The 178,613-nt window shown below is 73.1% G+C and carries 162 protein-coding genes and 3 tRNA genes (1 of these 165 cut by a window edge); 52 read left to right on the top strand and 113 right to left on the bottom strand.

The genetic code is table 11. The features are described from left to right. From K8Z61_RS11825 to K8Z61_RS11905, 17 genes are all read left to right on the top strand, one after another. Nucleotides 1-506: the 3' portion of a transglycosylase SLT domain-containing protein gene (locus K8Z61_RS11825; protein WP_224129735.1), read on the top strand. The gene continues 499 nt to the left of window position 1, outside the view; 506 of the gene's 1,005 nt are visible here — the last part of the coding sequence; the start codon falls outside the window, past its left edge; it ends in the stop codon at nt 504-506. Then, the gene (locus K8Z61_RS11830) at nt 503-2,026 is read left to right on the top strand and encodes a flagellar hook-length control protein FliK (RefSeq protein WP_224129738.1); all 1,524 of its coding nucleotides are present in this window, start codon (nt 503-505) and stop codon (nt 2,024-2,026) included. Before K8Z61_RS11825 ends, K8Z61_RS11830 begins: the two co-directional genes overlap by 4 nt. Before the next feature lie 11 nt (nt 2,027-2,037). Further along, complete coding sequence (locus tag K8Z61_RS11835; protein ID WP_224129739.1) at nt 2,038-2,556, top strand: flagellar hook assembly protein FlgD; 519 nt, start codon at nt 2,038-2,040, stop codon at nt 2,554-2,556. 51 nt (nt 2,557-2,607) lie between these two features. Beyond that, nucleotides 2,608-3,465 (top strand): flagellar hook-basal body complex protein, encoded by an 858-nt coding sequence (locus K8Z61_RS11840; protein WP_224129741.1) that lies wholly within the window; start codon nt 2,608-2,610, stop codon nt 3,463-3,465. A 308-nt stretch (nt 3,466-3,773) separates the two neighbouring features. Beyond that, a complete protein-coding gene (locus K8Z61_RS11845) occupies nt 3,774-4,208 on the top strand; it encodes a flagellar FlbD family protein (RefSeq protein ID WP_224129742.1) in 435 nt (144 codons plus the stop codon). Then, nucleotides 4,208-4,981: a flagellar motor protein gene (locus K8Z61_RS11850; RefSeq protein ID WP_224129744.1), complete on the top strand. Its 774-nt coding sequence runs from the start codon at nt 4,208-4,210 to the stop codon at nt 4,979-4,981. Before K8Z61_RS11845 ends, K8Z61_RS11850 begins: the two co-directional genes overlap by 1 nt. Nucleotide 4,982: 1 nt before the next feature. After that, nucleotides 4,983-6,125 carry a flagellar motor protein MotB gene (locus K8Z61_RS11855; protein ID WP_224129746.1) on the top strand — a complete coding sequence of 381 codons (1,143 nt, stop codon included), beginning with the start codon at nt 4,983-4,985 and terminating at the stop codon, nt 6,123-6,125. Then, a complete protein-coding gene (gene fliL / locus K8Z61_RS11860) occupies nt 6,122-6,559 on the top strand; it encodes a flagellar basal body-associated protein FliL (RefSeq protein ID WP_224129748.1) in 438 nt (145 codons plus the stop codon). Before K8Z61_RS11855 ends, fliL begins: the two co-directional genes overlap by 4 nt. Before the next feature lie 164 nt (nt 6,560-6,723). Then, nucleotides 6,724-7,683: a flagellar motor switch protein FliM gene (locus tag K8Z61_RS19335; protein ID WP_224129750.1), complete on the top strand. Its 960-nt coding sequence runs from the start codon at nt 6,724-6,726 to the stop codon at nt 7,681-7,683. Next, nucleotides 7,680-8,561 carry a flagellar motor switch protein FliN gene (gene fliN, locus K8Z61_RS11870; protein WP_224129752.1) on the top strand — a complete coding sequence of 294 codons (882 nt, stop codon included), beginning with the start codon at nt 7,680-7,682 and terminating at the stop codon, nt 8,559-8,561. Before K8Z61_RS19335 ends, fliN begins: the two co-directional genes overlap by 4 nt. A gap of 31 nt (nt 8,562-8,592) precedes the next feature. Beyond that, on the top strand, nt 8,593-9,669 hold the full coding sequence (locus tag K8Z61_RS11875; RefSeq protein WP_224129754.1) for a flagellar biosynthetic protein FliO: 1,077 nt from the start codon (nt 8,593-8,595) through the stop codon (nt 9,667-9,669). A gap of 4 nt (nt 9,670-9,673) precedes the next feature. Beyond that, nucleotides 9,674-10,630, top strand: coding sequence for a flagellar type III secretion system pore protein FliP (gene fliP / locus K8Z61_RS11880; RefSeq protein ID WP_224129756.1), 957 nt, complete (start codon nt 9,674-9,676; stop codon nt 10,628-10,630). Between the two features lie 51 nt (nt 10,631-10,681). Then, nucleotides 10,682-10,951, top strand: a complete 270-nt coding sequence (fliQ, locus tag K8Z61_RS11885; protein ID WP_224129758.1) for a flagellar biosynthesis protein FliQ — start codon at nt 10,682-10,684, stop codon at nt 10,949-10,951. 38 nt (nt 10,952-10,989) lie between these two features. Then, entirely contained in the window at nt 10,990-11,754 is a 765-nt protein-coding gene (locus K8Z61_RS11890; RefSeq protein ID WP_224129760.1) for a flagellar biosynthetic protein FliR, read from the top strand. Nucleotides 11,755-11,766: 12 nt separating this feature from the next. Further along, nucleotides 11,767-13,035 (top strand): flagellar biosynthesis protein FlhB, encoded by a 1,269-nt coding sequence (locus tag K8Z61_RS11895; RefSeq protein WP_224129762.1) that lies wholly within the window; start codon nt 11,767-11,769, stop codon nt 13,033-13,035. A 66-nt stretch (nt 13,036-13,101) separates the two neighbouring features. Further along, entirely contained in the window at nt 13,102-15,171 is a 2,070-nt protein-coding gene (flhA, locus tag K8Z61_RS11900) for a flagellar biosynthesis protein FlhA (RefSeq protein ID WP_224129764.1), read from the top strand. Continuing rightward, nucleotides 15,168-15,437 (top strand): hypothetical protein, encoded by a 270-nt coding sequence (locus tag K8Z61_RS11905; protein WP_224129766.1) that lies wholly within the window; start codon nt 15,168-15,170, stop codon nt 15,435-15,437. Before flhA ends, K8Z61_RS11905 begins: the two co-directional genes overlap by 4 nt. A gap of 254 nt (nt 15,438-15,691) precedes the next feature. Here K8Z61_RS11905 and K8Z61_RS11910 read toward each other — a convergent pair whose 3' ends face one another. After that, nucleotides 15,692-16,072, bottom strand: a complete 381-nt coding sequence (locus K8Z61_RS11910) for a hypothetical protein (RefSeq protein WP_224129768.1) — start codon at nt 16,070-16,072, stop codon at nt 15,692-15,694. A 141-nt stretch (nt 16,073-16,213) separates the two neighbouring features. On the opposite strand from K8Z61_RS11910, the gene K8Z61_RS11915 reads away from it, so the two are divergent. Beyond that, entirely contained in the window at nt 16,214-17,266 is a 1,053-nt protein-coding gene (locus K8Z61_RS11915; protein WP_224129771.1) for a triacylglycerol lipase, read from the top strand. Nucleotides 17,267-17,406: 140 nt separating this feature from the next. Here K8Z61_RS11915 and K8Z61_RS11920 read toward each other — a convergent pair whose 3' ends face one another. Next, a complete protein-coding gene (locus K8Z61_RS11920; protein ID WP_224129773.1) occupies nt 17,407-19,086 on the bottom strand; it encodes an FAD-binding dehydrogenase in 1,680 nt (559 codons plus the stop codon). 143 nt (nt 19,087-19,229) lie between these two features. Here K8Z61_RS11920 and K8Z61_RS11925 point away from each other — a divergent pair, with 143 nt between their 5' ends. Next, nucleotides 19,230-19,565, top strand: a complete 336-nt coding sequence (locus tag K8Z61_RS11925) for a hypothetical protein (protein ID WP_224129775.1) — start codon at nt 19,230-19,232, stop codon at nt 19,563-19,565. Nucleotides 19,566-19,589: 24 nt separating this feature from the next. Here the strand turns inward: K8Z61_RS11925 and K8Z61_RS11930 are convergent, their stop codons facing one another. The 4 genes from K8Z61_RS11930 to pdxH all read right to left on the bottom strand — a co-directional run bounded on the left by K8Z61_RS11930 (nt 19,590) and on the right by pdxH (nt 24,803). After that, entirely contained in the window at nt 19,590-21,449 is a 1,860-nt protein-coding gene (locus tag K8Z61_RS11930; RefSeq protein WP_224130052.1) for an ABC transporter ATP-binding protein, read from the bottom strand. Between the two features lie 104 nt (nt 21,450-21,553). Next, nucleotides 21,554-23,323, bottom strand: coding sequence for an ABC transporter ATP-binding protein (locus K8Z61_RS11935; protein WP_224129777.1), 1,770 nt, complete (start codon nt 23,321-23,323; stop codon nt 21,554-21,556). Nucleotide 23,324: 1 nt separating this feature from the next. Beyond that, nucleotides 23,325-23,933, bottom strand: coding sequence for a TetR/AcrR family transcriptional regulator (locus K8Z61_RS11940; protein WP_224129779.1), 609 nt, complete (start codon nt 23,931-23,933; stop codon nt 23,325-23,327). 147 nt (nt 23,934-24,080) lie between these two features. Then, nucleotides 24,081-24,803, bottom strand: a complete 723-nt coding sequence (gene pdxH / locus K8Z61_RS11945; protein ID WP_224129782.1) for a pyridoxamine 5'-phosphate oxidase — start codon at nt 24,801-24,803, stop codon at nt 24,081-24,083. 113 nt (nt 24,804-24,916) lie between these two features. On the opposite strand from pdxH, the gene K8Z61_RS11950 reads away from it, so the two are divergent. Next, a complete protein-coding gene (locus K8Z61_RS11950; RefSeq protein ID WP_224129784.1) occupies nt 24,917-26,020 on the top strand; it encodes a citrate synthase 2 in 1,104 nt (367 codons plus the stop codon). A 93-nt stretch (nt 26,021-26,113) separates the two neighbouring features. On the opposite strand, the gene K8Z61_RS11955 is transcribed toward K8Z61_RS11950, so the two are convergent. The 3 genes from K8Z61_RS11955 to K8Z61_RS11965 form a co-directional block, all read right to left on the bottom strand. After that, a complete protein-coding gene (locus K8Z61_RS11955; protein WP_224129786.1) occupies nt 26,114-26,812 on the bottom strand; it encodes a hypothetical protein in 699 nt (232 codons plus the stop codon). A gap of 168 nt (nt 26,813-26,980) precedes the next feature. After that, the gene (locus tag K8Z61_RS11960; RefSeq protein WP_224129788.1) at nt 26,981-27,439 is read right to left on the bottom strand and encodes a GNAT family N-acetyltransferase; all 459 of its coding nucleotides are present in this window, start codon (nt 27,437-27,439) and stop codon (nt 26,981-26,983) included. A 31-nt stretch (nt 27,440-27,470) separates the two neighbouring features. Beyond that, complete coding sequence (locus tag K8Z61_RS11965; protein WP_224129790.1) at nt 27,471-27,923, bottom strand: zinc ribbon domain-containing protein; 453 nt, start codon at nt 27,921-27,923, stop codon at nt 27,471-27,473. 72 nt (nt 27,924-27,995) lie between these two features. On the opposite strand from K8Z61_RS11965, the gene serC reads away from it, so the two are divergent. Both serC and K8Z61_RS11975 read left to right on the top strand, forming a co-directional pair. Continuing rightward, on the top strand, nt 27,996-29,099 hold the full coding sequence (gene serC / locus K8Z61_RS11970; protein WP_224130055.1) for a phosphoserine transaminase: 1,104 nt from the start codon (nt 27,996-27,998) through the stop codon (nt 29,097-29,099). Nucleotides 29,100-29,172: 73 nt separating this feature from the next. Next, nucleotides 29,173-30,180: a PHB depolymerase family esterase gene (locus tag K8Z61_RS11975; RefSeq protein WP_224129793.1), complete on the top strand. Its 1,008-nt coding sequence runs from the start codon at nt 29,173-29,175 to the stop codon at nt 30,178-30,180. Here K8Z61_RS11975 and K8Z61_RS11980 read toward each other — a convergent pair whose 3' ends face one another. The 5 genes from K8Z61_RS11980 to K8Z61_RS12000 form a co-directional block, all read right to left on the bottom strand. Beyond that, nucleotides 30,181-31,194, bottom strand: a complete 1,014-nt coding sequence (locus K8Z61_RS11980; RefSeq protein WP_224129795.1) for a DNA topoisomerase IB — start codon at nt 31,192-31,194, stop codon at nt 30,181-30,183. A 58-nt stretch (nt 31,195-31,252) separates the two neighbouring features. Further along, nucleotides 31,253-32,257, bottom strand: a complete 1,005-nt coding sequence (locus K8Z61_RS11985; RefSeq protein WP_224129797.1) for a hypothetical protein — start codon at nt 32,255-32,257, stop codon at nt 31,253-31,255. Between the two features lie 5 nt (nt 32,258-32,262). Continuing rightward, the gene (locus K8Z61_RS11990) at nt 32,263-33,474 is read right to left on the bottom strand and encodes an SAM-dependent methyltransferase (protein WP_224129799.1); all 1,212 of its coding nucleotides are present in this window, start codon (nt 33,472-33,474) and stop codon (nt 32,263-32,265) included. 96 nt (nt 33,475-33,570) lie between these two features. Then, nucleotides 33,571-36,477, bottom strand: coding sequence for an FAD-binding and (Fe-S)-binding domain-containing protein (locus K8Z61_RS11995; protein WP_224129801.1), 2,907 nt, complete (start codon nt 36,475-36,477; stop codon nt 33,571-33,573). 169 nt (nt 36,478-36,646) lie between these two features. Further along, a complete protein-coding gene (locus tag K8Z61_RS12000; RefSeq protein WP_224129803.1) occupies nt 36,647-37,915 on the bottom strand; it encodes a hydroxyacid-oxoacid transhydrogenase in 1,269 nt (422 codons plus the stop codon). Nucleotides 37,916-38,028: 113 nt separating this feature from the next. Here K8Z61_RS12000 and K8Z61_RS12005 point away from each other — a divergent pair, with 113 nt between their 5' ends. After that, nucleotides 38,029-38,427 carry a hypothetical protein gene (locus K8Z61_RS12005; protein ID WP_224129804.1) on the top strand — a complete coding sequence of 133 codons (399 nt, stop codon included), beginning with the start codon at nt 38,029-38,031 and terminating at the stop codon, nt 38,425-38,427. Between the two features lie 13 nt (nt 38,428-38,440). On the opposite strand, the gene K8Z61_RS12010 is transcribed toward K8Z61_RS12005, so the two are convergent. From K8Z61_RS12010 to rplJ, 19 genes are all read right to left on the bottom strand, one after another. Next, the gene (locus K8Z61_RS12010) at nt 38,441-39,346 is read right to left on the bottom strand and encodes an NUDIX domain-containing protein (RefSeq protein WP_224129806.1); all 906 of its coding nucleotides are present in this window, start codon (nt 39,344-39,346) and stop codon (nt 38,441-38,443) included. Between the two features lie 9 nt (nt 39,347-39,355). After that, nucleotides 39,356-40,192, bottom strand: coding sequence for a 1-acyl-sn-glycerol-3-phosphate acyltransferase (locus tag K8Z61_RS12015; protein ID WP_224129808.1), 837 nt, complete (start codon nt 40,190-40,192; stop codon nt 39,356-39,358). A gap of 2 nt (nt 40,193-40,194) precedes the next feature. After that, nucleotides 40,195-41,460 carry a geranylgeranyl reductase family protein gene (locus K8Z61_RS12020; RefSeq protein WP_224129810.1) on the bottom strand — a complete coding sequence of 422 codons (1,266 nt, stop codon included), beginning with the start codon at nt 41,458-41,460 and terminating at the stop codon, nt 40,195-40,197. Nucleotides 41,461-41,511: 51 nt separating this feature from the next. After that, the gene (locus K8Z61_RS12025) at nt 41,512-42,105 is read right to left on the bottom strand and encodes a DUF4232 domain-containing protein (RefSeq protein WP_224129812.1); all 594 of its coding nucleotides are present in this window, start codon (nt 42,103-42,105) and stop codon (nt 41,512-41,514) included. Between the two features lie 162 nt (nt 42,106-42,267). Then, on the bottom strand, nt 42,268-46,089 hold the full coding sequence (locus K8Z61_RS12030; protein WP_224129815.1) for a DNA-directed RNA polymerase subunit beta': 3,822 nt from the start codon (nt 46,087-46,089) through the stop codon (nt 42,268-42,270). 106 nt (nt 46,090-46,195) lie between these two features. Further along, nucleotides 46,196-49,681: a DNA-directed RNA polymerase subunit beta gene (rpoB, locus tag K8Z61_RS12035; RefSeq protein WP_224129817.1), complete on the bottom strand. Its 3,486-nt coding sequence runs from the start codon at nt 49,679-49,681 to the stop codon at nt 46,196-46,198. Nucleotides 49,682-49,923: 242 nt separating this feature from the next. Continuing rightward, a complete protein-coding gene (locus K8Z61_RS12040; protein WP_224129819.1) occupies nt 49,924-50,736 on the bottom strand; it encodes a DnaJ domain-containing protein in 813 nt (270 codons plus the stop codon). Next, a complete protein-coding gene (locus tag K8Z61_RS12045; RefSeq protein WP_224129821.1) occupies nt 50,733-51,464 on the bottom strand; it encodes a hypothetical protein in 732 nt (243 codons plus the stop codon). Before K8Z61_RS12045 ends, K8Z61_RS12040 begins: the two co-directional genes overlap by 4 nt. Continuing rightward, complete coding sequence (locus K8Z61_RS12050) at nt 51,461-52,792, bottom strand: MCE family protein (RefSeq protein WP_224129823.1); 1,332 nt, start codon at nt 52,790-52,792, stop codon at nt 51,461-51,463. Before K8Z61_RS12050 ends, K8Z61_RS12045 begins: the two co-directional genes overlap by 4 nt. Beyond that, nucleotides 52,789-54,264, bottom strand: coding sequence for an MCE family protein (locus K8Z61_RS12055; RefSeq protein WP_224129825.1), 1,476 nt, complete (start codon nt 54,262-54,264; stop codon nt 52,789-52,791). Before K8Z61_RS12055 ends, K8Z61_RS12050 begins: the two co-directional genes overlap by 4 nt. Then, nucleotides 54,261-55,418 carry an MCE family protein gene (locus K8Z61_RS12060; protein ID WP_224129827.1) on the bottom strand — a complete coding sequence of 386 codons (1,158 nt, stop codon included), beginning with the start codon at nt 55,416-55,418 and terminating at the stop codon, nt 54,261-54,263. The genes K8Z61_RS12055 and K8Z61_RS12060 overlap by 4 nt, the downstream gene beginning before the upstream one ends. Continuing rightward, nucleotides 55,415-56,395, bottom strand: a complete 981-nt coding sequence (locus tag K8Z61_RS12065; RefSeq protein WP_224129829.1) for an MCE family protein — start codon at nt 56,393-56,395, stop codon at nt 55,415-55,417. The genes K8Z61_RS12060 and K8Z61_RS12065 overlap by 4 nt, the downstream gene beginning before the upstream one ends. Next, nucleotides 56,392-57,453: an MCE family protein gene (locus K8Z61_RS12070; RefSeq protein WP_224129831.1), complete on the bottom strand. Its 1,062-nt coding sequence runs from the start codon at nt 57,451-57,453 to the stop codon at nt 56,392-56,394. Before K8Z61_RS12070 ends, K8Z61_RS12065 begins: the two co-directional genes overlap by 4 nt. After that, nucleotides 57,450-58,763: an MCE family protein gene (locus K8Z61_RS12075; RefSeq protein ID WP_224129834.1), complete on the bottom strand. Its 1,314-nt coding sequence runs from the start codon at nt 58,761-58,763 to the stop codon at nt 57,450-57,452. Before K8Z61_RS12075 ends, K8Z61_RS12070 begins: the two co-directional genes overlap by 4 nt. A gap of 4 nt (nt 58,764-58,767) precedes the next feature. After that, on the bottom strand, nt 58,768-59,595 hold the full coding sequence (locus K8Z61_RS12080; RefSeq protein WP_224129835.1) for an ABC transporter permease: 828 nt from the start codon (nt 59,593-59,595) through the stop codon (nt 58,768-58,770). A gap of 4 nt (nt 59,596-59,599) precedes the next feature. Beyond that, nucleotides 59,600-60,385 carry an ABC transporter permease gene (locus K8Z61_RS12085; protein ID WP_224129837.1) on the bottom strand — a complete coding sequence of 262 codons (786 nt, stop codon included), beginning with the start codon at nt 60,383-60,385 and terminating at the stop codon, nt 59,600-59,602. Nucleotides 60,386-60,401: 16 nt separating this feature from the next. Continuing rightward, nucleotides 60,402-61,355 carry an ABC transporter ATP-binding protein gene (locus tag K8Z61_RS12090; protein ID WP_224129839.1) on the bottom strand — a complete coding sequence of 318 codons (954 nt, stop codon included), beginning with the start codon at nt 61,353-61,355 and terminating at the stop codon, nt 60,402-60,404. A gap of 274 nt (nt 61,356-61,629) precedes the next feature. Further along, nucleotides 61,630-62,022, bottom strand: coding sequence for a 50S ribosomal protein L7/L12 (rplL, locus tag K8Z61_RS12095; RefSeq protein ID WP_224129841.1), 393 nt, complete (start codon nt 62,020-62,022; stop codon nt 61,630-61,632). Between the two features lie 90 nt (nt 62,023-62,112). After that, complete coding sequence (gene rplJ / locus K8Z61_RS12100) at nt 62,113-62,784, bottom strand: 50S ribosomal protein L10 (RefSeq protein ID WP_224129843.1); 672 nt, start codon at nt 62,782-62,784, stop codon at nt 62,113-62,115. A 270-nt stretch (nt 62,785-63,054) separates the two neighbouring features. Between rplJ and K8Z61_RS12105 the strand changes: the two genes are divergently transcribed. Next, a complete protein-coding gene (locus K8Z61_RS12105) occupies nt 63,055-64,338 on the top strand; it encodes an aminotransferase class I/II-fold pyridoxal phosphate-dependent enzyme (RefSeq protein WP_224129844.1) in 1,284 nt (427 codons plus the stop codon). An 83-nt stretch (nt 64,339-64,421) separates the two neighbouring features. On the opposite strand, the gene rplA is transcribed toward K8Z61_RS12105, so the two are convergent. The 5 genes from rplA to K8Z61_RS12130 form a co-directional block, all read right to left on the bottom strand. After that, nucleotides 64,422-65,144 (bottom strand): 50S ribosomal protein L1, encoded by a 723-nt coding sequence (gene rplA, locus K8Z61_RS12110; RefSeq protein ID WP_263430967.1) that lies wholly within the window; start codon nt 65,142-65,144, stop codon nt 64,422-64,424. A gap of 82 nt (nt 65,145-65,226) precedes the next feature. Beyond that, on the bottom strand, nt 65,227-65,658 hold the full coding sequence (gene rplK, locus K8Z61_RS12115; RefSeq protein ID WP_224129846.1) for a 50S ribosomal protein L11: 432 nt from the start codon (nt 65,656-65,658) through the stop codon (nt 65,227-65,229). A gap of 164 nt (nt 65,659-65,822) precedes the next feature. After that, nucleotides 65,823-66,635, bottom strand: coding sequence for a transcription termination/antitermination protein NusG (gene nusG, locus K8Z61_RS12120; protein ID WP_224129848.1), 813 nt, complete (start codon nt 66,633-66,635; stop codon nt 65,823-65,825). Nucleotides 66,636-66,705: 70 nt separating this feature from the next. Further along, complete coding sequence (gene secE / locus K8Z61_RS12125) at nt 66,706-66,966, bottom strand: preprotein translocase subunit SecE (protein ID WP_224129850.1); 261 nt, start codon at nt 66,964-66,966, stop codon at nt 66,706-66,708. A gap of 104 nt (nt 66,967-67,070) precedes the next feature. After that, nucleotides 67,071-67,143 (bottom strand) — tRNA-Trp (locus K8Z61_RS12130). Nucleotides 67,144-67,321: 178 nt separating this feature from the next. Here K8Z61_RS12130 and K8Z61_RS12135 point away from each other — a divergent pair. Beyond that, nucleotides 67,322-68,413, top strand: coding sequence for an adenosine deaminase (locus tag K8Z61_RS12135; RefSeq protein WP_224129852.1), 1,092 nt, complete (start codon nt 67,322-67,324; stop codon nt 68,411-68,413). Then, on the top strand, nt 68,410-68,871 hold the full coding sequence (locus tag K8Z61_RS12140) for a DUF4190 domain-containing protein (RefSeq protein WP_224129854.1): 462 nt from the start codon (nt 68,410-68,412) through the stop codon (nt 68,869-68,871). Before K8Z61_RS12135 ends, K8Z61_RS12140 begins: the two co-directional genes overlap by 4 nt. Here K8Z61_RS12140 and K8Z61_RS12145 read toward each other — a convergent pair. The 12 genes from K8Z61_RS12145 to K8Z61_RS12200 form a co-directional block, all read right to left on the bottom strand. Further along, the gene (locus K8Z61_RS12145; protein ID WP_224129855.1) at nt 68,868-69,899 is read right to left on the bottom strand and encodes a UDP-N-acetylmuramate dehydrogenase; all 1,032 of its coding nucleotides are present in this window, start codon (nt 69,897-69,899) and stop codon (nt 68,868-68,870) included. The genes K8Z61_RS12140 and K8Z61_RS12145 overlap by 4 nt on opposite strands. Then, nucleotides 69,892-70,329, bottom strand: a complete 438-nt coding sequence (locus tag K8Z61_RS12150; RefSeq protein WP_224129857.1) for a MaoC/PaaZ C-terminal domain-containing protein — start codon at nt 70,327-70,329, stop codon at nt 69,892-69,894. Before K8Z61_RS12150 ends, K8Z61_RS12145 begins: the two co-directional genes overlap by 8 nt. Next, a complete protein-coding gene (locus tag K8Z61_RS12155) occupies nt 70,322-70,726 on the bottom strand; it encodes a MaoC family dehydratase N-terminal domain-containing protein (RefSeq protein ID WP_224129859.1) in 405 nt (134 codons plus the stop codon). Before K8Z61_RS12155 ends, K8Z61_RS12150 begins: the two co-directional genes overlap by 8 nt. A gap of 88 nt (nt 70,727-70,814) precedes the next feature. Then, the gene (gene rpmG / locus K8Z61_RS12160; protein ID WP_170259177.1) at nt 70,815-70,985 is read right to left on the bottom strand and encodes a 50S ribosomal protein L33; all 171 of its coding nucleotides are present in this window, start codon (nt 70,983-70,985) and stop codon (nt 70,815-70,817) included. Between the two features lie 49 nt (nt 70,986-71,034). Continuing rightward, nucleotides 71,035-71,111 (bottom strand) — tRNA-Met (locus tag K8Z61_RS12165). Nucleotides 71,112-71,140: 29 nt separating this feature from the next. After that, nucleotides 71,141-71,213, bottom strand: a tRNA-Thr gene (locus tag K8Z61_RS12170). 219 nt (nt 71,214-71,432) lie between these two features. Then, nucleotides 71,433-72,839, bottom strand: a complete 1,407-nt coding sequence (locus K8Z61_RS12175; RefSeq protein WP_224129861.1) for an amidase — start codon at nt 72,837-72,839, stop codon at nt 71,433-71,435. Nucleotides 72,840-72,915: 76 nt separating this feature from the next. Continuing rightward, nucleotides 72,916-73,632: an LrgB family protein gene (locus tag K8Z61_RS12180; RefSeq protein WP_224129863.1), complete on the bottom strand. Its 717-nt coding sequence runs from the start codon at nt 73,630-73,632 to the stop codon at nt 72,916-72,918. Next, entirely contained in the window at nt 73,629-74,045 is a 417-nt protein-coding gene (locus K8Z61_RS12185; RefSeq protein ID WP_224129865.1) for a CidA/LrgA family protein, read from the bottom strand. The genes K8Z61_RS12180 and K8Z61_RS12185 overlap by 4 nt, the downstream gene beginning before the upstream one ends. A 12-nt stretch (nt 74,046-74,057) precedes the next feature. Continuing rightward, the gene (locus K8Z61_RS12190) at nt 74,058-74,297 is read right to left on the bottom strand and encodes a hypothetical protein (protein WP_224129867.1); all 240 of its coding nucleotides are present in this window, start codon (nt 74,295-74,297) and stop codon (nt 74,058-74,060) included. A 65-nt stretch (nt 74,298-74,362) separates the two neighbouring features. Continuing rightward, entirely contained in the window at nt 74,363-75,352 is a 990-nt protein-coding gene (locus tag K8Z61_RS12195; RefSeq protein ID WP_224129869.1) for a pirin family protein, read from the bottom strand. 39 nt (nt 75,353-75,391) lie between these two features. Further along, nucleotides 75,392-77,785: an FdhF/YdeP family oxidoreductase gene (locus tag K8Z61_RS12200; protein ID WP_224129871.1), complete on the bottom strand. Its 2,394-nt coding sequence runs from the start codon at nt 77,783-77,785 to the stop codon at nt 75,392-75,394. Between the two features lie 284 nt (nt 77,786-78,069). On the opposite strand from K8Z61_RS12200, the gene K8Z61_RS12205 reads away from it, so the two are divergent. Then, nucleotides 78,070-78,771: a hypothetical protein gene (locus tag K8Z61_RS12205; RefSeq protein WP_224129873.1), complete on the top strand. Its 702-nt coding sequence runs from the start codon at nt 78,070-78,072 to the stop codon at nt 78,769-78,771. 92 nt (nt 78,772-78,863) lie between these two features. After that, nucleotides 78,864-80,009: a glycosyltransferase gene (locus K8Z61_RS12210; protein ID WP_224130059.1), complete on the top strand. Its 1,146-nt coding sequence runs from the start codon at nt 78,864-78,866 to the stop codon at nt 80,007-80,009. 30 nt (nt 80,010-80,039) lie between these two features. Here the strand turns inward: K8Z61_RS12210 and mptB are convergent, their stop codons facing one another. The 8 genes from mptB to K8Z61_RS12250 all read right to left on the bottom strand — a co-directional run bounded on the left by mptB (nt 80,040) and on the right by K8Z61_RS12250 (nt 87,647). Next, nucleotides 80,040-81,590, bottom strand: coding sequence for a polyprenol phosphomannose-dependent alpha 1,6 mannosyltransferase MptB (gene mptB, locus K8Z61_RS12215; RefSeq protein ID WP_224129874.1), 1,551 nt, complete (start codon nt 81,588-81,590; stop codon nt 80,040-80,042). Between the two features lie 86 nt (nt 81,591-81,676). After that, nucleotides 81,677-82,612 carry an EamA family transporter gene (locus tag K8Z61_RS12220; RefSeq protein ID WP_224129876.1) on the bottom strand — a complete coding sequence of 312 codons (936 nt, stop codon included), beginning with the start codon at nt 82,610-82,612 and terminating at the stop codon, nt 81,677-81,679. A gap of 211 nt (nt 82,613-82,823) precedes the next feature. Beyond that, nucleotides 82,824-83,300, bottom strand: coding sequence for a hypothetical protein (locus K8Z61_RS12225; RefSeq protein ID WP_224129878.1), 477 nt, complete (start codon nt 83,298-83,300; stop codon nt 82,824-82,826). 35 nt (nt 83,301-83,335) lie between these two features. After that, entirely contained in the window at nt 83,336-84,475 is a 1,140-nt protein-coding gene (locus K8Z61_RS12230; protein ID WP_224129880.1) for an FAD-dependent oxidoreductase, read from the bottom strand. Beyond that, entirely contained in the window at nt 84,472-85,428 is a 957-nt protein-coding gene (locus K8Z61_RS12235; protein ID WP_224129882.1) for a DUF1295 domain-containing protein, read from the bottom strand. Before K8Z61_RS12235 ends, K8Z61_RS12230 begins: the two co-directional genes overlap by 4 nt. 9 nt (nt 85,429-85,437) lie before the next feature. Further along, nucleotides 85,438-86,442 carry a TIGR03557 family F420-dependent LLM class oxidoreductase gene (locus K8Z61_RS12240; protein WP_224129885.1) on the bottom strand — a complete coding sequence of 335 codons (1,005 nt, stop codon included), beginning with the start codon at nt 86,440-86,442 and terminating at the stop codon, nt 85,438-85,440. 40 nt (nt 86,443-86,482) lie between these two features. Then, on the bottom strand, nt 86,483-86,692 hold the full coding sequence (locus K8Z61_RS12245; RefSeq protein ID WP_224129887.1) for a DUF2945 domain-containing protein: 210 nt from the start codon (nt 86,690-86,692) through the stop codon (nt 86,483-86,485). A 76-nt stretch (nt 86,693-86,768) separates the two neighbouring features. Next, nucleotides 86,769-87,647 (bottom strand): SDR family oxidoreductase, encoded by an 879-nt coding sequence (locus tag K8Z61_RS12250; protein ID WP_224129889.1) that lies wholly within the window; start codon nt 87,645-87,647, stop codon nt 86,769-86,771. A gap of 374 nt (nt 87,648-88,021) precedes the next feature. On the opposite strand from K8Z61_RS12250, the gene K8Z61_RS12255 reads away from it, so the two are divergent. Beyond that, nucleotides 88,022-89,329, top strand: a complete 1,308-nt coding sequence (locus tag K8Z61_RS12255) for an HNH endonuclease signature motif containing protein (RefSeq protein ID WP_224129891.1) — start codon at nt 88,022-88,024, stop codon at nt 89,327-89,329. Between the two features lie 107 nt (nt 89,330-89,436). Here the strand turns inward: K8Z61_RS12255 and K8Z61_RS12260 are convergent, their stop codons facing one another. The 3 genes from K8Z61_RS12260 to K8Z61_RS12270 all read right to left on the bottom strand — a co-directional run bounded on the left by K8Z61_RS12260 (nt 89,437) and on the right by K8Z61_RS12270 (nt 93,443). Next, entirely contained in the window at nt 89,437-91,446 is a 2,010-nt protein-coding gene (locus K8Z61_RS12260; RefSeq protein WP_224129893.1) for a hypothetical protein, read from the bottom strand. Nucleotides 91,447-91,536: 90 nt separating this feature from the next. Next, nucleotides 91,537-92,526 carry a glycosyltransferase gene (locus K8Z61_RS12265; protein ID WP_224129895.1) on the bottom strand — a complete coding sequence of 330 codons (990 nt, stop codon included), beginning with the start codon at nt 92,524-92,526 and terminating at the stop codon, nt 91,537-91,539. Nucleotides 92,527-92,582: 56 nt separating this feature from the next. Continuing rightward, nucleotides 92,583-93,443 carry a sigma-70 family RNA polymerase sigma factor gene (locus K8Z61_RS12270; protein WP_224129897.1) on the bottom strand — a complete coding sequence of 287 codons (861 nt, stop codon included), beginning with the start codon at nt 93,441-93,443 and terminating at the stop codon, nt 92,583-92,585. Between the two features lie 271 nt (nt 93,444-93,714). Here K8Z61_RS12270 and K8Z61_RS12275 point away from each other — a divergent pair, with 271 nt between their 5' ends. From K8Z61_RS12275 to K8Z61_RS12305, 7 genes are all read left to right on the top strand, one after another. Then, the gene (locus tag K8Z61_RS12275; RefSeq protein ID WP_224129899.1) at nt 93,715-94,419 is read left to right on the top strand and encodes a GAF and ANTAR domain-containing protein; all 705 of its coding nucleotides are present in this window, start codon (nt 93,715-93,717) and stop codon (nt 94,417-94,419) included. Next, complete coding sequence (locus K8Z61_RS12280) at nt 94,412-95,134, top strand: PAS domain-containing protein (RefSeq protein WP_224129901.1); 723 nt, start codon at nt 94,412-94,414, stop codon at nt 95,132-95,134. Before K8Z61_RS12275 ends, K8Z61_RS12280 begins: the two co-directional genes overlap by 8 nt. A 118-nt stretch (nt 95,135-95,252) precedes the next feature. Continuing rightward, nucleotides 95,253-96,332 carry an iron-containing redox enzyme family protein gene (locus K8Z61_RS12285; RefSeq protein WP_224129903.1) on the top strand — a complete coding sequence of 360 codons (1,080 nt, stop codon included), beginning with the start codon at nt 95,253-95,255 and terminating at the stop codon, nt 96,330-96,332. Continuing rightward, nucleotides 96,329-96,565, top strand: coding sequence for a CDGSH iron-sulfur domain-containing protein (locus tag K8Z61_RS12290; protein ID WP_224129905.1), 237 nt, complete (start codon nt 96,329-96,331; stop codon nt 96,563-96,565). The genes K8Z61_RS12285 and K8Z61_RS12290 overlap by 4 nt, the downstream gene beginning before the upstream one ends. Next, the gene (locus tag K8Z61_RS12295) at nt 96,562-97,068 is read left to right on the top strand and encodes an SRPBCC family protein (RefSeq protein ID WP_374227947.1); all 507 of its coding nucleotides are present in this window, start codon (nt 96,562-96,564) and stop codon (nt 97,066-97,068) included. The genes K8Z61_RS12290 and K8Z61_RS12295 overlap by 4 nt, the downstream gene beginning before the upstream one ends. Beyond that, nucleotides 97,065-97,766: a methyltransferase domain-containing protein gene (locus tag K8Z61_RS12300; protein ID WP_224129908.1), complete on the top strand. Its 702-nt coding sequence runs from the start codon at nt 97,065-97,067 to the stop codon at nt 97,764-97,766. The genes K8Z61_RS12295 and K8Z61_RS12300 overlap by 4 nt, the downstream gene beginning before the upstream one ends. Then, nucleotides 97,763-98,950: an alcohol dehydrogenase catalytic domain-containing protein gene (locus K8Z61_RS12305; protein WP_224129910.1), complete on the top strand. Its 1,188-nt coding sequence runs from the start codon at nt 97,763-97,765 to the stop codon at nt 98,948-98,950. Before K8Z61_RS12300 ends, K8Z61_RS12305 begins: the two co-directional genes overlap by 4 nt. Before the next feature lie 34 nt (nt 98,951-98,984). Here the strand turns inward: K8Z61_RS12305 and K8Z61_RS12310 are convergent, their stop codons facing one another. After that, nucleotides 98,985-100,994, bottom strand: a complete 2,010-nt coding sequence (locus tag K8Z61_RS12310; RefSeq protein WP_224129912.1) for a hypothetical protein — start codon at nt 100,992-100,994, stop codon at nt 98,985-98,987. Nucleotides 100,995-101,117: 123 nt separating this feature from the next. Continuing rightward, nucleotides 101,118-101,378 (bottom strand): hypothetical protein, encoded by a 261-nt coding sequence (locus K8Z61_RS12315; RefSeq protein ID WP_224129914.1) that lies wholly within the window; start codon nt 101,376-101,378, stop codon nt 101,118-101,120. 167 nt (nt 101,379-101,545) lie between these two features. On the opposite strand from K8Z61_RS12315, the gene K8Z61_RS12320 reads away from it, so the two are divergent. Next, nucleotides 101,546-102,457 (top strand): LacI family DNA-binding transcriptional regulator, encoded by a 912-nt coding sequence (locus K8Z61_RS12320; protein ID WP_224129916.1) that lies wholly within the window; start codon nt 101,546-101,548, stop codon nt 102,455-102,457. Nucleotides 102,458-102,684: 227 nt separating this feature from the next. Here K8Z61_RS12320 and K8Z61_RS12325 read toward each other — a convergent pair whose 3' ends face one another. From K8Z61_RS12325 to K8Z61_RS19340, 3 genes are all read right to left on the bottom strand, one after another. Beyond that, a complete protein-coding gene (locus K8Z61_RS12325; protein WP_224129919.1) occupies nt 102,685-104,742 on the bottom strand; it encodes a hypothetical protein in 2,058 nt (685 codons plus the stop codon). A 94-nt stretch (nt 104,743-104,836) separates the two neighbouring features. After that, nucleotides 104,837-105,835 (bottom strand): aldo/keto reductase, encoded by a 999-nt coding sequence (locus K8Z61_RS12330; RefSeq protein ID WP_224129921.1) that lies wholly within the window; start codon nt 105,833-105,835, stop codon nt 104,837-104,839. 57 nt (nt 105,836-105,892) lie between these two features. Next, entirely contained in the window at nt 105,893-106,363 is a 471-nt protein-coding gene (locus K8Z61_RS19340) for an Lrp/AsnC family transcriptional regulator (RefSeq protein WP_224129923.1), read from the bottom strand. A 91-nt stretch (nt 106,364-106,454) separates the two neighbouring features. On the opposite strand from K8Z61_RS19340, the gene K8Z61_RS12340 reads away from it, so the two are divergent. Continuing rightward, the gene (locus tag K8Z61_RS12340; protein ID WP_224129925.1) at nt 106,455-107,918 is read left to right on the top strand and encodes an aminotransferase class V-fold PLP-dependent enzyme; all 1,464 of its coding nucleotides are present in this window, start codon (nt 106,455-106,457) and stop codon (nt 107,916-107,918) included. Nucleotides 107,919-108,083: 165 nt separating this feature from the next. Here K8Z61_RS12340 and K8Z61_RS12345 read toward each other — a convergent pair whose 3' ends face one another. Then, nucleotides 108,084-108,920, bottom strand: a complete 837-nt coding sequence (locus K8Z61_RS12345) for an SDR family oxidoreductase (RefSeq protein WP_224129927.1) — start codon at nt 108,918-108,920, stop codon at nt 108,084-108,086. 65 nt (nt 108,921-108,985) lie between these two features. Between K8Z61_RS12345 and K8Z61_RS12350 the strand changes: the two genes are divergently transcribed. Both K8Z61_RS12350 and K8Z61_RS12355 read left to right on the top strand, forming a co-directional pair. Beyond that, on the top strand, nt 108,986-109,474 hold the full coding sequence (locus K8Z61_RS12350; RefSeq protein ID WP_224129929.1) for a YbaK/EbsC family protein: 489 nt from the start codon (nt 108,986-108,988) through the stop codon (nt 109,472-109,474). A gap of 323 nt (nt 109,475-109,797) precedes the next feature. After that, complete coding sequence (locus K8Z61_RS12355) at nt 109,798-111,093, top strand: HNH endonuclease signature motif containing protein (RefSeq protein ID WP_224129931.1); 1,296 nt, start codon at nt 109,798-109,800, stop codon at nt 111,091-111,093. A gap of 83 nt (nt 111,094-111,176) precedes the next feature. Here the strand turns inward: K8Z61_RS12355 and K8Z61_RS12360 are convergent, their stop codons facing one another. The 3 genes from K8Z61_RS12360 to K8Z61_RS12370 form a co-directional block, all read right to left on the bottom strand. Then, a complete protein-coding gene (locus tag K8Z61_RS12360) occupies nt 111,177-112,055 on the bottom strand; it encodes an AraC family transcriptional regulator (RefSeq protein WP_224129933.1) in 879 nt (292 codons plus the stop codon). Between the two features lie 79 nt (nt 112,056-112,134). After that, complete coding sequence (locus tag K8Z61_RS12365; protein WP_224129935.1) at nt 112,135-113,142, bottom strand: crotonase/enoyl-CoA hydratase family protein; 1,008 nt, start codon at nt 113,140-113,142, stop codon at nt 112,135-112,137. Continuing rightward, nucleotides 113,139-114,761 carry an acyl-CoA dehydrogenase family protein gene (locus K8Z61_RS12370; RefSeq protein WP_224129937.1) on the bottom strand — a complete coding sequence of 541 codons (1,623 nt, stop codon included), beginning with the start codon at nt 114,759-114,761 and terminating at the stop codon, nt 113,139-113,141. Before K8Z61_RS12370 ends, K8Z61_RS12365 begins: the two co-directional genes overlap by 4 nt. 113 nt (nt 114,762-114,874) lie before the next feature. On the opposite strand from K8Z61_RS12370, the gene K8Z61_RS12375 reads away from it, so the two are divergent. Both K8Z61_RS12375 and K8Z61_RS12380 read left to right on the top strand, forming a co-directional pair. Continuing rightward, complete coding sequence (locus K8Z61_RS12375; protein ID WP_224129939.1) at nt 114,875-115,615, top strand: PaaX family transcriptional regulator C-terminal domain-containing protein; 741 nt, start codon at nt 114,875-114,877, stop codon at nt 115,613-115,615. A 185-nt stretch (nt 115,616-115,800) separates the two neighbouring features. Next, nucleotides 115,801-118,068 (top strand): methyl-accepting chemotaxis protein, encoded by a 2,268-nt coding sequence (locus tag K8Z61_RS12380; protein WP_224129941.1) that lies wholly within the window; start codon nt 115,801-115,803, stop codon nt 118,066-118,068. Between the two features lie 55 nt (nt 118,069-118,123). On the opposite strand, the gene K8Z61_RS12385 is transcribed toward K8Z61_RS12380, so the two are convergent. Beyond that, nucleotides 118,124-118,768: a DedA family protein gene (locus K8Z61_RS12385; RefSeq protein ID WP_224129943.1), complete on the bottom strand. Its 645-nt coding sequence runs from the start codon at nt 118,766-118,768 to the stop codon at nt 118,124-118,126. A gap of 232 nt (nt 118,769-119,000) precedes the next feature. On the opposite strand from K8Z61_RS12385, the gene K8Z61_RS12390 reads away from it, so the two are divergent. Next, entirely contained in the window at nt 119,001-119,861 is an 861-nt protein-coding gene (locus tag K8Z61_RS12390) for an enoyl-ACP reductase (protein ID WP_224129945.1), read from the top strand. Nucleotides 119,862-119,989: 128 nt separating this feature from the next. On the opposite strand, the gene K8Z61_RS19345 is transcribed toward K8Z61_RS12390, so the two are convergent. Beyond that, nucleotides 119,990-125,515, bottom strand: a complete 5,526-nt coding sequence (locus K8Z61_RS19345) for an RHS repeat-associated core domain-containing protein (RefSeq protein WP_224129947.1) — start codon at nt 125,513-125,515, stop codon at nt 119,990-119,992. Between the two features lie 819 nt (nt 125,516-126,334). Beyond that, nucleotides 126,335-126,916, bottom strand: a complete 582-nt coding sequence (locus K8Z61_RS12400) for a TetR family transcriptional regulator (RefSeq protein ID WP_224129949.1) — start codon at nt 126,914-126,916, stop codon at nt 126,335-126,337. 127 nt (nt 126,917-127,043) lie between these two features. Between K8Z61_RS12400 and K8Z61_RS12405 the strand changes: the two genes are divergently transcribed. Next, nucleotides 127,044-127,706, top strand: coding sequence for a TetR/AcrR family transcriptional regulator (locus K8Z61_RS12405; protein ID WP_224129951.1), 663 nt, complete (start codon nt 127,044-127,046; stop codon nt 127,704-127,706). A 76-nt stretch (nt 127,707-127,782) separates the two neighbouring features. Beyond that, on the top strand, nt 127,783-128,919 hold the full coding sequence (locus K8Z61_RS12410; protein ID WP_224129953.1) for an acyl-CoA dehydrogenase family protein: 1,137 nt from the start codon (nt 127,783-127,785) through the stop codon (nt 128,917-128,919). Between the two features lie 74 nt (nt 128,920-128,993). Here K8Z61_RS12410 and K8Z61_RS12415 read toward each other — a convergent pair whose 3' ends face one another. The 29 genes from K8Z61_RS12415 to K8Z61_RS12555 all read right to left on the bottom strand — a co-directional run bounded on the left by K8Z61_RS12415 (nt 128,994) and on the right by K8Z61_RS12555 (nt 161,811). Next, the gene (locus K8Z61_RS12415) at nt 128,994-130,427 is read right to left on the bottom strand and encodes an aldehyde dehydrogenase (RefSeq protein ID WP_224129955.1); all 1,434 of its coding nucleotides are present in this window, start codon (nt 130,425-130,427) and stop codon (nt 128,994-128,996) included. Between the two features lie 25 nt (nt 130,428-130,452). Then, a complete protein-coding gene (locus K8Z61_RS12420; protein ID WP_224129957.1) occupies nt 130,453-131,640 on the bottom strand; it encodes a thiolase C-terminal domain-containing protein in 1,188 nt (395 codons plus the stop codon). Next, the gene (locus K8Z61_RS12425) at nt 131,637-132,047 is read right to left on the bottom strand and encodes a Zn-ribbon domain-containing OB-fold protein (protein ID WP_224129958.1); all 411 of its coding nucleotides are present in this window, start codon (nt 132,045-132,047) and stop codon (nt 131,637-131,639) included. The genes K8Z61_RS12420 and K8Z61_RS12425 overlap by 4 nt, the downstream gene beginning before the upstream one ends. Next, nucleotides 132,044-132,352, bottom strand: coding sequence for a hypothetical protein (locus K8Z61_RS12430; protein WP_224129960.1), 309 nt, complete (start codon nt 132,350-132,352; stop codon nt 132,044-132,046). Before K8Z61_RS12430 ends, K8Z61_RS12425 begins: the two co-directional genes overlap by 4 nt. A gap of 66 nt (nt 132,353-132,418) precedes the next feature. Beyond that, nucleotides 132,419-133,879 (bottom strand): acetyl-CoA acetyltransferase, encoded by a 1,461-nt coding sequence (locus K8Z61_RS12435; RefSeq protein WP_224129962.1) that lies wholly within the window; start codon nt 133,877-133,879, stop codon nt 132,419-132,421. Further along, the gene (locus K8Z61_RS12440; protein WP_224129964.1) at nt 133,876-135,528 is read right to left on the bottom strand and encodes an FAD-dependent oxidoreductase; all 1,653 of its coding nucleotides are present in this window, start codon (nt 135,526-135,528) and stop codon (nt 133,876-133,878) included. The genes K8Z61_RS12435 and K8Z61_RS12440 overlap by 4 nt, the downstream gene beginning before the upstream one ends. Then, the gene (locus tag K8Z61_RS12445) at nt 135,525-136,601 is read right to left on the bottom strand and encodes a peptidyl-prolyl cis-trans isomerase (RefSeq protein WP_224129966.1); all 1,077 of its coding nucleotides are present in this window, start codon (nt 136,599-136,601) and stop codon (nt 135,525-135,527) included. The genes K8Z61_RS12440 and K8Z61_RS12445 overlap by 4 nt, the downstream gene beginning before the upstream one ends. Next, entirely contained in the window at nt 136,598-138,925 is a 2,328-nt protein-coding gene (locus tag K8Z61_RS12450) for an MMPL family transporter (protein WP_224129968.1), read from the bottom strand. The genes K8Z61_RS12445 and K8Z61_RS12450 overlap by 4 nt, the downstream gene beginning before the upstream one ends. Next, on the bottom strand, nt 138,922-140,226 hold the full coding sequence (locus tag K8Z61_RS12455) for an MlaD family protein (RefSeq protein ID WP_224129970.1): 1,305 nt from the start codon (nt 140,224-140,226) through the stop codon (nt 138,922-138,924). The genes K8Z61_RS12450 and K8Z61_RS12455 overlap by 4 nt, the downstream gene beginning before the upstream one ends. Further along, the gene (locus K8Z61_RS12460; protein ID WP_224129972.1) at nt 140,226-141,473 is read right to left on the bottom strand and encodes an MlaD family protein; all 1,248 of its coding nucleotides are present in this window, start codon (nt 141,471-141,473) and stop codon (nt 140,226-140,228) included. The genes K8Z61_RS12455 and K8Z61_RS12460 overlap by 1 nt, the downstream gene beginning before the upstream one ends. Then, nucleotides 141,470-142,813, bottom strand: coding sequence for an MlaD family protein (locus tag K8Z61_RS12465; RefSeq protein WP_224129975.1), 1,344 nt, complete (start codon nt 142,811-142,813; stop codon nt 141,470-141,472). The genes K8Z61_RS12460 and K8Z61_RS12465 overlap by 4 nt, the downstream gene beginning before the upstream one ends. 10 nt (nt 142,814-142,823) lie before the next feature. After that, nucleotides 142,824-144,074, bottom strand: coding sequence for an MlaD family protein (locus K8Z61_RS12470; RefSeq protein WP_224129977.1), 1,251 nt, complete (start codon nt 144,072-144,074; stop codon nt 142,824-142,826). Then, complete coding sequence (locus K8Z61_RS12475) at nt 144,071-145,615, bottom strand: MlaD family protein (RefSeq protein ID WP_224129979.1); 1,545 nt, start codon at nt 145,613-145,615, stop codon at nt 144,071-144,073. Before K8Z61_RS12475 ends, K8Z61_RS12470 begins: the two co-directional genes overlap by 4 nt. Beyond that, on the bottom strand, nt 145,612-146,859 hold the full coding sequence (locus K8Z61_RS12480; protein WP_224129981.1) for an MlaD family protein: 1,248 nt from the start codon (nt 146,857-146,859) through the stop codon (nt 145,612-145,614). Before K8Z61_RS12480 ends, K8Z61_RS12475 begins: the two co-directional genes overlap by 4 nt. A 1-nt stretch (nt 146,860) precedes the next feature. Then, nucleotides 146,861-147,664 carry an ABC transporter ATP-binding protein gene (locus K8Z61_RS12485; protein ID WP_224129983.1) on the bottom strand — a complete coding sequence of 268 codons (804 nt, stop codon included), beginning with the start codon at nt 147,662-147,664 and terminating at the stop codon, nt 146,861-146,863. Between the two features lie 27 nt (nt 147,665-147,691). Further along, nucleotides 147,692-148,546: an ABC transporter permease gene (locus tag K8Z61_RS12490; protein WP_224129986.1), complete on the bottom strand. Its 855-nt coding sequence runs from the start codon at nt 148,544-148,546 to the stop codon at nt 147,692-147,694. Then, the gene (locus tag K8Z61_RS12495) at nt 148,543-149,283 is read right to left on the bottom strand and encodes an ABC transporter permease (protein ID WP_224129988.1); all 741 of its coding nucleotides are present in this window, start codon (nt 149,281-149,283) and stop codon (nt 148,543-148,545) included. The genes K8Z61_RS12490 and K8Z61_RS12495 overlap by 4 nt, the downstream gene beginning before the upstream one ends. Before the next feature lie 290 nt (nt 149,284-149,573). Beyond that, a complete protein-coding gene (locus K8Z61_RS12500; protein ID WP_224129989.1) occupies nt 149,574-150,686 on the bottom strand; it encodes an NDMA-dependent alcohol dehydrogenase in 1,113 nt (370 codons plus the stop codon). 283 nt (nt 150,687-150,969) lie between these two features. Beyond that, a complete protein-coding gene (locus K8Z61_RS12505; RefSeq protein ID WP_224129991.1) occupies nt 150,970-151,359 on the bottom strand; it encodes an SCP2 sterol-binding domain-containing protein in 390 nt (129 codons plus the stop codon). A gap of 66 nt (nt 151,360-151,425) precedes the next feature. After that, nucleotides 151,426-152,658, bottom strand: a complete 1,233-nt coding sequence (locus K8Z61_RS12510; protein ID WP_224129993.1) for a cytochrome P450 — start codon at nt 152,656-152,658, stop codon at nt 151,426-151,428. A 33-nt stretch (nt 152,659-152,691) separates the two neighbouring features. Beyond that, the gene (locus K8Z61_RS12515) at nt 152,692-152,916 is read right to left on the bottom strand and encodes a ferredoxin (protein WP_224129995.1); all 225 of its coding nucleotides are present in this window, start codon (nt 152,914-152,916) and stop codon (nt 152,692-152,694) included. A 28-nt stretch (nt 152,917-152,944) separates the two neighbouring features. Then, on the bottom strand, nt 152,945-154,465 hold the full coding sequence (locus tag K8Z61_RS12520) for an aldehyde dehydrogenase (protein ID WP_224129997.1): 1,521 nt from the start codon (nt 154,463-154,465) through the stop codon (nt 152,945-152,947). Between the two features lie 81 nt (nt 154,466-154,546). Beyond that, on the bottom strand, nt 154,547-155,380 hold the full coding sequence (locus tag K8Z61_RS12525; RefSeq protein ID WP_224129999.1) for a GNAT family N-acetyltransferase: 834 nt from the start codon (nt 155,378-155,380) through the stop codon (nt 154,547-154,549). A gap of 65 nt (nt 155,381-155,445) precedes the next feature. Next, nucleotides 155,446-156,636: an aromatic ring-hydroxylating dioxygenase subunit alpha gene (locus tag K8Z61_RS12530; RefSeq protein ID WP_224130001.1), complete on the bottom strand. Its 1,191-nt coding sequence runs from the start codon at nt 156,634-156,636 to the stop codon at nt 155,446-155,448. Nucleotides 156,637-156,723: 87 nt separating this feature from the next. Continuing rightward, nucleotides 156,724-157,179: a hypothetical protein gene (locus K8Z61_RS12535; protein WP_224130003.1), complete on the bottom strand. Its 456-nt coding sequence runs from the start codon at nt 157,177-157,179 to the stop codon at nt 156,724-156,726. Nucleotides 157,180-157,228: 49 nt separating this feature from the next. Beyond that, the gene (locus K8Z61_RS12540; protein WP_224130005.1) at nt 157,229-158,416 is read right to left on the bottom strand and encodes an NAD(P)/FAD-dependent oxidoreductase; all 1,188 of its coding nucleotides are present in this window, start codon (nt 158,414-158,416) and stop codon (nt 157,229-157,231) included. A gap of 1 nt (nt 158,417) precedes the next feature. Then, the gene (locus K8Z61_RS12545) at nt 158,418-159,224 is read right to left on the bottom strand and encodes a crotonase/enoyl-CoA hydratase family protein (RefSeq protein WP_224130007.1); all 807 of its coding nucleotides are present in this window, start codon (nt 159,222-159,224) and stop codon (nt 158,418-158,420) included. A gap of 22 nt (nt 159,225-159,246) precedes the next feature. Next, nucleotides 159,247-160,764: a class I adenylate-forming enzyme family protein gene (locus K8Z61_RS12550; RefSeq protein WP_224130009.1), complete on the bottom strand. Its 1,518-nt coding sequence runs from the start codon at nt 160,762-160,764 to the stop codon at nt 159,247-159,249. A 108-nt stretch (nt 160,765-160,872) separates the two neighbouring features. Next, the gene (locus tag K8Z61_RS12555; RefSeq protein WP_224130010.1) at nt 160,873-161,811 is read right to left on the bottom strand and encodes a PDR/VanB family oxidoreductase; all 939 of its coding nucleotides are present in this window, start codon (nt 161,809-161,811) and stop codon (nt 160,873-160,875) included. Between the two features lie 34 nt (nt 161,812-161,845). Here K8Z61_RS12555 and K8Z61_RS12560 point away from each other — a divergent pair, with 34 nt between their 5' ends. Further along, nucleotides 161,846-162,613: an SDR family NAD(P)-dependent oxidoreductase gene (locus K8Z61_RS12560; RefSeq protein ID WP_224130012.1), complete on the top strand. Its 768-nt coding sequence runs from the start codon at nt 161,846-161,848 to the stop codon at nt 162,611-162,613. 13 nt (nt 162,614-162,626) lie between these two features. Here K8Z61_RS12560 and K8Z61_RS12565 read toward each other — a convergent pair whose 3' ends face one another. Then, the gene (locus tag K8Z61_RS12565) at nt 162,627-163,511 is read right to left on the bottom strand and encodes an enoyl-CoA hydratase-related protein (RefSeq protein WP_224130014.1); all 885 of its coding nucleotides are present in this window, start codon (nt 163,509-163,511) and stop codon (nt 162,627-162,629) included. Between the two features lie 106 nt (nt 163,512-163,617). Here K8Z61_RS12565 and K8Z61_RS12570 point away from each other — a divergent pair, with 106 nt between their 5' ends. From K8Z61_RS12570 to mftF, 4 genes are read left to right on the top strand one after another with little or no spacing between them, the layout of a single operon-like run. Continuing rightward, on the top strand, nt 163,618-165,918 hold the full coding sequence (locus K8Z61_RS12570) for a CoA transferase (RefSeq protein ID WP_224130016.1): 2,301 nt from the start codon (nt 163,618-163,620) through the stop codon (nt 165,916-165,918). After that, complete coding sequence (locus tag K8Z61_RS12575; protein ID WP_224130018.1) at nt 165,911-166,402, top strand: MaoC/PaaZ C-terminal domain-containing protein; 492 nt, start codon at nt 165,911-165,913, stop codon at nt 166,400-166,402. Before K8Z61_RS12570 ends, K8Z61_RS12575 begins: the two co-directional genes overlap by 8 nt. Continuing rightward, nucleotides 166,399-167,181 carry a mycofactocin-coupled SDR family oxidoreductase gene (locus K8Z61_RS12580; RefSeq protein WP_224130020.1) on the top strand — a complete coding sequence of 261 codons (783 nt, stop codon included), beginning with the start codon at nt 166,399-166,401 and terminating at the stop codon, nt 167,179-167,181. Before K8Z61_RS12575 ends, K8Z61_RS12580 begins: the two co-directional genes overlap by 4 nt. Further along, complete coding sequence (mftF, locus tag K8Z61_RS12585) at nt 167,178-168,629, top strand: mycofactocin biosynthesis glycosyltransferase MftF (protein ID WP_224130021.1); 1,452 nt, start codon at nt 167,178-167,180, stop codon at nt 168,627-168,629. Before K8Z61_RS12580 ends, mftF begins: the two co-directional genes overlap by 4 nt. Here the strand turns inward: mftF and mftE are convergent. The 5 genes from mftE to mftA are packed head-to-tail and all read right to left on the bottom strand — an operon-like array spanning nt 168,626 to nt 172,187. After that, entirely contained in the window at nt 168,626-169,345 is a 720-nt protein-coding gene (gene mftE / locus K8Z61_RS12590) for a mycofactocin biosynthesis peptidyl-dipeptidase MftE (protein ID WP_224130023.1), read from the bottom strand. The two genes, mftF and mftE, sit on opposite strands and share 4 nt — an antisense overlap. An 11-nt stretch (nt 169,346-169,356) precedes the next feature. Continuing rightward, a complete protein-coding gene (gene mftD, locus K8Z61_RS12595; protein WP_224130025.1) occupies nt 169,357-170,592 on the bottom strand; it encodes a pre-mycofactocin synthase MftD in 1,236 nt (411 codons plus the stop codon). Further along, the gene (mftC, locus tag K8Z61_RS12600; protein ID WP_224130027.1) at nt 170,589-171,803 is read right to left on the bottom strand and encodes a mycofactocin radical SAM maturase; all 1,215 of its coding nucleotides are present in this window, start codon (nt 171,801-171,803) and stop codon (nt 170,589-170,591) included. Before mftC ends, mftD begins: the two co-directional genes overlap by 4 nt. After that, nucleotides 171,800-172,087 (bottom strand): mycofactocin biosynthesis chaperone MftB, encoded by a 288-nt coding sequence (gene mftB / locus K8Z61_RS12605; protein WP_224130029.1) that lies wholly within the window; start codon nt 172,085-172,087, stop codon nt 171,800-171,802. Before mftB ends, mftC begins: the two co-directional genes overlap by 4 nt. Before the next feature lie 7 nt (nt 172,088-172,094). After that, a complete protein-coding gene (mftA, locus tag K8Z61_RS12610; protein ID WP_224130031.1) occupies nt 172,095-172,187 on the bottom strand; it encodes a mycofactocin precursor MftA in 93 nt (30 codons plus the stop codon). A gap of 92 nt (nt 172,188-172,279) precedes the next feature. On the opposite strand from mftA, the gene K8Z61_RS12615 reads away from it, so the two are divergent. Then, on the top strand, nt 172,280-172,885 hold the full coding sequence (locus K8Z61_RS12615; RefSeq protein WP_224130033.1) for a TetR family transcriptional regulator: 606 nt from the start codon (nt 172,280-172,282) through the stop codon (nt 172,883-172,885). 76 nt (nt 172,886-172,961) lie between these two features. Continuing rightward, a complete protein-coding gene (locus tag K8Z61_RS12620) occupies nt 172,962-174,146 on the top strand; it encodes a thiolase family protein (RefSeq protein ID WP_224130061.1) in 1,185 nt (394 codons plus the stop codon). A 75-nt stretch (nt 174,147-174,221) separates the two neighbouring features. Here K8Z61_RS12620 and K8Z61_RS12625 read toward each other — a convergent pair whose 3' ends face one another. The 5 genes from K8Z61_RS12625 to K8Z61_RS12645 form a co-directional block, all read right to left on the bottom strand. Then, the gene (locus K8Z61_RS12625; RefSeq protein ID WP_224130035.1) at nt 174,222-174,722 is read right to left on the bottom strand and encodes a hypothetical protein; all 501 of its coding nucleotides are present in this window, start codon (nt 174,720-174,722) and stop codon (nt 174,222-174,224) included. 934 nt (nt 174,723-175,656) lie between these two features. Next, on the bottom strand, nt 175,657-175,800 hold the full coding sequence (locus K8Z61_RS12630) for a hypothetical protein (protein WP_224130037.1): 144 nt from the start codon (nt 175,798-175,800) through the stop codon (nt 175,657-175,659). Nucleotides 175,801-176,023: 223 nt separating this feature from the next. Continuing rightward, nucleotides 176,024-176,233, bottom strand: coding sequence for a hypothetical protein (locus K8Z61_RS12635; protein WP_224130039.1), 210 nt, complete (start codon nt 176,231-176,233; stop codon nt 176,024-176,026). Further along, nucleotides 176,230-176,745: a hypothetical protein gene (locus K8Z61_RS12640; RefSeq protein WP_224130041.1), complete on the bottom strand. Its 516-nt coding sequence runs from the start codon at nt 176,743-176,745 to the stop codon at nt 176,230-176,232. The genes K8Z61_RS12635 and K8Z61_RS12640 overlap by 4 nt, the downstream gene beginning before the upstream one ends. Next, nucleotides 176,742-178,472, bottom strand: coding sequence for a ThiF family adenylyltransferase (locus K8Z61_RS12645; protein WP_224130043.1), 1,731 nt, complete (start codon nt 178,470-178,472; stop codon nt 176,742-176,744). The genes K8Z61_RS12640 and K8Z61_RS12645 overlap by 4 nt, the downstream gene beginning before the upstream one ends. Nucleotides 178,473-178,613 lie beyond the last annotated feature (141 nt).

Raw genomic sequence — 178,613 nt, forward strand, 5'->3', positions numbered from 1 at the left:
ACGACACCCCCAGCGCGATCCGCCGGGTGCTGCCGGACGCCGCGGCCGCCGCGCGACCGCTCGTCGGCGGATCGTCCGTGCAGCCTGTCGGGGTCGCGACGCCGGGCGCGACCGGAGGCGTCACGGGCGTGCCCTACGCCGACCTGTTCAACCGCGCCGGTGCCGCGCACGGGGTGTCGCCCGCGCTGCTGGCCGCGATGGCCCGCCAGGAGTCGGGGTTCGACCCGCGCGCGGTCAGCCCCGCCGGGGCCCGCGGGCTCATGCAGCTGATGCCCGCGACGGCGTCCGGCCTCGGCGTCTCCGACTCCTTCGACCCCGCCCAGTCGGTCGACGGCGCGGCCCGGCTGATGCGCCGGCTGCTCGACCGGTTCGGCGGTCGCGTCGACCTCGCCCTGGCCGGATACAACGCCGGTCCGGGCGCAGTGCTCAGGTACGACGGCATCCCGCCGTATCCGGAGACGAGGAACTACGTCCGTTCGATCATGGCGATGGTGAGGGCCGCATGACCGTGTCTCCTGCGCTTCCGGCGCCGCTGCCCGGCATCCCTGCTCCCGGTGCGCCCGGCAAGCCCGGGGCGCCCGGGGTGGTGCCGGCGCTCGCCGGCGGCGTCGCGACGGCCGACCTGCCCGGCGCGCTCGGCGCCGTCCTCGCCTCCGCGGGCGACGACACCGCCGCCGGCTTCGCGGCGCTCGTCGCCGGGCTCCTCGGCGCCGCGCCCGCCGCCGCTGCCGTCGCACCCACCGCGCCCGCTGCGCCCGCTGCTCCGGCAGCGTCCGCCGGTGACGACACGGAGGTCGAGACGAAGGTCGGCGCGAAGGCCGACGAGGGCGACGACGCCGCGCAGATGCCCGTGGTCGACGTGGCCGCGCTGACCAGCGACCCCGCCGTCGCCCAGGTGCTCTCCGCGCTGGTCGCCGCCGGCCTGACTCCGGTGCCGGCCACTCCCGCCACCCCGGCGACCCAGGCGACCCCGGCGACCCCGGTCGCGCCGGCGTCGCCGCGCCCGATCGACGCGGCACCGGCCCCGACGACCGCCCAGCCTCAGGCCCTCCCCGCCGGCGCCCCGAGCGCCTCCCCTGGCACGACAGCGCCGACCGCGCCGACCGCGGCCGCGGCTCAGGCCGCGACCGTCGCTCCGGCCGGCACGCCGAGCCCGGTCGCCGCCACGCCCGGCGCAGCGTCCGCCGTGCCCGCCGCGTCTGCAGAGCCCGCTGGCCACGGATCGCAGCCGATCGCCCGGCACGTGGCACTGCTCGACCGTCGCGAGACCGTCCGGACCGAGACCGCGCCGACCGCGCCGGCTCAGACCGCCACCGCGGACGCCTCGGCACCGGCTGCGACCGCAGCGCCCGCCGACCCCACGACCACCGCACCGGCTCAGGCCCTCCCCGCCACCGGCACGGCACCCGCACCGGCGCCCGCCCCGGGGATCGCTCCCGCGGTCGCGCCGCCGACGCTCGTCCACCCGCTGGCTCCCGGCCTGGACGTCGCGCGCGCCGTCCCCGGGCAGGTGCACGGCCGGGTGGTCGCCGAGGTGACCCGGCTGGTCAGCGCCGGCGGCGGCAGCCACCGGATGACGCTGCGGCTCGACCCGGGCACCCTCGGCGAGGTGCGGATCGTCCTCGCCGTCCGCGGCGACGACGTCCGGGTGCGGCTGGCCGCGCACGACCAGGCCCACGCCGCGCTGGCCGCCGCCGCGCCCGAGCTGCGCCGCCTGCTCGAGGGCCAGGCCGGCGTCGACGCACGCGTGCTCGTCCGCGAGCTCGCCACCGCGCCCGCGGGCCCGGGCTCGCAGGAGTCCGGCCACCAGCCCGGCCAGCAGTCCGGGCAGCCCTCCGGGAGCCACGGCTCCCCCACCGACCCCGGCTCGGGTCAGCCCCATCGGGGCGCCGACGGCCGGCAGCCAGGACCGTGGGCAGGGACGCCCGCGGCCCCGTTCGCCAGGGATGGCATCCGGGAGGCGGCCCTCGCGCCGGCGACCGGCGATCGGCTCACGTCGCGGCAGGGCCTCGACGTGAGCATGTGAAGGAGGCGGCCGTGTCGATCTCGGCCACCGAGGGCGTCGGCGGTGCCGGCGGCCTGGCGTCGATGGTGACCCCAGCGACGTCGTCCACCAAGAAGGACGACAAGGAGATGTTCATGCAGCTCCTCGTCGCCCAGCTGAAGTACCAGGACCCGACGAACCCCGCCGACACCTCGCAGTTCCTCGCGCAGTCGGCGCAGTTCACCTCGCTGGAGAAGATGCAGGCCGTCGCCGACCAGACCCAGCAGCTGTTCGCCGCCCAGATGGCCTTCGGCGCCAGCAGCCTGGTCGGCAAGCAGGTGAGCTACACGCTCGCCGACGGCACGAAGGGCGCCGGCTCGTGCAGCGGCGTCAGCTTCGAGGCCGGCGGCCCCGTGCTCGACGTCGCCGGCACCCCGGTGCCGCTGGCGCAGGTGACCACCGTCGGCGACGCCGCGGCCGTCACGAAGCCGAGCACCGGCACCGGCACCGGCACCGGCACCGGCACCGGCGGAACCACGTCCGGCACCACGCCGGCCGCGCCCGCGTCCTGATCCACCCATCCCGCACCGTCCCCGGCTCCCACCGTCCCGAGAGGCTCCACCATGCTCCGCTCGCTCTTCGCCGGCATCTCCGGCCTGCGCGCCAACCAGACCGCGCTCGACGTCACCGGCAACAACATCGCCAACGCCAACACCATCGGCTTCAAGTCCAGCAGCACCGTCTTCTCCGACACCCTGAGCCAGATGCTCACCGGCGCGTCGGCCGGCAACGCCACCCGCGGCGGCACCAACCCGGTGCAGGTCGGCCTGGGCGTGCAGGTCGCCGGCATCCTGGGCAACTTCAACCAGGGCTCGACCCAGACCACGGGTCGCGGCACCGACCTGATGATGGAGGGCGACGGCATGTTCGTCGTCAAGATGGGCAACGAGGACCAGTACACCCGTGCCGGCGCGTTCACCTTCGACGAGACCGGCACCCTCGTCACCCCGACCGGCGCGCGCGTGCAGGGCTACGCCCTCGACGCCGCCGGCCAGCCCACCGGCGGCCTGATCGACGTCAGCAAGACCGACTTCACGAACGTCCTGCCCGCCGTGCCCGCCGGCACCACGCTGACCTCGTACACGATCGGCTCCGACGGCACCCTGCGCGGCGTGTTCTCCGACGGCGTGCAGCGCGACATGGCCAAGCTCGCCATCGCCGACTTCAACAACCCGATGGGCCTCGAGCGGGTCGGCCAGACCGCCTTCCGCGCCTCCGCCAACTCCGGCCCCGCCCAGCTCGGCGTCGCCGGCCAGGGCACCCGCGGCAAGGTGACGGCCGGGGCGCTGGAGATGTCGAACGTCGACCTCGCCGCCGAGTTCACCAACCTGATCCTCGCCCAGCGCGGCTTCCAGGCGTCCTCGCGCGTCATCACCACCTCCGACCAGGTGCTCGAGGACCTCGTCAACATCAAGCGCTGACGCCCCGGCTCCCCGAGCCGCCTCCCACGCACGCCCCCGCGGGGCCTCGCCGGATCCCGGCGGGGCCCCGCGCGACATGTAACGCGGGGTTCCGCACGTCTACGCACCCCCAATATGGGTCGACCAGACGGGTCGAACCCCGCGTTACCTGCGGACGGGCGGTCCGCGGGCGCGACCCGCCGACAACCCGCCGAGATCCCGCCGAGAACCCACCGATCGGACGCTCAGGTCCGGCCCGGAGAGGCCGATCACATCTCTGCGACGGCCACGGACGGCCGTCACCCCCACGCGCACCAGGAGGGTGCCCCATGATCACGCTCACGCGTCTGTCCGGATCGGTGTTCGCCCTGAACTCCGACCTGATCGAGCGGGTCGAGAGCACCCCGGACACGATCATCACGTTGGTCGACGGCAAGAAGTACGTCGTCGCCGAGTCGGTGAACGAGGTCATCTCCATCGTCCGCGCGCACCGCGCGGAGATCGTGGCCCTCAGCGGCTACGTGCGCGTGCCGGCGGTCGACCAGCACGGCTACGCCCTGGTCGCCCCCCACGAGCCCCCGGAGCAGGCCGGCGCGCGTCGCAGCGCGCTCCCACGGCCCTCCCTCACCGTGGTCTCCCCCCAGACCACGGACGAGGGCCGGACGGGTCGCCCCGACGCCCCCCGACGAGGCGAGCCCGTCCGGTCCGTCCCCACCGACGAGACCGCGACGCACGACCAGACCGTTCCCGAGGAGCACCGCTGATGGACATCGCCACCCCGGTCGGCATCGTCGTCGCCTTCGTGGTCATCATCGTCTCGATGGTCATGGAGGGCGGCAACCCCGCCAGCCTGATCGCCCCGCCGGCGATGATCCTGGTCTTCGGCGGCACCCTCTTCGTCAGCATGGCCGGCGGCACGATGGGCGACCTCAAGATGTCGCTCGGCGCGCTGAAGACCGCGTTCACCGGCGGCGTCAAGCCGGCCGCGGACGTCGTGCCGGCCGTCGTCCAGCTGGCCGACAAGGCCCGCCGCGAGGGCCTCCTCGCGCTGGAGGAGATGGTCAAGGACATGCCCGACGAGTTCCTCGTCAAGGGCGTCACGATGGCCATCGACGGCACCGACCCCGACGAGGTGCGCGACATCCTCGAGGCCGAGGTCGCGGCCAAGAAGAAGGCCGACAAGCAGGCCGCGAAGTTCTTCGCCGACGCCGGCGCCTACGCGCCCACCATCGGCATCATCGGCACCGTCATGGGCCTCGTGCACGTGCTGGAGAACCTCGCCCAGCCGGCCGAGCTCGGGCACCTGATCGCCGCCGCGTTCCTCGCGACCCTGTGGGGCGTGATGTCGGCCAACGTCATGTGGCTGCCGATCGCCAGCCGGATCAAGCGGCTCAGCGAGCTCGAGGCCCAGCGCATGGAGCTGATCATCGAGGGCGTGGCCGCCATCCAGGCCGGCTCGAACCCGCGCGTCATCGCCCAGAAGCTCACCTCGCTGCTGCCGGGCGACCAGCAGCCGCCCGCCCAGGAGGCCGCCTGACATGAGCGGTCACGGGGGGCACGGCCGTCGGGCCAAGCACGAGGAGCACGAGGAGCACGAGAACCACGAGCGCTGGCTCGTGACGTACGCCGACATGGTGACGCTGCTGATGGTGCTGTTCATCGTCATGTTCGCGATGAGCCAGGTCGACCAGAAGAAGTTCCTGATGCTGAAGGAGGGCCTGGCGGCCGGCTTCGGCGCGTCCGACTCCATCCTCGACGGCAACACCTCGATCCAGGACCAGCCCGGCATGTCGGCGATCGGCCCGATCGCGCCGAACCTCACCACCGCCGACCTCAGCGTCGAGCAGTCCAAGCAGGTGGACGAGGCGGTGGAGGCCGGCATGCAGCAGCAGTCCGCGCAGGCGCAGCAGCGCCAGTTCGCGGCGGCGCGCGCGGAGGTGCAGCGGCTCGACGGCGTCCGTCAGGCGCTGATGGCCGCGCTGAAGGCCAAGGGCCTCGCCGGCGACGTGCGCACCAGCTACGACGAGCGCGGCCTGGTGGTCAGCCTGGTCTCGCGGCACATCGTCTTCGACGCCGACTCCGCCGTCCTGACCCCGCGCGGCGCGGCCGTGGTCGACGCCCTCGCCCCCGCGCTCAAGGCGCTGCCGGAGGACCTGGAGATCGACGGCCACACCAACCAGGAGAAGGTGAAGCCGAAGTACTTCGCCAGCGACTGGGACCTCTCGGCCGCCCGCGCGGTCACCGTGCTGCGGCGGCTCAACGAGCGCTTCGGGGTGCCCGCGGACCGCCTGCGCCTGGCCGCCTTCGGCGACACCAAGCCGCTGATCCCCGTGAGCCGACCGGACTCCCAGGAGATCAACAAGCGCGTCGACGTCATCGTGCTCACCGGGCTCTCCGCCGACAACGCCGCCCAGCTGCCCGATGCCGCCGCGTCGCTCGGCCTGCCGTCGGTCGGCACGCTCTCCGGCGCCCGCGCCGCGCAGGACCGCACCGCCGCCGGCGTCGACCCGTCCGACCCGACGGCCGGCGCCGACGCCGCCCGGGCCGGGGCCGAGCCCGACCCCATCGGCCGGGCCGACGCCGGCGCGTCGGCCGCCGCGCCCGCCACCCGCACCCCGGCCCGCACCGCCGGATCCGACACCCGCCCCGACACCCGCACCGCCCGAGGAGCCATCCGATGAGCGCCACCGCCGCCGCCCCGGCCGCCGAGGAGAAGAAGGGGGGCAAGAAGAAGCTGATCATCATCGTCGTCGCCCTGCTCGTCGTCGCCGGCGCCGCCTACTTCTTCCTGCTCAAGCCCAAGCCGGCCGACGCCGCCAAGCCGAAGCCGGTCGCCGGCGTCGTCACCCCGCTCGACCCGATCCAGATCAACCTCGAGGGCGGCCACTACCTGCGCGTGGGCATCGCCCTGCAGCAGACCGACAAGGCCGCCGAGGCCCTCGACGGCAGCAAGGCCCTCGACGCCGCGATCGAGCTGTTCAGCGGCAAGAGCATCGAGGAGCTCTCCAAGCCCAAGGAGCGGGTGAAGCTGAAGAAGGAGCTCGTCAAGGAGCTCGAGCACCTCTACGAGGACGAGGTCATGGACGTCTACTTCACCCAGTTCGTCATGCAGTAGCCGCCCACCCTCCGCCCACCCTCCGATCGGGCCACCGGCCCCCGCCCGTCCGGGCCGGGAGCGGCCGCCCGACCGGACCATCTTCACGCCCCGTCGCGCTCGACCGGGCGTGTCGAGGCGACGTTCGGCTCAGGTGCCCCACGCCCGGGCCGATCCGGGGCGGCGTGAGCATCTCGCCCGTCCCGGTCTCCGCACCGGCCTCCCCACCGGGCCGCACCCGTCGGCGCAGCAGCCGCGGCGGCACGCCCACGCCCTACGACTTCCGCCGGCCGATCCAGCTCTCCCGCGAGCACCAGCGGATCCTGCAGCTGGGCTTCGACGGCTTCGCGCGCCAGGCGACGACGGTCTTCACCTCCGCCCTGCGCAGCGTCTGCGCGGTCTCGCTCACCACGATCGACCAGCGCAGCTACAGCGAGTACGTCGACTCCCTCGACGCCACGACCTACCTGACGCTGTTCACCACCGACCCCATGCCCGGCCGAGGCATGCTCGACCTGCCGCTCAACGCGGTCATGTCGTGCGTCGACCACATGCTCGGCGGACCGGGCGCGGCGTCGCAGCCGAACCGGCCGCTCACCGAGATCGAGAGCGGCATCATCAGCGGCCTGGTCGAGCGGCTGCTCGCCGAGATGCGCTACTCGCTGGCCGCGATCGTCGCGCTCGACCCGCAGGTCACCGGCGTCGAGTACAGCCCGCAGTTCGCCCAGGTGGCCGGGGCCGCCGACGTCATGGTGGTGATCGAGCTCGAGCTGCGCATCGACGAGCGGCCGCACCGCATGTCGGTGTGCCTGCCGTTCAGCGGCCTGCATCCGCACCTGGCTGCGGCCGCGGCGCCGGCGCCGGTCTCCGGACGCGAGCGCGCGATGCGCGCCGAGGCGGCCGAGCTGCTCCAGACCGCCTTCCAGGACGTGCCCGTCGACGTCGGCGTGCGGTTCCGCACCACCGGCGTCGAGCCGTCCGTCCTGGCCTCGCTCCAGCCGGGCGACGTGCTCCGCCTGGCGCACCCGGCCGCCGCGCCGCTCGACGTCACCGTCGACGACACCGTCTTCGCCCACGCCACCGCCGGAGCCCGCGGGCCCCGGCTGGCCGCCCTCATCGTCACGACCCCGCAGGAGACCCGATGACCGCCTCGCCCGACTCCGGCCTCTCGCCCCAGGCCCGCCTGGCCTTCGAGACCGCCACGGCGCTCGCCGAGGTGCTCCCGGCCAGCGAGCCGCTCGCGGCCGGCGACCCGCAGCCCGGCACCGAGCACGTCACCGGCCTGTTCGCCGGCGCGGCGGTCGCCGACCTCACCGGCGCGGTCACCGGACGCATCGCGGTGCTGGTCGGCGAGGAGCTCGTCGCCGCCCTGAAGTCGAGCCCGATGGGCGGCCTGGACCTCGCCGCCGCCGTGCAGCCCGCGCTCGACGCCGCCGCCAGCGCGCTCGGCGCCCAGGCCTCCGCCGCCCGCGGTCTCGACCTCGCCCTGGTGCTCGACGAGCTCGTCGGCGGCACCGGGCCGTTCACCGCCGTGCCGCTGCTGGGCAGCGGCATCGCCGCCGCCGTGCTGGTGCCCGACACGACGCTGGAGACCGCCGCGACCGTGCAGGCCTCCGGTGGCGCGGCCGGTGGGCCGTCCGCGGCGAGCCCGGCCGCGGAGGCGGTCGCGGCGCCCGCGGGCGCCGCGGTCGCGCCCGTGCCGGCCGGCATGCCGATCCCGCAGGTGCCGCCCGCCGGAGCCCCGGGCTACGAGAACGTGACGTCGCTGGCGGGACGCCGCGGCATCGAGATGCTGCACGGCGTCGAGATGGAGGTGACCGTCGAGCTCGGCCGCACCCGCATGCCGGTGCGCGAGCTGCTGGCGCTGGCGCCGGGCACGGTCATCGCCCTCGACCGCGCCGCCGGCAGCCCGGCCGACCTGCTGGTCAACGGCCGCCTGATCGCCCGCGGGGAGGTCGTCGTCGTCGACGAGGACTTCGGCCTGCGGATCACCGAGATCCTCGACCAGCAGGCGCTGGCCTGAGGCCGGACCGGCAGCGAAGGAAGGACACCCCATGACCGAGCTCGCCCTGCGGATGGTCGCCTCGCTGGCCGTCGTCGTCGGCCTGCTGCTGCTGGCCGCCCGCATCGCCGGCCGCCGCTTCCGCTCGTCCTCGGACGCCGAGATCCAGGTGCTGCAGCGCCAGTCGATCAGCCGCGGCTCGCAGATCGCCGTCGTGCAGGTGCGCGACCGCGTCCTCGTGCTCGGCAGCACCGAGCAGCAGGTCGCGCTGCTGACCAGCTTCGACGCCGACGCCGCCGACGCCGCCGATGCCGCCGATGCCGCCGAGCGCGAGGGCGACGAGGCGGACGGCGCAGACGACGGCGATCTCGCCGCCGTGCTGACGCTGGTCGCCCCCGTGGTCGAGGCCGCGCCGGTCGTCGAGGCCGCGCCGGTCGTCGAGGCCGCGCCGGTCGTCGAGGCCGCGCCGGTGGTCGAGGCCCAGACGGTGGTCGAGCCCCGGACGGTGGTCGAGCCCCGGACGGTGGTCGAGCCTGTCGAGACCCCCGCGCCGACCCACCGGGCCGCGCCGCTCGCAGCGCACACGGTCGAGCCCGTCGAGCCCGACCTGCCCCGCAGCCGGCCCCTGCCACCGGGCCGCACGATCTCCCGCGACCCCTTCGGCCCGCGCATCCCCGGCAGGCACGCCGCCGCCGTCGAGGAGACGCCCGCCTTCGTGATGCCCACCGCCCCGGTGCTCGAGCCGGTCGCGGCCGACCCGGCGCTGGCGCTGCTCGGCGAGCTCGACCAGCGCAGCGAGCTCGACCGCCTGCTCGACGCCGCCCTCGAGGCCGCGCCCACCCGGCCGTCGCCCCTCCCGATGACCCCGGCGGTCCCGGCCGCCCCGGCGGCCGAGCGCCGACCGTCCCGCAAGGAGCGCGCCGAGGCCAAGCGGCAGGCCGCCCTCCTGGCCCGCGCCCAGCGGATCCTCGCCGCCGAGCAGGCCGCGGCCGCGAAGGCCGCCACGCCCGCCGCCGGCCAGCCTGCCAAGGCCGGCAAGCCCGGGGGCAAGGACGCGCTCGCCGGCTCCGTGCTCTCCACCCAGACCTGGCGCCAGGCCTACCAGGCCGTCACCGGACGGGCCTCCTGAGGTGATGGCGCGCCCCGGGCGCGCGCTCCTGGTCCCGGGGGCGCTGCGTGCTGCCCTGCGGACGACCCTGGCGACGCTGCTGGCGGTGCTCGTCCTCACCACCGGCGCGCTGCTCGCGCCGGCGCAGGCCGCGCCCGGCGACCCCACGCCCGGGGTCTCGACCGGCTCGACCACCGACAGCGGCACGACCACCGGAGACGGCGCGACCACCGGCGCTCCCCGCTCCTCCGGCACCACCGACCCGGCCGGCCCCCGAGGCCCGCAGGGACCGAAGGGCACCACCGGCAGCGGCGACGGCTCGGTGACGATCGACGTCGGCAGCCTTACCGACAAGCCCAGCCAGTCGATCGTCCTGCTGATCGTCCTGACGCTGCTCTCGCTGGCCCCGGCGATCCTGCTCACCTGCACCAGCTTCACCAAGATCCTCGTGGTGCTGGGCCTGACCCGCAACGCGCTCGGCCTCCAGCAGACCCCGCCGAACCAGGTGCTGGCCGGCCTCGCGCTCTTCCTCAGCCTGTTCATCATGGCGCCGGTGCTGAGCCAGATGAACAGCGACGGCGTGCAGCCCTACCTCGACGGCACCAAGACCTCCTCGCAGGCCTGGGACGACGGCCTCGCCCCGCTGCGCGCCTTCATGCTCGACAACACCGACGACGACGAGCTGACGATGCTCACCGACGTCGCCCGGCGCGACCAGCCGAAGACGCGCGAGGACGTCCCGATGACCACCCTGGTGCCCGCGTTCATCCTCAGCGAGCTGAAGGACGCCTTCATCATCGGCTTCATCATCTTCATCCCGTTCCTCGTCATCGACATCGTCGTGAGCGGGGCGCTGATGGCGCTGGGCATGATGATGATGCCCCCGGTGATGGTGTCGCTGCCGTTCAAGCTGCTGCTCTTCGTGCTCGTCAACGGCTGGGGCCTGATCATCACAGCCCTCGTCCAGAGCTATCAGACCTAGCGCCCCGACGACGCCCGCGATGAGACCCGACCCGACCCGGGAGATGACCCGATGACCGACAACGCCGTCGTCCAGATCGCCCTGAAAACCATGATGGTCGCGCTGCAGCTCTCGGCGCCGATCCTGCTCACCGCGCTCGCGGTCGGCTTCGCGATCTCGCTGTTCCAGTCGATGACCCAGATCCAGGAGTTCACCCTCGCCTTCGTGCCGAAGGTCGTGGCGGTCGGCGTGGCCCTGCTGGTCAGCGGCAACTGGATGCTGCACACGATGATCTCCTTCACCCAGGAGCTCTTCGCGATGATCCCGAGCCTGCTGGCCTGAGCCGCCCGGACCCGCCAGGACCCGCCAGGACCCCGCCCGTGACGCTCACCTTCGCCGGCCAGCCGCTGCTGGCCTTCCTGCTCGCCGCCGTGCGCATCCTCGCGTGGCTGGCGGTGGTGCCGCCGTTCAGCACCCGCGCGGTGCCGGCGATGGCGAAGGTGGTGCTCGGGCTCGGCCTGGCGTTCGCGGTGGCCCCGCTGCTGGCGTCCTCGACGATGCCGGCCACGACGCCGGCGCTGCTGATGACGGTGCTCACCGAGACCCTGATCGGGCTGGCGATGGGCTTCCTCACCGCGCTGCTCTTCCAGGCCGTCGCGGCGGCCGGCTCGATGATCGACGTCTTCGGCGGCTTCGCCCTGGCGCAGGGCTTCGACCCGCTCGGCATGCAGATGAACACCGTCTTCGGGAAGTTCCACCAGATGCTCGCCACGATGCTGCTCTTCGCCACCGGCGGCCACCTGCTGGTGATCGGCGGCCTCCTGCGCACCTTCGAGCTGCTGCCGATCGGCGACTCCCCCGACCTCGACGGCGCAACGTCGCTGCTCCAGCGCGCCTTCGGCGTCTTCTTCACCACCACCGTGCAGATCGCGCTGCCGATGATCGCCGTGCTCTTCGTCGTCGACCTCGGGCTGGCCCTGATGACCAAGATCGCCCCGCAGCTCAACGCGATCAACGTGATGTTCCCGGCCAAGATCGGGCTCACCCTGCTCCTGCTGGGCCTGTCGTTCCCGGTGCTGCCGGTCGTGATCCAGCGCCTCACCGACCTCTCCATGCAGCTCATGGCGAGCTTCGCGGGCGCCTGAGGGGAGGCGGACGTGGCGGAGGAGAAGACCGAGAAGCCCACTCCCAAGCGCCGCAAGGAGGCGCGCAAGGAGGGGCAGGTCGCCCGGACCCAGGAGATCGGCCCGTGGGCGGCGCTGGCCGTCGTCGGCCTCGCGCTGCCGGCGCTGCTGCGCCACGAGGTCGCGACGATGGCCGACTTCATGCGCTCCTGCCTGCACGCCCTGGAGGACCCCAGCACCACCCAGGCCACCGACCTGCTCGTGCAGGGCGCGGGACACGCCGCGGTCGCGGTGCTCGTCCTGGGCTGCGCGGTCCTGCTGGTCAGCGTCGCCGGCACGCTCGGGCAGGGCGGCTTCTACCTGGCCACCAAGGCGGTCAAGCCGAACCTCAAGAAGCTCAGCCTGGTCCAGGGCGCGAAGCGGCTCTTCGGCCCGCACGCCCTCTGGGAGGGCCTGAAGACCCTGGCGAAGACCGCGGCGGTCGGGCTGCTCGCGTGGTCGACGATCCGCGGCGTCATGCCGCTGCTCGGCGGGCTGCACCCGATGGACGAGGTGGTCGCCACCGCCGGCGACCGGGCGCTGGGCATGCTCCGCGACGTCGCGATCGCGGGCCTGCTGCTCGCGGCCGCCGACTACGGCTTCCAGCGGCGCCGCATCGGCAAGCAGACCCGCATGACCAAGGAGGAGGTCAAGCAGGAGAACAAGCAGGCCGAGGGCGACCCGATGCTCAAGGGCGCGATCCGCGCCCGGCAGCTGGCCGCCAGCCGCAACCGGATGATGGCCGACGTCCCCGTGGCCGACGTCGTGCTGGTCAACCCGACGCACGTCGCCGTCGCGCTGCGCTACCAGCCCGAGCGCGGCGCGCCGGTCGTCGTCGCGCGCGGGGCGGGCGTCGTGGCGGCCCGCATCCGCGAGATCGCCGCCGAGCACGACGTCCCGCTGGTGCAGGACGTGCCGCTGGCCCGCGCGCTCTACGTCTCCTGCGAGGTCGGCACGGAGATCCCGCCGCAGCTCTTCGCCGCGGTCGCGCAGATACTGGCGTTCGTCATCGCCCGCCGCACCCAGGGCGCCCGCGGCGGCTCCCACCGCAGCCCGCGTCCGGTGCAGCAGGAGCTCCCCGACCTCCCCGCCCGCGGCCGGCGACGCCGCGTCCCGGAGCCGCGCGCCGAGCTCGGGTCGCCGGCGGCGGTCGAGCCCCGGACGGCGGTCGAGCCGCGGACGGCGGTCGAGCCCCGGACGGTGGTCGAGCCTGCCGATACCCCCGCGCCGAAGCACTCAGGTCTGCCCGCCCTGGGCCGATAGGCCCCTCGACGCAAGGACTGCGTCGGCTCGCCACGGACGGCCGGATCCAGAACGGACGGACCCCGCGTGGCCCTCAAGCGCCTGACCCAGCTCGGCGTGCCGGTCGGCATCGTGTTCATCGTGGTGATGCTGGTCATCCCGCTGCCCGCGATGGTGCTCGACCTGCTCATCGCCTTCAACATCACCATGGCGCTGCTCGTGCTGCTGACGGCGATGTTCGTGACCCGGCCCCTGGACTTCGCCTCGTTCCCGGCGATCCTGCTGGTGATGACGCTGTTCCGCCTGGCGCTCAACGTCTCCGCGACCCGGCTCGTGCTGCTCGACGGCTTCGCCGGCAAGGTGATCGACACCTTCGGCCACTTCGTGGTCGGCGGCTCGCTGATCGTCGGCCTGATCATCTTCACGATCCTGCTGATCATCCAGTTCGTCGTCATCACCAACGGCGCCGGCCGCGTCGCCGAGGTCGGGGCGCGCTTCACCCTCGACGCGATGCCCGGCAAGCAGATGGCGATCGACGCCGACCTCAACTCCGGCCTGATCGACGAGGACGAGGCCCGCCGGCGCCGCAAGGAGGTGCACGCCGAGGCCGACTTCTACGGCGCGATGGACGGCGCCTCGAAGTTCGTCAAGGGCGACGCGATCGCGGCCATCATCATCACGCTGGTCAACCTGGTCGGCGGCTTCGCCGTCGGCATGGTGCAGAAGGGCATGTCGCCGGGTGACGCGGTCACCACCTACTCGCTGCTGTCGGTGGGCGACGGCCTGGTGTCCCAGATCCCCGCGCTGCTGCTCTCGGTGGCCACCGGCCTGGTCGTCACCCGCTCGGCGAGCGACGGCGACATGGGCTCCGACATCATCCGGCAGGTCACGGCCCAGCGGCTCCCGATGCGCATCGCCGGCTTCGGCGCGATCAGCCTGTGCCTGATCCCCGGTCTGCCGAAGATCCCCTTCCTGCTGGCCGGCGGCTCGCTGCTGATGCTCTCGGCGCGGATCGAGGCCCGCGAGCAGGCCGACGCGGCCGCCGCTCCCGCCGAGTCGGTCGGGGCCGCGCTGGCGCCGTCCGGCGACCGGCCCGACCAGCTGGCCGAGGAGATCCAGGTCGACCCGCTCGGCCTGGAGCTCTCCGCCGACATCGTCGACCTGGTCGACCTCAGCAGCGGCGGCGACCTGCTCGAGCGGGTCAAGGCGCTGCGCCGCAAGGTCGCCGGCGAGCTCGGCGTGGTGCTGCCGCTCGTGCGCACCCGCGACAACATCGACCTGCCCAGCCGCACCTACGCGATCAAGCTCTTCGACATCGAGGTGGCCCGCGGCGAGGCGCCGCCGGGCACGGTCCTCGCGATCGGCGACTATCTCGGCTCGCTGCCCGGCGAGCCCACCGTCGAGCCGGTCTTCGGCCTGCAGGCCAAGTGGATCCCCGCCGAGCTGCGGCACCAGGCCGAGCTGTCCGGGGCCACCGTGGTCGACCGCTCGGCGGTGATCACCACCCACCTGGCCGAGGTCGTCACCCGGCACGCCTCCCGACTGCTCGGTCGCGAGGACGTCCGGCTGCTCACCGACGTCGTCAAGCGCACGCACCCGAACGTCGTCGAGGAGCTCACCCCGGCGCAGCTCTCGCTGGGCGAGGTGCAGCGTGTGCTCCAGCAGCTGCTGGAGGAGGAGATCTCGATCCGCAACCTGGTGCGCATCTACGAGGCGCTCTCGCTGCGCGCGGCGGCGACCAAGGACCTCGACGCGCTCGTCGAGGCCGCCCGGGTGGCCCTCGGACCGGCCGTCGTCGCGCCGCACGTCGTCGACGGCGTCGTTCACGTCATCTCCTTCGAGCCGTCCTTCGAGCAGCGGATGCTGGAGTCGATGCGGCCCGGCGAGCAGGGCTCGGTGATCGTGCTCGACCCCGTCTCGCTCCAGGCGGTGATCGGCGGGCTGGCGCAGCTGCTGGTCGACGCCGAGAACCGCAACCTGCGGCCGGTGCTGGTCTGCGCGCCGCAGCTGCGGGCGGCCGTGCGCCGGCTCGTCCGGCCCGCGATCGAGCGGCTGCACGTGCTGTCGTACACCGAGCTCTCGGGCCTCACCGGCACCGTGCAGGTGCGCTCGGCGGGCGTCGTCTCGGGCGACCGGGCGATGGAGCCGAGCCGATGAGGATGGTCTCGACGCCGGTGCTCGGCGGCGCGGCGCTGGTCACCGCGCCGATGCTGTGGCAGGGCCTGGTCACCGGCGAGCGTCCGCTGGAGCCGACGCTCGAGCGCTACCTGATGGTGGTGGTGGGCGTCTGGCTCGCCCTGTCGGTGCTGGAGATGCTCGTCGGCGCGGCGCCCCGGGTCAGCCGCGACGGCGCCGACGGTGACGGCGGGGGCGGCGCACGCCCCCTGGACGACGGACGGCCCGCAGGCTCGACCCTCGGGTGAGGGTCCGCCCCGGTGGACGTCCGGGGCCGCCTGCGGGCCGGGTGGCTGCGGTGGATTCGCGGGGCGTGCCCTGCGGTCCGGCGCAACGCGCTGGTGTCGCGGGGTGCCTAGCGGGCAGCCACCTCACGCGTCCGATCAGAAACCATTCTGCGGATCACCTCCTTTCCCGTGTACGACGAGCGTAGGTCGGGGAGGCGGGCCCGACAACGGCATTTCCCGCGGGCGTCGCGCAGCGCCAGCGGGGCCTGCTCCGGCTACTTCGCCGAGGCGCACTGGGCGACGTCGGTGCCCAGGCCGCTGAGCACGGTGCGGTCCTGCTCGGTGCCCTCGAAGCCCTCGTCGCCCTTGACGAAGGCCTTGAGGGCGTCGTCGGAGAGGTCGGAGTCGACGAGGACCTTCGCCACGCAGTCGCGCTGGGCGTCGGTGAAGCCAGTGACGGTGGCCTCCTTGCCGAGCACCGAGGTGCCCGACTTGATCGAGTCCGCGACCTCGGACCGGCTCGGACGCCCGCCCGAGCCGGCGTCCCCGGAGTCGTCGTTGCCGCCGCAGCCGGTGAGGGCGCCCGCGGCGAGCAGGGTGGCGACGGCGACGAGACCGCCGGTGCGGCGCAGGACGGACGAGCGGGTGGGGGTCATCGGAGCTCCTCGAGCGCTGGGGCCGACGGGTGGCCGGCCGGGGGCCGACGACGGACGCCGCCGGACCCCGGAAGCCTACGGCGCGGATCCGGGCCGCGGGACCTATGGCCCTCGTCACAGCGCGGCGCTAGTCTCCGGCGAGTGAACAGTCGTGCACCGCGCTCCCGTCGCCCCCGTCCCGCCCGCGGCCTCTCGGCCCGCCTCGGCGGCATGCTGACCAGCGGCGTCCTCGCCGCGGGCGGCCTGCTGGCCGTCGGCGCCGTGGTCCCCGCCTCCGCCGCGCCGGCCCCGGTCGGCCCGGCGTTCAGCGTCCCCACTGCCACCCTCGACGCCGCCGTCACCTGTCGCGGCGACCTCGCCGGCTCGGCGCTGACCCCGGTGCTGCTCGTGCCGGGCACCACGCTGACCCCCGAGCTGAACTTCTCGTGGAACTACGTGCGGGCCTTCGACGCCCAGGACCGTCCCTGGTGCACCGTCGAGCTCCCCGCCAACGGCATGCTCGACATCGCGACGGCCGGCGAGTACGTCACCCGCGCGATCCGCACCATCTACGCGAAGGCCGGCGAGCGCCGCATCGACGTGCTCGGCTTCAGCCAGGGCGGCATGGTGCCGCGGTGGTCGCTGAAGTACTGGCCCGACACCCGCGAGATGGTCGACGACCTCGTCAGCCTCGACGCCTCCAACCACGGCACGGCGTCCGCCTACCCGGTCTGCCTGCTCGGCTGCGCGCCGTCGGTGTGGCAGCAGCGCTCGACCTCGCGGTTCCTCGCCGCCCTGAACTCCGGACCCGAGACCTGGCCCGGCATCAGCTACACGCAGGTCTACACGGCCACCGACGAGGTCGTGTTCCCGAACTTCGACCCCGTCGCCAGCAGCCCGCTGCGCACCGGCCAGGGCCAGATCCGCAACGTCCAGGTGCAGTCGCTGTGCCCCGTGCACGTCTCGGAGCACCTCTCGATGGGCACCACCGACCCCGTCGGCTACGCCCTCGCCCTCGACGCCCTCGACCACCCGGGCACCGCGGACCCCGCGCGCATCCCGGCCTCGGTGTGCCTGCAGCTGCTGCACCCCGGCGTCGACCCGGTCACCTACCTGCCGTACATGACCCAGGTCATCGCCACCGCCGGCCAGCAGCTCGTCCTCGGCCCGCGGGTCTTCTCCGAGCCCGCGCTGCCCGCCTACGCGCGGGGGTAGTGAGCCGTCGGGCCCGCAAGTGCAGGTTTCCCCGGATATCCGGGGAAACCTGCACTCGCTGACGCGGAAGGCACCTCACGGCACCCGCAGAGGTGCCGTTCGCGTCACGGAACCAGCAGGACGCGCCCGCGCCCGGGGCGTCAGCCGCGCGCGATCGCCCGGCCGGCGTTGCGGCCGGAGAAGATGCAGCCGCCGAGGAACGTGCCCTCGAGCGCGTTGTAGCCGTGCACCCCGCCACCGCCGAAGCCGGCGGCCTCGCCGGCGGCGAACAGCCCCGGCACCGGCTCGCCGTCCGGGCCGATCACCCGGCTGTCCAGATCGGTCTGCAGGCCTCCGAGGGTCTTGCGGGAGAGGATGTTGAGCCGGACGGCGATCAGCGGGCCGTGCGCGGGATCCAGGATCCGGTGGGGCTTGGCGACCCGGACCAGCCGGTCGGTCAGCGAGCGCCGCGCGTTGGCGATCGTCATCAGCTGCACGTCCTTGGAGAAGCCGTTCTCGACCTCGCGGTCGCGGGCGACGATCTGCCGCTCGATGTCGGCGAGGTCCAGCTGCGGCCCGCGGGCCAGCCGGTTCATGCCCTCGACCAGCGCGGGCAGCGTGTCGGCGACGACGAAGTCCTCCCCGTGCTGCTTGAACGCCTCGACCGGCGGCGGGGCGCCCTTCGCGGCGCGGGTGCGCAGGAGCAGGCGGAGGTCCTTCTCGGTGAGGTCGGGGTTCTGCTCCGAGCCGGAGAGGGCGAACTCCTTCTCGATGATCGTCTGGGTGAGCACGAACCACGAGTAGTCGTGGCCAGTGGCCAGGATCTGCCGCATCGCGCCGACCGAGTCCGCGCCCGGCACGCCCGAGGAGCCCACGAGGCGGCGCCCGTGGGCGTCGAACCACATCGACGACGGCCCGGGCAGGATCCGGATGGCGTGGTCGGGCCAGACGGGGTCCCAGTTGTGGATGCCCTCGGTGTAGGCCCACATGCGGTCGCGGTTGACCACGCGTCCGCCCGCGGCCTCGGTGATGGCGAGCATCCGCCCGTCGACGTGCGCCGGCACGCCGGAGATGAGGTGCCGCGGCGCCGGGCCGACGCGCTCGGTGGGCCAGGTGCGACGGATCAGCTCGTGGTTGTGGCCGATGCCGCCGGAGGCGACCACGACGGCGTCCGCCCGGTGCTCGAACTCCCCCACCACCTCGCGGCTGGACGAGACGCCGCGCGCGGCGTCGTCCGGGGCGAGCACCGCGCCGCGCACGCCGACGACCGCACCGTCCTCGACGACCAGCTCGTCGACGCGGTGCCGGAAGCCGAAGGCCACGCGGCCGGCCGACTCGGCCTCCAGCACCGACGGGACGAAGGCGTCGACGACGCCCGGCCCGGTGCCCCAGGTCAGATGGAAGCGCGGCACGGAGTTGCCGTGGCCCAGCGCCGAGCCGTCGCCGCGCTCGGCCCAGCCGACCATCGGCAGCGAGCGCAGCCCGAGCGCGCGCAGGTAGGAGCGCTTCTCGCCGGCGGCGAACTCGACGTACGCGCGGGCCCAGCGCTGCGCCCAGGAGTCCTCGTCGTCGAGCCGGTCGAAGGCCGCCGAGCCCTGCCAGTCCTGCCAGGCGAGCTCGACGGAGTCCTTGACGCCCATCCGCCGCTGCTCGGGGCTGTCGACGAAGAACAGCCCGCCGAGCGACCACCACGCCTGGCCGCCGAGGTTCGCGCGGTTCTCCTGGTCGAGCACGAGGACGCGCCGGCGTCCGACCGAGGCGGCCTCGTGGGCGGCGACCAGGCCGGCGAGACCGGCGCCGACGACGATCGCGTCCCAGGTGCGGGTGGTGGCATCGCTCATGGGGCCGACTCTGCCACCCCGGCGCGGCCGTCGGGCGGGCCGTCCGCATGGCCCGGTCGGACCATGGGCGCCTGACCCCGTCCGCGGGGCCCGGGGGCCGGACGGCGGCTCACCGACCGCGCCGGCCGGCCGATCGGGAGGTCATGCGCGCCGCGATCCCCGTCCTGGGGCTGGTGGCCGTGCTGGGCCCCTCCGCCGCCGGCCTCGCGTCGGCGGCGACCCCCACCACGCCCCCCGTCCCCCGCCCTGCCCACCACGCGTCCGGAGCCGCCGGCTCCCCGGACTCCCCCACCCCGACGTCCGCCCCGACGTCCGCCCGGCCGTGCCGGCTGCTGCCCTACCAGCCGCGGTACGGCGCGCCGGGTCGAGCCGGCGACGCCGCGACCGGCGGGATGGCCGCCCAGACCCTGGTGGTGGTCGTCCCCCGGACGACGTGCAACACCCCGCGCTCCCGCTGGGACGCGCGGGGTGCCGACTGACGCGGATCCGGCCGGGCCGGACCCTCAGCCCGCGACCGCGCCGGCGAACTGGCTGGCGTGGAGTCGCGCGTAGGCGCCGCCGGCGTCCAGCAGCGCGTCGTAGGTGCCCTGCTCGACGATCCGCCCGTCCTCCATGACGACGATCAGGTCGGCGTCGCGGATGGTCGAGAGCCGGTGCGCGATGACGAACGACGTGCGGTCGGCGCGCAGCGCGGCCATGGCCTGCTGCACCAGCACCTCGGTGCGGGTGTCGACCGACGAGGTGGCCTCGTCGAGGATCAGCAGGGCCGGATCGGTCAGAAACGCCCGCGCGATGGTCAGCAGCTGCCGCTCGCCCGAGGAGAGGTTGGTGCCGTCCTCGTCGACCCGGGTGTCGTAGCCGTCGGGCAGCGTGTGGACGAACCGGTCGACGAAGGTGGCCCGCGCGGCGGCGCGGATCTCCTCCTCGGTGGCGTCGGGCCGCCCGTAGGCGAGGTTCTCGCGGATCGTGCCGGCGAAGAGCCAGGTGTCCTGCAGCACCATGCCGATGCGGCTGCGCAGCGCGGTGCGCGAGAGCGACGCGACGTCGACGCCGTCGAGGGTGATGCGACCGCCGTCGAGGTCGTAGAAGCGCATGATCAGGTTGACCAGGGTGGTCTTGCCCGCACCGGTCGGACCGACGATCGCGACGGTCTGACCCGGCCGCGCGACCAGCGAGAGGTCCGCGATCAGCGGACGGTCGGGGGTGTAGGCGAAGTCGACGTGCTCGAAGGCGACCTCGCCGCGAGCGGCCCGGCCGGTCTGCGGCGTAGCGTCGCCGGTGACCGGCTCCTCCCCGGCGTCGAGCAGCTCGAAGACCCGCTCGGCCGACGCGACGCCCGACTGCAGCAGGTTGGCCATCGAGGCGACCGTGGTCAGCGGCTGGTTGAACTGGCGGGTGTACTGCACGAACGCCTGGACGTCGCCGACCGAGAGGGTGCCGGACGCCACTCGCAGGCCTCCGACGACCGCGACGAGCACGTAGTTGAGGTTCCCGATGAACATCATCAGCGGCATGATCAGGCCGCTGATGAACTGGGCCTTGAAGCTCACCTCGAAGAGCCCGGCGTTGTGCTCGGCGAAGGTCTCCTCGACCTCGGCGCGGCGGCCGAACACGCTGACCAGCGCGTGCCCCGAGAAGGCCTCCTCGATGTGGCCGTTGAGCTGCCCCGTGCGCCGCCACTGCGCCACGAACTGGCCCTGCGAGCGTCGCATGACCGCGCGGGTGACGAGCAGCGAGATCGGCACGCTGACCAGGGCGATCAGCGCGAGGGTCGGCGAGATCGAGAGCATCATCGCCAGCACCGAAATCACGGTCAGCAGGGAGGTGAGCAGCTGGCTCATCGTCTGCTGGAGGGTCTGGCTGACGTTGTCGATGTCGTTGGTGACGCGGCTCAGCAGCTCGCCGCGCGGCGAGCGGTCGAAGTACGAGAGCGGCAGGCGGTGGATCTTCTCCTCGACCTCCTGGCGCATCGCCCGGACGGTGCGCTGCACGACGCCGTTGAGCAGGTAGCCCGCCAGCCAGCCGAGCAGCGCCGCGGCGACGTACACGCCGAGCGTCAGGGTCAGCCAGGAGCCGACGGCGCCGAAGTCGACGCCCTGGCCGGGCACGACGCCCTGGGCCCGGGCGACGTCGGGCAGCTGCGACTCCGGCACGCCCTCGAGCCGGCGTCCCAGGAAGCCGCGGACGACGAGGTCGGTGGCGTGCCCGAGCAGGCGCGGACCGACCGACATCAGGACGACGCTGACCACGCTGAGCGCGATCACGGCGATCGCCGGCACCGCCTCGGGACGCATGCGGCCCACGAGCCGCTTCGCCGACGGCCCGAAGCTCATCGCCTTCTGCGGCACGACGGCGCCGGCCATCGGGCCGTGGCGGGGGCCGCCGCCGGGCGCCTCGATCCGCTCGGTGGCCTTGAAGCCGGCGGACTTGTCCACCGGCGCCCCGCCGCGCGGGGACGACGTGCCGCTCACGCGAGCACCTCCTCGGCTCGCTCGGCCCGGTCGGCCCGGTCGGCGGCCGTGATCTGGGAGTCCACGATCTCGCGGTAGGTCGGGCAGGTCGCCAGCAGCTCGTCGTGGGTGCCGGCGCCGACGACCCGGCCGTCGTCGAGCACGACGATCCGGTCGGCGTCGCGGATCGTGGAGACCCGCTGGGCGACGACCAGCACCGTGGCGTCGCGAGTGACCGGACGCAGCGCCGCGCGCAGCCGGGCGTCGGTGGCGAGGTCGAGGGCGGAGAAGGAGTCGTCGAAGAGGTAGACGGCCGGCCGGCGCACCACGGCCCGGGCGATCGCGAGCCGCTGCCGCTGACCGCCCGAGAAGTTCGTGCCGCCCTGGGCGACCGGCGCGTCGAGACCCTCCGGCAGCGCCTCGACGAAGTCGCGCGCCTGGGCGATCTCCAGCGCCCGCCACATGGCGTCGTCGTCGGCGTCCCGGGCGCCGTGGGCGAGGTTGGAGCGGAGGGTGCCGCTGAACAGGTACGCCTTCTGCGGCACCAGGCCGAGCTCGGCCCACAGCGTCTCGGGGTCGAGGTCGCGCACGTCGACGCCGCCGACCCGCACCTGGCCGCCGGTCGCGTCGAAGAGCCGCGGCACGAGGTTGACGAGCGTCGACTTGCCGGCGCCGGTGGAGCCGACGACCGCGACCGTCTCGCCCGGCCGGGCCACCAGGTCGACGCCGTGCAGCACCGGCGACTCCGCGCCGGGGTAGGCGAAGGTGACGTCGACGAGCTCGAGGTGGCCGCGGCGGGCGGGGTCGAGCGCGAGCGGACGCTCCGGCGGGCGCACCGAGGTCTCGGTCTGCAGCACCTCGACGATGCGGTCGGCGCACACGGCGGAGCGGGGCACCTGCATGAGCATGAAGGTCGCCATCATCACCGACATCAGGATCTGCATCAGGTAGGCGAGGAAGGCGGTGAGGGCGCCGGGCTGCATCTGGCCGGCGTCGACCCGGTGCCCGCCGAACCAGATGACGGCGACGCTGGAGACGTTCACGACCAGCATGACGAGCGGGAACATCGTGGCCATCCAGCGTCCGGCCCGCGTGGCGACGTCGGTGAGGCCGTCGTTCGCGCCGCCGAACCGCTGCGTCTCGTGCCGCTCGCGGACGAAGGCCCGCACGACCCGGATGCCGGTGATCTGCTCGCGCAGCACCCGGTTGACCTCGTCGATGCGGCCCTGCATCTCGCGGAAGCTCGGCACCATCCGGCTCACGACGAACCCGACCGAGACGAAGAGCGCGGGCACGACCACGAGCAGGATCCAGCCGAGGCCGACGTCCTCGCGCAGCGCCATCACCACGCCTCCGACCATCATGATCGGCGAGCTGACGGCGATCAGGCAGGCCATGACGACGAGCATCTGCACCTGCTGGACGTCGTTGGTCGTGCGGGTGATCAGCGACGGCGCGCCGATCTGCTGCACCTCGCGCGCCGAGAAGGTGCCGACCCGGCGGAAGAGGTCGCGACGCAGGTCGCGGCCGAAGGCCATCGCGGTGCGGGCGCCGAACCACGCGGCGCCGAGCGAGCAGACGATCTGGGCGACCGAGACGGCCAGCATGACCCCGCCGAGGCGCCAGATCGTGCCGGAGTCGCCGGTGACGACGCCCTCGTCGATGATCCGGGCGTTGATGCTGGGCAGGTAGAGCATGGCGATCACGCCGGCGCCCTGGAGCAGCAGCACGGCGAGCAGCCAGGCCCGGTGGGGCCGCAGGCGCTCGCGGAGCAGGGTGGTGAGCATGTCAGCGATTCCTTCGGCTGGAGGAGGTGGCCTCGAGCAGTCCGTGCAGGAGGGTGTCGACGACCTGCTCGGGTGCGAGCAGGTGGCCGTCGGAGATGTGCGGATGGGTGCCCGCGAAGGTCAGCAGGCGCAGGCGGTGGACGAACTCCTCGGCCGGCACGGTGAGCCGCGCGGCGTCCTCGCCCACGACGCCGACCATGAGCTCGACCAGCCGGGCGCGGTGCTCGTCGGCGTGGGGGTGGTCGTGCGCCGGCGGCTTGACCAGGCCCACGCGCCGCATGAGGTCGAAGGTGGCGCGCCAGCGCTGCTGGAGGACGGCCACCAGGCGGCGCAGCCGCTCGTCCAGCGGCTGCGCGGGGTCGATCTCGGCGATCCGGTCGAAGATCTCGCCCGGCTCGAAGGCGCGCGCGACCGCGAGGTCGACGAGCTCGTCCTTCGACTCCACGACCCGGAAGATCGTCCCCTCGGCCACGCCGGCCGCCTCGGCGATCTGCCGCGTCGTCACCTCGCGACCGTGCTCGCGCAGCAGGCGCAGCGTCGTCACGACGAGGTGCTCGCGCCGCTCCTCCGGCGCCATCGGACGGGCGCGGGCGCGGGTCGGCGTCGGCATGACGTCCAGGGTAAGTGAGTGAGTGCTCACTCACAAGGCGACCAGCGTCGGTTTCATCGGTCAACCGATGAAACTGGCACTGGGCCGATGAAGTTTCAGCGTGCAGGCGCGAGTTTCATCGGTCAGCCGATGAAACTGCCGAGCCCTCTACGGCGCCAGCCGCTCCAGGCCCCACGCACCGTCGGCCCGGCGCCGGTAGACCAGCCGGTCGTGCAGGCGCCCGGTGCGCCCCTGCCACAGCTCCACCGCGGACGGCCGGACGAGGTAGCCGCCCCAGGCGTCGGGCACGGGGACCTCGCCGCCGGCGAAGCGGGCCTCGGCGTCGGCGTACGACTCCTCGAGCTCGGCGCGCGAAGGCACCGTGCTCGACTGCCGCGAGGCCCACGCGCCGAGCTGGGACGAGCGCGGGCGCACCGCGAAGTACGCCTCGACGGTGGCGCGCGGGAGCGGCTCGGCGACGCCCTCGACACGCACTTGCCGCTCGAGGTCGTGCCACGGGAAGAGCAGGGAGCAGCGGGGCTCGGCGGCCAGCGCGGCGCCCTTGCGCGAGCCGTGGTTGGTGTAGAAGACGAAGCCCTCGGCCGTCAGTTCCTTGAGCAGGACGATGCGCGCCGACGGCGTGCCGTCGGCGTCGACGGTGGCCACGACCATCGCGTTGGGCTCGTGGACGCCGGCCGCGACGGCGTCGTCGAACCAGCGGGAGAACTGGGCGAGCGGGTCGGCGGCGACGTCGGCCTCGTCGAGGCCGGCGCGGGCGTAGTCCTCGCGCAGACCGGCGAGGTCGAGGTGCACGCCCTCCCCGGCCGCCGACGGGCCGGACGCGGAGTCGGACGCGGAGTCGGACGACGCGGGATTCGATGCGGGCGCCATGTCCTCGACGGTAGAGGGTGGTGCAGAATGCGGCCGACATCCCCTCATCGCGCGTCACGCGCGCGATCGGGCCCCGATCGGGCGCCCCACCGAGCTGACGAGGAGCCAGACCCATGGCCGAGGTACACCACGGACTGGAAGGCGTCGTCGCCTTCGAGACGCAGATCGCCGAGCCCGACAAGGAGGGCTCCGCCCTGCGCTACCGGGGTGTCGACATCGAGGACATCGTCGGCCGCGTCCCGTTCGAGAACGTCTGGGGCCTGCTGATCGACGGCTCGTACACGCCGGGCCTCCCGGCCGCCGAGGCCTACAACCTGCCGGTGCACACCGGCGACGTCCGGGTCGACGTCCAGGCCGCGATCGCGATGCTCAAGCCGGCCTTCGGCTTCGGCCAGACCTACGACATCACCGACGAGCAGGCCCGCGAGGACCTCGCCCGCGTCGCGGTCATGGTGCTCTCCTACGCCGCCCAGTCCGCCCGCGGCCTCGTCGCCCCGGTCGTGCCGCAGAAGGTCGTCGACGAGGGCGCGACCCTCGCCGAGCGCTTCCTGATCCGCTGGAAGGGCGAGGCCGACCCCAAGCACGTCAAGGCGATCGACGCCTACTGGAGCAGCGCGGCCGAGCACGGCATGAACGCCTCCACCTTCACCGCCCGCGTCATCACCTCCACCGGCGCCGACGTCGCGGCCGCGTTCTCCGGCGCGATCGGCGCGATGAGCGGTCCGCTTCACGGCGGCGCCCCCTCGCGCGTGCTCGGCATGATCGAGGACGTCGAGCGCACCGGCGACGCGCAGGCCTACGTCAAGCAGCTCCTCGACTCCGGCGAGCGGCTGATGGGCTTCGGCCACCGCGTCTACCGCGCCGAGGACCCCCGCGCCCGCGTGCTGCGGCGCACCGCCCGCGAGCTCGGCGCGCCCCGCTACGAGGTCGCCGAGGCGCTGGAGAAGGCCGCCCTCGCCGAGCTGCGTGAGCGCCGCCCCGACCGCGTGCTCGAGACCAACGTCGAGTTCTGGGCCGCGATCGTCCTCGACTTCGCCGAGGTCCCGGCGCACATGTTCACCTCGATGTTCACCTGCGCGCGCACCGGCGGCTGGTCGGCGCACATCCTGGAGCAGAAGCGCACCGGCCGACTGATCCGCCCCTCGGCGATCTACACCGGCCCCGCCGCCCGCCCGGCCGACGCGGTCGACGGCTGGAAGGCCGAGTGGGCCGGCTGAGCCGCCCCCGCTGACGCCACGAGGGCCGTCCCCCGCTTCGGGGGACGGCCCTCGTCTCTGTGCGGTCGCGAGCGCGAGCCCGGACGGCGCGGCTCAGCCGATCGCCGCTCCCCCGATCCCGCCGACGGCACCGCCGACGCCGCCGACGACCCCGCCGACGGCGTCGGTCAGGCGTCCGACGAACCAGCTGGTGCGGCCCATCCCGCCTGCGACGTCGAGCGAGATGTGCACGTGGTCGCGGTGGCGCAGCGTCGGGGAGCAGCCCTTGAGCTGCTTGCAGCCGGCGTTGAGGTAGGGCTGCGGACGGAAGCCGTCGTAGCTGGAGTAGATGCGGTCGTTCCAGATCACGTACATGACGCCGAGCCGCCGCGCGCGGGCGTCCTGCTCGCCGTGACCGTCGGTGGCGAAGAGCCAGTCGAGCAGCTCGCGGGCCGCGACCCGGCCGGCGTGGGTGCGGGCGCTGACCATCCAGTCGAGCGCGCGTCCCTCCTTGTGCTCCGAGCGACCGCCCACGTCGCAGGCGCGGCTGATGCCGCCGGGCGTGCCCGGGAAGCGCCGGTCGAGGTACTGCATGAGGTAGACCGCGCCCGGCTTCGGCTTCGGCGAGCAGCGGGTCTGGGGCTGGTACTGCGCGTAGCCCTCGATCGGCGGCAGGGGCGCGCGGGCGAAGGCCGGTGCGGCCGTCGCGACGAGCGCCGCGAGGACGGCGAGCAGGCGGAGGAGGTGACGGGACCGCCGGCGGGGAGCGGCGGCCGTGGTGCGGTGGTCGTGGGTGCTGGCGTGGAGGTGCACGGGACGTCTCCGAGACATCGACGACGCCTGCGGACGGGGGCGCAGGCCATTCCGGGACGGCCCCGGAACTCCGCGACGTTATGTCGCGCCTGCGGGGCGGCTCCGGCGCTTCGCCGCCGCTCTGCCCGAAGGGACACGACCCGTCCGGGCGGCGGCTCCTCCGTTCGGTCAGACCTGCAGCGGCTTGCCGAAACAGCGGGACAGCGGCGCGTCGCGGTAGTAGCCGAACCCCGGCACCGGCAGGTAGCCGGACGACTCGTAGAGCGCGATCGCCTCCGGCTGCGCGAGGCCGGTCTCGAGCACCAGCGCCCGGGCGCCGTGGGCGGCGGCGTCGGTCTCGAGGTGGGCGAGCATCCGTCGGGCCAGCCCGCGCCGCGCCCAGGCCGGCCGCACGTACATGCGCTTCACCTCGGCGGTCGGCGCGAGCCCGAAGGCCACGACCTCGCTGCGGCGCCACGCGCCCGTGGCCACCGGCTCGCCGTCGAGCCGCCCGAGGAAGAACGAGCCCGCGGGCGGCTCGAACATCAGCGGGTCGAGCGGGGTGTCGTCGGGGCTGCCGTAGCGGCGGACGTACTCCTGCTGCACCTCGGCCACGAGCAGCGCGACGTCCGGGTGGCCGAACGGCACGCGCTCGATGCTCCAGCCCCTGCCGGAGGTCTCAGGCGAGCGATGCTCCGCAGCCGTCACAGAACCTGGCCTCCCGATCGTTGCGTGCGCCGCAGGCGCGGCAGTACGGGCCCGCGGTGCGCCCGACCCCGAGGAGCCCCTCGCCGTCGGTCAGGTACTCCGCGGACTGCTTGACGACGGGCATCGTCTCACCTGCGACGTAGCGGGCCTGCAGGCCGAGGAACCCGGCGCCCAGCATCCCGAGGCCGATCACGGCGGCGAACCCGCCCGCGGCGAACGTGAGGATCGACCCGAACCCCGAGCCGCCGTCGTCGAGGCCGGCGGAGACGTCGGAGGCGTCGGCGGCGAAGGAGCGCAGGCCGACGACCAGCAGCACGGCGCCGACGCCGAGCAGCACGCCGCCGGCGACCCGGAGGAACAGGCGCAGGCCGGGGCTCGAGGGCGGGCGGCGCTGCGGGGAGGCGGCGGGCGGGATCGTGTTCACGCACGCAGCCTCCCACTGCGGGCCCCCGCCCACACCTGGGAGGATGGCCCCGTGACGACGCCCGACCTGCACATGCCCGCCGACCTGCTGCCGGCCGACGGCCGCTTCGGCTCCGGGCCCTCGCGCATCCCGGTCGAGCGGCTGCAGCGGCTGGCCGACACCGGCACGTCCCTCATGGGCACCTCGCACCGCCAGGCGCCGGTCCGCTCCCTGGTGGCCCGCGCGCGCGCCGGGCTGGCCGACCTGTTCGCGCTGCCCGACGGCTACGAGGTGCTGTGGGGCCTGGGCGGCTCGACGACGTTCTGGGACGTCGCCACCTACGGGCTGATCGAGCGGCGCAGCCAGCACCTCGTCTTCGGCGAGTTCACCGGGAAGTTCGCCACCGCGGCCGCCGAGGCGCCCTGGCTGGACGAGCCGTCGGTGCTGGCCTGCGCCCCCGGCGCGCGCACCGCGGCGGTGGCCGACGCGGACGTCGACGTCTACGCCTGGGCGCACAACGAGACCTCCACCGGCGTCATGGCGCCCGTGCTGCGTCCGGACGGCGCGGGCGACGAGCAGCTCGTCGTCGTCGACGCCACCTCGGGCGCGGGCGGCCTGCCGCTGGACCCCGCGCAGGTCGACGTCTACTACTTCGCGCCGCAGAAGGGCTTCGCCTCCGACGGCGGGCTCTGGTTCGCGCTGGCCTCCCCGCGGGCGATCGAGCGGATCGAGCGGATCGCCGCCTCGGGCCGGCACGTGCCGGCGTCGCTCAGCCTGGCCACGGCGCTGCAGCAGTCGCGGCTCGAGCAGACCTACAACACCCCGGCGCTGGCCACGGTGTTCCTCATGGCCGAGCAGCTCGACTGGATGCTCGCGCAGGGCGGCCTGGACGCCATGGTCGCGCGCACGACGGCGTCGTCCTCGCACCTGTACGGCTGGGCCGAGGCGCACCCGCGCGCCACCCCGTTCGTCGCCGACCCCGCCCACCGCTCGCTGGTGGTCGGCACGATCGACCTCGCCGACGACGTCGACGCCGCCGCGGTCGCCGCCGTGCTCCGCGCGAACGGGATCGTCGACACCGAGCCGTACCGCAAGCTCGGCCGCAACCAGCTGCGCATCGCGATGTTCCCGGTCACCGAGCCGGACGACGTCCGGGCGCTCACCGCCTGCCTCGACTGGGTGCTCGAGCGCCTCTGAGGGCCTCGGGGCCCGGTCTGGACCGGGACCGACAGCCCCTGCCCCCGCCCTCCGACCTGGCTAGCCTCGAGAGGTGGCCAGCCACGGCCCTCGGGCCGAGCACGACCCTCTGCCGCTCCCGCCCTCGCCGCGGGAGCGCTCGCGGACGCGCCTGCGGGTGATCCCGCTGCTGCTCGCCGCCGTCCTGGTCTTCCTGCTCACCGACGTGCTCGTGGACGTCACCGACCGGCCCGCGCATGCGGCGTCCTTCCGCTCCGGCACCACGACGCACCGGCTGGACGTCGACGGGCTGCACCGCTCCTACCGCCTCTACCGTCCCGACGCCTCCGCCGCGCCCCGGCCGCTGGTCGTCGTCCTGCATCCCGGGTTCGGGGACGCCGCGCAGGCCGAGCGCGACTACGGCTGGGACGCCGTGGCGCGGCGCGCGGGCCTGCTGGTGGCCTACCCGGACGGCTACCGCGGCAGCTGGAACGCCGGCACCTGCTGCGGACCGGCGGCCGAGCGTCCCGTCGACGACGTCGTCTTCGTCCGGGCGGTCGTGGACGACGTCGCGGCCCACGTCCCGCTCGACCGCGGCCGCGTCCATGCCGTCGGGTTCTCCAACGGGGCGATGCTCGCCGAGCGCCTGGCCTGCGCCACCGACCTCCTCGCCGGCGTCGCGGAGGTCGCCGGCCTGCGCGTCGTGGCCTCGTGCGCGCCGCCCGCGCCGGTCTCGGTGCTCTACGTGCACGGCACGGCGGACGCGAACGTCCCGTGGTCCGGCGGCCCCGGCACCGGGCCGGCCGCCGTCGCGGGCCAGCCGCGGGCCGCGAGCCTGGACGACTGGCGCCGGGTCGACGCGCCGTGCGGCGCCGTCCGTCGGACGAGTGACGCCGGGGTGGAGCGGTCGACGACCCGCTGCGCGGGCGGACGTCGGGTCGACGCGGTCCTCCTCGACGGGGCGGGCCACCAGTACCCGGGAGCCCGCCGACGTCCCCTGGTCGAGCGCACGCTCGGCCTCCCCCCGCCGTCGCGGGCGATCGACGCCACCGCCGAGATCTGGGCCTTCCTGGCGGCGGTCCCGGCCCGGTCGCCCCGGTGATCAGTCCCGGGCGAGCAAGCGCAGCGTCGCGCGCTCCCAGGCCGCCTGCTGGACGTCGGGCTCCTCGTCGCGCACGCGGCGCACGGCGGCGGCGATCGTCCGGTCCTGCTCGAACGCGGTGATCACCCGCGGGTCGACGTACGAGGAGCGGGCCAGGGCCGGGGTGTTGCCGAGGTGGGCGGCGACCTCGCGCATCGCCCCGGCGACGGCGCGCCGGCGTCCGGCCACCGTCGGCCGCAGCGCCGGGTCGTCCGCGGCGCGCGCGAGGGCGACGGCGGCGGTGACCGTGCCGTGCCAGGTGCGGAAGTCCTTGGCCGTGGCCTGCACCCCGGTGGTCTCCTGCACGTAGGCGTTCACCAGGTCGGGCAGCAGCGCGCGCCAGCGACGCTCGCGGTAGCCCAGCAGCCGTGCGTCGTCGGTGCGCCGACGGCGCATCACCTCGAGCGCCTCGACGACGCCGGCGTCCTCGATCTCGATGCGGTGGCTGACGCCCGACTTGCCGACGAAGGAGAACACGAGGGCGTCGTGCCGGCGCCGCACGTGCCGCCGCTCGAGCGTGGTGAGGCCGAAGGAGCCGTGGGCGTCGGCGTAGACGTCGTTGCCGATCCGGAACGCGCCGAGGTCGATGAGCCGCACCGCCGCCGCGGCCGCCCGCTCGAGCGGCATGCCGCTGCGGCCGAGGTCGTCGAGCACGCGGCCGCGGGCGTCGGCGAGCACGCGGCCGAGCCGCTGCACCCGCTCGAACTTCTCGGCGTCGCGACGCTCGCGCCAGGCCGGGTGGTAGAGGTACTGGCGCCGGCCCGCCGCGTCGGTGCCGACGGCCTGCAGGTGCCCGGTCGGGAACGGCGTGATCCACACGTCCTGCCAGGCGGGCGGGATCGCCAGCGCCCGGATCCGCTCGACCGCGTCGTCGGGCAGGCGTCCGCCGTCGGCGTCGCGGTAGGAGAACCCGCGGCCGGCGCGACGGCGGGTCCACCCGGGCTGATCGGGCGAGGTGCGACGCAGCCGGGGCATGCGCGGCACGCTAGGCGTCGGGGCCGTCGGTCGGCTTCCCCCCGCCGGACGGGCGCGGTCAGTTGGGTCGCAGCGCCCGGGTGAGCACGAACACGCCGCCGGCGAGGATCCCGCCCCAGAGCGCCCACAGGCCCCACCCGCTGATCGAGATGCCCGGCATCGGCGCGGCGATCTCGGTGGGCGCCGCGGCCGGCGCGGGAGCCGAGGACGACGTCGCGCCGCCCGCCACGGCCGCCCGCACCGACGGCGGCAGCGTGATCCGCAGGATCGGCTGGTCGCGGCCCTCGCTGCTGAGGAACACCCGGTTGCGGCCATCGACGGCGATGCCCTCGCCCTGACGCTGCCGGGGCAGGTCGAAGGAGCCGACGCGACGCAGGCCGGGCCAGGCGTACACCGTGGCCGAGCCGTAGCCGCGGACGACGAGGTGCCGGCCGTCGGGGAAGAAGGCGGCGTCGGTGGCGATCGGGATGGTCGAGCCCACCGGCGTCAGCCGGTTCTGCCCGTCGGCGCTGAGCACCTCGGGGGCGGCGAAGACGACGCCGCCGGTGAAGCCCTTCGTCACCACGTACAGGCGCCCGGTGCGGGGGTCGACGACGAGGCTCTCGGCGTCCTGCGCGCTGTCGGGGTAGGTCAGCTGGAAGATCGTCGGCTCGACCCGTCGGGTGCCCGGCCCGACCGGGATCCGCGCGACCGAGATGCTCTGCCGTCGGCGGTCGTTGTCGCCGATGTCGGCGACCCACACCTGGCCCGATCCGGCCGGCGCGAGCGCCTCGACGTCGGTGGGCGAGGCGGCCCAGTAGGTGACGCCGACCGTGCGGCCGGTGCGGTCCAGGGTGAAGACCCGCCCGGTGTCGCCGGAGTCGTTGGTGGTGACGAACCGGTCGCCGTCGACGACGAGTCCGGACGACTCGGTGATCGAGGAGTCCTGCACCGTCGCCACCGGGGTCGACGGCACGCCGGTGGCGGCGTTCGCGCCCACGCCGGCGCCGACCAGGAACGGCACGAGGGCCAGCACGGCCCCCACGCGGTCGGCGCGCAGGATCCTCCGGGTCCGCGGACTCATCCGGCTCAGCCCTCCAGCAGGGTCGCGAGCCGGGGGCTGACGCCCCAGGCGTCGACGAGGTCGTCGTACTCGGTGCGCAGCGAGCCGCCGGCCACCGGTGATCCGGTGCGCACGCAGCGCAGGAGCGTGTTGCGCGGGGTGTGCTGGCTCTCGACGAACTGCACGACCTCGACCCGGTAGCCCTGCAGGCGCATCAGCGCGGCCCGGACGCCGTCGGTGAGGGTGTCGGCCAGCCGCTCGCGCAGGATGCCGTGCCGGGTCAGCAGGGCGTAGGGGGCCGGCGTCGGCGCCCGGCGCAGCTGTGCGGCGAGGTCGTGGTGACAGCACGGCGCGGCCAGCACCACCGGGGCCCGCCAGGCCACTGCGCGCGCCAGGGCGTCGTCGGTGGCGGTGTCGCAGGCGTGCAGGGCCAGCACCACCTCGGGCGCGGGGTCGAGCGCCACGCCGTCGATCGTCCCCTCGACGAAGCGCAGGCTCCGGCCCGCCCCGAGGCGCTCGGCCAGCGCCTCGCCGTGCTCGCGCGACTGCTGCTTGACGTCGGCGCCGACCACCTCGACCGGCAGGTCGCGGACGTGGCTCAGGAACCGGTGGGCGGCGACGGTGAGGTAGGCGTTGCCGCAGCCGAGGTCGACGACCCGCAGCGGCTCGTCGGCCGTCGGACGGCGCAGGTGGCCCTTCTCCAGGGCCTCGGCGACCGCGACGTCGAGCTGGCGCAGGAACTCCTCGACCTGGCGCAGCTTCGACTGCCGCGACGGCTTGACCCGCCCCTCGGCGTCGGTGAGGCCGAGCTCGCGGTAGACCGGGTCGTCGATCGGGAGCAGCCGCTCCTTGTCGCGGTCGTGACCGCGCCCGACGTCCGCGGGGGCGGTGCGCTCGGCGGTGTGGACGACCGCCTCGAGCCGCTTGGTGACCCGCACCTGGTGGGTGTGGGTGAGCGTCTCGACGTGCCAGTTCCCGAAGGGCTCGTCGATCAGGTCGTCGACGGCGTCCTGCGCCTCCTGGCCGACCGCGTGGTTGCTGGTGTGCGCCTGGGTGGCGTCGTAGGCCGTGAGCTGCAGGTGCCGGCCGGCCTTGAGGTCGACGTAGCGCAGCTCGACGCGGCGCCAGCGCGGCGTCGTCCCGCGCTGGCGTCCGGAGGCCACCGCCCGGACGAACGTCTCGGGTGCGAGCACCTCGCTGCGCATCCGGTTGAGCACGCGGAGCAGCGGCTCGGTCATCGGCGGGTCACCGTCCGCCCAGCACCGAGGTGAGCAGCACGATCAGCAGCAGCAGGCCGAGGGCCACCGGGATGACGAGGCGACGCTGCTGGGGGCTCACCGGGCCGCCCCGGCACCCGGAGCGGCCGCAGCGCCCGCGCCGACGCGCTCGGCGAGCAGCTCGGCCAGGTGCAGCGCCCGCACGTCGGCGAGGTCGTCGAGCTGGATCTTGCAGCTCATGCCGTCGGCCAGCACCACGGCGTCGGGGTGCGAGCGGACGGCCGGCAGCAGCTGGGTCTCGGCGACAGCGACCGACACCTCGTAGTGCCCCTCCTCGACGCCGAAGTTGCCGGCCAGGCCGCAGCAGCCGCCGACCCGCGTGACGCTCGCGCCCGCTCGCCGGAGCAGCGCCTCGTCGGCGGCCCAGCCGAGCACGGACGCGTGGTGGCAGTGCGGCTGGGCGACGATCTCCACGCCCGAGAGGTCCGGCAGCGGCACGTCGAGCCGGGTCAGCAGCTCGGCGAAGGTGAGCATGCCGCGCGCGACGACCTCGGCGCGGGGGTCGTCGGTGAGCTCGCGGGCGTCGCTGCGCAGCGTGGCCAGGCACGAGGGCTCGAGACCGACGACGGGCACGCCGGACTCGACGTACGGCGCGAGCGTCGCGACGGTGCGGCGGACGATGCGCTGCGCGGCGTCGAGCTGCCCGGTGGTCACCCAGGTCAGGCCGCAGCAGGCCTTCTCGTCGATCACCCGGGCCCGCAGGCCGACCGACTCGAGGAACGCCAGGGCGGCGGTGCCGGACGTCGTCTGGAAGTGGTCGGTGAAGGAGTCGGCCCAGATCCACACGTCCGGCGCCTGGTCGGCCGCACCCCGGCCCGCGAGCCGGGCGGCGCGATCGGTGCGGCGCGCCTGGCGGCGCAGGGTGCGGTCGGCGAAGGTCGGGATCGAGCGCCGCTGGTCGATGCCCGAGGTGCGGCGGGCCAGGCGCGCCACCGGCTCGAGCCGCAGGGACGCGTTGGCGAGCCCGGCCACCGGCGCGGTCAGCCGCGCCCACATCGGCAGCCTCCCGAGCACGTAGTGGCTGCGCGGACGCAGCCGGCCCTGGTAGGTCTGGTGCAGCGCCTCGGACTTGTAGGTGGCCATGTCGATGCCGGTCGGGCAGTCGCGCGAGCAGCCCTTGCAGGCCAGGCACAGGTCGAGCGCCTCGTGGACGGCCGGGTCGGAGAGGCCCTGCACCAGCGAGCCGTCGAGGGCCTCCTGCAGCACGCGGGCGCGGCCGCGGGTGGCGTCCTTCTCGTCGCGGGTCGCGGCGTACGAGGGGCACATGACGCCGGGCCCGGGGCCGGCCACGCACTTGCCCACGCCGGTGCACCGGTGGACGGCGTTCGCCATCGAGCCGGAGTCGTGGACGAACCGCAGCGCGGTGGGCGGCTCGCGACGCGGCCGGTCGGCGCGCAGGTGCGCGTCGAACGGGTCGGGACGCACCAGGACGCCCGGGTTGAGCAGGTCGTCGGGGTCGCAGATCGCCTTGACCGCCTCGAAGAGCCGGATCGAGGTGGCGTCGTACATCGTCGTGAGCAGCTCCGAGCGGGCGCGGCCGTCGCCGTGCTCGCCGGACAGCGAGCCGCCGTAGCCCTTCAGCGCGTGCGCCGAGGCCTCCATGAAGGCGCGGAAGGTGCGCTGCGCGCCGGCCTCGTCGACCAGCGGGAAGTCGATGCGCACGTGCACGCAGCCGTCGCCGAAGTGGCCGTAGGGCACGCCGTCGAGGCCGTGCTCGTGCAGCAGGGCGTCGAAGTCGCGCAGCCAGGCGCCGAGGTGCTGCGGCGGCACCGCGGCGTCCTCCCAGCCGGAGTAGGCCGGACGCGAGAGCGAGCGGGCGGCCAGGCCGGCGCCGTCCTCCCGGATGCGCCACAGGGGCCCCGCCTCGGCGGGGTCGACGACGACCCGGTGCTCCAGCGCGCCGGCGTCGGCGACCAGCCGGGCGGCCAGCGCCTCGGTCTCCGCGACGCTCTCGCCGGTGAGCTCGGCGAACAGCCAGCCGGCGCCGCGCGGCAGGTCGGGCACGGACTTGCCGGACGCCCGGACGATGTCGACGATCCGCGCGTCGAGGCCCTCGCAGGCCACGATCGGGTGCGCCAGCAGCGCCGGCACCGCGTCGGCGGCCTCGGCCATCGACGGGTAGCCGAGCACGACCAGGGTGCGCACCGGCGCGTCGCGCACCAGGCGCACCTCGGCCTCGAGGATGACGCCGAGGGTGCCCTCCGAGCCGGACAGCATGCGGTCGACGTGCCGGTCGTTCTCGGGCAGCAGGTGCTCGAGGGAGTAGCCCGACACCTGGCGTCCGAACCGCCCGAACTCCATGCGCAGGTGGGCCAGGTGCGCGTCGGCCAGGGCGGCGAGCGCGTCGCCCGCGTCGCCGTGGGGCCGCGGGCCGCCGACCAGCCCGCCGACGACCTCGCCGGTGCCGAGGGCCGAGCGCAGCGCCACCACGTTGTCGGACGCCCGGCCGTAGCCCAGCGCCCGCGAGCCGCAGGCGTTGTTGCCGATCATGCCGCCGACGGTGCAGCGGGTGTGCGTCGACGGGTCGGGGCCGTAGCGCAGGCCGTGGGGCGTCACGGCCCGCTGCAGCTGCGCGTGCACGACGCCCGGCTCGATCAGGGCGGTGCCCTTCTCGACGTCGAGGTGCTTGATGCGGTTGAGGTGCTTGACGGTGTCGACCACCAGGCCGGGGCCCACCGCGTTGCCGGCCACCGAGGTGCCCGCGCCGCGCATCGTCACCGGCACCCGCAGCTCGCGGGCGGCGTCGAGCACCGCCAGCAGCTCGTCGCCGGTGCGCGGTCGGGCGACGGCCTGGGGCGCGATGCGGTAGAGCGAGGCGTCGGTGGAGTACAGCGCGCGGGTGAGCGTCGAGTCGCTGACGTCCTCGACCCCCCGGCGGCGCAGCGCCGCCAGCAGGTCACCGGACGACACGTGCGCGGCCTCGCTCGGACGGGCCGGGTCGGTCTCGACTGCACGGGTGCTCACCGGCCCATTCTCCCATCCGACCCCAGCCCGCATGGCCCGTGCCCACGGCTCCCCGGGGTGACGCCGCTCGCCCCCACCGCGCCTTGTAACGCGGAGTCCCGTGAACTGACGCCCCCTCACGACTGGTGGTCAGTTCACGGGACTCCGCGTTACATGCGGGCGCGGCCCCTCACCAGTGCGTCAGGGAGTCCGCGAAGATCCGGGCGAGGTCGTCGTCGGTGGGCGTGACGGGGGCCGTGGCGAGCAGGCGCTGCTGCTTGAGCGAGCCCTCGACGAGGTCGTCGACGTCGCCCGCGCCGTAGCCCACCTCGGCCAGCCCGTTCGGGATGCCGATGTCGCGCATCAGCCGCCGCAGGACGTCGGGCAGGGCGTCGGCGCCGAGCGAGGAGTCGGCGCCGACGGGGTCGAGCAGCCGCGCGGCGGCCAGGTGACGCTCGGGAGCGGCGTCGAAGGTGAACCGGAACGCCTCGGGCGCGGTGAGCGACACGGCCATGCCGTGCGGCACCATCGCCTCGTCCTGCGGGTAGCCGGCCGGACGGTAGTCGCGCACGCGGCCCGCGATCGGGTACGCGTTGGCGTGCGGGATGTGCACGCCGGCGTTGCCGAAGCCCAAGCCGGCGAAGGTCGCCGCGAGCGCCATCCGCTCGCGGGCCTCGACGTCCGAGCCGTCGCGGACGGCGGGACGGAACGCCTCGGCGAGCAGCGTCATGGCGCGCTCGGACCACAGGTCGGCGATGGGGTTGGCGCCGCAGTAAGGCACCCGCTGCTCGGGGCGCTTGGCCTCGAAGTCGCCGAACCACTTGGCGGTGTAGCTCTCCAGCGCGTGGCAGAGGATGTCCATGCCCGCGGCGGCCGTGACGAGCGCGGGCTGGCCGAGGGTCAGGGACGGGTCGACGACGGCCATCGTCGGACGCAGCGCCGCGTGGCTGATGCCGGTCTTCACGTGCAGCGACAGCACGTCGAGCACGCAGATGGTGGTGCTCTCGCTGCCGGTGCCGGTGGTCGTCGGCACGGCCACCAGCGGCAGCAGCCGGTTGACCGGCGCCTGGGCGCGACCGACGGGCGCGTTGAGGTAGTCCATCAGCTCGCCCGGGTTGGTGGTGAGCAGGTTGACCGCCTTGGCGGTGTCGATCGACGAACCGCCGCCGACGGCCACGATCGCGTCGAACGGGCCGGCGTCGCGGGCGAAGTCGATGGCCTGCTCCATCGAGGCGTCCGTGGGCTCCACGTGCACGGCGTCGAAGACGACGACCTCGACGTCGTGGGCCGCGATCTGCTCCGCGATCCGGGCCGGGTGGCCGGCCGCGGCGACGCCCGGGTCGGTGACGAGCAGCACCCGCCGTGCGCCGAGCCCGCGCAGGTCGTGGCCGATCTCGGCGCTGGCGCCGGAGCCGAACTTCAGGGCGGGCGCGGCATAGGTGAAGACGGTCTCGCTCACGGCGCGACCCTAGCCCGCGCACCTGTTACCCGAGGGTGGACGCCCTGTTCCCCGCGCGTCGCCGCCCCGGACGCAGCATGGGTCGCAGACACCGCATCCATGGGGGGAACACCGTGTCCATCGCGAGCCCGAACGCCGACGCCTTCGACGACGACCTCACCGGCGCCGCCGACCCGGCGGGCGTCGATCCCGAGACGCTGGCCCAGAGCCTGGTCTGCCGCCTGCGCGCGGTCGAGGCGGCGGTGCGCGAGCACGCCGCAGCCGTGCAGGCCGAGACCACGCGGCGCGCCGAGCTGGTCCTCGCGCAGGCCGAGCTGGACGCCGAGCTGATCCGCCTCTACGCCCGACGCGACTCCCACGCCCTGCTCGCGGGCGCCCGGTCGGAGTCCGACCCCGACGCCGCGGACGCGGTCGTCGGCCTCGACGCGCTGAGCCGATCCGCGCTCCGGGCGGCCGACGCCCTCGACGAGCACCTGCGGGGGCTGGCCGGCCTGCGGGGCGTCCGGGGCTGACCGGCCGAGGCCCTCAGCGGGCGGCGAGCCCGGCACGCACCAGCTCGGTGACCTCGAGGCGACCCGCCTCGACGTCGACCACCGGCACCCACGCGACCGCGTCGGTCGTGCCGCCCACCTCGAGCACCCGCGGCGTCGCGGCGACGTCGACGCTGGCGCGGAAGACCAGCTGGACGGCGTGGAAGTCCTCCTGGCGGCCCGACGGCGCGCGCCCGGTGAAGTGCGCGTCGTGCACCGACAGCAGCCGGCCCACCTCGGCGTCCAGCCCGCACTCCTCGTGGAGCTCGCGGCGCACCGCGTCGGCCGGCGCCTCGCCGTGCTCGACGCCGCCGCCGGGCAGCGTCCAGCGACCCGCATGCGGCGCGGTCGGTCCCAGCCGGGTGAGCAGCAGCTCCTCCCCCGCCGCCCCGGCGCGGGTGACGACGGCGACCGCCGCGAGCCGCTGCGTCCGCACGGGCTCGCGGGCCACCAGCTCCTGCCGGGCCAGCGGCACCAGCGGGACGCGTCCCTCCACCACGTCGACGAGCGGGAACCACCGCGCCTCCGCGGTGGTTCCGTCGACCTCGAGCACCCGCGGCTCGGGCGCGTCGTCGGGCACCCGGCCGTCGTAGACCAGCCGCACCGAGTGGTGGTCCCAGCGCCCCTCCCGCTCGACATCGGGCTGGTGCACCGAGTGCACGCGGGCGGTGTCGCCGACGACGACCTCCAGCCCGGTCTCCTCGCGGACCTCGCGCACGACCGCGTCCCGCGGGTGCTCGCCGTGCTCGACGCCGCCGCCGGGCAGCGTCCACAGCTCGGTGGCCACGATCCGCTCGGAGAGCCGGCACAGCAGCACCCGGTGCGCCCGCACGATCACCGCGTACGCCGCCAGCCGCTGCGAGCGCGGCAGCGCGGCCTCGGGGACGTCGTCGGGATCCACGTCGCCAGGCTAGTCAGCCGGGGGCCGGGAGCCCGGCCAGGGGTGCCAGGTCGGGCTGACGGCGCCGAAGGGCAGGTTCTCCAGGGTCGAGGACGAGACGACGGGGTCGGGCGCCTGGCCGCCGAGGTGGGCGGGGTGCCACCACGCGTGCTCGTCGGCGCGCGGACGATGGTGCTCGGCGCGCTGCAGCCCGTGCAGCATCCCGGTGAGCACGTGGCCCAGCCGCTCGGTGACCTCCCGCGGGTCGGCGTCCCGCGGCACCGCGATCGGCTCGCCGACGAGCACGTCGACGCGGCGCCCGCGGGTGAGGTCGGGACGCGGGATCCGGCCGTCGACCTTCGGGCCGGCCGGCCACAGCCGGTTGCCGCCCCACAGCGCGACGGGCACCAGCGGCGCGCCCGTCTCCGCGGCCAGCGCCGCGCTGCCGGGCATCAGGTGCCGCACGGTCGAGGAGAACGCGACGCCGCCCTCGGGGAAGATCCCGACGGCCTCGCCCTCGCGCAGCAGCCGCCGCGCCTGCAGGTAGGCCCCCGCCGGGGCGGCGCGGTCGACGGGCACGTGACGCATGCCGTCCATCGCCCGGGCCACCGGCCGGGAGGACCAGATGTCGTGACGGGTCAGGAACCGCACGTAGCGGCCGCGCGTGACGCCGGCCTGGCCGACGAAGAGGAAGTCGAGGAAGGAGGAGTGGGTGCTCGCCAGCACCACCGGCCCGTGGACGGGGATCGCCCGGGCGCCCTCGATCCGCACGTCGAGCCGGAGCGCCGCGAAGAGCCGCTCCCCGGTGCGGATGCTGCGCTCGTACCAGCGTTCGTCACGGGTCGGCGCGACCGGTCGGCGGCGCACGGTCAGGCGAACGGCGCGCGGGCGTCGCGGGCGAGCGAGCGGCGCCCCGCCCAGCGCCACACCCGGGCCGCACGGTCGCGGTCCTCGTCGGTGACCAGGTTGCCCATCCAGCGCAGCGCCAGGCCCATCAGCAGGTCGGAGCGCATGCCGGCGGGGCCGAGCGTCGCGAGCAGCCCGGGGACGGTGATCAGGCCCGCGAGCCGACGCGCGATCGAGAACGCCTCCCCGTAGTGCTCGCGCAGCAGGTCGGGCCAGATGACCGAGAGCTCGCGGTCGGGCTGCTCGGTGAGCAGGTGGGCGATCATCCGGCCGGTCTCCAGGCCGTAGTCGATGCCCTCGCCGTTGAGCGGGTTGACGCAGCCCGCGGCGTCGCCGACGAGCGCCCAGTTCGGGCCCGAGACGCCCGAGACGGCGCCGCCCATCGGCAGCAGGGCCGACGCGGGCGCGCGCAGCTCACCGGAGAGCCCGAAGGCCTCGCGCCGCTGGTCGGCGTAGAGCTGCATCAGCGGGCGGACGGCGATGTCGGCGGGCCGCTTCGCGGTCGCGAGCGTGCCGACGCCGAGGTTCACCTCGCCGGTGCCGAGCGGGAAGATCCAGCCGTAGCCCGAGAGGATCTGGTCCTGCTCGTCGCGCAGCTCCAGGTGCGAGCTGATCCAGGGGTCGTCGCTGGCCGCCGAGGTCACGTACGAGCGGCCGGCGACGCCGTAGACGGTGTCGCGGTGCCACTCACGGCCCAGCACCTTGCCCAGCGGCGAGCGCACGCCGTCGGCGACGACGAGCCGACGGCAGGCGATCTCGACGGTCTCGCCGGTGCGTCCCGCTCCCCCGGCCCCGGTGCGCCGCTCGAAGACGACGGCCTCGACCCGGCCGAAGCGCATCCGCACGTCGACGGCCCGCAGGCCCTCGGCGCCCAGGGCGCCGGACTTCAGCGCCGTGGTGCGCAGGTGGTCGTCGAGCTCGGTGCGGGCGACCGCGCTGCCCCAGGAGGGCAGGGTGCCGCCCGGCCAGCGCAGCTCGAGGGTCTGCCCGAAGCCGTGGGCGCGCAGGCCGTGGTTGACGGCGTGCGCGCGCACCCACTCCTCGAGGCCCAGCGAGGCCAGCTCGTGGACGGCGCGCGGCGTGAGGCCGTCGCCGCAGGTCTTGTCGCGCGGGAAGGTGGCGGCGTCGGCCAGGACGACGTCGGCGCCCGCCCGGGCGGCCCAGGCCGCGGCGGCCGAGCCGGCCGGGCCGGCACCGACGACCAGCACGTCGGTCGAGGTCGGGATCACCCCGCCATTGTGTCAGGCGACGGGTGATCCCGACCTCGTGGTCGATCAGGCTCAGGCGGCCGCGCGGAACGGCGTGTGGCTGAGCAGGTGGACCTTCGTCGAGGCGCATCCGGTGGTGCGGTGCGCGACGAACTCCGACGCGGTGGCGCCCGGCAGGTACACCCGGAAGCCGTCGACCTTGCGCGGCCGGCAGGTGCCGGTCGGGTAGTTCGACGACACGGCCTCGTGGACCTCGCTCACGGCCTTGCCGCCCCGCTGCAGGACGACGGTGCGCACGGTGCCCGCGGTGCGGGAGGCCGAGGCGCCGATCTGGGTGCCGTCGCCGCCGCCCACGTACGACAGACCGCCGTAGCCACGGATGCTGCACGCGCTGCCCGAGGTATTCGTGACGACCAGCCGGCCGTAGCGCTGGCCGGCGCCGGCGTCGGTGACGCGGTACGACACGGTCACGTCGCCGGGGGTGCACGCCGACGGCGCGGTGCGCGCCGCGGAGGTCGCCGAGGGCGCGAGGTCGGACGGGTTGGCGTAGGCGTCGACGGCGGGGACCGCCACCGCGGCGGTGGCGGCGAGGATCCCGGCGGTCGCCAGCGCGCGGGTCACGCGGCGGGCGGGGCGCTCGGCGTCGGTCTGGGTGGACCGGATCATGCGGATCATCTCCTGGTGTCTTCACGACCGGCTCTCGGTCGTTCCAGGAGTGGGACCCATCCCGGCGCGCGGGAGTTGTCGCGATCGCCTGAGAAGTGCCTGAACGGCGGACGGCCCGCCGGGGTCTCCCCCGACGGGCCGTCCGTCATGCCTCGACTGCGATCAGCTCTGGTACGACCCGAAGTCGAAGTCGTCCAGGGCCACGGCCTGGCCGGTCGAGCCGAACTCGTAGTCGTAGCTGTCGTAGCCGGTGACGGCGTACGCCGCGGCGCGCGCCTCCTCGGTGGGCTCGACCCGCACGTTGCGGTACCGCTCCAGGCCGGTGCCGGCCGGGATCAGCTTGCCGATGATCACGTTCTCCTTCAGGCCGCGCAGGCTGTCGGAGCGGCCGTTGATGGCGGCGTCGGTGAGCACGCGGGTGGTCTCCTGGAAGGAGGCCGCCGAGAGCCACGACTCGGTCGCCAGCGAGGCCTTGGTGATGCCCATGAGCACCGGACGACCCGAGGCCGGCTTGCCGCCCTCGGAGACGACGCGACGGTTCTCCTCCTCGAAGACCACGCGGTCGACGAGGTCGGACGGCAGCAGGTTGGTGTCGCCGGACTCGATGACCGTGACCCGACGCAGCATCTGCCGGACGATGATCTCGATGTGCTTGTCGTGGATCGACACGCCCTGCGAGCGGTACACGTTCTGCACCTCGTCGACGAGGTGCTCCTGCGCCCGACGCACGCCGAGGATGCGCAGGACGTCCTGCGGGTCCTCGGTGCCGACCGTGATCTTCTGGCCGACCTCGATGTGGTCGCCGTCGGCGACCAGCAGACGCGCCCGCTTGGAGACCGGGTACTCCTGCACCTCCGAGCCGTCGTCGGGCGTGACGAGGACCTTGCGGGCCTTGTCGGTGTCCTCGATCTGGACGCGGCCGGCGGCCTCGGAGATCGGGGAGCGGCCCTTCGGGGAGCGGGCCTCGAAGAGCTCGACGACGCGGGGAAGACCCTGCGTGATGTCGTCGGCCGACGCGACGCCGCCGGTGTGGAAGGTGCGCATGGTCAGCTGCGTGCCGGGCTCGCCGATCGACTGGGCGGCGATGATGCCGACCGCCTCGCCGATGTCGACGAGCTTGCCGGTGGCCAGCGAGCGGCCGTAGCACTTGGCGCAGGTGCCGGTGCGGGCCTCGCAGGTCAGGACCGAGCGGACCTTGACCTCCTCGATCTGCGCCTCGATCAGCTCGGCGATCTTGACGTCGCCGATGTCGGCGCCCGCCTCGACCAGGACCTCGCCGGTGGCCGGGTGCACGATGTCGACCGCGGCCGACCGCGCGTACGCGGCGGTCTCGGCGTTCTCGTACTTGACGACCGAGCCGTCCTCCTGGCGCACCGCGATGCGCTTGGGCAGGCCGCGCTCGGTGCCGCAGTCGTCCTCGCGGATGATGACGTCCTGCGACACGTCGACCAGACGACGGGTCAGGTAGCCGGAGTCGGCCGTCCGCAGCGCGGTGTCGGCCAGGCCCTTGCGGGCGCCGTGGGTGGAGATGAAGTACTCCAGCACCGAGAGGCCCTCGCGGAAGTTGGCCTTGATCGGGCGCGGGATGATCTCGCCCTTCGGGTTGGCCACGAGACCGCGCATGGCGCCGACCTGGCGGATCTGGTTCATGTTTCCGGACGCGCCGGAGTCGACCATCATGAAGATGGGGTTCGACCGGTCGTACGCCTTCTCCATGGCCTCGCCGACCTTGCGGCTGGCGTCGGTCCAGATCTCGACGAGCTCCTGACGGCGCTCCTCCTCGGTCATCAGGCCGCGCTCGTAGTCCTTCTGGATCTTCGCGGCCTGCTTCTCGTAGCCCCCGAGGATCTCGGCCTTGTCCGGCGGCGTGGTGACGTCGTCGATCGAGACCGTGACGCCCGAGAAGGTCGCCCAGCGGAAGCCGGCGTCCTTCAGCGCGTCGAGCGAGGCGGCGACCTCGACCTTGCCGTAGCGCTCGGCGAGGTCGTTGACGATCGCGCCGAGCTGCTTCTTGCCCACCGCGTAGTTCACGAACGGGTAGTCCGCCGGGAGGGTGTCGTTGAACAGCGTCCGGCCGAGCGTGGTCTCGAGCAGCTCGCCGTCGTGCTTGACCCGGATCGGGGTCTGGACGGAGATCTCGCCGGCGTCGAAGGCCATGATCGCCTCCGCCTGGCTGCTGAACGAGCGGCCGGCGCCGGGCGCGGACTCGCGCTCGGTGGTGAGGAAGAACAGGCCCACGATCATGTCCTGGGTCGGCATCGTCACCGGTCGGCCGTCGGACGGCTTGAGGATGTTGTTGGTCGAGAGCATCAGGATGCGCGCCTCGGCCTGGGCCTCCGCCGACAGGGGCAGGTGGACGGCCATCTGGTCGCCGTCGAAGTCCGCGTTGAACGCGGTGCAGACGAGCGGGTGGATCTGGATGGCCTTGCCCTCGATCAGCTGCGGCTCGAAGGCCTGGATGCCGAGGCGGTGCAGGGTGGGCGCACGGTTCAGCAGCACCGGGTGCTCGGTGATGACCTCCTCGAGGACGTCCCACACGACCGGACGCGCGCGCTCGACCATCCGCTTCGCGGACTTGATGTTCTGCGCGTGCGAGAGGTCGACGAGCCGCTTCATGACGAACGGCTTGAAGAGCTCCAGCGCCATCTGCTTGGGCAGACCGCACTGGTGCAGCTTCAGCTGCGGGCCCGACACGATGACCGAGCGGCCCGAGTAGTCGACGCGCTTGCCGAGCAGGTTCTGACGGAAGCGACCCTGCTTGCCCTTGAGCATGTCGGACAGCGACTTCAGCGGCCGGTTGCCCGGGCCGGTGACCGGACGACCGCGGCGGCCGTTGTCGAACAGCGAGTCGACGGCCTCCTGCAGCATCCGCTTCTCGTTGTTGACGATGATCTCGGGCGCGCCGAGGTCGAGCAGCCGCTTGAGCCGGTTGTTCCGGTTGATCACGCGGCGGTACAGGTCGTTGAGGTCGGAGGTCGCGAAGCGGCCGCCGTCGAGCTGCACCATCGGACGCAGGTCCGGCGGGATGACCGGGACGGCGTCGAGCACCATGCCGATCGGCTGGTTGCCGGTCTTGCGGAACGCGTCGACGACCTTGAGCCGCTTCAGCGCGCGGACCTTCTTCTGGCCCTTGCCGGTGGCGATCGTCTCGCGGAGGCTCTCGACCTCGGCCGCGATGTCAAAGTCCTGGAGGCGCTTCTGGATCGCCGTGGCGCCCATGTGGCCCTCGAAGTACTTGCCGAACCAGTTCTTCATCTCGCGGTAGAGCAGCTCGTCGCCCATGAGGTCCTGGACCTTGAGGCTCTTGAAGGTGTCCCACACCTCGTCGAGACGGTCGATCTCGCGCTGCGCGCGGTCGCGCAGCTGCTTCATCTCCCGCTCGGCGCCGTCGCGCACCTTGCGCCGGGCGTCGGCCTTGGCGCCCTCGGCCTCGAGAGCGGCGAGGTCCTCCTCGAGCTTCTTGGCGCGGTCCTCCAGGGACTGGTCGCGACGACGCTCGAGGCGCTCGCGCTCCAGGCCGACCTTGCCCTCCAGGCCGGAGAGGTCGCGGTGACGCGCGTCCTCGTCGACCGAGGTGATCATGTACGCGGCGAAGTAGATGACCTTCTCGAGGTCCTTCGGCGCGAGGTCGAGCAGGTAGCCCAGACGGCTCGGGACGCCCTTGAAGTACCAGATGTGGGTGACGGGCGCGGCGAGCTCGATGTGGCCCATGCGCTCGCGACGCACCTTGGAGCGGGTCACCTCGACGCCGCAGCGCTCGCAGATGATGCCCTTGAAGCGCACGCGCTTGTACTTGCCGCAGTAGCACTCCCAGTCCCGGGTGGGACCGAAGATCTTCTCGCAGAAGAGGCCGTCACGCTCGGGCTTGAGCGTGCGGTAGTTGATGGTCTCCGGCTTCTTGACCTCGCCGTGGCTCCACTGGCGGATCTCGTCCGCGGTGGCCAGGCCGATCCGAAGCTGGTCGAAGAAGTTCACGTCGAGCACGGTGGCTGCAACCCTTCGTTGGTTCTAGCTGAAGCTGAGGGAAAGCGGGACGTCGGATCCGCCCGCCCCGGCCGGCGACGAGCGCCGACCGGGGACGGGGTGGGGATCAGACCTCTTCGACCGAGCTGGGCTCGCGGCGGGACAGGTCGATGCCGAGCTCCTCGGCGGCGCGGAAGACGTCCTCCTCCGCGTCGCGCAGCTCGATGCTCGAGCCGTCCTGGGAGAGCACCTCCACGTTGAGGCAGAGGGACTGCATCTCCTTGACGAGCACCTTGAACGACTCCGGGATGCCGGAGTCGGGGATGTTCTCGCCCTTGACGATCGCCTCGTAGACCTTGACGCGACCGGGCACGTCGTCGGACTTGATCGTGAGCAGCTCCTGCAGGGCGTAGGCGGCGCCGTACGCCTCCATCGCCCAGACCTCCATCTCGCCGAACCGCTGGCCGCCGAACTGGGCCTTGCCGCCCAGGGGCTGCTGCGTGATCATCGAGTAGGGGCCGGTGCTGCGCGCGTGGATCTTGTCGTCCACGAGGTGGTGCAGCTTCAGGATGTACATGTAGCCGACCGACACCGGGTCCGGGAACGGCTCGCCGGAGCGGCCGTCGAAGAGCCGCGCCTTGCCGTCCTCGCCGACGACGCGGACGCCGTCGCGGTTCGGGATGGTCGCGCTCAGCAGACCCGTGAGCTCGTCCTCGCGGGCGCCGTCGAACACCGGGGTCGCGACCTTGGAGTTCGGGGCGGCCTTGTCGGCGCCGATCTTGATCAGGCGCTGCTTCCACTCGGCGTCGTTCACGTCGCCGGTGAGGTTGAGGTCCCAGCCCTGCTTGGCCAGCCAGCCCAGGTGCAGCTCGAGGATCTGGCCGATGTTCATCCGTCGCGGCACGCCGAGCGGGTTCAGGATGACGTCGACCGGGGTGCCGTCCTCCATGAACGGCATGTCCTCGACGGGCAGGATCTTGGCGATGACGCCCTTGTTGCCGTGGCGTCCGGCGAGCTTGTCGCCGACCGAGATCTTGCGCTTCTGGGCCACGTAGACGCGCACCAGCTGGTTGACGCCCGGCGGCAGCTCGTCGCCCTCCTCGCGGTCGAAGACCCGGACGCCGATGACGGTGCCGGACTCGCCGTGCGGCACCTTCATCGAGGTGTCGCGGACCTCGCGCGCCTTCTCGCCGAAGATCGCGCGGAGCAGCCGCTCCTCGGGGGTCAGCTCGGTCTCGCCCTTGGGCGTGACCTTGCCGACCAGGATGTCGCCGGTGGTGACCTCGGCGCCGATGCGGATGATGCCGCGCTCGTCGAGGTCGGCCAGCATCTCCTCGGAGACGTTCGGGATGTCCCGGGTGATCTCCTCGGGGCCCAGCTTGGTGTCGCGGGCGTCGACCTCGTGCTCCTCGATGTGGATCGAGGTGAGGATGTCCTCCTGCACCAGGCGCTGGCTGAGGATGATCGCGTCCTCGTAGTTGTGGCCCTGCCACGGCATGAAGGCCACCAGCAGGTTGGTGCCCAGCGCCATCTCGGCGTCGTCGGTGCACGGGCCGTCGGCGATCGGCGTGCCGACCTCGAGCCGGTCGCCGGCCGAGACCAGCGGACGCTGGTTGATGCAGGTGCCCTGGTTCGAGCGGCGGAACTTCGCCAGCCGGTAGGCCGAGTAGGTGCCGTCGTCGTTCATCGACTCGATGAGGTCGGCGGACACGTTGGTGACCACGCCGGCCGCGGTGGCGGTGACGACGTCGCCGGCGTCGACCGCCGCGCGGTACTCGATCCCGGTGCCGACGTACGGGCTGTCGCTGGTGATCAGCGGGACGGCCTGACGCTGCATGTTGGCGCCCATGAGCGCGCGGTTGGCGTCGTCGTGCTCGAGGAACGGGATCAGCGCGGTCGCGACCGACACCATCTGGCGCGGCGAGACGTCCATGTAGTCGACCTCGGCCGCCAGGACCTCGGAGACCTCGCCGTCGCGCTGACGCACCAGCACGCGCTCGTCGACGAAGCGGTTCGCGTCGTCGAGGGTCGCGTTGGCCTGCGCGATGACGTAACGGTCCTCGTCGTCGGCGGTGAGGTAGTCGATCTGGTCGGTGACCTGACCCTCGACGACCTTGCGGTAGGGCGTCTCGACGAAGCCGAACGGGTTGATCCGCCCGTAGGACGCCAGCGAGCCGATCAGGCCGATGTTCGGGCCCTCAGGGGTCTCGATCGGGCACATGCGGCCGTAGTGCGATGGGTGGACGTCGCGGACCTCCATGCCGGCGCGGTCGCGGGACAGACCGCCGGGGCCGAGCGCGGAGAGGCGACGCTTGTGCGTCAGACCCGCGATCGGGTTGGTCTGGTCCATGAACTGCGAGAGCTGCGAGGTGCCGAAGAACTCCTTCAGCGCCGCGACGACCGGGCGGATGTTGATCAGCGACTGCGGCGTGATGGCCTCGACGTCCTGGGTCGTCATCCGCTCGCGGACCACGCGCTCCATGCGCGCCAGGCCGGTGCGCAGCTGGTTCTGGATCAGCTCGCCGACCGACCGCATGCGGCGGTTGCCGAAGTGGTCGATGTCGTCGGCGAGGACCGGGAGCGTGGCCGGACCCTCGGCGAGGGTCTCGGGCAGCGGCAGCTCCTCGCGACCGTCGTGCAGCGCGACGATGTACTTGATCGCGGCGACGACGTCGTCGACGGTCAGCGTCTGCTGGTCGAAGGCCTGGGTCAGGCCCAGCTTCTTGTTGATCTTGTAGCGACCGACCTTGGCCAGGTCGTACCGCTTGGGGTTGAAGTAGTAGTTGTTCAGCAGCGTCTGCGCCGCCTCGCGCGTCGGCGGCTCGCCGGGACGCAGCTTGCGGTAGATGTCGAGCAGCGCATCGTCCTGGCCCTGGGTGTTGTCCTTCTCCAGGGTCAGCATCATCGACTCGTACTCGCCGAACTCCTCGCGGATCTGCTCGTTGGTCCAGCCGAGGGCCTTGAGCAGCACCGTGACGTTCTGCTTGCGCTTGCGGTCGAGGCGCACGCCGACGAGGTCGCGCTTGTCGATCTCGAACTCCAGCCAGGCGCCGCGGCTCGGGATCAGCTTGGCGGTGTAGATGTCCTTGTCGGACGTCTTGTCGGCGGTGCGCTCGAAGTACACGCCGGGGCTGCGGACGAGCTGCGAGACGACGACGCGCTCGGTGCCGTTGATGACGAAGGTGCCCTTGTCGGTCATGAGCGGGAAGTCGCCCATGAAGACCGTCTGGCCCTTGATCTCGCCGGTGTCGTTGTTGGTGAACTCGGCCGAGACGTAGAGCGGCGCGGAGTAGGTGAAGTCCTTCTCCTTGCACTCCTCGACCGTGTACTTGGGGTCGTAGAAGACCGGGTTCTCGAACGAGAGCGACATGGTCTCGGAGAAGTCCTCGATCGGGGAGATCTCCTCGAAGATCTCCTGCAGACCGGACTTGGAGGAGACGTCCTCGCCCTCGGCACGACGGCGCTCGACCTCGGCGGCCCAGCGGTCGTTGCCGATCAGCCAGTCGAAGCTGGCGGTCTGCAGGGAGAGGAGCTGCGGGAGCTCGAGCGGCTCCTGAATCTTCGCGAATGAGATGCGGCGGGGGTGGGAACCAGAGGCGGTGCGCGCGGCCAAGAGGAGTCCTTCGGCGGTTCGGCTCGTCGACGGCGTCACCCCCCACCACTCCGCCGCCTGACAGGCAGAGGGCATCTGAGGGCAGACGCAAAGGCCAAAGGTACACGGCACGAGGGCGCACGGCAACCCGCGCTGTCAAGCGACGCGATGATGATGACCGGCGCCGGGCGGCGGGTCAAGCACCTCTCCACCGGCGCCGCCCCGGACGCCTCGTCACACGGCGCCGCGCGCGGCGCGGTGGGTCAGGAGACGCTGAGGTCGTCGAGCAGCCAGGAGCCGTCCTCGCGCACCATCGTCACCGTCACCTGGTTGCGGAAGACGGTGGGCGCGGTGCGCTTGGCGTTGGTCGTGAGCTGGTCGACGAACGCCAGCACCTGCACGCGGTCGCGACCCGTGCGGGTGACGCCGGTGCTGACGACCTTGGCCTGCACGACCGCCTTGAGACCGGGCGCGTTCTGCTGGATCACCGTGAACAGCCGGTCGTAGTCGTCGCGGGCGTACCGCTGGGTCATGTACGAGCGCGCCGCCGAGGCGTCCTGGTCGAGCGAGCGGTAGTCGTAGGAGAGCACCGGGCCCAGGGCGCGGGCGGCGACGCCCTCGGCCTCGGCGGCGCCGGCGTCGTCGACGGGCGCCCGCACCTGGAGCACCCCGACGACGATCGTGACGACGAGCAGCGCGGTGGCCGCGACGCCCGCGACGAGCAGCGCCCAGGTCGGCACCGTGCGGACCGGGCGGGGCGCGGAGGCGGACTCGGTCGGCGCGGGGTCGTCGACGGCTGCGGCCGAGCCGGCGGGCCGGGCGACGGCCGGGGGCTCCTTCTCGAGCGGGACGGGCGTCGGCTCGGACGTCGACTTGGGGGCCGTCTCCCCGGCGAGCTCGGCGTCGTGCGCGGCCCGCTGGTCGGGGTCGAGCAGCACCTCGGCGGCCTGGTTGAGGGTGCGGAACCGCCGGTCGGTCGGGCCGAGGGCGCCGATCTGCGCCTGCCAGGCGGTGCGGATCTCCTCGGGGGTCGCGTCGGGCTCGACGCCCAGCACGTCGTACCAGGACGGCGTCATGGGGTGGCCTCCCCGCTCGGGGCGCTGGACGGCGTCGGGACAGCGGTGCCGCCCGCGCCACCCGTGCCGTCGGTGGCGCCGCCCAGGGGGTCCTGGCCGGTCGTGCCGTCGCCGCCGGCCCCCTGCTGCAGCTGACGGACGTCGGTGAAGTCGTCGACGAGCCAGCGGCCGTCGATGCGCACGAGCGAGACGACGAAGCGGCCGAGCTGGGGCGGCGCCTTGACGGTCTTGCCCTTGTCGTCCTTGACCGAGGCGTCGATGGCGACGGGCACCAGCACGGACGCGGAGTCGGCGTCGAGGGAGTCGACGCCGGCCCCGAGCACCGAGCCCTTGACCGTGAGGCCGGAGCCGGCCACGCGGGACTCGGGCAGGGTGACGCTCTGCAGGAACGAGGTCTTGAACTTCGGCGTGACGAGCTGCTCCACCGCACTGCGGTACGACGGCATGGTCTTGGTCGTGGCGTCGAGCTGGTCGGGCCCGTAGGTGTTGACCCGCTGCACGAACTCGCGGGCGACCGCCATCACGGCGTCGCGCTCGGGCTGGCTGTCGGTGCCGCGCCGCAGCAGCAGCGTGGCGAGCGTGCCGGCCGAGCCGACGGCCACCACCAGCAGGACCACCAGCAGCACCAGCCGCAGCCGGGCTCCCGAGCGAGCAGGGCTCGAGTCCGGGGACGCCTCGACGACCGCGCGACGGGCCTCGTCGCGCTCGTCCGGATCGGACCGGGTCACCGGCCGGCCGTCAGGGGCTGGAGGTACAGCCACTTCCAGGAGTCGGCACCCAGGCTGGCCGGGGCCTCGCCGTCGACCTGCACCTGGCGCGAGAGCCGCGGGTCGGTCGACGGGTCGCCCCAGTGCAGCCTCCCGGTGGTCGCGTCGTACGAGGCGACGACGGGCGCGGTGCCGTCGGTGTAGTCGACGCCGGCGCGCGGCACGACGAGGTTCTGGTAGCCGCGCGGGTTGCTCTTGGTGATGGGGTCCTTGCACCGCGCGTCGGTGTTCATCGGCGTGTCGGAGCGCACCGGGTCGGGGGACGCCTGGGTCTCCGGCAGTCGCTGCTTGGTGCCCTCGTAGCCGTTGGTGCACGGCTCGGTCGTGGAGAGGATCAGGCCGAAGTGGGCGTCGTAGAGCCCGCCGGGCGTCGCCTTCGCGACGACGCTGAACGCGCCCTCGACCACGTAGGGGTAGATCACCAGGAACTGCTGCAGGCCCGGGATGTTCTTGACGATCACCCGGCCGGTGGTGACGACGTTGTTGAACAGGTCGCCGAGCTCCACCTGGTTGTCGCGGATGAACGTGCGCAGCTGGATGGCCGCGCCGGAGCCGTTGTCGATCAGCCGACGCAGGTCGGGGTCGGAGGCCGCGAGCACCGAGGAGAACTGCGAGAGCTGGCTGGCGAACGTCTTGAGGTCCGAGGTCTGGTCGACCTGGGTGCGCAGCACCGTGTTGGCGTCGCGGATCAGCGCCGTCGTGGTGGCGAAGTTGTCGTTCGCGGTCTGGATGAACGACGTGCCGGTGTCGATCAGCCGCTGGAGCGAGGGACCCGTGCCGGCGAAGGCCTTGCCGAGCTCGGTGATCGTGGTGCGCAGGGCGTCGCGGTTCACCGAGGAGACGGTGTCGCTGAGGTCAGCCAGGAGGGTCTCGGTGGGCAGCGGCGTGCGGGTGTCGGCGGCAGCGACCTCGGAGTCGGCCTTCAGGTACGGCGCCTCGTCCGTCTGCGGCTGCAGCTCGAGGTACTGCTCGCCGACGGCCGAGCGGTTGCCGACCACGGCGAGCGTGTCGGCCGGGATGGTGTCGAAGCGCTTGTCGATCGAGAGGTGCGCGTCGACGCCCGCGTCGGTGAGGACGAGCCGGTCGACCCGGCCGATCTCGACGCCCCGGTAGGTGACCTCGCCGCCGGCGAACAGGCCGCCGGACGACGCCAGGTGCACCGTGACCGGGTAGCTGGTGTCGCGGAAGAAGCGGTCGAGCTTGGCGTACTTCGCACCGGTGTAGGTGACGCCGAGCAGCGTGATGAGGACGAAGACCAGCAGCTGGAGCTTCGTGCGACGGGTGATCACTTCGACATCATCCCCGGGACGAGCAGTCGGACGAGGCTCGGGTCGAACGCCTCGGTCATCTGGCGGAGGGTGGGGCCGCGCTTCGGGTCGACCGGGCCGAGCCCGAGGCCGGGGCGGTTGAGCCCGAGCGCGCCGCCGAGGATCGAGCCGAGCCCGCCGAGCGGGTTGCCCGTGCCGGCCGAGCCGCCCGAGCCGCCGGACGCGCCCGCGCCGGCACCCGGCAGGCCGCCCAGCGGCGGCAGGCCCGGGACGGCGTTGAGCACCTGGCAGACCAGGACGTCCTTGTTCGCCGACTTGCGGCACTCGGTGCGCAGCTGCAGGAGCTCCTGCGGGGTGCTCAGCACCTTCTGGCAGGCCTTGCTGGTGATGTTGCCGCTGCGCAGGCAGTCGAGCACGTTGCCCACGATCTTGGTCGGGTCGAGGTCGCTGGGCAGGAGGGTCGGCAGCGACGTCGGCAGGCCGAAGCCGCCGGAGAGGTCGATCTCGGCCGACAGGTTGGTGTAGTCGCCCATCGCGAGGTCCTTGGCGGTCTGCGGGTTGCGACCCACCACCTCGTCGACGAACGGGAAGGTCAGGAAGCTGCTGAAGGCCTTGACGAAGGCGTCGCCGGAGTTGGCGAGCTCGGTGAGCACCGGCTGCAGCTGCCGCACGGTCTCGATGGTCGAGGCCTTGCTCGCCGAGATGACCCGGACGCCCACGTTGCCGAGACGGTTCAGCGCCTGCAGCACCTTGACGAGGTCGTCGCGCTGCCGGTCGATCGAGGAGATCGCGCTGGGCAGCTCGTCGAGCGCCAGGTTGATGTTGCGCTGCTGGCCCTTCGCCGAGAGCGCGAGCCGGTTGAGCGACTCGATCGCGCGGACGATGTCCTGCTTGCGGTCGGCGAGGTTGCCGGTGAGCGTGGAGATCTGGTTCAGCACGCTGCGGGCCGAGTCCTCGCGGCCGTCGAGCGCCTTGTTGAGCTCGGTCGCGATCGTCTTCAGCTGCGCGACGCCGCCGCCGTTGAGCACCAGGCTCAGCGCGCCGAAGACCTCCTCGACCTCGGGGTTGCGGCCGGTGCGCTGCAGGTCGATCTCGTCGCCGTCGCCGAGCCGGTTCGCGCTGGGCGCGCTGAGCGGCGGCGAGAGGGACACGAACTTCTCGCCGAGCAGGCTGGTCTGGCGGATGTCGGCGATCGCGTTGTCGGGCAGGTCGACCGACCGGTCGATCTTCATGGTCACCAGGGCGTCGTAGCCCTGGAGCTGGACCTTGGTGACCTCGCCGACGGTGACGTCGTCGACCTTGACGGTCGACTTCGGCACCAGGTCGAGCACGTCGCGGAACTGGGCGGTGACCGTCATCGGGTCGTCGCCGGTGCTGGCGCCGCCGGGGAGCGGCAGCTCGTAGACGTCGAACTGGCAGCCGGTGAGCAGCACCGAGCCGAGCGCCGTGGCGGCGAACAGCCGCAGCAGGCGCGGACGGGCGGGGCGCGTCATCGGTTCACCTCCACCAGACCGCCGAGGGTCGGGTCGTAGGAGCGGGCGTTCGGGTCGGGGGCCGAGGTGCCGCGCAGGGCCGCCGAGGCGCCCGGTCGGGGCAGGATGCCCTTGAGGACGTTGCACAGGCTGCTGCCGCCGGGCAGCTCGTTGGCGTAGGTGCAGAGGAAGAGCGCGGGGTTGCTCGTGAGCTGCTTGGCGAGCTGGCCGACGTTCGCGTTGGTGTCGAGCGTGCCGGCCTGCGGGTTGTAGGTGAGCGCCAGGTTGTTCAGCGCCAGCGGACCGGCCTTCAGCGCCTCGTCGAGCTCGGCGCGCCGCTTGACCAGCACCTTCGCGACCTTGTTCAGGCCGGTGATGTCGCGCCCCAGGACGCCCCGGTTGGTCTTGACGAACGAGGAGACCTCGGTGAGCGCGACGCCGAGGTTCTTCAGGGCTGCGGCGAGCTCCTGGCGCTCGCCCGACAGCTGCGTGCTGACGTCGGCCAGCGACTGGCTGAACCGGCGCACGGTCGTGTCGTTGTCGGCGAGCGTCTTGACGAACCGGCCCAGGGCCTTGGTGGAGCCGAAGAGCTCCTCCTTGTTGTCGTCGAGGGTCTGGGTGAGCTTCGAGAGGTTGCCGATCGTCTGGTTGAAGCGCTCGCCCTGGCCGCCGAAGTTCTTGGCGGTGGTCTGCAGCAGGTCGCTCAGGGCGCCGGTGCGGTTGGCGCCCTTCGGGCCGAGGGCGACGGTGAGGTCGTCGATGCTCGAGTAGATCTGGTCGAGCTCGAGCGGGACGGCCGTGCGGTCCTCGCCGAGCACGGTGCCGCTGGCCAGCGTCGGTCCGCCCTTGTAGACGGGCGTGAGCTGGATGTAGCGGTCTCCGACGATCGACGGGGCGACGATGACGGCCTTGGCGTCGGCCGGCACCTGGATCTTGTCGTCGTAGCTCATCTTCACGAGCACCTGGGTGCCCGACGGCGTGACCTCCTCGACCTTGCCGACCGGCACGCCGAGCACACGCACGTCGCTGCCGACGTAGACCGAGACCGTCCGCGGGAAGCTGGCCGTGAGCGTCCGCTGGCCGTCGCCGCCCATCACCGCGATGGCCGCGGCGACGAGCAGGACGACGAGGACGAGCGGCACCGCAGCGCGGCGCAGCAGGTGGACGGCGCTCACGAGACGCCCCCTCCGTTCGGGAGATTCGGGATCGGGAGGAGGTTCTGGATGTAGGTGTCGAACCAGGGGCCCGTGCCGAGGGTGTTCGCGAAGACCCGGTAGAAGGGCGCGAGCAGCCGCAGCGAGTTGTCGATGTTGTTCTGGTTCTTGTTCAGCACCGCCAGCACCCGCTCGACGGTGTCGAGGGTGGGCTTGAGGTCGGCGCGGGTGTCGCGGACGAGACCCGTGAGCTGCTGGGAGACCGTCGAGGTCGAGACCAGCAGCTGGTGCACGGCCTCGCGCCGGGCCACCAGGGCCCGGAAGAGCACGTCGGCGTCACGCATCAGGCCGATGACGTCCTGGTCGCGCGCGTCGAGGGTGGTGCTCACCTTGTTCAGGCTCTTGAGCAGCGAGTTGATCTGGTCGTTCTTCGCCGCGATGTTCGACGACAGCGCCGAGACGCCCTTCAGCGCGGAGCGGAACTCCTCGGGCGTGTTGCGGGTCAGGTCGGCCAGCGTGGAGAGGGACTTGGCCAGCTGGTCGGTGTCGATGCGCGACGCGGTGTCGGCCAGGCCGCTGAAGGCGTCGACGACGTCGAACGGCGAGCTGGTGCGGGCCATCGGGATGCTCGAGCCGTCGTCGAGGCTGCCCTGGCCGGCCGGGTCGAGCGAGACGTACATCGAGCCGAGCAGGGTGGCGACCTTGATGTCGGCGCGCGTCTGGTCGCCCAGGCGCGTGTCGGTGTCGAGGCGCAGGGTGGCGCGGACGTGGTCGCCGTCGAGCTCGACGGAGTCGACCTTGCCGACCCGCACGCCGGCGACCCGGACGGGGTCGTCGGCCTTGAGGCCGCCGGCCTCGGAGAAGTCGGCGTAGACGGTGTCGCCGCCGCCGATCAGCGGCAGGTCCTGGGCGCGGAAGGCGGCCAGGAACAGGCCGATCAGGACGGCGATGCTGACGGCGCCGACGACGACGGGGTTGCGCTCGCGGAAGGGCTTCATCGCAGGTTGCACCTCGGCTGGTTCGTCTTGTAGCCGCCGCTGCCGGGCAGGCCGAGCTCGACGCGGAGGCCGCCGGGCAGGGTCACGGCCGGCACCGCGCAGAGGTAGAAGTTGAACCAGGAGCCGTACGTCGCGGTGCGTCCGACCTTGTTCAGCTTGTTCGGCAGCACCTGCAGTCCGCGGTCGATCTCGCCGCGGTTGCGGTCGAGGTTGTCCGCGAAGCGACGCAGCTGCTTGATGTCCTCGGTGAACGGCACGCGGATGCCCTTGACCAGGTCGGCGGTCTGGACGGCCAGCGCCGAGATCTGGTCGAGCGAGTCGAGGATCGGACGGCGGTCGGCCTTGAGGCCGGCCACGAGCGTCCGGAAGTTCACGATCAGGGCGCTGAGCTGCTTGCTGCGGTCGCCGAGGTTGCTCAGCACGTCGTCGAGGTTGGTGATCAGCGAGGTGATCACCTGGTCGCGGTCGGCGAGGGTGTTGGTGACCGACGCCGTGGTGCGCAGGAGGTCCTCGAGGGTGCCGCCCTCGCCCTGGAACACCTGGACGACCTCGTAGGAGAGCTTGTTGATGTCGTCGGGCGAGAGCGCCTGGAAGAGCGGCTTGAAGCCGTTGAACAGCATCGTCAGGTCGAGGGCCGGACGGGTCTTCGAGGTGTCGATGACGCTGCCGGGCTGGAGGCGCCCGGAGTCGCTGCCCTCCTGGGTCAGCGAGATGTACCGCTGGCCGACGAGGTTGCGGTACCGGATGGTCGCGTGGGTGGCCTGGGTCAGCTCGGTCGCGTTCTGCACCGAGAAGGTGATCTCGGCGCGGTCGCCGTCGTCGGCGACCCGGACGTCCTTGACCGTGCCGACCTTGACGCCCGCGATGCGCACGTCGTCGCCCTTGTTGACCCCGGCGGCGTCGGTGAACATCGCCTTGTAGGTGCTGGCGCTGGCGAAGGTGAAGTTGCCGATCACGATCACCAGCAGGCTGGTGGCCAGCGCCGTGACGAGCATGAAGACGCCGAGCCGGGTGAGGTCGCCGGCGGTCTTGCGGTCGAGCGGGTTGCGGAACCTCATCCGATGCTCACCTTCGCTCCGCGGGCCATCGGGCCGACGAGCAGCGGGCCGAGGTCGGGGACGTCGGCATCGGACACCCCGAGGCCGGGGGCGAGCAGCGAGCGCAGCAGGGCGGTCTCCTGGGGGCTGGCGACGTAGGCGTCGGCGTCGTCGGCGGCGGTGCCGGTCAGGGCGTAGCCCGGGGCGACGCGGCTGGTGCCCTTGCCGGTGGGCGTGTTCACGCCGTCGGCGAAGTTCGGCTGCACGCGCACCGGGTTCTGCTGGTTCCACGGCGGGTTCGGCAGGTTGACGCAGGCCGGTCCGCGGTTCTCGCCGAACACCGGCCGGTCGGCCGGGGTGTAGGCGCGCGGCTGGTTCGGCAGCGTCTCGAGCACGATGTGCAGGGTGAAGTCGCGGAAGGCCTGGGCCTCGCGCTTGCTGGCGTTGAGGATGCCCTGGGACAGGCACGGGAACTCCGGCGAGTACCGGGAGAGCACCTCGAACTGGCGCTGACCGACCTTGCCGAGCTCGATCAGGTTGTCGCCGTTGACCTCGAGGAAGCCCCGCGTGGTGTCGGAGAACGCCGTGATGTCGCGGAAGAGCCGGGTGAGCTTCTGCTCGCGGCCCTCGAGCGTGGTCGTGGTGGTGACGGTGTCGCGGAGGATCTGGCCGATCTGCGGCAGCACCTGCGCGTAGGTGTCGGACACCTGCGAGGTCAGGCGCAGGTCGTCGAGCAGCGCCGGGATCTGCGGGTTGAGCCGCTTGAGGTAGGCGTCGAGGGTCTCGAGGTTCTTGCCGATCAGCTCGCCGCGGCCCTCGAGGGCGGTGGCCAGCGCGTTGAGCGTCATGTTCAGCTGCGCGGGCTGGACCGTGCGCAGCAGCGGGTAGAGGTCGGAGAGGACCTTCTCGACCTCGGTCGAGACCTGGGTGCGCTCGATCACGGCGCCGGTGCTGATCGGCTGCGCGGACGGCTGCGAGGGCACGACCAGCGACACGTACTTCTCGCCGAACAGCGTCTTGGGCACGATCGAGCCGGTGACGTTGGCGGGGATGACGTCCCGCTCGTCGGGGTAGATGCCCAGGGTGACGGTGGCGCCGTCGCCGTCGGTGCTGGTCTTGAGCACCTCGCCGACGATGACGCCGCGGATCTTGACGTCGGCCCGCGACGGCAGCTGCAGGCCGATGCTCGAGGTCTTGAGGGTCACCTCGTCGTAGCTGGAGAACTGCTTCGTGAAGATGGCGTACGTCAGGTACACCAGGCCGACGAGCAGCGCGAGGAAGCCGATGCCGAGCACCTTGGTGCCCGCGCCGAGACGGTTCAGGAGGCTCACCGGATCACCCCGCCAGCCGGACGGTCGTGGTGGTGCCCCAGATCGCCATCGAGAGGAAGAGGTCGATGACGTTGATGGCGACGATGCTCGTGCGGACGGCGCGGCCCACCGCCACGCCCACGCCCGCGGGCCCGCCGGAGGCGTTGTAGCCGTGGTAGCAGTGGATCAGGATCACCGTGACGGCGAAGATCAGCACCTTGCCGAACGACCACAGCACGTCGCCTGGTGGCAGGAAGAGGTTGAAGTAGTGGTTGTAGGTGCCTGACGACTGCCCGTAGAACTGCGTGACGACGAGCGCCGAGGCGGTGTACGAGGCGAGCAGGCCGACGACGTACAGCGGGATGATCGCGATCAGGCCGCCGATGACCCGGGTGGCGACGAGGAACGGCATCGACGGGATGGCCATCACCTCGAGGGCGTCGACCTCCTCGGAGATGCGCATGGCGCCGAGCTGGGCGGTGAAGCCGCAGCCGACGGTCGCGGCGAGCGCGATGCCCGCGACGAGCGGGGCGATCTCGCGGGTGTTGAAGTAGGCCGAGACGAAGCCGGTGAGCGCGGCGGTGCCGAGCTGGTTGAGCGCCGCGTAGCCCGAGAGGCCGACCTGGGCTCCGGTGAAGAAGGTCATGCCGATGATCACGCCGACGGTGCCGCCGATGACGGCGAGGGCGCCGGAGCCGAGGGTCACCTCGGCCAGGATGCGCAGGATCTCCTTGGGGTACCGCACCACCGAGCGCGGCAGGGCGCGCAGGACGCGCAGGTAGAACGCGACCTGCTCGCCGAGCCGGTCGAGGGACCCGAGGGGTCGCTGGTAGATGCCACGGATGCTCGCCACTGGTCTAACCCGTCTTCGGCGGCACGATCTGCAGGTAGATCGTGGAGAGGATGAAGTTGACGACGAACAGCAGCAGGAAGGTGATGACGACGGACTCGTTGACCGCGTCGCCCACGCCCTTCGGGCCGCCGCCGGCGTTCATGCCCTTGTAGGAGGCCACGACGCCGGCGATGAGCCCGAACACCAGCGCCTTGAACAGGCCGATGTAGAGGTCGGGCAGCTGCGCCAGGGCGGTGAAGCTGGCGATGTAGGCGCCGGGCGTGCCGTCCTGGAGGATCACGTTGAAGACGTAGCCGCCGGCGACGCCGACGACGCTCACCATGCCGTTGAGGAACACCGCGACGAGCATGCAGCCGAGCACGCGCGGGACGACGAGGCGCTGGATGGGGTCGATGCCCAGCACCATCATCGCGTCGAGCTCCTCGCGGATCTTCCGCGCGCCGAGGTCGGCGGCGATGGCCGACCCGCCGGCGCCGGCGATCAGCAGGGCGGTGCCGATCGGCGCCGCCTGCTGGATCACGGCGAGCACGGAGGCGGAGCCGGTGAAGGACTGCGCGCCGAACTGCTTGATCAGACCGCCCACCTGCAGTGCGATGACCGCGCCGAAGGGGATGGCCACGAGCGCCGTCGGGATGATCGTCACCGAGGCGATGAACCAGGCCTGCTGGATGAACTCCCGCAGCTGGAAGGGACGGCGGAAGAGCCCGCGCCCGACGTCGAGACCGAAGGCGAACAGCTTGCCCGCGGTGCCGACCGGCGCGAGGACCCGCGCGGAGGTCAGGGATGCCACGTACCCACGCGCTCCGTCAGCTGCCCGTGGTCATGGACATGTTCTCCTCGAACGACCCCGGAGGCGGGGTGACGCCGTTGAGCCGGCACCACTCCCCCGGCGGCCGCTGGGAGCGCCGCGCGATGCCGTTGGACGGCTCGAGCTGCAGCGGGATCGGCGGCAGCGGCGGCAGCTCCTGGCCGGCCTCCGCGGCGAGCTCGTCGGCGTCCTTCTCCTCCGACATGCCGATCGGGCCGACGCGCTGGGCGTTGAGGAACTGGCGCACGACCGGCTCCTCCGAGCTCAGCAGCATCTCGCGCGGGCCGAACATCGCCAGGTGACGGTGGTACAGCAGCCCGATGTTGTCGGGCACCGTGCGGGCGGTGTTGATGTCGTGAGTGACGATCAGGAACGTCGCGTCGATCTGCGCGTTCAGGTCGACGATCAGCTGGTTCAGGAACGCCGTGCGCACCGGGTCGAGACCGGAGTCGGGCTCGTCGAACAGGACGATCTCGGGATCGAGCACCAGCGCCCGCGCCAGACCGGCGCGCTTGCGCATGCCACCGGAGATCTCGCCCGGGAGCTTGTCCTCCGCGCCCAGGAGACCGACGAGGTCCATCTTCTCCATGACGATGCGGCGGACCTCGGACTCCGACTTCTTCGTGTGCTCGCGCAGGGGGAACGCCACGTTGTCGTAGAGGTTCATCGAGCCGAACATCGCGCCGTCCTGGAACAGCACGCCGAAGAGCTTGCGGATCTCGTAGAGCTCCTTCTCGGAGCACGAGGCGATGTCGGTGCCCTCGATGATGATCGAGCCGCGGTCGGGCTTCAGCAGACCGATCAGCGTCTTCAGCAGCACCGACTTGCCGGTGCCCGACGGACCCAGCATCACGCAGATCTCGCCGGCCGGGACGGTCAGCGTCACACCGCCCCAGATCAGCTGCTTGCCGAAGCTCTTGGTCAGGTCTTCGACCTTGATCTCCACGCCCACGGCGGTTCCCCCAGATCTCGAATGCTCCGTGCGATCCGCGTCGGCGCCGGCTGCGCGCGCGAGGGTGCACTGATCAGTAACAACGCACGGTCGACCGCGAGGTTACGCAAGTTTGTAGCCTCCGTCACGTCGCGGCCGGGAATCGAGACGCACCTGTCACCGACCTGCCGGGCCGCTCGCGGACGCCGTCCGCAGACGCGTCGAGGGCGGCCCGTCATGACGACGGACCGCCCTCGGAGGGTGGTGCTGTGCCCGGGCGCGACCCGGGCCGGGATCACTTGAGGCTGACGGAGGCGCCGGCGGCCTCGAGGGCCTCCTTGGCCTTCTCCGCGACGTCCTTGGCGACCTTCTCGAGGATCGGCTTGGGGGCGCTCTCGACGAGGTCCTTGGCCTCCTTCAGGCCGAGGGAGGTCAGGGCGCGCACCTCCTTGATGACGTTGATCTTCTTGTCGCCGGCGGCCTCGAGGACGACGTCGAACTCGTCCTGCTCGGCGGCGGCCTCGGCACCACCGGCGGCGCCACCGGCGGCCGGGGCGGCGGCCACGGCGACGGGAGCGGCGGCGGTGACGCCGAAGGTCTCCTCGAACTGCTTCACGAACTCGGAGAGCTCGATGAGGGTCATCTCCTTGAACGCGTCGAGGAGCTCGTCGGTGCTGAGCTTCGCCATGATGGCGGTTCCTTCCATTCGATGGCCGAGCGCCGCGGGGATCGCGACGGGCCGGGTTTCAGGTGGTGTGGACCGGGACCGACCGTGAGGTCAGGACTCGGTGGTGTCGCCCTCGTCGGAGGTCGCGGCGGCCTCGTCGGCAGCCGGGGCCTCGTCGGCGGGGGCCTCGGCGGGCTGCTCGTCGGCAGCGGCCGGGGCCTCCTCGGCGGCGACCGGCGTGCCGGCACCACCTGCGAGGATCGAGGGGTCCTCCTGGGCCTTCACCTCCAGGGCGCCGGCGAGCCGGGCAGCCTGGGCGAGCGGGGCGTTGAGGAGGTAGACGGCCTGGCTCAGCGAGGCGAGCATCGCGCCCGCCAGCTTGCCCAGGAGCACCTCGCGGGACTCGAGATCGGCCAGCTTGGCGATCTCGGACGCGTCGAGGATGTTGCCGTCCAGAACGCCACCCTTGATAACCAGGGTGGGGTTCGCCTTGGCAAAGTCACGCAGACCCTTGGCCGCCTCGACGACGTCGCCCTTGATGAAGGCGATCGCGGTCGGGCCGGTCAGCAGGTCGTCGAAGCCGGAGATGCCCACCTCGTTGGCGGCGATCTTGGCCAGCGTGTTCTTGACCACGGCGTAGTTGGCGTTCTCACCGAGGGATCGACGCAGCTCCTGGAGCTGCTTCACGGTGAGACCGCGGTACTCGGTCAGCACGGCACCGGTCGCGTCGTTGAAGGACTCAACGATCTCCGCGACGGCTGCCTGCCTGTCTGCCCGCGCCATGGGTCTCCTTCCGGAACTGGTGGAGACCGGCCGGGCGGCCCTGGGACGACGAACGCCCTGAGCGCAGGCTCAGGGCGTGGATCCGCGGGGCGGCTCTTGCTCTGCACCTGCGCAGGTCGTCCGCTGTCGCGGAGCCTTCGGTCGGGCGACTGACGTCTCCCGGCGACCGGCGGTCTCTGGTTACCCGAGAACCGTACGGCCGCGGAGGAGGGCCCGCCAAATCCCGGCGGAGGAGCCGGCCGCCCACCGTCGGGATGGGAGGATCGGGCCATGACCCAGCGCGTCCCGCTCACCAGCCTCTCCCCCGACGACCTCGCGGCGTTCCTGGCCGAGAAGCAGGCGGCCTACACGGCCCTGCAGGAGCGCGGTCTGACCCTCGACCTGACCCGCGGCAAGCCGTCCCCCGAGCAGCTCGACCTCTCGAACGACCTGCTGCGGCTCCCCACCTCCTACCGCGACCGCACCGGCGCCGACGTCCGCAACTACGGCGGCCTCGAAGGCCTGGCGGAGCTGCGCGAGCTCTTCGCCGAGCTGCTCGGCGTCGAGGCCGCCCAGCTGCTCGCCCAGGGCAACTCGAGCCTGACGCTGATGCACCAGGTGGTCACCTCCCTGCTGCTGTGGGGCGGCCCGGGCTCCCCGCGGCCGTGGAAGGACGAGGAGGTCGTGCGGTTCGTCTGCCCGGTGCCCGGCTACGACCGCCACTTCTCCATGCTCGCCGACCTCGGCATCGAGATGGTCACCGTGCCGATGCACCACGACGGGCCGGACGTCGCCGCCGTGCGCGAGCTCGTCGAGCACGACCCGAGCGTCAAGGGCCTGTGGATCGTGCCCACCTACGCGAACCCGTCGGGGTCCGTGTGCTCCCAGGAGGTGGCCGCCGCGCTGATGGCGATGCCCGCTGCGGCGCCGGACTTCCGCATCCTCTGGGACAACGCCTACGCGCTGCACCACCTCACCGACGACGAGGTCAAGAGCGCGGACGCGCTCAGCCTGGCGGCCGCCTCCGGCAATCCCGACCGGCCGATCCTGTTCGCCTCGACCTCGAAGATCACGTTCGCCGGCGCGGGCGTCGCCGTCATGGCGCTCTCCGAGGCCAACAAGGCGTGGTTCCTACGACACCTCGGCATGTCGTCGATCGGCCCCGACAAGGTCAACCACCTGCGGCACGTCGAGTTCTTCGGGGACGCCGAGGGCGTGCGCACCCACATGCGCAAGCACCGCGACATCATCGCCCCGAAGTTCGCGGCCGTCGACGACGCGCTGACCGCCGAGCTCGAGGGCCTCGGCATCGCCGAGTGGACCCGGCCGACCGGCGGCTACTTCGTCAACCTCGACGTGCTCGACGGCACCGCGACGCGCGTGGTCGAGCTGGCGAAGGCCGCCGGCATCGCGCTCACGCCGGCGGGCGCGTCCTTCCCGCACGGCGACGACCCGCGCGACCGCAACATCCGTCTCGCCCCGACCTTCCCCTCCCTCGGCGAGGTCGAGACCGCCATGGCGGGCGTGGCCACCTGCGTGGCGCTCGCCGCGGCCGAGGCGCTCAGCCGCGGCTGACGCCCGGCCGACGACAGAACGCCACCGGGCGACGACCTCGCGGTCGTCGCCCGGTGGCGTCGTGGAGCGTGCGCGGACGCGCGTCAGGCGGAGGGCTGCTCCTCGTCGACCGCGACGTTGCGGGTGCGGTTCGGGTCGACCTGGATGCCCGGGCCCATCGTCGTGGAGACGGTGACCTTCTTGACGTAGCGGCCCTTGGAGCTGGCCGGCTTGAGTCGCAGGACCTCCTCGAGGGCCGCGGCGTAGTTCTCCGCGAGCTGGGTCTCGGAGAACGAGGCCTTGCCGATGATGAAGTGCAGGTTCGCGTGCCGGTCGACGCGGAACTCGATCTTGCCGCCCTTGATGTCGGTGACGGCCTTGGCGACGTCGGGGGTGACGGTGCCGGTCTTCGGGTTCGGCATGAGGCCGCGGGGGCCGAGCACGCGGGCGACCCGGCCGACCTTGCCCATCATGTCGGGCGTGGCGACGGCGGCGTCGAAGTCGGTCCAGCCGCCGGCGATGCGCTCGATGAGCTCGTCGCCGCCGACGATGTCGGCGCCGGCCGCGCGGGCCTCCTCGGCCTTGTCGGCGTTCGCGAACACGAGGACGCGGACGGTCTTGCCGGTGCCGTGCGGGAGGCTGACGGTGCCGCGCACGAGCTGGTCGGCCTTGCGCGGGTCGACGCCGAGGCGCATGACGACGTCGACGGTCTCGTCGAACTTCTTCTTGCTGATGCTCTTGGCCAGCGTGATCGCGGCCAGCGGGCTGAGGACGTCGTTCTTGTCGAACGCCTCGGCAGCCGCGCGGTAGGTCTTGCTGCGCTGCATGATGGTTCCTTCGTTGCTCGTCAGAGGGCGCTCACGGGGAGCGCGAGGAATGGTGGTGTGCGGGCCAGCGCGGCCCTCCCACTCAGGAGTCGATGGTGACGCCCATGGAGCGGGCGGTTCCCTCGACGATCTTCATCGCGGCGTCGACGTCGTTGGCGTTGAGGTCGGGCAGCTTGGTGGTGGCGATCTCGCGGACCTGGTCGCGCGTGAGCTTGCCGACCTTGTCCTTGTGCGGCACCGAGGAGCCCTTGGCGAGGCCGGCCGCCTTCTTGATCAGCTCGGCCGCCGGGGGCGTCTTGGTGACGAAGGTGAACGAGCGGTCCTCGTAGATGGTGATCTCGACGGGGATCACGTTGCCGCGCATGGCCTCGGTCTGGGCGTTGTACGCCTTGCAGAAGTCCATGATGTTGACGCCGTGCGGACCGAGCGCGGTGCCGACGGGCGGGGCGGGCGTCGCGGCGCCGGCCTGGAGCTGCACCTTGACCAGCGCAGCGATCTTCTTCTTGGGAGGCATGTCTCCTCTTTCTCGTGGTCGTCAGCGAGGACGTCGGAGCGTCCTCTGCCACCGGGCGTCGCCCGACGAACGATCGGGCAACCGGACAAGTGTGCCGGGACGACGCCCGGCACGGGAAATCGGAGCCCCGGGCACGCATGCCCGGGGCGTCGCGACGATCGGCGTCAGACGCGCTGGATCTGGCTGAAGCTGAGCTCGACCGGGGTCTCGCGGCCGAAGATCTCGACGAGCGCCTTGACGCGCTGCGACTCCGGGTTGATCTCGGTGATCGTGGCGTGCAGCGTCGCGAACGGACCGTCGACGACCATGACGGAGTCGCCGGTGGAGAAGTCGGCGACCTCGACCGGCTTCTTCGCGGTGACGCCACCCGCGGGCGCGGTGCCGGCGGCGACCGCCTCGGCCTCGGCGCGGGCCACGACGGCCGGGGCCAGCATGTCCTCGACCTCGGTCATCGTCAGCGGCACCGGCTGGTGGCTGTTGCCGACGAAGCCGGTGACCGACGGCGTGTGCCGCACGGCCGACCAGGACTCGTCGGTGAGGTCCATGCGGACGAGCACGTAGCCGGGGAGGACGGTGCGCTTGACCATCTTGCGCTGGCCGTTCTTGATCTCCGCGACCTCCTCGGTGGGGACCACGATCTCGTGGATGTAGTCCTCCATGTTGAGGGAGATGATGCGGTTCTCGAGGTTCTGCTTCACCCGGTTCTCCATGCCGGAGTAGGTGTGCACCACGAACCAGTCGCCGGGCTTGGCCCACAGCTCACGACGGAAGGCCTCGAGCGGGTCGTCGGCGGTGGGCGCCTCGGCCTCCTCCACATCGTCGGCCTCGTCGGCAGCGGGCTCGACGTCCGCGGCGTCCTCGCCGGCGGCGTCGGAGACGTCGGTCGACTCCAGGTCGTCGGTCGACTCGACGGAGACCTCGAGGGCGTCCTCGCCGGTCTCGACGTCGGTGTCGAAGGTGTCCTGCTGCTCGGTCACGACTGCTCCATCAGATCGTCGGACGCCGCACGGCGCCCGGGGGCGGTCGCGCGGACCGCCGGGGACTGGCTCACTGCTGGGACTGGCCGCCGAAGACCGCGAGCGCCAGCTTTCCGAACCCGAGGTCGAGGACGGACACGATCGCCATCACGACCAGCACGAACACCATGACGACGATGAAGTACGTGGTGAGCTGGTCGCGGGTGGGGTAGACGACCTTCCGCAGCTCCGCGACGACCTGACGGTAGAACGTGGCCGGGCTGGTGCGCTTCTCGCTGGGACGCTGACGCCTGCTGTCGTTGGAACCCTCGACCGCCTTGCTGTCCGCCACGTCCTCACCTCGTTCCTTCGTCGATCGTGCGGCTGCCGGTCCGCGCTCGTGCGCGGGCCCGGACTTCACCCTACGCCGCGCCGGGGGACCCGGCGGGCGTCGAGCAGGGCACGAGGGACTTGAACCCCCAACCTTCGGTTTTGGAGACCGATGCTCTGCCAGTTGAGCTAGTGCCCTCCGATGGCCGTCGGCCCCCGGCGCCGCCGGAGCGCGCGCGAGGGTGGGGTCGGCCACCGCGGGTCACTGTACGGGGCGCACGCGCGGGTCGTCCAAACGGCTCCCGGCGGGGGCGGACGCCGCGCCGGGGCCCCGACGGGGGCGGAGCGATCGCGGCACCGGCCCCTAGCATGACGCCATGACGGCCGGCCGGGACCTGCGCACCCTGCCGAAGGCGCACCTGCACCTGCACTTCACCGGCTCGATGCGGCACGCCACGCTGCTCGAGCTCGCCGCTCGTGACGGCATCGCCCTGCCCGACGCGCTGGTCTCGGAGTGGCCCCCGCGGCTCTCGGCGGCCGACGAGAAGGGCTGGTTCCGGTTCCAGCGGCTCTACGACCTCGCCCGCTCCGTCCTGCGCACCGAGGACGACGTGCGGCGTCTGGTCCGCGAGACCGCCGAGGACGACGTCGCCGACGGCGGCCGGTGGCTGGAGATCCAGGTCGACCCGAGCGGCTACGGCGCGCGCTTCGGCGGCATCACCGCGTTCACCGACCTCGTGCTCGACGCCGTGCGGGACGCCTCGGAGCGCACCGGCCTCGGCATCGGCGTGGTGATCGCCGCCAACCGCACGCGCCACCCCCTCGACGCGCGGACGCTGGCTCGGCTCGCCGTGCAGTACGCCGACCGCGGCGTCGTCGGGTTCGGGCTCTCCAACGACGAGCGTCGCGGACGCACCGCGGACTTCGCCGGCGCCTTCGCGATCGCCGAGCGCGCCGGCCTGCTCCTGACCCCCCACGGCGGCGAGCTGCTCGGACCGGCGTCGGTGCGCACCTGCCTGGAGTCGCTGCACGCCGACCGGCTCGGACACGGCGTGAGGACGGTCGAGGACCCGCGGCTGCTCGAGGAGGTCGTGCGCCGCGGCGTCACGCTCGAGGTCTGTCCGACCAGCAACGTCGCCCTCGGCGTCTACAGCGACCTCTCCTCGGTGCCGCTGCCCCAGCTGCTGGAGGCCGGGGCGTCCGTCGCCCTGGGCGCCGACGACCCGCTGCTCTTCGGCTCACGCCTGGCCGGCCAGTACGCGACGATGCGGGCCGCCCACGGCCTCGACGATGCCGTGCTGGCCTCGCTGGCGCGGATGTCGCTGCGCGCGGGCCGGGCGCCCTCGGACCTGCGCGACGCCGCGCTCGCCGACGTCGACGCCTGGCTCACCCGTCCCGCCCAGACCGCCCAGACCGCCGGAGCCACCCACGCCGCCCTCCACCCACGTCCTCCCGGGAGCCCCGCATGACCCAGCCGCCGTCCGATCCGTGGGGCGCACCGCCCCCGCCGCAGCAGCCCCACCCCGGCCCGCCGGGGCAGCCGGGGCAGCCGTACGGCGCCCCGCCCCCGCCCTACGGCGCGCCGTACCCTCCGGTGGGCTACGGCTACCCCGCGCCCACGCCGCTGCCGCCGAAGCACCCCCGCTCGACCTCCGCGCTGGTGGTGGGACTGGTGGCCCTGGCGGGCGGATTCGTCTGCGGCCTCCCGCTGCTGGCCGGCCCGGTGGCGTGGATCATGGGCGCCTCGGCGCGCCGCGAGATGCGGCGCCGGCCGGGCGCGTACAGCGGCGACGGCGAGGCGCTGGCCGGCATGGTGCTGGGCATCGTGGCGACGGTGCTGCTGGTCGTCGGCGTGATCGGCCTCGTGCTCTTCTTCGCCGTGGTGGCCACCACCCCGGAGATCGTCGGCCCGACGACCGGCGTCTAGAGGTCGCAGCCGACCAGCACCGGCTCGGGGACGAGCTCGATGCCGTAGCGGGCGCGCACCCCGTCGCGCACCTCGCGGGCCAGGGCCAGGAGGTCGTCGGCGGAGGCGTCGCCGCGGTTGGTCAGCGCGAGCACGTGCTTGGTGGACAGGCGGGCCGGTCCCGCGCCGTGGCCCTTGCCGAAGCCGGCGTGCTCGATCAGCCAGGCGGCGCTGGTCTTGACCCCGCCGTCCGGCTGGGCGAAGGCCGGCGCCCCGTCGGGCACGGCCTCGGGCGCGACGATCGGGTTGGTGAAGAACGAGCCGGCCGACCAGGTGTCGTGGTCGTCGGGATCGAGCACCATGCCCTTGCCGCGGCGCAGCGCGAGCACGGCGTCGCGGACCTCGCCGAGGTCGACGCGGCCGCCGACCTCGACGCCGAGCGCGCGGGCCAACTCCGCGTAGCGGATCGGCTCGCCGAGCGTGCCCCGGCGCAGCTGGAACGTGACGCTCAGGACGACGTGGCGGCCGGGGTCGGCCTTGAACCGGGAGTGGCGATAGGCGAAGTCGCACTCGGCGGCGGCGAACGTGCGCACGCCGCGGAGCACGCGGTCGAAGACGCGCACCGAGGCGATCGTCTGCGCGACCTCCTGGCCGTAGGCGCCGACGTTCTGCACCGGCGTCGCGCCGACGCTGCCGGGGATGCCCGCCAGCGCCTCGACTCCCGCCCAGCCGCGCGTGACGGCCTGGGCCACGAGGGCGTCCCACCGCTCCCCCGCCGCGACGGTGACCAGGACGCCGCCGCAGGCGACGGCCTCGGCGTCGTCGACGTCCGGCGTGACCCCGCGGGTCGCGACCTCGACGACCCGGCCGTCGAAGCCGGCGTCGCCGACGACCAGGTTGCTGCCGCCGCCGAGCACGAGCACGGGGACGCCCGCGGCGTCGGCCTCGGCGACGGCGTCGATCAGGGCCTGCTCGGACTCCGCGCGCACCCACTCGCGGGCGGGGCCGCCGAGGCGGAGCGTGGTGTGGTCGGCCAGCAGCTCAGACACGGACGACCGCCTTCGGCTGGCCGAGCACCTTCTGCCCGCCGCAGGTGACCTCCAGGGCGAGGGACGCCCGGCCCTCCGCGACGTCCTTGACGAAGCCGCGCACCTCGACGACCACGCCCTCGTCGTCGTCGGGCACGACGACCGGCGCGGTGAACTTGGAGCCGAGCTCGAGCACCTCGGCGTCGCGCGTCCAGGTGGCGACCGCGCGGGCCGCGAGCGCCAGCGTCAGCATGCCGTGCGCGATGACGCCGGGCAGCCCGACGGCCAGGGCCGTGCGCTCGCTCCAGTGGATCGGGTTGCGGTCGCCGCTCGCGCCGGCGTACCGCACCAGGTCGGCCCGGGTGAGCGGGTAGCGCTGGACCGGCAGCTCGGCGCCGACCGCCAGGGGCGAGGCCGGGGGCGAGGGCACGGCCGGTGCGGTGTCACTCATCGGGGCCTCCACGGTGCACGAGGGTGGCGGTGGCGGTGCAGACGAGCGCGCCCGCGGCGTCCCGGATCTCGCTGCGGGTGCCGACGAGGTCGTTCCCGCCGATCGAGCGCAGGGACGCGACGGCCAGCGTCGCGCTGAGGACGTCGCCGGGGCGCACGGGCCGCTCGTAGGCGAACCGCTGCTCGCCGTGGACGATGCGGCGCAGCTCGACGCCGACGTCGTCGAGGAAGTCGTTCATCGCCGCGAAGGCCAGGACGATCGGGAAGGTCGCCGGCACGGGACCGCCCTGCCAGGAGCCGCCCGCCGCCGCGGCGAACTCGCGCACGCGCTCCTCGGTGACCAGGTACGGCGCGGTGGCCGGGAAGGTGCGGCCCACGAGGTCCGCGTCGAGTGCCATGCGCCTCACCCTAGTGCCGCCCCCGGACGCAGCAGACCCCCGGGACGAGCGTCCCGGGGGCCGGTGGTGCTGGGGTGAGCCGCTGGTGTCAGCGGGTCTCGCGGTGCGCCTTGTGGGTGCGGCACCGCGGGCAGAACTTCGCCAGCTCGAGCCGGTCGGGGTCGTTGCGGCGGTTCTTCTTGGTGATGTAGTTGCGCTCCTTGCAGTCCACGCACGCGAGCGTGATCTTGGGGCGAACGTCGCTGCTCTTGCTGGCCACGGGAAGTCCTCGGATCGTCGGTTGAGATGCTCCACCCGGAGCGGCTGGGTGGTAGCGGGGGCGGGACTCGAACCCGCGACACCACGATTATGAGCCGTGTGCTCTAACCACCTGAGCTACCCCGCCATGCGGATCAGGCCGGGGCCTGCTCCCTGAGCCCCTTTACGGAATCGAACCGTAGACCTTCTCCTTACCATGGAGACGCTCTGCCGACTGAGCTAAAGGGGCAACGAGCGAGAACAGTACACAACCGGTTCGGGATGGAGAAATCGGCGCCGTGGGCCTGGTCGGGGGGCTGTCGCGGGGCGGGGCGGGGGTCGCGGGCGCCCCCGTCGGTTTCCCCGGTCGACCGGGGAAACCGGTCATTGACGGGCGAAACTTCGCCCGTCATCGACCAGTTCTGCCCGTCATGACCCACGCTCGGGCCCCGCTCGCCGGCCCGGCCGGCTAGGCCCAGATCGCGGCGGGCGGCAGCGCCTCCTCGAGCTCGTAGGCGAGCTCGAGGAGCCGGGCCTCGCGGCCGCGGCCGGCCCCGAGCAGGACGCCCAGCGGGGCGCTGTCGGCATCCCGGCCGAGCGGCATCGAGAGGGACGGGTCGCCGGTGACGTTCGCGAGCGGCGTGAACGCCACCCAGGCGCGCAGCCGCTCGAGCTGGACGTCGGCGGGCAGGCCGCCGTCGAGGTGCCCGATGGCGGGCGTGCGGTGGCCCAGGGTCGGGGTGAGCAGCACGTCGAACCGCTCGAAGAAGGCGGCCGAGACCCGCTCGGCCGAGCGCAGCCGCCGGATCGCGCCGGGCAGGCGGTGCAGGTGCCGCTGGGCGTGGGCGGCGAGGCCGCGGGTGAGCTCGTCGGTGCGCTCGGGCCGCCAGGTGGGCCCGAACGTCAGGCGACCACCGCGGACGATGCCGAGCGCGAGCAGGCCCCAGTGCAGCAGGAAGTCGTCGGCGAACCCCGCCGGGACCAGCGCCGCGACGTCGTCGAGCCGCTCGACGGAGTGGCCCAGCTCCTCGAGCCGGGAGGCGACGGCGAGCACCGCGTCGGCCGCCTCGGCCGAGGCCTCGCCCTCCGGCCCGGCGGTGGCGACGGCGATCCGCAGACGGGCCCGCCCCGGGCGGGTGATGTCGTCGACCGGACGCAGATCGAGTGGCCGGTAGACCTTCTCGGCCTCGCGCAGGAACGCGGCGGTGTCGCGGACGGTGCGGGTCAGGACGCCGTCGCTGACGATGCGGACCGGCAGGCGCCGCGTCAGCCGGTCGCCGGCGAGCCGACCGCGGCTCGGCTTGAGGCCCACGAGGCCGTTGACGGCCGCCGGGATGCGGATCGAGCCGCCGCCGTCGTTGCCGTGGGCGATCGGGACGGCTCCCGCCGCGACCAGCGCGCCGGAGCCGGCCGAGCTGGCGCCCGCGGTGCGCTCGAGGTCCCACGGCGAGCGCACCGGGCCGAGCCGCGGGTGCTCGGCGGAGGCGGAGAACCCGAACTCGGAGAGCTGCGAGGTGCCGATCGGGACGACGCCGGTGGCCAGCAGCATGCGGGCGAGGTCGCCGTCCGCGCGAGCCGGCCGGGCGCGGAAGGCGTCGCTGCCGTGCTGGGCCGGCAGCCCCGCGACCTCCACGTTGTCCTTGACCACGGTCGGGACGCCGGCGAACCAGCCCGGACGCGGCGCGGCGGCCTCGGCCCGGGCGGCGCCGTAGGTGCGCAGCGCCAGGGCGCCCAGGCGCTCGGCGACCGCCTCGGTGCGGGCGATCGCGGCCTCGACCACCTCCGGCACCGACACCTCGCCGGCGTGCAGTGCGGCGACCAGGCCGACGGCGTCGAGGGTGCCCAGGGCGTCGTCGCGGAAGGCGTGCAGGCGCATGCGGGCAACCTACGCGCGCGGGGCGGCGTCCGGGGGCGTGTCCCGCGGCGGAGCCGGGGCCCGCGTCAGAGCAGGGTCAGAGCCGGGTGAACAGCAGCCAGGCCAGCGCCGGCATCAGCAGGCTGGTGAGCAGCGCCGTCAGGCCCATGCCGAGCCCGGCGAACGCGCCCTCGACCTCGTCCTCGTGCAGCACCCGGGCGGTGCCGATGCCGTGGGAGACCGAGCCGATCGCCAGGCCCCGGGCGCGCCGGTCGCGCACCCGCAGCAGGGTCAGCAGCGCGGGGCCCGCGATGGCGCCGAGGATGCCGACGAGGATCGTCAGCGCCGCCGAGAGGGCGGGGATGCCGCCGAGCGACTCCGACAGCGCGAGCGAGACCGGCGTCGTCGTCGCCTTCGGCGCCATCGTGCGCTGCAGCACGTCCGACCCGCCGAGCGCCCGCACCAGCAGGACGCCGGAGGTCACCGAGACCGCGGCGCCGACCGCGACGATGCCGAGCATCGGCATGACGAAGCCGCGCAGCCGGTGCGCCTGCCGGTGCAGCGGCACCGCGAGGGCGACCGTCGCCGGCCCGAGCCAGAAGCTGAGCAGCGAGACCCGGTCGAGGTAGGCGCGGTAGTCGACGTCGAGCAGCGCGGTGACGGGCGCGACCACCAGCACCGCGACCACCACCGGCTGCGCCAGCGGATGGCCGCCGGTGGCGTCGCGCAGCCGGCACCCGAGCAGGTAGCCGACGAGGGTGAGGAGCACCATCGGCACCGGCGAGGTGCGCGCCCAGTCCAGCAGGTCGCTCATGCGCCCTCCCCCGCGGCCGGGCCGACCGGTCCCGCGGCCTCGACCCGCGCGCGGTCGAACAGGGCCGCCAGCAGGGCGACGACGGCCAGGCCCAGCGCCCAGGAGCCGACCAGGGCCACCGACACCGGCAGCGCGTCGGCCCGCAGCGTGCCGAGGTAGGCGACGATCCCGACGGCGGGCGGGACGAAGAGCAGCTGCATGTGCCGCAGCAGGACGTCCGCCGCCCGCAGGGTGCCGCCGGCGAGCCCGGGATCGCCGCTCGCGCCCGCCGTGATGTCGACCCGCCGCACCTGGAGCCAGGTGAAGAGCAGCAGCATGCCTATCACCGGCCCGGGGACGGTGACGCCGGTGGCCGCGACGATCGCCTCCCCGACGAGCTGGCAGGTCAGCAGGACGGCGATTCCCCGGAGCACCGGGGAAGTGTCTCAGGCGCCGGCGTCCGCCGGCGTCACGCGGGCGCCGCCGAGGAGCGCGTAGGCGGGGAAGGCCAGCAGGATCAGCGTCGCGACGATCCCCAGCCGCCGCGCCCAGACGAGTCGCGCGTCCCGCGAGCCGTCCTGCAACGCGCGGCGCGGCTGGAGCCAGACGATCGGGCCGAGCAGCGGCACGAGGAGCGACAGCAGGCCGAGTCGGAGCATCGAGGCCGCATGCGCGTCGTCGGTCACCGTGTGATCGTAGGACGCCGGCTGCTCGCGCGGAGCGGGATCGACCGGCCCGGGCCGGCCGGTCGTCAGCGTCGCTCGCGCAGCCGGACGTGCGGCAGCTCGGGCGCCGGGATGCGCTCCTGCTCGCCCGCGACGACGCCGAACCGGCCGTCGGCGGCGTGCCCGCCGGCGACCTGCTGCTGCCAGTCGTCCCGCGCGGCCGCGACCTCCTCGTGCGAGCGGCCGACGAAGTTCCACCACATGACGATCGACTCCTCGAACGGCGGTCCGCCGAGGAGCAGCAGTCGCACCGGCTCGGCGCCCGCGCGCAGCGTCACCGAGGAGCGCCCGGGGGCGAGGTGACCGAGCTCGTGGCGCTCCAGCGGCGCGCCCTCGACGAGCAGCGCGTCGGCGGGGGCGCCGAGGTCGACCAGGACCCCGTGCTCGAAGGCCGGGTCGACGTCGAGCCGCAGCTCGGCCCCGGCGTCGAGCAGCACCTCCGCGCCCAGCAGCGGCGTGTGCGTGACGACCGGCGAGCGGCTGCCGGCGAGCTCGCCGAGGAAGACCCGCAGCTCGTGGCCCTCGCCGCGCACGGCAGCCGGCGCGAAGTGCTCGAAGGCGGGCGCGACGTCGCGGGCGTCGGCGGGCAGGGCGACCCACAGCTGCGCGCCGTGGAGCACCGCGGTGCCCGGCGTGGAGTTCTCGGAGTGGCTGATGCCGCGGCCCGCCGTCATCAGGTTCAGCTCGCCGGGACGCACGAGCGCGCGGTGGCCGGCGCTGTCGCGGTGCTCCACCTCGCCGGTGAACAGCCAGCTGACGGTCTGGAGCCCGATGTGCGGGTGCGGCGCGACGACCATGCCCCCGGACGTCGCGACGTCGTCGGGCCCGTAGTGGTCGACGAAGCACCAGGCGCCGATCAGCGAGCGCGAGCGCTGCGGGAGCGTGCGCCGCACCCGCATCGCCCGCGGACCGCCGAGCGGCACGTCGCGCGGCGTCATGACCTCCAGGGGCGCGGCCGCCGACCCCGGCTCGGCGGTGCAGAGGACCTCGTCGGGATCGGCGTGCAGGTTGCTCACGGCGTCGAGTCTGGCACTGCCGGCCGGGTCAGCGAGCGGTCACGACAGCACGACCGGGTCGACCGGACGCTGCTCGCGCTCGTCGTCGCCGGTGTGCGCGTGGTACGCCCCGGCGTCGGAGGGCACCGGACCGGTGGTCGTCGAGCGCTCCAGCCGCACGATGATCGACTTGAACGCCGGCTGGTTGGAGCCCTCGGCCTTGTGGTTGAGCGCGATCAGCGGGTTGGTCTCCGGGTAGTACGCCGCCGCACAGCCCCGCGGCTGCTCGTAGGAGACGACGCGGAAGGCCGGCGCGAACCGGGTGGAGCCGTCGGGCCACTCGCTGATCAGGTCGACCAGGTCGCCTTCGGCGAGGCCCCGCGCGGCGATGTCGTCGGGGTGGAGGAAGACGACGCGACGCCCGCCCTTGATGCCGCGGTAGCGGTCGTCCAGGCCGTAGATCGTGGTGTTGAACTGGTCGTGCGAGCGCATCGTCTGCAGCAGCAGCCGGCCCTCGGGCACGTCGAGCACGGCCAGCGGGGTGCGGGTGAAGACGGCCTTGCCGACCTCGGTCGGGAAGCTGCGGGAGTCGCGCGGCGGGTGCGGCAGCACGAAGCCGCCGGGCTGCTCGACGAGCTCGTCGTAGCCCTCGCAGCCCGGGGCCACCCGGGCGATCCGCCGACGGATCTCGGTGTAGTCCGAGCGCAGGGCGTCCCACGGGAGCGCGCCGACGGCGCCGTCGCGTCCGGCCAGCGTCGCCTCCGCCATCGAGCAGACGATGTCGACCTCCGAGCGCAGGTGCTCGGACGCCGGGGCGAGCGGGCCCTTCGAGGCGTGGACGGCCGACATGGAGTCCTCGACGGTGACCCGCTGCGGACGTCCGCCGGTGAGGTCCTTCTCGCTGCGGCCGAGCGCCGGCAGGATCAGCGCCTCCTCGCCGTGCACCACGTGCGAGCGGTTGAGCTTGGTCGAGACGTGCACCGTGAGCGCGGCCTTCGAGAGCGCCTCCTCGGTGACGGCGGTGTCGGACATCGCCGAGACGAAGTTGCCGCCCATGCCGAAGAAGACCTTCGCCTCGCCGTCGAGGAGCGCCTGGACGGCGGCGACGGCGTCCAGGCCGTGCTCGCGCGGCGGCTCGAAGCCGAACTCGGCCTGCAGGTTGTCGAGGAACTGCGTCGGCGGCTTCTCCCAGATGCCCATGGTGCGGTCGCCTTGGACGTTGGAGTGGCCGCGCACCGGGCACAGGCCGGCGCCGGGCTTGCCGATGTTGCCCTGCAGGAACGCGAGGTTGGCGAGCTCCTTGACCGTGGCGACGCCGTTGTGGTGCTGGGTGATGCCCATCGCCCAGCACAGGACGGTGGCCGAGGACGCCTGGAACATCCGGGCGGCCTCCTCGATCTGCGTGCGCTCGAGGCCGGTGGAGCGCAGCACGGCGTCCCAGTCGAGCGCGCGGACGCCCTCGGCCCACTCCTCGAAGCCGGTGGTGTGCTGCTCGATGAAGGCGTGGTCGACGGCGTCCCACTCCAGGAGGAGCGCGCCGATGGCCTGGAAGAGCGCGAGGTCGCCGTTGATGCGCACGGGGAGGTGCAGGTCGGCGATGCCGGTGCCGTTGCCGATGACGCCTCGGGGCTTCTGCGGGTTCTTGAACCGGACGAGGCCGGCCTCGCGCAGCGGGTTGATCGCGATGATCTTCGCGCCGGCGCGCTTGGCCTTCTCCAGCGCCGAGAGCATGCGCGGGTGGTTGGTGCCGGGGTTCTGCCCGGCGACCACGATGAGCTCGGCGGTCTCGACGTCGTGCAGGCTCACCGAGCCCTTGCCGATGCCGATGACCTCGGCCAGGCCCACCGACGTGGACTCGTGGCACATGTTCGAGCAGTCGGGCAGGTTGTTGGTGCCGTAGGCGCGCACGAACAGCTGGTAGGCGAAGGCGGCCTCGTTCGAGACCTTGCCGGAGGTGTAGAAGATCGCCTCGTCGGGGTCGACGGCGTTCAGGTGCCGGCCGATCGTCGCGAACGCGTCGTCCCACGAGATCGGGGCGTAGTGGGTGGCGCCCGGGCGCAGCACCATCGGCTGCGTGATGCGGCCCTGCTGGCCCAGCCAGTAGTCGCTGCGCTGGCGCAGCTCGGCGATCGGGTGGGCGGCGAAGAACTCCGGGCCGATGCGGCGGGTCGTGCCCTCCTCGGCCACCGCCTTCGCGCCGTTCTCGCAGAACTCCGCGGTGTGGCGGTGCTTCGGGTCGGGGTCGGGCCAGGCGCAGCCCTGGCAGTCGAAGCCCTCGACCTGGTTGAGCCGCAGCAGCGTCTGCGCGGTGCGGGTGGGGCCCATCTGCTCCAGCGAGTGCTTCATCGCGACCGCCACGGCCGTGACGCCGGCCGCCGCGTGCGCGGTGCCGCCGACCTCCACCTTCGACTCGTCGATGTCGTCGACCGGGGGCTTGCGTCGCAGGAGTGCCATGCCACCCATCCTCACCCCGGCGTCCCAGCAGCCCCACCACCCCCCGGGGGGTCCGCGCCGACCCTGGTGGGCACCGCGCCGGCTCCGCTAGGTTGCCGGGCACCCGTCCGGCCCCCACGCCCCGAGGAGCGCCCGTGTCCGACTACCCGCCGCCCCCGCCGCCCCCGCCCGGCGGCACGCCGCCCCCGCCTCCCCCACCACCGCCGTCCGGCCCGTACGGCACGCCCCCGCCTCCCCCGCCGCCCCCGCCCGGCGGGTACGGGGGCGGAGCCGGCGGGTACGGGATGCCGCCCGCCCCGCCGTCCGGTCCCTACGGAGCGCCGGGGCCCTACGGTCCGGTCGGCGGCAGCGGCTGGGACCTCGGCACGGCCTTCTCCTTCGGCTGGAGCCGGTTCCGGGCCAACGCCGGCGCAGCCGTGATCGCGACGCTGATCACGCTCGTCGTCGTCGGCGCCTTCAGCGGCGTCGGCGCGGGCCTCACGTTCGCCGGCGGCGACTCGGCGTTCCTCGCGTTCGTGCTGCGCGCCGTGCAGTCGGGCCTCAGCGGCCTCGCGCTGACGGTGCTCGTCGGCCTCTTCGCCCAGGCGGCGCTGCCGACCACCGAGGGCCAGCCGTTCACCCTCGACCGGTTCCTCGACCTCGGCCGTCTCGGGCCGCTGGCGGTGGCCGGCGCGATCGTCGGCGCAGCGTCCTTCGTCGGGACGCTGCTGTGCGTCATCCCCGGCGTGATCGCCACGTACCTGCTCAGCTACGCGGCGTACTTCGTCGTCGACCAGGGCCTCGAGCCGGTGGCCGCGGCGAAGGCGAGCGTCGACCTGTGCCGCCGCAACCTCGGGACGACGATCGTGTGGGCGATCCTCGGCGGCATCGCCGCCGGCGTCGGCGTGTGCGCCTGCGGCGTCGGCCTGCTCGTCACCGTGCCGATCGTGCTGTTCGGCACGGCCTACACCTACCGCACGCTGACCGGACGCCCGGTCGCGATCTGAGGTCGTCCGCGACGCACGCCACGACGGCCCCGCCGCTCCCGTCACCTGACGGTCGCGGCGGGGCCGTCGGTCGTTCACCCGGCTCCGGGATCCTGCGCGGCGTGCGCATCGCCCAGCTGGCCAACTTCGTCGGACCCGCCTCCGGGGGCATGAGGACCGCGGTCGCCGCCCTCGGCCGCGGCTACGTCGAGGCCGGGGCCGAGCGACTGCTGGTCATCCCGGGCGCCGTCGACCGCACCTACGACACCGAGGACGGCACCGTGGTCGAGGTGCGCGCCCCGCGCGTCGGCGGCGGCTACCGGCTCATCGTCGAGCCCTGGCGCGTGATCGACGTGCTCGAGCGGTTCGGTCCGACCTCGCTCGAGCTCAGCGACAAGCTCACCCTGCTGCCCGTGACCCGCTGGGCGCGCCGGCAGGGCGTCGCGAGCGTGCTGATCTCCCACGAGCGGCTCGACGACATGGTCGCGATGCGCACCGGCGCCGTCCCGGGCACGGGGCTCGACGTCGGCACCCGCGCCTCCATCGGCCTGCTCAACCGGGTGCTGGTGCGCGCCTTCGACAGCATCGTCGTCACCTCGCGCTACGCCGAGCAGGAGTTCCGCTCGGTGGCCGACGCCGTGGGCTGTCCGATCCGCCGGGTGCCCCTGGGCGTCGACCTGGAGACCTTCGTCCCCCGGGCCGAGGGCCTGGCGCCGGATCCGGACGGCGTGCTGCGGCTCGCTCTGGCCGGCCGGCTCTCCCGGGAGAAGTCGCCGCACCTCGCGGTCGCGACGGCGGTGGAGCTGCACCGCCGCGGGCGGGCGGTGCGCCTGGACGTCTACGGCGAGGGCCCGCACCGCGACGAGCTCGAGGAGCTCGCCTCCGGTGCCCCGGTGACGTTCCACGGCTACCTCGACTCGCGCGCCGAGCTGGCCGCGCGGCTGGCGGCGGCCGACGTCGCCCTCTCGGTGTGCCCCGGCGAGACCTTCGGCCTCGCGGTGCTGGAGGCGCTCGCCAGCGGGACGCCGGTCGTCACCGCCGACCGCGGCGGGGCACGGGAGCTGGTCGACCACGCGTCCGGCGCCTGGGGCAGCCCCGACGCGGCGTCGCTGGCCGACGCCGTCGAACGGCTCGCGGGCCGTCCGCAGGCGGCGCTGCGCGCCGGCGCCCGGGCCCGGGCCGAGCGGTTCCCGTGGACGCACGCCGTCGACCGGCTGCTCGCCGTGCACGAGGAGACGCGACGCCTGGCCGTCGCCTAGCGGCGACAGTCCGGGCGGGCGGGGCCGGGCTCAGCGAACGACGAGCTCGGACTCCTCGGCGTGCGCCTCCTCGATGCGGCGCAGCCGCAGGCGGGAGCGCTCGGTGAGCATCGAGACCGCGTAGATGGTCAGCGCGAGGATCGAGACCCAGAAGATCGCCTTGTACGCGCCGGCCATCGACGACTCCAGCGGCGACATCAGCCCGGCGAGCACGCTCACGGCGACCAGGCCGCCGAAGGCGCGGCTCGAGAGCCGCATGGCGCACCAGAACGGCGCGATCCACAGCAGGTACCACAGGTGGACGACGGGGCTGAGCAGCACGAGGGCGCCGACGGCGGTGGCCGTCGCGACGACGGCGCGCTCGGGGCGTCCGGTGGGCGCGCGGAGCGCGGTGATCGCGATGATCACCAGGGCGGCCGCCGTGCCGACGTGCCGGACGAGGCCGAGGAAGGTGGCCGGCGGCGTGCCGAGGCCGACGTGCAGGGCGATCCAGTCGAGGATGCCGCCGACGTCGGTGGTGATCGAGTAGACGGTGTTGACGGTGGCCGGCACGCCCAGGCCGGCGATCCAGCCGGAGCCGATGCCGGAGACGACGCCGAGGCCGAGGAGGGTGGCCACGGCCACCGCGCCCACGCTCGCGAAGCGCCGCAGCCGCGCCGTCATCGGCGCCGCGAGCGGCAGGGTCGCGAGGACGACGCCGACGCAGACCAGGCCGGCCGGCGCCTTGATCGCGGCCGCGAGGCCGCCGAGGATCGCGCCGTAGACCCAGCCGCGCTCGACGGCGGCGACGACGGCTGCGGCCATCAGGCCGACCATGAGCAGGTCGTTGTGGAGGCCCGCGACGCCGTTGGTCATCATCAGCGGCGAGGCCAGGGCGAGGGCCGAGGCGAGGGCGGGGTCGACGCCGCTCCAGCGCGCCATCCGCGGCACGGCCCAGGCGAGCAGCACCAGGCCGAGCAGGGCCACCAGGCGGTGCGCGACGACGAGCAGCCAGGGGTTGCCGGTGTACGACGCGGCGACGTCGCCGAAGATCAGCGGCAGCGGGCCGTACGGCGTCAGGGTGGTGATCCACATCGGGTCGACGGCCTCGATGATGGGTCCGGAGAGCACCGCCGGGCCGTGCTCGTACGGCGAGACGCCGAGGTGGACCATCATCCCCTGGGCGGCGTAGGACCAGCCGTCGCGGGAGAACATCGGCGGCGCGATCAGCAGCGGCAGGCTCCACAGCACCGTCGCGTGCCGGACCAGGCCGAGGGCGACGCCGCGCGCGTCGGCGGTGGCGTCGGCCGCGCGGCCGACGCGGGCGACGTGCCGGCACAGCTGCAGCCATGCGGTGGTGAGCAGGCCGAGGCCGACGACGACGGCGGTGAGGCCGGTCAGGTGGCCGACGTCGGAGTCGCGCATCGCGACGAGGAGCGGCCAGCCCATCGGCACCGAGGACTGCGGCAGGGTGGCGACGACGAGACCGCCGAGCAGCACGAGCGTGCTGCCCAGGACGCCGCGGCCCAGCATGCCGCGGCCGCTGCGCCGGACGGGGGCGCCGATGCGTCCGCCGGTGGCGGTGTCGGTGACGGTGCTCATGGGACTCCTCGTGCCGGTGTCCCACGGGTGGAGGGCGGACGGCGGCAGGCTCGGGGCGGGGAGGGTGTGGTGCACCCGTGGCGATTCTAGGGGTCGACGAGCGCGTGAGCAGGATCCGCGCGGGGGATGCGGCGTGCGAGGGTGCTCACGTCGGCGGCCCGCGGGGGCGCGTCGCTGCGGGCCAGGCCGAGCGCGCCGAGCAGCATCAGCGCCGACGCTCCCCCGATGCCGGCCGCCTGCGCCGCGGTCGTCGGGGCGTCCTGGGCGGCGAGGCGGGCGATCGCCAGGCTGGCCAGCGGCGTGACGACGGTGAGCGTCGCGATCGTCCACGGCAGGTGGCCGGCGGCGAGCGCGCGCTGGCCCACGAGCGTGGAGGCGACGACGCTGACCAGCAGGGCGTAGGCCGGCCAGCCGAGCAGCAGCGCGGGCGGGGCGGCGGGGTCGTAGGCGTCGGCGACGACGTCGAGCAGCACCGCCGTGCTGGCGCAGCACAGGCCCGTGGCCAGGGCGAGCAGGAGCGGGCCGCGTCCGGGACGCGGGTCGCGGGCCAGCGCCGCGAGGCCGACACCGGCCAGGGCGACGGCGCCGAGCGCCACCGCGCCGAGCAGGAGCGGCAGCCGCGCGTCGGCCGCGGCCGACAGCGGCGGCCTGGGCCCGACGACGCCCACCAGGACGAACGCGCCCGCGCACAGCGCGAGCGCCGCGACGATCGCCGGCACGGTCGGACGCCGGCGCAGCTGGCGCGCGGCGAGCAGGAGCGCCACGACGACCTGGAGGCTCACCACCGGCTGCACGACCTCGACCGACGCGCGCCGCAGCGCCCAGGCCTGGAGCGCGAAGCCGCCGACGTTCAGCAGCCAGCCGGCCCACCAGCGCCGGGTCGCCAGCGCGGCCCGGACGCCGCCCGGCGCGGGCGTCCCGTCGGCGACGCGTCCGGCCGACTGCTGGAGGGCGGCGGAGCCGGCGAACAGCACCGCGGCCGCGCCGGCCCCGGCGACGGCCGCCACCACCTCGCTGATCACGGGCCCGGACCCTAGAGGGGCCGGGTGGGCGCCCGACGAACGCCGCGTGAACGCGGGGGTCCGACGCCGACCACCCCCCTGGGCGGATAGGACTCGCGGATCCGGGGAAGAGGAGAGGAGTCGACCGGCGGTCCGGGAGCGAGGGGGCACTCACGCAGAGCCCGGAGCAGCTCGCTGCCGGACCGCTGGTCGCGTCACGACCGCAGGTCGCTCAGGAGCGCCGCGCGGGCCGGGCAGTGTGCGCCGGGTCGCCGTGCGTGCGCCGGTCCTCCTTCATCTCGGCCTCGAACAGGTGCCGCCGTCCGCCGACGAGCCGGTCGCGGGCCTGCTGCTCGAGCTCGCGGAAGGTCGCGTGGTAGCCGTCGTCGTACTCCTCGACGATCTGGAACGTCCACCGACCCTCGAGCACGTTGCGACCGACCAGCTCGCGCTGGATCAGGTCGGCCAGGTCGGCGTGCCCGGCGTCGCGCAGCTGGTCGACCGCCTTGCCGACGGTGAGGTCGGTGGTGCCGCTCATCCGGTGGAAGGCGTAGAGGTGGCCGCGGGCGACCTCCGCGGCCTCCAGCGCCTCGCTGAGCGTGCCGAGGGCCTCGACCGTGGCGTCGTCCACGCCATCGGGGCGCACGTGCCGGTCGTCGGGGCGGTCGGTGTCGGGGTCGGCGGGGGTCTCGGCTCGGGGGTCGCTCATGCGGCGACGCTAGGCGCGGCTCGCGGCCGGTGGGATCACCCGGCCGGCGGCCGCACCCCGCCGTGGATGCCTCGCTCGACGACGAGCGGCTGCAGCACCCGGTGGACGACCGGGGCGGAGATCCGCACCCCGCGTCCGCCGGGGGTGAAGACGGTGAGGCCGTCGTCCTGCACCCCGAGGACGGATCCCCAGCGGCGGGGGCGCGGACGGTAGGCGCGCAGGTCGGCGTCGGGGCGGCCGTCGAGCGCGGCGAGCAGGTTGCGGGCGAGCAGCAGGTCGGCCCGGTTGCGGGCCGAGCCCCGCTGGGGGTCGGTGGCGGCGACGTCGCCCACGGCCCACACCCCGGGGGCGCCGGGCACGCGCAGGAAGGGATCGACGCGGACGAACCCGTCGGCGTCGAGCAGGGCCGGCGGCAGCCAGCCGGTGTTCGGACGCGCCTGCCCGACGGCCCACACGACCGCCTCGACGTCGGCGTCGGGGCCGTCCTCGAACCGCACGGGCCCGACCGTCGGCCCGACCGCCCGCGCGACCTCGTCGGGCAGGAGGGCGCGGCGGCCGCCGTGCACCGCGACGTCGCGGGCGCGCAGGACGGTGCGGAGCGTCGTCCAGACGCGGGGGTGGTGCTCGCGCAGCGCGGCGGCGTGGGGGTGGTGGAGCTCGATCCGGGTGCGCGGGAGGGCGGCGCCGAGGTTCGCGGCGGCCGCGACCGCGGAGGATCCGCCGCCGACGACCGCGATCGACGCGGCGTCCCGCAGCCGCGTGTGGTGCTCGGCGAGCTCGGCGGCGACGGCGTCGGCCGTGCGCACCTCCGGGCGCCGCCAGAACCCCGAGCGGACGCCGGTGGCGACGACCAGCGCGTCGAACGGCTCGCGCACGATCGAGCCGTCGAGCCGGCGGACGAGCGCCGAGCGGGGGCCGGTGGCGGGGCTGAGGTCGACGCCCGTGATCGCGCCGTGCACGGCGCGCACGGCGTCCAGCCGACGCAGCCGCTCCAGCTCCCACCAGTAGCCGCGACGCCAGTCGTCCGGACGCGCGAGGCGCACGCCGAGCTCCTGGCCGCTGAGCAGGCCGGGGGCGGCGCCGACGCCGACGACCTCCACGTCGCGACGCCGGGCGAGATGGCCGGCGACCAGCACTCCGGTGTCGCCGAGACCGGCGACGAGCACGCGGGTCACGTCACCGGGCTCCCGCCGGCCGATCGGCCTCGCGGCCGGGCCCGCAGCCGGGGCAGCAGCATCGGCACCTCGTCGAGCACCTGCTGGTAGGCCGGACGCCGGGCCAGGCTGCGCTCCTCCATCATCGGGATCGAGGCGCCGAGGAACATCGCGAGCATCGCGACCGCGCCGAGCGGCTGCCACCAGACGGTGGCGAGGTCGGGCGCGGCGGCGAGGCCGAACAGCGCCACCGAGACCCACAGCAGCAGCTCTCCGAGGTAGTTGGGATGCCGCGAGCGTCCCCAGAGGCCCTGCCGCATCGGCGTGCCGGGCGGCGCGGTGGCGATGAACCGCAGCATCTGGGCGTCCGCGAGACCCTCGAGCAGCACCGCGCCGAGACCGACGACCAGCGCGACGGCGTCGAGCCAGCCGAGCGGACGCGCGTCGCCGCGGGTGAGGACGTAGAGCGGCACGCAGGCGAGGAACACCTGCAGCGTCGGGATCAGGTGGATCGCGAGCAGGTCGACGGCGACCGGGCCGCCGGGCACCGTGGCCGCGCGCTCGCGCAGGAGCGGGTAGCGCCAGTCCTCGTGGTGCAGGCCGGGGAAGAGGCGGGCCCAGTGCACCGTCAGCCGCACCGCCCAGGCGCCGACGACGACGCCGGCCAGCAGCAGGCGGGTGCGGTCGGCGCCGGGCTCGGAGGTGGCCCACCACCAGCCGAGCAGCAGGGGCGGCGCGACGCTCCAGTAGGCGTCGTACAGGCTCGAGCAGCGGTGCAGCCGCGAGGCGGCGAAGACCACGAGCGTCGCGACGACGTCAGCGAGCAGGGCGTCCAGCCAGCGCCGTCCGGTGGTGGGGCCGAGCGCGAGCCACCCCGCCGCGGCGAGCACCGCGACGGCGTAGACCACCGCGACCCGGACGAGCGACGCGCGTCGGCCCCGCTCGGGCGGAAACGAGAACGTGTTCCAGGTCACGCCCGGAGACTAGTGCGAGGGCGCGGCCTCGCGCAGGCGCTCGAGCAGCGGACCGGCCGCCTCGTCGAGGAAGCGCTGCTGTCCCTCGTCGCCGACCTGGACGAGCGCGACGTCGGTGAAGCCGGCCTCCCAGAAGGCGCCCACCGCCTCGACGATCGCGTCGAGGTCGGGCCCGCACGGGATGGAGGCGGCGACGTCGTCCTCGGTGACGAACTGGCTCGCGCCCGCGAAGCCGGCCGTCGTCGGGAGGTCGGCGTTGACCGCCCAGCCGCCGGCGAACCAGCGGAACTGCTCATGGGCGCGCCGTCGGGCGGCGGCCTCGTCGGGGTCCCAGCAGATCGGCAGCTGGCCGATCGCCCGAGCCCCGCCCGTCGCGCCGCCGCTGATGGTCGGTGCGCCGGGCGTGGAGTTCCAGGTGTGCACGATGTCGGCGGACGGCTCGGTGGCGATGAGGTCGTCGGCCAGCGGCGCGAACCGCGCGATCGCCCGCTCGCCGGCCACGGCCAGGGCGAGCCGGACGGGCTCGTCGGGGAGGTCCCACACCCGCGCGGAGTCGACGGCGAAGTGGGCGCCGCGGTGGGTGACGAGGTCACCCGCGTGCAGCGCGCGGATGATCGTGATCGCCTCCTCGAGCATCTCGTGGCGCGTCTCGAGCGCGGGCCAGCCGCGTCCGACGGTGTGCTCGTTGAGGTTCTCGCCGCTGCCGAGACCCAGGGTGAACCGGCCCTCAGAGAGCAGCCCGAGGGTGGCGGCCTTCTGCGCCACGACGGCCGGGTGGTACCGCATCGTCGGGCAGGTGATGTAGGTCATCAGCTCGACGCGACTGGTCACCTGGCTGACGGCGCCCAGCACCGACCACGCGTACGGCGAGTGGCCCTGGCTGGTGAGCCACGGGGAGTAGTGGTCGCTGGAGACCTCGAAGTCGAACCCGACCTCCTCCGCGCGACGGGCGTAGGAGACGAGCTCGCGAGGACCGCTCTGCTCGGTCATGAGGGTGTAGCCGATGCGCGCCACGAGGGCTCCTTCGCAGACGGGGTGATGCCGACGGGCCGGGTCAGGCCTTGTCGAGCGTGGACTCCTTGTGGGCCGCCTTCGCGCCGGTCTTCTCCGACTCGACGATCCAGTACGGCTCGTCGTCGCTGGCGTTGAACTGCTGCTTCTCGAACTGGAACGGCTTCGTGCGGCGCTCGACTGCGGTGCCGGTCGTGCGGCCCTGGGAGGTGCTCCAGTGGACGGTGTCGCCCTGGTGGATCGGCTGGCTCATGCCGTCCGCCTGCCCGCGCGTCGTCGTCCCCACGCGCCGCCCCTCCCCCTGGATGGGCCGCCGCCGGACGGGTCTCTCAGAACACGCCGCGGCCGCCCGTCACGCCGAGCACCGTGCCGGAGACGTAGGAGGCGTCGGACGGCGAGGCGAGGAAGACGAAGGCCGGCGCGACCTCGGCGGGCTGGCCGGCGCGACCGAGCGGGGTGTTCTCGCCGAACCGCGCCACCTTCTCCGCTGTCTGGGTGGCGGGCTGGAGCGGCGTCCAGATCGGCCCGGGCGCGACGCAGTTGACCCGGATGCCGTCGGCTCCCAGCAGGCCGGCGAGGCTGACGGTCAGGTTCGCGATGCCCGCCTTGGTGGCCGCGTAGTCGAGCAGCGTGCTCGACGGCTCGTACGCCTGGATCGAGCCGCAGTTGACCACGCAGCCGGGGCGCTCGCGCAGGTGCGGCAGCGCGGCGCGGGTCAGCCGCAGCAGCGCGCCCAGGTTGGTGTCGAGGGTGCGGGCGATGCGCTCGTCGTCGATGTCCTCCAGCCCCTCGGCCCGCGCCCACTGATAGCCGGCGTTGTTGACGAGCACGTCGAGCCTCCCGAGCCCGGACTCCGCGACGACCCGGGCGACGAGGTCCTCCGCCGCGCCCGGGGCACGGAGGTCGACCTCGATCGCCAGCGCGCGGCGTCCGGCGTCCTCGACCCACCGGACGGTCTCGGCCGCGTCGTCCGCCTCCTCCGGCAGGTGGGTGAGCGCGACGTCGGCCCCCTCACGGGCGTAGGCGATCGCGACCGCCCGGCCGATGCCGGAGTCGCCGCCGGTGATCAGCGCCGCCCGACCGGCGAGGCGCCCCGTGCCCCGATAGCTTGTCTCGCCGTGGTCGGGGCGCGGCTGCATCGCGTCGGTGAGCCCGGGGTGGTCCTGCTGCTGGGGCGGGAAGGGGGTCTCGAGTCGGTCGTGGGTCATGCGGACCGGTGCCCGGCGGGATCCCCGGACATGCGGGGACGGTGGCTCTCGGTGGCCGAGGCGCCGCGTGGTCGAGCGCAGATCGGTGGTCGAGCGCGGCTTCGGTGGTCGAGCTTGTCGAGACCCCCGCACCCGAGCGCTGACGTTGGCTCGGGCCGACCAGCCGCGGTCAGCTCACCGCTTGTCGGTGGTCGCTGCCTAGGGACAGGCACTCGGTGGTCGCTCGCCGTCTCGGTACAGCGGGTGTTCCCCGTTTGCCGTCGCCGACTTCACCGTTCGTCTCTCTCAGTTGTCTTTGGTTGCTGCTTTGAAAACCTTGTCTGGTCTGGGGATATCCGCCTCTCTTCGAACGCGTGTTCGCATAGAATCGGGCTATGCCCTCTCGGACCCCACGGCTGCTGCGTGACAGCGACGCCCTGCGCGCCGCGATGGCTGCGCGGGCGGCTGAGGAGCAGTCGGCCCGGGAGGTCTTCATCGCGGCCGCGGACTGGGCGATCGCCCATGTGGCCGGCAGTGCTGACGTGGCGGGGTATGTGATCGACACCGGGATGATGCTTCCCCTCGCGGGTCCGGGTGCTCCGGAGGTGCAGGAGCATGCGGTCACGGAGTTCATCACCGCGCTCGGGATGACGCAGCAGGCGGGATCCTTCTATGTGGGGCATGCCCTGGAGGCGTGTGTGCGGCTGCCGCGGGTGTGGGCACGGCTGCTGCGCGGTGAGCTGGCGGTGTGGCAGGTGCGCCGGATCACCGAGGACACCATCTCGCTGTCGGCCGAGGCTGCGGCGTCGGTGGACGCGCGGATCGCGGCGTACGCCCACCAGGTGTCGCGGACCCAGATCTCGAACATCTGCCGAGTCGCGCAGGAGCACACCGACCCCGAGGACGCGGTCCTGCGGAAGGCCCAGGAGGCGGAGCACCGCCGGTTCGACGTGTGGCTCGGCCAGACCGGCTTCGACGGCACCGTCGACGTGTCCGCGATCCTCGACCAGCCCGACGCCGCCGACCTCGACCGCGCGATAGCAGCCCTCGCGGAGCAGCTGAAGAAGGCCGGCTCCGAGGACACACTGAGCGTCCGGCGCGCCAAGGCAGCCGGGATGCTCGCCCGTGGGGAGCAGGCCCTCCCGCTCGAGCCCAGCGGCGGCGGCGGTGCGGCTGCCACACCGTCTCGGTCGCGGCACCTGACGTTGTACGTGCACCTCTCCGTCGACGCCGTCACCGGAGCCCTCGGCGACGTCGCTCGCAGTGAGGCGTCCCGCTCACCGCTCGGGATCGAGGTGATCAAGGCGTGGTGCCAGACCGCAGGGACCAGCGTCACCGTCCGCCCGATCCTCGACCTCGCAGCCGAGCGGTACTCCGACGCCTACGAGGTCCCCGACCTGATCCGCGAGCAGATCATCCTCCGCGACCACACCTGCGTCTTCCCGTACTGCCGCAGACCCGCCCGGTCCTGCGACGCCGACCACATCGACCCCTACGAGGCCGGCGGACCCACCGCGTCATCCAATCTGGCGCCGCTGTGCAGGAAGCACCACCGCCACAAGACCCACGACGGCTGGAGATACCGACCGTCAGGACCCGACCAACCCGGCGTCTACCTCTGGCGCTCGCCGAACGGCGTTCGATTCCGACGCGACCGCCACGGCACCACCCTCCTCGACCCACCCCAGCCCGACGGCGGCTGAGCCCCACCGCTACGCGCCACCTCGCAGCCCGACACCACTTGGTGATCGGGCTGCTGGCGCACCCGGCGGACAGCCGGGCGAGGGGACGGCGACGGACGAGCTGCCGATCAGCGCAGGACGGCGACCGAGTCGAGGAGGATCGAGCGGGATCCGGTGGGCTCGATGCGCAGCCGGCCGGTGACCGTGCGCCCCAGGGCCACCCGCACCTGCCGGTAGCCGTCGCTGGACGACGCGACGCAGCGGCTGCCCGGGAGCGTGCGGCCATCGAGCGCGACCCGGAAGCAGAACGGCGTGCTGCCGCGGGCGGTGAGCAGCACCTGGGAGCCGGTGACCGTGCCGGTGCGGAGGACGGCCGTGGTGCCGAGCACCGTCAGCGTGTCGCCGACGCGTCCGCCGGTCGTGCGCCGGGACGAGCCGGTGACCGCGACCTCCCGGTCGTCGAAGGGCACCGTCGTGCATCGGGCCGCGCTCGTGGGCGAGAGGTTGCCGACCTCGTCCCGGGCCCGCACGCGGAAGCACGCCTCGCTGCCGGGCTCGAGCCGCTGGCTGACGCGGGTGGCCGTGGTGCGCTGCCACGCCGCGGGCGACTCCCAGGCGGCGGGCTCGCGAGCACCGGCCGGGGTGATGCGCCGCGTCACGTCGAAGCCGCCGATGCGGTGGACGTCGGTGGCCGCGTAGCGGACGTCGAGGAAGAGCGGTCCGCGGCGCGGCAGCACCCGCGGGAGCGGGTCGCTCCAGCGGACGACCGGCGCCGTGCCGTCGAGCTCGGTGCACGAGCCCTGCCACGTGCTCACGTGGCCGGCCCAGTCGAGCGCGCGCACCCGCAGGCACGCCCGCGAGCGGTCGTCGCCCGACAGGGACACCGAGGCGGAGCCGGTGAACGCCTCAGGACCGGAGGAGGCCGACCAGACCACGGCGGCCCCCGGAGCCGGGGTGGCGGTCTGCCACTCGTAGGCCAGGGCACCGGAGTACGGGACGTCGGAGCCGGTCCACTCCCAGGTGGCCACGCCGCTCGCGCGACGCGACACGGGCGCGGGCCGGCGGTCGAGGGCGACGGTCGGCGCGGTCACGTCCTCCGTGGTGGTGACCGGCGCCGAGACCGGCACCGTGGCGACGACGACCTGCCGCGCGGACGTCGTCAGCACCGCCCGCGGCCCGCCGGCGAGGTCGGGTCCTGCGTCCGGGCCGGTCGCGAGCAACGACCAGGTGCGATGGGCGACGCCGAGGTCATGGACGCGGAGGAGGCCGGACGAGGCGCTCAGCCTCACGCCCACGGCGCCGAGCTCGCCGATCGCCGGCACGAGACGCGGTGCGACCGAGCGCGTCGTGTCGACGAGCACCGAATCTCCGCCCGCGCAGCCGACGAGCACCTGGCCGTCCGCCGCCTGAAGCACCCCGGACGCCCTCGCGCAGACGGCGGGCAGCGCCCGCTGCACGGTGGCGCCGGTGGCGAGGTCGACGCCGCGCAGCACCGCGCCGGCCCCTGTGGTCCACGACGTCGTGCCGTCGATGATCGGCGCCGGCTGGTTGCTGTGCTCGACGAGCGGACGGCCCGGGAGCAGGGAGCCGTCGTCGGTGCGGCGCGCCCGCCAGACGCCGTCGGCGTCGAGGGACGAGACGACCCGACCGCCCCAGCCGAGCTCGATGCCCGCGGAGCGGCAGGCGGGGATCTCGAGGGCGGTGCCCGCGCGCAGCAGGCGGTAGGAGGAGCACATGACGTCGGGCCGCGGCGACGGTGCGGAGCCGGCGTAGTACCCGATCACGCCCGCGGCGACCTGCGCGGGCGGGTCGAGCGCGTCGCCGAGCGCCGGCGTCCCCGAGGGGTCCGTGACGACCGTCCAGTCGCCGGAGCCGTCGGACGGGGCGCGCAGCACCCGGGTGGTGGCGGGCGGAGGGGCACCCTCCGAGGTGCGCACCGAGGCGACCACGTCGGGCCCGTCGAGGTCAACGGTCATGACGTCCCAGCCGTCCGGCACCGGCGGCAGCGTCACGGTGGTGGGCTCGGCGCCGGGCGCGGCCTCGTCGGCGGCAAGCGAGGGCGACGGGATCGCGACCGCGCCGGCGGCGACGAGCGCGAGCCCGGGGACGGCGACGAGGGCACGGCGCAGCACGGACATGGGACCTCCCGAGAGACGGGCTCCGCGAGCCCGGGTGCGCGACGGGGGCGTCGCGGCAGCAGCATGCTAGGTCGCCCGGCGCGCTCGCGCTTAGGCGTAGGCGTCGAGCAGGGCGTCCCAGTCGTCGAGGAACCGCTGGAGCCCGAAGGCCTCGAGGGCGTGGGCCCGGGCGGCGCGGCCGTGGTCGGCGGCGAGGCCAGGATCGCGGAGGTAGCGCCGCACGGCGCCGTGCAGGACGGTCGGGTCGACGGCGAGCACGCCGCAGCCGGGCGGCACCGCGGCGACGGCCTCGGTGGTCGCGAGGGCCACGACCGGCATGCCCAGCAGCATTGCCTCGGCGAGCGGGAGCCCGAGGGACGTCCGGCGGGCGAGGTCGACGAAGACGCGCCGGCGCGCGAGCTCGACGAGCAGGCGGTCGTGCGGGAGGTCGTCGCGCAGGCCCAGACGGCCGGACGCCGCGGCGGGCGCGAGGGCGGCGCCGAGCGGACCGTCCGGGTCCAGGAGGGCGGAGACACCCGGGCCGAGCACGTCGACCGGCGCGGCACGGACGAGTCCGGGGAGCAGGTCGGCGCCGACCACGCGTCCTCGCCCCATCGGCTCGTCGGCGACGACCGCGGCCCGCTCGAGACCGCCGGTCCAGCGGTGCCCCGGATCGGGCACGCCGTACGGGACGACGTGGGTGGGCGCCTGCCCGGCGTCCCACCGGAGCCGGTGGGCGGCGGTGACGTGGACGATCGGGATGGCGGCCTGGTCGCCCAACGGGTGCCGCGTGGTGGCGGCGGGACCCGTCGGGGCGTCGTGCTCGAGGTACAGAGCGGGGACGTCGCGGCCGGGACGCCGGCCGAGCCACTCCTCGGCCAGCCCGAGCTCGTGGGGGCGCTGCAGGATCACCACGTCGACCGGCTCCTCGCGCAGCTGCTCGACGGGCACCTCCCGCGCTCGCCCGGGACGGGCAGATGCGGCCACTCCCCCGCGGTCGGCCGCACCGCCGTCGGGCAGCACGGGCACCAGGACGTCGTGGGCGCCCTGGAGGAACGCCGAGGTCCAGGGATCGTGGACCCGCCAGAGGAGCACCCGCATGCCGCCGGGTGTCCCGCGGAGGCGCCGGTCATGCGGCACCACCCGGAGCGAGGGCCTCAGGCCGCGACCTGCTCGCGCAGCCGCGCGAGGATGCCCGAGAGCAGCCGGCTGACCTGCATCTGGGTGACGCCGATGCGAGCGCCGATCTCGGCCTGGGTCAGGTCGTCGACGAACCGCAGCGCGAGGATGCGGCGCTCGCGCTCGTCGAGGCCGGCGAGCAGCTGCTCCACCAGCACCCGGTCCTCAGTGGGCTCGACGCCGTGCTCGTCGGGGATGAGGTCGCCGAGGGACGTCGGGGAGTCGCCGCGAGCGGGCTGGTCCAGCGAGGTGGGCCGCTGGCAGCCCGCGGCCTGCACGCACTCGTCGTACTCCCGGTGGCCGATGCCGAGCCGCGCCATCTCGTCCGCACGGCTCGGCTCGTGCCCGAGCTCCTGGGTGAGCTCGTCGAGGCAGGCGGCCAGCTCGTAGCGCAGCCGCTGCACGCGCCGGGGCGGCCGCACCGCCCAGCCCAGATCGCGGAAGTAGCGCTGCAGCTCGCCGCGGATGGTGGGCACGGCGAAGGTGAGGAGGTCGTCGCTGCGCTCGGGATCGAAGCGACGCACGGCCTTGAGCAGCGCCTCGTAGGCGGTCTGCTCGAGGTCCTCCTGCGGGACGCCGCGGTCGCGGAAGCGCGCCGCGACCGCCTCGGCCACGCCGCGGTTGACCACGACGACCTCGTTGAGCAGGTCGTCCCGGCGGGCGCCGGGCGGCGCCGTGCGCGCGCGCTCGAGCAGGTCGCTGGTGGCGATCTGCCGTCGGCGGCGCTCCTCTCGGTGTGGTCCGGTCGGCGGGGCGCCGGCCGGACCGGTCGGGCCGGCCGGGCCGGCACGTCGGCCGGCGGGGGCGGTGAGGCGGGGGGATCGAGCGAGGGTGGTCATCGGGGTTCACGTCCGTCGAGTCGGAGTGGACCTCGCCGTCGTCTCCAGCAAGGGGTTCCCGCACTCGACGCTAGGGGCAGCGGGAGCCGGGGTCCTCGCCTAGGGGGAGGAGCGCATGGACGGTGCGCCGACGGGACACCGGCCCACGCCCGGCCCGGGCGTCGTCTCGACGGGGGACGACGGCCGGGCCGGGTCCCCCTCTCGGGCGAGGTCGCCGCGTGCTGCCGCCCCGCGCCGTCTCCTAGGGTGTCCGGAGACAGGAGCGACAACGATGTCTGATGATCATGCGCAGCGCATCGACGCGCTGTTCCGTCCGGCCCTGACCCCGGTCTCCGAGGTGCGGGAGCTGGAGGTCGTGCTGCAGCACCTCGTCGACGGCGCCCAGGCCCTCCTGCCCGACAGCCGCGGCGCGGCCGTCGTGGCCACCGTGGCCGACGACGAGCTCTTCCGGGTCGCCACCGACGACGCCCTGACCGCCCTGGTCGACGCCGAGCTCCGACTCGGGGACGGCCCCGCGCTGATCGCGATGGCCTCCCGCGAGGAGGTCTGCGTCGACGCCGACGAGCTGGCCCGACGATGGCCGCGGCTGGCCGCCCTCGCCGGCGGCGACGCCGGGAACGCGTGGCTCGCCGTGCCCCTGTGCGTCGAGCGCCGCTGCCTCGGCGTCTTCGTGCACGTGAGCACCGCGTCCGCGGTCGACGACGAGGCCCGCGCCATGGTGCGCACGCTGGCCGGCGCCGCGCTGCTCTCGGTGGAGCGGGCGGCGCACGAGCACCACACGCGGCTGGCGCTGGAGTCGCACTCGCTCATCGGGCGCGCTCTCGGCATCCTCATGGAGCGCTTCGACCTGACGGCGGACGCGGCCTTCGCCTACCTGCAGCGGCTCTCGAGCAGCGAGGAGCGCAAGATGCGCGACGTCGCCGCCGACCTCGTGGCCGAGCGCGGACGACACCGGACGGGGGTCGACGATGCCTGAGGCCGAGGTGCGCCCCGCGGCCGAGACCGCCCTGCTCGCCGCAGTGCTCGCCGGCGCGCCCGACGCCGTCATCGGGATCGACGCCACCGGCACCATCACCGCCTGGAACGACGCGAGCACCACGCTCCTCGGCTGGAGCGCCGAGGAGGCGATCGGCGCGCCGCTCGCCGACCTGGTGGTGCCGCCCGAGATGCGCGAGGCGCACCTCGCCGGCCTCGCCCGAGTGCGCGACGGCGGCCCGTCGCGGCTCGCGGGCCGCACCGTCCCGCTGCTGGCGCAGCGCCGCGACGGCGAGCGGCTGCCGGTCGAGCTGACGATCACGGCGCTGGAGACCCCGGGGGGCCGGCGCTTCCACGCGTTCCTGCGCGACGCGTCACCCCGGCTGCACCGCGACGTCCGCCTGCGGGAGCTGGAGGCCCGGTTCGCGCGCTACGCGGAGCTCCTGCCGGGCGTGGCCCTCGAGCTGCGCGGGGCGGGCGGCGAGTACCGGTGCACCTTCGTCTCCGACGGCTGGACGACGGCGCTCGAGGCCGACCCCACCGGCGAGGCCGACCCGATGCCGGCCCTCGCGGCCCTCGGGGTGCCCGCCCACCTGGCCGCCGGCGAGTCCGACCTGCGCCTCGTCGACGTCCCCCTCGCCGGCGGACGGAGGCTGCGCGCCCAGCCCCGCCGCCGCGACGGCGAGGTGCTCTGGGAGGCGCTCGTCCTGCTCTGACGCACGCCTCGGAGCAGGCGTCCTCGTCGAGGCGGGGGTGGGCGTGGTGCAGCGGGTCTTCGCGAGCCGGGCGGGCGCAGTGGGGCATGGCGCTCGGTGCGCCGGGACACCGGACAGCATGCCCCCGTCGTCCACCCTCGCCCCTGCCGCCGCCCCGCGGCCACCCCGGCTGCCCTCCCCGCGCGGACCGCTCGGGGAGGCCGTCGTCACCGCCCTGGACGCCGACCCGGAGGGGCTGTCCGGGTCCCCCGAAGCGCTCGGGCGCGCGACCCGCGAGGACCGGCTGCTGACCCTCTGGACGCTCCAGGAGCTCCACCGCGGCGGCTTCGCCGGGGTGGAGGACGACGCGGAGGACGCGCCGGGCGTCGTCGCGCTGCGACGCCGGCTGGAGCAGGAGCTCGAGGCCCGGCTGCGTGGACGCTGGCTCTCCCGCGCTGAGCCGACGGAGTCGGCGCAGTCGGCGCAGTCGGCGCAGTCGGCGGAGCCGCTCGGGCCCGCCGGACCGCCCCCGGGAGCGGAGCCCGGCACCTGGGCCGCGGAGGCGATCGACGGGCTCGTCGCCGCCGACGACGGGCCGTCCCTGGCCCGGTTCGTCCAGCGGCGGGCCACCCGTGCGCAGGCGCTGGAGCTGCTACGGCTGCGCTCGCTCTACCACCTGCAGGAGTCTGACCCGGTCGCGTGGCTCGTGCCGCGCCTGCCGGTGGTCGCGAAGGCCGCCCTGGTGGAGCTGCAGTACGACGAGTACGGCGCCGGCGACCCCGCTCGGCTCCACCACCACCTCTTCGCCCGGGGCCTCGAGGCCTGCGGCGTCGACGCCGCCTACGCGGCCCACGTCGACGAGGCGCCGGTCGAGATCCTCGAGCAGGTCACCACCGTGACGATGCTGGGCGCTCGACGCCGTCTGCGCGGCGCGGCCCTGGGCCACCTGGCGGCCTTCGAGGCCACCTCCTGCGTGCCGTCGCGCCGGATGGCGCAGGGCCTGCGACGACTCGGCCTCCCCGAGGAGATCGGCGACTACTACCGCGAGCACGTGCTCGCCGACGCCGTGCACGAGCAGCTGGCGTCGCGGGTGATCTGCGGGGCGCTGCTCGAGGCCGAGCCGCAGCTGGCCGACGACGTGCTGTTCGGCGCCTGGACCTGCCTCGACCTGGAGGCCCGGTTCGCCGGGCGCCTGCTCGACCGCTGGGCCGCGTCGTGAGCGCGGAGCCGCCGCCGGAGCCGTCCGCTCCCCACGTGGTGCCGTGCCCCGGCGGCCCGCTGCTGCTGCGCGGCGTCTCGTCGGTGCGCGACGCCGACGGCGTCGAGCACCCGGCCCGGCGGCCCGTGGTGGCGCTGTGCCGGTGCCGCCGGACGTCCGAGGCGCCCTGGTGCGACGGCACCCACCGGCTGCTGGCACATGCTCAGGCGCCGACGGGGCACCGGGCACCGTGACCCACCACGACCCGTCCGGCCCTCAGCCCGCCGATCAGCCCGCTCGACCGCCCGCTCGACCGCCCGGCCACCCGTCCCGCACCGAGCGGAGCACCGCCGCGAGCCCCGACGCCGTGTGGCGGATCCTCGCCGACGGCTGGCTCTACCCGCTCTTCGTCGTCGGCGCCTCCCGCATGCGCGAGGTCGACGCCGCCTGGCCCGAGGTCGGCGCCCGCCTGCACCACTCCGTCGGCGCCTGGCCCGTGCTCGTCGACGACACCACCGAGGTGCTCGAGGTGCGGCCTCGCGAGTCGCTGCGGCTGCGCGCCCGGGCCTGGCCCGGCGGCGAGGCCGAGGTGACGATCCGGCTGGTGCCCGAGGGCGCCGGCACCCGGCTGGTGATCGAGGAGGACGCCGTGCGCGGCCCCGGCCTGCTCGTGCCGCGGCCGGTGCGCCACCTGCAGCTGCGCTGGCGCAACGTCGAGACCCTGCGTCGCCTGGCGCTGCTGGCGGAGCGGCGGTGACGGCTCCGCCGGCGCGGACCCGGACGATCGGCGGCCTGCCGATCGGCTACGACGAGCGGGTCCTCGAGCCGCGGCCCTGGACGGCGGCTCAGGCGCGCTGGGCCGCGGAGCTGGCCGCCGACCAGCCGCCCGGCCGCCTGCTGGAGCTGTGCTGCGGCGCGGGCCACATCGGCCTGCTCGCCGCGCACCTCACCGGTCGCGCGCTGCTGGCCGTCGACCTCTCCCCCGCCGCCAGCGCCTGGACGCGGCGCAACGCCGACGCGCTCGGCGTCGGGGACCGGGTCGAGGTGCGTCAGGGCCGGCTCGAGGACGGGTGGGAGCCGGACGACGAGCGCTTCCCGGTGGTGCTGGCCGACCCGCCCTGGGTGCCCTCGGCCGAGGTCGGACGGTTCCCTGACGACCCGGTGCTCGCGATCGACGGCGGCGTCGAGGGCCTCGACGTCGCACGGCTCTGCCTGCGGGTCGCGGCGGCCCGGCTGCGGCCCGCCGGCGTGGTCGTCCTGCAGCTGGGCACGCCCGCGCAGGTGCACGCCCTGGTCGCCACGGCCGGCTCGCTCGGCCTCGCACTGCTCGGCACCCGGCAGGAGGAGCGCGGCGTGCTCGCGGTCTGGGCGGCGCATGGGCCGGGGCGTCCAGGACACCGGCCCGCGGGGGCGCACGCCCCCGACCGTCCCGCGATCGAGGAGGCACCACGATGAAGGCCGTCACCTGGCAGGGCCGCACCGACATGCAGGTCGTGGAGGTCCCCGACCCCACGATCGAGCAGCCGACCGACGCGGTCGTCCGGATCACGTCCACCGGTCTCTGCGGCTCCGACCTGCACCTCTACGACCCCCTGACGCCGTTCATGAGCGCCGGCGACGTCGTCGGACACGAGCCGATGGGCGTCGTCGTCGAGGTCGGCCCCGAGGTGCGCGACCTGCAGGTCGGCGATCGGGTCGTCGTGCCGTTCAACGTCAGCTGCGGCACCTGCTGGACGTGCACCCGCGGCCTGCACAGCCAGTGCGAGACCACGCAGAACCGCGAGCAGGGCACCGGCGCGAGCCTCTTCGGGTACAGCCGGCTCTACGGGCAGGTGCCCGGCGGCCAGGCCGAGTACCTGCGGGTGCCGTTCGCCGACACCCTGCCGATCCGGGTGCCCGACGGACCGCCGGACGACCGGTTCCTCTACCTCTCCGATGTGCTGCCGACCGCCTGGCAGGGCGTCGAGTACGCCGACGTGCCGGACGGCGGCAGCCTGCTGGTGATGGGCGCCGGGCCGATCGGCGACATGGCGGCCCGGATCGCGCTGATGCGCGGGCTCCGGGTGGTCGTCGTCGACCGCGTGCCCGAGCGGCTCGCCCGGGTCGCCGCCCGCGGCGCGCAGACGATCGACCTCGCGTCCGCGGGCTCGGACGGCGTCGCCGAGCAGGTGCGCGACCTCACCGACGGCCGCGGCACCGACGCCGTGCTCGACGCCGTCGGCATGGAGGCCCACGGCTCGCCGCTGGCCGAGACCGCGCAGAAGGCGTTGCGGCTGCTCCCGAGGCGGCTGCAGGGCGCGGTGATGACCGAGGCCGGCGTCGACCGGCTCGACGCGCTGCTCACCGGCATCGAGTCGGTGCGCCGCGGCGGCACCGTCTCGATCTCGGGCGTGTACGGAGGCGCCGCCGACCCGCTGCCGATGATGCAGATGTTCGACAAGCAGCTGACCCTGCGCATGGGCCAGGCCAACGTGCGCCGCTGGAGCGACGACATCCTGCAGCTGCTCGTCGAGGACGAGGACCACCTCGGCGTCGAGGAGTTCGCCACCCACCGGCTCCCGCTGGACGCCGCGCCCGAGGCCTACGCGCGGTTCCAGGCGAAGGAGGACGGCATGGTCAAGGTCGTGTTCCAGCCCTGAGGCCCCGGGCGCGAGTCCGGTTGCGGCGAGGGGCTCAGCGCAGGGGGACGACCGCATCCACCAGGGCGGGGTCGACCCCGTGCTGGCGGATGACGATCGTCGCCGTCATCGTGCGCGGCAGCCGGACCGTGAACCACACCGGCTCCCTCGAGGGCACGCCGTCACGCTCGCAGGCCGCGCTCAGGCGGGTGCGGCCGGCGATCGTGATCGACACGCACGCGCCGGCCGCGATGACGCCGATCTCCCGCGCGGTGATCCGCCGGGTCATCGAGCCGGAGCCGCGGAGCATCGTCAGCGTGCGACCGATGCCGGTGCCGCCGACGGCCCGGGCATCGCCGTGCCGGACGAAGGCGCGGTCGTCGTACGGCACCGCCGTGCAGCGCTCGCGGGCTCCGCGATCCCTCCGCGAGACGTTGCCGGCCCGGTCGCGCGCCCGCAGCCGGAAGCAGACGTTGGTGCCTGGGGGCAGCCTCCGACTCACGGACGTCGCGCGTGTGCGTCGCCACGCCGCCGGCGTCCGGTAGGCCCCCCACGGTCGGCCCGGCAAGGCGATCCGGCGGGAGACGTCGTAGGACGCCACCCCGAGGGCGTCCTCCGCGCCGTACCGCATGACGACGGGGCGGAAGGGGCTCTGCCGCCACGGCGTGGAGGACGACCGCCACGAGGTCAGTGGCCGGTAGCCGTCGGCGGTCAGGCAGGTCTGCGACCACGCGCTGACGTTGCCCGCCCAGTCATGGGTGCGCACGCGGAGGCACGTCCGCTGGTCGCGCTCCGAGGGCATCACCGTCAACCTCGCACGCGTCATGGCCGTGTCGTCGAGGTACGTCGTGAACAGGTCGGGCAGGTAGGTCGGCCGCGACGATTGCGCGACCTCGTACGCCACCCGATCGCCCACGCCGCCCGGGTCCGAGGCGGTCCAGACGACCGGCCACGAGCGCTGGGCCGACGGGGTGCGCACCAGCCGCGGGACCCGGCTGAGGACGGGGGCGGTCGGAGGCGTCACGTCCTCGTCGACCTCGACCGGGGGCGAGGTCGGCAGCGTCGTCACGCTCAGGGCGCCGTCCGGGTTGACGATCGCCAGCCGGGGCGATCCGTCGGCGTCGAGGGCGCTCAGGCGGTCGTCGCCGTCGACCAGCCCTCGCGAGCTCCGCGCGAAGGTCCACGTGCGGTGCGCGGTGCCGAGATCGTCGACGCGCACCTCGTCCTGCCCCGCGGTCGCGGAGAGGGAGAGGGTCGCGGAGAGGCCGATGACGTCGTCCGGGATCTGCCGGGGCGAGACCGCGCGGGTGGTGTCGAGCAGAGCGGCCACGTCGAGGCAGCGCACGGCCACCAGTCCGCCACCCGCGGCGAGCACCCCGTCCGGCAGCCCGCAGCCTCCGGGAAGGGCCCGACCGACGACGTCGCCGGTGCGGAGGTCGAGCGCCCGGAGCGTGGTGCTGCCCGGCTCGACGTCCCAGACGGTCGTGCCGTCGACCTCGGGCGTGTGACTCGCTCGGACCGAGTCGGAGCCCGGCCAGGCCGAGCCGTCGACGACCTGCTCGACCCGCCAGAGAACGTCCGCCCCGCGCGTCGAGACCGCCTGACCGCCGCCCCCGAGCCGCGGGTCGCCGCAGCTCTCGAGACGGCGATCGACCGGTGCGCCCGCCACCGAGCCGATCAGGCGGTAGCCCGCGCAGTGGAGGCCTGGCCGCGCCCTCAGCAGCAGGACGTCCCCCGCGACCGCGACCAGGGGCTGGTCGATCGGCTGGCCGGTCGACGGGTCCTGCACCGCCGACCAGGATCCGGTCCCGTCCGCAGCGGTCGTCAGGACGCGGCTGGTCCGCGCACCGTCCGACGCCGTGGTGCCGACCCCGGCGAACACCACGTCGCCCGCGAGCGCGACCCTGCCGACCGTGGCACCTGCCGGCAGCGCGGGCAGGGGCACCGTGACCGGCGCGGGCTCGGGGCCGTCGGCCAGTGCCGCCGGGGCCGACGTGCCGACCACCGCGAGGAGGGGCAGGAGCAGCGCGGCGGCGACGAGGCCCGGCCGAGTGGGTGCGTGCATGGGGTCCTCCGCGAGCTGGTGCGTGCCCGGACGCCGCACGGTCGGCACCCTAGCCGTCGTCGGCGGCGGTCAACGCAGGATCAGGACGAGTGCGCAGGCTGGGCGGGCCCCGATGCACCGGGCTCAGCCGGGCGTGGAGCCCTCATCGTCGATGCTGAACGACCGCAGCCAGGCCGCCGCGGCGCGCGCCCGCTCGCCGAGGGCGTCGAGAGCGGCGGCGTCGAGGTCGTGCTGCTCCGGATCGAGCACGACGCCCCGCTCCACGACGCCGCGCTCGGCGACCTCGAGCTCGAAGCCGAAGAACGGCTCCAGCACCGGCCCCTGGTGGTAGCGCGCCGGAGCGCCGTCGACCTCGAACTCCCACGGGTGCCCGGGCTGGAGCACGCAGGCGGAGGGGCAGGGCGGGAGCGGCGCTGGTTCAGTCCACCTCGACGTCATCGCAGACGCTCCCAGGATCCGTGGGCCATACTCCACTGACCCGGGTGACTCGGCGCCCCACTCGACGCCTGCGCAGCCTCGAGCCGAGTGCGCTCTCGGGTGGAGAGGACGACGTGCCCGATGACGCCAGCAGCCAGGACCACCCCGACCAGACCGCCGGATCCTCCGGATCTCCGGCGCAGTCCCGTCTGAGCCGCGACCCCGACCGGAGCCTCCCCGCCGGTCGTCCCGCGACGCTCAAGGACGTCGCGGCCCTGGCCGGCGTCAGCATCAAGACCGCCTCGCGCGTGGTCAACGGCGAGCGGGTGAACCCGGCCATGGAGGAGCGCGTGCGCTCCGCGGTGGGCATCCTCGCCTACCGCGCCAACCCGCTGGCCCGTCAGCTCAAGCGCGGGGGCGTCGCACCCCGGCTCGTGGTGCTGTGCGTGCCGACCCTGGCGACGCCCGGCCTCGCCGACCTGCACGCCGGCCTGGCCGAGGGGCTGGGCTGTGCGGACCAGTGCGGGCCCGCCGTGCCGGACGACGGCTGCGTGCTCGTCGCGCCCCAGGGAAGCATCGAGCGACTGGTGCGGGAGGCGGGCGTGGCGCTCGCCGGGGTGGTCGACCTCGCGACCGGCGCCGACACGGCGGCGACCGAGGGCCACCTCCCGTACGTGCGCCTGGTCGTCGACGACGACGTGGCCGAGGTGCGGGCCCGGGCGCACGAGCAGGGCATCGACGAGGTGATCGTCGCCGACGCCGCCGGGCTCGCCGACCTCGGCGCGCTGCTGGACGCGCGTGCCGCCGACGCCGCCCCCGTGGCCGTGCTGGTGCAGGGCCCGGCGCCCGCGCTGCCGCCCCAGGAGCCGCGAGTCGGGCTGTGGGTCTGCCACGACGAGCTGCCCCGCTCCGGCTGGCACACCCTGCGCCCCGACGCCGTGGACGCCGGGCGTCGGGCGGGACTGCGGCTGCGTGAGGCGGCGCAGCGGATGGAGGGCGTGCACGAGGAGCCGGTGCGGCTGCTCTGGGCGGCGCCCTCCGCCTGACGACGGTCCGAGGGTCCGGGGATCGGGCGCCCGGTGCTGTCCCACACTGACCTCCTGATCTGAGACAACGTTGTCTCACGCTAGTCGACGTCGCCCTGACGGACGTCGCGGCCCGGCGGGTGGACGTCCGTTGCCAGGGCGAAGCCCACGGGCGACCCCGACGCAGCCGGGCGCGTGCCACTGCCGTCCCGTGCCCCCACCGGGCCCGCCGCATGCGCGGCCGGGGGTCAGCGCTCGACCGCGACGCCGTCGAGCAGCAGCTGACCCGGGCCGTTCCCGATCGGCCTGATGATCACGTCGCCCGTGACCGCGCGGTTCAGATGCACCCGCACCTGCGTGCCGGACAGATCGCCGTCGTCGCCGTAGGAGCAGTGCGCCGCGACCCGCCGTCCGCCGACCTCCACCCGGAAACACGTGTAGGGCGTGGTGCGCATGAGCACGATGAGCCTGCGGGCCGTGATCCTGCCGAGATGGATCCTCGACCTCCGGTCGATCGTGGTGCTCGTGCTCCCGATCGGGTCGATGGCCTTCCCCGTGGTCCGGACGCGGTGATGCGGGCCGTCGATGCGCAGCGTGGTCTCGTCGTAGGGCACCGCGCCACACCTCGGACGGTTCGGATCCCAGCCGCCGACGTTGCCGGCGCGGTCCCGAGCGCGGACCCGCAGGCAGACCTGGCTGCCGGGGGTCAGTCGGATCGCGTGCTCGCCGCCGCGGACCCCGCGCCAGCGCGCGGGCACGCGCCAGGGCGAGAGCACCCTGCCCGGCAGGGCGATCCGACGGCCGATGTCGTAGGAGGTGATGCCCTGCCCCGATCCGGAGGGCCTCACGACGAAGCCGAGGCGGAGCGGGCCGCGTCGCTTCACCAGTCCGATCCCCATCTCGGGCGCGGAGAACTCCGCCAGGGGCGCGCCGGCGTCGACGACGACGCAGGAGACGGCCCACGGCCCGAGGTTGCCGGCCCAGTCGCGGGCGCGGACGCGCAGGCACCGTCGCTCCGGCCCTCGCAAGGTCAGCTCGAACGTGTGGCGTCGTGTGCTCGAGTACGGCGAGCTCCACTGCATCGGCTCGCCGACGTAGCCGAGTCCGTACGAGGAGATCGACTCGAGCGCGCCTGCGGTCTGGTCGTCGCTCACGGCCCACGACCACCGGAGCGTGGGATCCCGCCGAGCGCCCGCGATGAGCGGACGAGGCGTCCGGGTGAACCGCACCGTGGGCGCGGTGACGTCGGTGGTCGTCTCGATCGGGGCCGAGGTGGAGAAGGTCCAGACCGACGCCGTGGAGGGGGACGTCGCGACGATGACCGCCGGCCGATCGGCGACGTCCGCGGCGACCGTCGGGGGGCGATCGACGTCCTCCCAGAGGTACCGACCGCCGTACCAGCCGGTGATGACCCAGCTGCGGGCCGCCGACCCGAGATCGTGCACGGTCACCGACGGGGACGACAGAGCGTCCGGCCAGGCGATCCCGACCCTGCCCACGTCGTCCAGCTGCGGCTCGACGCGCGCCGGCAGCCCGCGACGCGTGTCGACGGCTGCGGCGGTGCCGGCGCAGCGGAGGTGCACGACGCCGTCGACGACCTCCCGGAGCGTCGCGTTGAAGCGGCATGCCAGCGGCAACGGCCACGACCGGCCCTCGCCCGTGCGGACGTCGAGGGACCTCAGCTCGCTCTGCTGGCCGTGAAACCACCAGACGAGGTCGCCGTCGACCGAGAAGTCCCGCTGGGAGTCCTGGTCGTAGTCCAGCTCCTCGACCAGCGAGCCGTCCGAGATGCGTCGGAGCTCCCACGGCTCGTAGCCGATCCCGCTGTGCGGATCGCCGAAGCCGGTGGCGACGACGAACGCCCCCTCGCGGCCGACCGTGGGACGGCCGCAGGAGCGGAACCGTCCCGATCGCGCCTCCCCGAGGATGACGTAGTCGTCACACAGGTACGAGTCGCCTGATCCGACGACCGCCACGCCGCGCCCCACCTCCACGGCGCCACCGCGAACGGGCTGCGCGGTCGCCGGATCCAGCAGGTCCTGCCACGGGCCGCTGCCGTCGGAGGGCGCGACGAGGACGCGGCCGCTGGAGGTGTTCGACCCCGTGTCGGCGACCACGGCGTACGCGGTGTCGCCGTCCAGCCGGACGCTGCGGATGGTGGTGCCGTCGGGCACCGCCGGCAGCCGCACCTCGGTGGCGGCGAAGGGGTCGTCGGCACCGGACGCCGGGGGCGCGGCCGCCGGGCCGAGGAGCGTGGACACGACGGTGACGCAGAGCGCGGCGACGCGGGCACGGGGAGCGGGCATGGCGACCTCCGAGTCGGTCGGACGCCGGTGGGGTCGCACGTCCGACGCGTCACGCTAGCGGTCCCGAGCCGCTCGCCGCGCGGTTACGCGGACCTCAGCTGCGGTCGATCATCGCCGCCATCGCCTCGGGGTAGCGCTCGCCGACGATGACGACCTCGTCCGAGGCCGCGGTGAGCTCGGCGAGGGCGTCCTCGTCGAGTCGCAGGCCCGCCGCGGCGAGGTTCTCCTCGAGCCGCGACGTGCGGCGCGTGCCCGGGATGGGGACGATGGTCGGACGCTGGGCGAGCAGCCAGGCCAGCGCGACCTGGCCGGGCGTGGCCTCGAGCCGCGAGGCGACCGACCGCACCCGCTCGACGAGGGCGAGGTTGGCGGCGAGTGCGTCCGGGGCGAAGCGGGGCAGCGTCGCGCGGATGTCGTTCTCGCCGAACGAGGCGTCGGCGCCGACCGCGCCGGTGAGCAGGCCGCGACCGAGCGGGCTGAACGGCACGAAGCCGATGCCCAGCTCGTCGAGCACGGGCAGCACCGACTGCTCCGGCTCGCGCCAGAACAGCGAGTACTCGCTCTGCAGCGCGGTGACGGGGTGGGTGGCGTGGGCGCGCCGGATCGTCGTCGGCCCCGCCTCCGAGAGCCCGAGGTGACGCACCTTGCCCTCCGCGACGAGCTCGCCGACGGTGCCGGCGACGTCCTCGATCGGCACGTCGGGGTCGACGCGGTGCTGGTAGAGCAGGTCGACGACGTCGGTGCGCAGACGCCGCAGCGAGCCCTCGACGGCCCGGCGGATGTCGTCGGGCCGGCTGCTGACACCGACCTGACGTCCGTCGTCGTCGAAGGCGAACCCGAACTTCGTGGCCAGCACGACGTGCTCGCGCACCGGCTCGAGCGCCTCGCCGACGAGCTCCTCGTTGGTGCGCGGGCCGTAGACCTCGGCGGTGTCGAAGAAGGCGACGCCGCGCTCCACGGCGTCGCGCAGGAAGGCGATGCCCGCGGCGCGCTCGGTGGCCGGGCCGAAGCCGTTGGTCAGGCCCATGCAGCCCAGCCCGAGGGCCGAGACGGGCAGCGCGTGCGGGGCGGTTCCGAGAGTGCGTGCGTCCATGCCGCCACCGTAGGCACGCCGGCGGAGCGCGCGCCCCATCCGTCCGCGCGGTCGCCCTCAGTCGGCGGCGAGCTGCTCGAGCAGCGCGGTGGTGCGCAGCGGCTGGTGCTCGCGCAGGGAGATGACCGTGGCCGTGCGCAGGACGTCCGGCACCGCGAGCAGCTCGCCGGTGACGCGGTGCAGGTCGGCGGTGTCGCGCGCCACGACCTTGACGAGCAGGTCGGCCTCGCCGCTGATGGCGTGCACCTCCAGCACCTCCGGGATGCCGGCGAGCGCGGCGACGGCGTGGTCGCCCCGGGTCTGGCTCAGCTCGATCGAGACGAACGCGAGCAGGCCCCAGCCCATCGCCGCGGGGTCGATGCGACGACCGAACCGGCCGACGACCCCGCGCTCCTCGAGCCGCCGCAGCCGTGCCTGGACGGTGTTGCGCGCGACCCCGAGCGTGCGGGCGAGCGCCAGCACGGATGCATCGGGCGCCGCGTCCAGTGCGAGCAGCAACCGGGCGTCGAGGCGATCCGGATCGAGCACTCTGATCACTCCTGATGGCTATCTGCGGCAGGATCGTCAGTCTTCCGACCCTCGGTTGCGCAGATCATCCACCACCAGCACCCTCGTCGCCATGACCACGTCGACCCCTGCACAGCCGATCGCCCCCGACGCCGACGCGGTGCGCGCCACCCGCGCCCAGCTGCTGAGCACCCTCACCGACGCCATCGGCGAGGCCTGGACGTCCTTCGACCGGCCGCGCCCGGCCGAGCCGGAGGTCGACGCGGCGCTGCTGGAGCGGCTGCGGGCGACGCTGCCCGAGCAGGCCGGCGACCGCGCCCAGGCCCTGGCCGACGCGGTGCACATCCTCGAGGCGAGCGTCTCGCCGTCGCGTCCGCTGTACCTCGCCTACGTCGGCTCGAGCGGCGTCGAGGTCGGCGTCGTCGCGGCCGCGCTCGCCGCCACCTACGACGCGAACCTCGCGACGGCGGCCGGCGCCGCCGACCTGCTCGACCGCCAGGCGGTGGAGTGGATCGCCGACTTCGTCGGCTTCCCGCTCGGCGAGGGCCACTTCACCAGCGGCGGCCAGACGTCGAACCTCACCGCGATCCTGGTGGCTCGCGAGCAGGCGCTGCCGGGCACGCGGGAGCACGGCCTGGCCGGGCGCGAGGCCGCGGTCTACTGCTCGGCGGAGGCCCACCACTCGGTGGTGCGCGCGGTCGAGGCCGCCGGGCTCGGGCGCCGCTCCGTGCGTCGCATCGCGATCGACGAGCAGCGCCGCATGCGTCCCGACGCGCTCGACGACGCGCTCGCGCAGGACCTCGCCGCGGGCGTCGTCCCGGTGGCGGTCGTGGCGACCGCCGGCACCACGCTGACCGGCGCGGTCGACCCGCTGGACGCGATCGCGGACGTCTGCGCGCGGCACGGCGTCTGGCTGCACGTCGACGGCGCCTACGGCCTCCCGGCGGCCGCGACGGCGCTCGCCGCCCCGCACTTCCGGGGGCTGGAGCGCGCCGACTCGGTGACGATCGACGCCCACAAGTGGCTGGGCATGCCGAAGAGCTGCAGCGTCGTGCTGATGCGCACGCGCGGGGCGCTGCGCCGGGCGTTCGCGCACGAGGAGACCTACATGCTCCACGAGGGCGACGCCGGCAACCCGGTCGACTCCACGCTGGAGTACTCCCGGCCGTTCCGCTCGCTGAAGCTCTGGCTGACGATGCGGGTGCACGGCGCCGCCGAGTACCGCGAGGCCCTGACCCGCACCCTCGAGCACGCCGCACGGTTCACCGACGCCGTCCGTGCGCACCCCGAGCTGGAGCTGCTGCACGAGCCGATGCTCTCGACCGTCTGCTTCCGGCACGTGCCCGCCGACGGCGCGGCCTGGGACGACGCGGCCTTGGACGCCCACAACCAGCGGCTCGCCCGCGCGGTGCAGCGCGACGGGCGGGTCTTCCTGGCCCCGGCGCAGATCGACGGGGCGACGTGCCTGCGCGTCTGCTTCGTCAACTTCCGCACGACCGCCGAGGACGTCGCCACCGCGCTCGACGTCGTCACGACGCTCGGCGCGGCGCTCGCCTCGGAGCGCGCCGGGGCCTGAGCGGCGCCTCACCCGCTGAGACGCTGAACCAACAGGTCGGCCGGCACACCGAGGCGTGGTTCGCGCAGCAGGCGGCCGACGGGATCGAGACCGCCGGGCCCGCCGACGCCGGTGCCGAGACCGCCGATGCCGAGCCCGAGGCGCGTCAGCCCGTCTGATGCGACCTCAGCCCTGGGCGAGCTCCGCGACCTCCTGCCAGGCGCGCCAGGTGTCGAGCCGCGAGGCGTAGTCGGCCTCCGCGATGCCGAGCGGACCGCTGCCGAAGAAGCAGCGCAGGGGCGGCTCGTCGGCGTCGACGAGCCGCAGGACGGCGGCGGCGCTGGCCTGGGGGTCGCCGGGGGTGGCGTTGCGCTTGCCACGCTCCTCCAGCACCCGCTCGTGGTACGCGGCGTAGTCGAGCAGCGGCTCGGACCGCGACGCCGACGAGCCCGCCCAGTCGGTGGAGAAGCCGCCGGGCTCGATGAGCGTCACCTTCACGCCGAAGTCGGCGACCTCCTGCGCGAGCGACTGGCTCAGGCCCTCCAGCGCCCACTTCGACGCGTGGTAGATGCCGACGAGCGGGAAGGCCGAGATGCCGCCGATCGACGAGACCTGCAGGATGTGCCCGCTCCCCTGGGCCCGCAGGATCGGCAGCGCGGCCTGGGTGACCCAGAGCGCGCCGAAGAAGTTGGTCTCGAGCTGGGCGCGCGCCTCGTCCTCGGTGAGCTCCTCGACGAGGCCGAAGTGGCCGTAACCCGCGTTGTTGACCACGACGTCGAGCCGGCCGAAGCGCTCGTGCGCCTGACGCACGGCCGCGACGTCGGCCTCCCTGTCGGTGACGTCGAGCCGGATCGGCAGCAGCCGCTCGCCGAAGCGCTCCACGAGGTCGTCGAGGGTGCTGACGTCCCGAGCGGTGGCGGCCACGGAGTCGCCGCGCTCGAGGGCGGCGATCGTCCACTCGCGGCCGAAGCCGCGGGACGCGCCGGTGATGAACCAGGTCTTGGCGTTCGTGTCTGCGCTCATGTCACCGGTCTAGCGCGCGGCACCGACGTTCCGGCCACCTGTGCGGGTGCCCCTACGCTCCGGCCATGAGCGAGCAGCGACCCGAGCACCCCGGCGTCGCCCGCTTCCGCGCCGAGCACGCGCGCCGCGGCGGCACCGGACGCATCGTGGTGCTGCCCGACGGCGTGCACACGGCCGCGCTCGCGGCGGCGGCGCTCGGCTGTGAGGTGGGCGCGATCGCCAACAGCCTGCTCTTCCTCGCCGGGGACGACCCCGTGCTGCTGCTGACGTCCGGCGCCCACCGCGTCGACCTGCGCGCCACCGCCGCCCGCCTCGGCGTCGAGCGGCTGCGCCGCGCGGACCCCGACGCCGTCCGCGTCCACACCGGCCAGGTGATCGGCGGCGTGTCCCCGCTCGGCCATCCCGCGCCGGTGCCGACCTGGATCGACCCCGCGCTCGCCGCGCACCCCGAGATCTGGGCCGCCGCCGGCCACCCCGCGGCGGTGTTCTCGACGACCTTCGACGAGCTCCGCTCCCTCACCGGCGCCACCCTCGTCGACGTCGGTCCGGCCTGACGCGGGCAGCGGTGGCGGCGGTGGTCGAGCGCGGCTCCGGTGGTCGAGCTTGTCGAGACCCCCGCACCGTCGGTGGTCGAGCTCGTCGAGCCCCCGCACCCGAGCACCTGGCTCGCGGTCGGCTCACCGCTTGTCGGTGGTCGCCATGGCGGTCATGGCACTCGGTGGTCGCCCGCCGTCTCGGTACAGCGAGTGTTCCCCGTTCGCCGTCGCCGGCTGCGTCGTTCGTCTCTCTCAGTTGTCTATGGCTGAGGTTTCCAAACCCTCGTCTGATCTGGGGATATCCACTTCTCTTCGAACGCGTGTTCGCATAGAATCAGTGCATGCCCTCTCGGACTCCTCGGCTGCTGCGTGACAGCGACGCGCTGCGTGCGGCGATGGCTGCGCGGGCGGCTGCCGAGCAGGCTGAGCGGGACGTGTTCGTCGCCGCCGCGGACTGGGCGATCGCGCACGTGGCCGGCAGTGGCGATGTGGCCGGGTATGTGATCGACACCGGGATGATGCTGCCGCTCGCCGGCCCCGGTGCACCGGAGGTGCGGGAGCATGCGGTCACCGAGTTCATCACCGCGCTCGGGATGACCCAGCAGGCCGGGTCCTTCTACGTGGGCCACGCGCTCGAGGCGTGCGTCCGACTGCCCCGAGTGTGGTCTCGTCTGGTGAAGGGCGAGCTGGCGGTGTGGCAGGTCCGGCGGATCGCCGAGGACACGATCCCCCTCTCCGCCGAGGCTGCGGCGTTGGTCGACGCCCGGATCGCGGCCTACGCCCACCAGGTCTCGCGCACCCAGATCAGCAACATCTGCCGGGTCGCCCAGGAGCACGCCGATCCCGGTGACGCGGTCCTGCGTCAGGCGCGTGAGGCCGAGCACCGTCGGTTCGACGTCTGGCTCGGCCAGACGGGCTTCGACGGGACCGTCGACGTCTCCGCGATCCTCGACCAGCCCGACGCCGCCGACCTCGAGCGGGCGATCGCCGGCCTCGCGGAGCAGCTGAAGAAGGCGGGCTCGGAAGACAGCCTGAGCGTCCGGCGGGCGAAGGCCGCCGGGATGCTCGCCCGCGGCGAGCAGGCCCTGCCGCTCGACACCGCTCCGGTCGAGACGACCACGAAGACGCGCTCACGGCACCTCACGCTCTACGTCCACCTCTCGGTCAACGCGGTCACCGGCGCCCTCGGCGACGTCGCCCGGAGCGAGGCGTCCCGGTCACCGCTGGGCATCGACGTGATCAAGGCGTGGTGCCAGACCGCCGGGACGAGCGTCACCGTGCGTCCGGTGCTGGATCTCGCCGCGGAGCGGTACTCCGACGCCTACGAGGTCCCCGACCTCATCCGCGAGCAGATCGTCCTCCGCGACCACACCTGCGTCTTCCCGTACTGCCGCAGACCGGCACGGTCCTGCGACGCCGACCACATCGACCCCTACGAGGCGGGCGGACCGACGAGCTCCTCGAATCTCGCGCCGCTGTGCCGCAAGCACCACCGCCACAAGACCCACGACGGCTGGCGCTACCAGCCAGCCGGACCCGACCAACCCGGCTCCTACCTCTGGCGAAGCCCCAACGGCGTCCGATTCCGACGCGACCGACACGGCACCACCCTCCTCGACCCACCCGAGACGACCTGACGTCTGGGCCTGCTCGAGCACCGACAGCACCTCACCCCCATAGCCCGACACCACCCGGTGATCGGGCCACGGGCGCGCCGACCTCAGGCGGGCTCCACCGGGAGCCACAGCTCGCAGACGGCGGTGCCGGCGTCGGTGTCGAAGGCCTGCATCGCGACGATCTCGGGGCCAGGGCGCAGCCGCCACGGCTGCGAGGGGAACCAGGCGGTGGCGGTGGCCGCCCAGATCCGCTGGAGCTCGGCGGGGTACGGACCGTCGACGCGGAAGACCGCCCAGGAGCCGGGGTCGACCTCGATGGCGTCGAGCGCGTCGTCGCCGGGCGGGGACGCGACGGCGACGCCGTGCAGGTAGGTGAGCTCGGAGCCCTCGGCGCGATCGGGGTCGAGGTCGTCGCTCACCGACAGCACACCCCGCGGCTCGACGTCGTTCAGCGCGAGCAGTCGCTGCGTCTCCTCGGCCGGGATCGCGGCGACGTGCGCGGCGATCTGCTCGTTGACGCCCTCGTGCACGAGCGGCACGCGGGCGGCGTGGCCGACGAGCAGGAATCCGGGCAGGTCGGCGAGGCGGGTGTCCATGGGGGTGCTCCCTTCGACGGTGAGGTGGAAGCGCAGGCGCGGCTGGACGCGCAGGGGGCCGCCGTCCCGACGGACGTCCGCGGGCCCGGCGCCGTGGACGGCGCGGAACGCGCGTCCGAAGGCCTCCGCCGAGCCGTAGCCGTGGGCGACCGCGATCGTCAGGAGATCGTCGTCCGATCGCACGAGCGCGGCTGCGGCCGCGGCCATCCGACGCCGCCGGACGTACTCGGAGAGCGGCATGCCGGCGAGCGAGGAGAACATCCGACGCAGGTGGTGCTCGGTGGTCGCCAGATCGCGGGCCAGACCGGCGACGTCGAGCGACGTGCCCGGGTCGTCGTCCAGCCGGTCCTCGATCGCGTCGACGACCCGGTTCAGCTCGGAGATCACGGCCCCTCCTTCCACCCACCACACTGCCGGGGCGGGGGGCGATGGGCCCGATCATCGCGGGCCGATCCGATCGGCCCCCTCACCCCCGACGCGCGGCGCCTCCGGCGTCGTCGAACGGGACGTCGTCGCGCTCGCGGACGGCGGTGCGGAAGCCGGCCTCGGCGGCCCGCTGCTGGAACGCGTGGCCCTCGCGGGTGTGCCGGGCGATGCCGTCGAAGACGGTGCTGATCATCCGGCTGTTCTGCACGCCCTGCGCGAGCAGCGCGGAGTTCAGCGCGAGCTTCACCATCATCAGCTGGTTGATCGGCATCGCGGCGATCCGCTGGACGAGGGCCTCGGTGCGCTCGTCGAGCTCCTCGGGCTCGGGCGCCTCGACCGCCAGGCCCCACTCGGCGGCCTGCCGCCCGGTGATCCGGTCGCCGGTGAGCAGCAGCCGCTTGGCCCGCTGGTCCCCGAGCCGGTGCGCCCACAGCCCGGCGCTCGGGACGCCCCAGACCCGGGTGGGCGGATAGCCGATGACGGCGTCCGCGGCCATGACGATCTGGTCGCAGTGCAGCGCGATGTCGGTGCCGCCGGCGATGCAGAAGCCGTGGATCTTGGCCACCGTCGGCTTGTCGGCGTGCAGCAGGCTCGCGAACCCGCGGGTGAAGCGGCTCATCATCGCGTAGTCGACCATCGGGTCCCAGGTGGCCGCGGGGTCGTGGTTGCGCATCTGCACCGCGGGGTCGAGCACCGTCCCGGTCCGGTCGACGGCGCCGGCCATCGCGCCATCCATGAGGTTCTCGGCCGACGCCGCGAGGTCGTACCCACCGCAGAAGCCCTTGCCCCGACCGCTCAGCACGATGACGTGCACCCGCGGGTCCAGATCGGCCCGCTCGACGGCGTCGGCGAGCTCGAGGGGGGTGTCGGGGGTGATCGAGTTGCCCTGCTCGGGCCGGTCGAAGGTCAGCCGCGCCACCCTCCCGTCGACCTCGTAGGTGAGCGTCCGGTACTCCGGGGCCGGGCCGGGCCGCCGGGTGACGAGCGGCTCGTCGCCCTCGGTCAGGCCCTCGCGCCATCCGGCGGGACGGCCGCCCGGGCTGCTCACGGCGCGACCCGGTCGACGACGCCCGCCAGGTCCAGGCCGGGCGGCAGCGTGCCGAGGACGGTGCCGTGGTCCCCGCCGAGCCGGGAGGCGCAGAAGGCGTCGGCCACGGCGGACGGCGCGTGCTGCAGCAGCTGGGCCCCCTGGAAGACCAGCGCCATCTGCTCGACGATCCGCCGCGCGCGCAGCTCGAGGTCGTCGAAGGAGGTTAGCTCCTTGGTGAGCCGCTCGAGCGCGGCGTCGTAGCGGGCGTCGGCGCCGGTGGCACGCTCGGCCTCCGCGACGAACGCGTCGAGGGTGTGCGGCTCGCGGCCGAGCGCCCGCAGCGCGTCGAGCGCGGCGACGTTGCCGGAGCCCTCCCAGATGGAGAGCAGCGGCATCTCGCGGTAGACGCGGGCCAGGTCGTGGTCCTCGATGTAGCCGTTGCCGCCGAGGCACTCCAGCGCCTCGCCGACCATGAGGGGCGCGCGCTTGCACACGAAGTACTTGGTGACCGCCAGCGCGATCCGGCGCAGCGCCGCCTCGCCCTCGTCGCCGCGCACCGCGGCGTCGTTGGCCGCGGCGAGCCGCAGCATCGCGGTGGTCGCGGCCTCCGACTCGATCGCGAGGTCGGCCAGCACGTTGGTCATCGCCGGCTGGTCGACGAGCAGCCGGCCGAAGGCCGAGCGGTGACGCGCGTGGTGCACCGCAGCCCGCAGCGAGGTGCGCATGCCCGCGGCCGAGCCGATGACGCAGTCGAGCCGGGTCATGTTGACCATCTCGACGATGGTCCGCACGCCGCATCCCTCCTCGCCGACCCGCCAGCCGACGGCGGCGTCGTACTCGATCTCGGACGAGGCGTTGGAGCGGTTGCCGAGTTTGTCCTTCAGCCGCATGAACCGCATGGCGTTGCGCTCCCCGCCCGGCAGCACCCGCGGCACCAGGAAGCAGGTGACGCCGGCCGGCGTCTGCGCGAGGGTGAGGAAGAGGTCGCTCATCGGGGCGCTGGTGAACCACTTGTGGCCGCGCAGCACGTAGGTGCCGTCGGCCTGCACGGTGGCGGTGGTGGTGTTGGCCCGGACGTCCGAGCCGCCCTGCTTCTCGGTCATCGACATGCCGGCGATCAGGCCGCGCTTGGTCGCGGGGTCGCGCAGGCCGGGGTCGTAGGAGCGGTTGGTGAGCAGCGGCTCGAAGGTGGCGGCCAGCTCGGGGTTCGCCCGCAGCGCCGGCACGACCGCGTAGGTCATCGAGATCGGGCAGCCGTGGCCGGCGTCGACGTTCCAGACGTAGAACCGCGCGGCCCGGGCCAGGTGCGCGCCCGGACGCGGGTCGGCCCACGGGGCGCCGTGCAGCCCGTGCTCGACGGCGGTGCGCATGAGCTGGTGGTAGGCCGGGACGTACTCCACCTCGTCGACGCGGTGGCCGTAGCGGTCGTGGGTGTGCAGTCGCGGCGGGACGCGCTCGGCCAGGCGTCCCCACTCGATCGCCTCCTCGGTGCCCGCCAGCCGGCCGAGCTCGTCGACCTCGGGCAGCGCCCACGCGGCGCCCCACCGGGCCAGGCCCTCGCGGAGCGCGGCGTCGTCCGCGGTGCTGTGACCCACCAGCGGCGGGGCCTGGTTGGTGACCTCGTGCGTGCTCGTCATGGCGTTCCTCTCCTGCGGGCCGACGCGGGGGCGTGCCGTCGGTCACACTGTTGCACTACGAGCGTCGCGCGACAAGGCTTATGCAATGGTCGCTCCTGTGCCAGGTTGAGGCCGTGGCCGATCCGCACGCTCCGACCGCCGGGACGCGACCGCTCTCCGTGCGCTCGGGCGTCGTCAGCGTGCTGCTGGGCTGCCACCCGGAGTCGTTGTCGTCACGACGGATCGTCGCGATCGGCCGCCACCTGGGCATGGGCGAGTCCGCCGTCCGGGCGGCCCTGACGCGGGGCGTCGCCGCCGGCGACCTCGAGCGGACGCCGGACGGCTACCGCATCGGCCCGCGCCAGCTGGAGCGGCACCGGCAGCAGAGCGAGGCCGTCGCCCCCGGGCCGGCCGCCTGGGACGGCACCTGGGAGACCGCCGTCGTCGTCGCGGCCGCACGCCCGCCCGCCGAGCGCACCGCCCTGCGCGCCCTGCTGCTGGGCCACCGGCTCGCCGAGCTGCGCGAGGGCGTGTGGCTGCGACCCGCCAACCTCGGGCGCCCCGCCGGCTACCGAACGCACCCCGACGTCCACCCGTGCACGTCCACGCACGACCACCCGGCCGAGCTGGCCCGACGGCTCTGGGACCTCGACGCCTGGGCGTCCACCGCACGCCGCCTCGTCGACGACCTCGCCTCCGGACGCGACGCCGCGCCCGCCGAGCGGCTCGCGGCGGCGGCGCTGCTCGTCCGCCACCTGCGCACCGACCCGATCCTGCCGCCCGCGCTGCTGCCGGACGAGTGGCCGGGCGCGCTCGTCCGGGCGGCGTACGCGGGCTACCAGGCCGAGCTGCGCGAGCTCGCCGCCGGGCTCTAAGCCACTCCCCCGAGCGCCCGGGACCGTCGCTGATCGATCGATCGGTGAGTCGTTGTCCCCGACTTGTCGGGACGAAGGTCCCGCCGCGCCCGGGACGGCTCAGGCGCGACCCGGTCGGGTCCGAAGTCCCGTCCATCGGGCGCTTGAAGCAGTCGGGCGCCGTGCACAGTTAGGACTCGCCCGCCATGACCGAGATCCTCGACCTCACGTCGGACGTCTCGCCCACCCACTCCCGGCCGCAGCTGCCGCACCTGCTGCCCTCGATCCTCGAGGAGCTGCCGACGCGCGTCATGATCGCCGACCGCGACCTCGTCATCACCTACCTCAACCCGGCCTCGCTGCAGGCCCTGACGGCACTGGCCGACTGGCTCCCGGTGGCACCGGATCGGGTCGTCGGCTCCAGCCTGGACGTCTTCCACACCGATCCCGGCCACCAGCGCCGACTGCTCGCCGACCCCGCCCGGCACCTGCCGCGCCAGACGCTGATCACCCTCGGCCCCGAGACCCTCGACCTGCGGATCGCCGCGCTCCACGACGAGGACGGCGCCTACGTCGGCGCGATGGCCACGTGGGACGTCGTCACCGAGAAGATCCGCCTCGAGGCCGAGGTCGCGCGGATGACCTCGATGATGGAGCAGGCGCCGACCAACATGATGTTCGCCGACCGCGACTTCACCATCACCTACATGAACCCGCGCTCGCTGGAGACCCTGCGCGGTCTCGAGCAGCACCTCCCGGTGCCGGCCGACCGCGTCGTCGGCTCGAGCCTCGACGTCTTCCACAGCAGCCCGGCCTACCAGCGCGGCCTGCTCGGCGACCCCGCGCGGCACCTGCCGCGACGCGCGCACATCCAGGTGGGTCCCGAGACCCTCGACCTCAACGTGTCGGCCATCGTCGACGCCCAGGGCGGGTACATCGGCGCGATGGCGACCTGGGAGGTCATCACCGAGCGGCTGCGGCTGGAGTCCGACCGGACGGCGGCGGAGGAGGACGCCGCCGCGGCCAACCGCGTCGAGGCCGGCGTCTCGGCGGCGCTGACCGAGCAGGAGGCGATCATGGTCGCCATCGAGCGGGTGCGGCAGGAGTTCGGCTGGGCCTACGGCTCGTTCTGGCGGGTCGACCCCGACGAGCAGGTGCTGCGGTTCGTCGCCGAGTCCGGCGACGTCGGCGAGGAGTTCCACCGGGTCACGCTGGCGGCGACCTTCGCCGAGGGCGTCGGGCTCTCGGGACGCGCCTGGGCCGCCCGCGACGTCTTCTTCACCCCCGACCTCGGCGAGATGACCGACTGCGTGCGGGCCCCCGTCGCCCAGCAGGTCGGCGTCCGCTCGGGGGTCTGCTTCCCGATCATGACCGGCAACCGCGTCGTCGGGACGATGGACTTCTTCAGCATGGACGTCATCGAGCTCTCCGAGCGCCGGGTGACGGTCCTGCGCACCGTCGCCCGCCTGGTGAGCAACGCCCTGGAGCGCATCGCCCAGCAGACCGCCGACCGGGAGGCGGCGGCCGACCTCACGGCCAAGGTCGCCCAGATCCTCGACGTCGTGCGGGTCGCCGCCACCGGAGACCTCACCCAGGTCGTCGGCTTCACCAGCGACGACGAGGCCGGCCAGGTCGCCGCCGCCCTCAACGCCCTGCTCGCGCGCCAGCGCGCGTCGATGGCCGAGATCGGCGGCACCGCGCAGCGGCTGTCGGTGGCCGCCGACGAGCTCACGGCGCTCTCCCAGACGATGGACCACGGCGCGAGCGCGACCTCGGAGCGCGCCACCAGCGCCAGCACCTCGTCCGAGGAGGTCAGCGCCGCGATCCAGACCGTCGCCGCGGCGGCGGAGGAGATGACCGCGTCGATCCGCGAGATCGCCCAGAACGCCACCGAGGCCGCCAGCGTCGCGACCGGCGCGGTCGAGATCGCCGGCTCCGCGCAGCGCACCGTCGCCAGCCTCGGGGAGTCCTCGGCGGAGATCGGGCAGGTGATCAAGGTGATCACCTCGATCGCCCAGCAGACCAACCTGCTGGCGCTGAACGCCACCATCGAGGCCGCCCGGGCCGGCGACGCCGGCAAGGGCTTCGCGGTGGTCGCCGGCGAGGTGAAGGAGCTCGCGAAGGAGACGGCCAAGGCCACCGAGGACATCAGTCGCCGCATCGAGGCCATCCAGGGCGACACCGAGGGCGCGGTGACCGCGATCGCCGAGATCGCGGCGGTGATCCGGCGGATCAACGACATCCAGACGACCATCGCCTCCGCGGTGGAGGAGCAGACGGCCACCACCAACGAGATCGCCCGCAACGTCACCGAGGCCGCCAACGGAGCGGCGGGCATCGCGGAGGACGTCACCCAGGTGTCGTCGTCGGCCGACGACACGCGTCAGGGAGCGCGCAACTCCCTGGGCTCGGCCACGCAGCTCTCCCAGATGGCCGGCGATCTCCAGGGGCTGGTGGGCCAGTTCAGCTTCTGAGCCCCAGCTGCGTCACCCGCGTCACCGGCACCGCTCCAGGCGGCGGGTCGTGCGTCTACGAGCGGACGCCCGACCCGTCGCCGGCGGCGCTCGGGGCGGCGTCGGCCCGCTTGCGCCGCACCCGCCACACGACGAGCGCGACGACCGCCAGCACGGCGATGACGACCGCCGAGCCCTCGCCGATGCGCGAGGCGACCTTCTCGTAGGACGCGCCGGCGAAGTAGCCGACGAGGCAGAACGTGACGCCCCACGCGAGGCCGCCGAGGGCATTCCAGGCCAGGAAGGTGCGGTAGCGCATCCGGCTCAGGCCGGCCAGCCCCGGCATGACGGCGCGGAAGAAGGCGGTCCAGCGGGCGAGGAACACCGCCGGTCCGCCGCGTCGGCGCAGGGTGTCCTGGGCGGTCTCGATGCGATCGCGATGGCGGCGGATCGGGCCGAGCTCGAGGATGCGCGGGCCGTACCGCTTGCCGACCTCGAACCCGACGGTGTCGCCGACGACCGCGCTGACCACGACGACGATCACCAGCGCGACGATGTCGAGGTGGGCCTGGCTGGCCAGGAAGCCGCCGAGCAGCACCGCGGTCTCGCCGGGCAGCACGAAGCCGATGAAGACGGCCGCCTCGCCGAAGACCAGCAGCGCGATGATCGCGTAGGCCAGGCCGGGCGGCACCTGACGGATGGCGTCCAGGACCGCGTGCACGGGCGGACCGTACCCGCGCCGACCTGTCCGACACCTGACGATCGCCCCCGCACGGGTGGGCGCGCTCGCCCGGACGGCGCCGTGGCGTCGCTCACGTCGCCTGAAACAGGAAGCAGATTGCCGGTAACTTCTTGCAGGCAAATCGCTTCATGCCTGCGCGGCGTCGTCCGGCCGCGCGTCCGACGCGGCCCCCACGGCCGCGACCCGTCCGACGTGTCATCAAGGAGCCCCGATGGACCCCCACGCCTCGAGCGCCACCAGCCCCGCCAGCCCCGCCCGGGGAGCGACCGCTCCCCTGCTCGCCGACCGGGTCGTCCTGGTGACCGGCGTCGTCACCCAGGAGTCGATCGCCTACGGCGTCGCCCGCCGCGCCACCGAGCTCGGCGCCGAGGTCGTCCTCACCGGCCTCGAGCGCGACCTCGACAAGGCGCGGGACGCCGCGGCGTCGCTCGGCATCGACACCGTCATCTCCTACGACGCCACGCAGCCGGAGGCCGGGGACGCGGTCGTCGAGGAGATCCGCGAGCGGCACGGACGCCTCGACGCCGCCCTGCACGCCATCGCGTTCGCGCCCCGCATCGCACTGTCGGGCTCGATGCTCGGCGTCGACCCCGTCGGCCTGGAGAAGGCCTTCCGCACCAGCACCGTCAGCTACGCCGAGACCGCGCGGATCCTGCAGCGGCTCGCCCCGGCGTCCGGCGGCAGCCTGGTGGGCCTCGACTTCGACGCGGTGGGCGCGTGGTCGGTCTACAACTGGATGGGCGTGTGCAAGGCCGGGCTCGAGGCGCTCAACCGCTACCTCGCCCGCGACCTCGGCGCGGTCGGCATCCGCTCCAACCTCGTGGCCGCAGGCCCGATCCACACCCGCGCCGCCGGCGGCATCCCCGGCTTCGACGAGCTGCTGGACGCCTGGGCCGAGCGCTCCCCGCTGCCGTGGGACCCGCGCGACACCGAGCAGGTGGCCGACTCCGTGTGCTTCCTCTTCTCCGACCTGGCGCGGGCCGTCACCGGCGAGATCCTGCACGTCGACGGCGGCTACCACGCCATGGCCGCGCCGCTGCGCCGCGTCGAGCAGAGCGCGCCCGAGGCCTGATCGGCGGATCGTCCCCGCAGGCACGAAGGGCCCCGCCGCTCGGCGGGGCCCTTCGACGTCTGACGACACCGTGGCAGCTGCATCCGGTGCCCGGACCTACGCGACGTGCGCCGTTTGCGGCTCCGGAATCACGGGCGGAGTGGGAACTGGCCCGGGTCGACGACAGGTGGGTAGGAAGCGTCTCCCGAGCCCGAGCTGCCCGAACCGATGCCCTGACCCAGGTCCAGGCCCGTGGTCGAGCCGCCCCCCTCGCATGTGCTGCAGAAGTACTCGCGGTCCGTGCCGGTCGGATCCGAGTACGTCGCCGGGCTGTTGCCGGCGTACGAATACGGATTCGTCTGCGCTGGGTCGTAGGGAACCAGCAATGGGTCGACGCTGATGAATCGTCCGATCGCTGCGTCGTAGTAGCGAGCGCCGACCTGGGTGAGGCCGTTGGCGTCTGTCGGCTTGTCGAGGAATCCGTGGTCACCGGACCACGCCGACTCCGTGCCGGCGCCCTTGCGCGCTCGGCCGAACGGGTCGAACCTGCGCTTCGTGTAGTTGCCGCTCCAGGGGTCGATCTGCACCGTGCCCGTGTCGTGGTGGTCGGCGGCGAGCATGCTGATCTCGCTTCCGGCGCGGGTGGCGACCACCTTGCCGTCGAAGGTGTACCAACGCTGTCCGACCGTGGTCTTCGTTCCAGCCGAGTCGGTGGTGCGGCGGATCTCGGTGGAGTCGAGGTAGAGCGTCGTGGTGCTTCCGTCGTGGCGGACGAGTCGGTTGCCGTCTGCGTCGTAGAGGTTGGTGATGGTGTTGGTGCCCTCGACTGCTCTGGTGAGGTTCCCTTCGCTGTCCCAGGTCAGGGTCTGGCTGCCGCGGGTCGTCATGTTGCCGGTCTCGTCGTATTCGTACTTGGTGGTCTTGGGGGTCCCGGTGCCGACGGCGGTGCTGATCGAGGTGACAGCGTGGGGTCCGCCGATCGCTGCGCTGCCGCCGGGTGTGGCGGCGTTCGGCCCGGAGGTCGGATAGCCGTAGGTGACCAACGTGTCGTCGGAGCCGGACTTGACGTGCTTGACCTCGGTGCGCCGGTTGCCGATGCGGTCGTAGGTGTAGGTCGACCAGTAGGCGCCGGGCGTCGTGCTCATCAGTGCCCGGGACGGAGTGCCGCATGAGCCCGAGGCGATCGTCCAGGCCTCGGTCATCTCGCCCAGCGGGTCGTGGTCGAAGCACTGGATGTCCTTCGTGCCCGCCGTGTCAGCCACGCGGACGACGTTGCCCGCGTCCTCGTATCCGTAGCTGATGTCGCTGATCGTCCCGGTCGCCTGGTTGGAGACCAGGTTGCGCTCCAGGCGCCGGGTGCCCTCGTCGTAGAACCAGGTCTGGTAGGTGAACCGCCCGCTCGCGGTTCCCGACGTCGTCTGGAGGAGCTCGCCGTAGGGGGAGTAGGTCGAGTCGATCACGATGCTGGCGGCGCCACCGAGTCTCGCGGGTCGCCCGAGTCGGTCGTAGTAGTAGCGGATGGTCTCGTCGGTCATGCCGGCCACCGACACGGGCGTCTTCGTGAGGAGCGCACCGACCGAGTCGTACGACATGGTCGTGGAGTAGGAGCCTCCGAGACCAGCGGTGATGCCGGTCGACGGCACGGTGCTCGTGGTGCCGGTCGGGAGACCGAGCGCGTTGTAGCCATCGATCCGCGACACGAACCTGGTCGTGTCGTCACCGGGCGTCGCCCAGCGGGTCGACGAGGTCAGTCGCCCAGGCGAGACCGTGTCGTACTCCCAGGCGGCGCGGATCCGGGACCGATCCGCACTGGCGCCGTCGTAGAGCCCGACCTTGCGGCCGAGCTCGTCGTAGGCGGTGAACAGGCTCCGCCCCCGAGCGTCGACCGTCGTGGTCGGTCGGTCGGCGTCGTCGTAGGAGACCCGCGAGGAGCCGCGGTCGGGGTCGCTCATCGCGATCCGGTTGCCGCGCAGGTCGTAGGTCCATCGCCACACGTCGCCCCCGGCGTCGGTCATCCTCGTCAGGCGGCCGGCGAGGTCGTAGGCGTACCGGGTGCGGCGGACGGCGCTGGTCGCGGTCGTGCGCCCGAGATGACGGTCCACCCGGATCGTGTGGCCCCGGACGTCGTACACCTCCGTCGTGGGGGTGCCGCCGGCCGGCGGTTCGACCCTCGTGCGGTCGGCGTCGTAGATGGTCCTCGTCCGCCAGCCGGCCGAGGGGCTCTCCTTCGGCTGGTAGACGTCGACGCGGAGCCGACCGGCGCCGTCGTAGACGAAGCGGTGGTTGTCGCGCACCTGGGCCAGCACCGGCGCGAAGTAGGTGCCGCTCGGCCTGCTGCCGACCACGGCGTACGGGCCGGCCTCGCGGACCTTCTGCCCCTTGGAGTCGTAGGCGATCGTCGTGACGACGCGATCGGTGTCGGCGTCGGCCGCCGGCTGCTGGGTCTCGACCTCGCGCAGCATCGCGTCGTAGATGCTGAACGACGAGACGTAGGTGTCGTCGGCCAGCCGGGTCCGGGTCTCGACCGAGGAGTAGGTGGTCGGCGAGAGGCGGTAGACGTAGGAGACGTCCGGCCCGACCTCGCCCTTCGCGCGGCCCGGGCGCCACACGTCGGTCAAGCGGCCCAGCGCGTCGTAGTCGGCGGACGTGACGCCGCCGTCGACGGCGACCACGCGGACGGGCAGACCCCGGCCGACGCCGAAGGTCGTCGTCGTCGACTGGCCCTTGGCGTTCGTGCTCGTCTGCTCGGTGACGGGGCCGAGGTCGGTGCCCTCACCGCTCGGCGTGAACGACACCGTCGACCGGTGGCCCAGGCCGTCGGTGGAGGCGACGACCCGGCCGCGGGCGTCGTACTCGGTGGTCGCGGTGGTCCTCCACGTCGCGTTCGGCACGGTGCCGCTCAGCCGCTGCTCGACGGTCCGATCGCCCCGGGTGGGCGCGACGCCGAGTCCGAGACCGTCGTACTGGTAGCGGGTGTCGCTCAGGATCGCGGAGCTCGACTCCGCAAGCACCGCCGACGGGCAAGGTCCCGTCGACTCCTGCTGACGCCTCACAGGCGTGAGTAGCCACAGGTCGACATCTCGGGCGTATTCAGTGCGTGTGCAACTGGTGTCACCAGTGATGGCGTCATCGCCATTGTTCTGCTCTGTCAGTTGCATGCCGTAGCCGTCGAACATCCGACGGATCGTCGACCGGACGTAGGCGCTCACCGCCAGCCTCTGCCTGCGGGTGGCCGTCGCTGCCGATCGGACGAGGAAGGCGCGCTGCCCGTCGGCGTCGGTCGCCGTGACGAGCGCCTTCGGGGTGTCGACCTCCGCGCTGATCACCCGGCCGCGCGGGCCGTCGCGGAGGACGTGCTCGCGCTGGAACCCGCGATAGGCGGGGAGGTCCCGCAGGGTGGCGCCCGACCCGGGCGAGACCGACTCGCGGCGCCGCCGGCCGCCGGGCAGCCGATCGCCGTCGAGACCGCGGAAGAAGGTGTGCTGCTCGACGCGCGGGACGGTGCTCTGCTCGGACGGGTTGCCGGTGCGGACCTCGACGGTCCGGAAGCCACGCCACTCCCCGTAGGTGCGGTCACGCGCCGCGACCAGCCGGCCGTCGGAATGCCATCCGGCGCCACCGCGGTAGGCGTAGGTGGTCGTGATCGGGACGACGGTGCCGTTGGCATCCGATCGCGTCACCGAGGCGACGACGCGCCGGTAGTACCAGCTCAGGTCGGGCCGAGCGCCCGGGGTCCTGGAGGAGAGCACCGGGAAGCAGAGGCGCCGGTTGGCCGAGGGACGCGGCAGGCGCGTCGGCCGGCAGTCGGGAACCCGGTAGCGCACGGCGACGTCCTCGCCGGTCTCGGTCGTGATCCGCGCGATCCTCTGCTTCCGCACCGGCTCCTCGCCGTCGACGGGCACGCGGTTGACGAAGGACGTGGGGAGGAACCGGACCTCGGGGCTGTCGATCGTCCCCCCGTCGAGTCCGCGCCGGCTGATGGCGTCGAGCCACAGGCTGCGCCCGGCGGCCTGCTCCGGCGACGGGAAGCTGCTGGAGAAGGTGAAGGCGTCGACGCTGTCGTAGCCGTCCGCCCGGCGCACCTGGGTCGTCACCGACTCGAGGCGTCGGCGCGTGAAGAAGGTCGGCGCGGTGCGGTCGCCGCACGACGTGGTCGAGGTGCAGATCTGGTCGGAGGGCACGTCGGGCCAGTGCGAGGCCGTCGTCGCGTCGAGCTCGTCGGCACGGCACTCGACCCGGCCGCCGCGGATGCAGCGCTCGCCGGTCGCGAAGACGACGCGTGCGGCCGCCGGCACCGCGTCCTCGGTTCCCGCCACCTGGCCGTAGTCGATGTGGTCGAGGTGACCGCCGCGCACGTACGAGGGCTGCTCGCGGTCGCCGTCCAGGCCGTACCGGTTCGTCTCCTGGTCGTAGAAGTAGGAGATCGAGTTGCCGTGCAGGTCCACGACGTAGTCGAGGTTCCAGCGCCAAGCCTGGGAGCACCACGAGTCCGCGAACGTGGCGCCGTGGCACGGCTCACCGGGGTCGTCGCCGAAGACCGGCACGGTCCACGCGGACCTCGTCTCGGCGCTGTCGTCGCCGAAGCGACGGTTGCGGCCGAAGTAGTACCGGGTGCCGTCCTGATCGGTGACCAGCCAGTACTCGCCGTCGTCGTCGCCGTTGTCGAGGCCCGAGGCGGTCAGGTGCCGGATCCGCCAGCCCTGATCGTCCTGGAGGCGGTACTCGTCCGTGGAGCCGACACGCACGAGCGCACCGGTGTGGCCGCGGAAGGAGAGCGTGGCGTCCCCCCGCCCCCAGCACAGGTCGCCGGTCCGTCGCCCGGCCGGCTGACGGTCGGCGCAGGACGTGTAGCCGCGCTCGATGAAGCCGGGGCTGAGGTCGTGGCCCTCGCCGAGCCACGAGGTCTGGCCGTTCGAGGTCAGGACCCGCCCGTCGACCGACTGGGAGGAGTACTGCACCGACAGGTCCGGCGTCAGGCCGCCCGCCACCGGCACCACCGGCAGCGGGTAGGACCAGGTGAAGTCGCCGGCTTGGAGCCCCTGCGACCACGCCGAGGACGCCGGAAGCGGGGTCGCCCGGAAGTCGCCGGCGTCGCCCGCGGGCCCGGCGGTCGCCGCGACCAGGACGCGCTGCTGGCCGGACGCCATCGGGACGCTCGCCGTCAGCCGCTCGCCCGACCGTCGAGTCGCCAGCGGCACGGCCGGGCCGCAGTCCTCCCCCGGTGTGACGCCGAGCCGGCACGCCGGGACCAGCTCCAGCCGCAGTCGCGAGCCCCAGCCGCCACCGAAGGCGTCCTCGAACGAGGAGTAGTCGATCGTGATCGGCATCGTGATCGGCACCCGCTGCGCGGGCGCCGCCGCCCGCGCACGCTGCGGACTCGGCGTCCGCTCGATCGCGAAGACCGGACCGGCGATCGCGGCCCGCCGCACCGTGCTCTGCGGGAGCGCCCGGACCCGGACGGTCGTCGCGGACATCCGGCCTGCCCCGGAGGCGGCGACGCGACCGAACGTCAGCGGCAGGCCCGGGACCGCCACGCTCCGGCCCGCGCGATCGGGCAGCCGGACCGTGCGGGCCGCGCCGGCGCCCGGCAGGTCGGCCGCCGTCCGGTAGCGGCTGGACGTCCGCTCGAGGGGCCTGGGGCGTCCCGGCCGCGCGTCGGTGCCGTCGACCGACACGGCTCTCTGGACGTCAGGCGCGTGGCCGACGCCGACAGCGTGGGGCGACCCGGTGGTCGACCCGGTGGTCGATCCGTGGGCCGAGCGGGCGACGGGGCTCGGATCGGCCCACGCCGATCCGCTGCCGACGGCAAGCGCGAACGCCATCGCCGTGGCAGCCATACGTCCAGTTCGGGCGATCATGGTGGTCCTGTTCCGAGAGGGGGTCGGACGAGCACGCTAGCCACGATCGAGCCCGCCGGTGACGTTCTCGGCAGATCCGACCTGATGGTTCCCGCCCCGACCCGACGCGGACGGGGCCGGCTCGGCCGGAGAGACGCGAAGAGCCCCGCACGGGGCGGGGCTCTCGGCGGTCTGACGACACCGTGGCAGGTGCATCCGGTGCCGTGATGGCGAAGCCGCGACGCACAGGTCGCTCCACGCCTGACAACACAGATCGCGCACAGGGGATCTGTGCGCGGGGTCGTGCGGACCGACATTCGGCACTACTGGAACCCGACAATGGTGAGGCCATGTGGCGATCGAAGCACAGGAGCGGGACACCCCTGAGCGAGACCTCCACCCGCGACAGCGCGAACAGTCGCGTCGAGCCTGAGCCCGGACGGCCGCTGTCCGGCGGATGCTCTCCACCATCTCGCGATGACTGCCGGCCGCATCGACGTCGCCGTCGTGGGCGTCCTCGACCGGCAGCGCACCCCTTGCACGAACGTCTGCGTGCAGGCGAACAGCGCCTCGATCTCGGCAGCCCGGTCCTCGACGGACGCCGCAACTGCGACGCGCGCCCCGCGGGGCAGACCTCTGTCGCTGCTTGTCACCCAGTCAGGCCCAGAAGGACCGCAGCATCGCGGCGGCATCTTCGAAGGTCGCGCGGAGGTCGGCGTCCGGGTCTCGGAGCCACTGGGCGTAGCCGGCGACGACGACGGCGTTGACCGAGAAGGCAGCCAGCTCGGGCAGGGGGTAGTCAGGCGGCAGATCCAGGAGGTGGCCGACGTGCTGGGCGATCAAGTGCCGCCACTCGGCGTAACGCTGTGCCGAGTGACTCTGCAGCGAGGGCTCGCGGAGGATCAGTCGCATGCGGAGTCTGTGACGCTCACGATCAGAGGCGAACTCGGCGTCGAAGCGGATGATCGCCTCGATCACCGATCGCTGCGGGTCACCGCTGGCGCCGACCTCCTCGAGGATTCGGACGAAGTCGCCGCTCGCCCGGTCGAGCGCTCCCCACGCGATGTCGTGCTTCGAGGCGAAGTAGCGAAAGAGCGTGCGCCGGCCGATGTTCGCGTGCTGAGCGATCATCGCCATCGTGGTCTCCTCGTAGCCGAGGCGGGAGAACAGGTCGAAGGCGACGTCCTCGAGCTCGGCATGACTGGTCACGCCCAGACGAGCACCGCGGGTTCCGCTCACGACTTAAATCTAACATCGATCGGTTTAGGCCCGGCGAGATCTCGCGCCTGACGACTCGGACCGACCGGCGCGGGCTTAGTAGGGTCACCGTGGGCCCGCCCCGGCGCCCGTCGAAACGAGGATCACGATGGCCCGACCCAGCAAGCCCCTCATCAGCCGCGAGGCGACGATCGCCGCCGCGCTCAAGATCATCGACGAGGACGGCCTGGATGCCCTGAGCCTCCCTCGCCTGGCCCGCGAGCTGAACGTGCGAGCCCCCTCGCTCTATCACCACTTCACCGACAAGTCGGAGATCCTCGCCGACGTCTCTCGAGCGATCGTCGCGGGCACCACCCTGCCTCGAAAGAAGAAAGACGGCGACTGGGCCGAGTGGTTCACCCAGTTGACGCTCAACTTCCGATCGGCGGTCCTGAAGCACCGGAACGCCGCACCGATCCTGCTCCAGTTCATGCCGCGCGAGATGATGACCGACCTGTACGAGGAGGCCGCCACCGTCCTGGCCGAGTGCGAGGTGCCGGCTCACCTCCACGTCCAGATCCTCGACGGCCTCGAGAAGCTCGCCATCGGCGCGACGATCGCCGAGGCGATGAAGCCACCGAACCGCAACCGCGTGGGCTATGAGCACGTCGACGCCGAGGCGCATCCGACCCTCACGGCCGCCGTAAGGGCCAACCAGCTCAATCCCCGCCAGATCTTCGAGCACACAGTGCGTTGCTACCTGCTCGGCATGGCGCACTTCGGGAGCCTCGATCACCCGAACACCAGCAGCATCCCGACGCCGATCACATGAGCAGGCCCGACGCGGCCCTGGCGGCGCGGAGCCGACTCCATTAACCTATCGACAATAGATTAATGGAAGGATGGCCATGGAGAGCGATCTCTTCGAGGAAGACCATGAGGCGTACCGCGGCGTCGTCCGCGCGTTCGTCGAGCGACACGTCGTCCCGCACCAGGACCGATGGGCCGAGGATCGCCTGATCGACCGCGCAACCTGGCGCGCGGCCGGCGAGCAGGGTCTGCTCGGCCTCGGCGTGCCGGAGGAGCACGGCGGAGCCGGCGTGACCGACTACCGCTTCCGCACCGTGCTGCAGTACGAGCTCGCACGGGTCGGCGCCTCAGCGCTGCAGTCCGGCTTCTCGACGAACGACGACATCGTCCTCTGCTACCTGCTCCGCCACGCGGCCCCTGAGCAGGCGAAGCGTTGGCTGCCCGGATTCGTGACCGGCGAGACCATCGGCGCGATCGCGATGACGGAGCCCGGCGCCGGGAGCGATCTGCGCGGCGTTCGCACAGCGGCCGTGCGCGAGCCGGGAGGCTGGCGACTGAACGGCTCGAAGACCTTCATCACCAGCGGCATCCTGGCCGACCTGGTGATCGTCTTCGCGACGACGGCGGACGGCTTCGGGCTCTTCGTCGTCGAGGACGGCGCGCCCGGATTCATCCGCGGGCGCAAGCTCGACAAGGTCGGCCTGCACGCGCAGGACACAGCCGAGCTCTTCTTCGACGGCGTGTGGGTGCCCGACGACCAGGTGCTCGGCGTGGTCGGACATGGCCTGGCCTACCTCAAGGAGAGCCTGCCGCTGGAGCGGCTCGGCATCGCGATCGCGGCCCAGGCCTCCGCGGAGGCCGTGCTCAGCTGGACGATCGACTACATCAAGGAGCGCACGGCCTTCGGGCGGCGCATCGCCGACCTCCAGGTGCCAGCGCACACGGTCGCACGCCTGCGGACCGCCGTCGAGGTGAGTCGGGCCTATGTCGACCGGTGCGTGCTGGAGCTCAACGCGGGTCGCCTCACCGCCGTCGACGCGGCCAAGGCCAAGGCCTGGGCGACGCAGCTGCAGCACGACGTGATCGACGCAGGCGTCCAGCTGCACGGCGGCTACGGCTACATGACCGAGTACCCGGTCGCCCGAGCGTTCCTCGACGCGCGAGTGCAGCGCATCTACGGCGGGACCAACGAGATCATGATGGAGATCGTGCAGAAGGACCTGCTGCGCGCCTGAGACGCCGTGCGAACGCGTGGGGGGCGCCGCGATCCGCGGTGCCCCCCACGCCTCGAAGGCCGGTCCTGCGGTCTTCAGCGCAAGTAGACCGACCGCGTCACGAGGTAGGGATCGAGGCCCTCAGGCCCGAGCTCGCGACCGAGGCCGGACGCCTTGACGCCGCCGAACGGCGCGTTGATGTGGAGCTCGTAGTGGTTGACACCGACCGTCCCCGTGTCGATGCGTCCGGCGAGACGCAGTCCGCGCTCCTCGTCCTGTGACCACACCACGCCGCCGAGACCGAACTCGGAGTCGTTGGCGATGGAGATCGCGTCGTCCTCGTCCTCGTACGGCAGGACGGCCAGCACAGGACCGAACACCTCCTCCTGCGCGATGCGCGCGTCGCGCTGCACGTCCACCACGACCGTGGGGCGCACGAACCAGCCGGCGCCGACGTGGCGCTCCCCGCCGACGGTGACCCGACCCTCGGTGGCGGCGAGCTCGGCGTAGGACTCGACGCGACGCTGCTGGTCCTCCGACACCAGCGGCCCGATCTCCGTCGCGGGATCGAGGGGATCGCCCACGCTCAGCGCCGCGACCGTCTCGCTGACGGCCTCGACCACCTCGGCGTAGCGCGAGCGAGGCGCCAGGATGCGCGTCGCAGCGTGACAGGTCTGGCCGTTGTTGGGCAGCGAGATCTCCGCCAAGCGGGCTGCGACCAGGTCGAGGTCTGCGTCCTCGGCGATCAGCGAGACCGACTTCCCGCCCAGCTCAAGCGTGGCCGGTCGGAGCAGTCGCCCGGCCATCTCGCCGATCGCCCGGCCCGCGCCCGTGGACCCCGTGAACGCGACCTTGTCGACTCCGGGGTGGGCGACCAGCCTCGCACCCTCCTCGCGGCCACCCGGCACGACGTTGACCACGCCCGCGGGCAGTCCGGCGGCGATGGCCGCGTCGGCGAAGGCGAAGGCGTCCAGACCGGTCTCCGGGGGCGGCTTGAGCACCACGGTGCATCCGGCCGCGAGGGCCGGCGCGAGCTTCATCACCGCCAGCGCCTGCGGATAGTTCCACGGGGTGATGGCGGCGACGACACCGACGGGTCGGCGCTGGACGAGCGTGCGGCCGCCGGTGGGACTGGGCCGCAGGTCGACCTCCTCCTCCGCGGCTGCCAGATCGCCGTAGTAGCCGGCGATGGCCGACGGCGCGAGGCCGTTCACGATGCGCGACAGCCTGATCGGCATGCCGTTCTCGCGGCTGACGAGAGCAGAGGTCTCCTTGCCTGCTGCGCGCAGCGCGGCGGCGAAGGCGCGGACCATCGCGGCTCGCTCCGCGCGGGACAGCGCCGACCACGGCCCCTCGATCGCGCGTCGCGCTGCCCGGACGGCCTCGTCCACGTCCTCGGGTCCGGCCAGGCCCAGGAGGCCGAAGGCCAGGCCCGTCGAGGCCTCGCGCACAGCCGTCCGTCGACCGCTCCGCGGTGCCACCCATCGACCGTCGACGAAGAGGTCCGGGCGATCGGTCAGGTCACTCATCGAACTGCCTCTCTGCTGTGCGGGCTCACAGGGCCCGCTCGGATCCGAAGAGCACGGAGCTCACCAGCGGAGCCATGGGGCCGCCGATCGAGAGCGACGTGTCGACGCCCCCGGCCCGCACCTGGTTGAGGGCGGTCCCCCGCACCTGACGGACGGCCTCGACGGCGAGGTTCATGCCGTTGACGAAGCAGTCCGCGATGTTGCCGCCCGCGGTGTTGACCGGCATCGAGCCGCTGCCGACGGTGAGGTTCTCGACCGTCAGCACCGAGCCGGCCTCCGGACCCGGCGGGCACAGGCCGTGGTCGATGAGCGAGGCGACGGCAGGGCCGCTGAAGTTCTCGTAGACCTGGACGACCTCGACCTCCGAGGGCGCCATGGTCGCCTGCTGCCAGAGCCGCTGCGCCACGCCTCGGCCAGCGCCGAGACCGGCGAACCCCGCGGTCGCGTAGGCCTCGTCGTTCTCGGAGAGGGCCGAGTAGCCACCGGGTGCGCCCTGCGCACCAGCGAGGACGACGGCAGGCGGCTGCCTCAGGTCGCGGGCACGCTCGGTCGCGGTGAGGATCAGGACCGCCGCGCCGTCGTTCTCCCGTGAGCAGTCGAAAAGGTGGAACGGCTCGACGATCAACGGCGACTCGTCGTATGCCTCCGCGGTCAGCGGTCGCCCGTAGCCGGCTGCCCTCGGGACGTTCTGCGCATGCGCGTAGGACGCGAGGACCAGGCTGCGCAGAGCCGAACGGGGCACGCCGTCGCTCTCCAGCATCCGCTGGGTTCGAAGTGCGCAGACCTGCGCCGGCGTCGCCACGCCATGGGCGAGGTAGTGATGGTCGAAGTAGTACTTCGCGTAGCCCAGGCGCCCGGTGTCGGCCTGGGTCATCCCCCGCACCACGGCGACGCACTCGGCCTGTCCCGTGGCGATCGCGGCTGCAGCCGCGACCACGGCGGCCGAGGATCCACCGCCGCCACCGCCCCACACCATCGACGACCAGCGAAGCTCGTCGATGCCCAGCTCCGCGCCGAGGACCGGACCGGAGTGGTCGCCACCGGCGTAGGAGGTGAAGCCATCGAGCTCGCGAGGCGAGATGCCCGCGTCGGCGCAGGCCTCGAGGATCGCCTCGAGGACGAGCGCGCGCTCTCCCGAGGGCGAGCCTCCCCGTGGGTGCAGGACCTCCCCGACGCCGACGACCGTGGCGGCCCCGCGCAGGCCACCGCTCACGATGAGAGCCTCCAGCGAAGCAGCGACTGCGACGCCGCGGCCGGGGTGATCACATAGCCCTCCACCCGGTCTCCGATCCGGACGGAGGCATCTGCGGACAGCATCCCGAGCAGTCGGATGGGAGCGTCGTCGAGCGCGACCAGGACCGTCACGTAGGGGGCCCGCACGTCGAGCTCCGACATGACGTCCCGGTGGGTGCGGATCCAGGAGTAGACCGAGCCGCGTGGCGCCACCTCCTGCCAGAGGACCTCGTCGGACCAGCAGGAGGCGCAGCGGACGCGGCCCGGCGTACGCCACACGTCGCAGGCGGCGCAACGCGGAAGCGCGATCACGCCTCGGGCGAGCCCGTCCCAGTACGGCGCGTCGACGTCGTCGGCCGCTGGACCCAGGGGGTAGGTCGCGGTCATCCCGGCGGCTCGATGTTCGCGAGTCGATCAGCGAGCCAACGTCCCTCGTGGCGCCATCCCGAACGAAGGCCGATGGAGCCGCTCTCGGTGACGTAGACGCACTCGCCGACCGCACGCTCGCCCTCGAGACGCATGTCGAGGATCCGCGCCGAGCCGACCGGCCCGCGCGGCACCTGCACGCCGGTGAAGATGCCGGGGAGCCCGGCTGGATCCATGTCGGCCAGCACGGACGCCGTGTCCCCTCGGACCACGAGGTCGACGTGGCGCCGATAGACGGCCTCGAACTCGGCGAGACGATCGGTCACAGCCGCTCCTTTCCTAATGTCATTAGATTATCAGAGGCGCACGGCCCTCAGGGGCCACCACTCGCGTCAGACGAGCTCGAAGCGGGAGCCACCGGAGACCATGACGCTGGCCCCTTCGGCAGCGGTGACCGTCAGGTGGTCGATCACGGCACGGGAGTCGCTCGCGGCCAGCACTCGGGCACCATCGCCGGTGCGGATCGACGCCATGGCGCGGTCAGGCTCCCCCTCGCGGTCGTAGCGCACCGTCCATGCCTCGAGAGTTCCGACGCCCTCGTGATCCAGTCGGATGGGAATGGGTCGGACGTCCGGCTCCAGGCGGTGCCGCGCGAAGGGCCCGGTCGGCCGCGGGCCGTAGACCCCCACGGCATGCTTGGTCAGGTATCCGCTGTTGGCCGTCACGAGCCCCGGGAGGCCGGTCTCGCGAACCGCGTCGAGCATCGAGGCGATGGCGTGAGTCGAGTAGTTGTTCCAGGGACCTCCCGCGAAGGTCAGCCCCCCGGTGACCGTGAGCGATCGCGCCGGATCGTCGTCCGCGAGCCCGACCTCCTGGGCGGCCACCTGCACGGCCGACGGGAAGCAGGAGTAGAGATCCACCGGGCCCAGGTCCTCGACCCTCAAGCCGGCGTGGATCAGGGCCGCCGCGGCCGCCGCGCGGATCGCGCGCGAGCGGTGGAGGTCGGGTCGCGCGGCGATGGCTGCGGCGTCGGCCGCCTCCGCCCCCGAGGCGAGGAAGACCCACCGATCGCGGGGGACTCCCCACCGCTCGGCGGCTGCAGCGGAGCAGACGATGACCGCGGCGGACTGCTCGACGGAGTTGTTCGAGTTCATCAGCTTCGGATACGGCGAGGAGATCATCCGGTTGGACGCCGAGGGTGTCGCGATCTGCTCGGCCGAGTGGGCCCGCGGCGTCCACGCATGCGGGTTCTTCTCCGCGACCTCGCTGAAGCGTGCCCAGAGCCGGGAGATGCGATCCAGGTGCGCCTCGGGCGTTCGGCCGGCCGCGATCCGCAGCGCGCTTTCGAACAGCGGATAGACGTGGGCCGGTCGGTCGAGTCCTGCGGCCACCTCGCTCGGGTGCCGCATCGGCACGTCCGGGTGCCATGCGGTCGGCTCAAGGGCCTCGTCCTGCACCGTCCACTCCGGACGGCGACCCTCCCGCTTGAGCCTCATGCGGGTCCGCCACGCCTCGGCTCCTCCGACGACCACGACGTCGCAGCGTCCGGCCGCGATGTCCTCCGCAGCCTCGTTGACCAGGGCTTGCGGGTACGAGCCGCCGTTGCCCGTGTAGACGGTGTGCCGGACGGCCGCGCCGAGCCGCTCGCCGACCAGCAGCCCGGGATCGCGGTAGCGCCAGCTCAGCATCCCGACGATCCGCACCGAGTCGATCGCGCGCGTCAGCGAGGGCGCCTCGGCGTCGGACGCGGCGGCACGCACCGCCTCGACGATGAGATCGACGGGCTCCACCGGGTCTTCACGTCGGTTCAGCTGGCCGCCACCCACCAGCACCGGGGTGCGGGGGTCGATCATCGCGCCGCTCCCGCGAGGACGTCGCGCTGCGCCGTCTCCGCGACGAGCTTGACCCTCGGACGCCGCTGAGCCCGGCCCTCGGCTCGCTCGTGCTCGTCGAGGACCCGCCAGTCGTCGACGCCGTGAGCCTGGGGCACGCAGGTCAGCAGGTCGGTGCCGTCCGACACCGACAGGAGCCCGGCGGCGTGATCGGCCAGCACCGAGCGAACCGTCTCCTGCGCGCACCGCTTGTTCGTGCCGATGACGCCGTTGGCTCCGCGCTTGGCCCAGCCCGTGACGTAGACGCCGTCGAGCACGTGACCCTCCGCCCCGACGACACGCCCCTCGCGGTGGGCGACGGGCGACCCGTCGCTGGGTGCGGGAAGACCCGGGACGTGGTGCCGGCGGTATCCGACGGCTCTGACAACCAGCCCGCACGCGAGGGTCTCGCTGCGATCGGTCGCCAGGAGGTGGTCGCGGTCGTCGGCGACGCCCATCCGGGTCTCCGCGATCGTCACCCCCTCGACCCGGTCGGTCCCCTCGATGCGTCGCGGTGCACCGTGGAAGCGCAGCCGCAGGACACGCTCGGCTCCGGACCTCCCCATCGCCTCGCGGAGCAGCTCCAACCGCAGGTTCATGATCGGATCGGGGTGCGTCTCCGGCATCGCGATGCCGCCGGGGAGGTCGACGGCGAGCCCGAGGTCCTCGGACTCGAGCAGCGCGACGAGCTCCGGCGTCGTGAACGCCGCCTGGACCGGTCCGCGGCGTCCGACGACGACGACCTCGCGCACCCGGCTGCGACGGAGGGAGTCGAGCGCGTGGTCTGCGATGTCGGTGCGTGCGAGCACCTCGGGCGGCGAGAGGAGCACGCGCGCCACGTCCAGCGCGACGTTGCCGTTGCCGATCACGACGGCTCGCTCGTGCTCCAGCGGAACTCGCAGCGACGCGGCGTCCGGGTGGCCGTTGTACCAGGCCACGAGCTCCGTCGCAGCGATGCTGCCGGCGAGGTCCTCCCCGGGGATACCGAGGGCCCGGTCGGCGGCGGCACCGGTCGCGTAGATGACCGCGTGGTAGCGGGCGAGCAGATCGGCTGGATCGAGGTCTCGTCCAACCTCGATGCCCAGCAGCGCTCGAACGGTCGGGCGTCGCAGGACCTTCGCCAGCGCCTCGCCCGCCGACTTGGTGTCCTGGTGGTCGGGCGCGACGCCGAAGCGCACGAGTCCGCCGGGGGTGAGGAGTCGTTCCACGATGTCGATCCGGACGTCGAGCCCTCGCTGACCGAGCAGCTCCTCGGCGGCGTAGGCAGCCGAGGGTCCTGATCCCACGATCGCCACCCGCAGCGGCGCGACGCCCCCTGACTCCGCCGGTGGCGCGAGGCGATCCCGAGACTCGGGGGGCTTCACCGGCGGCGGAGGCGCCGCCAGGAACCAGCGTCGATTCATCTCCTCGAAGCGCGCTTGATGCGGCTCCAGGTCGTAGTCCGCCGAGATCGCCCCGACCGGACACACGTCGACGCAGGCGCCGCAGTCGATGCAGCCGTCCGGATCGATGTAGAGCATCTCGGCTGTCGCGTAGTCGGGCTCGTCGGGCGTCGGGTGGATGCAGCTGGTCGGGCAGACGGGCACGCACGCGGCGTCGTTGCAGCAGGCCCGCGTGATCACGTGGGTCATGGAGTGTCCTTCTCGGCGACGTCACTTGGGAGCGCGTCTGGGTCGGCGGGGCGGTAGGCGGGCGCATAGACGACGTCGGCGGCGTCCAGCTGCTCACGCATGTAGGTGCGCCAGACCTCCAGGGAGGCCTCGGTGGTCAGCGATTCCAGGAGCGTCCGCTCGACCTCGGCGAAGGCGAGCGTCCGCCCGGCCTCCACGGCGTCGACGCGTCCGACGTTCCATCCGCTGGAGGTCTGCACCGGCCCGAAGACGGCTCCTCGTCGGGCGCCGAAGGCGGCCTCCGCGTAGGGGGTCTCGAGCTGCTCCTCGGTGACGGCTCCGAGGCGTCCACCCGCATCCTTGGTCTCGGCGTCGAGCGACACCGCTCTGGCGATCTGGGCGAAGCCGCGGCCGCTGCGCAGCAGGGCGATGACCTTCGTCGCCTGGGCGCGGGTCGAGACGACGATGTTCGACAGGACGCGACGCTCGGGCGAGCGCATGGCGCTGCGACGTGTGTCGTACTCCTGGCGTGCCTGGGCGGAGGTCGCTGCCGGCACCGCCTTGGTGACCTCCTCGTAGAGCCGCTGATTGAGCAGCGTGCGCCTGATCTCGTCGAGCACGTCGGCCTCGCTGAGACCGGCGGCGGCCAGGTACGTGGCGAAGGCTCGGCGATCGCCACCGAGCTGACTCGACACCAGGGAGGAGAGCTGGGACTGGGCCTTCGTCTCCGGGACGGTGATGCCGCGGGCCGCGGCAGCGCGCTCGATCACCAGGCTCACGGCCATCGACTTGGCCGCGTCCCTTCGGAAGGTGTCGAGCTGGGCGGGATCGCTGGGCTCCTTGACGCCGTACAGCGCGCTCAGGATCGACAGCCGGCGGTCCAGAGCGGTGATCGTCACGGCCGAGCCGCCGACCTCCAGAGCCACGTCGTCCGGAAGGGCCGCGCGGTGCCAGGGAAGCGACACGGTCGACCACGACGCCGTGGACACCAGCACCGCACCGCTGAGGGCGACGGCGAGTGCGACGGCGACGGCGAGCCAGGCCGAGCGACCACGCGGCGCGATCGTGACTCCAGGCAGGTGGACGCTCTTCACACGGTCTCCTTGACGCGTGTCGCCGGACGTTCGGTCGGCGGCATCTCGGATCGGACGAGCGCGACACGTCGGTCGCGGCGGAGGTGAGGACGCGCGAGGAGGACGACGAGGTGGGCAGCCGCCAGCGAGGCGACCACGCCGAAGGCGAGCACCAGTCCGAAGTCGCGCAGCACGGCCAGCGTCGAGAGCCCGAGACAGAGATAGCCGACCACCGCGGCACCGGCAGCCGTCAGGACGCTGCGGTGCAGCCAGGGCCGCTCGCGCTCAGCGGCGTCGAGCATGAGGGTGAACTCGCACGACGTCACCGCGATCAACGCGCCGACGGCGAGCATCAGCGGGCTGAGCTCGACGCCCGCGACGCCCAGGCCGAGATAGACCCAGCCCGATGCGAGGATCGAGGCCGACAGCGCCTGCGCCGCCAGTCGGCCATCGCGGAGCCCCAGGGCGATGAGACCGCCCGTCATGACGAGTGCCAGCAGACCGATCAGCCAGCGGCTCGCCGAGACCGCGGCCAGCCCGCTCGCCGCCACCACGGGCAGTCCCACGACCTCGACGTCGTAGCCCGCCGGGGGCGGCGGAAGATCGCGCCTCAGCGAGCGCACCAGGGCGTCCTGGTCGCGGAGGTCGTCGAGGCGTACCCCGAAGGTGGAGGTCGCGGCCGATCCGTCGCCGGCCAGCACGGCATCGAGCAGGTAGGGCGGGACGAGACTCGCGCCCGCATCGACCTGCTCGGACGACGGTTCGGGCCCGAGGAAGCGCAGCAGCTGGGCCATGGTCAGCAGGGGACGCATCCGGTCACCGTGCTCGACGGCGATGCGCTCCTCGGCGTCGCGTGCCCAGGCCAGACTGGCCGGAGTGAGCGCGTGCGGGGCGTCCGGACCGCTCGGGCGGATCACGAGGCTCACCTCGCCGCTGAACCCGAGCTCGCGCTCCGCGCGGTCCGCGTCTGCCAGCGCGGGGAGTCCGCGGCCCAACGCCTGGGGGTCGGCTTGCACGGAGATCCGACCCAGCGCGACGAAGCCGGCGACCGAGGCGGCGAGCGCCAGGACCAGCAGCCCCCCGACGGCCCGCCGACCGGGAGACCAGCGCGGCGTTGGCGCTCGGTCCGCGTCGGATCGGGCCGGTTCGATGGCGGGCAGCCGCCGTCCGAGTGCGAGCGCCCAGGCTGCGGTGACGACGACGCCGGCCGACAGCGCCAGGCCGAACTCGCGGACGAACGGGAGGCTCGAGATCCCGAGACTGGCGAAGCAGGCCACGGCGGCGCCCGCCGCGACCAGCACCCGCCGTCGTTCGCCCGGCTGGCTGAGGTAGAGCGGGAAGTCGGATCCGATGCCGAGGACGATCGGCAGGAAGGCCACGGCACCGAGGGACAGGGAGCGGTCGGCCAGCCCGAAGGCCGCGACGACCGTCGCGGTCCCGAGCACGGCGGTGAGCAGGGGCCGGAGGCGGTCTCGCCGGCGGCGGGACCACGGCACGAGGAGGAAGACGGATCCCACGGCCGCGAGCGCGATCACTCCGACGCGTGGCGCATCCCGGGTGGCCTCGCGCGACATCGCGGCCGTCACGGCCGGCGCGCCGGAGACGAGGGGATCGCTCGTCTGCAGACCCTCGGTGCGAGCGTCCTGCACGGTGCTCCGGATGCGTTCGATCAGGTCCGCCGTCTGAGCCTGGTCCAGCCCGACCCGCGGTCGAACGAGGATCGTGGCGGCCTTGGCGTCGGGCAGGAGGAAGCGCCACTCGGGGCGCGGCTCGCCTGCTCGGTCGAACATGACGCTGCGGACGAAGCGCTGGTTGCGGACCACCGGCAACCCCATGGGCATCGCCTCGGTCAGCAGCGCGCCGTACCGACGATCGAAGGCGGTCAGCGCTCGGTCGACTGCCTGGGCCGCGTCGGCTCCGCTTAGACCACGCTGCCGGGCCTCTGCCCGGGCGGTGTTCTCGATGGCGTCCCGACGCCCGCTGATCTGGGCGAGGAGGTTGCGCATCGTGCTGGCGGTCTGGTTCAGCACGGTGCCCGGGCCGTAGACGACAGCCACGTCGTCCAGCCGGGCGATGGCACCCTCGAGGGCGACCAGCCGGGGAAGCTGGTCGGAGGAGGCGATCAGACCGTCCGGAGCGCTCCCGTGCAGCACCACCACGACGGGATCTGCTCCGAATCGTTCGTCGCGCTGCTGCAGCTGGTCGTACCCGCGATCGCCGGTCGGCACGAAGGAGCCCACCCCGGTGTCGATGGTAGCCCGCGACAGGCCGAGTCCGATCAGCGCGAGGACGCCGGCAAGGACCAGCAGCCGAGGGATCGAGGAGCGGAGACGGCGAGGCGTCACCGGTCCATCTCCACGCGGGGGTACGTGCCGCGGTACGGCTTCGGGGATGCGGCGCCACCGGGCGAGGGGTACGGGTTCACCCAGTGGAGCGCCGACAGGCCGGTCAGCTTGAGCGGGTTGTTGCGCAGGCTGTACTCGTTGAAGATCGGCGCCAGTCGGACCGGCTGGACCCCGTTCTCGATCGGCGCGTCGAAGGAGGCCCCGAAGTTCCCGAAGAACGAGCCGAGATCGAGCATCCACGGTCGCATGTAGGCGACCATCGGACTGACGTTGCGCAGCAGGTAGTCGGCTTGGGGCGCGACCGCCGTGAGGTTCGACGAGAGAGCCGGAACCTGGTCGAGGGTCGCGGGAGCTCGTCCGAGGGAGGCGTCCATGGCGGGCAGGAGTCCCCGCAGGCTCGAGGTCACCGATGGCAGTCGCGTCGACGCGGCGCGGAGGTCCGGCGCGGCCGCGTCGAGGTCGCGGGCGACGGGGTCGAGGTCGGCGCCCAGCCCGTCGAGCGTCCCGGTCGCGGTGCCGGCCGCGTCGAGAAGCGCGGGCAGCCGCTGGACGGTCCGGGCGAGATCGTCCTGCTGGGAGGAGGTCGCCCGCGTGAGGGTGTCGGCGTTCCGGACGAGCTGGCCGATCTGGTCACGACCCGTGTTGAGCGCACCCAGGATCGTGTTGGCCTCGCGCACGAGGGCCTGCAGATCGGTGGACTGTGCCTGCAGCGCGTCGACGGCCGTGTAGCCGCCCCGACCGAGATCGCCGAGCCCGGTGAGGAGCTGATCGACGGAGCCCTTCGTGCCGGTCGTCATCCGTCCCATCCTCGTCAGGAAGCCGCTGAGCGCGCGCCGAGTGGTGGGATCGAAGGTGGAGATCACCTCGTCGATGTCGACGGCCGGGACGACGGACCGACCGGTGAGCGTCGAGCCCGCCGGGAGCTCGGGCCCGTCGCCGTCCGTCACCTCGACGAACGACTGGCCGATGACGGACTTCACGCCGATGCGCACCTTCGCGCCCCGATGCAGCGGCGCGAAGTCGGGGTCGAGCGCGATCGTCACCTCGGCCTGCCGGTCGACGACCCGCTGGCTGACGACCGAGCCGACCTTGACCCCTGCGATCCGTACCTCTCCATCGGGCTGGACGTTCTTGAGGTCTGCGGTGCGGAAGCTGACCTCGTATCCGCGATCCTGACCGGGCAGGTGTCCACCGGCACGGGTGAAGAGGTACACGAAGCCGAGCGCGCACGCGAGGACGATCGTCAGGACGACGGCGACCGGCTTGCGGCGGTCGATGCGGCTTCCGGTGTCGGCGACCATCAGCGGGTTCCCTTCGACGTGATGCCCTCGCCCTGCAGACCGCCGCTGGGGTTGGTGAGGTCGAGGTTGACGTTGGCCCGGCCCATGCCGCCGTTGGCGTCGAAGAGGCTGAAGGCCGAGGAGGTCTGGTACACGAAGGCCGCCAGGTCCTCCATCCACGGCACGATCCGGCGCGTTGCCTGGGGAAGGAGCGCGGCCTGGGGCCTGAGGCTCCGCACGGACGCACGGGCGTCTCCGACGAAGGGCTCGAGATCCGCAGTCACCGGGCCGGCGCGGTCGACGACCGGAGCGGCGCCGGAGACGAACTGGCGGATGGCCGTCACGGTTCCCGTCAGATCGCCCAGGGCCTTCGGCAGCGTGCCGCTGGCCCGGCTGAGGTCGTCCAGGGTCGGATCCAGCTCGCCAGTGAGCTCGTCGACGCTGGCCATCGACCCGCGTAGCCGAGTCGTGAACCCGGGCAGCGACCGGATCGTCCGGGCGACCTGGGTGTCGCGGGAGGCGAGTGCGTCCAGAGCCTCCTGACTCGAGGCCACGAGGTCGACGAGCCGCTCGTCGTCGTCACCGGCCGCGCGGGCGATCTGGGAGAAGGAGGTGACCAGACGCGCGAGATTCTGCCGGCGGGTTCGTAGCTCGGCCAGCACCGGCTGGAAGCTGCGCATGGCTGCCGCGGTGTCGGTGAGGCCGGTCCCCAACGCCTGCGGGTTGCGGGCGGTGGCGACGTCGAGCTCGTTGAGCAGGCTCGTGAGCCCGAACCGGGCTCGCGCGTCGAGCTTGTCCAGGATCTCGTTCGGCTGCACGATCCTGGAGGTCTGGGCCAGCGGGATGGTCCCGCCGGCCGGCAGGGGACGCGCGGGCGGACCACCGGGATCGAGGGTCACGTACATGACGTTCAGCGGCGACTTCGTGCGCAGGAGGACCCGGGCGTTCTCGTAGACGGTCTGCTGCGGGTCGATGCTGAGGTCGACCATCGCCGTCCCGTGATCGGTCGGAGCGGCTCCGGTGATCCGTCCGACCTGGACGCCGGCGATGCGCACCTCCTGGAGCGACTGCGGCCGCACGGCAGGAGCCTTGTCGAACTCGGCGCGGAAGGTGAACGTCTTCGTCCACGGAGCCTGGAACGCCTGGTGCGAGAGGATGTAGGCGCCGCACGCGGTCGCGAGCGCGAGGCACACGATCATCGCAGTGACGTCCCGACCCAGCCCCGGCGTGTTCCGCATCCGCTCGACGGCGGTCGTGAGCCGGCTCATCGCTGGAACTCCTGGCGTGCCGCCGGGAGGAGCTTCGCCAGCGCCTCGTCCAGGGCCAGGGGCTGGATCGTCGACAGACCCACGCCGGCCTGGAAGTTGAGCAGGCTGCCCTGGGCGTCCTGCGTCATCGACGCGCGGTCGAGGTTGACGATCATGTAGGCGATCTCCTCGTACATCTTGTTGTCGGCCTGGATGCCGCCGCCGCTGTTCGGGTACGGACCGTTCTTCTTGCCGCGCCAGGTGTGCGCCAGGTAGTCGAGGATCGGGCCGTCGACGCGCTTGATCACCGGACCGCGCACCGCGTCGACCACGGCCGTGGCGTCGCTCGCGGTGGGGACGAGCTGAGCGATGATGCGCTGCGCTCGGGCGACGATCGGCGGGAGCTGGGCGACCGTCGGTCGTGCCTCCCGCAGCGTCGGCTGGAGCACCTCGACGAGCGGTCCGAGCCGTTCGACCGCGGGCGTGATCGCACGGGTCGTGCGCCCCAGCCGCTGCAACGTGCGATCCAGCTTCGTGACGCCGCGGTCAGTGGCGTCCAGGGTGCTGGGCATCTGGGCGATGGTGGCCGCGAGGTCGTCGCTGCTGGAGGACAGCGCCGCCGAGGTGCGGTCGAGGTCGTCGATCATCGCGCCGACGCGGGTCCGGCGCTGGTCCAGCACCTCGGCCGTCGACTGGAGGTAGGTGACCAGCGACGCGAGGTCCTGGGTCGGACGCGTTCCCTGGAGACCCCGGAGGAGGCTGCCCGCGTCAGGCAGCACCCCGGGGGCGATGCCGGAGAGGCGCCGCAGGCCCTGCGAGCCACCCTGCTCCAGGACGCGGTTCGTGTTGCGGACCAGGCCGCGGGTGGCGGTCCGCGTGTCGGCGGGGAGGGCGTCGAGGATCTGGTCGAGCTCGACGGGGGTGGCGGTGTCGTCGACCGGGATGACGCCCTCGGCGAAGGGGCCCGAGCCGCCCGGCGTGAGCTCGACGCCGTACTGACCGCCGAGGATCGTGAGGGGTGCGACTCGCGCCGACGGATGGTCGCCGAGGCGGTCGCGTGCGCTGTCGTCGATGCGCATGGTCACCAAGGCGGTGCCCGCGTCCGTGCGGTCGACGCCGGTGACGACGCCGACCTGGAGGCCGGCCATCTTCACCTTGCTGATGTAGGGCTGCAGGTTGTAGTTCTGCGCGAACTCGGCGCGGATCACCTCTCGGCCCGAGAGTCGGGCCTTGATCTGGCTCTTGAAGGCCAGTCCTGTGATCACCACGGCGATCACGACCAGCAGGGCCAGGCCACGTCGGGCCCGCCGGGTGGTCGGGACCAGGGAGGAGGCGCGCGAGAGCGCGGTCGAGGCGGTCATCGTCGAGACCTCACTGGTAGCTGCGGCCGAAGGCGCGGCCCGGGCCGGGATAGGGATCGACGTCGGCGAGGGGGTCCTTCACGCTCGCGTTGTAGACCCCCGGGAACGCGAGCATCGCGCTGAAGTAGTGCTTAGTCGGCGAGAAGTGGCCGCTGAGCATGTTGTTGTTCGCGAGCAGATGCCCGGCGTCCGGCCACCAGGGAGCCATGCCGGCGAGGAACGGGTCGATCTGGTCGAGCGCTCGGGCGAGACGCCGGGTCAGGACCGGCCGGAGTGCCTCGGCAGCAGGGACGAGCGTCTCGACGGCGGGCCCGGCTGCGCTGGTGAAACGCTGCACCGTGAGGGCGACCGGCGGCGACTCACGGAAGAAGCCGCGGAGGTCGGGTGTCGCTCGGACCACGTCGTCGACCGCCGGCGAGAGACGCCGCATGGCCGAGGCAGTACGGGCGAGGGGACGGTCCACGGCGCGCAGCCCTTCACGAGCGGTGCGGAGCGTCGAAGGCAGGCGCTCGATCGTCTGGGACAGCGGTCGCGTGTCGTCGACGTTCACCGCCTCGAGCGTGGTGCTGGTCTGATCCATGAGGGAGGCCAGCTGGTTCTCGGAGCCAGCGAACTGGCTGGTGAGCTCGTCGCTGGTCGCCAGCAGCCGGTCGAGCTCCGTGCGGGGTGCTGCCAGGGCCCCGACGACGTCGTCCGCACCGGCAAGCAGCCGTGGCGCCCTGCCGAGGACGGTGTGCAGGTCGTCACCGTGCCCCGCGAAGCCCCCGCCGAGCTGGGTCAGGGACGTCGAGAGACCACGGCGCGCCGGCCGTGTGAAGGCCTGGAGGACGTCGTTGAGATCGGCGGCGTCCCTGGTGCGCGAGGTGGGGATCGGCGCGTCTCCGAGGGGGCCGGCCGCGGCGGTCCCGGGATCGAAGTCGACGTACTTCTTCCCGAGGGCCGACTCGTTCCCGATCCGAGCCTGAGCGTTCCGGTAGACGGGCACGTCGCCGTCGAGCCTCATCGTCACCAGGGCGGCGCCGGCGTCGTAGGAGATGTCGGTGACCATGCCGATCCGCACGCCGTTCTCGGTGACCTTCTGCTGCGGCTTCATCGTGCCGACGTCCTCGAAGCGCGCCTGGACGGTGGTGTACCCCTTGCCGGGGAGCGGGCCGCCGCCCTGGACCGTGATCCCGATCCACGCGATGAGCAGGGCGACGACGAGGGTCACGGCACCGATGCCGAGTCGCCGGACGTCGTTCCGGTGGAGCGGTCTGGTCATCGAGTTCCTCCGGTCGAGCCGAGCAGCTGGTTCAGGAGCGACTGCTCCTGGTCGGCCGTGAGGCCGGTCGCACTGGTCCTGTCGTCCTGCTGCGCGACACGGGATCGGCGTTCTGTGGCGGACCGGCGCTGGCCGAGGAGCCCGCCGAGGAGACCCTGCGAGCCCTTGCTCGGGCTGACACCGGGCGATGCCGACCCCTTGCCGCCGCTCGAGGCGCCGCCCGAGCCGCCGCCGAGCAGACCGCCGAGCAGACCCGACACCGAGCCGGTGACCCCCGGCAGCACTCCACCGAGGTCGATCTGCGGCACCGAGGGCAGCACCTGGTCGGGGGTGCTGTTCCCGTCGCCGGGCGAGGCCTTGACGATCGACGGCAGGACGTCGGCTCCGAGGAGCGAGTTCAGAGACTCCGGCGTCACGTGGAAGACGCCCCGGAAGTAGTGGCTGATGCCGTCGCGCCCGTTCGTGCTGAGCGACCACTTGCGCACGAAGGCCATGAGGTCGCCGAGGTGGCGGTCGAGCACCTGCTCGGTGGCCGGGTCGAGATTGCGGCTCGAGCGGCGCAGCTGGGGACCGTGCTCGCGCAGCGTTCGCGTAATCGGCGCGGCCTCCCGCAGCAGCTGGTCGGCTGCCTTGAACAGTCGGTCGAAGGAGGCGAAGGCCGGGGTGGCCTGCACCGTGAAGTCGGAGATCTCCCGCGAGATCTGGTCGAGATCCTGCGTGACCGGGCGTGCACGCCGAAGCACCGGCGTCGTCGACCTCGACACCCGGTCGAGATTGCCCAGGGTCCGCTGGGCCTGCGCGAGCGTCGACGGCAGCTCCGCGACGGTCGCCTCGAGGCCCGAGCGCTGCGCTGCCAGGGCGTGGAGGGTTCGGGTCGCCTCCCGGATCAGGCCGTCGAGGCGTCGGCCGTCCTTGCCGGAGACGGCCGCCGCGACGGGGTCGGCATTGTCGATGAGGCGCCGCAGGACGTCGTTCTGGCCGCGCAGCAGATCGCCGAGACGCGAGATCTGCTGCATGGTCGGGCCCAGTGCCGTGAGGGCGCCGGCGATCTCGGATCCGCGTCCGTCGACGCCTGCGCCGAGCTCGCTGACGAGGGCTGCGAGACCGGTCGAGGTCGGGTCGTCGAAGGTGTCCAGGACCGCCTGCAGGGTGACGTCGGTGCTCGTCTGGGACGCGGGCAGAGGGCCTCGCAGCACGGGAGCGTCGGCGGTGCCCGGGTCGAGGTTGACGAAGTTCTCGCCGAGCAGGTTGATCGGCCGGATCGCCATGGACGCGTCCTGGTGCAGCGGGAGCACCTCGGGGTCGAGGCGGAGACCGACGCGCGCCACCTTGCCGTCGAGCTCGATGCTCGCGACCGAGCCCACACGGACGCCGGACGCACGCACCTCGCTGCCGACGTCCAGCGGGCTGGCGTCGGCGAAGCTGCCGTAGACGACGTCGTCGTCAGCACTGCCCCCACGCAGGAGCAGCACGCCCACGACGAGCGCGAGCGCGGTCGCCGCCGCGATCGCCCGCAGTGGCGTCAGGAACCGGATCTTCACTGGATCGCATCTCCGTTCGCGTCGGTCCAGGGCTGTCCCGCGAGTGACCCGGGCGCCGGCCGGGCGTCCTGCTTCTGACCCACCGGCACCCGCGACTGCACGTCGTCGAGGCTCGACGCCGACGCCGTGATCAGCGCGCGTGCGTAGTTGCCTGACGCGTTCTGGCTGGCGAACAGGCTTGTCCAGTTGCTGAGCCAGCCGACCAGCTCGGGCGTGTAAGGACGGAGGAAGGCGACCATCGGGTTGACCTGGAGCAGCGACGAGTTGAGGTCGGGCAGGAGGTCGTTGGCTCCCGCGACGAGGTCGGGGGTCCGCTTGAGCAGCGAATCCGCTGACGACAGGGTCCGCGGCAGACGCGCCAGGGCCGGCGCCGCGTCGGCGAGGACCGGCCGGAGATCGGCGGCCACGGCGGGCAGACGATCGGCGGTCGGCCGAAGGGTCCTGAGCACCGCGCGCGTGTCGGTCACCGGCTGCTCGACGCCGTTCAACGTCGTGGTCGCCGCGTCGATCGTGCCCGGCAGGCGGGCCAGGGTCTGACTGAGAGCCTGCTGCTGGCCAGCCACGGCCGCCGTGAGCGTGTTGAGACGGCGGACGCTCGCAGCCAGTCGCTGGTCGCGGCCAGCCACGGTCGCGGCCACCCCGTGCAACTGCTGCACGATCTGCCTGATCGCGGGTCCGTCCTGTCCGACGGCCGCTGCGACCGCGCCCAGGGTCTTGAACGTCGGCCCGGCCTCGAGGAGGGTCCGGTTGAGGTCGGTCTCGTGCCCGGCCAACGTCGAATCGAGGTTCCCCACCAGCTTCTTGACCTGCGCACGCGTGGGCGCGTCCAGGGTCGCGAGGAGGTCGTCGATCTCGACGCCTTCGAGGTTGCCCGTCACCAGGTGCCCGGAGGCCAGGGGTGGGTTGCTCGCCTTTCCGGGCGTCAGCTCGACGATCCGTGCGCCCAGGACCGACTCCCACTTGATGCGGGCGTTCGTGCCCGCGGGGACCGGGGCGAAGGCGTCGTCGAGCGTGATCGTCACGGCGGCCTGTCCGTCGCGGACGCCGAGGTCGGAGACGTGGCCGACCTGCTGGCCGCCCTCGACGACCTTGGCGCCGACGAAGGTGCCGTCCGCAGCCGGCATCAGCATGGTCAGCGTGTAGGGATCGCGGGCCGACACGGCGCGGATGCCGAGGCACGCGAGCGTCGCGATGACCACCGCCGCGATCGAGAGGAGCCGGCGGTGCGAGGCGATCAGGCTCATCTCAGTCCATCCCCAGCGGTCCGTCGGCGGCTCCGCTGAGGAACTGCCGGACGAAGGGGTCGTCGGACTCGAAGGCCTCCTGCGCGGGCCCGTAGTGGATGATCCGGCCCTTCCAGAGCACGGCGATGTAGTCGCTCACCGTCCTCGCGGTCGGGATGTCGTGGGTGATGACGATGTAGGTGCCGCCGTGCTCGCGGTGCACCTCCGAGATGAGCTGGGAGAGCAGCTTGGTGCGCACGGGATCGAGCCCGCTGTCGGGCTCGTCGAAGAGGACGACGTCCGGACGCATCACGAGGGCACGGGCGAAGCCGGCCCGCTTGCGCATGCCGCCGGAGATCTCGTTCGGCGCCTTGGCGATCGCCCCCTCGAGACCCACCTCGCTGAGTCGTTCCATGACGATCCGGCGGATCTCCGACTCGGGCTTGTCGGTGTGCTTGCGGAGGGGGAAGGCGGTGTTGTCGTACAGGTTCATCGACCCGAACAGCGCACCATCCTGGAAGAGCACGCCGAAGCGCTTGCGCAGCTCGTAGCGCTCGGCCGCAGGAACCGCCCAGAGGTCGCGGCCGAAGACCTCGACCGACCCCTCGTCAGGCTCCAGGAGACCGACGATGTGCTTGAGCAGGACGCTCTTGCCCGTGCCCGAGGGGCCGAGCACGGTGGTGATGGCGTTGTCGACGAAGTCGAGGTCGACACCGTCCATGATGTTGGGCCCGCCGAAGCTCTTGCGGAGTCCGCGGATGCGGATCGCGTGCGGGGGGCGGGCACCGTCGGCCGTGTCGGCCGGGCGCTCGGTCAGAGCGGTCATGGGCTTCTCCTGGACAGCGAGCGAGGGTCAGTTGCCGATGGGGGCGTTGGGGTCGTTGCCGTAGAAGAGCTGCACGAGCATCATCGAGAGGATCGAGATGCCGACGAGGTTCACGAGCATCGACTGGGCGGTGTTGCGCCCGACGCCGACGGGGCCGCCGCTCGCGGTGAAGCCGAAGTAGCAGCTCACCACCACGAGCATCAGACTCAGCAGGAACGACCAGATGACGCAGATGGCGAAGTCCCTGCCGTTCTGGAAGAGGAACAGGAAGTACTCGAAGCCACCGCTGGAGACGGTGTTGAGGAAGTCGACGTTGAAGAGGTAGCCGGCGTAGAAGTTGACCGACAGGGCGACGATGAACAGCAGCGGCATCACGATCGACATCGCGACGATCCGGGTGCTGACCAGGAAGGCGATGGACCGGATGCCCATGGTCTCAAGGGCGTCGATCTCGTCGCTGATGCGCATGGCGCCGAGCTCGGCGACGATGCCGCAGCCGACCTTGGCGGCGACGATCCAGCCGAAGACGACCTGGATGATGCCGCGCATCCCGCCGACCGAGTTCACCGCCGCGATGTAGCTGTCGATGCCGATGCTGGTGAAGAGGAAGTGCGCGGTCAGCCCGAGGACCGCGCCCAGCATGAAGAGCATGAACAGCACGACGAGCGAGTTCTGCCGGATGAGCAGTCCGCAGTGCCGCATGATCTCGGCCGGGTAGGCGCGGACGGCGTACGGGATCTCGCGGATCGCCTCGAGCATGAAGTCGACGAAGTCGCCGATCCGCTCGAGTCGTGACGCCTTGGGCGTGGCCGAGGCGGTGCCGGCCGCGCCATCGGGCTCGGGCGGCTCCGTGGCGTGCGGGCGCGGGAGGATGTCGGTCACCGGAAGGCCCCCAGACCTGGGAAGAAGCCGAACAGGAGCGCGTTGTAGGCGAGCTGGAGTACCCACACCGCGACGAAGGAGAGGACGACGGCCTGGTTCACCGAGCGGCCCAGGCCGATGGCGCCACCGGAGGCGGTGAACCCCTTGTAGCAGCAGATCGTCCCGATCAGCAGTCCGACGAGCAGGCTGTTGAGCACCACGGAGACGATCTCGGTGCCGGAGACGTTGGCGAACAGGTTGCTGTAGAAGTGGGAGGCGGGCATGCGCGCGACGTACGCCGCGCCGAACTGCATCGACACCATCGTCACCAGCAGCGACGGAACGGCGAGGAGCGTCGTGATCAGCGTGATCGAGAGGACCCGGGGCACCGCCAGATCGCGCACCGGGTCGATCCCCATGACCTCCATCGCATCGAGCTCCTCGCGGACCTTCCGCGCGCCGACGTCCGCGGTGAGAGCCGTGCCGATCACTCCGGCCACGACCATGGAGTTGATCCACATGGTGAAGGTGCGCATCGACTGCAGGAAGAGGAGGGGGCCGAAGAGCTGCGCAGCGCCCGCCATGTCGAAGAACTGGACCGTCAGGATCGACATGAAGACGAGGAAGCCGAACAGCGCCGCAGCGATCGGCACCCAGGCCTGCTTGATGGTGGCGTACATGTCGTCCACGACCGCGCCCCAGTAGCCGACGGGATGCCGGACGGCGCTCGCCAGGATCCGGGCGAGCAACTGGATCATGCCGCCCGCCTCCGCCACCGGGCGCCTGACCGCTGCCGGCAGGATGCCCAGAGGGCCGTTGAGGCGCCCGTCGTACGGTCCGACGGGCCTGACGCGCCGAGGTGCGGCGGAGGGAGCGATGCTGGTCACGGGAGGCCGTTCTGTCGGGGAGGGATGGCAGCGCGCGGACGCGTCGTTCACGATGTGGCACCGGTCACGTCCGGGACCGCACGCTAGGCCGCGGCCGAGACGCAGGGAAGGCGATCGCCGAGGGACGGCACCGGGTGCCATCCCACGCGCGTCGGGAAGGGTCAGAAGTCGATGACGCCGCGAAGGTTGATGCCCGCGTGCATGTCGGCGTAGCCCTGGTTGATCTCCTCCAGGGCGTAGCGTCGGGTGACGAGCTCGTCGAGCAGGAGGTGCCCCTCGCGGTAGAGCCGGAGCATGTCGACGACGGCGCGAGTCGGCTGCATCATGCCGAAGAGGGCGCCCTGGATGCGCTTCTGGTACATCGCGAGCTCGAACAGGCTGATGTCGATGCCGTACTCGGTCACGTTGCTCATGCTGGTCAGGACGACCGTGCCGGCCTTGCGGATCGAGGCGAAGGCCTCGGCGACGTGGTCGCCGTTCACGACGCCGACCGTCACGATCGCGCTATCGGCGCCCTGACCGTTGGTGAGCGCCTGCGCGAGGTCGGTCGCCTGGGGCATGTTCTCGAAGGCGTCCGTGGCGCCGAGCTTGAGCGCCATCTCCCGGTGGAAGGGGGCGGGATCGACGGCGATGATGCGGGATGCGCCCGCGAACTTCGCCCCCTGGATCGCGTTGATGCCGATGCCGCCGGCGCCCATGACGATGACGACGTCGCCGGGTCGGACCTGAGCGGCGTTGACCGCGGAGCCCCAGCCGGTCGGCACGCCGCACCCGACCAGCGCGGCCACCGACAGTGGGATGTCGGGATCGATCTTGATGGCTCCCCACTCGGGGAGGACGGAGTACTCGGAGAAGGTCGAGACGAGCGAGCACTGGCCGACCGGGGTGCCGTCGTCGGTGTGGAGCCGGAAGGTCCCGTCGAGCTGCGTGCCGAGCATCATGTACGCGCCGTTGTCGCAGAGGTTCTGCTGGCCGCGAGCGCACCAGGTGCACCGGCCGCAGCCGGGGATGAAGGCGGCGACGACGTGGTCGCCCGGCTTGAGGTCACGGACGCCAGGGCCGACCGACTCGACGACCCCGGCGCCCTCGTGGCCGCCGCAGAAGGGGTAGGCCATCGCCGGGACGTCGCCCTTCGCGTAGTGGTCGTCGGAGTGGCACAGCCCCGCGTGCTGGTAGCGGACGCGGACCTCGAACTCGCCCGGCTCGGCGACGTCGACCTCGATGATCTCCCAGTCCCCCGGAGCCTCGAAGAGGACCGCAGCGCGTGACTTCATGTGCCTGCCTTTCGTTCGCGATGTGACGACGACCACGTTTATCTAACGTCGTTAGTCTCGTTCCGGGTGTGACGCGTGTCAATACCGAATCTCGTTCGATTAGCGGCGGCACTCGGTGCCGCAGTGACCCGATGTCGCCGGCGCAGATCGAACGCACGCCAGCCCCCACGGATCCGCTGGGGGCAGGATCTGCGGGGGCTGGCGGCACGCCGTCCGGGGGACGGTCTGACGGCGCGGATCGGAGGCCGGGCCGGGGCCGGCACGGGCGGCTCGGGGGCGACGACTACTCGAAGTCGACCTTGCCCATCGTCTCCTGGATGTACATGAACGCGGGCATGTTCTTGAGCATCTGGGCCATCTTGCCGCGCACGCGGAGCTGGCCCCGCGTCATGGCGACCGTGGGGTTGATGCTGCCGTCGAAGCAGCCTCGCCAGACGTCGCTGCTGCCGCTGATCAGGAAGTCGGCGCCGTCGAGGTCGGCCTGCGTGGCGTCGCGGACCTCCACCACCTTGCCCTGCTCGAAGCTCACGAAGAACTGGCCCTCCTGGGGGGCCTCGTACTTGTAGGCCATGTCGAAGTCGATCTTCTTGCCCTTCTCAGCCCAGACCGGGTCGTTGTTGAGGGCGTCGGCCATGGCCTCGTAGAACTCCACTGTTCCGAGCTTGACGGTCATCTGCGTTCTCCTTGGGACGGGTGTGCTTCTGCGGAGGTGCGGGGGGACGATCGGCGGAGTTGGCGCTCAGGCCGACTCGCCGAGGATCAGGGGCAGGCGATGCACGCCCTTGACCTGGCTGAGGTGACGGACCGGCGGGTCCGACGGGTCGAGTCGGTAGTGCGGGAAGCGGCGGTGCAGCTCCTCGAAGGCGATGCGCAGCTCGAGGCGGGCCAGGTGGCTGCCGACGCAGCGGTGGTTGCCGGCGCCGAACGCGAGGTGCGGGTTGGGATCGCGGCGCAGGTCGACGGAGTCGGGCTCCGGGAACTTCTCCGGGTCGCGATTCGCAGCACCGAACGGGACGAGGATGACGTCGCCCTGCCGCAGCTGGACGTCGCCGACCACGACGTCCTGGGTCACCTTGCGGGCCGGGCAGATCGCGGACTCGTAGCGCAGCATCTCCTCGACCGCCGACGGGATGACGTCAGGGTCGTCGAGGATCTCCTGGCGTGCCTCCGGGTGCTCGGCCAGGTAGATGACGCTGTGGGCCAGCTGCCCCTGCACCGTGTGCAGTCCTCCGATCATCATCAGCAGGAGGATGTTGAGGATCTCGAACTGGGTGAGCGGGCGACCGTCGAAGGTGCCGTCCATGAGGATCTGGGTGATGTCCTCGTCCTCGTCCTCGCCGGAGCGCGGGCTCTCCTCGCGATCGTCGATCATCTCGGCGAAGTAGGCGTAGACCTCCATGCCAGCGGCCTCGCGGGCGGCGAGGCTCTCCTCCTCGGAGGCGCCGGGAACGCCGAGGACCATGGTGTCGACCCACTCGATCAGACGCGGTGCGTCGGCGATGTCCCAGCCCATGAGGGCGAGGAACACCTGGCTGGGGAGCTCGCGGGCGAACGCCTCGATGAAGTCCACCCTGTCGCGCCCCGCCATGTCGTCGAGCAGCCTGACGACCAGATCGCGGATCTGTGGCTCGAGGGCGGCCATGCGCTTGGGCGAGAAGAGCGGGGTGATGAGCCTCCGGTAGACGGTGTGGTCCGGCGGGTCGATCTGGATCGGGATCATCTCGCCGTCCTGGCCGATCGAGTCGGGGACGTTGATCTGGCTGCTCGAGAACACCGACGGGTTGCGCACGATGTCGTGGATGTCGTCGTACCTGGTGGCGACGAAGTGGCCGCCGTACCGCGTCGAGTGCGCGACCGGGCAGGTCGAGCGGAGGTCGGCGTAGGTGTCGTAGACCTTCTCGACGGCGTCCGGCGAGTGGATGTCGAAGTCGACCTGGATGTCAGGACTCGCTGCGTCCTTGAGCTCCGTCATCGGAGTGCTCCTCGTGACTGGTGGGCGGCGACGTCAGCGGACGTCGGGATGGAGGGTGATGGCCTTCTCAGGGCAGTTCGCGGCAGCGCGCTCGACCTCGCGGATCGCAGCCGAGGTGGTCGCGCTCCCGAGCACGACGGGGTAGCCGTCGTCATCGCAGTCGAAGACATCCGGCGCCGTCATGTAGCAGCGGCCGTGGCCCTTGCAGACGTCGAGGTCGATCTCGGGCCGGAGGGCGGCGGGGGCGTGGGTGGTCATGGGGACGCTCCTGTGATGGTGGGGTGGATCAGTCCCAGTCGCTGCCGACGACGCCGTAGGCACGGGCATCGAGATCGGCGTCGAGGGCGGTGTAGAGGCTGCGCACCTTCGTGTAGGCGAGGAGCCCGTCGCGTCCGTTCTCGGCGCCGACGCCGCTCATCCCCCGTCCGCTGAGGGGCGTTCGCGCGACGTCCGCCTGGGCGACGTCGTTGATCCAGGTCAGGCCGCCCCTGATTCGCAGCGCGACCTCCCGCGCACGTCGGAGGTCCCGTCCCCAGACCGCCGCCGCGAGACCGTAGGGGGTGTCGTTGGCGATGCGGATGCCCTCCTCGACGCCCCGGTAGCGGATCACGGAGAGCACCGGCGCGAAGATCTCCTCGCGCGCGGCCGGGTTGTCGTTGTCCAGGTCGACCAGCACGGTGGGCGCGACGTAGTGGCCGCCCGCCGGGACGTCGCCGAGTCCGTCGCCTCCGACGAGCACTCGTGCACCCCGCTCGGTCGCGGCCGCGATCAGCTTCTCGACGCGGACGCGTGCGGCATCGCTGATCACCGGGCCGACGTCGGTGCCGAAGTCCGCGGCCGGCCCCAGGCGCAGCGCGGCGGCGCGCTGGGCGACGAGCTCGACGATCTCGTCGTACCGCTCGTCCGGCACGAGCATGCGGGTCGTGGCCACGCAGGCCTGGCCGGCGTGCATCATGCTGCTGAAGATCGTTCCGCGGACGGCGAGCTCGACATCGGCGTCGGGCAGGACGAGCGCAGGCGACTTGCCACCGAGCTCCAGGATGACCTCCTTCGCGCCCGCCGCCGCAGCCGCCATGACGCGTGTGCCGACGGCGGTGCTGCCGGTGAAGCTGATCAGGTCGACGCCCGGATGCGCTACGAGCGCCTCGCCAGCGACTCGATCGCCGTGGACGATGTTGATCACGCCCGGCGGGATGCCGGCCTCGAGGACCGCTCGCGCGAGGGCCTCCGGTCCGACGGGCGTGAGCGGAGAGGGCTTGAGCACGACCGTGTTGCCGGCGAGAAGCGCGGGGGCGACCTTCCACACGCACATGAACAGCGGGAAGTTGTAGGGGGTGAACGCGCCGACCACGCCGACTGGCTCGCGGTGGAGCTCCCACTGCCCGAACCCCGGCAGGGTGTCGACGGGGAACGCCTCGGGCCGCTCCAGCAGGTGAGCCATGTCGGCGAAGTCGCGCAGATGCGCCATGGGCGCTCCGACCTGGAGCATCGGGCAGAACCGGGCCGTGGCGCCCGTGTCGGCGATCATCTCCGGCACGAGCTCGTCGAACCGGCTCTCCAGGGCGCTGGCGAGGTCGGTCAGCGCACGCGCCCGGTCGCGCACGGAGAGTCGTCCCCACGGACCCTCGAACGCACGTCGCGCAGCGGCGACGGCGGCCTCCACATCGCCGGGGCCGCATTCGGCGATCTCCCCGATGAGCTCTCCCGTCGACGGGTCGTCGACCGGCAGGATCCCGACCGGAGCGACCGGCTCGACCCACTGGCCGTCGATGAAGCTGCTGAACCTGCGCATGACCTGGCCTTTCACGAAAGCGGAGTGTGACCGCAGTCACGGCGCTAAACCTATCTACATTAGATTTGAGACGTCAAGGGCCGGCCGCCCGACGAGTCAGCGGATCGCGAGCTCGAAGCGGAGGTCCGACTGGTCGTGCGCGAACCCGCATGTCCGGGCGATCGACAGCAGTCGCTCGTCGTCGACGGGGACGTGCAGGACGGCGTGCGCTGCGCCCGCGGCGGCAGCCGTGGCCACGGACTGCCTCAGGAGCAGATCGAGCTGAGCGTCCGTCGCACGGTCGGGTTCGGTCGAGCCCACCACGGCCATGTGAGCAGCCGGGAAGGGTCGCTCAGGGCCCGGCTCGCAGACTCGCACGTCGGCCACCACGGGGTCGCCGATCACGCCGATCTCGCGCGGCCTGCGGCGACGCCCCTCGACGTCAGCGGGTGTCAGACCGCTCTCATGGGCTGGCGCCGCCTCCGGCAGGGGTTCCGCGGACGCGGACTCCGGCCATGGCTCAGGACCTCGATCGGGACGCCGATCGATCTCGTGCACGCACCGCATCACCAGGTCGATGGGCCGCGCGCCGACACGCTGCGCGAGCCGCTCAGCCGCAGGGTGCGGGCCGTGGGCCCACCCCTGGACGGTCGTCACGCCCTCGAGCCCGCGCCAGCCGGTCTCCTCGTCGCGCAGGCGCTCGCACAGCAGGGTCGCGATGCCGAGCGAACGGAAGCTCGGGTGCACGACCAGCTGCATGTGGGCCACCCCCGCGCCGGCGAGGCTGAGATGGGCATAGGCGACCAGCGACACCTCGGGAAGCCGATCGAGATCCGGGCTCTCGCGCTGACCGCGGGGCGGCATCCGCACGAGCAGATGCCGACCGGACGCGACACCGGGGTCCGGGCGTGCGGTCGAGAAGCCCGCCTCTGCATCGGCGGCGACCGCCACTGCGAGCAGCTCGTCGACCGACGCCGAGGAGTCCGCGTCCAGGATCGCGGCCCACTCGTAGTGGATCACACCTCGTCGCTCTCGGCCCGGCCAGCCACCAGACGCTGGATCGTGCGCCGGAAGAGATGGTTCGCGACCTCGTTCCGCCCCAGCACCATGGTGCCAGCGCTGCGGCTTCCGAGCCCCTCCTGCGACCGGCGGAGGATCGGGAAGTCCTCGGAGTGCAGGACGTCGAGCAGGATCTGCCAGTTCTTCTCCCACAGGCGACTCCAGTGGGCGTCGTCCATGCCCGCCGCCTCGGCGCTGGGGACGATGAGCCGCATCTCCATGACCGAGTGCGTCGGCGACTGGTGGTGCGGGCGGAACGTCAGCAGCTGGAAGTGGTCGGGCTGCTTCAGCAGCGTGCTGTTCGGCCCCACCCAGTGGGTCTCGGTGACGTAGTCGACGAGGCTCCTGTCACCAGGGTCCTCCTCCAGCCAGCGGTCGATCGACTTGCGAGGCGCGACGAAGCGGCAGTGATCACCGAGGTCCTCGAACGCCATCACGTTGGTGTGGATCACCTTGCCCGCGGTGTTCGGGTGCGCGTACTGGATGTGGTAACCGTCCAGGAAGGCGTCCTGCATGACCTTCCAGTTGACCGGCTCCGCGAAGGACTCGCTCCTCACGCAGAGCAGACCCTCGAGGCCGTACCCCGCGAGGATGGCGTCCATCTGCGGTCCGAGCCAGGCGGCGACGTCGATCTGCGCACCGGCCCGATCGACCACCCAGACGAATCCGTGCCGCTCCTCGCAGGGCAACTCGATCAGGCCGAGGCCCGACGGGTCGAGATCGCCGACGGTGGTGCCCCGCGTGATCGTCCGGAGGGAGCCGTCGATGTCGTAGGACCACCGGTGGTACGGGCACGAGAAGAGTCGCCGCTTCCCGCAGGCCTCGTCCTCGAGGAGCGCTCCCCGGTGGCGGCACAGGTTGACGAAGGCCTTCACGCCGCCGTCGCGCTGACGCGTGAGGAGCACCTGGTTGCGCGGCAGCCGGACGTTCTTGAAGTCGTACGTGCGCGCGAGCTCCGAGGAGTGGGCCACGATGGTCGGGACGGCACCGAAGACGAGATCGCGCTCGCGGGCGGCGATGTCGGGGTCGGTGAACTCGGTCGCCTCGAACCGGACGACGTCGTCGACCTGGTCGGTGGTCTCGTCCCGCAGGTGCTGGAGAGCGCGGCGGATGCGCTGCTCGCGGTCGGTCACGACGTCGGATGTCACGGTTCCTCCTGAGATTTAATCTAATGCCTTAAGGTAGAAGGGCGTGACGACCGGCACAAGAGGCACCCGCTGCCATGCCGCACGCCGTCAGACGGCAGGCGGCAGGCACCGCTCGCACGGCAGCATCCCGCCGGCCTCGAGCTGATCGCGGCCGGCGAGACTCGCTGCCGCTCCGACGAGGAGCGAACAGGCCGGATCGTGGAAGACCAGTTGCCCCGGACGGAACGCGACCTCCACCGGTCCGCCGGACCCGGCCCCAGGCCGGGTCGACCGTCCAGCGGAGCGGACCTGGGCGGCGACGGCCGGGGTCGCTGGGCCGGGGTCGCTGCCCGGCGCAGATCCGTGGGAGGCCGCCGACTGCTCGTCCTCCGCGTCGGGGGCCGGGGCGCCGACGCGCCGCGGGCCGAGCCATCGAGTCGCCGGCACGAGGAGTGCTGCCAGGAGCGCCACGGCCATCGCGGCGCCGATGGCGGGCGTGCTCTGCTGCCACCATCCGTAGCCGCCGATCGCCGCGCTCGCGACGATCAGCACGAGGACGAGCATCCGGCACCTCCCAGGCCACTCGGCCGCGGCCTCGCGCACGGCTCGGATCTCATCGGAGCACCGACTCCCAGGAGGCCCGCACCGAGATGGCGCGCCGACGACGCATGAGCAGTCCGGTCTGGTCCAGCGCGAAGCCCCCGACCAGCTGGCCGTCGAACCGGTACTGGGCGAGGAACGGGTCGGCCGCACCGCCCGCCACCGTGAGCTCCACCTGGTCCGCCGGCTCGCCGAGCATCTGGATCTTGTGGCCGTACCACTCCGACCAGAAGTAGGGGACGATCGAGCACGGCTGCCGCTCCTCGGTGAGCGCGTTGCGCACGGCGACGACCGCCTGCTCCCCCGCCGCCGTCCAGTGCTCGTGCCGACTCGATCGGCCGTTCCAGGGATTGACCCAGCGGGCCACGTCGCCGGCCGCGTACACGCCGGGCACGGTGCTCTCGAGGTACGGCGAGCAGGTGACCCCGTCGCTGACCGCGATGCCGGAGCCCCGGAGCCAGCCGGTCGCAGGGTCGACGCCGACGCCGACGACGACGACGTCGGCGTCGATGACCGAGCCGTCGCTGAGCCGGAGCTTCTCCAGGCGTCCCTGACCCTCGGTCCCGACGACGGTGACGCGGGTCCGCAGCTCGACGTCGTACTGACGATGCAGCACGGCCAGCCGCTCCGCGACCAACGATCCGACCGCCTGCTCGAGGGGCAGGGCCGCGAGCTCGACCAAGGTGACGTCCGCGCCCCGCGCGCGACCGCTGGCCGCGACCTCGCCCCCGATGAAGCCGGCTCCGACGACGACCAACCGGGCGCCGGGCTCCAGACGCTCCCGCAACGCCTGGGCGTCCTCGAAGGATCGGAGCGACAGGACGCCGTCCACCCCGTCGAGGACGTCGAGGGATCTCGGCGTTGATCCGGTGGCGAGGATCGCGGCGTCGAACGGCACGTCGCCGGCCGACGTCCGGACGACGCGGTTGCGCGGGTCGAGCCCGATGGCGCGGACGGAGGTGCGCACGTCGAGGTCCAGCGCGTCGATCGCATCGAGGAGCGGAGTCGGCACCGGCGGAACGGTGCCGACGAGCACGTCCTTGGACAGTGGCGGACGGTCGTAGAAGGCCTGCGCCTCCTCGCCGATGACCACGATGTCGCCCTCGAAGCCGAGCGACCTGGCCTCCTCGACGGCCCGCGCGGCCGTCAGCGAGGCACCGACCACCACCAGCCGGTCGACTCCTCTGCGCAACGTGGACATCTCAGCGGCCCGTCCAGACCGGCTCACGCCGCTCGACGAACGCGGCGGTGCCCTCGCGGAAGTCCGCGGAGGCCAGGATGCGTCGCATCGCGCGCGCGTTCATCCGCCAGGGCTCGTCCTCCCAGTCCGAGCCCGCGCTGACGCTGGCGCGCAGGAGCTCCTTGGTCTCGCGCACCGCGACGGGCGCGTTGGCGGCGATCGCCTCGGCGATCTCGAGGGCGGCGTCGAGCACCTCTCCGGGAGCGCTGAGTCGGTTCACCAGTCCCAGGGAGAGGGCCTCCTCAGCGGGGATGGAGCGCCCCGTGAGCGCGATCTCGGCTGCGATCTTCGGCGGGACCTGGCGCTGGATGCGCAGCACGCCTCCCGCAGCGGCCATCAGGCCCCGGCGGACTTCCGGAAGGCCGAAGGTGGCGCGAGGGTCGGCCACCGCCAGGTCGGAGGCGAGCACGAGCTCGGTGCCGCCGCCCAGGGCGAATCCGTTGACGGCGGCGATCGTCGGCGTCGCGACCCGGTGGCGGACGTAGCCGGCGAAGCCCCACTCAGGGTGTCCGGCGGCGTCCAGCGACTCGCCCCGGGCCAGGGCCTTGAGGTCCGCGCCGGCGCAGAAGGAGTCGCCGGACCCGGTGAGCACGATCGCACGCACGTCGTCGTCGAGGTCGGCGGCCTCGAGCGCCTCGCCGAGCTGGGTGGCGAGCGCGCCGTCGATCGCGTTCCTCGACTCGGTGCGGTCGAGGCGCAGCACGCACACGTGTCCGTGGCGCTCGACCCGGACGACGGTCCGGTCCGCTGGGGGGATGGCGGTGATCATGGGGATCTCCTGGCTCCGGTGGTCAGCGGACCTTCGGGAAGCGGGTGGCGACGTCGGCGTACTCGGCACGGATCTCCGTCTTGCTGATCTTGCCGTTGGGCAGGCGCGGGAGCGGCTCCTCACGCAGGACGACGTAGCGCGGCACCTTGTAGTCGGCGAGGACCTCCGCGCAGGCGGTCACGACGGCGTTCTCGTCGAGGTCGCCAGTGCGAGTGATGATGGCCGCCGGCGTCTCGCCGAAGCGCTCGTCGGCAGCGGCGATCACGGCGCACTCGGCGACGCCGGGGATGGCGGCGATCACGGCCTCGAGCTCGACGGGGGAGACGTTGATCCCGCCGGTGATGATGAGGTCCTTGAGGCGGTCGACGAAGGTGATGCGCCCGTCCTCGTCGCGCCGACCGAGGTCGCCGCTGCGCAGCCAGCCGCCGGCCAAGACCTCTGCGGTGATCTGCGGCTCGTTCCAGTAGCCCGGCGTCACGCCCGGCCCCTTGATGAGGATCTCGCCGGGCTCCCCGGGCGCGGCAGGCGAGCCGTCGCCGGCCACCACGGTGATGTCGGTGAAGATCGAGCCGGAGCCGCAGCTTCCCGGGTGCTCGCGGAACTCCTCGCGCAGGGTGGCGGTGGCGACGCCACCGGCCTCGGTCATGCCGTAGATCTGGCGCAGCGAGACCCCCTTCTCCGCCCAGGTCTCCAGGAGGGCCACCGGCACGGCGGCGCCGCCGACGATGGCCGTGGCGATCGAGGAGAGATCGGCCTCGGCGAACTCCGGCGCCGACGCGAGCGCCTGGAAGATCAGGGGCACGCCGAAGATCGCCTGCACCCGGTGCTGGGCCATGAGCGCGACCGCCCGGGACGGGTTCAGCTCGCGCTCCACCACGATGGTGCCGCCGAGCACGGTGGTCATCAGCAGTCCCCAGACGAGCCCGGGAGTGAAGGCCAGCGGCAACACCAGGATGGAGGTCGAGCCCTGCCGGAATCCCGGCTCGGTGAGGCTGGCCTCGAAGACGATGCTGAGGAGCGTGCGATTGGTCAGGATCACGCCCTTGGACAGGCCGGTGGAACCGCTGGTGAAGATGATCGAGATCGGCTCGTCGGGCTCCCGGTCTACCCGGAAGGTGGACGGCTCGCCGTCGCGCAGGACGCCGAGCTCGGCGAAGGTGACGACGCCCAGGCCCGCTCCGAGCGCGTTGGCCTCCTCGACGACGCTCTTCAGCGCGTCGGCCGCGACGACGAGGCCCGCGCTGGCGCTCGACACGATCGAGAGCATCTCCGCGGGCTTGAGTCGGGAGTTGAGGGGCACCAGGACGGCGCCCGCCTTGAGGATGCCGAGGGCTGCGACCGGCCAGACGAGCTCGTTCGGCGCCATGAGGGCGACGCGGTCGCCGGACTGGACGCCGCGGCGCGCGAGGTCCTCCGCGACCCGGCTCGACCAGGCCTCGAGGGTCGCGTAGTCCAGTGACCCCTCCTCGAAGACGATCGCCGTCCGCGTGGGCTGGGTCCGCGCCCACCAGGACAGTGCGGAGCCGATCGTGGCGCTCATGGGGATTCTCCTCGGTCGATCTGGGGAGCCGCACAAAATCTAACGGCAATAGTTATTGCTGTTTGTACACAGTGGCGCGCGTCACTGTCAACGCAGCACCGTCGCACCTCACAGATCGAGGACGAGCGGACCCTCCAGGCACCGAGCGACGCAGACCATCACGCAGTCGCCCCGCCCCTGCTCCTCGGCGCTCAGGACCGAGTCACGGTGCTCCGGGACCCCGGCCAGGACGGTCGTCTCACAGGTGCCGCAGGTGCCCTCGCGGCACGAGTGCTCGACCGACACTCCCGAGCGCTCGAGGGCGTCGATGATGCTCTCCCCAGCAGCGACCTCCACCTCGACGCCGGACCGCTCTGCGCGCACCAGGAAGGCGCCCGATGTGGGCGCCGACTGCGCGCGGGCGGTGAACCGCTCGACCCTCAGCCCCTCGTCCTCGCGGTCCCGCATCCGCTCCTCGACCGCGTCGAGCAGGGCCGCCGGTCCGCAGCAGTAGACCAGCCGGCCGGGCACCTGCTCCCCCAGGACGACAGGCAGGTCGAGGAGGCCAACCTCGTCCTGCGGCGCGATCAGCACCCGGTCGCCGAACCGAGCGACCAGCTCATCGGCGAACGCCATGCTGGCGCGACTGCGGCCGCCGTACGCCAGGCGCCACTCCGCTCCCCGCGCGTGCAGCTCCGCGACCATCGGCACCAGCGGGGTGATGCCGATGCCCCCCGCGACGAGGAGGTAGGACTCCGCCTCCTCGAGCGGGAAGTGGTTGCGCGGTCCGTCGACCTCGACCTCGTCGCCGACCGCGAGATCGCGATGCACCGCAACCGATCCGCCGCGGCCGCCCGGCACGCGCAGCACCGCGATCTCCCAGTCGCCGCCCCGCTCGCCACACAGGGAGTACTGGCGTACGAGATCGCCAGCGAGCCGCAGATCGAGATGGGCGCCCGGCGCCCAGGCGGGCAGGGAGGTGCCGTCAGCGCGGCGCAGTCGCAGTCGGACGACGTCCGCGGCGACCTCCTCGCGCGCGACGACACGGACGGTCAGAGGGGAAGACATGGGCCAAATATCTAATACTGATAGGTTTGTGTCCATGACGACGACCCTCCTCGATCGGTTCCGCCTCGACGATCGAACGATCGTCGTCACCGGGGCCAGCTCCGGCCTCGGAGCCGGGTTCGCACGGGCGCTGTCGGGCACCGGAGCCCGCCTCGTCCTGGCGGCCCGCCGCGCCGACCGTCTGGAGGACCTCGGCCACGAGCTGTCCGCCGACGGCTGCGAGGTGCACGCCGTCGTCGCCGACGTCGCCGATCCCGGGGCGTGCGCGCACCTCGCTTCGGAGGCGGTGCGGCGCTTCGGTCGCATCGACGGACTGGTGAACAACGCCGGCGTCGGAAGCGCCGTCTCGGCCCTCAAGGAGACGCCGGCCGGATTCCGTCGGGTCATCGACGTCAATCTGAACGGGGTCTTCTGGATGGCGCAGGCCGCCGTCCCGCACATGGATCAGGGCGGCTCGATCGTCAACGTCTCGAGCGTGCTCGGTCACGTCGCGCCCCGGTTCCCGCAGGCCGCCTACGCAGCGTCGAAGGCCGGGGTGATCGGCCTGTCGCGCGACCTCGCCGCCGAGTGGGCGCGTCGAGGGATCCGGGTGAACGCGCTGTGTCCCGGCTACTTCGAGTCGGAGATGACCGCCGCCGCCGAGGGCGACGTGCTGCCCGCGATGGTGCGCGAGCAGTCGATGCTCCGGCGGTTCGGGTTCCAGCACGAGCTCGACGCGGCACTGCTGTTCCTGCTCAGCCCGGCGTCGGGCTACGTGACGGGCACCAGCCTGCTGGTCGACGGCGGCCTCAGCGCCTACTGAGGCCGCCGGGTCCTCAGGCGAGAGGCTGACCCGCGGGTCCCTCGCCCGGCCAGCGCGGCCCGTAGCCGGGGTAGTCCCGCGGCACGCGCATCGGGAACTGCGGATCGCGCTTGTCCAGGAACGAGCGCACGCCCTCGCGCACGTCCTCGCGACCGGGGAGGTCGAAGACACCCTGCGACTCGATCTCGTGGGCGTCCCACGGCGAGGGTGCCGACAGCATCGACCAGAGGAGCTGACGCGACAGCGAGGTCGCCACCGTCGAGGTGTGCTCCACGATCTGGTTCGCCGCGGTCATAGCGGCGTCCAGCACGGCGTCGTCCGGCGCCAGCGCGGTCGCGAGACCCCCTGCCAGCAGCTCGTCCGCAGTGAGCAGCCGCCCGGAGAGCACCCAGTCCAGCGCCCTGGTCATCCCCACGATGCGCGGCAGGAACCAGCTCGACGCCGACTCCGCCGCCATCCCACGGCGCCCGAACACGAAGCCGATCCGTGCGCCGTGGGCGACGATCCGGACGTCCGCCGGCAGCAGCATCGAGGCACCGCCGCCGACGGCGCAGCCGTTGACGGCGACGACCAAGGGCGTGCGGAGGGCGGCCATCCGCAGGGTCACGACCCCGCCGACGTCGCGCGGGACGCCGCCGATGGTGCCGAAGCGCGCGACGTACGCCGCATGCTCGGGCGAGGGCTCGCGGCCGCCGTGGTGGAAGCCCTCCGAGAGGTCGGCCCCGAGGCAGAAGTGGCGCCCCCGTCCCGTCAGGACGATCGCACCGACCTCGTCGTCGTGATCGGCCTCGTCCAGCGCGTCGACCAGCTCGGTGCACAGCCTCAGCGTCATGGCGTTGCCGCGGTCCGGCCGCGCCAGCTCGATCACCGCCACCCGGCCCTCCCGATGAGAGATCACCGTCTCCCCTGGGTGCTCGCGCATTCCATCTCCTGCCCTAGCGGCTTAAAACGATCGTCGTTAGATTAACCGGGTTGTCATCCCGTCGTCACCCCAGGAGAGACCGTTGTCGAACGCCCCGGCTCCCCCGTCCGCCGATCGTCCCCTCGCGGACCTGCGCGTGGTCGACGCCTCGGACCACGTGGGTGCGGGCACGGCCCGGCTCCTCGCCGACCTCGGCGCCGACGTCGTCCGCCTCGGAGGCGTGGATCGCGCCGGGCAGAGTCCGCTGAAGGACGCAGTCGACCACGCCAACAAGCGCGTGCTCGACTGCGCGCACCCGGAGGAGGCGGCCGGACTCGTGCGGGCCCTCGCGTCCTCCGCCGATCTCGTCCTGCTCGACCTCGACCTCGCCGATCGCGTCGACGCCCACGCCCTCCAGCACGCCCACCCCGCACTCGTCGTGCTGGTCTCCTCGCCGTTCGGAGCCAGCGGCCCGCGCCGCGCATGGCGTGCGACCGAGAGCACGCTCCTCGCGCTGAGCGGCTCGCTGTCCCGCTCCGGGCGTCCGGGCGGAGTGCCCCTGCTGCCGCCGGCGGGCATCGCCGACGCCACCGCGGCGGCGCACGGCGCGTGGCTGGCGATGACCGCCCTCACCCAGGTGGCGCGCGGCGGCCCGGGCCAGGTCGTCGACCTCTCGCACCACGAGGCGCTCGCCGTCGGACTCGATCCGGCCTTCGGCGTCCAGGGCTCGGCCGCGGCCGGCCGGTCGGGCAAGGTCCGCCGAGACCGCCCGCCCGCCGACTCCTACCCGGTGTACCCCTGCGCGGACGGCCACGTCCGCCTGTGCCTGCTCTCCCGACGCCAGTGGCGCGGCATGTTCGAGTGGCTCGGCGAGCCCGAGGCCTTCGCCGATCCTCGCTTCGACTCCATCACCGAGAGGGTCCGGTCCGCCGAGGAGCTCGACGCGCTGATCACCGCCCTCTTCGCCGACCAGCGCGCGGCCGACCTGGCCGACGAGGCCGCCCGACGCGGCGTCCCCCTCGCCCAGGTCCTGACCCTCGCGGACGCGCTCGACGCCGATCACTTCCGCGCCGCGGGCACGATCGCGCGGGTCGATCTCACGCCCACGCTCAGCGCGGAGCTGCCCGTCGGGTGCGTCGACCTCGACGGTCGACGCCTGGGATTCCGGGCGCCGGCGCAGCGCATCGATCGCGACGACCTCGACTGGTCACGGCGGCCCGCTCCGGAGACTGGCGACGCTCCCGCGGGCGGTCCCTTCGAGGGGCTGCGCGTGCTCGACCTCGGCGTGATCGTCTTCGGCGCCGAGGTGGGGCGCGCCTTCGCCGACCTGGGAGCCGACGTCGTCAAGGTCGAGAGCCTGGCCTTCCCCGACGGGCTGCGCCAGACGCGCGGCGGGGAGGAGATGAACGCCTCCTTCGCCTGGGGCCAGCGCGGCAAGCGCAGCCTGGGCCTGGACCTGCGGTGCGACGCCGGGCGCGACCTCTTCGTCCGCCTCGCCGCCGGTGCCGACGTCGTGCTGTCGAACTTCAAGCCGGGCACCCTCGACGGTCTCGGGATCGGCCACGCCGTCCTGCGCGAGGTCAACCCCGGCATCGTCGTGCTCGAGAGCGCTGCCTTCAGCTCGCGCGGGCCCTGGGCCAGGCGCCTCGGCTACGGACCGCTGGTGCGCGCTGCCTGCGGGATCTCCAGCCTGTGGCGCTACCACGCCGAGGACGCCGAGTGCTGGGACGGCGTCACCGTCTTCCCCGACCACGTCGCGGCCAAGATCGCGGCGCTCGCCGTCGCGTCCGTGCTGCTGCGCCGCGAGCGCCTCGGTGCGGGCGGTCACCTCGAGCTCGCCCAGTCCGACGTCGTGCTCCACCAGCTCGCCGCCCAGGTGGCCGAGGAGTCGCTGGCGCCCGGCACCGTCCGAGCCGTCGGGAACCGGGGGACCTCCCTGTTCCGCTCCGTGCTGCCATGCGCCGGCGACGACGAGTGGTGCGTCATCGACGTGCGCCGGCCGGCCGAGCTGGCCGCCCTCGAGGCGACGGTCGGGCGCGGCGATCTCGGCGCGGCCGCCGCCCGATGGTGCTCGACGCGCGGTCCCCACGAGGCCACGACCGAGCTGCAGGCGGCGGGGGTGCCCGCTGCCGCGATGCTGCGCCTGCCCGAGCTGCTCGACGATCCGCAGCTCGAGCACCGCGGCACGTACACCACGCTCAAGCACCCGCTGCTCGACCACGAGCTGCCGGCCGAGGCGACCTCCGCGCCCTTCGGTCGGATCCGCCTCGAGGACGCCTCGCCGGCCCCCAGGGTGGGCGAGCACACCCGTCAGGTGCTCCTCGAGCACCTCGGGCTCGAGGCGGCCGAGATCGAGGGCCTCCTCCGGGACGGCGTCGTCCACGAGGCGCCCGACCGTGCCTGAGGAACGCGACCTCGACGCGGTCACCGGAGGGCTCCTGCACGCCGAGGACCTCCGGCCGCACGACTTCCTCGAGCTCGGTTCCGTGAGCACGACGGAGGAGGAGATCGTGGAGTTCGCCCGCCGCTTCGATCCCCTGCCCATCCACGTCGACGTCGAGGCGGCGACCGCCGGCCACTTCGGCGGGGTGATCGCGAGCGCGGCGCACACCCTGGCGCTGTACTCCTCCCTCGCCTCGCGCCGGTTCATCCCGCGCCTCGCTCTCGTCGCGGGCAAGGGCATCGACTCCCTCCGCCTCCCCGCCCCCGTGCGGCCGGCGACGCGATTGGACGCCTCGATCGCGATCAGCGAGATCCGGATGCGTCCCGAGCGCGGGACGGCCGACGTGCGGTGCGCCGCGACGATGACCGACGAGCACGGCGACGTGGTCCTGGCCTTCGAGGCCATCCAGGTGGTCCGCCGGCGCCTGACCCGGGAGCTCCGATGACCTCGCGGGTGGCCGTGGTGACCGGCGCGGGACGCGGCATCGGGGCAGCCACCGTGGCGGCTCTGCTCGCGCAGGACTATCGGGTGGTCGCCGTCGACTGGTGCGCCGGCGAGGACGGTCCGGTCGGCTACGCCCAGTCGACCGGCGACGACCTCGCGGCGACCGCCGACGATCCCCGCGTGCGGGCCGTGACCGGCGACGTGCGCGACCGCGCCGCGCTCGACGCGGCGGTGCGCCTCGCCGTCGACACCTGGGGCAGGCTCGACGCTGCAGTCGCCGCCGCGGCCGTGGTGCTGGGCGGTCGGCCGCTGTGGGAGACGCCCGCGGCCGACCTCGACCTGCTCTGGCAGATCGACGCCGTCGGCGTCTGGAACACCGCCGCAGCAGCCGTGCCCGCGCTCCTCGCCCACGGCGCGGGGGTCGACGGCCGGTTCGTCGCCATCGCCTCGGCCGCGGGCCACGAGGGCCTCTACGGACTCAGCGCGTACAACGCGGCCAAGCACGCCGTCGTCGGCATGGTGAAGGGGCTGGCCGCCGACCTCGTCGGCACCGGGGTCACGGCCGTCGCCGTCTCGCCCGGGTCCACCCGCACCGCGATGCTGGACGCCACCGCCGACCTGTACGGCCTCGACCACGTCACCGCCTTCGCCGAGAACCAGCTGCTGCGCCGCCTGCTCGACCCGGCCGAGGTCGCGCAGGTCGTCGCCCTCTGCTGCTCGCGCGCTGGCGGCGTCCTCACGGGCCAGGAGATCCGGGCCGACGGCGGCTTCCGACCGTGACGCTTCCTCTCGGCTTTCGTGGCCGCCTGCGACCCGACGTCGTCCGCCTCGACGACGGGGACGCGCTCCTCGGGGGCAGCCCCCTGCGCATGCTCCGGCTCAGCTGCCGCGCCCGCGCGGCGCTGCAGGGCGACGTCGTCACCGTCACCGACGCCATCTCCGCCGCGGTGCTCGACGCGCTCCTGGAGGCCGACCTGGCCGAGCCCGAGCCCGAGCCGGCCGACGCCACCGTGCTCGACGACCTCACCGTGGTCGTGCCGGTGCGAGATCGACCCGAGCAGCTCGAGCGCACGCTCGCCGCGCTGAGGTCCGACGGCGCACCCGGGAGACCGCAGATCGTCGTGGTCGACGACGCCTCGGCGGCTCCGGAGCAGAACGCGATGATCGCCGCCCGCCACGGAGCCCGGTTCCTCCCCCTCGCGACGAACGTCGGCCCGGCAGGCGCCCGCAACGAGGGGACTCGGGCCGCCTCGACGCGACTGGTCGCCTTCGTCGACAGCGACGTGCAGGTGGGGTCGGCGGCCCTGCTCGAGCTCACCGCACAGCTCGCCGACCCCCGGGTCGCGATGGTCGCGCCGCGGGTCGTCGGCCGGCCTGCGACGTCGTCTCCGGGACCGCTGGCCCGCTTCGAGGCGGGTCGGTCCGCCCTGGACCTCGGACCTCGCAGCGGTCTGGTGCAGCCGGGCACGCTGATCCCCTACGTGCCGAGCGCCTGCCTCGTCGCACGTCGCGAGGTGGTCCTCGACGCCTTCGACGTCACCCGGCGGGTCGGGGAGGACGTCGACCTCGTGTGGCGACTGGCCGACGCCGGACACCGGATCCGCTACCAGGCCGAGGTCGTCGCCGAGCACGAGGCGCGCGGCAGCCTGGTGGCCTGGGCATGCCGCGTCGCCGTCTACGGCACGAGCGCCGCGCCGCTCGCGCGCGCCCACGGCGCCAAGGTCGCCCCCGCGCGGCTGCACCCGAGCATCGCCGTGACGGCGCTGGGGCTGCTCAGCCGTCGGCGGTGGGGGCTGGCCGTGGGCATCGCGACCGGGGCGACCGCGATCCACCGGGTCCGTCGCCAGCTCCCGCCCGGCGAGAGTCGGCTGGCCACCCGCCTCACCCTGCAGGGAATCGGTTGGGGCGTGCGGCAGGAGACGACCCTGATGCTGCGCCACTGGTGGCCGGTGACCGCGGTGCTCGCCATGCGCTGCCCCGGGGCGCGCCGGGTCGTCGGCTCGGCGATCCTGGTGCAGGCGGCCCTGGACTGGCGGGAGGAGCCCGAGCACTCGCTGAGGCCGCTCAGCCTGGTCGGCCGGCGCGTCGAGGATCTCGCCTACGGCGCCGGCGTGTGGTGGGGCTGCTGGCGTGCCCGCTCCCTCGCTGCGCTCGTGCCGAGCCTGAGCCGCGACCGGGTGGACGGCCGACGCCCTGCGCGCCTCAGGTCGCGGTCGTCGCGGCCCTAGCGGGCGACGCCCTCCGCCATGACGGCACGCAGGACGTGATCGGCCATCTCGAGCAGCACGGCCCGCCCCTCGGCCGCGGACGCCCCCGTGGGGTCGCCGAGGACCCCGTTCTCGGACACTGCTCGCACGCCGGAGGCGACCATGAGGGGGAGGATCTGCGGGAGCGGACGCAGGTCGCCCGGCTCGGCGAGATGCAGACGCACCCGCCACGGCTGGAGGTGGAGCATGAGCGAGGTCTCCGTCCGCCCTGCGTGGAGGTCGACCTCCTCGGTGCGGCAGGGGTGCCACTCCGCGTCATGACCCTCGCACCGCAGCTGCTCGACGGCCGCGGAGAGTGCGTGGACGTTGCCGCCATGGCCGTTCACGACGACCACGCGCGCGGCCCACGTCCGGGCGGACCGCACGAGCTCGAGGAGGGTCACCCGGAGCACCTCCGAGCCGATGGACACGGTGCCGGGGAAGCCCTGGTGCTCGCCGCTGGAGCCGTAGACCACCGGCGGGGCGACCCAGACGCCGGCGCGCTCGTCCGCCGGTCCGCCGAGCCCCACGAGCCGCTCGGCGACCTCCCCCGCGACCGCCTGGGCGATCACCGCGTCGGTGTCGAGCGGCAGGTGCGGCCCGTGCTGCTCCAGCGAGCCGACCGGCACGAGGAGGATCCCGCCCGACGCCACCTCGGGCCACGTGGCGTCCGCCAACTGACGCTCGGACCTCGACATCGCAGCCGTCCTCAGATCCGGACAGGCGCCTCGACGCCGCCGTGGACGTGGAAGCCCTCGGGGATCAGCAGGTGCTCGGGACGGAGCTCGTCGATCGAGGCGAGCCCCAGGCCCATCAGCCCGGAGTCGATCCCACCGCGCAGCAGGTCGAGCACGTTCTCGACGCCGGCCTGGCCGTTGGCCGCGAGGCCCCACAGGTACGCGCGACCGATCATCACGGCCCGCGCCCCGAGCGCGAGGGCCTTCACCACGTCGGACCCACGCCGCACGCCCCCGTCCATCACCACCTCGATCTGGTCTCCGACCGCTCCGACGACGGGGTGGAGCAGCCGGATCGCCGCCGGGGTGCCGTCGAGGTTGTTGCCGCCGTGGTTGGAGACCGAGATCGCGTCGACGCCGGCGTCGACGGCCCGGTGGGCGTCGTCGACGCGCGAGACGCCTTTGAGCATGAACGGGGTGCCGGAGATCTGCCGCCAGGTCTCGACCATCCAGGCGACGTCGTGCCAGGAGGGCGGCGGCGTGGTCATCCACTGGTAGTAGGCGCCGAAGAACGTCGGGGCCGCCTCGCCGGGACGGGCGAGGTTCGGCGCGGTCAGGTCGGGCAGTCGTCCGGTCTCGCGGAAGGCCCGGCCGAACTGGCGCATCCAGCGCACCTTGGTGGCGACCTGAGGGGCCATCCGCACCATCGTCCTGAGGTCCACGCGCTCGGGGATTTCCGGCGAGCCCCAGTCCCGTCCGACCGAGAACGACCAGTCGAGCGTCGCGATCAGGCCACGGACCCCCGCGCGGTGGGCGCGCTCCATGCGCTGCACCATGACGTCCCGGTCGCCGGTCCAGTACATCTGGAAGAAGGTCGTGGCACCGGTGGCCGTCACCTCCTCGACCGACTTCGAGGCGAAGTTCGAGAGCCCCATGATCGTGCCGCGCGACGCCGCCGCGCGCGCGACGGCCACCTCGCCGTCGGGGTGCACCGCCTGCACGCCCGTCGGTGAGATCACCACCGGACTGGACAGCTCCACCCCGAGGAGGGTCCTCGTCTGCGCGCGCTCCGCCTGCTGGCCGGCCACGTGCGGCACCCAGCCCAGGTCGGCGAAGGCGGCCTGGTTCGCCTCCACGGTCTGACCGCGTTCGGAGCCGGCGAGCAGGGCGTCGTAGACAGGGCGCGGCAGCCGCCTGCGGGCACGGGCCTGGGCGACGGCGATCGACTCGAACCACGGGTTCTGCTTCCAGGGGCTCTCCAGGCTCACGCCGACTCCTCGGGGCTGAATCCGGCGAGGGGGCTCTCGGCGCAGGCGGTCGCCGGGGGACGCGTGCGGAGCTGGAGGAGGACCGGCTGGTTGCGGGTCGGCGTCGAGCGGGAGTGGTCGACGCTCGACGCGGGGACCGAGCGGGGCCGCGCGAGGGCGTCCTCGCCGAAGCCCTGGACGCACTCCGGGTCGGGACCGTCGAGCGGCAGGCCGGTGAAGAACTTGGCAGCCATGCATCCGCCGCGACAGGCGTCGAAGTGCTGACAGCCCGAGCACGCACCTGCCGACTGGGGCTCGCGCAGGCTCGTGAACAGCGGCGAGCCCTTCCAGACCCGCTGGAAGCCGCCGTCGCGCAGGAGGTTGCCGGCCAGGAACTGGTCGTGGATCGCGAACGGGCAGGCGTAGACGTCGCCGACGGGATCGATGAGACACACCACTCGGCCGGCCCCACAGAGGTTGAGCCCGGGCAGCGCCTCGCCGAACGCGGAGAGGTGGAAGAAGGAGTCGCCGGTCAGCACGCGGTCCCCGTGGGCGCACAGCCAGTCGTAGAGCCGTCGCTGCTGGTGCGGGAGCGGATGGAGGTCGTCCCAGACGTCGGCGCCGCGGCCGCTGGGGCGCAGGCGGGTGAGCCGCAGTGTGGCGCCGAACCGGTCGGCGAGAGCGGCGAAGTCGTCGAGCTGGTCGATGTTCTCGCGCGTGCAGACCACGGAGATCTTCGCGTCGCCGAAGCCGGCGTCCGCCAGGTTCTCCAGGGCGGTGACCGCGGTGGCGTAGGACCCTGCCCCCCGGACGCGGTCGTTGACCTCGGCCGTCGCCCCGTCGAGGGAGATCTGCACGTCGACGTAGTCGGTGGCGGCCAGCCGGCGAGCACGGTCCGGCGTCAGGCGCACCCCGTTCGTGGAGAACTTCACCCCGACCTGATGGTCGACGGCGTAGTCGAGGAGGTGCCAGAAGTCGGGCCGGATCGTCGGCTCACCGCCGCCGACGTTGACGTAGAACACCTGCATCCGCTGCAGCTCGTCGATGACCGCCTCGCACTGCGAGGTGGTGAGCTCGCGGGGGTCTCGGCGGCCCGAGGACGAGAGGCAGTGGGCGCACGCCAGGTTGCAGGCGTAGGTGAGCTCCCAGGTCAGGCAGATGGGCGCGTCCAGGCCTCGCTCGAAGTGATCGACGAGCCGGTTCTGCGCGGGCTTCTCGGGGGCGATGGTCACCGCTCCTCCTTCGCGGGTGCGGCCGAGACGCGGGGACGGATCATGTCGGCCTCGGCGAGGCCGGCGAGCGCGGCCGCGTAGGCCTGGTGCTGGCCGGCGGGAACGCCGGCGGCGGTCAGGGCCGAGCGGACGTCGGCGTGGTCGGCGAGCTCCCGGACCACCCTCACGAGCGCGGGGGTCTTCAGGAACGTCAGCCGCCGACTCCCGAAGTGGTACGCCAGCGCCCCGAAGGGCTCGGGCCGGAGGGCGACGGACGGGGAGAGCGTCCAGGGCTCGTCGATCACGGCAGGCTCAGTAGACGCCGCACATGCCGTCGATCGAGATCTCCTCGATCAACGTCTCAGCGGTGAGGTCATCGTCGTGCGGGTGGTCCTCGGGACTCATGGCTGACTCCTCTCGATGGGGTGGTGACCCGTGACACACTAAGTGCACCCAGGGCAGAAAAGAACCCCTAAACCGAAAGTCATGAGGTTTTCATGTCGGCCCCACGCACCCGGGGTCGCCCGGAGTCGACGTCGCGCGGCGACATCGAGCAGGCGGCGTTCGCCCTCTTCGCGCGCCAGGGCTTCGACGGCACCACGGTCGATCAGATCGCGGCAGCGGTGGGCGTGACCCGTCGCACCCTGTTCCGGTACTACCCCTCCAAGAACGACATCCCGTGGGGCGACTTCGACGCGGCCCTCGTGGGCTTCCGTCAGCTGCTCGACGCTCAAGACGCGGATCTGGCGCTGTGGACCGCGCTCAGTCGCGCGATCGCCGCCTTCAACTCGTTCTCCAGCGACGCTCGACCGGCTCACGCCGATCGGATGCGCCTGATCCTCAGCACCCCGGCACTCCAGGCGCACTCCGCGCTGAGGCACGAGGCGTGGCGAGCGGAGGTGGTGCGCTTCGTCCGACTCCGGCGAGGACTGGACGAGCAGCACCCCCTCCCGGGTCTGCTCGCGCACGTGGCGCTCGCGACCTCGCTCGCCTCCTACGACCAATGGCTCTCCGGTGGCGATCCCGCGCCCGCGCGGCTGGAGGCGATCCTCCTCGAGTCGTTCGACCGGGTGCGCGCCGAGATGGCACCCGGTGCCCGTTGACCCGGCCTCCTGCGGTCGCGACGGTGTGCTCGCCCGAGCGGTCGCTCGGCCGCTGCGAGCATCCGAGGAGAGCCCCATGCCTTCCACCCAGGCCGTGATCGTCGACGTCGTCCGGACCGGTTCCGGTCGGGGCAAGCCAGGCGGCGCGCTCTCGCAGGTCCACCCGGCGTCGTTGCTGTCGACGGTGCTCCAGGGGATCGTGGAGCGCAACGATCTCGACCCGGCCGAGGTCGACGACGTCATCGCCGGCTGCGTCGTGCAGGTCGGCGATCAGGCGCTGAACGTCGGACGGACGGCCCTGCTCGACGCCGGCTTCCCGGTCAGCGTCCCCGCGACGACGGTGGACCGCCAGTGCGGATCCTCCCAGCAGGCGGCCCACTTCGCCGCGCAGGGGGTGATGGCCGGCGCCTACGACGTCGTCATCGCCTGCGGGGTCGAGTCGATGAGCCGCGTGCCCATGGGGAGCAACGCCGTGGGCGGTTCGCCGATGGCGCCCCTCACGCGACGATTCCGCGAGGGACTGCCCCACCAGGGCATCGGCGCCGAGCTGATCGCCGCGCGCCGGGGGTTCACGCGCGACGACTTGGACGCCTTCAGCGCTCGCTCGCACGAGCGCGCAGCGCTCTGCGCGGCTCAGGGCGACTTTGCCGACGAGATCGTCCCGGTGCCGCTTCCCGACGGCGGCCTCCATGACACCGACGAGACCGTCCGGGCCTCGACCACGCAGGAGGCTCTCAGCGGGCTTCGTCCCGCCTTCCAGGACCAGCGCTGGGGCGAGGCGTTCCCGGAGATCGCCTGGAGCATCACGCCGGGGAACTCCAGCCCGCTCACGGACGGTGCCTCTGCGGCGCTGATCATGTCCGAGCAGCGAGCGGTGCAGCTCGGGCTGCGACCGCGCGCCCGCTTCCACGCCTTCGCCGTCGTCGGCTCCGAGCCCGTCACCATGCTGGACGGCGTCATTCCTGCCACCCATCGGGCTCTCGATCGTTCTGGCCTCACCGCCTCCGATCTGGACGTCTACGAAATCAACGAGGCCTTTGCACCCGTGCCCTTGGCGTGGGCCCACGAGTTCGACGCCGACGAGGCGCGGCTCAACCCGCGCGGCGGCGCGATCGCTCTGGGCCATCCTCTCGGGGCGTCCGGCACGCGCATCCTGGCCACCATGCTGAACCACCTCGAGGCCATCGAGGGGCGCTACGGCCTGATGACCATGTGCGAGGGCGGAGGCATGGCCAATGCGACGATCATCGAGCGGCTCTGAGGCTTCGATCGCCGTTGTCGGCATCGTGGCGGAGCGGGTTGGCCCCGCGGCTCTGAGCCTCGCACACCCCGCGGGTCAACCGAGCCGGGGGAGTCCATCAACTCGAGGTGCGCGACGCTGATGGCGCTGCGGGTCGATGCGCAGGAGCGCGGTAACCATGGGGATGAAGTCGGTCTCTGTGTCGACGGCCAGGCACCGTAGGAACTCCACGTAGGCGGGGTGGGTGTGCAGGATCCTCTCCAGCCAGCCCTCGCTCGGCACCAGCTCGATATGGTCGCCCAGGCTGCTGGCGAGCAGCGAAGCGCCGAAGCTGGCGTAGGACACGAAGCGGCCTCGGGGGTCGCGGGGCCGGAAGCGCGGTGGCGTGGCACCCCCGACCCTGCGGACAAATCGGCGACGTCCGAGATGGTTTCGTGGCGCGACGTCGTTGGCTTTGACCACGACGTGCCGCCGGGCGGTGGGGTCGAGACGGTCGCCGATCTCGACTGTGACGACCGGGCGCGCCCCGGTCGTAACGCACACCGTGAGTGCGTAGCGGGCGTGATAGATGGCGGCGTCGATGTCGATGATGAGCATGGCGAGCTCCCTGCTTCGGGTCGATGGGACCCCTCGACAGGTGCGGGATCCGCCAAGTCCCGCAATCGCGACAGCGGCCACGCCGAGACACAGTCCCGTGTCCTCGTGCCCCGGCCAGGAGAGCGACCCGATCCTGCGACGACAACACGACGCGGGCACGCTGCTTCAGGTCGTGGCCGGGCAGATGCGAAGGTCCGACACAGCTTGATCGGGTGCCGGCGGTGACTGCCGAGAGCAGTGCCCGGATCGCGCTCAGGCAGCCCACCAACAGGGGAGATCGATCAGTCGTTCACGACCACTCCGGCGAAGGACGACACTGGGCTTGACGGCGAGGCAATCTCGGCAATGCTCCATACCCGGAGAGGCTGAAACTACGTCAGACGTAGCCTAGGAATCGCGCGTTACACATCGCGCGACCCCAGTCCCTGCAGCCTCGAGCCGCAACGGCACATCCGCACCCCCGCCGGTCAGGTCGCCGTTGATGGACTCAAGTCGATCGCGGTGGCCACGACCCGGGGCTGGGGACACCCTGGACCCAGCACCACTTCTCGACCGGGCTGCCGGCGTCGACGAGGCGGTCAATCGCCAGGTGCACCTTCTCCGCCTTCTTGGCTCAGGGAACTCCGCACCCGCACGTGTCCACCCTGCGATCGACCGCTAAGCCTCCGCTGAGACGTTCGTCGACGTCGCGTGCCGGGTCCTGGGAGTGTCTCGACCACCGCCGCTCGCGGAACGCGCGGCATGCGTCCTACATCCGCGACCCGACTGCGTCGTCTGACTGAGCGACTCCGCCTCGAGGTCGAGAGTCCCCGCATCATTCGAGAGTTGGTCGCGCCACCAAGCGGCGCCCCCGGGAAAGTCGGGCTCCCGCGACTCCGGCCCGGCAGATCATCGGGAGCTCTCACGTACATACGCCCTCAGCTAGTCCAAGAACTTAGGCGAGGTGCCAGCGGTGTTCTGAGACGAACCAGGAGGGGAAGGTGCGCTGGAAGGCGACAGTGAGCGAGATTTCGAAGCCCCTCGCCAGGTCGTCGGCATGGTGCGACACGCTGCCGATCACGGTGTCGGACGCGCCCACGCTGCCGATGATGCGCCACGCGGGTAGCGCGGGTCGTCAGGCGCAGAAACACAGGGAGCTTCGCCGTAGGCGACGACGAACGCGTCGCGACCAACGAGCAGCCAGTCCCCTCGACGACCTGACCCCGATAGCCGCCAAGGAACATCACTACGCCGCAAAGAGCCAACTCGAGCCGACCGGCTGAGCCATCAATCCAGCCTCCCGCCACGCCGGGCCGGCTCACTCAGCGATCGATTTCCGCGCGGGCTGGCTGGAACTGCTGGCCCTGAGCGTGTTGCCATCGTCCGGCGGCGTCGAGTGGGAAGTGGCGGAGGATGTCGCGGGCTCGCTCGCGGGTGGTGGTTGGGATGCGCTTCTCCCGGCCGCTGCTCAGGTCGAGGAGGAGGTGCCAGGCGGCTGCGAGGGCGCGTGCTTCTTGGTCGGGGAGGCTCACATGAATTCCTCGACGTAGCCGATGTCGAGGCCGACGTCGAGACAGACTCTCTCCAGGTCCTGCCGGGTGGTGATGCGCCCGGCCTTGATGGCGTCGCGGATCTTGTGGACGAGGTCGCGGCGCATCATGGCCTCGGCGAAGTCTCGGACGCGGTCGTACCTCAGCAGGGCGTGCCGACTGTAGGAGTCGATGGCCGTGACCTCGGCGCAGCGGATCTGCTGGCCGCTCTCGCCATAGGTGATGACTCCCTCGGCCCCCGTCCGCAGCGGCCCGTCGACGAGCTCGCCGACGCCGTGGGCTCTGGCGGCGATGAGCGGGGTCAAGGTGAAGTTCGGGCCGTGGTAGGAGACGCGAGTGACGAGCGGGCAGCCCCAAGGTGGCGTCACGATCACGTAGCGGGTGGCGGACTTGGTGCTGACGACCCACAGCCCGGGTTCCTCGGGGTGGGTACTGGGAAGCGCCTGCACCGGGGTGCTGAAGTTCTGGCCCCACGGCGTCGCCTGGTGCGTCATCGTGGCGCCTCTCGCTCACCGGCGCACGGCACCTGCTGGTCGCGGGTGCCGTGGTGGAGGCAGACAGGGTGGACGGTCAATGGTGTGCTGCCCCACGCGATGGGCGTCGGCTCGTCGTCGGGGGTGCGCATCGTGGCAACGAAGTAGTCGCCGGCCATGGGCTGTCGGGTGAGGTGAGCGATCGTAACTGCGGAGGCGTGCAGCGAGATCTGCTGCATCTGGTGGCGGGCGCCGGTGAAGGTGAGGGCGCCGCACCCGCGGGGCGTGACCCAGCCGTCTGGCGACGCGGGTGGCACGGGCAGTGCGCCGTCGGTGCGGTGCAGCTCGATGCAGGCCCAGCACGCACCCGTACCGTCCAGGAGGGTCACGACGCCGCCCCAGCCGCCGGCCGTGCCTGAGGCGACGACCAGCGGCTTCCCGGCCTGGCTCCGAACGCGGTCCAGGAGCCGGGTGACGCAGGGGTTGGCGGTCGCATCGATCACCATGTCGGCCTCACGCAGCGCCCGCCGAAGCTGTCGTGCGACGCCAGCGGCGACCGGATCGTCGAACCGTTCCCACAGGTGCTCGACCGACACGTTGACAGCACGGACCTCGCAGTAGGGCGCGGAGTCCTCGATCAGCACCTGCGCCAGACCGGCCTTGCTGACCCCGGCAGCCGTCAACGAGCCCCCGGACTGTCGAGTCATCGTGGCGAGGTCGACGATGTCGCGATCGATCAACATCATGCGCCCGACCCCGGACTGCGCCAGATCGACCGCGATCGGCAGACCGACCGAGCCGAGCCCCACGACGACGACGCTCCGCTCGGCGAGCTGACGCGCCACCGGGGTGCGCTCGGCGAGCAACGTCCGCGACAAGTACTGGGTGCCCAGCGCGATCACCCGCCACCGGGTACCCCAGGAGCTGTTGACCTTGACCCGGCCGAGGAACACCCACGACTCCCCCGCCCGCCGATAGGCGACCTCGTCCGGGACGAGCAGACCGATGACCTCCCCCTCTGCAGGGTCGATCACCGCGTCAGGAGCGACATCCGGGGTAGCGGCGTCGATGTCGGTCTCGAGGGGCCTCAAACGGCCAGCGATGCGCCGCCAGGTCACCGACGGCCGCTCGCCGGGCGTGTAGTCCGGGTCGCGCAGCCACCGCCCCAGGACCGACACCTTGAACCGCTCCACCTGCGCGGCTGGCAGGTCGGTGCGGACCTCGAACCCTGGCCCGTAGATCGCCTCGATCACCCCTGCCCCGATCCGACGCTCGGTGGCGATGAACCGACCGAGCAGCACTCCGTCATCGACCCCGGCCGGGATCGGTGCGTCGGTGACGATCACCGGAGGCCGCCGCCTCAGGAAATCGAGGGCCGACTCCGGCACCGGGACCTCCAACCCCTCCGGCGGCAGCACACCCTCCCCGACCGCATGGGAGGCCAGGATCCTAGGCATCTGCGAGGTCAGCAGGTCAGCGAGCGTGGTGTCGGCATGCCAGTCCTCGGCATGGACCAGACACAGCTCCCCGGTCAACGGGCTGCGATGCCGCAACCCCGCCAACCCACCGTCGACGTCATGAACCTCAGGCGGGAAGCCCGGAAAGGTCTGCGGGAAACGCACCCGCAACCGCAACGCGCGCCCCTCGCCGCAAGGCAGCGCCTCCTCGTCCACACCACGGCGGGCGCCCGCGCCGGCTGGGAGCGGGTAGTGCACCATCAACCCCAACCCACCGGCCTGCCGGGTCACGCGGTACGCCCACCCCGCCGCATCCAGCGCCGCCAGCTCGCGGGCCCACCGCTCCGGGTCGCGGTGAACCGTCCGCGGTCTGGTGACTGGTCTGAAGCCACGAGAGGGTGGTTGATGTGCCAGCACCGAGGAAGTACCCCG

It is taken from the genome of Nocardioides sp. TRM66260-LWL (genome assembly GCF_020075545.1).
GTDB lineage: Bacteria > Actinomycetota > Actinomycetes > Propionibacteriales > Nocardioidaceae > Nocardioides.

Excerpts from the sequence above, each read along its gene's own strand:
- K8Z61_RS11830 (WP_224129738.1), top strand. The coding sequence starts at position 503 with ATGACCGTGTCTCCTGCGCTTCCGGCGCCGCTGCCCGGCATCCCTGCT.
- K8Z61_RS11840 (WP_224129741.1), top strand. The coding sequence starts at position 2,608 with ATGCTCCGCTCGCTCTTCGCCGGCATCTCCGGCCTGCGCGCCAACCAG.
- K8Z61_RS11845 (WP_224129742.1), top strand. The coding sequence starts at position 3,774 with ATGATCACGCTCACGCGTCTGTCCGGATCGGTGTTCGCCCTGAACTCC.
- K8Z61_RS11850 (WP_224129744.1), top strand. The coding sequence starts at position 4,208 with ATGGACATCGCCACCCCGGTCGGCATCGTCGTCGCCTTCGTGGTCATC.
- K8Z61_RS11855 (WP_224129746.1), top strand. The coding sequence starts at position 4,983 with ATGAGCGGTCACGGGGGGCACGGCCGTCGGGCCAAGCACGAGGAGCAC.
- fliL (WP_224129748.1), top strand. The coding sequence starts at position 6,122 with ATGAGCGCCACCGCCGCCGCCCCGGCCGCCGAGGAGAAGAAGGGGGGC.
- fliN (WP_224129752.1), top strand. The coding sequence starts at position 7,680 with ATGACCGCCTCGCCCGACTCCGGCCTCTCGCCCCAGGCCCGCCTGGCC.
- K8Z61_RS11875 (WP_224129754.1), top strand. The coding sequence starts at position 8,593 with ATGACCGAGCTCGCCCTGCGGATGGTCGCCTCGCTGGCCGTCGTCGTC.
- fliP (WP_224129756.1), top strand. The coding sequence starts at position 9,674 with ATGGCGCGCCCCGGGCGCGCGCTCCTGGTCCCGGGGGCGCTGCGTGCT.
- fliQ (WP_224129758.1), top strand. The coding sequence starts at position 10,682 with ATGACCGACAACGCCGTCGTCCAGATCGCCCTGAAAACCATGATGGTC.
- K8Z61_RS11905 (WP_224129766.1), top strand. The coding sequence starts at position 15,168 with ATGAGGATGGTCTCGACGCCGGTGCTCGGCGGCGCGGCGCTGGTCACC.
- K8Z61_RS11910 (WP_224129768.1), bottom strand. The coding sequence starts at position 16,072 with ATGACCCCCACCCGCTCGTCCGTCCTGCGCCGCACCGGCGGTCTCGTC.
- K8Z61_RS11920 (WP_224129773.1), bottom strand. The coding sequence starts at position 19,086 with ATGAGCGATGCCACCACCCGCACCTGGGACGCGATCGTCGTCGGCGCC.
- K8Z61_RS11925 (WP_224129775.1), top strand. The coding sequence starts at position 19,230 with ATGCGCGCCGCGATCCCCGTCCTGGGGCTGGTGGCCGTGCTGGGCCCC.
- K8Z61_RS11930 (WP_224130052.1), bottom strand. The coding sequence starts at position 21,449 with ATGGCCGGCGCCGTCGTGCCGCAGAAGGCGATGAGCTTCGGGCCGTCG.
- K8Z61_RS11935 (WP_224129777.1), bottom strand. The coding sequence starts at position 23,323 with ATGCTCACCACCCTGCTCCGCGAGCGCCTGCGGCCCCACCGGGCCTGG.
- K8Z61_RS11940 (WP_224129779.1), bottom strand. The coding sequence starts at position 23,933 with ATGCCGACGCCGACCCGCGCCCGCGCCCGTCCGATGGCGCCGGAGGAG.
- pdxH (WP_224129782.1), bottom strand. The coding sequence starts at position 24,803 with ATGGCGCCCGCATCGAATCCCGCGTCGTCCGACTCCGCGTCCGACTCC.
- K8Z61_RS11950 (WP_224129784.1), top strand. The coding sequence starts at position 24,917 with ATGGCCGAGGTACACCACGGACTGGAAGGCGTCGTCGCCTTCGAGACG.
- serC (WP_224130055.1), top strand. The coding sequence starts at position 27,996 with ATGCCCGCCGACCTGCTGCCGGCCGACGGCCGCTTCGGCTCCGGGCCC.
- K8Z61_RS11980 (WP_224129795.1), bottom strand. The coding sequence starts at position 31,194 with ATGCCCCGGCTGCGTCGCACCTCGCCCGATCAGCCCGGGTGGACCCGC.
- K8Z61_RS11985 (WP_224129797.1), bottom strand. The coding sequence starts at position 32,257 with ATGAGTCCGCGGACCCGGAGGATCCTGCGCGCCGACCGCGTGGGGGCC.
- K8Z61_RS11990 (WP_224129799.1), bottom strand. The coding sequence starts at position 33,474 with ATGACCGAGCCGCTGCTCCGCGTGCTCAACCGGATGCGCAGCGAGGTG.
- K8Z61_RS12025 (WP_224129812.1), bottom strand. The coding sequence starts at position 42,105 with ATGATCCGGTCCACCCAGACCGACGCCGAGCGCCCCGCCCGCCGCGTG.
- K8Z61_RS12040 (WP_224129819.1), bottom strand. The coding sequence starts at position 50,736 with ATGACGCCGTCCTGGTACGACGTGCTGGGCGTCGAGCCCGACGCGACC.
- K8Z61_RS12055 (WP_224129825.1), bottom strand. The coding sequence starts at position 54,264 with ATGACGCGCCCCGCCCGTCCGCGCCTGCTGCGGCTGTTCGCCGCCACG.
- K8Z61_RS12065 (WP_224129829.1), bottom strand. The coding sequence starts at position 56,395 with ATGAAGCCCTTCCGCGAGCGCAACCCCGTCGTCGTCGGCGCCGTCAGC.
- K8Z61_RS12070 (WP_224129831.1), bottom strand. The coding sequence starts at position 57,453 with ATGAGGTTCCGCAACCCGCTCGACCGCAAGACCGCCGGCGACCTCACC.
- rplL (WP_224129841.1), bottom strand. The coding sequence starts at position 62,022 with ATGGCGAAGCTCAGCACCGACGAGCTCCTCGACGCGTTCAAGGAGATG.
- rplJ (WP_224129843.1), bottom strand. The coding sequence starts at position 62,784 with ATGGCGCGGGCAGACAGGCAGGCAGCCGTCGCGGAGATCGTTGAGTCC.
- K8Z61_RS12105 (WP_224129844.1), top strand. The coding sequence starts at position 63,055 with ATGACCCAGCGCGTCCCGCTCACCAGCCTCTCCCCCGACGACCTCGCG.
- rplA (WP_263430967.1), bottom strand. The coding sequence starts at position 65,144 with ATGCAGCGCAGCAAGACCTACCGCGCGGCTGCCGAGGCGTTCGACAAG.
- rplK (WP_224129846.1), bottom strand. The coding sequence starts at position 65,658 with ATGCCTCCCAAGAAGAAGATCGCTGCGCTGGTCAAGGTGCAGCTCCAG.
- K8Z61_RS12135 (WP_224129852.1), top strand. The coding sequence starts at position 67,322 with ATGACGGCCGGCCGGGACCTGCGCACCCTGCCGAAGGCGCACCTGCAC.
- K8Z61_RS12140 (WP_224129854.1), top strand. The coding sequence starts at position 68,410 with ATGACCCAGCCGCCGTCCGATCCGTGGGGCGCACCGCCCCCGCCGCAG.
- K8Z61_RS12150 (WP_224129857.1), bottom strand. The coding sequence starts at position 70,329 with ATGAGTGACACCGCACCGGCCGTGCCCTCGCCCCCGGCCTCGCCCCTG.
- K8Z61_RS12155 (WP_224129859.1), bottom strand. The coding sequence starts at position 70,726 with ATGGCACTCGACGCGGACCTCGTGGGCCGCACCTTCCCGGCCACCGCG.
- K8Z61_RS12175 (WP_224129861.1), bottom strand. The coding sequence starts at position 72,839 with ATGCGCCTGCACGCCTTCCGCGACGACGCCCTGGGCACCCTCGACGCC.
- K8Z61_RS12180 (WP_224129863.1), bottom strand. The coding sequence starts at position 73,632 with ATGAGCGACCTGCTGGACTGGGCGCGCACCTCGCCGGTGCCGATGGTG.
- K8Z61_RS12200 (WP_224129871.1), bottom strand. The coding sequence starts at position 77,785 with ATGGCACTCCTGCGACGCAAGCCCCCGGTCGACGACATCGACGAGTCG.
- K8Z61_RS12205 (WP_224129873.1), top strand. The coding sequence starts at position 78,070 with ATGCCGCCCGCCCCGCCGTCCGGTCCCTACGGAGCGCCGGGGCCCTAC.
- mptB (WP_224129874.1), bottom strand. The coding sequence starts at position 81,590 with ATGAGCACCGTCACCGACACCGCCACCGGCGGACGCATCGGCGCCCCC.
- K8Z61_RS12225 (WP_224129878.1), bottom strand. The coding sequence starts at position 83,300 with ATGAGCGACCCCCGAGCCGAGACCCCCGCCGACCCCGACACCGACCGC.
- K8Z61_RS12245 (WP_224129887.1), bottom strand. The coding sequence starts at position 86,692 with ATGAGCCAGCCGATCCACCAGGGCGACACCGTCCACTGGAGCACCTCC.
- K8Z61_RS12250 (WP_224129889.1), bottom strand. The coding sequence starts at position 87,647 with ATGACCCACGACCGACTCGAGACCCCCTTCCCGCCCCAGCAGCAGGAC.
- K8Z61_RS12255 (WP_224129891.1), top strand. The coding sequence starts at position 88,022 with ATGCCCTCTCGGACCCCACGGCTGCTGCGTGACAGCGACGCCCTGCGC.
- K8Z61_RS12260 (WP_224129893.1), bottom strand. The coding sequence starts at position 91,446 with ATGTCCGTGCTGCGCCGTGCCCTCGTCGCCGTCCCCGGGCTCGCGCTC.
- K8Z61_RS12265 (WP_224129895.1), bottom strand. The coding sequence starts at position 92,526 with ATGCGGGTGCTCCTCTGGCGGGTCCACGATCCCTGGACCTCGGCGTTC.
- K8Z61_RS12270 (WP_224129897.1), bottom strand. The coding sequence starts at position 93,443 with ATGACCACCCTCGCTCGATCCCCCCGCCTCACCGCCCCCGCCGGCCGA.
- K8Z61_RS12275 (WP_224129899.1), top strand. The coding sequence starts at position 93,715 with ATGTCTGATGATCATGCGCAGCGCATCGACGCGCTGTTCCGTCCGGCC.
- K8Z61_RS12280 (WP_224129901.1), top strand. The coding sequence starts at position 94,412 with ATGCCTGAGGCCGAGGTGCGCCCCGCGGCCGAGACCGCCCTGCTCGCC.
- K8Z61_RS12285 (WP_224129903.1), top strand. The coding sequence starts at position 95,253 with ATGCCCCCGTCGTCCACCCTCGCCCCTGCCGCCGCCCCGCGGCCACCC.
- K8Z61_RS12305 (WP_224129910.1), top strand. The coding sequence starts at position 97,763 with ATGAAGGCCGTCACCTGGCAGGGCCGCACCGACATGCAGGTCGTGGAG.
- K8Z61_RS12310 (WP_224129912.1), bottom strand. The coding sequence starts at position 100,994 with ATGCACGCACCCACTCGGCCGGGCCTCGTCGCCGCCGCGCTGCTCCTG.
- K8Z61_RS12325 (WP_224129919.1), bottom strand. The coding sequence starts at position 104,742 with ATGCCCGCTCCCCGTGCCCGCGTCGCCGCGCTCTGCGTCACCGTCGTG.
- K8Z61_RS12330 (WP_224129921.1), bottom strand. The coding sequence starts at position 105,835 with ATGGACGCACGCACTCTCGGAACCGCCCCGCACGCGCTGCCCGTCTCG.
- K8Z61_RS12340 (WP_224129925.1), top strand. The coding sequence starts at position 106,455 with ATGACCACGTCGACCCCTGCACAGCCGATCGCCCCCGACGCCGACGCG.
- K8Z61_RS12345 (WP_224129927.1), bottom strand. The coding sequence starts at position 108,920 with ATGAGCGCAGACACGAACGCCAAGACCTGGTTCATCACCGGCGCGTCC.
- K8Z61_RS12350 (WP_224129929.1), top strand. The coding sequence starts at position 108,986 with ATGAGCGAGCAGCGACCCGAGCACCCCGGCGTCGCCCGCTTCCGCGCC.
- K8Z61_RS12355 (WP_224129931.1), top strand. The coding sequence starts at position 109,798 with ATGCCCTCTCGGACTCCTCGGCTGCTGCGTGACAGCGACGCGCTGCGT.
- K8Z61_RS12370 (WP_224129937.1), bottom strand. The coding sequence starts at position 114,761 with ATGACGAGCACGCACGAGGTCACCAACCAGGCCCCGCCGCTGGTGGGT.
- K8Z61_RS12380 (WP_224129941.1), top strand. The coding sequence starts at position 115,801 with ATGACCGAGATCCTCGACCTCACGTCGGACGTCTCGCCCACCCACTCC.
- K8Z61_RS12390 (WP_224129945.1), top strand. The coding sequence starts at position 119,001 with ATGGACCCCCACGCCTCGAGCGCCACCAGCCCCGCCAGCCCCGCCCGG.
- K8Z61_RS12405 (WP_224129951.1), top strand. The coding sequence starts at position 127,044 with ATGGCCCGACCCAGCAAGCCCCTCATCAGCCGCGAGGCGACGATCGCC.
- K8Z61_RS12410 (WP_224129953.1), top strand. The coding sequence starts at position 127,783 with ATGGAGAGCGATCTCTTCGAGGAAGACCATGAGGCGTACCGCGGCGTC.
- K8Z61_RS12415 (WP_224129955.1), bottom strand. The coding sequence starts at position 130,427 with ATGAGTGACCTGACCGATCGCCCGGACCTCTTCGTCGACGGTCGATGG.
- K8Z61_RS12425 (WP_224129958.1), bottom strand. The coding sequence starts at position 132,047 with ATGACCGCGACCTACCCCCTGGGTCCAGCGGCCGACGACGTCGACGCG.
- K8Z61_RS12435 (WP_224129962.1), bottom strand. The coding sequence starts at position 133,879 with ATGATCGACCCCCGCACCCCGGTGCTGGTGGGTGGCGGCCAGCTGAAC.
- K8Z61_RS12440 (WP_224129964.1), bottom strand. The coding sequence starts at position 135,528 with ATGACCCACGTGATCACGCGGGCCTGCTGCAACGACGCCGCGTGCGTG.
- K8Z61_RS12455 (WP_224129970.1), bottom strand. The coding sequence starts at position 140,226 with ATGGTCGCCGACACCGGAAGCCGCATCGACCGCCGCAAGCCGGTCGCC.
- K8Z61_RS12460 (WP_224129972.1), bottom strand. The coding sequence starts at position 141,473 with ATGAGCCGGCTCACGACCGCCGTCGAGCGGATGCGGAACACGCCGGGG.
- K8Z61_RS12465 (WP_224129975.1), bottom strand. The coding sequence starts at position 142,813 with ATGACCGCCTCGACCGCGCTCTCGCGCGCCTCCTCCCTGGTCCCGACC.
- K8Z61_RS12470 (WP_224129977.1), bottom strand. The coding sequence starts at position 144,074 with ATGACCAGACCGCTCCACCGGAACGACGTCCGGCGACTCGGCATCGGT.
- K8Z61_RS12480 (WP_224129981.1), bottom strand. The coding sequence starts at position 146,859 with ATGAGCCTGATCGCCTCGCACCGCCGGCTCCTCTCGATCGCGGCGGTG.
- K8Z61_RS12485 (WP_224129983.1), bottom strand. The coding sequence starts at position 147,664 with ATGACCGCTCTGACCGAGCGCCCGGCCGACACGGCCGACGGTGCCCGC.
- K8Z61_RS12495 (WP_224129988.1), bottom strand. The coding sequence starts at position 149,283 with ATGATCCAGTTGCTCGCCCGGATCCTGGCGAGCGCCGTCCGGCATCCC.
- K8Z61_RS12500 (WP_224129989.1), bottom strand. The coding sequence starts at position 150,686 with ATGAAGTCACGCGCTGCGGTCCTCTTCGAGGCTCCGGGGGACTGGGAG.
- K8Z61_RS12505 (WP_224129991.1), bottom strand. The coding sequence starts at position 151,359 with ATGACCGTCAAGCTCGGAACAGTGGAGTTCTACGAGGCCATGGCCGAC.
- K8Z61_RS12510 (WP_224129993.1), bottom strand. The coding sequence starts at position 152,658 with ATGACGGAGCTCAAGGACGCAGCGAGTCCTGACATCCAGGTCGACTTC.
- K8Z61_RS12515 (WP_224129995.1), bottom strand. The coding sequence starts at position 152,916 with ATGACCACCCACGCCCCCGCCGCCCTCCGGCCCGAGATCGACCTCGAC.
- K8Z61_RS12535 (WP_224130003.1), bottom strand. The coding sequence starts at position 157,179 with ATGCTCGTCCTCGTGCTGATCGTCGCGAGCGCGGCGATCGGCGGCTAC.
- K8Z61_RS12540 (WP_224130005.1), bottom strand. The coding sequence starts at position 158,416 with ATGTCCACGTTGCGCAGAGGAGTCGACCGGCTGGTGGTGGTCGGTGCC.
- K8Z61_RS12545 (WP_224130007.1), bottom strand. The coding sequence starts at position 159,224 with ATGATCACCGCCATCCCCCCAGCGGACCGGACCGTCGTCCGGGTCGAG.
- K8Z61_RS12550 (WP_224130009.1), bottom strand. The coding sequence starts at position 160,764 with ATGAGCGCCACGATCGGCTCCGCACTGTCCTGGTGGGCGCGGACCCAG.
- K8Z61_RS12555 (WP_224130010.1), bottom strand. The coding sequence starts at position 161,811 with ATGTCTTCCCCTCTGACCGTCCGTGTCGTCGCGCGCGAGGAGGTCGCC.
- K8Z61_RS12560 (WP_224130012.1), top strand. The coding sequence starts at position 161,846 with ATGACGACGACCCTCCTCGATCGGTTCCGCCTCGACGATCGAACGATC.
- K8Z61_RS12580 (WP_224130020.1), top strand. The coding sequence starts at position 166,399 with ATGACCTCGCGGGTGGCCGTGGTGACCGGCGCGGGACGCGGCATCGGG.
- mftE (WP_224130023.1), bottom strand. The coding sequence starts at position 169,345 with ATGTCGAGGTCCGAGCGTCAGTTGGCGGACGCCACGTGGCCCGAGGTG.
- mftA (WP_224130031.1), bottom strand. The coding sequence starts at position 172,187 with ATGAGTCCCGAGGACCACCCGCACGACGATGACCTCACCGCTGAGACG.
- K8Z61_RS12615 (WP_224130033.1), top strand. The coding sequence starts at position 172,280 with ATGTCGGCCCCACGCACCCGGGGTCGCCCGGAGTCGACGTCGCGCGGC.
- K8Z61_RS12620 (WP_224130061.1), top strand. The coding sequence starts at position 172,962 with ATGCCTTCCACCCAGGCCGTGATCGTCGACGTCGTCCGGACCGGTTCC.
- K8Z61_RS12625 (WP_224130035.1), bottom strand. The coding sequence starts at position 174,722 with ATGCTCATCATCGACATCGACGCCGCCATCTATCACGCCCGCTACGCA.
- K8Z61_RS12640 (WP_224130041.1), bottom strand. The coding sequence starts at position 176,745 with ATGACGCACCAGGCGACGCCGTGGGGCCAGAACTTCAGCACCCCGGTG.